This window comes from Sphingomonas sp. NFR15 (assembly GCF_900103265.1).
In the GTDB taxonomy this organism is placed as follows: domain Bacteria; phylum Pseudomonadota; class Alphaproteobacteria; order Sphingomonadales; family Sphingomonadaceae; genus Sphingomonas; species Sphingomonas pollutisoli.
In genome coordinates this window covers 1-226,070 of record NZ_FMWX01000008.1, presented here as the reverse complement: position 1 = coordinate 226,070, position 226,070 = coordinate 1, and the positions used below count along the sequence as shown (strand labels likewise).

213 protein-coding genes and 2 pseudogenes are annotated in these 226,070 nt (G+C 63.2%); 106 read left to right on the top strand and 109 right to left on the bottom strand.

Translation table 11 applies throughout. From position 1 onward, the window contains the following. Positions 1-266: transposase (locus BLS81_RS17525; RefSeq protein ID WP_066693748.1), on the bottom strand; the 266-nt coding region annotated here is incomplete at its 3' end. A 222-nt stretch (positions 267-488) separates the two neighbouring features. On the opposite strand from BLS81_RS17525, the gene BLS81_RS20875 reads away from it, so the two are divergent. The 4 genes from BLS81_RS20875 to BLS81_RS21175 all read left to right on the top strand — a co-directional run bounded on the left by BLS81_RS20875 (position 489) and on the right by BLS81_RS21175 (position 2,550). Next, positions 489-632, top strand: coding sequence for a hypothetical protein (locus BLS81_RS20875; protein WP_176787232.1), 144 nt, complete (start codon positions 489-491; stop codon positions 630-632). Between the two features lie 36 nt (positions 633-668). Continuing rightward, positions 669-1,088, top strand: a complete 420-nt coding sequence (locus BLS81_RS17520) for a M17 family peptidase N-terminal domain-containing protein (protein ID WP_093225796.1) — start codon at positions 669-671, stop codon at positions 1,086-1,088. A 76-nt stretch (positions 1,089-1,164) separates the two neighbouring features. Then, the gene (locus BLS81_RS17515) at positions 1,165-1,794 is read left to right on the top strand and encodes a response regulator (RefSeq protein ID WP_093225795.1); all 630 of its coding nucleotides are present in this window, start codon (positions 1,165-1,167) and stop codon (positions 1,792-1,794) included. 81 nt (positions 1,795-1,875) lie between these two features. Continuing rightward, positions 1,876-2,550: a helix-turn-helix domain-containing protein gene (locus tag BLS81_RS21175; RefSeq protein WP_256326314.1), complete on the top strand. Its 675-nt coding sequence runs from the start codon at positions 1,876-1,878 to the stop codon at positions 2,548-2,550. Between the two features lie 326 nt (positions 2,551-2,876). Here BLS81_RS21175 and BLS81_RS17505 read toward each other — a convergent pair whose 3' ends face one another. From BLS81_RS17505 to BLS81_RS17490, 4 genes are all read right to left on the bottom strand, one after another. Next, positions 2,877-4,160, bottom strand: a complete 1,284-nt coding sequence (locus BLS81_RS17505; RefSeq protein ID WP_093225793.1) for a pepsin/retropepsin-like aspartic protease family protein — start codon at positions 4,158-4,160, stop codon at positions 2,877-2,879. Between the two features lie 26 nt (positions 4,161-4,186). Then, positions 4,187-4,768 carry a DUF308 domain-containing protein gene (locus BLS81_RS17500; RefSeq protein WP_093225792.1) on the bottom strand — a complete coding sequence of 194 codons (582 nt, stop codon included), beginning with the start codon at positions 4,766-4,768 and terminating at the stop codon, positions 4,187-4,189. Between the two features lie 113 nt (positions 4,769-4,881). Then, positions 4,882-5,523: an NrsF family protein gene (locus BLS81_RS17495; protein WP_093225790.1), complete on the bottom strand. Its 642-nt coding sequence runs from the start codon at positions 5,521-5,523 to the stop codon at positions 4,882-4,884. Beyond that, positions 5,513-6,043, bottom strand: coding sequence for a sigma-70 family RNA polymerase sigma factor (locus BLS81_RS17490; RefSeq protein WP_256326313.1), 531 nt, complete (start codon positions 6,041-6,043; stop codon positions 5,513-5,515). Before BLS81_RS17490 ends, BLS81_RS17495 begins: the two co-directional genes overlap by 11 nt. Positions 6,044-6,220: 177 nt before the next feature. Here BLS81_RS17490 and BLS81_RS17485 point away from each other — a divergent pair, with 177 nt between their 5' ends. Continuing rightward, a complete protein-coding gene (locus BLS81_RS17485; RefSeq protein WP_093225788.1) occupies positions 6,221-7,084 on the top strand; it encodes a LysR family transcriptional regulator in 864 nt (287 codons plus the stop codon). Here the strand turns inward: BLS81_RS17485 and BLS81_RS17480 are convergent. The 7 genes from BLS81_RS17480 to BLS81_RS17450 form a co-directional block, all read right to left on the bottom strand. Then, positions 7,038-7,580, bottom strand: a complete 543-nt coding sequence (locus BLS81_RS17480) for a GNAT family N-acetyltransferase (RefSeq protein ID WP_093225787.1) — start codon at positions 7,578-7,580, stop codon at positions 7,038-7,040. The two genes, BLS81_RS17485 and BLS81_RS17480, sit on opposite strands and share 47 nt — an antisense overlap. A gap of 31 nt (positions 7,581-7,611) precedes the next feature. After that, positions 7,612-8,604, bottom strand: a complete 993-nt coding sequence (locus BLS81_RS17475) for an alpha/beta hydrolase (RefSeq protein WP_093225785.1) — start codon at positions 8,602-8,604, stop codon at positions 7,612-7,614. Positions 8,605-8,673: 69 nt separating this feature from the next. Next, positions 8,674-9,204, bottom strand: coding sequence for a VOC family protein (locus BLS81_RS17470; protein WP_093225784.1), 531 nt, complete (start codon positions 9,202-9,204; stop codon positions 8,674-8,676). After that, the gene (locus tag BLS81_RS17465) at positions 9,201-10,109 is read right to left on the bottom strand and encodes an alpha/beta fold hydrolase (RefSeq protein WP_093225782.1); all 909 of its coding nucleotides are present in this window, start codon (positions 10,107-10,109) and stop codon (positions 9,201-9,203) included. Before BLS81_RS17465 ends, BLS81_RS17470 begins: the two co-directional genes overlap by 4 nt. Before the next feature lie 49 nt (positions 10,110-10,158). Continuing rightward, the gene (locus tag BLS81_RS17460) at positions 10,159-10,983 is read right to left on the bottom strand and encodes an oxidoreductase (protein ID WP_093225781.1); all 825 of its coding nucleotides are present in this window, start codon (positions 10,981-10,983) and stop codon (positions 10,159-10,161) included. A 42-nt stretch (positions 10,984-11,025) separates the two neighbouring features. Next, on the bottom strand, positions 11,026-11,325 hold the full coding sequence (locus BLS81_RS17455) for an EthD family reductase (protein WP_093225830.1): 300 nt from the start codon (positions 11,323-11,325) through the stop codon (positions 11,026-11,028). Between the two features lie 508 nt (positions 11,326-11,833). Beyond that, positions 11,834-12,742: a LysR family transcriptional regulator gene (locus BLS81_RS17450; protein ID WP_093225780.1), complete on the bottom strand. Its 909-nt coding sequence runs from the start codon at positions 12,740-12,742 to the stop codon at positions 11,834-11,836. A 118-nt stretch (positions 12,743-12,860) separates the two neighbouring features. On the opposite strand from BLS81_RS17450, the gene BLS81_RS17445 reads away from it, so the two are divergent. Beyond that, positions 12,861-13,754 carry an NmrA family NAD(P)-binding protein gene (locus BLS81_RS17445; RefSeq protein WP_256326312.1) on the top strand — a complete coding sequence of 298 codons (894 nt, stop codon included), beginning with the start codon at positions 12,861-12,863 and terminating at the stop codon, positions 13,752-13,754. Next, positions 13,751-14,587, top strand: coding sequence for an aldo/keto reductase (locus BLS81_RS17440; protein ID WP_218123154.1), 837 nt, complete (start codon positions 13,751-13,753; stop codon positions 14,585-14,587). The genes BLS81_RS17445 and BLS81_RS17440 overlap by 4 nt, the downstream gene beginning before the upstream one ends. 199 nt (positions 14,588-14,786) lie before the next feature. On the opposite strand, the gene BLS81_RS17435 is transcribed toward BLS81_RS17440, so the two are convergent. Beyond that, positions 14,787-15,338 (bottom strand): VOC family protein, encoded by a 552-nt coding sequence (locus BLS81_RS17435; protein WP_093225777.1) that lies wholly within the window; start codon positions 15,336-15,338, stop codon positions 14,787-14,789. Between the two features lie 496 nt (positions 15,339-15,834). Between BLS81_RS17435 and BLS81_RS17430 the strand changes: the two genes are divergently transcribed. Continuing rightward, entirely contained in the window at positions 15,835-16,578 is a 744-nt protein-coding gene (locus BLS81_RS17430) for a hypothetical protein (RefSeq protein WP_093225775.1), read from the top strand. Between the two features lie 270 nt (positions 16,579-16,848). On the opposite strand, the gene BLS81_RS17425 is transcribed toward BLS81_RS17430, so the two are convergent. Beyond that, positions 16,849-17,025, bottom strand: coding sequence for a DUF3606 domain-containing protein (locus BLS81_RS17425; RefSeq protein WP_093225774.1), 177 nt, complete (start codon positions 17,023-17,025; stop codon positions 16,849-16,851). A gap of 134 nt (positions 17,026-17,159) precedes the next feature. Between BLS81_RS17425 and ligD the strand changes: the two genes are divergently transcribed. The 4 genes from ligD to BLS81_RS17405 are packed head-to-tail and all read left to right on the top strand — an operon-like array spanning position 17,160 to position 20,604. Continuing rightward, positions 17,160-19,064: a DNA ligase D gene (gene ligD, locus BLS81_RS17420; RefSeq protein ID WP_093225772.1), complete on the top strand. Its 1,905-nt coding sequence runs from the start codon at positions 17,160-17,162 to the stop codon at positions 19,062-19,064. 5 nt (positions 19,065-19,069) lie between these two features. Then, complete coding sequence (gene xth, locus BLS81_RS17415) at positions 19,070-19,870, top strand: exodeoxyribonuclease III (protein WP_093225826.1); 801 nt, start codon at positions 19,070-19,072, stop codon at positions 19,868-19,870. Continuing rightward, positions 19,867-20,349 carry an NUDIX hydrolase gene (locus BLS81_RS17410; RefSeq protein WP_093225771.1) on the top strand — a complete coding sequence of 161 codons (483 nt, stop codon included), beginning with the start codon at positions 19,867-19,869 and terminating at the stop codon, positions 20,347-20,349. Before xth ends, BLS81_RS17410 begins: the two co-directional genes overlap by 4 nt. 12 nt (positions 20,350-20,361) lie before the next feature. Next, a complete protein-coding gene (locus tag BLS81_RS17405) occupies positions 20,362-20,604 on the top strand; it encodes a DUF6582 domain-containing protein (RefSeq protein WP_093225825.1) in 243 nt (80 codons plus the stop codon). A 33-nt stretch (positions 20,605-20,637) separates the two neighbouring features. Here BLS81_RS17405 and BLS81_RS17400 read toward each other — a convergent pair whose 3' ends face one another. Continuing rightward, positions 20,638-21,252: an SOS response-associated peptidase gene (locus BLS81_RS17400; protein WP_093225769.1), complete on the bottom strand. Its 615-nt coding sequence runs from the start codon at positions 21,250-21,252 to the stop codon at positions 20,638-20,640. Positions 21,253-21,310: 58 nt separating this feature from the next. Here BLS81_RS17400 and BLS81_RS17395 point away from each other — a divergent pair, with 58 nt between their 5' ends. Continuing rightward, positions 21,311-21,829: an SOS response-associated peptidase family protein gene (locus BLS81_RS17395; RefSeq protein WP_371128300.1), complete on the top strand. Its 519-nt coding sequence runs from the start codon at positions 21,311-21,313 to the stop codon at positions 21,827-21,829. Positions 21,830-22,057: 228 nt separating this feature from the next. Beyond that, entirely contained in the window at positions 22,058-22,438 is a 381-nt protein-coding gene (locus BLS81_RS20475) for a hypothetical protein (protein ID WP_143023394.1), read from the top strand. Between the two features lie 178 nt (positions 22,439-22,616). On the opposite strand, the gene BLS81_RS17390 is transcribed toward BLS81_RS20475, so the two are convergent. Genes BLS81_RS17390 through BLS81_RS17370 form a run of 6 tightly spaced genes read right to left on the bottom strand, consistent with a single transcriptional unit; the run spans position 22,617 to position 29,392 of the window. Further along, on the bottom strand, positions 22,617-23,225 hold the full coding sequence (locus tag BLS81_RS17390; protein ID WP_093225766.1) for a hypothetical protein: 609 nt from the start codon (positions 23,223-23,225) through the stop codon (positions 22,617-22,619). Next, complete coding sequence (locus BLS81_RS20470) at positions 23,212-23,445, bottom strand: hypothetical protein (protein WP_143023393.1); 234 nt, start codon at positions 23,443-23,445, stop codon at positions 23,212-23,214. Before BLS81_RS20470 ends, BLS81_RS17390 begins: the two co-directional genes overlap by 14 nt. Positions 23,446-23,501: 56 nt before the next feature. Beyond that, positions 23,502-23,705, bottom strand: coding sequence for a hypothetical protein (locus tag BLS81_RS17385; protein WP_093225823.1), 204 nt, complete (start codon positions 23,703-23,705; stop codon positions 23,502-23,504). A 43-nt stretch (positions 23,706-23,748) separates the two neighbouring features. Beyond that, positions 23,749-26,805, bottom strand: coding sequence for a MobF family relaxase (mobF, locus tag BLS81_RS17380; RefSeq protein WP_093225765.1), 3,057 nt, complete (start codon positions 26,803-26,805; stop codon positions 23,749-23,751). A 3-nt stretch (positions 26,806-26,808) separates the two neighbouring features. Next, positions 26,809-29,112, bottom strand: a complete 2,304-nt coding sequence (locus tag BLS81_RS17375; RefSeq protein WP_093225764.1) for a type IV secretion system DNA-binding domain-containing protein — start codon at positions 29,110-29,112, stop codon at positions 26,809-26,811. Then, a complete protein-coding gene (locus BLS81_RS17370) occupies positions 29,102-29,392 on the bottom strand; it encodes a hypothetical protein (protein ID WP_093225762.1) in 291 nt (96 codons plus the stop codon). Before BLS81_RS17370 ends, BLS81_RS17375 begins: the two co-directional genes overlap by 11 nt. A gap of 592 nt (positions 29,393-29,984) precedes the next feature. Here BLS81_RS17370 and BLS81_RS17365 point away from each other — a divergent pair. Next, positions 29,985-30,203, top strand: coding sequence for a hypothetical protein (locus BLS81_RS17365; RefSeq protein WP_093225822.1), 219 nt, complete (start codon positions 29,985-29,987; stop codon positions 30,201-30,203). 113 nt (positions 30,204-30,316) lie between these two features. Here the strand turns inward: BLS81_RS17365 and BLS81_RS17360 are convergent, their stop codons facing one another. Together BLS81_RS17360 and BLS81_RS17355 are read right to left on the bottom strand one after the other, a co-directional pair. After that, positions 30,317-30,541: a hypothetical protein gene (locus BLS81_RS17360; RefSeq protein WP_093225761.1), complete on the bottom strand. Its 225-nt coding sequence runs from the start codon at positions 30,539-30,541 to the stop codon at positions 30,317-30,319. 336 nt (positions 30,542-30,877) lie between these two features. After that, on the bottom strand, positions 30,878-31,165 hold the full coding sequence (locus BLS81_RS17355; RefSeq protein WP_143023392.1) for a hypothetical protein: 288 nt from the start codon (positions 31,163-31,165) through the stop codon (positions 30,878-30,880). Between BLS81_RS17355 and BLS81_RS17350 the strand changes: the two genes are divergently transcribed. Both BLS81_RS17350 and BLS81_RS20870 read left to right on the top strand, forming a co-directional pair. Beyond that, complete coding sequence (locus BLS81_RS17350; protein WP_093225758.1) at positions 31,143-31,463, top strand: hypothetical protein; 321 nt, start codon at positions 31,143-31,145, stop codon at positions 31,461-31,463. The genes BLS81_RS17355 and BLS81_RS17350 overlap by 23 nt on opposite strands. Before the next feature lie 332 nt (positions 31,464-31,795). Then, a complete protein-coding gene (locus BLS81_RS20870; RefSeq protein ID WP_176787231.1) occupies positions 31,796-31,972 on the top strand; it encodes a hypothetical protein in 177 nt (58 codons plus the stop codon). Between the two features lie 540 nt (positions 31,973-32,512). On the opposite strand, the gene BLS81_RS17345 is transcribed toward BLS81_RS20870, so the two are convergent. From BLS81_RS17345 to BLS81_RS17335, 3 genes are all read right to left on the bottom strand, one after another. Then, the gene (locus BLS81_RS17345) at positions 32,513-33,091 is read right to left on the bottom strand and encodes a hypothetical protein (protein WP_093225756.1); all 579 of its coding nucleotides are present in this window, start codon (positions 33,089-33,091) and stop codon (positions 32,513-32,515) included. A gap of 72 nt (positions 33,092-33,163) precedes the next feature. Further along, complete coding sequence (locus BLS81_RS17340) at positions 33,164-36,982, bottom strand: hypothetical protein (protein ID WP_093225755.1); 3,819 nt, start codon at positions 36,980-36,982, stop codon at positions 33,164-33,166. A gap of 165 nt (positions 36,983-37,147) precedes the next feature. Then, the gene (locus BLS81_RS17335) at positions 37,148-38,122 is read right to left on the bottom strand and encodes a DUF2493 domain-containing protein (protein WP_093225753.1); all 975 of its coding nucleotides are present in this window, start codon (positions 38,120-38,122) and stop codon (positions 37,148-37,150) included. A 467-nt stretch (positions 38,123-38,589) separates the two neighbouring features. On the opposite strand from BLS81_RS17335, the gene BLS81_RS17330 reads away from it, so the two are divergent. Then, positions 38,590-39,753 carry an SH3 domain-containing protein gene (locus BLS81_RS17330; RefSeq protein WP_143023390.1) on the top strand — a complete coding sequence of 388 codons (1,164 nt, stop codon included), beginning with the start codon at positions 38,590-38,592 and terminating at the stop codon, positions 39,751-39,753. 45 nt (positions 39,754-39,798) lie between these two features. Here BLS81_RS17330 and BLS81_RS17325 read toward each other — a convergent pair whose 3' ends face one another. From BLS81_RS17325 to BLS81_RS17290, 8 genes are all read right to left on the bottom strand, one after another. After that, positions 39,799-40,119 (bottom strand): single-stranded DNA-binding protein, encoded by a 321-nt coding sequence (locus tag BLS81_RS17325; protein WP_093225750.1) that lies wholly within the window; start codon positions 40,117-40,119, stop codon positions 39,799-39,801. A 246-nt stretch (positions 40,120-40,365) separates the two neighbouring features. After that, positions 40,366-40,860: a hypothetical protein gene (locus BLS81_RS17320; RefSeq protein WP_093225749.1), complete on the bottom strand. Its 495-nt coding sequence runs from the start codon at positions 40,858-40,860 to the stop codon at positions 40,366-40,368. Between the two features lie 29 nt (positions 40,861-40,889). Continuing rightward, positions 40,890-42,113, bottom strand: a complete 1,224-nt coding sequence (locus BLS81_RS17315; protein WP_093225747.1) for a phospholipase D family protein — start codon at positions 42,111-42,113, stop codon at positions 40,890-40,892. 162 nt (positions 42,114-42,275) lie between these two features. Then, entirely contained in the window at positions 42,276-42,782 is a 507-nt protein-coding gene (locus BLS81_RS17310) for a DUF736 domain-containing protein (RefSeq protein WP_093225746.1), read from the bottom strand. Positions 42,783-42,943: 161 nt separating this feature from the next. Further along, positions 42,944-43,264 (bottom strand): DUF7673 family protein, encoded by a 321-nt coding sequence (locus BLS81_RS17305; RefSeq protein WP_093225744.1) that lies wholly within the window; start codon positions 43,262-43,264, stop codon positions 42,944-42,946. Between the two features lie 20 nt (positions 43,265-43,284). Next, a complete protein-coding gene (locus BLS81_RS17300; RefSeq protein WP_093225743.1) occupies positions 43,285-43,956 on the bottom strand; it encodes an RES family NAD+ phosphorylase in 672 nt (223 codons plus the stop codon). Further along, entirely contained in the window at positions 43,956-44,615 is a 660-nt protein-coding gene (locus tag BLS81_RS17295) for a hypothetical protein (protein WP_256326311.1), read from the bottom strand. Before BLS81_RS17295 ends, BLS81_RS17300 begins: the two co-directional genes overlap by 1 nt. A gap of 241 nt (positions 44,616-44,856) precedes the next feature. Further along, complete coding sequence (locus BLS81_RS17290) at positions 44,857-45,186, bottom strand: hypothetical protein (RefSeq protein ID WP_093225740.1); 330 nt, start codon at positions 45,184-45,186, stop codon at positions 44,857-44,859. 285 nt (positions 45,187-45,471) lie between these two features. Here BLS81_RS17290 and BLS81_RS20865 point away from each other — a divergent pair, with 285 nt between their 5' ends. Continuing rightward, positions 45,472-45,612, top strand: a complete 141-nt coding sequence (locus tag BLS81_RS20865; protein WP_176787230.1) for a hypothetical protein — start codon at positions 45,472-45,474, stop codon at positions 45,610-45,612. 118 nt (positions 45,613-45,730) lie between these two features. Here the strand turns inward: BLS81_RS20865 and BLS81_RS17280 are convergent, their stop codons facing one another. The 6 genes and pseudogenes from BLS81_RS17280 to BLS81_RS17255 form a co-directional block, all read right to left on the bottom strand. Continuing rightward, positions 45,731-47,830 (bottom strand): beta-galactosidase, encoded by a 2,100-nt coding sequence (locus BLS81_RS17280; protein ID WP_093225737.1) that lies wholly within the window; start codon positions 47,828-47,830, stop codon positions 45,731-45,733. A gap of 695 nt (positions 47,831-48,525) precedes the next feature. Next, positions 48,526-48,879: pseudogene (locus BLS81_RS17275) on the bottom strand (hypothetical protein); the annotation flags it as partial. Between the two features lie 56 nt (positions 48,880-48,935). Beyond that, positions 48,936-49,772: a Mom family adenine methylcarbamoylation protein gene (locus BLS81_RS17270; RefSeq protein WP_256326310.1), complete on the bottom strand. Its 837-nt coding sequence runs from the start codon at positions 49,770-49,772 to the stop codon at positions 48,936-48,938. 19 nt (positions 49,773-49,791) lie between these two features. Next, positions 49,792-51,075 carry a hypothetical protein gene (locus BLS81_RS17265; protein WP_093225734.1) on the bottom strand — a complete coding sequence of 428 codons (1,284 nt, stop codon included), beginning with the start codon at positions 51,073-51,075 and terminating at the stop codon, positions 49,792-49,794. Between the two features lie 20 nt (positions 51,076-51,095). Then, a complete protein-coding gene (locus BLS81_RS17260; protein ID WP_093225732.1) occupies positions 51,096-51,740 on the bottom strand; it encodes a hypothetical protein in 645 nt (214 codons plus the stop codon). Positions 51,741-51,808: 68 nt separating this feature from the next. Beyond that, on the bottom strand, positions 51,809-52,819 hold the full coding sequence (locus tag BLS81_RS17255; protein ID WP_093225731.1) for a deazapurine DNA modification protein DpdA family protein: 1,011 nt from the start codon (positions 52,817-52,819) through the stop codon (positions 51,809-51,811). A gap of 78 nt (positions 52,820-52,897) precedes the next feature. Here BLS81_RS17255 and BLS81_RS17250 point away from each other — a divergent pair, with 78 nt between their 5' ends. Next, positions 52,898-53,386 carry a hypothetical protein gene (locus BLS81_RS17250; RefSeq protein ID WP_093225730.1) on the top strand — a complete coding sequence of 163 codons (489 nt, stop codon included), beginning with the start codon at positions 52,898-52,900 and terminating at the stop codon, positions 53,384-53,386. Between the two features lie 4 nt (positions 53,387-53,390). On the opposite strand, the gene BLS81_RS17245 is transcribed toward BLS81_RS17250, so the two are convergent. The 8 genes from BLS81_RS17245 to BLS81_RS17210 all read right to left on the bottom strand — a co-directional run bounded on the left by BLS81_RS17245 (position 53,391) and on the right by BLS81_RS17210 (position 64,620). Beyond that, positions 53,391-53,876, bottom strand: coding sequence for a thermonuclease family protein (locus BLS81_RS17245; RefSeq protein ID WP_256326309.1), 486 nt, complete (start codon positions 53,874-53,876; stop codon positions 53,391-53,393). Positions 53,877-53,896: 20 nt separating this feature from the next. Next, the gene (locus tag BLS81_RS17240; protein ID WP_093225727.1) at positions 53,897-54,097 is read right to left on the bottom strand and encodes a hypothetical protein; all 201 of its coding nucleotides are present in this window, start codon (positions 54,095-54,097) and stop codon (positions 53,897-53,899) included. A 42-nt stretch (positions 54,098-54,139) separates the two neighbouring features. Continuing rightward, entirely contained in the window at positions 54,140-54,748 is a 609-nt protein-coding gene (locus BLS81_RS17235) for a DUF6927 domain-containing protein (RefSeq protein ID WP_093225726.1), read from the bottom strand. 40 nt (positions 54,749-54,788) lie between these two features. Continuing rightward, positions 54,789-55,742, bottom strand: a complete 954-nt coding sequence (locus tag BLS81_RS17230; protein ID WP_093225820.1) for an ArdC family protein — start codon at positions 55,740-55,742, stop codon at positions 54,789-54,791. 125 nt (positions 55,743-55,867) lie between these two features. After that, positions 55,868-57,961: a ParB/RepB/Spo0J family partition protein gene (locus BLS81_RS17225; RefSeq protein WP_093225724.1), complete on the bottom strand. Its 2,094-nt coding sequence runs from the start codon at positions 57,959-57,961 to the stop codon at positions 55,868-55,870. A 103-nt stretch (positions 57,962-58,064) separates the two neighbouring features. Then, positions 58,065-62,288 (bottom strand): strawberry notch-like NTP hydrolase domain-containing protein, encoded by a 4,224-nt coding sequence (locus BLS81_RS17220; RefSeq protein ID WP_093225723.1) that lies wholly within the window; start codon positions 62,286-62,288, stop codon positions 58,065-58,067. Positions 62,289-62,362: 74 nt separating this feature from the next. Then, positions 62,363-63,202 (bottom strand): DUF7146 domain-containing protein, encoded by an 840-nt coding sequence (locus BLS81_RS17215; RefSeq protein WP_093225721.1) that lies wholly within the window; start codon positions 63,200-63,202, stop codon positions 62,363-62,365. 113 nt (positions 63,203-63,315) lie between these two features. Next, positions 63,316-64,620 carry a replication protein RepA gene (locus tag BLS81_RS17210; RefSeq protein WP_093225720.1) on the bottom strand — a complete coding sequence of 435 codons (1,305 nt, stop codon included), beginning with the start codon at positions 64,618-64,620 and terminating at the stop codon, positions 63,316-63,318. 547 nt (positions 64,621-65,167) lie between these two features. Between BLS81_RS17210 and BLS81_RS17205 the strand changes: the two genes are divergently transcribed. From BLS81_RS17205 to BLS81_RS17195, 3 genes are all read left to right on the top strand, one after another. After that, positions 65,168-66,370 (top strand): AAA family ATPase, encoded by a 1,203-nt coding sequence (locus BLS81_RS17205; protein WP_093225718.1) that lies wholly within the window; start codon positions 65,168-65,170, stop codon positions 66,368-66,370. A 270-nt stretch (positions 66,371-66,640) separates the two neighbouring features. Further along, complete coding sequence (locus tag BLS81_RS17200; RefSeq protein WP_093225717.1) at positions 66,641-67,618, top strand: ParB/RepB/Spo0J family partition protein; 978 nt, start codon at positions 66,641-66,643, stop codon at positions 67,616-67,618. 24 nt (positions 67,619-67,642) lie between these two features. After that, entirely contained in the window at positions 67,643-68,005 is a 363-nt protein-coding gene (locus BLS81_RS17195) for an NUDIX hydrolase (RefSeq protein ID WP_218123152.1), read from the top strand. 148 nt (positions 68,006-68,153) lie between these two features. Here the strand turns inward: BLS81_RS17195 and BLS81_RS17190 are convergent, their stop codons facing one another. After that, complete coding sequence (locus BLS81_RS17190) at positions 68,154-69,095, bottom strand: hypothetical protein (protein WP_093225715.1); 942 nt, start codon at positions 69,093-69,095, stop codon at positions 68,154-68,156. 246 nt (positions 69,096-69,341) lie between these two features. Between BLS81_RS17190 and BLS81_RS17185 the strand changes: the two genes are divergently transcribed. Beyond that, the gene (locus tag BLS81_RS17185) at positions 69,342-70,472 is read left to right on the top strand and encodes an integrase (RefSeq protein WP_256326316.1); all 1,131 of its coding nucleotides are present in this window, start codon (positions 69,342-69,344) and stop codon (positions 70,470-70,472) included. A gap of 157 nt (positions 70,473-70,629) precedes the next feature. Here the strand turns inward: BLS81_RS17185 and BLS81_RS17180 are convergent, their stop codons facing one another. The 4 genes from BLS81_RS17180 to BLS81_RS17165 all read right to left on the bottom strand — a co-directional run bounded on the left by BLS81_RS17180 (position 70,630) and on the right by BLS81_RS17165 (position 74,464). Next, positions 70,630-71,403 (bottom strand): alpha/beta fold hydrolase, encoded by a 774-nt coding sequence (locus BLS81_RS17180; protein ID WP_093225819.1) that lies wholly within the window; start codon positions 71,401-71,403, stop codon positions 70,630-70,632. 199 nt (positions 71,404-71,602) lie between these two features. Further along, complete coding sequence (locus BLS81_RS17175; RefSeq protein WP_093225713.1) at positions 71,603-72,514, bottom strand: NAD(P)H-binding protein; 912 nt, start codon at positions 72,512-72,514, stop codon at positions 71,603-71,605. A 112-nt stretch (positions 72,515-72,626) separates the two neighbouring features. After that, positions 72,627-74,081 carry a catalase gene (locus BLS81_RS17170; RefSeq protein ID WP_093225711.1) on the bottom strand — a complete coding sequence of 485 codons (1,455 nt, stop codon included), beginning with the start codon at positions 74,079-74,081 and terminating at the stop codon, positions 72,627-72,629. Positions 74,082-74,203: 122 nt separating this feature from the next. After that, a complete protein-coding gene (locus BLS81_RS17165; protein WP_093225710.1) occupies positions 74,204-74,464 on the bottom strand; it encodes a hypothetical protein in 261 nt (86 codons plus the stop codon). Positions 74,465-74,658: 194 nt separating this feature from the next. Between BLS81_RS17165 and BLS81_RS17160 the strand changes: the two genes are divergently transcribed. The 8 genes from BLS81_RS17160 to BLS81_RS17125 all read left to right on the top strand — a co-directional run bounded on the left by BLS81_RS17160 (position 74,659) and on the right by BLS81_RS17125 (position 82,805). Next, entirely contained in the window at positions 74,659-75,504 is an 846-nt protein-coding gene (locus BLS81_RS17160) for an AraC family transcriptional regulator (protein ID WP_176787229.1), read from the top strand. A 199-nt stretch (positions 75,505-75,703) separates the two neighbouring features. Continuing rightward, positions 75,704-76,597: a helix-turn-helix domain-containing protein gene (locus BLS81_RS17155; protein ID WP_093225707.1), complete on the top strand. Its 894-nt coding sequence runs from the start codon at positions 75,704-75,706 to the stop codon at positions 76,595-76,597. A 14-nt stretch (positions 76,598-76,611) separates the two neighbouring features. Further along, positions 76,612-77,130: a PaaI family thioesterase gene (locus BLS81_RS17150; RefSeq protein ID WP_093225705.1), complete on the top strand. Its 519-nt coding sequence runs from the start codon at positions 76,612-76,614 to the stop codon at positions 77,128-77,130. 141 nt (positions 77,131-77,271) lie between these two features. After that, on the top strand, positions 77,272-78,291 hold the full coding sequence (tehA, locus tag BLS81_RS17145) for a dicarboxylate transporter/tellurite-resistance protein TehA (RefSeq protein ID WP_093225703.1): 1,020 nt from the start codon (positions 77,272-77,274) through the stop codon (positions 78,289-78,291). Positions 78,292-78,447: 156 nt separating this feature from the next. Continuing rightward, the gene (locus tag BLS81_RS17140; protein ID WP_218123151.1) at positions 78,448-79,227 is read left to right on the top strand and encodes an enoyl-CoA hydratase/isomerase family protein; all 780 of its coding nucleotides are present in this window, start codon (positions 78,448-78,450) and stop codon (positions 79,225-79,227) included. Positions 79,228-79,505: 278 nt separating this feature from the next. Further along, a complete protein-coding gene (locus BLS81_RS17135; protein WP_176787228.1) occupies positions 79,506-81,095 on the top strand; it encodes a serine hydrolase in 1,590 nt (529 codons plus the stop codon). Between the two features lie 11 nt (positions 81,096-81,106). Then, positions 81,107-81,892 carry a thiosulfate dehydrogenase gene (locus tag BLS81_RS17130; protein ID WP_093225698.1) on the top strand — a complete coding sequence of 262 codons (786 nt, stop codon included), beginning with the start codon at positions 81,107-81,109 and terminating at the stop codon, positions 81,890-81,892. Between the two features lie 169 nt (positions 81,893-82,061). After that, positions 82,062-82,805 carry a CPBP family intramembrane glutamic endopeptidase gene (locus BLS81_RS17125; RefSeq protein ID WP_176787227.1) on the top strand — a complete coding sequence of 248 codons (744 nt, stop codon included), beginning with the start codon at positions 82,062-82,064 and terminating at the stop codon, positions 82,803-82,805. A 14-nt stretch (positions 82,806-82,819) separates the two neighbouring features. On the opposite strand, the gene BLS81_RS17120 is transcribed toward BLS81_RS17125, so the two are convergent. Further along, positions 82,820-83,194 (bottom strand): response regulator transcription factor, encoded by a 375-nt coding sequence (locus BLS81_RS17120; RefSeq protein WP_218123150.1) that lies wholly within the window; start codon positions 83,192-83,194, stop codon positions 82,820-82,822. Positions 83,195-83,517: 323 nt separating this feature from the next. Between BLS81_RS17120 and BLS81_RS17115 the strand changes: the two genes are divergently transcribed. Next, positions 83,518-85,896: a PAS domain-containing sensor histidine kinase gene (locus BLS81_RS17115; RefSeq protein ID WP_176787226.1), complete on the top strand. Its 2,379-nt coding sequence runs from the start codon at positions 83,518-83,520 to the stop codon at positions 85,894-85,896. Between the two features lie 73 nt (positions 85,897-85,969). Here BLS81_RS17115 and BLS81_RS17110 read toward each other — a convergent pair whose 3' ends face one another. After that, complete coding sequence (locus BLS81_RS17110) at positions 85,970-86,800, bottom strand: alpha/beta fold hydrolase (RefSeq protein WP_218123157.1); 831 nt, start codon at positions 86,798-86,800, stop codon at positions 85,970-85,972. Positions 86,801-86,940: 140 nt separating this feature from the next. Next, the gene (locus BLS81_RS17105) at positions 86,941-87,717 is read right to left on the bottom strand and encodes a cysteine hydrolase family protein (protein WP_218123149.1); all 777 of its coding nucleotides are present in this window, start codon (positions 87,715-87,717) and stop codon (positions 86,941-86,943) included. A 216-nt stretch (positions 87,718-87,933) separates the two neighbouring features. Between BLS81_RS17105 and BLS81_RS17100 the strand changes: the two genes are divergently transcribed. Further along, positions 87,934-88,767: an alpha/beta fold hydrolase gene (locus tag BLS81_RS17100; protein WP_093225689.1), complete on the top strand. Its 834-nt coding sequence runs from the start codon at positions 87,934-87,936 to the stop codon at positions 88,765-88,767. Between the two features lie 455 nt (positions 88,768-89,222). Here BLS81_RS17100 and BLS81_RS17090 read toward each other — a convergent pair whose 3' ends face one another. After that, the gene (locus BLS81_RS17090) at positions 89,223-90,176 is read right to left on the bottom strand and encodes a GlxA family transcriptional regulator (protein ID WP_093225686.1); all 954 of its coding nucleotides are present in this window, start codon (positions 90,174-90,176) and stop codon (positions 89,223-89,225) included. A 107-nt stretch (positions 90,177-90,283) separates the two neighbouring features. Between BLS81_RS17090 and BLS81_RS17085 the strand changes: the two genes are divergently transcribed. The 4 genes from BLS81_RS17085 to BLS81_RS17070 are packed head-to-tail and all read left to right on the top strand — an operon-like array spanning position 90,284 to position 92,982. After that, a complete protein-coding gene (locus tag BLS81_RS17085) occupies positions 90,284-91,078 on the top strand; it encodes an SDR family NAD(P)-dependent oxidoreductase (RefSeq protein ID WP_093225685.1) in 795 nt (264 codons plus the stop codon). Then, entirely contained in the window at positions 91,075-91,920 is an 846-nt protein-coding gene (locus BLS81_RS17080) for an alpha/beta fold hydrolase (RefSeq protein WP_093225683.1), read from the top strand. Before BLS81_RS17085 ends, BLS81_RS17080 begins: the two co-directional genes overlap by 4 nt. Before the next feature lie 22 nt (positions 91,921-91,942). Then, positions 91,943-92,713: an SDR family oxidoreductase gene (locus BLS81_RS17075; protein ID WP_093225682.1), complete on the top strand. Its 771-nt coding sequence runs from the start codon at positions 91,943-91,945 to the stop codon at positions 92,711-92,713. A gap of 26 nt (positions 92,714-92,739) precedes the next feature. Next, entirely contained in the window at positions 92,740-92,982 is a 243-nt protein-coding gene (locus tag BLS81_RS17070; RefSeq protein WP_093225680.1) for a hypothetical protein, read from the top strand. Positions 92,983-93,078: 96 nt separating this feature from the next. Here BLS81_RS17070 and BLS81_RS17065 read toward each other — a convergent pair whose 3' ends face one another. The 5 genes from BLS81_RS17065 to BLS81_RS17045 all read right to left on the bottom strand — a co-directional run bounded on the left by BLS81_RS17065 (position 93,079) and on the right by BLS81_RS17045 (position 98,169). Beyond that, complete coding sequence (locus BLS81_RS17065; RefSeq protein ID WP_371128299.1) at positions 93,079-93,426, bottom strand: carboxymuconolactone decarboxylase family protein; 348 nt, start codon at positions 93,424-93,426, stop codon at positions 93,079-93,081. A 20-nt stretch (positions 93,427-93,446) separates the two neighbouring features. After that, the gene (locus tag BLS81_RS17060) at positions 93,447-94,781 is read right to left on the bottom strand and encodes a cytochrome c (protein ID WP_093225679.1); all 1,335 of its coding nucleotides are present in this window, start codon (positions 94,779-94,781) and stop codon (positions 93,447-93,449) included. Further along, positions 94,778-96,937: a xanthine dehydrogenase family protein molybdopterin-binding subunit gene (locus tag BLS81_RS17055; protein ID WP_093225677.1), complete on the bottom strand. Its 2,160-nt coding sequence runs from the start codon at positions 96,935-96,937 to the stop codon at positions 94,778-94,780. Before BLS81_RS17055 ends, BLS81_RS17060 begins: the two co-directional genes overlap by 4 nt. Further along, a complete protein-coding gene (locus BLS81_RS17050; RefSeq protein WP_093225676.1) occupies positions 96,927-97,382 on the bottom strand; it encodes a (2Fe-2S)-binding protein in 456 nt (151 codons plus the stop codon). The genes BLS81_RS17055 and BLS81_RS17050 overlap by 11 nt, the downstream gene beginning before the upstream one ends. Positions 97,383-97,524: 142 nt before the next feature. Then, positions 97,525-98,169: a response regulator transcription factor gene (locus tag BLS81_RS17045; protein WP_093225674.1), complete on the bottom strand. Its 645-nt coding sequence runs from the start codon at positions 98,167-98,169 to the stop codon at positions 97,525-97,527. Positions 98,170-98,397: 228 nt separating this feature from the next. Between BLS81_RS17045 and BLS81_RS17040 the strand changes: the two genes are divergently transcribed. The 7 genes from BLS81_RS17040 (at position 98,398) to BLS81_RS17010 (ending at position 104,498) form a co-directional block, all read left to right on the top strand. Next, positions 98,398-99,492: a zinc-binding dehydrogenase gene (locus BLS81_RS17040; protein ID WP_093225673.1), complete on the top strand. Its 1,095-nt coding sequence runs from the start codon at positions 98,398-98,400 to the stop codon at positions 99,490-99,492. A 24-nt stretch (positions 99,493-99,516) separates the two neighbouring features. Beyond that, positions 99,517-100,368, top strand: coding sequence for an aldo/keto reductase (locus BLS81_RS17035; protein WP_093225671.1), 852 nt, complete (start codon positions 99,517-99,519; stop codon positions 100,366-100,368). Between the two features lie 451 nt (positions 100,369-100,819). Next, positions 100,820-101,239 (top strand): hypothetical protein, encoded by a 420-nt coding sequence (locus BLS81_RS17030; protein ID WP_143023389.1) that lies wholly within the window; start codon positions 100,820-100,822, stop codon positions 101,237-101,239. Then, on the top strand, positions 101,236-102,249 hold the full coding sequence (locus BLS81_RS17025; protein ID WP_093225668.1) for a zinc-binding alcohol dehydrogenase family protein: 1,014 nt from the start codon (positions 101,236-101,238) through the stop codon (positions 102,247-102,249). Before BLS81_RS17030 ends, BLS81_RS17025 begins: the two co-directional genes overlap by 4 nt. A 205-nt stretch (positions 102,250-102,454) precedes the next feature. Beyond that, positions 102,455-102,781 (top strand): hypothetical protein, encoded by a 327-nt coding sequence (locus tag BLS81_RS17020; protein ID WP_093225667.1) that lies wholly within the window; start codon positions 102,455-102,457, stop codon positions 102,779-102,781. A 28-nt stretch (positions 102,782-102,809) separates the two neighbouring features. After that, the gene (locus BLS81_RS17015; protein ID WP_093225666.1) at positions 102,810-103,064 is read left to right on the top strand and encodes a response regulator transcription factor; all 255 of its coding nucleotides are present in this window, start codon (positions 102,810-102,812) and stop codon (positions 103,062-103,064) included. Between the two features lie 135 nt (positions 103,065-103,199). Continuing rightward, positions 103,200-104,498, top strand: a complete 1,299-nt coding sequence (locus BLS81_RS17010) for a sensor histidine kinase (RefSeq protein WP_093225664.1) — start codon at positions 103,200-103,202, stop codon at positions 104,496-104,498. Between the two features lie 82 nt (positions 104,499-104,580). On the opposite strand, the gene BLS81_RS17005 is transcribed toward BLS81_RS17010, so the two are convergent. Beyond that, the gene (locus BLS81_RS17005) at positions 104,581-105,042 is read right to left on the bottom strand and encodes a response regulator (protein ID WP_176787225.1); all 462 of its coding nucleotides are present in this window, start codon (positions 105,040-105,042) and stop codon (positions 104,581-104,583) included. Between the two features lie 115 nt (positions 105,043-105,157). Between BLS81_RS17005 and BLS81_RS17000 the strand changes: the two genes are divergently transcribed. From BLS81_RS17000 to BLS81_RS16960, 9 genes are all read left to right on the top strand, one after another. Beyond that, the gene (locus BLS81_RS17000; RefSeq protein WP_093225814.1) at positions 105,158-105,568 is read left to right on the top strand and encodes a response regulator transcription factor; all 411 of its coding nucleotides are present in this window, start codon (positions 105,158-105,160) and stop codon (positions 105,566-105,568) included. 15 nt (positions 105,569-105,583) lie between these two features. Next, entirely contained in the window at positions 105,584-107,209 is a 1,626-nt protein-coding gene (locus tag BLS81_RS16995; RefSeq protein ID WP_093225661.1) for an FAD-dependent oxidoreductase, read from the top strand. A 333-nt stretch (positions 107,210-107,542) separates the two neighbouring features. Then, complete coding sequence (locus BLS81_RS16990) at positions 107,543-108,250, top strand: sensor histidine kinase (RefSeq protein ID WP_093225660.1); 708 nt, start codon at positions 107,543-107,545, stop codon at positions 108,248-108,250. A 13-nt stretch (positions 108,251-108,263) separates the two neighbouring features. Then, on the top strand, positions 108,264-108,863 hold the full coding sequence (locus BLS81_RS16985; protein ID WP_093225658.1) for an OsmC family protein: 600 nt from the start codon (positions 108,264-108,266) through the stop codon (positions 108,861-108,863). 366 nt (positions 108,864-109,229) lie between these two features. After that, on the top strand, positions 109,230-109,784 hold the full coding sequence (locus BLS81_RS16980) for an outer membrane protein (RefSeq protein WP_176787224.1): 555 nt from the start codon (positions 109,230-109,232) through the stop codon (positions 109,782-109,784). Positions 109,785-110,029: 245 nt separating this feature from the next. Beyond that, positions 110,030-111,574, top strand: coding sequence for an MFS transporter (locus BLS81_RS16975; RefSeq protein ID WP_176787223.1), 1,545 nt, complete (start codon positions 110,030-110,032; stop codon positions 111,572-111,574). A gap of 98 nt (positions 111,575-111,672) precedes the next feature. Then, complete coding sequence (locus BLS81_RS16970; RefSeq protein ID WP_256326308.1) at positions 111,673-112,692, top strand: HlyD family secretion protein; 1,020 nt, start codon at positions 111,673-111,675, stop codon at positions 112,690-112,692. After that, on the top strand, positions 112,689-114,080 hold the full coding sequence (locus tag BLS81_RS16965) for an efflux transporter outer membrane subunit (protein WP_093225654.1): 1,392 nt from the start codon (positions 112,689-112,691) through the stop codon (positions 114,078-114,080). The genes BLS81_RS16970 and BLS81_RS16965 overlap by 4 nt, the downstream gene beginning before the upstream one ends. 99 nt (positions 114,081-114,179) lie before the next feature. Continuing rightward, complete coding sequence (locus tag BLS81_RS16960; RefSeq protein WP_176787222.1) at positions 114,180-115,991, top strand: PAS domain-containing sensor histidine kinase; 1,812 nt, start codon at positions 114,180-114,182, stop codon at positions 115,989-115,991. A 158-nt stretch (positions 115,992-116,149) separates the two neighbouring features. Here BLS81_RS16960 and BLS81_RS16955 read toward each other — a convergent pair whose 3' ends face one another. Next, positions 116,150-116,677: a Dps family protein gene (locus tag BLS81_RS16955; RefSeq protein WP_093225651.1), complete on the bottom strand. Its 528-nt coding sequence runs from the start codon at positions 116,675-116,677 to the stop codon at positions 116,150-116,152. A gap of 401 nt (positions 116,678-117,078) precedes the next feature. Here BLS81_RS16955 and BLS81_RS20860 point away from each other — a divergent pair, with 401 nt between their 5' ends. The 3 genes from BLS81_RS20860 to BLS81_RS16945 all read left to right on the top strand — a co-directional run bounded on the left by BLS81_RS20860 (position 117,079) and on the right by BLS81_RS16945 (position 120,151). Beyond that, positions 117,079-117,219 (top strand): hypothetical protein, encoded by a 141-nt coding sequence (locus BLS81_RS20860; RefSeq protein WP_176787210.1) that lies wholly within the window; start codon positions 117,079-117,081, stop codon positions 117,217-117,219. Positions 117,220-117,667: 448 nt separating this feature from the next. Beyond that, positions 117,668-118,387 carry a hypothetical protein gene (locus tag BLS81_RS16950; protein WP_093225649.1) on the top strand — a complete coding sequence of 240 codons (720 nt, stop codon included), beginning with the start codon at positions 117,668-117,670 and terminating at the stop codon, positions 118,385-118,387. 69 nt (positions 118,388-118,456) lie between these two features. Next, positions 118,457-120,151, top strand: coding sequence for a cation:proton antiporter domain-containing protein (locus BLS81_RS16945; protein ID WP_093225647.1), 1,695 nt, complete (start codon positions 118,457-118,459; stop codon positions 120,149-120,151). A 191-nt stretch (positions 120,152-120,342) separates the two neighbouring features. Here BLS81_RS16945 and BLS81_RS16940 read toward each other — a convergent pair whose 3' ends face one another. Then, positions 120,343-121,311 (bottom strand): alpha/beta fold hydrolase, encoded by a 969-nt coding sequence (locus BLS81_RS16940; protein WP_218123148.1) that lies wholly within the window; start codon positions 121,309-121,311, stop codon positions 120,343-120,345. A gap of 296 nt (positions 121,312-121,607) precedes the next feature. On the opposite strand from BLS81_RS16940, the gene BLS81_RS16935 reads away from it, so the two are divergent. Further along, on the top strand, positions 121,608-122,327 hold the full coding sequence (locus BLS81_RS16935; RefSeq protein WP_093225812.1) for a hypothetical protein: 720 nt from the start codon (positions 121,608-121,610) through the stop codon (positions 122,325-122,327). Positions 122,328-122,545: 218 nt separating this feature from the next. On the opposite strand, the gene BLS81_RS20855 is transcribed toward BLS81_RS16935, so the two are convergent. The 3 genes from BLS81_RS20855 to BLS81_RS16920 all read right to left on the bottom strand — a co-directional run bounded on the left by BLS81_RS20855 (position 122,546) and on the right by BLS81_RS16920 (position 125,965). Further along, complete coding sequence (locus tag BLS81_RS20855; RefSeq protein WP_176787221.1) at positions 122,546-123,199, bottom strand: sensor histidine kinase; 654 nt, start codon at positions 123,197-123,199, stop codon at positions 122,546-122,548. Between the two features lie 405 nt (positions 123,200-123,604). Next, positions 123,605-125,251, bottom strand: coding sequence for a sensor histidine kinase (locus BLS81_RS16925; RefSeq protein WP_143023388.1), 1,647 nt, complete (start codon positions 125,249-125,251; stop codon positions 123,605-123,607). A gap of 69 nt (positions 125,252-125,320) precedes the next feature. Continuing rightward, the gene (locus BLS81_RS16920) at positions 125,321-125,965 is read right to left on the bottom strand and encodes an MEDS domain-containing protein (RefSeq protein ID WP_176787220.1); all 645 of its coding nucleotides are present in this window, start codon (positions 125,963-125,965) and stop codon (positions 125,321-125,323) included. 381 nt (positions 125,966-126,346) lie between these two features. Between BLS81_RS16920 and BLS81_RS16915 the strand changes: the two genes are divergently transcribed. Both BLS81_RS16915 and BLS81_RS16910 read left to right on the top strand, forming a co-directional pair. Next, positions 126,347-127,996, top strand: a complete 1,650-nt coding sequence (locus tag BLS81_RS16915) for a PAS domain-containing sensor histidine kinase (protein WP_176787219.1) — start codon at positions 126,347-126,349, stop codon at positions 127,994-127,996. After that, positions 127,993-130,323 (top strand): TonB-dependent receptor, encoded by a 2,331-nt coding sequence (locus tag BLS81_RS16910; RefSeq protein WP_093225638.1) that lies wholly within the window; start codon positions 127,993-127,995, stop codon positions 130,321-130,323. Before BLS81_RS16915 ends, BLS81_RS16910 begins: the two co-directional genes overlap by 4 nt. A gap of 32 nt (positions 130,324-130,355) precedes the next feature. On the opposite strand, the gene wrbA is transcribed toward BLS81_RS16910, so the two are convergent. Continuing rightward, complete coding sequence (gene wrbA / locus BLS81_RS16905; protein ID WP_093225636.1) at positions 130,356-130,955, bottom strand: NAD(P)H:quinone oxidoreductase; 600 nt, start codon at positions 130,953-130,955, stop codon at positions 130,356-130,358. A 553-nt stretch (positions 130,956-131,508) separates the two neighbouring features. On the opposite strand from wrbA, the gene BLS81_RS16900 reads away from it, so the two are divergent. The 3 genes from BLS81_RS16900 to BLS81_RS16890 all read left to right on the top strand — a co-directional run bounded on the left by BLS81_RS16900 (position 131,509) and on the right by BLS81_RS16890 (position 135,438). Then, a complete protein-coding gene (locus BLS81_RS16900) occupies positions 131,509-132,747 on the top strand; it encodes an integrase (RefSeq protein ID WP_093225635.1) in 1,239 nt (412 codons plus the stop codon). Positions 132,748-133,069: 322 nt separating this feature from the next. After that, positions 133,070-134,722 (top strand): histidine kinase famiy protein, encoded by a 1,653-nt coding sequence (locus tag BLS81_RS16895; protein ID WP_093225811.1) that lies wholly within the window; start codon positions 133,070-133,072, stop codon positions 134,720-134,722. Positions 134,723-134,898: 176 nt separating this feature from the next. Next, positions 134,899-135,438: an HWE histidine kinase domain-containing protein gene (locus BLS81_RS16890; RefSeq protein WP_093225633.1), complete on the top strand. Its 540-nt coding sequence runs from the start codon at positions 134,899-134,901 to the stop codon at positions 135,436-135,438. An 11-nt stretch (positions 135,439-135,449) separates the two neighbouring features. On the opposite strand, the gene BLS81_RS16885 is transcribed toward BLS81_RS16890, so the two are convergent. Then, positions 135,450-136,591 (bottom strand): IS3 family transposase gene (locus BLS81_RS16885; RefSeq protein ID WP_093225632.1). Its coding sequence is split into 2 segments (ribosomal slippage): positions 135,450-136,351 and positions 136,351-136,591, totalling 1,143 coding nucleotides; the frame shifts between segments, so codons are not numbered across the junction. A gap of 315 nt (positions 136,592-136,906) precedes the next feature. After that, the gene (locus tag BLS81_RS16880; protein WP_093225630.1) at positions 136,907-137,827 is read right to left on the bottom strand and encodes a LysR family transcriptional regulator; all 921 of its coding nucleotides are present in this window, start codon (positions 137,825-137,827) and stop codon (positions 136,907-136,909) included. Positions 137,828-137,923: 96 nt separating this feature from the next. On the opposite strand from BLS81_RS16880, the gene BLS81_RS16875 reads away from it, so the two are divergent. The 5 genes from BLS81_RS16875 to BLS81_RS16855 all read left to right on the top strand — a co-directional run bounded on the left by BLS81_RS16875 (position 137,924) and on the right by BLS81_RS16855 (position 142,633). Next, on the top strand, positions 137,924-138,823 hold the full coding sequence (locus tag BLS81_RS16875; protein ID WP_371128301.1) for an SDR family oxidoreductase: 900 nt from the start codon (positions 137,924-137,926) through the stop codon (positions 138,821-138,823). Between the two features lie 67 nt (positions 138,824-138,890). Continuing rightward, positions 138,891-139,814: an alpha/beta hydrolase gene (locus BLS81_RS16870; protein WP_093225627.1), complete on the top strand. Its 924-nt coding sequence runs from the start codon at positions 138,891-138,893 to the stop codon at positions 139,812-139,814. A gap of 43 nt (positions 139,815-139,857) precedes the next feature. Beyond that, a complete protein-coding gene (locus BLS81_RS16865) occupies positions 139,858-140,256 on the top strand; it encodes a hypothetical protein (RefSeq protein WP_093225626.1) in 399 nt (132 codons plus the stop codon). After that, positions 140,253-141,470, top strand: a complete 1,218-nt coding sequence (locus tag BLS81_RS16860; protein ID WP_093225624.1) for a retropepsin-like aspartic protease — start codon at positions 140,253-140,255, stop codon at positions 141,468-141,470. The genes BLS81_RS16865 and BLS81_RS16860 overlap by 4 nt, the downstream gene beginning before the upstream one ends. Positions 141,471-141,688: 218 nt before the next feature. Continuing rightward, positions 141,689-142,633: an MBL fold metallo-hydrolase gene (locus tag BLS81_RS16855; protein WP_256326306.1), complete on the top strand. Its 945-nt coding sequence runs from the start codon at positions 141,689-141,691 to the stop codon at positions 142,631-142,633. 302 nt (positions 142,634-142,935) lie between these two features. On the opposite strand, the gene BLS81_RS16850 is transcribed toward BLS81_RS16855, so the two are convergent. Next, on the bottom strand, positions 142,936-143,829 hold the full coding sequence (locus BLS81_RS16850; protein WP_093225622.1) for a LysR family transcriptional regulator: 894 nt from the start codon (positions 143,827-143,829) through the stop codon (positions 142,936-142,938). 89 nt (positions 143,830-143,918) lie between these two features. On the opposite strand from BLS81_RS16850, the gene BLS81_RS16845 reads away from it, so the two are divergent. The 4 genes from BLS81_RS16845 (at position 143,919) to BLS81_RS16830 (ending at position 146,410) form a co-directional block, all read left to right on the top strand. Then, the gene (locus tag BLS81_RS16845; protein WP_093225809.1) at positions 143,919-144,842 is read left to right on the top strand and encodes an NAD-dependent epimerase/dehydratase family protein; all 924 of its coding nucleotides are present in this window, start codon (positions 143,919-143,921) and stop codon (positions 144,840-144,842) included. Beyond that, complete coding sequence (locus BLS81_RS16840) at positions 144,839-145,579, top strand: SDR family NAD(P)-dependent oxidoreductase (protein WP_093225621.1); 741 nt, start codon at positions 144,839-144,841, stop codon at positions 145,577-145,579. The genes BLS81_RS16845 and BLS81_RS16840 overlap by 4 nt, the downstream gene beginning before the upstream one ends. A gap of 1 nt (position 145,580) precedes the next feature. Beyond that, entirely contained in the window at positions 145,581-145,970 is a 390-nt protein-coding gene (locus BLS81_RS16835; protein ID WP_093225620.1) for a DoxX family protein, read from the top strand. A 137-nt stretch (positions 145,971-146,107) separates the two neighbouring features. Continuing rightward, on the top strand, positions 146,108-146,410 hold the full coding sequence (locus BLS81_RS16830; RefSeq protein ID WP_093225618.1) for a putative quinol monooxygenase: 303 nt from the start codon (positions 146,108-146,110) through the stop codon (positions 146,408-146,410). 414 nt (positions 146,411-146,824) lie between these two features. Here the strand turns inward: BLS81_RS16830 and BLS81_RS21170 are convergent, their stop codons facing one another. After that, positions 146,825-150,766 (bottom strand): PAS domain S-box protein, encoded by a 3,942-nt coding sequence (locus tag BLS81_RS21170; RefSeq protein ID WP_256326305.1) that lies wholly within the window; start codon positions 150,764-150,766, stop codon positions 146,825-146,827. 186 nt (positions 150,767-150,952) lie between these two features. On the opposite strand from BLS81_RS21170, the gene BLS81_RS16820 reads away from it, so the two are divergent. Next, positions 150,953-151,201, top strand: coding sequence for a response regulator (locus BLS81_RS16820; RefSeq protein WP_093225615.1), 249 nt, complete (start codon positions 150,953-150,955; stop codon positions 151,199-151,201). A 239-nt stretch (positions 151,202-151,440) separates the two neighbouring features. Here the strand turns inward: BLS81_RS16820 and BLS81_RS16815 are convergent, their stop codons facing one another. Next, positions 151,441-152,640, bottom strand: a complete 1,200-nt coding sequence (locus BLS81_RS16815; protein WP_176787218.1) for an FAD-dependent monooxygenase — start codon at positions 152,638-152,640, stop codon at positions 151,441-151,443. A 13-nt stretch (positions 152,641-152,653) separates the two neighbouring features. Next, on the bottom strand, positions 152,654-153,448 hold the full coding sequence (locus BLS81_RS16810) for an MBL fold metallo-hydrolase (RefSeq protein WP_176787217.1): 795 nt from the start codon (positions 153,446-153,448) through the stop codon (positions 152,654-152,656). 279 nt (positions 153,449-153,727) lie between these two features. On the opposite strand from BLS81_RS16810, the gene BLS81_RS16805 reads away from it, so the two are divergent. Further along, the gene (locus BLS81_RS16805; RefSeq protein WP_093225611.1) at positions 153,728-154,375 is read left to right on the top strand and encodes a TetR/AcrR family transcriptional regulator; all 648 of its coding nucleotides are present in this window, start codon (positions 153,728-153,730) and stop codon (positions 154,373-154,375) included. Here BLS81_RS16805 and BLS81_RS16800 read toward each other — a convergent pair. Next, a complete protein-coding gene (locus tag BLS81_RS16800) occupies positions 154,359-155,231 on the bottom strand; it encodes an SDR family NAD(P)-dependent oxidoreductase (protein WP_093225609.1) in 873 nt (290 codons plus the stop codon). The two genes, BLS81_RS16805 and BLS81_RS16800, sit on opposite strands and share 17 nt — an antisense overlap. A gap of 71 nt (positions 155,232-155,302) precedes the next feature. Between BLS81_RS16800 and BLS81_RS16795 the strand changes: the two genes are divergently transcribed. From BLS81_RS16795 to BLS81_RS16780, 4 genes are all read left to right on the top strand, one after another. Continuing rightward, complete coding sequence (locus BLS81_RS16795; RefSeq protein ID WP_093225608.1) at positions 155,303-155,698, top strand: helix-turn-helix domain-containing protein; 396 nt, start codon at positions 155,303-155,305, stop codon at positions 155,696-155,698. A 231-nt stretch (positions 155,699-155,929) separates the two neighbouring features. Then, positions 155,930-156,883, top strand: a complete 954-nt coding sequence (locus BLS81_RS16790) for a LysR family transcriptional regulator (RefSeq protein WP_093225606.1) — start codon at positions 155,930-155,932, stop codon at positions 156,881-156,883. Positions 156,884-156,980: 97 nt separating this feature from the next. After that, complete coding sequence (locus BLS81_RS16785) at positions 156,981-157,988, top strand: saccharopine dehydrogenase family protein (protein WP_093225604.1); 1,008 nt, start codon at positions 156,981-156,983, stop codon at positions 157,986-157,988. A 104-nt stretch (positions 157,989-158,092) separates the two neighbouring features. Further along, positions 158,093-158,929: a DMT family transporter gene (locus BLS81_RS16780; protein ID WP_093225603.1), complete on the top strand. Its 837-nt coding sequence runs from the start codon at positions 158,093-158,095 to the stop codon at positions 158,927-158,929. Between the two features lie 39 nt (positions 158,930-158,968). Here BLS81_RS16780 and BLS81_RS16775 read toward each other — a convergent pair whose 3' ends face one another. Beyond that, positions 158,969-159,916: an alpha/beta hydrolase family protein gene (locus tag BLS81_RS16775; protein WP_093225601.1), complete on the bottom strand. Its 948-nt coding sequence runs from the start codon at positions 159,914-159,916 to the stop codon at positions 158,969-158,971. Position 159,917: 1 nt separating this feature from the next. Continuing rightward, on the bottom strand, positions 159,918-161,003 hold the full coding sequence (locus BLS81_RS16770; protein WP_218123147.1) for a zinc-dependent alcohol dehydrogenase family protein: 1,086 nt from the start codon (positions 161,001-161,003) through the stop codon (positions 159,918-159,920). Between the two features lie 59 nt (positions 161,004-161,062). Between BLS81_RS16770 and BLS81_RS16765 the strand changes: the two genes are divergently transcribed. Further along, entirely contained in the window at positions 161,063-161,953 is an 891-nt protein-coding gene (locus BLS81_RS16765; RefSeq protein WP_093225600.1) for a LysR family transcriptional regulator, read from the top strand. Between the two features lie 356 nt (positions 161,954-162,309). On the opposite strand, the gene BLS81_RS16755 is transcribed toward BLS81_RS16765, so the two are convergent. Further along, complete coding sequence (locus tag BLS81_RS16755) at positions 162,310-165,618, bottom strand: DEAD/DEAH box helicase (protein WP_093225596.1); 3,309 nt, start codon at positions 165,616-165,618, stop codon at positions 162,310-162,312. 143 nt (positions 165,619-165,761) lie between these two features. On the opposite strand from BLS81_RS16755, the gene BLS81_RS16750 reads away from it, so the two are divergent. Continuing rightward, positions 165,762-166,208 (top strand): hypothetical protein, encoded by a 447-nt coding sequence (locus BLS81_RS16750; protein WP_093225595.1) that lies wholly within the window; start codon positions 165,762-165,764, stop codon positions 166,206-166,208. A 251-nt stretch (positions 166,209-166,459) separates the two neighbouring features. Here the strand turns inward: BLS81_RS16750 and BLS81_RS16745 are convergent, their stop codons facing one another. From BLS81_RS16745 to BLS81_RS16735, 3 genes are all read right to left on the bottom strand, one after another. Further along, a complete protein-coding gene (locus BLS81_RS16745) occupies positions 166,460-166,942 on the bottom strand; it encodes a DUF4440 domain-containing protein (protein ID WP_093225593.1) in 483 nt (160 codons plus the stop codon). 122 nt (positions 166,943-167,064) lie between these two features. After that, positions 167,065-169,698, bottom strand: coding sequence for an AAA family ATPase (locus BLS81_RS16740; RefSeq protein WP_093225592.1), 2,634 nt, complete (start codon positions 169,696-169,698; stop codon positions 167,065-167,067). Next, positions 169,695-170,804 carry a metallophosphoesterase family protein gene (locus tag BLS81_RS16735; RefSeq protein ID WP_093225806.1) on the bottom strand — a complete coding sequence of 370 codons (1,110 nt, stop codon included), beginning with the start codon at positions 170,802-170,804 and terminating at the stop codon, positions 169,695-169,697. Before BLS81_RS16735 ends, BLS81_RS16740 begins: the two co-directional genes overlap by 4 nt. A 99-nt stretch (positions 170,805-170,903) precedes the next feature. Between BLS81_RS16735 and dinB the strand changes: the two genes are divergently transcribed. Continuing rightward, positions 170,904-171,983: a DNA polymerase IV gene (gene dinB / locus BLS81_RS16730; protein WP_093225805.1), complete on the top strand. Its 1,080-nt coding sequence runs from the start codon at positions 170,904-170,906 to the stop codon at positions 171,981-171,983. 268 nt (positions 171,984-172,251) lie between these two features. Here dinB and BLS81_RS16725 read toward each other — a convergent pair whose 3' ends face one another. Then, positions 172,252-173,217 (bottom strand): LysR family transcriptional regulator, encoded by a 966-nt coding sequence (locus tag BLS81_RS16725; protein ID WP_093225591.1) that lies wholly within the window; start codon positions 173,215-173,217, stop codon positions 172,252-172,254. An 84-nt stretch (positions 173,218-173,301) separates the two neighbouring features. Here BLS81_RS16725 and BLS81_RS16720 point away from each other — a divergent pair, with 84 nt between their 5' ends. Beyond that, on the top strand, positions 173,302-173,718 hold the full coding sequence (locus BLS81_RS16720) for a hypothetical protein (protein WP_093225590.1): 417 nt from the start codon (positions 173,302-173,304) through the stop codon (positions 173,716-173,718). Positions 173,719-173,918: 200 nt separating this feature from the next. Here the strand turns inward: BLS81_RS16720 and BLS81_RS16715 are convergent, their stop codons facing one another. Continuing rightward, entirely contained in the window at positions 173,919-174,434 is a 516-nt protein-coding gene (locus BLS81_RS16715; RefSeq protein ID WP_143023386.1) for a nuclear transport factor 2 family protein, read from the bottom strand. A 356-nt stretch (positions 174,435-174,790) separates the two neighbouring features. On the opposite strand from BLS81_RS16715, the gene BLS81_RS16710 reads away from it, so the two are divergent. The 9 genes from BLS81_RS16710 (at position 174,791) to BLS81_RS16670 (ending at position 183,546) form a co-directional block, all read left to right on the top strand. Next, a complete protein-coding gene (locus BLS81_RS16710; protein WP_218123146.1) occupies positions 174,791-176,863 on the top strand; it encodes a TonB-dependent receptor in 2,073 nt (690 codons plus the stop codon). 8 nt (positions 176,864-176,871) lie between these two features. Next, on the top strand, positions 176,872-177,720 hold the full coding sequence (gene modA, locus BLS81_RS16705) for a molybdate ABC transporter substrate-binding protein (RefSeq protein ID WP_093225586.1): 849 nt from the start codon (positions 176,872-176,874) through the stop codon (positions 177,718-177,720). A 278-nt stretch (positions 177,721-177,998) separates the two neighbouring features. Then, positions 177,999-178,985 carry an alpha/beta hydrolase gene (locus BLS81_RS16700; protein WP_093225585.1) on the top strand — a complete coding sequence of 329 codons (987 nt, stop codon included), beginning with the start codon at positions 177,999-178,001 and terminating at the stop codon, positions 178,983-178,985. A gap of 443 nt (positions 178,986-179,428) precedes the next feature. After that, positions 179,429-180,190, top strand: a complete 762-nt coding sequence (locus tag BLS81_RS16695) for an SDR family oxidoreductase (RefSeq protein WP_093225804.1) — start codon at positions 179,429-179,431, stop codon at positions 180,188-180,190. After that, positions 180,187-180,612 carry a hypothetical protein gene (locus BLS81_RS16690; protein WP_218123145.1) on the top strand — a complete coding sequence of 142 codons (426 nt, stop codon included), beginning with the start codon at positions 180,187-180,189 and terminating at the stop codon, positions 180,610-180,612. The genes BLS81_RS16695 and BLS81_RS16690 overlap by 4 nt, the downstream gene beginning before the upstream one ends. Further along, entirely contained in the window at positions 180,609-181,502 is an 894-nt protein-coding gene (locus tag BLS81_RS16685; RefSeq protein WP_093225582.1) for a sigma-70 family RNA polymerase sigma factor, read from the top strand. Before BLS81_RS16690 ends, BLS81_RS16685 begins: the two co-directional genes overlap by 4 nt. A 124-nt stretch (positions 181,503-181,626) precedes the next feature. Continuing rightward, complete coding sequence (locus tag BLS81_RS16680; RefSeq protein ID WP_093225580.1) at positions 181,627-182,082, top strand: carboxymuconolactone decarboxylase family protein; 456 nt, start codon at positions 181,627-181,629, stop codon at positions 182,080-182,082. Positions 182,083-182,140: 58 nt separating this feature from the next. After that, positions 182,141-182,545: a YybH family protein gene (locus BLS81_RS16675; RefSeq protein ID WP_093225579.1), complete on the top strand. Its 405-nt coding sequence runs from the start codon at positions 182,141-182,143 to the stop codon at positions 182,543-182,545. A gap of 80 nt (positions 182,546-182,625) precedes the next feature. Then, a complete protein-coding gene (locus BLS81_RS16670; protein ID WP_093225577.1) occupies positions 182,626-183,546 on the top strand; it encodes an SDR family NAD(P)-dependent oxidoreductase in 921 nt (306 codons plus the stop codon). A 325-nt stretch (positions 183,547-183,871) separates the two neighbouring features. Here BLS81_RS16670 and BLS81_RS16665 read toward each other — a convergent pair whose 3' ends face one another. The 3 genes from BLS81_RS16665 to BLS81_RS16655 form a co-directional block, all read right to left on the bottom strand. After that, positions 183,872-184,981 carry an alkene reductase gene (locus BLS81_RS16665; RefSeq protein WP_093225575.1) on the bottom strand — a complete coding sequence of 370 codons (1,110 nt, stop codon included), beginning with the start codon at positions 184,979-184,981 and terminating at the stop codon, positions 183,872-183,874. Between the two features lie 56 nt (positions 184,982-185,037). Next, positions 185,038-185,946, bottom strand: a complete 909-nt coding sequence (locus tag BLS81_RS16660) for an alpha/beta fold hydrolase (protein WP_093225574.1) — start codon at positions 185,944-185,946, stop codon at positions 185,038-185,040. Between the two features lie 107 nt (positions 185,947-186,053). Next, complete coding sequence (locus tag BLS81_RS16655) at positions 186,054-186,506, bottom strand: nuclear transport factor 2 family protein (RefSeq protein ID WP_093225572.1); 453 nt, start codon at positions 186,504-186,506, stop codon at positions 186,054-186,056. Between BLS81_RS16655 and BLS81_RS16650 the strand changes: the two genes are divergently transcribed. Next, positions 186,505-187,266 (top strand): TetR/AcrR family transcriptional regulator, encoded by a 762-nt coding sequence (locus BLS81_RS16650; protein WP_256326304.1) that lies wholly within the window; start codon positions 186,505-186,507, stop codon positions 187,264-187,266. The genes BLS81_RS16655 and BLS81_RS16650 overlap by 2 nt on opposite strands. 76 nt (positions 187,267-187,342) lie before the next feature. On the opposite strand, the gene BLS81_RS16645 is transcribed toward BLS81_RS16650, so the two are convergent. Together BLS81_RS16645 and BLS81_RS16640 are read right to left on the bottom strand one after the other, a co-directional pair. Continuing rightward, positions 187,343-187,852, bottom strand: coding sequence for an SRPBCC domain-containing protein (locus tag BLS81_RS16645; RefSeq protein ID WP_176787216.1), 510 nt, complete (start codon positions 187,850-187,852; stop codon positions 187,343-187,345). A 33-nt stretch (positions 187,853-187,885) separates the two neighbouring features. Further along, complete coding sequence (locus BLS81_RS16640) at positions 187,886-188,647, bottom strand: SDR family NAD(P)-dependent oxidoreductase (RefSeq protein WP_093225569.1); 762 nt, start codon at positions 188,645-188,647, stop codon at positions 187,886-187,888. A gap of 89 nt (positions 188,648-188,736) precedes the next feature. Between BLS81_RS16640 and BLS81_RS21165 the strand changes: the two are divergent. Further along, positions 188,737-188,913, top strand: a pseudogene (locus BLS81_RS21165) (LysR family transcriptional regulator); the annotation flags it as partial. A 42-nt stretch (positions 188,914-188,955) separates the two neighbouring features. Beyond that, on the top strand, positions 188,956-189,714 hold the full coding sequence (locus BLS81_RS16635) for a LysR substrate-binding domain-containing protein (RefSeq protein WP_256326315.1): 759 nt from the start codon (positions 188,956-188,958) through the stop codon (positions 189,712-189,714). Between the two features lie 62 nt (positions 189,715-189,776). Here BLS81_RS16635 and BLS81_RS16630 read toward each other — a convergent pair whose 3' ends face one another. Then, positions 189,777-190,163, bottom strand: coding sequence for a winged helix-turn-helix transcriptional regulator (locus BLS81_RS16630; protein WP_093225566.1), 387 nt, complete (start codon positions 190,161-190,163; stop codon positions 189,777-189,779). Between the two features lie 102 nt (positions 190,164-190,265). Here BLS81_RS16630 and BLS81_RS16625 point away from each other — a divergent pair, with 102 nt between their 5' ends. Then, positions 190,266-191,108 (top strand): enoyl-CoA hydratase/isomerase family protein, encoded by an 843-nt coding sequence (locus BLS81_RS16625; RefSeq protein WP_093225565.1) that lies wholly within the window; start codon positions 190,266-190,268, stop codon positions 191,106-191,108. A 160-nt stretch (positions 191,109-191,268) separates the two neighbouring features. Here the strand turns inward: BLS81_RS16625 and BLS81_RS16620 are convergent, their stop codons facing one another. Continuing rightward, a complete protein-coding gene (locus tag BLS81_RS16620) occupies positions 191,269-192,195 on the bottom strand; it encodes a LysR family transcriptional regulator (RefSeq protein WP_176787215.1) in 927 nt (308 codons plus the stop codon). 118 nt (positions 192,196-192,313) lie between these two features. Here BLS81_RS16620 and BLS81_RS16615 point away from each other — a divergent pair, with 118 nt between their 5' ends. Further along, a complete protein-coding gene (locus tag BLS81_RS16615; protein ID WP_093225562.1) occupies positions 192,314-193,039 on the top strand; it encodes an SDR family oxidoreductase in 726 nt (241 codons plus the stop codon). A 378-nt stretch (positions 193,040-193,417) separates the two neighbouring features. Here BLS81_RS16615 and BLS81_RS16610 read toward each other — a convergent pair whose 3' ends face one another. The 3 genes from BLS81_RS16610 to BLS81_RS16600 all read right to left on the bottom strand — a co-directional run bounded on the left by BLS81_RS16610 (position 193,418) and on the right by BLS81_RS16600 (position 196,105). Further along, on the bottom strand, positions 193,418-193,984 hold the full coding sequence (locus tag BLS81_RS16610; RefSeq protein WP_093225560.1) for a recombinase family protein: 567 nt from the start codon (positions 193,982-193,984) through the stop codon (positions 193,418-193,420). Positions 193,985-194,050: 66 nt separating this feature from the next. Then, a complete protein-coding gene (locus BLS81_RS16605; RefSeq protein ID WP_093225801.1) occupies positions 194,051-194,932 on the bottom strand; it encodes an AraC family transcriptional regulator in 882 nt (293 codons plus the stop codon). Positions 194,933-195,160: 228 nt separating this feature from the next. Then, positions 195,161-196,105, bottom strand: a complete 945-nt coding sequence (locus tag BLS81_RS16600) for an alpha/beta fold hydrolase (RefSeq protein ID WP_093225559.1) — start codon at positions 196,103-196,105, stop codon at positions 195,161-195,163. Positions 196,106-196,171: 66 nt separating this feature from the next. Between BLS81_RS16600 and BLS81_RS16595 the strand changes: the two genes are divergently transcribed. After that, positions 196,172-196,753: a TetR/AcrR family transcriptional regulator gene (locus tag BLS81_RS16595; RefSeq protein ID WP_093225557.1), complete on the top strand. Its 582-nt coding sequence runs from the start codon at positions 196,172-196,174 to the stop codon at positions 196,751-196,753. 336 nt (positions 196,754-197,089) lie between these two features. Here the strand turns inward: BLS81_RS16595 and BLS81_RS16590 are convergent, their stop codons facing one another. The 6 genes from BLS81_RS16590 to BLS81_RS16565 all read right to left on the bottom strand — a co-directional run bounded on the left by BLS81_RS16590 (position 197,090) and on the right by BLS81_RS16565 (position 203,089). Then, the gene (locus tag BLS81_RS16590) at positions 197,090-198,640 is read right to left on the bottom strand and encodes an FAD-dependent monooxygenase (RefSeq protein WP_093225556.1); all 1,551 of its coding nucleotides are present in this window, start codon (positions 198,638-198,640) and stop codon (positions 197,090-197,092) included. 507 nt (positions 198,641-199,147) lie between these two features. Beyond that, on the bottom strand, positions 199,148-200,653 hold the full coding sequence (locus BLS81_RS16585) for a M61 family metallopeptidase (RefSeq protein WP_218123144.1): 1,506 nt from the start codon (positions 200,651-200,653) through the stop codon (positions 199,148-199,150). A gap of 2 nt (positions 200,654-200,655) precedes the next feature. Next, positions 200,656-200,946, bottom strand: a complete 291-nt coding sequence (locus tag BLS81_RS16580; RefSeq protein WP_093225553.1) for a hypothetical protein — start codon at positions 200,944-200,946, stop codon at positions 200,656-200,658. 86 nt (positions 200,947-201,032) lie between these two features. Then, positions 201,033-201,662 carry a hypothetical protein gene (locus BLS81_RS16575; RefSeq protein WP_093225551.1) on the bottom strand — a complete coding sequence of 210 codons (630 nt, stop codon included), beginning with the start codon at positions 201,660-201,662 and terminating at the stop codon, positions 201,033-201,035. 80 nt (positions 201,663-201,742) lie between these two features. Then, positions 201,743-202,366, bottom strand: coding sequence for a hypothetical protein (locus BLS81_RS16570; RefSeq protein WP_093225550.1), 624 nt, complete (start codon positions 202,364-202,366; stop codon positions 201,743-201,745). A 12-nt stretch (positions 202,367-202,378) separates the two neighbouring features. Beyond that, on the bottom strand, positions 202,379-203,089 hold the full coding sequence (locus BLS81_RS16565) for a PD-(D/E)XK nuclease family protein (protein ID WP_093225548.1): 711 nt from the start codon (positions 203,087-203,089) through the stop codon (positions 202,379-202,381). A 127-nt stretch (positions 203,090-203,216) separates the two neighbouring features. On the opposite strand from BLS81_RS16565, the gene BLS81_RS16560 reads away from it, so the two are divergent. Beyond that, the gene (locus BLS81_RS16560; RefSeq protein WP_143023384.1) at positions 203,217-204,818 is read left to right on the top strand and encodes a hypothetical protein; all 1,602 of its coding nucleotides are present in this window, start codon (positions 203,217-203,219) and stop codon (positions 204,816-204,818) included. Positions 204,819-205,212: 394 nt separating this feature from the next. On the opposite strand, the gene BLS81_RS16550 is transcribed toward BLS81_RS16560, so the two are convergent. Beyond that, a complete protein-coding gene (locus tag BLS81_RS16550) occupies positions 205,213-205,785 on the bottom strand; it encodes a hypothetical protein (RefSeq protein ID WP_093225545.1) in 573 nt (190 codons plus the stop codon). A gap of 174 nt (positions 205,786-205,959) precedes the next feature. On the opposite strand from BLS81_RS16550, the gene BLS81_RS16545 reads away from it, so the two are divergent. The 3 genes from BLS81_RS16545 to BLS81_RS16535 are packed head-to-tail and all read left to right on the top strand — an operon-like array spanning position 205,960 to position 211,482. Then, a complete protein-coding gene (locus BLS81_RS16545) occupies positions 205,960-206,691 on the top strand; it encodes an ImuA family protein (protein WP_093225544.1) in 732 nt (243 codons plus the stop codon). After that, the gene (locus BLS81_RS16540; RefSeq protein ID WP_093225542.1) at positions 206,612-208,171 is read left to right on the top strand and encodes a DUF6504 family protein; all 1,560 of its coding nucleotides are present in this window, start codon (positions 206,612-206,614) and stop codon (positions 208,169-208,171) included. The genes BLS81_RS16545 and BLS81_RS16540 overlap by 80 nt, the downstream gene beginning before the upstream one ends. Further along, on the top strand, positions 208,168-211,482 hold the full coding sequence (locus tag BLS81_RS16535; RefSeq protein WP_093225541.1) for an error-prone DNA polymerase: 3,315 nt from the start codon (positions 208,168-208,170) through the stop codon (positions 211,480-211,482). The genes BLS81_RS16540 and BLS81_RS16535 overlap by 4 nt, the downstream gene beginning before the upstream one ends. 593 nt (positions 211,483-212,075) lie before the next feature. On the opposite strand, the gene BLS81_RS16530 is transcribed toward BLS81_RS16535, so the two are convergent. From BLS81_RS16530 to BLS81_RS16520, 3 genes are read right to left on the bottom strand one after another with little or no spacing between them, the layout of a single operon-like run. Beyond that, complete coding sequence (locus tag BLS81_RS16530) at positions 212,076-212,522, bottom strand: hypothetical protein (protein WP_176787214.1); 447 nt, start codon at positions 212,520-212,522, stop codon at positions 212,076-212,078. Then, positions 212,509-213,108, bottom strand: a complete 600-nt coding sequence (locus tag BLS81_RS16525; RefSeq protein ID WP_093225538.1) for a macro domain-containing protein — start codon at positions 213,106-213,108, stop codon at positions 212,509-212,511. Before BLS81_RS16525 ends, BLS81_RS16530 begins: the two co-directional genes overlap by 14 nt. Beyond that, a complete protein-coding gene (locus BLS81_RS16520) occupies positions 213,105-213,728 on the bottom strand; it encodes a hydrolase (protein WP_093225798.1) in 624 nt (207 codons plus the stop codon). The genes BLS81_RS16525 and BLS81_RS16520 overlap by 4 nt, the downstream gene beginning before the upstream one ends. Positions 213,729-214,005: 277 nt before the next feature. Between BLS81_RS16520 and BLS81_RS16515 the strand changes: the two genes are divergently transcribed. Together BLS81_RS16515 and BLS81_RS16510 are read left to right on the top strand one after the other, a co-directional pair. After that, positions 214,006-214,290 carry an alpha/beta fold hydrolase gene (locus BLS81_RS16515; RefSeq protein WP_218123143.1) on the top strand — a complete coding sequence of 95 codons (285 nt, stop codon included), beginning with the start codon at positions 214,006-214,008 and terminating at the stop codon, positions 214,288-214,290. 54 nt (positions 214,291-214,344) lie between these two features. Beyond that, positions 214,345-217,287 carry a sensor histidine kinase gene (locus BLS81_RS16510; RefSeq protein ID WP_143023382.1) on the top strand — a complete coding sequence of 981 codons (2,943 nt, stop codon included), beginning with the start codon at positions 214,345-214,347 and terminating at the stop codon, positions 217,285-217,287. Between the two features lie 39 nt (positions 217,288-217,326). On the opposite strand, the gene BLS81_RS16505 is transcribed toward BLS81_RS16510, so the two are convergent. From BLS81_RS16505 to fumC, 4 genes are all read right to left on the bottom strand, one after another. Next, positions 217,327-218,799 (bottom strand): MFS transporter, encoded by a 1,473-nt coding sequence (locus BLS81_RS16505; RefSeq protein WP_176787213.1) that lies wholly within the window; start codon positions 218,797-218,799, stop codon positions 217,327-217,329. 35 nt (positions 218,800-218,834) lie between these two features. Further along, complete coding sequence (gene mqo, locus BLS81_RS16500) at positions 218,835-220,331, bottom strand: malate dehydrogenase (quinone) (RefSeq protein WP_093225533.1); 1,497 nt, start codon at positions 220,329-220,331, stop codon at positions 218,835-218,837. After that, entirely contained in the window at positions 220,328-220,705 is a 378-nt protein-coding gene (locus BLS81_RS16495; RefSeq protein ID WP_093225532.1) for a cupin domain-containing protein, read from the bottom strand. Before BLS81_RS16495 ends, mqo begins: the two co-directional genes overlap by 4 nt. Before the next feature lie 95 nt (positions 220,706-220,800). Next, positions 220,801-222,279: a class II fumarate hydratase gene (gene fumC / locus BLS81_RS16490; protein WP_093225530.1), complete on the bottom strand. Its 1,479-nt coding sequence runs from the start codon at positions 222,277-222,279 to the stop codon at positions 220,801-220,803. 182 nt (positions 222,280-222,461) lie between these two features. Between fumC and BLS81_RS16485 the strand changes: the two genes are divergently transcribed. The 3 genes from BLS81_RS16485 (at position 222,462) to BLS81_RS16475 (ending at position 225,854) form a co-directional block, all read left to right on the top strand. Beyond that, a complete protein-coding gene (locus BLS81_RS16485; protein ID WP_176787211.1) occupies positions 222,462-223,709 on the top strand; it encodes a threonine/serine exporter family protein in 1,248 nt (415 codons plus the stop codon). Then, entirely contained in the window at positions 223,706-224,425 is a 720-nt protein-coding gene (locus tag BLS81_RS16480; RefSeq protein ID WP_093225528.1) for a YoaK family protein, read from the top strand. The genes BLS81_RS16485 and BLS81_RS16480 overlap by 4 nt, the downstream gene beginning before the upstream one ends. A gap of 167 nt (positions 224,426-224,592) precedes the next feature. Then, positions 224,593-225,854, top strand: a protein-coding gene (locus BLS81_RS16475) for an IS3 family transposase (RefSeq protein WP_371128298.1) whose coding sequence is annotated in 2 segments (ribosomal slippage) — positions 224,593-224,845 and positions 224,845-225,854 — 1,263 coding nt in all. Because the reading frame shifts where the segments join, the coding sequence is not laid out codon by codon here. Here BLS81_RS16475 and BLS81_RS16470 read toward each other — a convergent pair. After that, a partial coding sequence (locus tag BLS81_RS16470; protein ID WP_143023379.1) for an integrase core domain-containing protein occupies positions 225,749-226,070 on the bottom strand: 322 nt, incomplete at its 5' end. The genes BLS81_RS16475 and BLS81_RS16470 overlap by 106 nt on opposite strands.

Here is a 226,070-nt window from a genome sequence, read left to right as displayed (position 1 = left end):
CAGAGCTTTCGCGAGACGACATCCTGCAGCATCGCCTTGTCGAGGCTCAGATCAGCCACCAGCCGCTTGAGCTTGGCGTTCTCCTCCTCAAGCTGACGCAGCCGGCGCATCTCCGACGGCATCAGACCCGCGTACTTCTTGCGCCACGCATAGAACGTCGCCTCGCTGATCCCCGTTTTGCGGCACACCTCGCCGACGCTCGTCCCATCCTCCGCCTGCTTCAACACGAAGGCGATCTGCGCCTCCGAAAACTTCGACCTCTTCATCGCTCACTCCGCTTCCCTGGCCCTTCTCCATAACTGGAATTTTCCAGCTCAAAACGGCCCAAGAAACGGGCAGCAGGTCAGAAGGAGCCGGACTCTACCTCTAACTGGTAACAATCAGGGGAGCACGTCAGTCGCTACGCAGCCAGAAAACCGCGATTGACGCCGAGATTCGGAGGTTCGTTCCGTCTCGGGAGCCGGGCAAATGGTCGGGGGAGCGGACAGATGACAGCGACTTTGCTGGCTACCAACGATGCCTTGTTGGTCGGGGTGCACCGCGATCTGCAAATCGCCGTCGGACCGCGAGACTCGGTTACTGCCGATGTCGAAGTTGCCGTGGTGGGGATGTTCACCCGTGAATTGGCTTAGGGGCCAATCGGCGGGCTCTTACACTTGGATCGTACGATGGGAAACGCAGCGACCCGCCTGCGCCGAGATAGTGTTTTTCGCGCCGCCCCAGGCGAATTACTGGCTCTTTCATCGATTGCTCCGCCTATCAAGGCCTCGACAATTCTCCTCGTCGGTCTTGGTGATCCCGTCCACTGGACACCGGCCATCCTCGGGATGGCACTGCAGTCCGCGGCTAGGGATGTGCGTCGACGTTGCGCAAGTTCCGCAAGTTTCGCGCCAAGCCTGCTTGATAGCGGCATAGAGTTCAACGATCCCGACGTGATCGCTGAACAGATGCTCGGGGGCCTGTTTCAATGTGCCACCGCGCCGTCAAAGGCGGAGGCGAAGCTTTGGTTGTTCTGTGCTGACTCAGCGCGCCTGACGGCAACGCACGCTTCGTTGAGCCGTGCCTTTGTCAAATACGCTGCCTGCTGAACGAGGACTCCCAAGCTTGCAAACGCATTGAGGAGCGCCATAGGTGGTACCTCATTGCCCCGTTGAAAGTCTTGCCTTGTCTGCACTCGCAGCGATCCGCATTCTCATCGTCGACGATCACCCCTTCCTGCGCGAAGGCGTGCGCAGGGTCATTGAGACTCAGGAAGATATGGTCGTGGTCGGTGAAGCCGGTACGGGTGAGGCCGGCGTTCAGCAGCACGCGGCACTGCTCCCGGATATTGTTCTGATGGACCTTCAGATGCCGGGACTCAACGGAGATGAGGCAATCACTGAGATTCGGGCTCTATCGCCCAGAGCCCGTGTCATCGTCCTGACCACATACGAAGGCGACGCGCACGCCGTTCGCGCACTGCGCGCCGGGGCATCAGGCTATCTACTCAAGAGCAGCATTCGCAAGGAACTGCTGCAGGCGGTCCGCTCGGTTCATGCCGGGGGCAAGCACATCGACGCGCAGGTCGCGACCAACATTGCGATGTACATCGCGTCGGAAACCTTGACCGAGCGCGAAATCGCAGTGCTGTCGCTTGCTGCAAAAGGTAATCGGAACAAGCAAATAGCGTTTCAGCTCAGTATCTCGGAGGATACCGTCAAAGCGCATTTGAAAGCCATGTTCGCGAAGCTGGGTGCAGCCGATCGGACGCACGCTGTGACGTTGGCGGCCAAGCGTGGGCTGATAGAACTGTAGCACGCAAGTTACTCAAAAGAGGGTTATGCGGCTTACCCCACCGGGGTCGTTGCCGGCCTGAGCGGCACTACAGTCGCCAACATGTTCGAAACCCGGTCCGAACCGCAAATGACAGAACGTGCAGCCCGGCAGGCACCCGCCGTGCCCGCGAGTTCTCTGGTTCTGCACGCAACGGCGTGGCCCAGCGCGAGTTCGCATCAAACCACATCCCCTGAGCTGACGCATGGTGTGAGCGAATTACTCGCGCAGGTCCGGCGCTCCCTCGCACAGGGCCCGGAATCCGCGCATGCCTTTCTGGACAGGCTTGAAGCCATCCTCGCTGCCAGTGAACCGGCGGTCGACAGCATTCTTTTGCCTTCTATGCCTCCGGGCCCGCATGAGCGCAGAATCAGCAAAGGCGGGCTCGCATCATGGCAGGTTCGTCGGGTCAGCGAGCATGTGGAAGCGCGACTGACGGAGCCGGTGACTGTGGACGCACTGGCAAAGGTCGCGCAACTTAGCACCGGTCATTTCTGCCGCGCCTTCAAGGTGAGCGTTGGGGAGACCCCTCATGCCTTTCTGATCCGGCGGCGTGTGCGACGTGCGCAATCGCTGATGCTTCGCACCAGCGATCCGCTGAGCCAGATCGCCCTTGCCTGCGGTCTTACCGACCAAGCTCATCTCACTCGCCTTTTCCGGCGAATGGTCGGCGAGACACCACTCAGCTGGAGACGCAACTGGGCGCACATATTTCTCACGCCAAGCACCGGTCCTTAGTTCAGCGGGCGGTTCGAATTTCTCTCAACATCGAGGGGCGTCAGGTACCTGTGACCGCCATGGAAGCGTGGCTTCGACAGCGCGACCGCAATTAGGCGCGCTGCTGCCAGAAAGCTGCCCCCCGGTCAGCGGCAGGTTTCGGCGGAGGCCGCCGTTCAACACGCCGCCGACGAACGGCTGAAGGTGGTCGACAGCGGCCGGAACCCTGATCGACGTTGCTTGGGACGAAGCGGTCATCGGGCTGTGATAAGTTGAACATCCGCTATCGCCAGAAGCAGACATTCAGCTGTCAATTGCAAAGGCGCTGATACGAAGCGTGCCGCACATCAATGTGGAACCTCGGGCCCGAGCAACAGCCGCATCGTACGAAAATCGAACGTGTAGCTCCCCCTGGCCGTCAATGCGGGCTGTCCAAGATTGCCAAGAACGGGCGCCGTCTTGTCGCCCTCCAACGTCACGGCCACGTCTCGTTCGACGACGGTTGCCGCGCCTGCCGTGATCGCGATTTGGGGTTCGATTGCCACGTCGCCTTCGGTGCTGCCACCCAGGCCGAACGTCGTGTCTCGCTTGCTCGACCAGAGGCGCGCGCGATCGGCGAAGCGGGTAGCATAGCTCGCGTGGAGGCTGCTTCGGTTTGCCCCCGTGTCGATGCTCATCAAGCCCGTGCGCCCCGCGATCTCCACTTCGGCCACTGGTGTCAGTTGTTTCATGTAGAGCGTCGCCCCAGACCTGAGCAACGGTGCCGCTCGATCGATCGCAAACGTGCCGTCGGCATCGATCCGAAACCGCCCGAGCTGCGCGAGCGCAGGGCAGCCGAGTATCGCGTCGATCTGATAGTTGCCTAGCGGAGACCGGATGAACAATGCGCTGTCCGGTACGACGATCGCAACTAGATTCCGAAGGGTCACACCGCCAACCGGAAGCCTGTGTATGACAGCGATTCGTGTTGGAACCGAATGTCCCGTCAATCCCACCGCGCGTGCGCCGGTATCGCGAACCGCCAATCGCATCCGGCGGGCCGCACTCTCGGTTACAACGGAAAGGTTGGCACCCGTATCGATATTCCACGAGAACGTGACGCCGCGCACCGTCAGATCGACATTCTGCGTGCCCAGCACATTACGGTAACTGCGCAAGGTTGCGGAGCTGCTGCCTGTTGCCTTGAGTCCGGACACGCCGCACAACACCGCCGCCGTTCCGAGCGCCTCACGCAGATCGGCAAGCTCGCCGGGATCGACGGGCTCGCCATGGGCCGCGAGCCACCGCACGATCAACGCATGTTGCTTCCTGTACGCGCCCTGCCGCGCATAGGAGTCGAACAGCGCCTCGAATGCGGCATGTGCCCGGGGAGAATGCGTCTGTTCCAATATCGCCAAGCATCGCGGGAGCGATTTCGACACTTCGTCGAGACGGTTGTCGCGGGTCGCGATGATCCCCTCCACCGCGCAGCGCTCGGCGCCCTTCGGCATCGCCTGCGCCAGTATCCGCGCCTCGGCCATGTCCCATCGCGCAAGCGCGGCGTCGATCGGCAGCAGGTTCTCGGCTGGCGAGGCGGCATTGGGGGGCGTCGCGGCGGCAGCCGCCAAGGCAAGAATGGCCTGCACCACCATGCCGTGGCCTCCCAATCCCAGTCCGATCACGCTGCCATGGCCTTGGCGCGGCGACGCACGCCGCTGATCGTCAGCGAAACCGCGGAGACCAGGAAGTAGAAGGCGCCAAATGCCGCATAGGGTGCAATGTCGGCAATGCTGACCGGGGCGGCGCCCGCGGCCTTGCCGAGCATGTGTGCGCCGGCCAAGCCGGACTGGGCACCGCTCAGGGTCATCGCCCATTGCGCGCCATAGGATTTCCAGCGCCGCACGCCGGTGAGGAGCTGGAACAGGCCGGAGAGGACCGCCCACACGCCGAAAATCTGGAGGACTGCGTGCATGCCGTGCGGCAGGGTCACGGCGACCATGACGGCGGTCACGATGCTGACGACGAAGTTGAGCATCTGGCTCTTGTTTCGCGTCAGGCCGCCGCTCCGGCGGGCGTCGAGATAGTTGGCCAGCGCGTCCCAGGCGGGATAGGCGACGAGCATCACTGCGGCCAATGGCGGCATGGTCCTGGCAACGGCGAAGGCGAGGATGACCCAGATCGCAGCGACGGCGAAGCGCAGGTAATAATAGGTCTTGAGCCAGTCGCGTTCCGGGGACTTCGCGTCGGTGATGGTCTTCATGGCGTGGTTCCTTTCTGTGATGCAGGCGCACGTCTCCCGCCCGGCAAGCCGGGTGGCTCGATCGTCGGTGGTTCAGGCAGCGTGCGGCCGGTGATCGGCCGCGCGGGTGATGGCTAGAGGCGGAAGCGTTGCGGCAGGCACCAGCGCGCCACGGACACCACGGCGGTGCACCCGACGCTGTACCAGACCACCACGTAGAGGGGGTCGTTGAACGGACAGCAGAACGCGAAGACGAAGGCGCCGCAGGTCCCGGCGGCGATGCCGCTCGCGAGCGCGCTCAGCCCGGGCTGGGTCGGCGCCGCCCGGCGCATCAGCGCCCCGAGCAATGCGAGGATCGGCAGCGAGAGCACGAAGATCGAGGTTGCGCACCGCACGCCGCTCGCCGGGTCGATACGGTCGAGCAGCCCCAGCTCGCCCATGCCCGCGGGCGTGACGAACGCACCGCCGACCATGGCCAGCACCGCGAGCGCGCAGGCGAGCATCAGCCCCTGCCGTGGCCGTGCCGTGGGCGAAAAGGATCGGACCGCCAGCACGCAGGCAGCCAGGGCGAGGACGCCGAGGCTCGCTACCCGCCACATCAGATGGGGCGCCCAACCCATATGGTGCATGTCGGCGCGCATCAGGCCCGTAGCCGGGGCAAGGGCGAGTTCCATCCCGCACAGCGCGAGGAGCAGCAGGCACTCGCGGACCATGCTGCGCCGCCGGACCGGTGCGAGGTCGGACGACAGGTCGAGGATCAGGGCTTCATTCGACATCGGGGGTCTTCTCGATCAATGCCGTCAGGCGGGCGAGCCCGCGGTGGATGTTCATCTTCACGGCCGACGGGGAGAGGCCGGTCTGGGCCGAGGCTTCGTCAATGCTATAGCCCTGCACCTTGACCAGCAGGATCGCCTGGGCCTGGACCGGACGGAGCTGGTCGAGCAGGCTGGCGAGGACCGAGCTGCTGACCACCGCCGCCTCGTGATCGCCGGTGGCGATTGCGTCGGGCAGTTCGTCCGCCGAGCGGCGCGCCAGGCTGCGCAGCTGGTCCACCCATTTGTTCTTGGCGATCGCCGCGAGCCAGGGGGCGAAGGGATAGCGGGGATCATAGGTGTGGCGCCGCCGATGGATCGCGAGCAGGGTTTCCTGGACGGCATCGTCGACCTCACCGGGCGGCAGCCGCCGCTCGAAATAGCGCGTCAGCCATTCGGACGTCTCTCCCAGCAGCCGCCGATACGCGCCGCCGTGTCCGTTCTGGGCCGCTTCCATCAGGCCGCTCCAGCTGTCGGGCGCCATGCCGGCAGGCCGCCCGCGCGCGGACCGCGGCGCCCCCGAGGGCGGCCTTGAGATGAGTCTCGAAAGAAAGTCCGGGCGCATGAATCCTTATTCGCCCGCGACGTGATGCCGGTCACTCTGCGTCGAACTTTTCTGCCGCAGGGTGTACCCCGCCCCGGCAACGCGTAAGGACAGACCATGGAGTGGAGCGACGTCCGTATCTTCCTGGCCGTGGTGCGCGCCGGCACGCTGGGCGGCGCGGCGCGCGCGCTGCGCCTCAGCCATCCCACCATCGGTAGGCGGCTGCGCGCGCTCGAGGCGGCGACCGGCCAGACGCTGTTTCAGCGCACTGCCGAGGGGCTTATCCTCACCGAGGAGGGAAGCGCCATCGTGTCGCTGGCCGAGCAGATGGAAGAAGGCGCGCTGGCGATGGAGCGGCGGCTTGCCGGGCAGGAGCGAAATCTGCGCGGCTGCCTGCGCATCTCCTCGGCCGACTGGTTCGGTGCCTATGTCCTGCCCCTGGTCGTCTCCGACTATACGCGCGCGCATCCGGACGTCGATGTCGAGATCCTGACGGGCACGCGCCTGTTCAGCCTTGCGCAGCGCGAGGCGGACATTGCCTTCCGGATCGTGCCCTTCGACACCTCCGACATCGTCCAGCGACGGCTCGCCCGGCTGCACTACGGCGTCTACATTGCCGCGAGCGCGCCCGAGCCGGTGTTCGGCGACGGCACCGGCTTCCGGCTGATCACCCATGATACCTCCACGGGCCATTTCCCCGACATCGCCTGGCTCCTGGAAAGCTTCCCCAACGCGACCACGGTGATGCGCTCGAACAACCGCAACGTACAGGCGCGCATGTGCAGACAGGGGATCGGCATCGCCGTCCTTCCCCGCGCCGTCGGCAGCCAGACCCCGGGCCTGCGCCGGCTCGACCTGCCGGAGGCGCCGCCGAGCCGGGATATCTGGATGGGCTATCATCGCGACCTGAAGCATCTGCAGCGCCTCCGCGCGTTCATCGCGGTGCTGGACGAGCACCTGCGAGAGGTTGAGCCGGGCTAGCCAACAGGACGAACGGCCTTTCCCGGTAGGAGAGATCCTTGATCCGCCGGAGCCCAAGCTTTTCGGCAAGCTTCAGCGAGGCAAGGTTGACGGGCTCGACCAGGCAGGCGACGCGATTATGGGGCGTGGCCTGTGCCAGCCAGCGCAGAAGGCCGGTCATCGCCTCGAACGCCAAACCCCGCCCGCCGACTTCGGACGAGAAGAGCCACGAAGCTTCGGGCACGCTGTCGAGCATCGGATCGACGCCACGCCTGAAGAAGCCCGCACCGACTTCGCCCACGACCCGGTCGCTCGTCCGTTCGACGACGGCGAGCGTGCCGAAGCCGAAGAAGCTCCAATGGCCCGCGCAGCGCAGCACCCTCGTCCAAGCGGCTTCCTCGGAATCGGGGAGATTGCCGATGAACCTGCGCACGTCGGGATCAGCCGACAGCGCCAGGATCGCCGGCACGTCGCGGGATTCATAGGGACGCAGGAGGAGCCGCTCGGTGTCGATCATAGGGGGTCCTGGAAGAAATGGGTCGACGGCCTCAGCTGTCGCGCAAGCAGGTGCGGACGAAGCGGACGAGCTCGCCGCTCAGCTCCAGATCCTCCGGCGTGCCGCCCAGGAAGCCGCCATGCGGCATCGCCTCGAAGACGTGAAGCTCGGCGGGTACCCCGGCCTTCCGCAGCGCGCGATGCATGCGCACGGTATTGGAGAGGAACAGGTCGCGGGTGCCGGATTGGAGCAAGGTCGGGGGCAGGCCCGCCAAGTCGCCGAACAGTGGGGATAGCGCGGGATCGGACAGGTTGGCGCCGTTGGCATAGAGCAGGTTCGCCGCGCGCAGCGGCAGCGGCAGCATCAGGTCCACCAGGCGGTTCACCGCGAAACTGTCCCCGGACTCGGTCAGGTCCACCTCGGGGGATAGCAGGACGAGACCGGCGGGCATGGGAAGCTCCGCCTCCCGCGCCCGCAGCAGCATGGCGACGGCGAGGTTGCCGCCTGCGGATCTGCCGCCGATCACCACGTCCGAAGGCTTGTGACGCTCAAGCAGATGGACATAGGCCGCCAGAGTATCGTCCAATGCCGCAGGATAGGGATGCTTGGGCGGCGTCCGATAATCGACGCCGTAGCAGCGCACGCCGTGCAGGTCCGCCTGCATCTGCGCGCCGAGCCGGCACGCCTCGCCCCCGCCAAATACCAGCGCGCCACCGTGCAGATCGAGATAGGCCCCGTCGGCGATGGTTGCGGTATCGGGCGTGGCGACGTGGATAACCGTGTCGCAGAGTTGGACGGTTTCGACGCTGGCGCGCAAACTGCCGGCAAGCCCCTTGATGCCGGCGGCATAATGCGCATCCACAGCCGCCTTGATCCGGATCCAGCCATCGTGATCCTCGGGACCGGGCATCGGGTGCTTGGCATTGATCGGCATGCCCTCGGCATCCACGAGGCGGTCCAGCGCGGCGCGCGCCTCCGCGCTGATCGATTGGGGAGCGGGCAACACCCGGGCGGGCAACCGCACGCCGAAGCTTTGTTCATCCATGAGCGCGAACCTCGATTCGTTGGTTTTCCGTGTCTTACAACGAGGATTCAGGCCCCTGCCCCGCTCTCCTCAATCCTCGTCCTGCCACCTGCGCAGATCGGTCTGGTCATGATAGGCCATGCGATCCGGCGTGGTGATGAACTCCATGGTCGTGCCCCAGGGCATGCGGCAATAGCAGACCTTGTTGCCCGGACCTTTTTCAGTCGCATAGGGGATGGCGCGCGGCGGCGTCAGCGGGGTGCCGCCCGCCTTCTTGAAGCGCGCGACCGATGCATCGATATCATCGGTGTAGAGCGCGAAATGGGTGATGCCGAAGTCGCTCGCGCGGATCGGCTGCGCCTGTTCGGGTCCATGCATTTCGAAGAGCTCGATATCGGGTCCGGTGCCGATCTTGACCATTGCCTGCGCGCGAACGACCGTCCCTGGGAACGCGCCCACGGCGCGCTCGAACTCGGCCCCCTGTCGCGGCGGATCCTGCGGGCCGAACGACTGGTAGATCAGCTGGGCGCCAAAGGCCTCCGCCAGGAAGGCTTTGGCGGCTTCGATGTCGGGCACCGTGATGCCGATATGATTGACGCCGCGAATGACGGGTGCGGTCATGACGTTCTCCTTCGTTTCTGGCTCGATTGCGTGCGGGAATTGGTGCGAGCGGAGGTCCAGCCAGGTTTGAGGAAGTCGATCAGCGCGGCTGCGACTTCCTCCGGCCGCTCGTCGGCGACATAATGGCTGCACCGCGCGATCGCGCCGCCGGTCACCTTGGTGGCGAACTCCTCGAGCATCGGCACCATCCGCGCGCCGAAGCGCTGGTCTCCGCCGAGGCCGAGCACCGGCATCTCGAGCGGCTGCTTCTTGTACGCGAGCGCGGCGTCGTGGTCGGCGTCGAGCGTGCGATACCATTCCATGCCGCCACGGGTGCGGCCGGGAAGCGCTATCGCCCTCGCATAGATCTCGATGTTTGCCGGATCGAAGCGGCTGTGATCGTAGAAGCGCTCGGCCATGAAGGTCGAAATATAGTCCTGTTCCCGGCCATGGATCAGGCGTTCGGGCAGGTCGCGGGCTGCATGGAAGCCAAAATGCCAGAGACTTGCGGTCGTCGCCTCCCACTGGCTCCAGCCCGGAAGCGGTACATCGAGAACCGCCAGATGGGTGACGGCCTCGCGGTGGAGGGCTGCCTGCGCCAATGCGACCATGCCGCCGATATCGTGCCCGCACACGGCGTAGCGCGCGTGCTCAAGGGCAGCCATCACCCCGTGCGCATCACGCGCCATCGTGGCCTTGTCATAGCCGCCCTGCGGGCAGTCGGAAAATCCCGCGCCGCGCAGATCGATCGCCACCACGCTGAAATGCTTGGCGAGCAGCGGCATCACATGGTGCCATTCCCACCAGGTCTCCGGCCAGCCGTGGAGCAGCAGGATCGGTGGGCCGGAGCCGCCGGTGACGGCGTTGATCTTGATGCCGTTCGCCGGCACCAGTTGCTGGGCAAAGCCCGGCAGTGCTGCGATCATGATCGCTCTCCCATAGGATAGGATGTTCAAACGGAGCGCTGCCCCGCGCTCAGGCGCGATCGAAATCGGTGGCGATCGTGATGTCGCGCCAAGCGTCGATGTCGCGACGGAAGGCCGCAAGCTTCCGCTCGGCGATCGCGTGCGCCGCAGGACCGAGCGGCAGGTGAAGCGGCGCGTCCTCGGCGTCGACCGCCTGCAGGATCACCGCGACCGCCTTGTCCGGATCGCCTGCCTGGTTGCCGTTGCCCGTGTCGCGATACTGCTTGCGCGAGCTCGCGGCATATTCGGGCATTGCGTTGGCCGCCATGGCGATGGACCGGCCCAGAAAATCGGTGCGGAACGGCCCGGGTTCGACGATCAGCACGCGGATGCCGAATGGCTTCAGCTCGCCGGCAAGCGCCTCGGAAATGCCTTCCACCGCGAATTTGGCGGCATGGTAATAGCCCCCGCCGCCCCGTCCCTCGATTCCGGCGCCCGACGACATGTTGACGATCACTCCCCCCGCGCGTCGCAGGACCGGCAACGCAGCCTTGGTAGTCTCGATCAGCCCGAAGACGTCGACTTCGAACATCGGCCGATATTCCTCGGGCGTGGCTTCCTCGATCGCGCCGAACAGCGCGTAGCCGGCATTGTTCACGAGCACGTCGAACCCGCCGAAGGCGTCGACCGCTTGCGCGACGACTGCCCTGGCTGCCGCCGGATCGGTCACGTCCAGCGGCAGGGTGAGCATCCGACCATCGAACGGCTCGGCCATTTGCGCGATCGCCTCGACGTTGCGCGCCGTAGCGATGACCCGGTCGCCGCGCCGTGCCGCGGCAAGGGCAAGCCGCTGGCCGAAGCCGCTCGAGCAGCCGGTGATGAGCCAGGTTTTCATGACATACGCTCCACTGGTTTTCAGACGATGACGGCACGCCGCTCAGAGCGGCTGCAGGACGCTGCGCTGGGGTTGGACGGCGGTGACGATGGCGACGTCCGCCATGACCCGAGCCGTCTCCGGTGCCTGGAGCGCGGCTTCCATGGCCGCCATGTCTCGGAAGTTGACGACGCCCACGGCGATCGGCCCGGCGCCGTCCGCTTGCGGGAAGAAGCCAGCCGCGCTGATGAGACCATAAGGCGCCCAACTTTCCCGCACGAGCGGGAAGTGCACGTTGATCCAATGATCGCGGTCGAACGGCGTGTCCGCATCGCCCGCATAGGTCACCAGCATCGTGATCATCCTCGAGTCCTTGTTCGCGAGCACCCGAACCTCCCGCGGCAATCTGCTACCGCCTCGAGTTCGATCGACTCCTTTCCGACGATGACGGCAATTTAGATGCTTGAATTTGTTCTTGAACGGCCAGCATTGCACGCTTGCCGTTCAGATTTGTGCGGGTGGTCAGAGGGCTAGGGCCGGCGGCCTTCGCAGTCCGATGTCTGCCCGTCTCCGGGAGCGCAAATTCTTCAGGCCGGCCGTATACCACCATTGATGCCGATCATTGCGCGGACACTATCGATCTCCGGCGCCAGCGGTGCGAGCGACAGGTTTCGGCGGAAGCTGCCGTTGGAAGCGCGACTGCCGAGCGACGCGTTTTGGTCGACTGCCGCCGGTCGTCCTGACGGGGCGGAGGTAAAATTTACCGGCCATTCCCAACCGCCTTCGAAACTGTCGGCTTTCAGCCAAGCCGGACGCGTCATTCGCAGGCAAAGACCTCGCCAGAAAGGCCTTCTCAAACGAATGGGGATTGTTAGGTCCCGGACGCAGTTACGGTCTCGATGATGAAGTCGAGAAATACGCGCACCTTTGCCGGCGGAAGGCGCCGAGAGGGAAGATAGGCGTAAAGCGGATATCGCTCAGCCGACCATTCGGGCAGGATTTGCACGAGTTCACCGCGTCGCAGCCACGCATCCAAGCCGAGCGCCAGACTCTGGAAGATGCCATAGCCTGCAGCACAGGCCTCGATCGCGGTCGATGGGTCGTCTGTCGTCATCCGACCGCGCACATCGACGTCGATCGCCTGACCATCCTTTGAGAACTCCCATTCGAACGGCCGGCCGGTCTGCGGGTCCCGGAACAGGAGCGCTTCGTGGTGCAGCAGATCGTGTGGGCTCTGCGGCGTGCCATATCGATCGAGATAGGCTGGTGCTGCGCAAGTCAGTACGCGCGTGTCGAGCAGCTTGCGCACAATGAGTGATTCGCCGTCGGCGGGTCCAAACCGGACGGCGACATCGGCGCCCGCCATCATGTCCTCGCGGTGGTTGCTGACAAGCAGGTCGATCGACACCTGTGGGTAGCGAGCGAGAAACGCCGGCAGCCGCGAGGCAAGCACCATCCGCGCGAACCAGGGATCGACGTTGATCCGCAATTTGCCGCTCACCGTCGCTGCAGCACCGGCAGCGTCGATCGCGGCCTCCTCTATCGATGCGAGCAGCGGCATGATCTGGGCGTGGAACCGCCGTCCTTCGTCGGTAAGCGTAACGGCCCGCGGCGAACGATCGAAGAGTCGGATGCCGATGCGCACCTCAAGCCGCGCGATGGCGCGACTGACACCCGACGGTGTTAGCCCGAGCACGTCTGCAGCCCGCGCGAAATTTCCTGTTTCCGCTACTGCGGCCAGCACGCCGACTCCGGTCAATATTCGCGTATCGAAGCTCATAGCTCCCGTCTCTATGGTGATTCCATGTCACTGTAGAGGTGATAGTTATGCGCGCAGAGCATCTCCAACAGAAGCGTAACGCGGTCGCTGACGCAGCCCGGCGTGGCTGTACCAGACGATGCGCGAGGAAATCATCATGTACGCAATTACTGGGATCACCGGTCAGGTTGGCGGCGCACTCGGCAGTGCGTTGCTGGAACAGAGCCTGCCCGTACGCGCCGTCGTCCGCGATGCGGGCAAAGGCGCTCTATGGGCGGCACGGGGCTGCGACGTCGCTCTTGCGGACATGAACGACGCGGCGGCACTCACCACGGCCTTCGCCGGGGCCGATGCGGTTTTCATCCTGCCGCCGTCCGAGTTCGATCCCGTGCCTGGCTACACTCAGGCGCGCGAGACGATCGATGCGATCGTTGCGGCCCTGGTCGCGGCCCGCCCGGAAAGGATACTCTGCCTGTCGACGATCGGTGCGGATGCCGTGCAGGACAATCTGCTGACCCAACGGACGTTGATCGAGCAGGCCCTGAGCGCTCTGCCGATACCGGTCACATTCCTACGGGCCGGCTGGTTCATCGAGAACGCGCTCTGGGATGTGGCGTCCGCGCGCGACGAGGGTGTCCTCCACAGCTTCCTGATGCCCCTCGACAAGCCGATCGCGATGGTCGCGACCAAAGATATCGGAGCGCTGGCAGCGAAGCTTATCCAGGAGGATTGGATCGGCAACAGGATAGTCGAACTGGAAGGTCCACGGCGTGTCTCGCCCAATGATCTCGCCGCCGCTTTTGCCAAGGCGCTCGGACGACCGGTTCGGGCCGAAATCGTGCCTCGCGACAGTTGGGAGGCGATGTTCCGCGGGCAAGGTGCGACTAATCCCTATCTCCGTATCCGGATGCTCGATGGCTTCAACGAAGGCTGGATCGATTTCGCCGAGGACAGCGCAGCGCTCCGCAAGGGCAATATCGACGCCGATACCATCATCGCCGAATTGGTGGCGCGCGAAGGATTGTCGAAATGATCGCGCCGCTCGAAACGCAAGGCATTTCGCTGCCAAGGCTTGGCCTGGGGACATTCCGCATGCAGGGCGCGGCCTGCCAGGAAGCGGTCGAAAGCGCGCTGGCGCTCGGCTACCGCCATATCGATACCGCTGAGATGTACGGCAACGAGGAGGTCGTCGGTGCCGCCATCGCCGCATCGGGCATCGCGCGAAGCGATCTGCACGTCACCACCAAGGTCTGGCATGACCATCTCGCGTCCGACGCCCTCGCCCGCGCGCTCGATGCGAGCCTTCAGCGTCTCAAGCTGGACCATGTCGATCTGTATCTGGTCCATTGGCCCGCCACGAACATGGATATGGCGACGACACTGGCCGCGCTGATGCGATCAAGGGAGGCGGGGAGAACCCGCGCGATCGGTGTTGCCAATTTCACGCTGTCGATGCTGAACCACGCGATCGACGAGATCGGCGCGCCAATCGCGTGCAACCAGGTCGAGTATCACCTCTACCTCGATCAGACGCCGATGCTCGGCTATCTGCGGTCGAAGGCGATCCCGCTGATCGCCTATTGCCCGCTTGCCCAGGGTCAGGCGGCGGAAAGCGAGGACCTCGCCCGGATCGGTGCGAAACATAACGCGTCTGCGGCACAGGTCGCGCTTGCGTGGCTCCTCGGCCAAGAAGGCGTCGCCGCCATCCCCAAAGCCGGGCGTATTATCAGCCAGCGCACCAACCTGGATGCACTCTCGCTAGCTCTCGATGACGAGGATCGCCAAGTCATCGCATCTTTGCCCAAGCGACAGCGGCTGGTGAACCCACCCTTCGCGCCCCCCTGGGATAAGCCGATAGCTGAATGATACGCACGTTTGCACGCAAGACGGCTTTCGTCCGAAGCGGCCGCTGGCGAGCCTGCCGCAATACGTCCGAACTTGGTCGGGAGCCGTCGGTGCCGGATTTCGGATTGTTGTGGGAAACGGACTGGCGGCTTATGGAAAGGCGTGGGCGATAGCGGCCGCCCCGAAAACGATGGTGAAGCGGGAAACTTCCGCGGCTACGTTAACGGGCTGGCGGCTGCATAAGCTCTATTGTGATATGATCAGGGCCTGACACATAGGCCACCAGCGTTCCCTTCCGTGGACCACCCGTGATCGGCAGCGGGCTACCCTTGGCTTTCCACCCTGCTGCCTCGACGCGGACAGTGGCGGCATGGATGTCATTCACAGTCAGAGCCAGATGGGCCGCACCGATCGCCCCCGCGCTGTCTGGCACTGCCCCGTTCCGGCGCCCTTTTGAATATTGCAACAGTTCGACCACGTAGCCGTTTGGCGCCCTGACGATCGCCGTTTTCACACTTGGATCATCGACTCCTGTCACCTGATGCAGGAAATCGCCCCCCATCTCCGACTGACGCTCAAGTGTGAAGCCGAGCGCTTCTGTCCAAAACCGAATGGCTTCGTCCAAAGACGATACAGCGAAGCCCGTGTGGTCCACGGCAATCACGTTGGTGGCTTCGTTCATAGCAGCACTCTCACTGGGCCGTACTTGCGCTGTCTCAGCCTGCGCCCCGGCTGTAACCAATGCCAGCAGCATGGCGAAGATGATCTTCATGGTGACGCCTTAGCGCTTAGGGCGCCGCCCGAAAATGCGCCCAGCGAGATGGCAGGGCAGTTGGGGCAGGAGCCGCCATGGCAGAAAATGGGTCGGGAGCCGCCAGTGCGGGATCACGATCACGGGGAGCTGCGGTTAGGGATGCCTATGGCCGCTTTCGGGCCAAGCGGTCGTTCCCCGCCGCTGATGGGAACGGCTTGAGTTGGTCGCCTCCTGCCAGACGCTCGTAGAACGAAGCCTTCGTTCGCGAGCACGGTGAAGACCCGGTTTCGGCTGAACGTAACGTTCGCGACCTCCGGTCACGTTGATCGAGGAACGACCGAGGCTGGGCCGACGCACAGCTTTAACCCAGCTCACGGTCCCTAATCGATTGCAGCCTTTCGGATATCCACCTCACGGCATCCATTGGCACCGTTGATCGTTACGGCTGTGGTCGGAACGCGGCGGCCGTCTGGCTCGGTGGGAAAGGCCTAAAGTGCGTTTAACAGCCTCGATAATGCTCATCGGCCTGCTCCTTGTTACTGGCGCCATGCCGGCTCGGGCTAAGGGAATTTCCGGCGTCTTCAACATGGGCGCTCTTGCAAACACGATGAGTATGGGCGCGACCATAAAGTCGGAATGCGCCCGCGCCCGCGGAATAGGGCAGCGCGTCGATCCCGATACGCCGTGGTGTGGGAGTGCGGCGGGCGCCCAGCATCCCTTTGCGCAGCCCGTGCGGGGAGCAGCGGTAAACACAGATATGCGCTACGCTGCTAGCGCGGCGCTTCGACGGGAGGTGCTTACCACTTTTATCGACCGCGTTCGCGGGAAGGATCCAAAGGACGCCGGTCAAATCGAGGCAGAATTCCGGCAGCGTGACTATAATGCGATCTATGCTGGCATTGTCCGTCCTTACGGACTCGATGGCGATGACGCCGCCAGTGCGCAGGCCGCTTATCTGCTCCTCGGCTGGATGCTCGTGCACGAGGGGCGAGAGCCACCTCCCGGCAGCGTGCAAGGCGTGCGGGCGCAAGTGGCCGCCGCCCTCTCCACCGGCAGACTCTCCGAGCCGGAAACACGCGCCCGGCTTGGAGAGAATTTCAAGATCCTCTTCGTTGTCGTCCACGCCGGGTGGCAAGCTGCTCGGCGCGAGGGAACGTTCGATCGCTATGCAGCTGGCATCGCCGACCTTTTTCGCAACGGCGACGGACTTGACCTTCGAACCGCGCAACTCACGAAAAATGGATTTCGGTCAAACTGATCTCTCGAGCTGCGATGGACCCTATCAGGCAGCGAAACTGCGAACTCAAACGACTGGCAGTGGGCGATGGCTGGCCGGCACCTTCTTGCGGCGCGAACGGCGGCGCATACTTGATCCGTGTTTCCTTAGCCCGGTACTCAACGACAAGGTCTGGTCGACTGCGGCCGCTAACGGCGGGCGCTGCGCCGTCCTCGCTCACTCCTCAAACTTAGCCAGGGCATGAGGGCGACGCTACGATACGCTAAGGCCGCCGGAGCAGCGGTGGCCGCTTCACCGTTTCAAATATTCTTCCACGGCGTCGGCGCCATTGCCGACTGCCTTGACCGCCTCGGCAAGCTTGTCGCGGCTCACGCCAAATTTCTTTGACCAATACGCGACCTCGTAATCCTCGCCGAGCGCGACGCGCGAGCTGTCCTGTGGACCGCGGAGGGTCTTGTCGTCCGCCATGGCATTCTCCTTGAGCTTTTGGTCTTAACTGCCTTGCAACGCGGTTCTCACGCCCAGGTTTCCTGCTCGGCCTACGCGCTCTGACGCTGTCGATGGATCGAGTCTCATCAGCGGTGGAACGAGTCCGGCAGGCAATGAGTATCATCGTCATGGTCAAGGCAGGCACCACGGAACGCCGGAGCGGAGCCGGTCGAGCGCGTAAGACAGCCTCCGCGCGAGCGCTGAAGCCGCCGCCGTTCCGGCCTGTCCAGCTGGCTACCCTGGTCGACACGGTGCCGTCGGGTGATCGCTGGCTCCATGAGATGAAATATGACGGCTATCGGCTGCTGGTGGCCGTCGGGGGCGGGAGCGCTCGAGCGTACACCCGGTCTGGCCTCGACTGGTCCGAAAAGTTTGGAGACATTGCCGACGAAGCAGCGACGCTAGCGGTCGGCTCCGCGCTCATCGACGGCGAAGCCGTTGTGATGGATGAAAATGGCCGGTCGAGTTTCCAGGCCCTGCAGGGAGCGCTGAAGGGCGCGCCGGCCAGCATTGATTTCATAGCCTTCGATCTTCTGGAGCTGGATGGCGAGGATCTGACCGGTCTACCGCTGACAGAGCGCAAGGCGAAGTTGCGGACGATCCTGCCGGAGGGCAAGCACCGCATCCGCTTCTCCGACCACATCGAGGGCAATGGCGAGAAACTGCTGCACAGTTTCTGTGATGGCGGACTGGAAGGCGTCATCTCAAAGAAGGCCGACGGGCGTTACATCGGCTCGCGCTCGGGCGGCTGGCTCAAGACGAAGTGCATCAAACGACAGGAGTTCGTCGTCGTAGGCTGGACGCCGTCCGACAAGTCGCGTGCCTTCCGATCATTGATCCTTGGCGTTCACGAGGATGGGGTGCTTCGATACGCCGGGAAAGTCGGCACCGGCTTCAGGATGGCCGAAATCCTCCGCTTGATGGAGACGATGGGACCGCTCGAGCAGAAAGATGCGACCGTCAAAGCACCGCGCGCTGAAGTCCGCGGCGCCCATTGGCTCAAGCCGGTGCTCGTGGCGGAGATCGCTTACACGGAGATGACCAACGAGGGCACGCTGCGTCACCCGAGCTATTTGGGACTGCGCGCCGACAAGAAGCCTGAAGCGGTCGTGCTCGAGAAAGAAGAGCCGGTCGCCGAGATCGCTCCGCCGGCCGTGTCTCGGGTGAAAATCAGCAACCGCGACCGCATTATCTTCCCGGAATCGAACATCACGAAAGGCCAGCTCGCCGACCATTATGCGGCGGTTGCGCCCATCATGCTGCCCTGGGTCGGCAGTCGACCGATCAGCCTCGTGCGCTGCCCGCAAGGCCGGGCGAAGAAGTGTTTCTTTCAGAAGCATGATGCCGGCAGCTTTGGCGATACGGTCAAACACGTGGGCATCCTCGAAAAGGATGGGCATGAAGAGCCTTACCTCTTCATCGACACGGCCGACGGTCTGCTGACCTGCGTACAGATGGGCACGATCGAGTTTCACGGCTGGGGTGCTCGGATCGAAGACGTCGAGAAGGCCGACCGCCTGGTGTTCGACCTCGACCCTGACGAAGGGCTGGACTTCGAGAATGTGCGCACCGCGGCCTTCCACTTCCGCGACATCCTGAAGTCGATCGGTCTGGAAACATTTCCGATGCTGACCGGAGGCAAAGGCGTCCACGTGATCGCGCCGCTGGTGCCGAGGGCCGAATGGCCTGAGGTAAAGGATTTCGCACACCGCCTTGCTCAGGCCGTTGCGCAAAGCGATCCCGACAATTTCACTGCGGCGCTGCCCAAGGCACAGCGCAAAGGCCGTATCTTCGTCGATTACCTTCGCAACCAGCGCGGGGCGACCGCAGTGATGCCCTATGCCGTCCGCGCCCGGCCGGAGGCCCCGGTCGCAGCCCCAATCAGTTGGAAGGAGATGGAGACGATCGATGCACCCAATCACTTCCATATTGGTGACGCGGCTGAGCTGGTGAGGCGTGCCGCCTCGAAAGCGCTGACAGGCTGGGGACGTGCCGACCAGATGCTGCCGGACCTGTGACCTCGATGAAGATCGCCACCTACAATGTGAACGGTGTGAACGGTCGCCTACCGGTCCTGGTGCGGTGGCTGGAGGAAGAGCAGCCAGACATCGTGGTATTGCAGGAACTGAAGGCCCCGCAGGAAAAATTCCCGGAAAAAGCGATCCGCGACCTCGGTTACGATGTCGTCTGGCACGGCCAGAAGAGCTGGAACGGCGTTGCGATGCTGAGCCGTGTCGGCGAGATTCATGAAACCCGGCGCGGCCTGCCGGGCGATCCCGACCCCGCACAAAGCCGCTATATCGAAGCGGCGGTGAACGGCCTGCTGATCGCGGGCCTTTATCTGCCCAATGGCAATCCCCGCCCGGGGCCCAAGTTCGACTACAAGCTTCTCTGGTTCGAGCGGCTCATCGAGCATGCCGCCGATCTTCTTGCGAGTGGCGCGCCGGTCGTGCTGGCTGGTGACTTCAACGTCATGCCGACCGAGCGGGACGTCTATAAGCCGGAGCGGTGGCTCGACGACGCGTTGTTCGCGCCGGAGGTTCGCGCGGCTTTTTTTCGGCTTCTCGAGCAAGGGTGGACCGACGCCTTACGGACCATGCATCCGGACGAGACGATCTATACATTTTGGGACTATTTCCGGAACGCGTACGGCCGCAACGCAGGCTTGCGCATAGATCACCTGCTGCTCAGTCCTTCTCTCGCTGATCGCCTGGTCGACGCGCAGGTGGACCGGCAGGTGCGCGGCTGGGAAAAGACCAGCGACCACGCACCCACATGGATCGAGCTTGCCGATGCAAAACCGGCGCAGAGGAAGCGAAAATGACGGCCCCGAGGAGCGCCGGCATCCTGCTACACCGCTGCATCGATGGGTCCACAGAGGTGCTGTTGGTGCATCCGGGTGGCCCGTTCTGGAGGGGCAAGGATGCGGGCGCCTGGCAGATTCCGAAGGGGCTGATCGAACCGGACGAAGATGCAGAAACCGCGGCTCGCCGGGAGGTCGCCGAAGAGCTTGGCTGCCCGATCGACGGCGCGTTGATGGCCCTGGGCGAAGTTCGCCAAGCTGGCGGCAAGAGGGTGGTCGCCTTCGCGGCCGAACAAGATTTCGAGCCTGCGGCACTGGTCAGCAATATGATCGAGATTAGCTGGCCACCGCGTTCCGGCCGGACGTTGGCCATCCCGGAAGTCGACCAGGCACGATGGTTCAACCTCGAAGCGGCCCGAGAACACATCCTTGCGAGCCAGGCGCCATTCCTCGATCGGCTCGTCGCTGCCCTTCCGCTCGCCGACCACTTACCGACCTAAAGGAGATGGATGATGACCGAGCTTAGTGCCGAAGACCGGAATGAACTGGACAAAGGGTCCTTCGCGTTTCCCAAGCAGCGCAAGGAGCCGCTTGAAAATGCGAGCCACGTGCGAAATGCGGTCGCCCGTTTCAACCAGGTCAAGGACGTGTCCGACGACGAGCGAGATGCTGCTTGGAAGCGGATCGAAGCGGCCGCGCGAAAACACGGCGTCGAGATCACGGAAAAGAGCTGGCGTGAGATTGGGAAGAGCTAGCCCGACCAGATGCCCGGGCGCACAGCTCTGCAGTCAGAGCATCTGTGATTGCGCGGCCACCTCAGGGTATACCTGAACCACTGGCAGACTACCTTTCGGCAGGGCGCGCAGCACCTCGTGGGCCGGGACCGACGGATCCAGCCAATCAGACCATTGATCGCGCGTCAGCGGGATGATCTGGCGAGAATGATAGGGGCGAATGTCGTCCCCCGGCTCCATCGTCAGCATTGTGAACGCTTCACCCTCAGGCGTGGCGCGCCAGATGCCGGCAATGCAGAACCACGGATGATCCCGCATCGTGAAGAGCCACTTGGTCTTGCGCTTCTGCTTGGGATCGTCGGGCTTCGTGAATTCGTAGAAGCCATCGGCCAGGATGAGGCAGCGGTTCGATGTGAACTCCCGGCCCTCCGATCTGAAGTTATAGACCGGCTTGCCCCCCTGCCCTGTCCAACTCCAGCGGCGATTGACCAGCTCGCCGGCACCGCGGACATCGCCGCTGCGGACGATCGGGGCGATATCGCTGATCTTGATGTCCTCGCGCGCCTCGACGTTCGGCGTGCCCTCGGGCATTTTGATCTTGATCTTCAGGTCATCAAAGTCCTGAGCGATCGAGGCGATGTCGACTTCCAGGCGATAGTCATTGCACATTGATCGCTCCGTTCCAGCCCATCTTGCGAGTCCTCATCGTTCTTATTATGTTCTTCGCATGGACTCGCCAACCCCATTCGACTCGGATGCTCCTGTCGGGAGCAAGCGCGCTATCATTCGCTACAATCCGGACAATAGCGCAGAGCTTGAAATGGTCGAGGCGACATGGGGATCCAACCCACGCTTCAGCGACGGCGCGTCGTATCGATTCGTCCGATCCGAGGGAAAGACATTCCCTAGTCACCGCTGTCTCATGCCGGCCTCCGAGTTTCACATGACCGTGAAGGATCGCTGCTATCGCGTGCGGCTCGACGACGGCAATTTCTTCTATCTTGCCGGCGTTTGGGAACCGGCAATGGCCGATTATCCGCTCGCGTTCCGGATTATCACCGTCGCCGCCAATCCTGAGGTCAGTCGCTATCAGGACCGGCATGGGGCCATCATCCTGCGTCGTCAGGTCATGCATTGGCTCGACAAGAACGTGCCGGAAGTCGATTTGTTGGAGACGCCACCGGCGCGCACGTTCGTCATCGAGGAGATCACGAGCGGCCCTCGCCAGCCAGCGCTCGTGTTGTGAACTGATCTGGACGGCAGGAAGTCGGGAGCAAGCCTATACGACGCGAAGCGATCGCCGCGGGTTTCGAACGACGGCTCTCCACCACTCAGCGGTCGCTCGGTGCGAAAGAGATATATTGGGGCGACCCGCTCGCTCCAAGCATGATAGGCGGCGCGAGCTTTCCCGAAAGCCGGGCGCCCGAGCACCTACGCTGGAGGTCCAATGTCAGTCTGTGATGGTGCAATAGACATGCGCTACCTATGGATCGTAGCAGCCGTGGCCGTCCCGGCCTTAGCCAGTCCGACGTCGAAGTACGATCGGGTTTGGCATGGCTATGAGGCTGAGTTGGCGAAGCAATGCGGCGCCAAGCATCTCGAATGGCTGGCTCCGGCCGAGCTTCGCGATGCGCTCGACGATTATAAGCAGTCGGCTCCGCGCAGTATTGCCCGGCGAATGTCTCACGCGGAAGAACGGGAATGCCGGAATTCGATTGCCGGCGCGTCATGCTCCAACGTCGGTGATATCGAGGTCGCGGAGGAAGCCCATCGAATCCAACAAGCCGCGGCCCATGTTTGTGGCGAATATGTCGGATGTCGAGAGCAGTCAGATTGTGATCGTTTGGGCAGCTGACCAATAACGACCGACACCGTGACCGAGCCCGTCCCGCAAGCGGCCAATCTGCTCGCCCTCGATGGACCTGGCGGGGACTGGCTTGATGCCACGTCTACCGATCCGACGTGATGGATTGTCATCAATGACACTTTACCCGGAAGCGCTAGGTAAAGTGTCACGGATGGCACTTGGTTGGCTATAAGCTTACTGGCCGAGACAGCATGACGCGGGTCTTGAGATTGCCGTCTGGCCTCCGATGCAGGTCGACGATGTGCTCGCTTCGCGGCTCGAATGTCATCAGGTCTGCCACCGTTTCATAGGACGTGTTCGGCCCGAAATACCGGGTCGTTCCGTGCCATCGCTGCCCCTCGATCAGCCGCATTCGAAAAGTGCCGATCGGGGCCGGTACGGTGACCCGGTTGTTGGCCGCCACATACAGTGAGAGAATGTGGCGGTTCGTCGTCGGTTCAAAGAGCTGGACGACTGCGTTCGCTTCGCTGGCCTCGACCGTCAGCCTGCTCTTGATATCTGCCGCGCTGATCGTGCGCGAAACCGTAACCGACCCCGTCTCTGGAAACGGGATCGCGGCCGCCAGATCCGGGAGCCAGCCCTTGCGCTGCATTTCCCCGTACATGGGCACCAGGATCGAGAGCGCCGACAGGAGGATAATCCACTTCTGCCACGGGTGCGTTGTGAAGCGCCCAGCGGACCCATACCGCCCTCCTGAATAACCGTGGCTGAGGCGCGCCGCTTTGCTTTCTGCGCGCCGGCGCTCGCGCATATAGTCGCGATCATCGAGCCCCATTGAAGCGGCCCTCCAGCGGCCAGACCGGCGTCGCCTGCGTCGCGTGCGTTCGATTACTGAGCAACGGTTTTGCTACCGGTGATCGCACCGCACGATGCTTGAACATGTGGCGAAGGCGCGGCGCGAACCGGGCAGCAATGACGATCACAATCGCCGCTGCGACAAGAAGGAGCGAACTGCCAAGCGCAAGTCGGCCAAGCTGATCGAAAATCTGAGACATTGGACCTCTCCCGGTTGGGGCACGAGGCTCGCGCCCCGCGCCGACGCTGCTGCCTGTCAGCTCCAGCCGTCGCGGCGCCCCTCGCCGCTGTCCTTGAGGCCGCGGCCCTCCAGACTGGAGCGCCGGATCTCCAGCTCCACGCCGTCGCCCTTTTCGCGGATACGGATGTCCCGCGGATCCACGTTGTTGCGCTTGGCGAAGTCCTCGGCCGCTTTGTCGCTTCCGAATTTCCCGACGTCGTCGAAATCCCATCCACTCATCGTCGTCTCCTTCATCTATCCGGCAAACCGGCCGGTTCGGTAGTCACAGATCGAGCCCCAGGCTGCGTTCCGGCAGCGGCGGCAGCACGTCGCCGCAGTCGGGCTTGACGTTGGGCGGTGATCTTAGTTTGTCGACCTTGGGCGGCGACGCCTTGCCGCCGAGATCGGCCGGAGGCGAAGGATCGCCCGGCAGTGGCGGCAGATCCTTGAGGTCTACCGGACCCGGGTCAAATTTTTCGCGCGAGCCGGCACCTGGGGATCGCGCGCGTTCGCGGTCGACGTCGAGGCGTCCGATCGTTTCGAGCGCGGACGTCTTGTTCCCGGGGTTGTTGTCGAGCTGGCGCTCGAGCTTTTCCCTATTGTCGACCACCATCGTCAGTTCGTCGCGCACGCGAGTGACGCCGACGTTGAACAGGCGTTGGTTGGAAAGATTGCGCTCCTGGCTCGACATGACGGTGATCGCCTTGTCGGTGGTGATGCCCTGCGCCATGTGCATGTTGAGGGAATAAGCGAGATCCAGCCGCGAGAGCATCGGATCACCAAGATCGAGCGTTAGCCGTTCCTTCGCCGCCGTCTCAACGGTGACCCCGTTCGCATCGATCGTAAGGACCTTCGCGAGGGCCGCATTGTGCAGCCCCCGCTCCTTGTCGTTGGCAGTCCAGCGGACACGATCGCCTTCCCGGAGGTGCAGACCCTTCTTGTCGCTGAGTTGAAGGCGGTCGCGCTTCTCGGTGGGGGACAGCTTTTGCGGATCGAACCGAATACGCCGGCGACCGTCCAGGAGATCGATCTTGCCATTGGGGTGGATCTTATCGACCTGATAGCGGCCGGCAGCCAGGCCGACGTCCCGCCCCCCTCCCCTGCCAACCTCGAGTGTCTGCCCCGCCTGGTAAGTCGAGGCATAGCGAAGCTCCTCGCGGGTTGTGTTCACCCGCTCGACGACGGTGAGGTGGATTCCTTCTCCCCGCACGCTCCCCTCGGTCGCGAGCCCGTCCTGGATGCGCTGATTGATGACCGCGCGCGAGGCGCGGCCGGAGGCAAAAACCGCCGTCGCGTCGCGATCGGCGGGCGACAGCCCAAGCCACATCTCAGCCGCGTGGAGCGCGGGGCTTTGGTGCTCGATGATCTTTTCGCCAAGCACCTTCATCGCCTGCCCCGCCTCACCGACATTCGCGAGCGCGGCGACCGTCCGAAGCTGGTCGGTTCGCTGCCGGATATTCTCATCCATGCGCGCCATGGTCCCACCGCCCGCCTGGATGAGCGCGAAGGATTTGCCGGCATCGATCGACGAGAGCTGTTGGCGGTCGCCGACGAGAACGAGCTTGCCGACGTCAAGCGCGGCCGAGATCTGATGCAGCTTCAGCATATCGTCGCTCGAGACCATCGAGGTTTCATCGACGATGAGCATCTGGCCGGCGAAGGCGGCTCGCGCCTGCTCGTAAACGTCTCCCTGCCGGGTTGCGACATGCCGCTCGTTGGCGAGAATGAAGGACGCGATCGTCTGCGACTTGATCCCGGCGCCGTCGGCAAGGTCGGCGACCATTTTGTTCTGGAAGGCGAGGCCCGTGACGGCGCGGCCTTCCCCCTCCGCGACGCGCGCGACCGCTTGCAGCATGGTCGACTTGCCCGCGCCGGCGATGCCTTGCACCACCACCGTGCGATCTGCGGACGAAAGGATCATGGTCGCGGCGGCAAGCTGCCCGGCATTGAGCTCATGGGGCGCAACCGCTTGCAGCCGCGCCGGCGCCTCGCTCGCGTCGATCAGCGGGAGGGATCGCCCCTTCCCTTCCTCGACCGCCGCGAGGATGCGTTCCTCGGCTCTGAGCGCCTCCTGCGTCGTCACCATCCGCGGCCGGGTATCGCCCAAGCGCGCCTCGCCGGCGATGAGCTGTCCGCGCTCGACGAGCCGGGCGACCCGCTGCTCGACGTGGTCGACCGTCACACCCTTCAAACCAAGGTCTAGCGCGGTCTTGCCGAGCTGATTGACGTTGAAGGCCGCTTCGCGCTCGGAAAGGATGCGCACTGCGGACGCGACAGCGAGTTGAGCCCGCGCCTCCGCAGGTGAATGGGTCACCCGCGCCAGGGCGCGATCCACGAGCGGATCGTGCGTTTTGAGAATGCCGCCGACCTTGTCCCACGCGCTCGTCAGCGCGTCGGTGACGGCACGATAGCCGCGTTCGAGCGCGCCGCCCGGCTCGCGCTGCGCGGACCGCGCCAGCGCCGCCTCCAGGAGCCCCTTGCCATCGAAACCCAGAGCGGCCGCTTTCTCGATCCAATCGCGCTGGAGACCCTCACGGTCGTCGACGTTCAGCTTCGGATCGCGCGTGTTGGTGGTGACGCTATCCCGGCCCTTGGGCGAGGTAATCCCAAGCTCGGCGGCTTTCTCGAGGATGGCTTCCCGCCGCTGGCTGAAAGCGTCGAGCACCGCCTTGGGGACACCGGCAATCTCGAACGTGCCGTGCTTGCCCTTGAGCTCGACCTGGTAGCCGAGCTTCTCCATCTCCTCGCGGAGGAAGGCGTGATAGATCGAGCCGATCACCGTATTGTTGCTCCAGATCTTGTCCGCATGGAGCGCCTGCCATTTGCCGTCCGGCATCTTGGTCAAATTGGCGATCACTGCATGGACATGTGCCTGGGGATCGAGCGCCCGGCTCGTGTCATGCTGGAAAAGAGCATAGACGAGGTTGCCGGTCTGCACCGGGACCTTGCGCCCCTCCACATCCTTGCGACCCTCGGCAAGGTTCTTCTCTACCCATGCCATGGCGCGGGCCACGGCCTTCATGTTGGCGCCGTTCTCGCCGAGGATGCGCTTGTCGCCGGTGACGTAGGCGAGGAGCGAAACCGACTTCGGTGCCGAGAAGGTAAGATCGACGCCCGATCGCCGGTTCTCCACCTGTGCGATCGCTTCGCCGCCTGGCAGGATGCCATTGAGGATGCCCTCGAACGCGTCCTTCGTTACCTCGCCAGATAGGGCCAGCTCGGCGGAACCCTCGCCGCCCCAGACACTGACATCGGAGCTGTCCTCGGCGGTGTAATAGTCGTCCTTTGCGAAGTAGCCGGCGGCACCGGAAGCGGATCGGACAGAGGCGACGGAGAGCACCGACTAGATCCCCATATCCATGCCATCAGCCTCGCGGCCGGCAGAGAAATCCTGCCGCAGCTCGACGATCGTCTGGTCCTCGACCTGGCGCGCGATATGGTGGCCGCGGCCGTCCCGCCGATCGTCACGGTCGCGCGCCTGCACCGTCTCCTGCTCGACTGCCGCACGGGCGGCCTGCGCCGTGTCGGCGGCATGCACGCGGGAGGGCTGGCCGTCGCGATCGGCGTTGTTCTCGCGGACGGCCGTGCTGTTCGGGTCCTTCTCGTCTTCCGCCTCGGCCGAGAGGATCCGCGCGGCCATCTCCTTGGCCACATTGACTGGCTCGACGGCCTCCTCGATCACCTGACCCGCGCCGTCCCGCCCACCGGCTTCACCACTCTCCTCACCCTCGAACACCTCATCTCCGCGCTTGGACCGTACTGGCTTCATGTCGGGGCGGGGCACGAAGCCTGTGGAGACCTCGGGATAGTCTTTCCACTCGAGCTTGATGCGAGCGGCGGGAAAGCCGTCGGGGAACTTCACGAACCCGTGCATCGAAGGCAGGTTCGTGATGTCATCGGCAATGACGAGCGGTTCGACTTGCTTGCGCGGGGTCAGCGTCGAGGCGTCACGCGTGTTGTTGTAGCCGTAGCTATAAGCCTCATCCATCTGGCGAACTTCACGGTTGCCGATATAGCGCGCGCACTGCTCGGCGGTGTCGAGATCGGCCGTCGCCAGGATGAGTTTGGAGCGGGCGAGCGAGGCGAGATTGCGAGCGCCCTGCTCGCCGTACACCTCGACCAGTTTCTCGAAACTGTGGATGCCGAGGATCATCGCGCCGCCGAAGGCGCGGGCGGTCTGGAGACCGTTTTCGATGGCCGGCAGTCGGTGCAGCGCGCCGAGCTCGTCGAACATGAACCAGGTCCTTAAGGTCCGGGTGCGCGGCATGGTCATGAGCCGGTTGATCGCGAGGTCCATCCAGAGCGTGAGCAGCGCCCGGTTCATCGGCAGGTCGACATAGTTGGAGGTGATGAAGAGGATTGATCCTGGCTTCTTCTCGCCCGTGATCCAGTCGCGGATCGAGAAGCGCGGACCCTCGTCAGGGAGAAAGCGCAGAACCTGGGCATTGGTGTTGAAGACGGCGCGGATCGACTCCGCCATGCGGGCCGCTTCGGGGGCGGTAAGCGGGTCGGCGATGGTGTTCTGTAGATAGCGATGGACCCGCTTCAGATCGGCGGTCATCAGATGCTCGGACAAGGCAAGATTCGTGGTCTCGCCACGCTCCTGCAGCCGCACGCACATCTCGATGAAAAGGGTGCGTGCGGCAAGCGCCCAGAACGGCTCGGAGGAGCCGCCGTCCGACGGGATCAGCGCTGCGGCGGCGGCAGTGAATTCGCTGTGGGTGCGGCAGTCGGAAAAGATCGACCAGGCCGGGCAGCGCCGGTCCATCGGATTGAGGATCGTGTCCCGGTCTGTATCGTAGAATGCCTCCACATAAGCCCCGGTGAGATCGAAGATGACCGCGCTATCCTGGCGCTCGCGCATCTGCCTCACGAGGCTGCGCAGCTCGGTCGTCTTGCCCGAGCCGGTGGTACCGATCAGCATCGTGTGCGACTGCTCCATCCGGTGCGGAAACGGGATGCCCGCGAGGCTATAGGGATGGTGGATTCCGGCTGCCTTCCGCGCCGCGAACGACAGGCGGAGCACCTGCCTTGGCGAGAGGTCCGGCAGGCATTCCCGTGCTTCCTTCTCGAAGGCGGCCAAGTTGTGCTGTGAGACTTCGGCGAGGAGCAGATCGCGATCGACCAGCATGGCGCCTCGCTCATGCCGCTCCTGCAGGATCGATCGGCCACGGCGCCGGGACATATCGACGAACCAGATCGTCAGCGGGATGGTGAGAAAGATGGAGACGAGGATGGCGCCAAGCAGGCCGCGCACCGCGACGCTCCACGCCTTCTGAACGTCCGGCATATACTGCACGACGGCCATGATCGTGCGGTGGATCTCGCCGTTAGGCAGGGTGACGTTGACGCGCTTGGCCGGGTCGAGGCCGACCCAGTCCCACAGCATGGCGTAGAGCTTCATGCAGACGAGCTGGAAGCCGTGCTCGTCGAGCTTGAGCGACATGATGACGAACCAGGCGGCCAGGAAGCTGAAGAACCACAGGATGAAGGGGAGCCTGGCGCCTGAAAACCACATCAGCATCTCATGCGTCAGAAGCTGACTTCCGCGCGTGAAATTGCCGGCGTTGCGGTGAACCTTGCCACGCGCCGAATGGTGGGTCAGCGGAATGGCACGACCGTCGCTGCGGATGTCCTTACGCGCCATGATACTGCTCCAGGCGCTTGTCCGTATTGGCGATGATCCGCTCGCGGAATTCGGGAAATTGCTCGCTGATGATGACGTCGAGCGCGAGCTGCATGAACTCGCTGATCCGCGCCAGCCGGCGGTGACTCAATGTGATGACGCTCGCGGTGCCGAGATAGGCATCGACGGCCGCCCGGATGATGTCGGAAGGCTTGCAGTTCTGGTCCACCGCGAGGGCCAGAATGCGATCATATTGCTTGCGGTCGAGCCGGACCGTGCAGTGTCGTGTCGTCGAGGACAAACCAGCCTCCTAGCAGAGAGGCTGGTGGGGACTTGAGAAAGCGGCCTTAGTTATAGCGGATCGCACGGATAGCGGCAAAGGGAATTGGGATGCAGCCTACGCGTGTTGCCGCGTGGCACGGCTAACCCCCGGAAATTACGGGGAAGTCCACGGGCCTCGCACCTGTCCCACGCCGTGACACACGTCGCATTCGCGATAAGTCACTGAAACGCCGTGGGAATCCTGCACCTTCAGGTGCGTAGGGTGTGCTAAATCTATCAGGATTGATCCATGGTCCCTGGGTCATGTCGATGGTCCATTCATGGAGGTCGTTCCGGAATCCCGCTGGGCCAGCTCCGCCCTGTGGGCGGAAGGGCCGGCGCTCGGCGGAAGAACAAATGCTATGTCGAAAAGCTGCCGTGTAGTGCGCCTGGTCGTCAGACCAAGCGCGCGGCTGAGGGCGGGGTTTTGGTGTTGAAGTCATGTGCGTTGAGTCCAGTCGAGGAGGCTCGGGCGTCCGCCGCCATCGGTATTCAGCCGCTTCCGATCGGCCGGACAAAAGGCTACAAAGACATCGTTCGCAGCCCGATCAGCTCCGAACAGCGAGGCCATGATGGCACGTACATTGGAACAGGAACGGCAGGCGCTCGAGGAGGAAGAGCGGCGGCTCGCCGAGAAGCGCGAGCAGCTTGCGAAACGCGAGCGTGAGGAAGCGATCAAGGCCGTAGAAAAGTCGGGGTTACTAAAGCTCGACGGCAGGCGATTGGAAGTGCTGACCGGGCGTATCAAGGCGCTCGGAATCGAAGAAGTCGAGAAGCGGCTGGCGGCCTGAGGCCGACTTCGCCGCGACGAAGTCGCGGCACGGGCATGGGGGCTCGATGCCCCTCATGCCCGTGTACCCTGAGCACAAAAAAAGGGAGAGGCGTCACCGCCCCTCCCCGTCGCTTAGAACTCGTCGGACATCCGGCCCGGCACCGTGTGGACCACCCGCTCGATAAGCCGCATCGGCAGCGCGTCATAGTCACCCTCGTCGATGGCGATGTAGTGACCGTCCCCTTCCTCGATGACGTGCTGGTCGAAGAAACTGTGGAGCGCGCGGCGTTCGGCGAAGGCCAGCGCGGCGAGATAGTTGACGGTGTCGGCGTGCGCGGCGGTCGAGTTGATCTGCATGGGAGCCTCCTGTCGTCTTGAATGACAGGGGAATGGCCGTCGTTGAGGGAGCCGCCGGGTCAGGGACGCCGGCACAGCCGGCGCCGCGCAGCGGCGGTGGGGGTCACGATTTTCTTCGGCGAGGCACTGCCGCTGAAGCTTGAGCACTGCCCTCGATCCGCCGAAGAAAATGGTGGGGCCCCGCCGTCCTTGACGCGGTGGTTCCCTCAACGACATCCTTGGAAGTCTGTGAGAGATTTCATTCTCTGGAGGTTGAGGCTGGGCGCCGAGAGCGACGCATTGTTGGTATTCTAGCGTGCCGTGGGAACTGGCCCGAACCGAAGGCAACAGTTTCGATCAGCGCGGATGCAGGGCACGGGATAGATGAAGAAGCGAAAGGTGCCGGTCTACGACCGGAATGAAATGCAGTTGATGATAGATCTGGCTGAGAGTGTGGAGACCAGCGATCGCACCCTTGCGATCGTCTGCATGGCACATCTCGAAGATGCACTGGCCGAGTTGCTGCGCGCGAACCTCGACGCCTATTCGGGAGACATGGAGAAGGATCTGTTCTCGCCGGGGGGGCAGCGCGCCCTTATCGACGTTCCGGAACAAGGTCGTGATGGCCGAGGCGATGGGCATCATTTACCCGGATTTCGCGCGCGAGCTGCTGCGGATGGCGACGATCCGCAACCGCTTTGCGCATCATCTGACTGTCGACAGCTTCGACCATGAACAGGTTCGCGATCATGTCGAACGGTTGCACAGCCTAAGGGAAGTGGCGCTTCTGGTCGGCGCTGCGCTTATCATGCCGACGCAGCAGATGATCGAGCCGACAAGGCGTCGGCGTTTCTGCTATTCAGCTGTCGTGGCAGCGCTTGCACTTAATGGTGAGGAGACGGTCATGATCGACCGGATCAACTTGCTACATAGGCTCAGCTGAAAGGTAATCGCCCAGGTCCTTGAAGGACGGATCGGCAAGTCCCTGAGCGAGAACCGGGCCCGTCGGGTTGGTTCGACCGTGCGCCTGTGTTAGGCCCCTTGTGCGCTGCAGAACGGGCAGCGCCGGGACTGGTAATCCCGTCGAGAACGGCAACTCGGGGTGAGCTTTCACGCCGGGGTGCCTGCGCATATGTCCAGGTGCCTCGGCACTAAAAGCGTAGGCGCATGTCTCGACGTGTTACCAGCCCCGGCTCCCGCGCCCAGCGCGCGGGAGCTGATCTGGTCGGGGTGTGCCGGCATCTCCTTGGAGGCCTCAACGCCCGAGGTGATGCTATGGATCGCAATGCGAACGCGCCGACCGTCCGGCGGGCGCTCGGTCTGGCGCTGATGCGGCAGGCACTGGAATATCTTTCCACGATCGGCGAGGACGAGGCGTCGCATCATCTGAGCAGCGCGATTGACGCGCTGCTGAAGCCGAAGAATGGCCGAGAAAAGCCCCCGGCCGCCTGATCGCCGAGCGTTAAACGTGAAAGGGCGGCAGGCTCTCGCCCACCGCCCTCCTTCACTTCTTCTTGCCGCCCTGTTTTAGGGCGGTGATCACAGCCGCGAGTCCAAACAGGATCTCTGCGAAATCGTGCCATTCCATCGCTCTGACTTTCAGCGATGGGGACGCGCCCCCAGATTGAAGGGGAATACGTTGCAACGCGTTTGTTCGGTGTTTTGAGGGGCCGCCCCCTATTTTCCTGGTTCGCTTTTCTGGATCTGGGTTCGCTGTTTGCTGGATTTTTCGGGTTCGCTGTTTGGATCTAAGTTTTTGCTGGCTGTTTTCGGTTTGCTGTTTCGCTGTCTGGGTTCTGATTTTTCGGTTTTGCTGGTCTGTTTCGCTATCCAAGTGAGGGCGTGGCCACACCCTCACTGACGACATTGGACGCGACCGTTCGGATTTCAAGGATGCCGCGCGTGTGACGTTGATAAGCTTGGGCCATGGGCCAAGAAAAGGGCGCGCCAGCATGTGACGCGCCCGTCTTCATACCGTCGATCGGGCGGAGGCTATGCCCATTCGAGGCGGGAACTGTCGTCGGCATCCGCAGTCGCAAGAAGACGCTCTAGCCGCTCGAGCATGGCGGCGATTCCATCGGCTTCGGCGCGGCGCTGTATCGCCGGATTGGCAAGCCGATCCCGGATCGTATCGATCGGGATTTCGCCAACCAGGTCGGGATTGAGCCCGAGGCCTTCGAGCAGCGCGTGGGCATCACTCTCGGCGAGATCGAGTTCGTCTCCATGATCCGATGTGAGCGACGGGCGCATACGGATCGCGCGATCGCTTTCGTACCACCAGACTGTGATCCGGCGACCCCGGAACTGGGCTTCGTCGAGCACCGCGATCGCCGCGGCATCGTGGTCGAAAACGCGTGCGACCGAGGCGAGCGCGAGCGGACAGACTCGTGCATCGAAGTTGAGCGCGAGCACGCGCTCCTCGTCGCTGTCGGGATCGAGCAGGGCAAGACCGAGGCGTTCGCCCTCCTCCCGCAGATAGGCGCGGAAGGCAGCGAGCTGGCGCGCATTGATGGCGGCGACAGGACCGGGCTGATCGTCGGAAGCAGTGGCGATGCGGAACGTGATGGACATGGACGTCCTCCCTCGTTGGAACCGCTCCCTCGCTCCTCCTCTTCTCGATCCGTTTCCCGGAATATGGGCGCGTCAGCGCCCGTAGAAATTGTCCGCCAGAGACCGTTCTACGGTGTCGAGCATCCCGCTCGCCCAATCGCCGAGAACTCGGTCATTCGCCCACGCCGCCAGCGGCGCCTTGAAGCTAGTAAGATGCGCGTTTAGCGATCCGCCCCAGGAACTGGGATAGATGCGCTGGCGAAGCGCCTCGCGGAAACGCTTGCGGCCGCCATAGAGCTTGGCGAGCTGCTGCAAGGCCGGGTGCCAGACGAATGTCCCGCCCTTCTGTTCGAGGATGGGGAAGAAGCTGAGGAGGAAGGCGATCCGGGCATCCGGATCGACCTTCACCCAATCGAGCATGAGGTTGAGTGGCGTTCCGAAGAGCGCGCCTGGGCCGGTGCGCGAGACGTCATAGGCAAAGAGCTTTGTCGCCGAGATGATGGCGTTCAGACGCTCCCGCTCGACGCGGGTGGCGATCTCGTAAAAGCCTGCGAGCACAGGCCAGACCTCGGTCGGGGCGCGCTGGATCACGATCGGAAGCGCGCTGCGCAACGCGTCTGAGTTACGGCCGTTTCGCCCGCCGGCGGTTCGGCAGGCCTGCTCGATTTGAACTGCGAACGCGTGCGCAAAGGTGCGATCGATCGCGCCGGCGGCATCGAGCAGCCGGAGCATGCGATCATAGTTGTAATCGGCATTCGATGCGTTGCCTTCGGCGCCGTCGGCGATCGATGGTGAGAGAAGCGCGACCTTCACCAGCGCGATCATCTCGGGTGCCAGCGCCTTGTCGCCGTGGGTGACCATGGAGAGGATCTCGAGGGCGGCCCAGGCGCCGCCCTCTTCACCGCGATCAACCAAGGCGTGGATGAAGCGTCCGAGCGCGTCAGACGACACCTCGGCGAGGCCCTTGCCGTAGGAGATGACGACGGTCTGCGGCGGGGTGACCCGCTGCTGACGGACATCGTTGGTCAGCTCGTCGAGACGCTGGTCGGTGACGCGCAAAAACGTCGGAATATACATTCGGTTGGCGGTGAGAACCGTCGACTGCTTGGCGATCGCCTCGAGCTTGGCAACCTCTTCAGGGTTGTCGGCGAGGCGGCGATCGAGTGCTGACAGGAGGGCACCGACAAAGTTGGCGCCCGCCCTATTTCCGCTGGCATCGAGCGCGGTGACGGCCTGTTCAATGGCGTCGAGCGGGTCCGGCAAATGCTGCGCCAGGGCGTGGGCGAAGGGATGCGGAGAATTCAGCTCCTGGCTCGACATGACCCGAATGGCTCGCGCGCGCAGGTTGGGGTTGGCGGCGATGCCGGCTGCGAGCGCAGCCGCGCGTCGTGCGCCATATTCGAAGTCGGGATTGTCATGGTCCTCGGCGTATCGCCGATCCGGGTCGTGAATATCCGATACCCAGAAACGGCTGTAGAGCAGCGCCTGATCAACGGGGTCTTTGGGCAGGGTAACATCATAAAGACCGCGGACGGCGCCAGAGAAGTTCGTCGGCGTCTCGGGGCTGTCGAAATAGAGCCAATCGCCGATGCTCTTGGTCGCGGCGATATAGTGACCGGAGACCGCCACGACGTCGCCGATGAACGCCTCGATCGTGGGGAGCAGCTCGGGCATGATGAGGTTGCGCAGGTCGCCGGCGACGTGTTCTTCGATCGCGGGACGAAGCGCGGCATCCTTGGTCCAGACCTCGCGCAGGCGGTCGAGAGCCCAGTTGAAATAGGCATGGATCGTGCCATTGTCTGGCGGTGCCCATTCGGGCCCATAGGGTTCGGCCCCGACCTGCTCGAAATCTTCCGAACGGGAAAGATAGGTCTGGATCATGGCGCCGAGCGCTTCGACGCCGGCGCGGCGGATGCGCGGATCGTCCTCCTCGAGTGCCTGCTCCAACGCTTCGCGGCGCCGCCGATCATCGGCTTGTGTTCCGGCGAGCGCGACCTGGAAGAGCTGGCGCAAAAGACTGACGATGGGTTGCGTTCCCTCGGTGTCTGCGACGGCTGCCAGGCGCAAGATCATCTGTGCGGCGGGCCGGAAACTGTCCTGGCGTCCGGCGAGCAGTCGCAGCGTATCGACCAGTTCCTCCGTGACCTCGATCGCAGCCAGATCATCGAGCGGCATACGGCCGATGACGAAATAGAGGGCAGTCCCGACACGGTCGGGTTCGACGTGCGCGAAGGCGGGAAGATATTGCGCCACGTCGGGATGGACGATGGCCTCGTCCGCAAAGGAGCCGCGCAGGAGGCTGTGGATGACGTCGCTCAAGGTGCGCGATCGGGTGAGATAGCGCCAGCGCGCGAGCATCGCCTTACGGTGATGAGGAAGTGCGCCGCCAAGAAAGCCTATCACGGTAGATGGCCGCAGATAGTCAAGCCGGCGGAGCGCGAGGAAGTCGGCGATCGGCCGGGGCTGTGCGTTCATCGCGCCATAGTTGCGACCGACCAGGTGCTGCCCGGCGGCGATGACGAGGTTTTCGTACATCAGCTCGCCCTTCATCTGAACCAGCATCTCTGCGATCTTGTCGAACGCTCCGGGATCTTCGTCGGGCGAGAGCTGGCTGAAGAGCGAGAGGCACTCGAGCGCACGGACCGTTTCGCGCTCGGCGCCGACACCATCGAGAATCTGCTGGGCGACGGCGTCGGCCGACTTGAGGATGCCCGTCTTTCCGTAACTCCTGGTGAAGGACACCGCGATGCGTGGAAAGCCGTCGCAGAATTCGGCGAGATAATCGAGTTCGTCGGCCTTCGCCTTGGGCAGTCCGGCCTTGAGAATACCGCGAATGGTCGACCGGTCCGCCGAGGTCGGGCGGATCATGACGCAATGGTCGTCATGGTCGATGCCATCGGCGCCGATCGTGATGATACGCAGCGCGCTCCCCTCGCCCCGCGCAATGTCGTTCAGCCGGCGAGCCTCGCGCAGCGGGCATCCGTCGACCACGAGCACCGTATCGGCGCCGTCTTTCACGACCTGGTTGGCGACGTCCCAGAGGCGCGAGGCGACCTCATTATAGTCGCAGAAGATGAAGTTGGCGGCCGTCAGCCCGCCGAGCAGGCCGGTGCTGGCCGAGAGCGCGTGATAGAGCGCACGGGTCTTGCCGATACCGGACGCACCCCAGATGCGGGCACAGGTGCGCGGCTCGTCCAGTTCATCGGCAAGGCGAGCGGCAAGCTGGGAGAAGTCGATCGCGTCGGCATCGTGGGGGCCAAGCGAGAACTTCCGATCCGGGCTGCCGACAAAGGCCGGCGCCGCGATTTCGGCGCGCTTGCTCCATTGATCGAGGGTGGAGAAGCCGGCGAGTTCAATGGTCGCGTTGCGTTGCTTGATCCAGACCGCCACAGCCGGGTGTGCGCTGGCCCAGGCAGCAAGCTTGTTGCCGCCATAGACGTCGACGGCGGCGAGCTTGGCGGGATCTCCGCCCGCCGTCTTGATACCCTTCTTGATCGCCTGGACGCGATCGGCGGGCTTGTCGCCGACCAGCGCGGTCGTGGTGATCCCGATATAGCTGCCGCCGCGGGCGAGGACATCGCGGACCGCATCGCTGAGGACCTTGACCGCGACCGTCTTTGGCTGTGTGGGCTTCGTCCAGACCTCATGTTCCCACTGGGCGTTGCCGCGGTCCTTCGCCTTGCATTGGAAGATGATATCGCGCCCGGGGAAGAAATCGGTCGAGGCCTCGCCGCCCGTCCAAAGGATGCTGGCATCCTGGCCGCCGTCGGCAACGGTGATCTGAAGCGGCACATGGACGCTGCGCAGCGGAACACCGGCCTTGCGGGCTTCGGCATAAAGGAGGCGGCGCAGCAGCTCGACCAATTCGCCGCCGGTAAAGTCTTTGATCTCGTTGTGATGAACAGTGAACATCAGCCGTCCTAACCCGGCCACACCTGCGGCGAAACGAAAGTTTCCTCCACGACCGAAGGTCAGTCCCGAGCGGCGCGAGGGGGCTCGATGCCCCTGAGCGCCGCATAGCGACGGTGAAAAAGGAGGAGAGGCCCCGGCCGAAGCCAGGACCTCTCCGCTCAGGGCTCACGCGCCCTGTTTGATGTGCTGGTGCGCGAGGCGGACGATGTGCAGCGGAACGCCCGCCTGCCGCAGCTTCTGGGCGAGGTTTTGCTGGATGCCCGAGCCTTCGCAGACGACGGCTTCGACCGGCTTCAGACCCAGGATGCGGTCGTTGCGTACGAAGGCAGCGCGGTTCCCCTGGCTTTTGTCGAGGCGGAACTGAATGACCTTGACGCCGCGCGATGCCGCCCATGCGTGGGCCACCGCATCGCAGCCCTTGGCCTGTGCGGTTGTGGCAAGGATCATCTCCGGAACGCGTGCCTTGATGCTGTCGAGACCGTCCCAGAGCAGGTCGACATCTTCCCAGACCTGACCTCCCGAGAAGGCAACCACCGGGCCTTCGGGTGCGAACTGCTCGCGGCGTTCCCGTGCGCGCGAGGCCAGATAGTCGCGCGCGTCGACCATTGAGGCGGTCAGAGCGGACGAGACCCGACTCCCCCTGACCGGCGAGAAGGGCTTGCCGGTTTCGACACGGTAGACCTCGGCGGCATGGTCGCGCATGCACTCCATCGCCTCGCGGCACCCCTGCAGCGTCTGGCAGAGAAGCTGCGTGTCTTCGAGTTCGAAGGCGTAGCTTTCCGAGGGGTCGTAGTTGCGGGCGAGGTCACCGAGCTTCTTGGCGGCGTCATCCTCGCGGCCTTCGATCCGCTTGGCGACGACATGGAAGCTGTTGGCGAACCCCCAGGCGAGGTCGCGGGCGAACTCCTCCATCCGGGTGTCGCGCAGCACATCGAACATCGTGGCCATCATCATTTCGACGGCGACGCGAACCTGATCCGGATCGGGCATTTCCACCTTCTCTGCCGGATCGACGATGGTCATCTTCGCCATTTCGTCATGCTCGAGGAACGCACCCTCGTAAGTTTCAACCTGGGCATCGTTGCCGCGGCTGGCTGCGATGTGGCTGGCAAGGTCTGCGAAGTTCGTGAAATTGGTCATGATAGCCTCCGTTGGATCTCATCAACTCGATGAGGCTCTCCTCACGACGTGCGGCGGTCGGGGCGGTCAGGGACGTTCACCGGGAAGCCGGCGCAGCCGGACCCCGGTTAACGCCGCCACGCGGGGAGCGGGGGAGCCGATTTTCTCGGGTCCGGTGCGAAGCGAAGCGGAGGACCGGGGGCGTGAAAATTGGGGGGGACCGCTCATCCTTGACGGGCACGGATCCCCGCACGTCATATCTAGGAAGTCAGAGAGAGAGATATTTTAGGGCACTGCCCTTGCCCCCAGACCCCGCAAGGTGATCGTCACCCGGCAGGGCGGAGACCCGGAAACCGGGGCTCCGGGAGCCGAAGGCGAGTAGAGCGCCGGGCCCGTCCACCGGACGGGATGCCCCGCCCCTTCCCCGGTTCACTCTGGTGCAGCGAATGTTGGTCGAACGCTGCCCACGAATCTGGCAAGTGGCGGACATGACGACGAACACCCCCTTTGGGCCAGGAAGCCCTCTCAACGATCTCTACAAGCGCCAGCGCGAGATGGCTGATTTGCTCAAGCTCGCGCGGGGGCCAGGCTATGAGCTGCAACAGCGCATGAAGGCGCTCGAAGGACCGTTGGCGGCCTATCGCGACCTGGAGAAGACCGGTGTGCTGGCGCAGATTGCCAGCCTTCAGAGGAGCGGTGTGCTCAGCAACGCTCTCGCGAGCAGCACGCTTCATTCTGCCAGCATCGCGGCGCTGCAGGCGCGATCCTCGCCGACCTGGATGCTCGCGATACAGAGCACGGCGCGGGGAATCGCTCAGAAAGATCTCGGGCTCCTGAACACGCAGCAGCTTCTCGCCGCGTCGGCGGGTGCCGATGTGCTGAAACTCGTCAAAACGTTCGATGCCAATCGGTCGATCATCGAGAAGGTGACGGCCGCATCGAAATGGAGCGAGCAGTTCCGCTTGCTGAGCGACCGCTTTGCACCGAGCCTTGCTGGTCTCAAACTTGCGGCCGAGCGGGCGCGCTTGCTCGACATGCAAATCCTTCGTGCGAGCGCGGAGGTCGCGGCGAAGAGCACTGTTGCGATCGTCGCCGAGCAGGTCCTCGAAGCCCATGGTCTGATCGAGGCGATGGGCCAGGCCGACAGCCATACGCAGAGCCTCACCCTCTTTGCGCAATTCCTGTCGCTTGTTGAGACCATCTTCTCCGGCTTCCAGGGGAACACGGTGAAAGAGCTGAAGGGGGTCGGCGCCTTCAGGTTGATCGAACTGCTGCTGATGGCGTTCGCGATCTGGCACATGGTCGTACCGGCCGAGATGTCGCCGGTCGAGAAGGCGGCTTTTGAGGAAGTGACCAACAAGATCGAAACGGTCGAGGAAAAGCTCGGCAAGATCGTGGCGACCGACGAGGCCGCCGACACGTCCTATGTCGACGGCTTGCCGCGGGCCCAACTGAAGCGCGACGCGGCGATCCGCCGCGAGCCGCAAGGAAAGGCCCCGGTGTTGATGCACGGGGTCAAGGGAACCCAGCTCGCGATCAAGGACGCCCGAGGGAAATGGCGCCTCGTGGTTTACCGCGATCTCTTGACCAACCAGCTCTCCGAAGGCTGGGTCTACGCGCCAGCGGTGCAGATGCTGGACGAGCCCGCTTAATGATGAAAAGGTCGATGGGCGGCGCCGGAGCGCCGCCCCTGCGGATCAAAAGAAGTCGATCTTGTCGGCCCGGATCTCGCAGCCGTAGCGGGTGATGCCTTCGCGGTCCTCCCAGCTCGAATAATGGAGGCTGCCGGTGATCGCGACGACATCGCCTTTCTTGCGGGAGGCCGCCGATCGGGAGAGACCGTTGAAGCAGGTCACCTTGTGGAACTCGGTGTCCTTCGCCGTATAGCCGGTGGCCTCGTCGACATAGGACTTGCCGTCCTTCAACTTCAGGCGGTCGGTGGCGACGATCAGGGTGGTGACGCTGCCGCGGGTCTCGGGATCTTTGACGACCCTACCGGCGAGATTGACGTTGTTCATGGGTGTGCTCCTCGATTGATCCAGCGGCCTTCCCGCCGGTGACACCGAAGAGCGGCGTGCGGGACCGGGCAGCACCGGAGCGTAGCGAAGGGGAACCCCCGGCGGGAGCTGGTGCGGGCAGCCGCGTAGCGGCAACACGGGCGACCAGAGGGGGTTGCGGGCCGGGACCGTCTCGCCGCAGGTGTCAGGAACAGGCGAAGGAAGGGCGCCGGATCGATCGAGGGATCGTCCGGGCGACCGGGCCGGTCAGGGCGTGATGGTCCAGAGCGAGAGCATGCCCTTCTTGCCCTGCCACTCGTTCCCGACCTGGGCGAAGCCGGACCGCTTGAGGTTGTTGCGCATGGTGGGGCTGTCGGTGGTGGCGAAGGTCGGCTCGGTGATCTGCGCGACGATGGCATCGACCAGGCCGCCGGAGAGCTGCTTGCCGCGCATGTCGGGAGCGATCACGACATAGCCGAGTTCGGGCGCACTTTCGAAGCCGGCGATCGGCGCGCTGGCTGCCATGAAATTGCCGCGGCGATAGGTCGCGGCCGGCTGCTTCCAGGCGGCGACCGCGACGATCCGATCGCCGACAGTCTCGCGTAACAGCGCGACGCAGCGGGTCCGCCTGAGGCGGGCAAGGAGGTCGTCGACGGTCCCGATCACGGCCTTGCCCCGCACCACGAGCTGCGCGACGGCGATCTGGTCGGCGGCAGGGAGATCGGTGAAGGTGCCGGCCCAGGGGTAGGTTTCCTCAGTCATGCAAGCGCTCGGTTCTCTGGTTTGGGCAATCACGCCGCCGTCTGTTTGGGCGGGGCGTAGTAAATGGAATCGAGCATGGCCGCCCTCGCATCCCAGAGGTCGCGATCGCGATCGGCGGGACGCGGTGCCGTGTACCAGGGCGCTTGATGGGTTGGTTCGATGACCCACGCCCAATAATTGTCGAGCGATAGCATGGTTCGCTTGAAGGCGAGCGCTTCGGAGAGGCCAAGCTTGTTCGCGCCATCGACACAGACGAAAAAGTCAGGCCGCTTCATGGCGAGCAGGCGGGTCGCGGTCGCGATCGGATTGCCGGCAGTCGATTTCGGAAGCGCGCGTTTGAATATCCTGGCGTATTGGTCGAACTGATCTTCGGTGACATCCCCGCGCTTCGGAATGAGATCGAGGGCTTCCGCGATCGCTGAAGCCTGAAGCCCGACGGCTTTCGCGAACTCGGTGGCCCTGTTCATCGAGCCGAACCATCCCCACTCAAACCCGTCGAGTTTCGCTTGTTCGGCCTCGGCGGCGCCGAGAAGCCCTGCCACGGCTTTCCATTCGGCAACGGAGAGATCAGCAAAGGAGTCGCTCTTGGCGAACATCTTCTGGACCTCGCGGATGAGGCCCATGCGCTTCTTGAGGGGGCGCTTGTCCTTGCGGACGAGTTTGACGAACTCGGTCCAAGACATGACGGCAAGCGGCGAGTTGAGACGCGGCCACTGATCGCCGTCGTCGTCGGGCAGGACAGGATTCTTGGGTCTGGGCGTTTGGTTCACGGCCTTGGCCTGACGCCTATAGCTCGCGGCGAGGACCTTGGTGACCGGACGATGGAGAGGTGCATAGCTCCCGAGCTGATCGCGAACCTGCTGGGAGAACGGATCCTCAGCCAGGCCTTTGACATGCACGCTGGCCTCAAGGTTCTTTCCGAGGCCGCCCTTGGTGAAGTTGGCGCTGCCGACGATCGCCTCGGCCTTGGCACCCGACTGAAAGTAGAAGATCTTCGGATGGAAACAGCCGGGCCGGTTCTTCGCGACGTAGGCATTGGGCACGTCAACGAGGCGGTCGATCAGGTCCGGGTCGGTGGCCGAGAAATCAACACCTAGCAAGACGGACTCGAACTTGGCGGCATTGGCGAGCAGCGCTTCGGCGACGCCAGTCAGCTCGCCCCAGGCAACGGCAATGGAGATCTGCTCGTGCTTTTCGATGAGCGCCGCCAGACGACGCGCAATGGCCTTTGCTTCCAATAGTGCGATTTGCATGCCCTGCGCCGTGTCCCCTAAGTCGACACAAGGATAGGTAACTACATGTCGCGCTGCTGCAATTCAGTTCTTGGGAAATGATCAGATCGGGCCAATCAAAACGAAAAAAGGGCCCGCTTCGCGAGGAAGGCGAAGCGGGCCGGAGAGAGGGGCGGTTGAGGCTCAGTCAGCCATTTCCGGCGTGCGACCACGGCGACGACCGCCACCAGCCGGCGCTTCGCTGCCGAAAGCGCCTTCGGCCGAGGACTCGCCCAGACCGTCACCGGAAGTGGGCGGAGCGGTTTCGCCGGCACCCGGCAGCGGCGGCAGACTGTCGTCGGCGGCAACCGTGTCGGTGGGCGCGTCGCGCCGGCGGGTCGGACGGGACCAGACGACGTTGTACGAGCCGTCTTCCTGGCGGAAGGCCGAGATGTAGAGCGGCTTGTCGAGGCTGGGATCCTCGATTTTGCCATTGAGGAAGCTCTCGCCGGTAGAGTTGGACGACAGTTCGAACAGCGATCCGACCTGGACCCATTGACGGGCGGCCGAGAGCGCGAGGATCTCGAACTTGGGAGCGCGCGGATTGGCGGACTGGACGGTGCGCAGCGCGATCACGATGGCGAGAGTGAGGGTCGAAATCTTGCCGGTGTAGGTGCCGCTGGCGTTCTGGGTGATGGTGCCGATGTTCATGGGTCGTCTCCTGAGAAAGTTCGCTCGAACCCCTTGTCCGAACACCTTCTCTCACCCCGCTCCTCTCCTCGGCCGTTCGGCCGAGTAAGGCGCGCCAGCGCCGCTCCGACGGCGCCACTGCGGCGCCGTCGGGTCGTTCCACGTCATCTATGTCCCGGGTCTCAGGCCCCCGACCGCGACGCCGGCGAGCGCCATAGGGCGATGATGTCCTGCATCTCCTCGGCGAATCCGAGGCTGTCGATATAGACCGCGCCGCGATCGTTCTGGCCCAGGAAGCCGATGACGGTCGTGATGTCGTTGGCGATCGCGACGTCGAGCCCGAAGATATCGGCTATCTGGAAGTGGCCGAGGTCGGGCCCGTTCCACCAGGCCATCAGAAAATCGGCGACGCGCTTCGACTGCCCGGTGTCGCTCATCGCGATCGGGATCAGCCGGGTCAGCGCGGCCCGCGCTGAATCATAGTCGGTCGGAACGGAGGTCATCGACGCTCTCCCCGCTGAACTCAGATATCTTCGTAATCGATCGAGAGGCTGGCCGCGAGCTTCTGGATTTCATCATGGCAGATGGGATCGGCGATAGCGCGCTTGCTCAAGCCATCAAGGATATCAGCAGGCACGCGATCGCCGAACAGGATCACCGCGAACTCGGGACCATATTGGTAAGAGGTATAATAGAGCCCTTGGGCAGACGGACAGGCGGCGTGAATCTTTTCCGCCCAGGCCCGTGTGACGGGGTAGGTGCTGCGCGGACCAGCCAGGAGAGCGTTGCCATTCACGCCGATCTTGCGTTGACCCGTCGTCGTGATGCTGACCAGGCTCAGGTCGTGTTTCGTGCGCACATGACTGTGGGCGTGTAGCCGATAGTCATTGGGATAGACGATCTCGGGTGGCGCGACCTTCGTGCGGTTACGCTGCGGGCTGTCAGGGCAGCGCAGGATGATCTCACATGCGGCACATTCGAACGATTGCGCCGCATAGATGGTCGGAATGACGGAGCCGCCAGCATCGCGGATCGGCGAAAAGCGAGCGTTTCCCTTGTCGGTGCCGTTGAACTCGACGGGGCCGAACGCATCGAGATGAACGCGATGGAGTTCGGTCCCGGCCTTGAGCAGATGATAGTCCTCCTTCCCAACCTTCATCGTGGCTGGGTTGGGGATTTTCAGACTGATCCGCATCAGCCATGGACCTCGGGCTCGATCTCACGCTCGAAGGCGGCGATCACGGCCTCGGGTTCACTACCAAGCGACGCGCCAGGCGAGTCCTCGAAATCGAGATGAGGCCGGGTTAGCCAATGGAGCAGCCGAAAGTTGGTCCAATGATCGGGCTTCCTGGCGATGATTTCGCTTAAAGCCGGATAAATCCGGCGACCCTCGACATCGAACTGCAGCAGCGGATAGGCGGCTCGACCATCGACCGTGAAGCGGAGCAGCTCGTTCTTTTCCTCCTTGCGCTTCATCGTGGCCGACGGATTGGCGCCGGAGAGACCGAGCAGCTCACAGGCCTGGGCCTGATCCGCCATCTGCGTGCTCGCGAGGATCCGCTCCTGAAGGCGAGCCCGATTGAGCGCGGCCTTGAGTTGCGCGTCGTCACCCGTCGCGAGATTCTCGCGGAGCATCAGCCGATACTCCGAGATGAGTTTTTCGAACTCGGTGGAGAATTTGTCCTGGAGATAGCGTGCGGCAACCTTCTCGAATGCTGTGGCGAGAAGTTTGACTGCGGCCGCCGGCAACTTGGCTCCGCTCGCTCTGGGCGCGGCCTCGGACGCAGTCGCGGCGAGTGCTTCTCTGAGGACCACGAGATTGTCGGGGTCCTGCCCAATCGAAAAATCGACCACGACATGACCATTGTCGGCGGCGGCCGCGGCGATCCGCGGGGACGCGTAGAAGGCGCGCTTCTTGCCCCGCGCCCGGCGCGGCGTGCCGACACGGGCCTGTGTATCGAGAGTGGATGCGGCTACCATCGGTAAAATCCTAGTTACGCTATACCCTCTAATTCATATAGCACAAATAGCAGAGATTGCGAGTCCATCGTGCGGTGATCCGAGAGTGACGACCTCCAACCGGCAAGGTGGCTCGCTAGTGGACCGATCCGAAAAGGCTACGCTTCGCAGCGGCCTGGTGGGTTCCGTCCTTGACGCCGATCGTCTCGCGCATCTCGTTCCCAAGCCTGGCGGCGAGATCTTCCGGGACGATGGCATGCGGCTCGACAATCGCGATCGCGGCCTCTGGTGTCAGCAGCTCGCCAGGCTCGGTGCCGATCCAGATGAGAGCCTCTCCTTCCTCGGGCTCGTCCTCCGTGACGAAGAAGACCTGCGCGAAAAACGTCTGCAATGGCCGGTCCCAACCGATGGTGGCGCGCACGACATGGGGCTGATCGGCCTTGGGCGGGAGATGGTGACGGCTCATCCACATGTCCTCCGAATACGATGCTGAACATGACGCGCAGCGCCCTGGGCGCTGCTGATCGCCTTGCCTGCGGCCGAGGCAGCCTGACGGGCACCCGCCTGGCGCAACAAAGTACGGGCTTCGCGCAAACGCTCAACTGCAATCGCTATGGCTTGGCCATGCTCAGGCGTCGCCGGCGTGATGGAGGAGGCAACGGCCTGACTCGCTAGGTGCTAGCCACGCGGCCCGCTCAGCGGCAGGATTCGACCAATAGCGTCGCTGGTCGGTGGGGCCCAGAACGACAGCTTGCGTTATAACCTGCCGCTCGCTCTTCAAGGAGCTGTCAGGCAGGAAGGTGCCCTCATTGCAGTCATCGACTGGCCGACTGATGCTCCTCAAAAGCTGAATATCCGCTTCCGCACACCAGCCTTTTTGCAAGAAGAATAAAATGGGGTGGAGTAGAACGGCAGCTTCCCACCATACCTTTCAAATGCTGCTACTCACGGTTTCGCAGGGTTCGGATGCCCCCGCTGGGCAAACAGCAGAGCTCAACTGACATTCTGGTTCATCGCGTACTTTCCAAAATCTCTACACCCCATGGACCGATCGTTGAAGCCGCCTGCTTCCCTGTCACCAGATCCGTTCCGCTGACGAGGTCGCGCGGAACGGTTTGCTTTTCTCGTGAGTAGTTCAGCAGATAGCGGACCCGATTGCCATTCGTCAGTGTGCCGCTACGCACGATGAGTGGGAATCGGGCTGCCTCTGGCCAAGCGACACCAGCGCGTTTCGCGGTGTCGGTGAGGACACCCTCGATCAGCGCGTCCGACGGCATGAAGCCAATGTAGGTTACCTCTCCCTTGCCGTAGGAGTTGCGGGTGATCGCAGCATAATCGGGCCATGAATGATGTTCGAAGCGGGCAATCACCTTGGCGGTTGTAGGAGTTAGAAACTCCATCCACCAGCGGGCCTCCAGATCTTTTCCGCTGAGGCCATATGGCTGGGACCCGACTTTGACTTCTTTGGGTTCGGTAAACAGCTGGTAAGTCACCCCTGCCGCCTTCGCGATTGCGCCCGGCTGTGACGCATAGCGCACCTTGGTATTCTCGTCCGAGAACCCGCTCTTGAAAGTATACACCAAATGCCCGCCCGCTTCAGCGAAGGCATTCAGCCGAGCAATTTCCTCATCAGTCGCAGAATACAGCGCTGGCACGACAATCATCTTGTATTTCGACAAATCCGGATTTCCGTCAGGTGAAATGACGTCAGCCTCAATGTTTCTTCTATATAGCGCGTCGTAAAATGGACGCATCACTTGGTTGTATTCAATGTTTCCAGGCAGCTTGAACGAGTCGAACGCGCTCTGCGCGCGATTACTGACATAGATCGCAACCTCATTGCTCTTCTTCAAATCTGCGAGCTTTGGGCTGAGGCGCTTGATGTCAGCACCAATACCCTTCGCCGCTCGGTAGACTTCGTTCGGCTGATAGTCTTGGGTCAGCAATCCGCGCCAGTAAGTCTCAACCGCGTTGGCCGTTGTGGCCCAGTGCCAATATGCGACCATGTTTGCTCCGGACGCTAGATGGCTGAAGGCTTGCAGGCGCAATTGGCCCGGATAGGGTGTCCATTGCACCCACCCCTGTGCCTCGGTCTCAATCACGTAGTAGTTTGCGCCGCCTTTCAGCGAGCGGGCCAGGTCGCCGCCGAAGGCAATCTCCGCGCCGGTCAGGTCGTCCTGGGTCGGGTGGTAGATGTCCATGCCGGCGACGTCGAGCGGCTGGGCTGCTTTCCAATGGTTCACCTCGGGCTGAATGCCGTAGGACGTTTTCAGCCAGCCCATGTCAAAATTCTGGGTGATGAACTGGTCTTCGCGCGCATGCTTGCGAACCAGCTGTGCCTGCCACCCGAGGAACTCGGTGACAAGATCTCTCTGGAATTCGGCGAAAGCGTTTTTCACACTCGCGTTCATGGTTCCGATTGTTGAGGGGAAGTCCTCCCAGCGGTTGACACGATTGCTCCAGTAATCGAGCCCCCAAGCCTGATTCAGTTTATCGAGGCTGCCCCACTTCTGCTGCAGCGACTTCACAAAAGCGGCCTGCACGTTCGGGCCGGCCGTGTTGTAGGGTTTGGTTTCGTTGTCGACCTGATAGCCGATGACCGTCGGATGCTTGGCCACATGGGCGATCAAAGCCTCGATGACCCGCTTTGCCGCTGCGCGATAGTGCGGGTTCGTGATGTCCATGTTCTGACGATAGCCGAACTTCGCCTGACCGTCGGGTCTGGTCACCAGCACATCGGGGTGCTCACGCGCGAGCCATGTCGGGATCGCATATGTCGGCGTGCCGACGATGACTTTGATGCCATATCGTTGGGCAGCTGAAAGCATCCGATCGACATGGCTAAAATTGAAGACACCCGGCTGAGGCTCAAGCGTGCCCCACGTCGACTCGGCGATGCGAACTACCGTGATGTTCGCCTCTTTCATCAAGCGGAAGTCTTCGTCGATGCGGTCGACGGGCGTGTACTCGTCGTAATACGACACTCCGTACAGAATTGATCGTGGTGTGCGATCAACGCCTTGAACTTCGGCTTGTAAAACGGAGGAGCTCAAACAAGTCCCTACGAGAGCTGAGATGGCGACAAAGCTGGATAACTTGAGCTTGATCATCGGATGTCACCTGTCTCGATCTGTTTTTCTACATTCTAGGAAGAGGCGCCTGGCGGGTCACGGTGGGTCATAGCCAGCTACGCGGCAACAGCGCTTCGTTATGCATCCTCCTGTTCGCGATTTTTGTGCATCGCGAAGGGCTAAAGTGACGGGCCATTTTCATTTGTGCAACGCATATTTCTCACCTGAAAATGGAAATCGGATTGCGGGGCCGTTTGTGAAGCGGCGATCGGCGGATTGCTTGGTCACACGATGGCTGATTTGGAGACGCCGATGAACAGATCCTGTGATTGACCAATGCTGCTTGCACGGGGCTGCTCGCTCCTCATTACCCCTCGCTTATGACTACGCCCACTAACCAACGATCCGCGGTAGTTGCGCGCAAATTGGTCAGTAAAATCTTCAGTTGGGTCGCTCACCTAGCGTCAGGTTAGCGCCGGAAGCCGTCATACCGATGGGTCATAAGGAACGGCGGGTTTGTCCCAAGGACGGTCCATCGTGACCTGTCGGCGTATAACGGAACTGCCGGTCGCCAGTCGAACACTTCAAGCCCTTCCGCACGGATCGCCGATCCGAAATTGTTGGGCTGAAGTGAGGAAGGACAGGCCGGGCGCCACCAGCTTTTTGGGTTAGCGCGTTGCCCGGCCTGCCCTTCCTTCACAAGCTAACGGGATTCCGACTGAGTCCAGACCTGGCGAACAGCTATGACGGCCCACGCTGATGCTGGGGAGCGTCGCGTTGGTCAGGACATTCTCCAGGATCGTGAAATAGGGCGGCCAGTTCTTGAACCGCCGCGGCACATAGCGGACGATCTCGTAGGGGATGCCGCGAGCGGCCATCCACCGGGCCATGATCGCCTGATATTCGTAGGTCTCGGGCTTCTCGGCGCCGGGATCGGCGGAAAGTACGAGATCGGGCGGTTCGCCCCTTGCCTCGAGTTCGACAAGGAGGGCCGTTGAATCGACGCCGATACCATAGGCGAGGACGACGGGCGGCGGGGCGGCGACCAGGATGGTGTCCACCAACCGCCTGCTGTTGGGAATATTCATGGAGTTCTCGGCCTCGATCGCGGCCCATCGCCGCGACCTCAAAAACCCCCCTCCCCTCACTCTTCGCCGGCTGCGCGGCCCTCGGCCTTGTCAGGGAGGTCGAACTGAAAGGTCGGATGCGCCAGTGGCAGGGCCTTGGGGTAAGGCAGGCGCGGCAGCGCGCGGCCGTTACGACGGGCTTCGCGCGTCAGCTCGAAGCAATAGGCGTAAAGCCCCGGCTGCTGATGGCGCAGGAGGTGGCGGTCGCGCTGGAGCCGCCAGAGCCATGCCGCGGGTGTCTCCCCGAACCCTGGCTTCGGCAGGCCAAGCGAAACGAGCTGATCAATCGCACCGGAATGGCCTCGTTCGCCGAGACGGATCTTTGAGAGCGTCCGGCCCGCGATCGTCGTGTTTCCGGCGCGCAGGACCGTCCGCGGCCTCGTGACCGCCCGGTGGGCTGCCGAGAGCGCGCAATAGACGCGGCCAATGTGTCCGACGCCTGGATCGCTGTAGGAAACCACGGCCTCGATGCCAGGCTTCTCGCGGCGGAGATGGCGAAAGGCCCGCGCGACAAAGAAGCTCTCCCCGTTTTGGGGCACTGCGTCTGTCAGGATCAGACGTGCCAGCACGCAGCCGCGGTCTGGATCGGCGAAGCCGGTGTGCCGTGTTATCACGGCGCCGGTGGTTGGCACGGCGAAGACGGCGACCCCCTCGAGCGAGGCCCCGGCGCCATAGAGCCCGACGGCGAGTTGGGCCGCGGGGTAACTCGGGAGATAATGGTGTCGCTCGATGAAAGCACGCGCGAGGTGATGGTCGATGATCTCGACGGTGTAGGATTTAGGGTCAATGACCGTCAGATCACGAGCCCATAGCGCCCGGCGTTCGCGCCAGCGCTGGCTGCGGGTCGTTTCCATGCTTTTGGGTCCCCAGAGATTAGCGCGCCGCGAACCTCGTCGCCCCGCCGAACAAGCGCAGCGCGCGCGCCATCTCGTCGCGCAGCCGGGCCTTGCTTCCGACGACTATGATCGGATCTAGCAGATTGCCGTCAGAGCTGGTGAAGCCCTGCGCGGGCGCGCCGCCCTGTTCGATCGAAACGAGATGGCCTTTTCCAGGCGCTGGCCCCTGATAGCGCGCTGTCAGCTCGCCAAGCTTGGCGGTGAGGCCCTTGGTCGCCTTCGACCAACGAATGTGGCCTGCGCCGACATTGCTCCCGGCCTCGCGGCCTCGGGCCATCCATAGCTTTACATGCGCCTTCACCTGCAGCGGTGTGTTGCGAGTGCGCTCCCGATTCCGGCAGGTCGGTAGTGCGGCGGCGTGAGCGTCGAGAACCCTGAGATATTCTCCATGTAGTGCGACAAGGATGTCCTCAACGTCGATGCCCGCCAGGAGCGCGCGAAGACGGTCTTCCTGCTCGGCACTGGCAATGAGTTCATCGGCACGAGCCGCCGTCAGTTCGTCGCCGTCTGGCAAGGTGGATGCGCCGGAAATGAAGCCGTGGGCCGCCGTGAGGATGATCGCACGGCCGCCGTAGCGACCTCCCGTCTCGCGAAAACCCTCGAAGATCTCGCCTCGACCAAGCGCCGATGCCGGGTGGTCGCCAAGGAAGATGACCCGGCGTGACCACGCTGTTGGTCGAGGCCCGTCGCTGGGTTTCGGCCAGTCCGAGGGGAACGATCGGGCCGCTATTAGGGGTCGCAGCCGGGTAGGCGTACGTTCGGTGGCGAGATTGGTTCGGCGGGCCGCATCGAAGAGATCATCGACGTCGCCGCCACCGTCGGCGAACCCGCGATCATAGGCCAGTCGCCCTGCGGTTTTGGATGGCGCGCGATGATTCCAACCGGCCTGAGCCGCATGCCAGCCATCGGCATAGCGGATCGCCTGATTCCAGTCATAACCGTAACGGTCCCTGCCGCGCAGGATCGCCGTGTCGCGCTCGTCGCCGCGTCCGGCGACGGCGCGCTCCTCGGTGAAGCTGAAATTGCGTGACTGGCGCTCGACCTCGGCCTGTGCGGCAATGGCATCGTTGACCGGCTTTATCGCTTCGACGCGCGCGCGGGTACGCGCCATGCGGTCTGCCGCCGCAGATGTTGGTGGCAGGTCGGGATAATCGCGCCAGGCTTTCGCGAGAGCCTCGGCGTGAGCGGGGGCGCGGCCACGGGCTAGCCAGGTGGCGGTCGAACAGGGATCGAAGGGCGAAATATACTCGTCGCGAGTCATATGCTCGGCCTCCGTCGACTTCAGGCAAAGAGGCGCATGGGCTGTTCAACCGGCGAGGTAAGGCGCAGGTCGCGCACCAGGCGGGTCGCGAAACGATCGGGCGCCATGAGGTCATTGACCGATGCCCAGTGATTGCGATCGCCGCAGTGGTCGTCGCGGCCGCGAACCCGGCGATAGAGGACTTCCCGGCCTTGGCCCGAACCGCCCAGCGAGAGCTGCACCCAGGCCTCCTCGCCATGGAGCGTGATTTCGCCGGAGACCGCAGGGCCGCCCTTGTTGGAGCGAATGTCATAGCTTCCATCGGAAAGACCCAGGGCGTCGGCCAGGCGCCGCATCGCGGAGCGGCCCTCGGAATGGAAAAGCCGCTTGGCGGTCTCGTCATAGCTGACACCGCGATAGGCCAGGTTTCGAAGTACCGGGGTCCGGCGAATTTCGGCGATCTGGTCCATGCAGGTGCGGCGAAGCTCCAGGCTGGACGGCCGATCCTCGCAAACCGCATGGAGATGGCGAACGAGCAGGATCACGGCAGGATCGGTTTCGGCATCCTTGCCAGCGTTGCGGCAGTCCTTGATCGCGGCGCCGATGGCGTGGAGAGTGGTGCCGACCGTGATCAGCGAGCTAGGATCAAGCGCTTGCTGGTGGCGCATGGCGACGTCGTAGGTCATGGGGAGGATCTCCGGTCTCGAGCACAAATCGGCTCAACCGCCCCTCCCCCTCTCTCCTTTCTCCCCGATCAGCCGGCGAAGCCGTCCCGGTAGATGTCGGCCGCCCATTGCTCGATCCACGGGAAGGTCAGCTCATCATGGTCGAGATCGCCGGACTCGATCAGGGCGCGGATTTCTGCGCGGGCCTGGGCAATCGCCGCTTCCCACGGATCGCTCGGTGTCACGTCGATCGACGGATGCGCGATCGACGGAAGGCGTCGCGGCCGCCGTGAGAGCCGGTCGTGCTGTGCGCCGACCCAGTCCTCCAGATGTTGGGCGACAAAGCGGTCGGTCTTCGAGACCCCGGCCTTGCGCGCGGACCGGCGGGCGCCGACGCCGTAAGCTTGGCTATCGATCGAAGCGACCCTGTGGCTGAACGGGAGGAGGTAGGGCAGCACCTCGCCCTTGGCGCCGAAGACGTGAAGACGCACGCCCACCGGCAGGATCTGGTCGAGATGATCGATGACGGCGATCAACCCTTCTGGTCCGTGAACGGGCCGGCGGCACATACTGCCGACGCCGATAAGGGCGCCGGGTTTCATCGCCGTCCGAAGGGCGTCGACACAGCGCCCATAGTCCTCGGGCAGACGGCCTTGGATGACAGGCATCAAGGTCGCGACGATCCCATGATCTTCGGCGAGCCTGCGGCAATCGCGATTGGCGCGGATGGTCCGCGAGATGCGATCGATGACCCCATCACGATCGCGCGCGATCTCGGCCTCGACGCAATAGTCGGCACTGGCCCACCAGCGGAACGGGTAGGCCGCGGCCAGCGCGACATAGTCGGGAAGCGACCAGGGAAACCCGCCATAGCGGGCGGTGGCGACGAAGCCGGCGGAATCGAGACAAAGTGCAGCAAGACCATCAGCGTTGGCGAGTTGGCGCAGCCGCCATCCGATCCATTCCCGCCAGCCCCGCTTCTCGGACCAGCACGAGAGACAGTTTGCAGAAATGAGCGCGGCTTGGCGCAACGACCGTGTCCTCGCGAGGATTGGGCCCTCACCGAGATGCGGAAGTCCGACGATGATCTCGATCGACATGGGGTGCTCCATGGAATGGCGGTCCCGGTTGACGGTCTCGCGTGTTCACGTTACGTTCCGTCGCGCAGGAGATTCGCCATGAGGACAGACAAATTTCGCGACCGCTTCGACCTCGACATCACGCTTCGTGACGCGGCGCTGGATGCCGAGAATCGGCCGACGCGCCGGATGATCGCAAACGCGTCGATCGGCATGGACGTAGAGGACGCCTATTATTCAGTGCGCGAGCTGCGACAGGCGGTGGCTTGGGTCCATGAGGGCGAGCCCTCGGGCAAGGCAAAGCTGACTGCGATCCTCGCGAACGACGGGGCGGACGATTTCCAGCGCTGCGTCTATTTTTGCCTCGCGGGACGGGGCGTCGTCGCGATGCTCGACGATCTCGAATGGCTTGAAGACCTTCTTGAGCGCCGTGGCCGGGTCGCGGGCGAGCAGAAGCGGCGGAAGGGTTCGCGGATGCCGCTGACCAATCCCTATGTGGCCGATTCGCCCGACGGGCCGATGGTCAAGTTGGATGCCGATTTCGAGCAGGGCCCGTCCTGGTGGGCGGACCCGGCGCTGACCGACTGAATCGTCAGCGCTCGCAGCGCAGCCTTTCGCCATGCCGCCAACGGGACGGTTCGAGCCACGTCCCGGCAAAGGCCCCTGCCCTGCGGGCTTTCGCCTGGGTGAATGCCGACTGATATCGCGCCGCTCGGGCCGAATCGTCGCGCAGATATTGGGTCTCGGGCACGGCGAGGCCGGCGCGGATCATCCGCTCGCCAAGATCCTGCCCATCGACGGTCACGATCGCGACTGGGCGACCGTAGCTGGATGAGGGCGTCAGCTGGATCGATGCTTTCTTCGAGCGGAGCGCATTCGCCGCGAAATCCTGTGCGGCCTTGCCGCATTGCCAGCAGCCGGCGACCTTCTGACAGAGCTGCCGGCGCTCGAACGCATCAACCCCAAGCAGCCTGAAATCGACCGCGACCGTATCGCCATCGAGGGCTCGGGCCTGCGCATCGAAGGTTTGCGGCTTCGCCGGCGAGGCCGCGGCGGTCATTGCAAGCACCGCGAGCATGAGGCCGGTCGTATGCCGCATCACGAAACCATCTCTACCTCGACCATGTCGGTCGTCGACGGCGATGTGCAGACGCGGAAGGGTTGAAGCGGATTGACCGTGCGCACGATGCTCAGCGGCTCGCATCGCTCGTCGAACAATCGCGACGCCACGCGGTTGGCGTTCTCTCGGCTGCAGAGCAGGAGACGCTTGGGTGACAAGCCGTCAGTCTGGGCGAACATGGGTGCTCCTCGTCGATGGAGGCCTGATACAGGCTACGCGCCTCAGGCAAAGATGGTCTTATGGACCTTGGTCACCGGCACCAACTGCCATGCCAGGTCACGGAAGCCCGTGATCCGGTAGCGTTGGCAGGTGTCGGGATCACGGAAGCTGAGCCGTCGGCCGCGCTTCTCGACGATGAACTCCGACCCGGTATGTCCGTCGACGAACTTGAGCGGCGTTTCGAGCCTGATCCTGTCGCCATCCTCGATCTTGCGGGCGCGGCGCTCGAGCCGGGCGCGGCAACGGCGGCGCCAGTCCTGGGCGTGCTCATTATTAGTCGGGGTCAGGAGATCGAGGATGCTCTGCGGACAATCGTCCTCACAAGGGCCCATGGATTCCTCCATGTCCTTATAGCCGAACTGCTCGCCGGTCTTGCTGCCCGGGCACCAGTGGACCTTGCAGACGATGGCGAAGATTTCACCGCCGACGCCATTGGTCATGATCTGGGTGGCCGCATAATAGGTGCGGTTTTGGGAACAGGATGAGGCCAGAACCCGCAGCCCTTTGGAGCCGCCATCGACCTCGCGTGTGTAGGTGAATTGGGCATCGAGATAAGCCTTGGCGGTGGGGTGTCCGCCCATCGAGGCAAAAGGCATGGTGAGCCATCCCATGGCTGAACTCCTTGTCGATCGAGTGGAGGAAAGCGCCCCGTCAGGCGGCCTCTGCGAGTTGCTCATCGGCCCCGGACCGAACGTCCGTGGAAACGGTCGCGACCCCGGTCGCCCCGAAGGCGAGCAGATAGTTGAAAGCTTGCTCGGCCTTGGAAGCGGCGTGGATGATCGCGGTCTTGTCGGCGCGCAGGATGCCGAGCCAGTGGGCGACATAGCTGGCATGATTGTCATGCAGCTCGTTCGGTAGGCCGAGATGGGCGCAGACGAGGCCGCTTCCAATCTCGGCGACCAGCTCCTCGAAGCTATAGGCCCTGTCTCCGAACCGCTTTCCGAAGGTCCGGGCCAGACGGGCCGTCCCGCCCGACCAGTGGACGGTCTCATGAGCCCGGGTCGAGGCGTAGTGGTCCATGGTCTTGAACGACCGTTGATGCGGCATCTGGATATAATCGAAGGTGGGGTGGAAGAATGCCCGGTCTCCGCCATGGCGCACGTCCGCCGGGATCGCGTGGAAGAAGTCGTCGATCTCAGCCTGGCGGGCAGAAGGATCGGTCGGTGCCGGATCTTCGTCAGCGGGATAGAAATAGGCCGGCAAACCGTCGATCTGATCGGCGTTGAAGACGATGTAATGGCGCAGGAAGCGGATGCTCCGCTCGGTCTCGGCGCCAGTAATGGGGTCAGCTTCGGTCTTCTTGAAGCTGGAATAGTAGACCGAGAGGGAGCCCTGCTCGCCTCGACGGACGTTTCCGCCCAAGGTTTCCGCCTGGCGATATGTCATCCAGTAGCGCGAGCGGTATCCCTGCGCGTCCGCAATCGCCCAGAGGTAGAGGACGTTGATGCCGGTGTAGGGCGTGCCGCAATGACGGAGCGGACGGCCGCCGGCACCGCTCACCCGCCACGGGCGGCTCCAGGGTGCAACGCCCTCTTCAAGCTTGCGGATGATCAGGTTGGTGATTTCGGCCGCGACATCGCGGTTCGGCTTCTGCTTCGTGGGCATATCGGTCGATCCCATGGCTGGAAAGGGAGACCGCCGATGCTGGGGAGCACCGGCGGTCCGTCACTCAGTGGGGAATGGCCGGCGGCGAAACCGGACGGCCGCCGGGTCGGCACCGTGATCGCGGATCAGGCGGCCACGGATTCCCCGAGCTCTTCGTCGGCGATGGGCGCCACCTCGTCAGTGGCCCCCTCGTCCTCGGCCTCGGGAGCCTCGTCAGTTGCTTCTGCGGTCGGATCGACGGGGGTTTCCGATGTCCGATCGAGGAACCGCATCGCATTGGGCACCCAGGCGAGGGCGGCTTCCTTGACCTCGGGCTCGACGATCACCTCACCGGCGAACAGCTTCTGACAGCTCTCCGAGATCTCGGTCTTCTTGAGGGACGTGTGGCGAACGGTCAGCGCTGGACCGCCGATCTCCGTGAGCAGGCTGAGGATGCTGCCCTTGTTGACCCGGTCAAAGAAGTTCTCCGAGGTCGGCCGCCACCAGCTCGCGACGTCAATCTCGAGGATCGAAGCGAGGCGGTTGTGCAGCGCGATCTGCTCGTTCGAGTAACCGGGTTTTGCCTCGAGCGAGAGCGCGACGATGTAGGCGAGCCAATTGGCCTTGCTGTCGTCGTCGAGCGCCCGGAATGCCTCGAACCGCTCGACCTCGCACTCGGGCTCCGTCCAGGCTGCGTCCAGCCCGTCCCGAGCCTCGGCGAGATAGTCGCGGGCGCGGGACGCCGGCAGGTCGCCCGAGACCGGATCCTGAGGGCTGCTCGCGCGGATGGTGGTCCCGTATTTGACCGAGCTGAGGTAACGCGACGCCGAGTTGGTTCGCGCATCGACCATGACGAACAGCGCATAGTCGAGCGCGAGCGCCGGTTGAGCCAGGATACAGGACGCGAGGATGTCGCGGCGCTGGACCGAGAGCTCGTCGTAGAGCCGGGCGCTGAGCGGCTTGCCACCGGGCGCGACGGCTTCGGGTCGGTATTTCGGCTCGGAACTACTGTTGCCCCGCTCGCGGGCGCCCTCACCTTCGCGGTCCTCGTGATCGTCGCCGTCTGCGCCGTCAGGTTCGTCGATCACCAGCTCCTGCTCGCCGTAATACTGGGTATCCAACCGCATTTCGCCCTGCGGCGTGAGGAGCAGGAAGGCGCCGACGTGGCCTTTCATGGCTTCAGGCAGGACCGGAGGACGGTTTTCAATCGTCTCGGCCTCGGCGATGAGGCGATCATCTTCCTGATCCAACAGCTTGAACGCCTCGTCGGAGAGGTCGCCCTCCTCCATCTCGGCTTCGAGCATGGTGCGCCGCTCCTCAATCTCGGCCAGACGCGCGGCCTGCTCCTCCGTAAGGGGAGGCTGCTGCAGGATCGCTCGGTACAGCCCCTGTGCAGCGTTGTGGGCATAGTTGCTGGCGATGGGCCGGATCCAGGCGAGGCCGGTCTCCTCGCCGATACGCTTCGCTTCGGTTTCCATGATCTCGCCGGCGAGACGATGCGCGATCTCCGGATCAATCCAGCGGTCGTTGCCGTCGGTGAACAGGTCGCCATCGATCTTGCCGCCGGCTTCACGATAGCGCGCCTCGCCGACCAGGACTGCGATCGGATCGCTGGCCTTCATCGTCTCGTTCGCAATGACACGGCGGATCGTGTCGGCCGTAACATAGTTCGTCTGATACCCATTCCAGACGAGGAGCTGCTTCTCCTGGTTCTCGGTCGAAGCATAGGCCTTGGCGATGTCGAGGGTGATCTCGCCGCGGCTGAGCGCTTCGAAGATCGGCTCGGCGAGCGACGCCAGGCGCAAACGACCTTCGACGAACCGACGCGTGACACCGAAGCGCTTGGCGACGGCATCGAGATCACCGGTCGACCCAATGAAATGTTGGAACGCTCGGCATTCCTCGGCGGGCGTCATCTTGAGCTGGTGGAAGTTGGTCGCGGTCGACTTCTCGGAGAGCTCTGCGTCGTTGCCCGTCAGCACCATGACCGGGACGTCAAAGTCGGCGTCCGAAATCGTGCCGCGATCGGCAAGAAGGCGCAGAGCCCGCCACCGGCGGCCGCCGTCGAACACCTCGAACATGCCGCGCGGCTTTTTGGCCGGCGTGATAAGAAGGTTCTGCAGCACGCCTTCGGCTTCGATGCTCGCCGCCATCGGTTCGATCTGAAGCTGCTCGTCCGGCGCGGTGCGGACGTTGACCGGCGAAAGACGCAGTTTGTTGAGCTTGATAGTCCGGATCACTGGGGTCACTCCTTCTGGCGTCCGGCAAATCCCGGACACCATCCCAGCTCCCCCTTCCCTTTCTCTCAGGCCTGCCTGAGGACGATGACGCTGACGCCCCGGATTAGCCGGTCACGGCAATAAGCCGCTCGACGATGTCAGCCGCGCTCCGGACTGGCAGGAATACCCGCGTGCGATATTGGATCACCTCGGTGAAACAACCGAGCGACTTGAGCCATGCAAGCTGACTGGGCGGCGCGCCGACCAATTCGATGCGCGACGAACCATTCACAAGCGCACGCTTGATGGTCATCGGGAACGGGCGCGTGAGATCGACGCTTCGACCAGACAGGGCCGATTTGACGATATTGGGTGCCGGCAGGGTCTCGGCCTGACCGATGCCGAGTTTCGTGAACAGTTGAACGACGTGCTCGTCGAAGACGAGGCGTCCAAGCCAGGAATTGCCAGCCTTGTCGGCGATCCTGTTGACCACGAGATGATCGCTCGGAAGCGCGGACCAGATTGGAAGGAGAAGACCGGTAGCAAGCCGGATGGTTTCGGTGTCGACCTTGTTCGCGGCCTCCTCAGCTTCTTCGAGCCACTTCGCACAGAAGGCCTCGCGGTCGATCGGTGTCCAGGCGCTCTCATAGAGGTCGTCTTCGCGCATATATTCCCGGCGGGTCGGACGCGTGAGCTCGATGCGCGGAATAGGCGTGCCCTCCTTCTCTTCCATGAGCGCGCGGGCCCGCGTTTGAAGTGCCACCTTTCCGGATTTGGCGTTCACCATGAACTCTGCCGTGCCGTCGCAGTCTCCGATTCGGAGGATCCGCTCCAGTGAAACCGGCGTCCGGCGCCGGGCGATCTCGATCGTAAGGAGATGGGAGGTCGCGCCGCTCAGCGGATCGGTCCGTAGCAAGGTGTCGTCGATCAGGGTTGCCGTGTCGACGAGGATGGTCTCGACGCCGACATCCAGGCGACCGGCCTCGCGCGCGGCGGAGACGCGGGTCTCGACGAGCGAGAGGAACTCGTCGAAGATCTTGTTCTGCAAAGCGATCGGCAGCGCGAGTATCCGGTTGAGCCACCGCTGAATGGGCGGGAGATCGTCCTTCATGACGCCATCCTTGTCACAGAGCTCAAGGCCGGTGCGACGCTCGAACTCGGCGTGGGAGATGCTGGTCAGCTTTCCACCGACAAGCAGATGGAACCAGCTCACCAAGGCCGCGCAGGCATATTCGCTTTCAAGGTTGTCGGCGGGGTCGAAGAGGTTCTGACCGCCGGTCTGGCGCTGCCCGCGCGTCAATGCGCCCAAGCTGTCGAGGCGGCGGGCGATCGTGCTTGTGAATCGCAGCTCACCCTTGCAGTCGGTGGTCACCGGCCTGAACAGCGGTGTGCTCGCCTGGTGGGTGCGATGGGTACGCCCCAGGCCCTGGATCGCTCGATCGGCACGCCACCCCGGCTCGAGCAGCAGATGAACACGTTGCTGCTGGTTGGGGACATCGCGCGACGCGTGATATGAACGCCCCGTCCCACCGGCATCCGAAAAGACGAGGATCCGCTTGCGGCCCTGCATGAACGCGGCGGCCTCGGCCTGGCTGGTCCTGGCTGAGCGGTTTTCGAGCTTCTGCCGCCCGTCAGCGGTCGAAACGAGACGCTTGGTTCGTCCCGTCACCTCGGCGACGTCGTGGTGTCCGAACTGCTCGAGGATGCCATCGAGCGCGGAGGTAATCGGCGGCAAAGCGCAGAGATGTTCGATAAGGCGAGCCCGCGCGGCCTCGGCCTCGGGATTGTAAACAGGATTGCCCGCATCATCCTCCATCGGGAGCGAGCGCTGCGCGCCTGTATCGTCCGTGAAGACCCGCATCTGCCGTGTCGGAAAGGCGCGTTCGAGATAGTCGATCACATATTCGCGGGGAGACAGATCGATCTCCAGTTCGGCTCGTTCATCCGGACTGAGCGAACCCAGGCGCCGGTCGAGGATGGATTCGGCGGTGGTGACGAGTTGCATCACGACCGACTGGTTCGCCTTGAGGTGCTCCCGGACGGCCGCGATCACGGTCGGCAGCTTCATCGAGAGGAGCACTTGGCCGAAGAAGCGTTGCTTGGTGGATTCGAAGCGCGAGCGTGCGGAAGCTTTGGCCCCGCTATTGAGTGTCGCATTTTCGAGTCCGTCGACCACGCCCGTCAGTTCGAGCGCCCGCTCCATGTTCTGATGGATGATCGACCAGGCCTCGGCGTAGGTGTCGTAGATCTCGATCTGGGCGGGGGTCAGTTCGTGCCGCAGGATTTCATATTCGACGCCAGCGAAGCTGAGGGCCCGTGCCACATAGAGACCCGTCGCCTTGAGGTCCCGCGCGACAAGCTCCATCGCTGCGATTCCGCCTTTGCTGATCCCGCTGATGAATTGCTCGCGATCGGGAAAGGCCGTGCCGGGTCCCCAAAGCCCGAGCCGCACCGCATAGGCGAGATTGTTGACCACTGACGCGCCGGTGGCCGAGGCATAGAGTATCCGTGCCGCCGGCAGATGGTTCTGTAGCAGCACCCCGCAGATGCCCTGCTGGGATCCATCCTTGGCGCCAAGAGCCCCCTCCCCGCCTGCGACGCCGCCCATCTCATGAGCTTCGTCGAAAGCGATGACACCCTCGAAGTCAGGACCGGCCCAATCGATGATCTGCTTCAAGCGTGTCGAATCGCCCCGCATGGAGCGCAGGGTCGGATAGCTTACGAACAACACACCCTGATCGAGGCCGATCGGCTCATCGATTTTCCAGTTGGAAAGTGGCTGAATGTCACCGCTGAGACCGCCCAACGCCGTCCAGTCGCGGCGCGCATCTTCGAGGAGAGGGGCGTTCTTGGAGACCCAGATATTGCGGCGACGGCCCTGCAACCAGTTGTCGAGTATGCAGGCCGCAATCTGGCGTCCCTTGCCGGCGCCCGTGCCATCGCCAAGAAAGAAGCCTTTGCGATAGGTATGACCGTCCTCGGCGAGGATCAGGCCGACGCCCTCTTTGTCAGGTTTGAAGTTTCCGGGGATCCATTGAGCCCAGGCGTGACCGGCATAAACAACGGTCTCGAGCTGCGAGGCCGATAGGAGACGTTCGCTGACGGTCCGTTCGGGGAGTGATGGCACGTAGTCCGGGATCGGTGCCGGGATCGACCCCATCGCAACGGATTCGACGAGGGCTGTCGGATGCTCGCCAGCCTTGTCGAAGACGATCCGGCTCGGACGATAAGGAAGATAGACGCCCGTCTGATCGAGGAGCGGTGCCGGTGTGCCAAGCTTGGCATAGTCGACCGGAAGGACATCGTTGCGAACGGGTGCATGATAGGCGCGCTGTGCCGGCCGACTGCTTTTGACGGCTCGGAACATTGAGACGCCGCTCATGCGCTTCGGTGTCGGTGTCGGCAGATCCCTACGCGAGGACGCGCGTTCGTGGATCGTCAGGACGTCCAGGAGATCTGCGACCGAGGAGCGCTGGATGGTGGCTGGCGGCGCTTTGCCGGGCACCTTGTCGATGACGAACAGCCGGACCGCGATCGACGTGCCGTGCTTGAGGTAGCATTTCTCAAGACGGATCGCCGTTCGCAAGGTGACGTCGCGCAACACGGTCTCGTAGTGGTCGCGCATTCTTGCACTCGGCCCGAACCAGTCAGGCATGATCGCGACCAACCGCCCTCCGGGCTGCAAGCGGCGGAGCGCCGCCTGGAGATGGCGTACAGCCGCATAGTCGTCCGCTCCCCGGCCGAGTGAGCGCGAGAACGGAGGGTTCATTAAGATGAGCGTCGGTCGCTCGGACGCAGCAAGCGCCGAATTGAGGGTCGCCCCGTCGTGGCCGGTGACGATCGCATCTGGAAAGACGCGGCCAAGCCGACCGCGGCGAGCATGATCGAGTTCGTTCAGATGCAACGTTTGATGTGCGCCGAGCTGTGCGACGAGCAGGCCATTCCCGGCGCTTGGTTCGAGGACGACGTCGTCGGGCTGGACGTTCGCCAGCAGCACAGCGACCGCTGCGATATCGATGGGGGTCGAGAATTGCTGCCACTCGATCTGGTCTTCACTTCGAACCGTCTGGGTCGGCAGGCGGTGCGCGAGGTCAATCACCGCGCGGACGTCATCGAAGGAGGTCAGCTTCCAACCAGGTGCGCGGGTATGAAGGGCAAGGGCATACTCGAGCACTTCGAAGCTGGCACGCTGGGACCAGCGGCCGTCGGCATCGGATCCCCCAAAGGCCTGCGCCATGGACATATTAAGATCCGCCCGTGAGACCGCCTGTCCTGAGCGAATGAGGGGAAGAAGCGCGCTCGCCGCAGCTCGCTCCGAACTGGCGAGAGCATCGATGAGATCGGTCATTTGGGGTCTCCTTTGCAGCCGCCCCATCGGCAGCTCCCCAAATTTGACCCCCCTCCCCTCTCTCTTATGACGGTTCAGCCGTTTTCGGCCTCAAGCAGATTGCACCAGTCGTTGAAACCAGCCGGCGGCGGCGCCGGCTCGATGACTAACCCCGGTCGACGATAGGTTTCGGCAGCGAGATCCGCAGCGCGCCTTCCCTCCGCATCATTGTCGTGGGCAAGCAGCAGGCGGCAAACCTGCGGCGGAATCCGCATTTGGTTGAAGCGCCGAGCGCCCATGGTAGACCAACATGTGATGCCATTGAGGATCCGGTAGGCGGCGGCGGTTTCGAACCCTTCAGCGAGCGCCAGCGTCTGCCCGGCACCCGCTCCTTGCCACGCACCCTGGCCGGGCATGCCGAGCATCACCTTGCTCGTGCAGGTACCATCTGGGGTGAGGAATATCCGCTGGATCGCGGTGAGCGCCCTCCCCTCGCGTACAGCAACCAGCAGTGCCGGAAGAAACCGGGTCGTGGGCTTCGGTCCGAGCGGGCACCTCGGATGAAAACGCAGGTCATTCGGATAAGGGTCGAGGTGGCGCCGTTCGAGATAGCGCTGTCCGAGCGTCGCTCGGAAATCGAGTGCCTCGTCCCAGAGCCGTGTGGGATTGCCAGGTCGAGGTCCGTGGAGCCCGGTCGGCATCGGATAGCGCGTGCCCGGTTTGATCCGGGAAAGCTCGCGCAGGATATCCTCGCGATCGCAGCCGGCGAAACAGGTGACGAGGATAGCGCGGTCGCCCTGGCGGATAGAGAGACTTGGATCACTGTCCGCATGGGCGGGACATCGGCACATCGCGGCAAAGCCGCTCCAGGTGCCGCCTAGAGCGCCGACGAGGTCGATGAGCTCCTGCGATGGTCGTTTGGCTGTAAGCGGCATGATTCACCTCCTGCTTACAAGCACGGCCCCCCTTTCCCTCTTTCCCGTGGTCTGATCCTTGAGGACAGATTCCTCCCGCGACGCGTTCAGGCGAACGGCTCGGAGATCATCGGTCAGTCTTCAGACCGATTCGCGCGGCGTTCGGCGTAACTGATGACAAAGGCTTCCCAGACGCGAAGCCACTCCTTCTCGGTCCTTTGCTTCGCGAAGTTCGGGCAGCCCTTGCGGAAAGCGGCCGCCATATCGTCGACTGCCCACGGGCTCCCCTTGGTCAGGCCGATCTGGCGGAACACAGCCTCCCGGGTGCCGTAAGACAACGAGCCCGCCGGAAAGGAAAGAACCGGTTCTCCGTCCTTAGCAGGAATCGCCGGCACCGCGCGGTGCCGCTTGACCGATGATCTCGGTGCCGTTTCCGTCCTATCGCCGCCGACGAGTCGGAGGTGCGGGCCGACAAGCTTGCGCTCGAGCGGCGCTGGTGAGGGATGCAAGACGACCTTTCGGCCTGAGAGGTCCACGTTTGCGTTCGGGTAAACCGCCGACACGATTTGCATCGTCTCGCGTACCGTTTGCCGGAAGCGCTTGCTGTCGGCCTCGTTGCCGAGATGCTTGGCAAGCTGATCCCACGAAATGACCTGCCCTTTGTCGGACCCGATACGCGGAAGCCGGTAAGCAAGATAGGTGTAGAGATCGAGCGCTGTGGGCGTACCCTTCAGCTCACGGATCGCGATCTCGTTCAGCGGCACAGCGTGGTCGATGAGGTGGCTGTAGAACGCCTCTGACATGCGGATTTCGCGGGCAAAGGACCCGTTCTTGTCGAGCGACCCCGCATATTCATTGGAGATTTTGACGTCTCGCACAGCGAAGGCGTTGTCGTCCGTTTCAGTGCCGTCCCATCGGATCTGCCATTCGCAGGCCAAGAGCCGGTCGACCTGCTCGCGCATAAGATTCGCGGTGCCGCGCGGACCGTAGGAGACCGTCTGGTAGCCAAGACGGCGCATCCACTCAGTGAAGTTGCGGCCCAGATAAACGTCCCGGGATTGCTTCATGACCGCTTGCGACAGAAGATAGATCAAGGCGACGCGTGGGTAAGCGCCATAAGGCACGCCCAGGCTTCGCAAGACCGACTTGCCGTCGACATTCTGAAGGACAGGCCTCGGGTTGATCGCCAGCGCATATTTGCCGTCTTCGCGAACGATAGGCTGCGTGTCGTCCTTGGGTCTCTTCGTGGGCAAAGACATTGCGCAAAGGGCAGAATGGAGGAATGCGGGAACCGGCTCCTCGTCCTGGACACGGAGGAACGCGTCCAAGGTCAGCTGGGTGCCGGCGGTCGTCGCGAGCTTCCGCACACCCTCCTCGCCGCCGTTGAGCATGGCTAGTGCGTATTGGTGCCCGAGCGGCTTGTGCTGATCCCCATTCATGGTCTGCCCTTTCCCCCGAATCTGCCGGGGGCTGTGATGGGCATGTCTCAACAGGTTTGAGGAACGAAATCAACCCTGTTGGCAGTTTGGGAGGGGAAATGGCCGCCAGACCTGCAAAAACACCGATGATGTCGGTGCCCTTTCGCCCGGTCGAGCCACCTTCCCTTCTCAAAATCTAAAAATCAAAGCGATTCGCGAATCGGTTTTTCTTAGGGTGATTCTAGTAATAGGTATGCGCTCCGACATCATCGGTCGGCTCGCACCGAGATCATCGCTTCGATGCACCGAGATCATCGGAAAGTACCGAGATCATCGGTAGTTATCCACAGGGTGCGGTACGACGCGGCCGTTTCGAACTTTGACTGGCATCCGAATCGGAACGGCTCTTAGTTCATCGGTTGTGGGCACTTTCGCGCTGGCCGATAACTGCTCAAACCGCAAAGCGCTCGGAGATCATCGGTCATCTTGTAAGGTTGATGGCCATTTTGTTGATCGAAACTGCCAACGCGGCTATCGTGGGCCATCAAACCCACAGAAGCGGACTCCGATGGCCACTGATCCTTCCCTATTGCAGCCGGATGACCTGATTGAGGGTGGTCTGGACGTCTTGCATCGTAAAGCGCTCACTATCCTGAAGCGCATCCGAGATAGCGCGGTTGATCCTGAGACGGGTCAGAAGCGCGGGCCGACCTTTCCGATATCGAAGGCGGCAGCTCTGGCGGGTCGGACAGCGTCGGCAGTACGCGAGGCGGAACGCGACGGTCGGCTTCCAGAACGCGAGCGGACCGGGTCTGGTCATCGGCTCCAATATACGCTCGAAGAGATCGATCATATGCGGGAGGTCTTCGGCACGCGGCCATGGCGTGAGCCTGGCGACACGCCAGCGATCATCTCAGTGTGCAACTTCAAGGGCGGCGTGGGCAAGTCGACCATTGCCCTGCACCTCGCGCAGCATTTCGCTATCCACGGGTACCGCGTCCTCTTTATCGACTGCGATAGCCAGGCGTCATCGACGATGATGTTTGGGTATCGGCCCGACGTCGACCTGGACGAGGAAGACACGCTCTACGGGCACTTCCATAACCCCGAGCTGCTCGGCGTGCGAAAGATCATCCGCAAGACGCACTTCCATAATCTGGATCTCATTCCGTCGAACCTGCGGCTCTACAATCTCGAATATGAGATCGCCGGATACATGGCGAAGAACCAGAACATGGAGATCATCGACCTGATTGCAGAAGCGATCGACACGGTGGTGGACGACTACGACATCGTCATCATGGACCCGCCACCGGCGCTTGGCATGGTGTCGATGGCTGTGCTGCAGGCCGCCAATTGTATGGTCATTCCGGTGCCGCCGAGCCTGGTCGATTTTGCCTCGACAGTGTCCTTCATCGACATGACGCGCACGACGATGAAGCAGCTTGAGAAGATCGCAGGGCGGGGACGTCCGGCGTATAATTTCATCAGGCTAGTCGGTAGTCGGGTCGATGAAAGCAAGTCGATGCACCGCGAGGTGCTGTCGATGATGCGGCAGGTGTTTGGCGGCTCAATGACGCAGTCGGTAATGGTTACGAGCGCCGAAATCGATAATGCGAGTTCGCGGATGAAGACGGTGTTCGAGCTCGAAAAGCCGGTCACCTCGCACGAGGTTTACAATCGCTGCATGAGGCACCTCAATGACGTCTGCAAGGATATCGAGCAGGACGTTCTGGGCACATGGGCAAGTAGGGCAGGGGGTCGGGTTTGACGGCGAGTTGCCACGTGGCAACGGCACCGATTAGCGGGGTCGTAAACGAGGCAACACAAGCCCTCTACAGCAGACGAAATTGTGACGGTTGCCACGTGGCAACTCGGATCAAAAATCGAGATAACACAAAAGCTTAAGAGATCACTTTATGCAATTTCGCCGGCCAGATCTAACGCATCAGGGAGTGTCCATCTGGGACGAGTTGCCACGTGGCAACTCGCCGCTTTCGGCTGAGGCAACGGCGACAGAAATCGAAGAAGGAACGGGCCGATGAGCAAGGGAAACAAGGGCTTCGGCTCTCAGTTCACGGCAGGTCTCGACGACGAGGATAACCTCGACCAGTCGAACCCTGCAGAAGGCATTATGGCCAGTCGCAGCCAGACCCTGGCTCGGATCGCGACGGGCAAGTCAGTCGCCGACCGAACTGAATGGGTGGACCCTGCAAGGTGCCGTCCCTGGCGGATGCATAACCGCGATCTCGACCATCTCTCGGAGGAGAGTTGTCGCGATCTGATCGATTCTTTCCTGTCTGCCAAGAAGCAGCGGATCCCGGCGATCGTCCGCCGGCTGAAGGATGATCCCGAATTCGATTTCGAGATTATCGCGGGTGTGCGACGCTGGTGGACGGTGAAGTGGCTGCGCGCCCATCATCATCCCGAATACGATTATCTGGTCACGATCCAGAGCGTCACCGACGAGGAGGCGTTCCGTGTCTCGGATGTCGAAAACCGTTCGCGCAAGGACATCTCCGACTGGGAACGGGCCAAGGAGTATACAGTCGCGCTCGCGGAGTTCTATGAGGGCTCTCAGTCACAGATGGCAGAGCATCTTAACCTGTCCAAGTCGTGGCTGAGCCGCCTGTTGGATGTTGCGCGGCTACCCGAGGAACTCGTCGCGGCGTTCTCGGATACGCATGACATAACCGTCCGGGTCGCACGTGACATCAAGCCGCTCACTGGCGATGCGAAGATGCTGGCCAAGATGCGTGACGAAGCCGAACGCATTGTGGACGAACGCGCCAGGACCGGTGCCCGGATCAGCGGGCCCGAGGTGGCAAAGCGTCTCGTCAAAGCGACGGTGACGCCAGCTGCGAAAGGCGGCGCAGAAAAGGAGATCACGGGGAAGCGTGGCAAGGTCATCCTGCGCTATACGAAGGCGAGGGGAGGGGGGTTGACCATCAAGGTGCCGCCGAAGGCGGAGGCGACGCCAGCGGAACTGCTAAAGGCAATAGAAGCGTTGCTCGCGTAGAGCCCGGCCCGCTAGCATGATGCCATGAGCCCCGACGCCATCCGCAAAATCCGGATCGCAGCAGCCCTTATCGATGATGGTGCAGGCCGTTTGCTGTTGGTCCGGAAGGCAGGAACCGAGTGGTACATGCAGGCCGGCGGCAAGATTGAAGATGGCGAAAGCGCCGCCAGCGCGCTACGCCGTGAGCTGGATGAGGAAATTGGGCTGGTTTTGGCCGACGACGACGCGCGTCACCTCGGCCGTTTCTCAGCGCCGGCTGCCAACGAGCCCGGCTTTATCGTCGAGGCCGAAATCTTCCACGTGCGAACGCAGCACGATCCCACTTGCGCTCCGAGATTGAAGAGGCTGTCTGGGTCGATCACGCCACAGCGGCGGCGATGCCCCTAGCACCTTTGGCCCGCGAACATATCTTGCCGTTGTACCGCGGTATCTGATCGCCTTCTCGGCCCCCCACTCCTTGCAGTAGCGCCTCAGCGTTCTCGGCCGCTCTCCCAAGCGGCAGAGCTACGCCATTGGCAGTCGGGGGCAGGGATCGTCAATTCCGCCGTCCATCCTCCGTTGGCGCCATAGAGGCCAGGAGTTTGCGCGCTCCCTGCGGCGTGACTTTCAAGAGCCTCGCAACGGCGGCCGGCTGGAGGCCAGGATAGGTAAGCTGGAGTCGCGCGAGCAGCGGAGCTTTGCTCCGTCGAGTGACGGTGCGGTTCGCTAGGATTCGGGCTGTGGCACGCTCGATGGCGTCGAGCTCTCGCAGGCCAGCCTGAGCTACCCGGCCAAGTGCCTCGAGTAGCGTCAGCGTTAAGTCGGCCGGGGAGGCCGGCAGGAATTTCGGTAGAAGGATAAGGGATGGAATGACCCGGGAGGTAAAACCAGCCCGATAGAGCATGCGTGGTATGGCGACGCCGATCAGCCAGATGCGATCCCGCTGTCGCGGCGGGAGCTCGAGCGGTCGACCGTCGAAGCTGATCACGTCAGCCGAGGCAGCAGTGGGCTCCGCGGTGAGCGAGGCGAGAGCGAAGGTTCGCTCGGCGATCGAGAGCAGATTGGCACAGGGGAACGGCGCATCCGCGGCCGCTCTGATCTGCCGCCATAGCGGTCCGAAGTGTGCGAGATCGTCCCGCCCATAAGTTGCGGCTTGTGCGCGGTCGTCGAGAACCGAGCGAAGTGTGTTGAGGGTGGCTTGCCCGATCGGGTCCTTCGCATCCTCGTCTCGGCTAAGCGCCAGATGGAAGATTGCAGCGACCGAGATTGGATCATTGAGTCCCTCTGACGCGCGGGGAGGGGGAGAGCGCGCCGCGATCCAGTCTTGAAGGTCCCGCACTGCGATCGGGACGCCCGCCAGGCCCGCAAGGGTCGCTGCACCTTCAAGGCGCGATCGCGCCAGGAAGACGTCCGCGCACGGGCTTGCCTGCAGCCGGCCGTCGAGACGGCCGAGCAACAGCAGTGGATCGTCAATTCGAACATCGCTGGCCCGCGTCATCGTTCGGGAGGATCGCACATTTGGAAACCAAAGTCAGCAGTTGGTTTCCGCTTGCGGTACTCGCCGTTAGTCGACCCTTGATAATTGCACTTATTGCATAAGCGTTAATTGCATATGTCTTTATAGTGAGATACGCTGCGCCCGATGGAAAACGTTGTGCCGGATACCAATGATGCGCCGATTTCCGGGTGCAACGGCTCTCCGAAACCTCGCGTTGCAGATGACCTGTCATGGGCCGTCGTAAATATGCGCGCTGGCGAGCGCATCACAATCAAAGCGGCTGTGATCGACGCTTACCAGGCCGCATCCTCGCCCCACAGTATTCGTGCGCTAAAGTCCGATCTTGAAGCGTTTGATCTATGGTGTCGTAGTTCGCAGCGGATTTCTCTGCCCGCATCCGCAGAAACAGTCGCAGAGTATCTCGATGCTCGGGCGGGGCGGGGAAGCAAGCCTGCCTCCGTCGGACGCTACAAGGCGTCCATCGCAAAAATCCATCAAATCCTCGGGCTGGTGGACCCGACTACGGACATCCTTGTGAAACTGCGCCTGTCCGCGATCCGCCGTCGGATGGGCACGGCGCAGAGTCAGGCGCGACCGCTGCGGTTCAAGGGGCCGGTGCGCGATGTCGAGCGAGACGCGCCGCGCGGTCTCAACGTGCGGACCTTGCTGGAAAGCTGCGGGGACGATTTGCCGGGCCTGCGCGACCGTGCGTTGTTGTCGGTGGCCTATGATACGGGGCTGCGTGCCTCGGAACTGGTCGCCGTCGACTTCGCGCATATTCTCGAAGCGATCGATCCGGAGGCGCGCTTGCTGTCTATTCCGCGCAGCAAGGGCGATCAGGAAGGGGAGGGGGCGACAGCCTATCTCTCGCCGCGTTCAGTTCGCGCGATTGCCGCTTGGCAGGATGCCGCTGGCATTGCGTCCGGTTCGATCTTCCGGCGCGTTCAAGTGCGGCGGTACAAGGCGCGGGCCGCCGTGAAGGGTCGGCAGATTGACAGCATTTCGAGCCGCGAGAAATGGGATCTCCGCAAGACTTTGCCTAAAGCCGCGGTGGCTGCACGGGTAGAGTATGACATAGGACAGAAATCACTCCATCCCGGATCGATCGGACCGATCTATCGGGCGATTATCTGCCGCGCTTTCGACGCCGGGGCACTGCCTGACCTGACTAAGGATGATCTGGAACGGTTGCTCAAGGGCGTCAGTGCACACTCGACGCGGGTGGGGCTCAACCAGGATCTTTTCACCAGCGGCGAGGATCTGGCCGGGATTATGGATGCGTTGCGCTGGAAAAGCCCCCGCATGCCGCTGGCCTATAATCGCAACCTAGCCGCGGAGCATGGGGCAGCAGGGCGGTTGTTGGCAAAAATTGGATGATGACTTTTGGGACATTCGCTGTCGGTAAGCGATCATAAGCGTAGCGCTCTTTTGAACTCCGCCTTCAGGCATTGCAGGCAAGATCCGCTATCCGGCGCCCGCCGAAACGGAGGAAGGACTGCATTCCCCTAAGACAGCATGGCTGCCCTGCTGGTGCTCAGCGGGAAGCCGCAGTTTCGATGAGGGAGGCGACCTCCGCAGGGTGCGAAACCATAATCGAGTGAGACGCCCCTTGGATAATCACGGTCTTCTTCGAGTGCGAGCGCGCATACATGAACTTCATCGCCTCCGGTGGGATGTTCCGGTCCGCCGTCCCGTAGATCGCGTAGTTCGGGATCGTCTTCCAGGTTGGCGTTACGGTTGCTTCTCCCAACGCTACATTCGTCACCGGCCGTTGCGTCGCCGCCATGGTCGCCGCCACTGCATCGGAGACATCGCCGGCGAACTGCTGGTGGAACTTGGCGGTGTCCACGTAGAGGTCCTGGACGCCGTCCTGCAACGGAACGCTTATGAGCGTGTCGCCTAAGGTGCTTCCCGGATACTTTCCGCTCAGGCCCAGCGAGGTCTCCCCGGCTTCGGGTGCGAAGGCCGATACGAAGACGAGTGCCTTCACGTTGGTGTTGCCTTCTGCGGCGGCGGTGATGACCGGACCGCCGTAGGAGTGGCCCACGAGCACTACGGGGCCGTTGATGGAGTGGACCAGCGCCGAGATCGGCGCGGCGTCCGTCTTGACGGAGCGCAGTGCGTTGGCGGCGGCGATGACGCGGTAGCCAGACTTCTGGAGGCGCTTGATCACGCCCGCCCAACTAGACGATCCGGCGAAGGCGCCATGGACGAGGATGATCACCGGGCGTGGTTCAGTCTGCGCCGCAGCCGGCATGGCTGCGGCGAGACCCAAGAGCGCGGCGAACGCGAGCAGTAGTTTTCGCATTGTCTGGTTCCTTCCTGTGCAGGCCATTTCGCGGCCGAGGGGTTGAGCTGCAGTGATCGATCCTCTCGGTCTCCGGCGCCATCACGCTGGGGTTTGCTGCCAGAGATACTTTGGTATTGCCGCTGCTCACCCTCGGCACCGTCGCTCAGTCTCCGGACTGTGCGACGTCACGGGCTGCCGTGGTCGACCCGACCGGATCTCAACTCGGCTGCAGGGTTTTAATTTCCGGATCGATGCGGAAACCGTCCCGGTGTTCCTCCAACCAATCGGAAGCGCTTCGGGCGGGCCTTCCAAGCAGATCGTCGACCGTGGTCGTCGTCTCGGCTAGGATGCCTTCCCGAAATATGCGATCGAGCCCTAGCAGGAGATCTGCGACCATCTCACTCGCTCCGGTATCGACGAGCAGACGGCGATGATCCGCGACCGAACGATGCTGGTAGGTTACCGCTCGGTCGAGCAGGTGGGATAGCTCCTCGGCCACCTGTGGCATGCTGACACCGGCCGGCCCGGTAAGGTGGTAGGCCCGCTGCGACGACGGGAAACGGTCGTCGAGAAGGGCGATTCGCGCCACGTCGGCGACATCCCGCGTGTCGATCAGGTTTACCAGGCCATCTCCGGCCGACCCGCCCCAATCCCCCGCCGCGACCGGTCCCTTGGCACGCGCGAGGACATCGATGAACGAGCTGGGCCTGAGCATCGTGTAGCCGATGTCCTTTGTCGCCAGATATGCCTCGATCTCCATGTGCCAGTCGAACGGGTGGAGGCGCGTTGGCGGCCCCATCGCAGAGAGCTTTACGATATGGTCGACGCCCGCGGCGATCGCCGCGTCGATCAGAGCAATCTCGTTGACGACCTGCCGGTCTGATGTCCCGTGGGCGAGAAAAAGACGGTCCGCCCCCCTCATTGCCTCGACGAGGGTCTCGGGACGGTCGAAGTCTATCTCCGCTGGCTGCACGCCCGCCTGCGTCACATGGCCACCCGCGTTGCGCGTGAGTGCGGCGACGTCCACCGGATCGTTCGCCAGACGCGCGACGAGCGCACTGCCGACCCGACCGGTCGCCCCTGCTACCGCGATGCGGATCCGACCGCCATCCTTCCGTCGGTCTGTCATCGCCGCACTCCGTGGATGAACCGGTTCGCGTCGACGCGGCCATGTGCCTTGGTCGCGCGCGACACGATTTCCGGGCGCGTTACGCCGGCTTTGGCACTGGCCGCGGACCCGATCATTCGGCTGCCTGGTCGAGTTGGAGTCCGAGCGCCCGCGCGACGCCTGCACCGTAGTCGGGATCGGCGCGCGAGCAGTTATCGATGTGGCGCAGTTGGACCTCGACGCTCGCGCCGCCGATCGCCCGCGCGGTGTTTCCGAAGAGGGCATCCTGCTGCGACTGGGACATGTTCCTGAACAGGATGCCGGGCTGCTCGTAATAGTCCTCGTCGATGCGGTGGTCCCAGTGGTCGGCGAGATCGCCGATCTGCAGCGGGGTCTCCTTGAGTTCGGGGTGGTCCGCCCACATGCCGGTGCTGTTGGGCCAATAGGGCGTGGTGGCGCCGAGGTTGCCGTCCACGCGCATCTGGCCATCGCGGTGATAGCTGTGGAACGGGCACTTGGGCGCGTTCACCGGGATGGAGTGGTGGTTCACGCCCAGCCGGTATCGGGCGGCGTCGCCGTAGGAGAAGAGGCGGGCCTGCAGCATCTTGTCGGGCGAGAAGCCGATGCCGGGAATGATGTTGGCCGGCGAGAAGGCGGCCTGCTCGACGTCTGCGAAGAAGTTTTCCGGATTTCGGTTGAGCTCGACTTCGCCCACCGGGATCAGCGGATACTCGCCCTTGGGCCAGACCTTCGTGAGGTCGAAGGGATTGTGGCGGTGCTGCCGCGCCTGCTCCTCGGTCATCACCTGGATGCAGAGCTGCCAGCGCGGGAACTCGCCGCGGTCGATGGCGTCGAGAAGGTCGCGCCCGCTGCTCTCGCGATCCTTGCCGACGACCGCCTCGGCCTCGGCGTCCGTCAGGTTCTCGATCCCCTGGCGGCAGCGGAAGTGGAATTTGACCCAGACGCGGCGGTTGTCCGCATCGATCATGCTGTAGGTGTGGCTGCCGAAGCCGTGCATGTGGCGGAAGTCACGGGGGATGCCGCGCTCGGACATGACGATCGTGACCTGGTGGAGCGCCTCGGGCAGAAGGCTCCAGAAGTCCCAGTTGTTCTGAGCGCTGCGCAGCCCGGTGCGCGGATCGCGCTTCACCACGTGGTTGAGGTCGGGGAAGCGCAGCGGATCGCGGAAGAAGAATACGGGCGTGTTGTTGCCGACGACGTCCCAGTTACCCTCCTCGGTGTAGAACTTGACCGCGAAGCCGCGGATGTCCCGTTCGGCGTCGGCGGCGCCGCGCTCGCCCGCCACCGTCGAGAACCGCATGAACAACGGCGTCTCCTTGCCGATCTCGGAGAAGATCTTGGCCTTCGTGAAGCGCGAGATGTCGTGGGTGACAGTGAGGGTGCCGAAGGCGCCCGAACCCTTGGCGTGCATACGACGCTCGGGGATCACCTCGCGGTCGAAGTGGGCCAGCTTCTCGATCAGCCACACGTCCTGAAGCAGGGCCGGCCCTCGCGGACCTGCCGTCATGATGTTGACGTTGTCGACCACGGGCGTGCCCGCGGCTGTGGTGAGATCGGTTCGCTCCATGTCGTGTCCCTCGTCCGGAATGCTTCGTCGAGGGGAGCCTAGTGCGCTGGTCGTCGCTGAGGCATTCACCATGGGTGTGGCGCGGGGCCTACCAAGGTATGCACCGGGGCCGGGGCCGGGGGCTAGGCCCGGCTGGAAGCCAGATCCTGGATCTCGCCGAGGATGTCCGCCGCCTTGTGGCAGTTGTCCATGATCTGACTGAGCACCGCATCGATGTGTGCGATGTCGAAGACGCCGCTCGCGAGACGCCGCCGGATCAGACCGGCATGGATGAGATTGGCAGCGACCTTCTGCTTCGCATCGTGTGCGCTCGTCATCACGCCGGGTTCGGGCGCCTCGTGCCGGAATGCCACCGGGTTAAACTTCAACACCATGCCGTTCATGGGGACCTCCGTGACCCTTGTCTCTGCTGCGATCGGTTACCGGGAGACTGCGGCGACCGATTGCATGGAAAGGCCATTCGTGCATGCGACGGACATTGTCTTTCGGGGATGGCTGGTGACCAGGCGTGAAGCCTGTTTAGGTCCGGTTCGACACGACTGGACAGGCGGTGAGGATGACTGGTGAGGGATCCGGCGTGGCCGAGACCGACTACTACCGCCATGTCGCGTGCGACGATCGGACGACTATCGTCAGATCGTCCGCACTCGTCCGCTTCGAGACGATACGGGGGAACACCACAGGCACCATTTCCTGGCGGCTGCGGCAACCCGCGCTGACGCTCTACTGGTGGCATCAGGGGTTCGCGGCCTGTCGCGTGGATGTCGCAGGTGAACGGGTCTCCAAGCACGCTTCCGGCGATCTCGGGATAGCGCTGGTGCCGCCGGACGCGTCCTCCTTCGGTGAGTTCGATATACCCGGATCCTGCAGCTATGATGTCGCCTTCTTGGAGCCACTGCTGCTGGAGCAGGTCGACATGGCCTTCGGCGACGTTCCGCTGATCTGCTTCGCGGACGACGTGCTCAAATCAGGAATGCGCGACCTGTCCGGTTGGCGGCACGACGCCACCTTCGGCCTCATGGCGGAGGGTTGGGCATTGCAGGCGGTCGCGCGGATTGGCCAGGTGTTGGGCTCCAGGCCCATGTCGGAGACTGCTGCGCTGGGCAGGGGGCAGATCGGGCAGGTGCAGGCGTTCGTCGCCGATAATCTCGAGCAGCATCTGGGGCTGAGCGAATTGGCGGCCGTGGCCGGCGTTCCCGCGTCCGACTTTGCCGCAGCATTCCGGAGAAGGACTGGCATGACGCCCGCCGGATATGTGCGCATCAAGCGCATGGAGATGGCGAGGCGCCTACTAGCGATGACCGAATGGTCCGTCGGGCGGATCGCCGTGCGCGCCGGGTTCGACGATGCCGTGAGCTTCAGTCGTTCGTTCAGGGCATCGGAAGGGCTGTCGCCCGAGGAAGTCAGGATCCAGCGCAGCTGATCCCCCTACAGCCGGGCATACCATGGTATGCGTGGCCGAGTGCGCGAGCCCGCTGCTACCGTGAGGTGCTGCGTAAATTCCTGCAGCGGGTCCGCAGGAACAGCGCCGCGATGTCCAGCCTTTCCAAGCACCTGTTGATCGGGCGCGGCCGGCGGACGTGGAACGATGAAGTCTTTTTCCGACACGGGACACCCCACGGTTGAGCGAACCCGAGGACAGCAAGGACTATTACCGCTTCGTCACCGGTGTCGTCGCGGCACGGGCGAGCGCGATGAGCGCGACCGTCAAGGTGGAGTCTCTCGTGCGCAGCTCGACCGGGCCGATCGACTGGCGGTTCCGGCAGCGCGACTTCGCACTATTCTGGTTCAGGGCCGGGTTTCACGGGTTCGACGTCAGTGTGGACGGCTCGCAGACCAGGGTCAGAGAACCGGGCCGTCGCGGGTTGTCCCTATTTCCTGGCGACGCCGCCACCACGGGTGAGTTTCGGGCCAAGTCGGTGTGTGAGTATGATGTGATCTTCATCGATCGGGGGTTCGTCGAGGGAAGATCCACCTGCATCCTCGATCGCGAACTCGTCGGATTCGACGAGCCTAAAATCCGGTCCTCGTTAGTTGAGCTTACGAGCTGGAAGTCCGACGCCAGCTTCGGTCTGATGTCCGAAGGATGGGCGCTGCAGACCATCGCCCGCCTTACCGTGGCGCTGGGCGAGATCCCGGACGTCCCCACCGCGCGCGGCGGCCTGTCGCCAACGGCCATGCGCAGGATCGACGAATACGTCATGGCGAATTTGCACGTCGCCGTCGGCATGAAGGAGCTGGCCGCGATCGCATCGCTCAGCGTGAGGCACTTTGCCCGCGCGTTCAAGCAGAGCACCGGCGCGACGCCGGCGCGTTACATTTTCGACCGCCGGCTGGACCTCGCCAAGCGCCTCCTTGCCGAGACCTCCCAGCACGTGACCGAGATCGCGCTGGTCTGCGGCTTCAGCCATGCGCAGCACCTTTCGAACACCTTCCGCAGGGCGACCGGCAGGACGCCTACGGCGTTCCGCCGGATCGTGCAGGGCGCTCAGTCGCCTGCACATTACCCAACATAAGAGGAATTCGCGAAATGCTTGAGTACTCGATCCCGCGAGAGGTGCTCCGGACGCGCATCGTGGAGTGGCACGATGCCTCTGTTGTGCCTGCGCTTGTCGCAGGGTTGTCGGGCCTCGAGATCATGCGCGGCATCCGCGATGGCGTGTTGCCCGCCCCGCCGATGGCCCGCCTCCTGGGTTTCCGATGTGTGGTCGCTGAACCGGGCGAGGTCGCCATGCGGCTCGACCACGACCCGTCGATCGAGAACACGATGGGAATGCTGCACGGCGGGGCTGCCGCAACCGTGCTCGACACCGCGATGGGATGCGCCGCGCATACGACCCTTCCGCAGGGAAACGGGATCGTCACGCTCGATCTGAACGTCACCTACCTCCGACCGATAACCGTGACCAACGCACCGGTCACGGCGACCGGGCGCGTGATCAACGCGGGACGGCGGGTCATCTACGTCACGGGCGAGGTGAAGGACCGCGATGGCGCGCTTGTGGCGCATGCGGTCGGCAACTTCTCGATCGTCGGCGCGAGAGCCTGATGATGCCGCAGGCCGCGGAAGCCATACCAGCGTCCAGATTGGCGGCGGGGATCTGAAGGTTCACGACACGCTCGCAGGGCCATGCTCGCGGAAGGAGCGCCGCCCGCTCGAGATTGGCCCGCTTCTGGAAGGAGTTTCGTGATGGTTCAGCAGTCCGGTTCGGGAGGGCCCCCGATCGTCCCGGCCTCGTTCTTCGGCATCGTGCTGGGACTTGCTGGCCTGTCAAATGCGTGGCGCGCCGCGCATTCCGTATGGAGTCTTGCGGGTGTGATCGCAGACCTGCTTCTGGTCGCGGCGATCCTCGCCTGGCTGGTGGTGGGGTGTCTCTATGCGCTCAAATGGGTGTGGGCACCCGCGGTTGCCGCGCAGGAAGCCGAGCATCCGGTGCAATGCTGCTTCATCGGTTTGGCGGGCGTAAGCACGCTGCTGATTGCACAGGGCGTGCTGACATTCTCGCGGCCCATCGCGATCACGCTGTTCATCCTCGGGGCTGGGTTCACCCTGTTCTTCGCGCTGTGGCGCACCGGCATCCTCTGGCGAGGCGGGCGAAGCGATGCCGCGACCACGCCGGTGCTGTATCTGCCCATGGTGGCCGGTGGCTTCGTCAGCGGGACCGTCGCTGCGGCGCTGGGCTGGCACGAGTGGGGGCAACTCGCCTTCGGTGCAGGCTTCTTCACTTGGCTCGCCGTTGAATCGGTTCTTCTCCTGCGCCTTTATACGGCCGAGCCGATGCCGGCGCCGATCCGTCCGACGCTGGGCATCCAGCTCGCACCGCCTGCGGTCGGGGCGGTGAGCTATCTCGCGGTCGGTGCCGGCGTGCCGGACCTCATGGCGCACATGTTGATCGGCTACGGTCTGCTTCAGGCGATGCTGCTTTTGCGCATGGCCCGGTGGATCGGAGAGCAGCCCTTCGGCGCGAGCTATTGGGCCTTCACCTTCGGCGCCACGGCGCTCGCTGGGGCGATGGTCCGGTTGGCGCCTGCCAGTCCCGGCGGCGCGATCGCAGCCTTGGCTCCGATCGTGTTCGTCCTGGCCAATGTGGTGGTTCTGGTCATCGCCGTCCGGACGCTCCTCCTCTTGTTTCGCGGAGGCCTGTTGCCGCCGAACGCCGTGGCCGCCCAGCCATTTCGGTCCGCGGACGCACCGACCCAAGTCACCTGAAGCCCTACCGAGGTCCGGGGCGAACCCACCAAGCGTCGAATGGTTCGCAAGCGATGCGCTTGCGACTGTCCCGTCCTGATTGGTTGCCGGCGTCGAGTGCCACGGCCGCAGATCGGTTCATCACACTTCGGTCGAGGACGCGCAGCGATGCCCCATTTGAACTACGCGATCGACGGCCAGGTGGCCGTCATCACCCTGTCGAACGGCCCCCAGAACCGACTTTCCCCGCAGATGCTGGACGAACTCGATGCGGCTCTTTCTTCGATCGAGGACGGCGATGCGCGGGCGTTGCTTTTGCACGCCCAAGGTCGGGACTTCAGTTTCGGAGGGGACATTGTTCCCTGGCGTGACCTGAGCCCGCACCAGCTGCGAAATCTGCTCGAGCGCTTCATGCAGACCTTCAACCGGTTCGAGCGGATGGCTATCCCGACGATCGCGGCCGTCCAGGGCCTTTGTCTCGGTGGTGGACTGGAACTCGCCGTCCGGGCGGACATGATCTTCGCAGGCGAGAGCGCGCGCTTCGGGCATCCGGAACAATCGCTTGGGATCGTCACGCTGCTTGGAGGCATCTATCGGGTCGCGGAGAGGGCTGGACGAGCCAAGGCAATGGAGTGGGCGCTGACCTCGGAACAAGTTCCAGCGCGGGTCATGGAGCATCACGGCGTGGTCAACCGCGTGGTGGCGGATGATGCGCTCCTCGACGAGGCGATTGCATTCGTGACGAAGCTGGCGGCTGGTGCAACCCGCGCGCATGCGGCGCACAAGGCTCTCCTGCGCATTTGGGCGACGGGAGGCGTGTCTGCGGCCGACGAGGCGACGGCTGACATCGCTCTCCCGCTATTCGAATCTGAGGATGTCAGGCTTGCACTCCCGGCTTCGGTCGATGCTTTCAAGCGGGGCGAGCCTCGGCCGGCATTCGCATTCAAGGGTGAATGACCCCTCGTAGGGGTTCCGGCGGCTCAGGAGGGTCACGCTTTCGGACTAGAACGCTGACCAACGAGACGCGCATGTCGGTCGTCCAGCCGATAGCGATGCCCTGTCATCCCCGACCCGGGTCGCTCGCAGCCCTACCGAAGTCGGGGGCGGACCCGCCGAGCGTCTTATGGCTCGTCCGGGCTCAGGTTGCGAACATGCCGCCCAGCCACTCCCGGCGCCTGATGCGCCGACGACAGGTAGGGAAACAGACCATGCGCCTCGGACAATATTCTCGGTTGATGCTTTCGGCTGTGGCGGCCGCCTCGATGCCCGCTGTGGCCTTCGGGCAGACGGCGCCGGCCCCAGTGCTGCCGATCGTGCGAGGCGACTATCGGCTGGCCACCTATGGCGCGACGATCGACAAGCTGGTCGCCGACTTCATCGAGAAGCACAAGCTGCCCGGCCTGACGATGGCGATCGTCCAGGCTCCCTACATTCCCCGCTCGGCCGGCTACGGGAAGACGAGCCTGGATCTGGACGAACTCGCGTCGACCAAGACGATGTGGAACGTCGGGCCGGTGACGCAGGCGTTCACCGCTGTCGCCGTCATGCAGCTGAAGGAGATGGGCAAGCTGGAGCTGTCCGATCCAGTCTCGAAGCACGTCTCCGGCCTGCCGGCGGCATGGAGCCGCGTGACCATCCTGCAGCTCATGCAGCACAGCTCGGGGATCGCGGACTATCGGACCCATCTCGAGGATTCGAAGCGCTACAAGCCGCAGGAGCTCCTCGATCTGGTTCGGGCCGAGCCACTGCGTTTCAAGAGCGGAAGCCAGGTTGCGCTCAGCGCGACCGACGCGACGCTTCTTGCGCTTGTCATCGAACAGGCGAGCGGCATGCCCTACCGGGACTTCGTCCGGCGCAATCAGATCGAGCGCATGCACCTCGAGAGCACGATGTTCGCCGACGACTTCGGCGCGCGTGCGAGGATCGACCGTCCTGCCTCGCATCCCGGCGACAATCAGCATTCGCGCTTCAAGTCCGAGGAGCCCTTCATCAATCCGGTGGAGCCTGCGACGGGCTACCGAATGGTCGCGGGGCAAATGACCCGGATCGCGCCCGAGGCGTCGTCGAACCTGTTCGGCTTCGGTGACCTCTGGTCGTCGGCCGAGGACATCAGCAAGTGGGACATCGGCCTTGCGGGATCGACGCTCGTCAAGGAGCTTGCCGATCGCGACGTCATCTACATGCCGACCAAGCTGGCGGGTGGAACGATGGTGCCGGCGATGCTGGGCTGGGAGTTCACCCATCATCCCGGCTTCATGGAGGTGAAGGGGGATTCGCCCGGCTTCAGTTCCTACCTCAGCCGCTTCACGGCGTCGGATGAGCTGGTCTGCGTGACGCTGCTGACCAACAAGGAGGGAGTGGACCTGACGGTCCTCGCTCGTCAGATCGCACAGGCCTACCGGGCGGATCTCGGACCGGGTGTCGACCAGGCCCAGATGGTCGTTCAGGAGAGCAAATACGGGGCTGCGGACACGGTCTCGCGGATCCGGGGAGCCCTGACTGAGGCCAAGGTGCCGGTCTTCGCCACCGTCGACCACGCAGCAAATGCGCGCGGCGCCGACCTTCAGCTCCGTCCGACGACCGTCATCACGTTCGGCAATCCCAAGGTCGGGACGAAGCTGATGAACGAGAGCCAGGCGATCGGCCTCGACCTGCCGCTTCGGATGCTGGTCTGGGAGGATGCCCGTGGCCGCACCTGGGTCGGCTACCCGAACCTCGATACGCTCGCGGACCGCTACGGGATCAAGGATCCCGCCACCATCGGCGCGATGTCGATGTTCATGGACGGGGTCGCGCGCCGCGCCGCCAACGTCTACGCATACTGAGGGGAACCCACATGTTCGACCAACCCCTCGACAGGCGCCGGGCGTTCGCGCTGCTGGGTGGAGCCGCCGCGATGGCGGCTCTCCCGGGTGCAGGCTTCGCCCAGGCTAACCCGCAGCTCCCGGACGCCGTTGCATCAGGTGCGGGCGCATTGTCGGATCTGGCCCGCAGGCTGGCCGCGGCACCGCGCCGCAGAGGCTTCGACAAGGTTCCCTTCATGATCGACCGCAGCGATCTGTGGGATCACGAGGCCTCGGACCTCCTGCTGTCCTACCGTGGCAGCAGGAAGCAGATGTGGGAGGCTTCGGAGATATCGGCGGCGTGGCTGAACCTGATGCGCGAGGCCATGAACGGACAGGTCTTCGCTCACCGTCATCCGGACTTCCTCGCGGTCGCCGCCGTGCATGGCACGGCCCACCTAACGCTCTTCGAACAGAGCATGTGGGACAGGTATGGGCTGGCGGCGAATGCGGGCGGAAAGGCCGCTGCGAACACGTTCGTGGCCGAGCCGGCAGGAGTCTCGCCGACCGATGACCGGCAGAGGACCGATGGATTCTACGGCCCTGGCGGCAACAGCATCCGCACCCTGCAGCGGCGCGGTGCCGTGATGGTGGCGTGCCACGACTCCATTCACGCCATCGCCCGCGGTGTCGTGGGGAAGTCTGGGTCGGGAAACGCGGATCAGGTCGCGGCGGACCTCACCAACAACCTCATTGAGGGCGTCGTCCTCGTGCCCAGCGTCGTCGCGTTCATCGCCGAATTGCAGCATGCCGGCTTTACCTATGCAAAGGCCGCGTAAGCGCCCCGCGCTCGAGCCGGTCGAGCCCGCTAGCACCGCGTGGTTAGCCTCGCACCTGCCAGCGGCCGGCGGAGTGCTGCGCCAGGGGCCTAGGCGTCCGCTCCGCAGTCTTGTTTGGCTCGTCGCGCTGCTTGTCGTCCTGGCGTCAATCCTCTCGCTCCAGTCAATCGTGCGAGGATTCTATCCGAACCAGACGCTGCTGCTCGGGATCGCCTTTCTCACGGTTGCGCTGGCGTATGGCGCCTACGCGTTGCTTGTCCGCAGGTTCGAGCGCCGGGACGTGGACGAGCTTGCGCCCGGGCGACTTCCGATCGAACTGCTCGGAGGTATCGCACTCGGCGGCCTCCTCATGACGGCCGTCGTCGGCCTGCTATGGCTCGCGGGCGTTTACCAACTGGTCTGGGGGCGGTGGACCGATTGGCCGCATGATGTCCGGGAGACCTTGGGGACTGGCCTGCTTGAAGAGCTCCTCGCAAGGCTTGTGATCTTTCGGATGTTGGCCTGCGCCTTTCGCGTTAGACCGGCGCTGGCGCTTTCGGCGCTCATCTTCGGCGGAGCCCATCTCGCCAACCCGCACGCCTCGCTCATCTCGGCCCTCGCGATCGCAGTGGAGGCGGGGCTCATGCTGGCAGGATTCTACCTTCTGACGGGTCGGATCTGGCTTTCCGTTGGTGTCCATGCAGGATGGAACTTCGCGCAGGGCGCCATCTTCGGAGCACCGGTATCCGGCATGCCAAGCGACGGCAGTCTTTTTCGCAGCGTTCCAGACGGAGCGTTCGCGAGTTGGATCACCGGCGGCACATTCGGTCCCGAAGGGTCTGCGGTGGCTGTCGCGATCGGCTCTTCCGCATTCCTCGCGACGATGGCTTCGCTAAAGCGAAAAACCCGGCTGCAAAGACTTGGCGCCGGCTGACCGAGGAAAAGGCCTTAGGCGAAAATGCCTTGGAGATCGTCGATGAGCGCCTGCGAGTTGAACGGTTTGAAAAGCAGCTGACGGACGCCCGCAGATTTGGCCTGGCAGCTGATCTCTGGCGTTGGGAATGCGGTGATGAGAATAATGGGGGTGTTGCTGGAACGCACTGTTCGAGCGAGCTCCAATCCGTTCATACCTTTCATCTGGATATCGCTGATCACACAATCGACCCCGTCGCGCGCATCCGAGGACAGAAAGCTGTCCGCGCTGTCAAAAATAAGTGCCGTGTATCCCACGCTTTCCAGGAGATCGCCGAGCGACGTCCGGAGATCCTTGTCGTCATCGACGACGGCGATCGTGCGTGTGAAATTACGCGGTCGGGATTCCAAAGTTCAGATGCTCCAGACGGATGAGCGTGCGAGACGGCCTATCGGCCTTCACGCATTCGGGATGATGCGATTGTAGCTGACTAAAGAGAAGCGTACGACCGGCCCTGTGGTTCCGCTAGGGGGCCCGCTTTGTGGCTGGTATCATGACATACGGCGCCTTCATCGCGACGCTCTTCGCTCCGCACCCCGGTCTGACGGAATAACCCACCCCGCAGCCTTCCGGCATTCGTCCCGCAATGATCATGCGACGAGATTGGGCTCATGCGCTATGAGATCGTGCATGCGTGGCCATCAGGCGCGGCGATACGAAGATACGGTGGGGCATGAATGAAGGGGTGAGAAATGTCTTGATGTTGGCCGTGGCCGCGATCGGGGCTGCCGCTGTCTTCTGGATTGATAGCATCGCTGAATACGACTTTGCGGTCTCAATCCTGTATCTCCCAGTGCTGGTGCTTGTCTCCTTGGCCGCTGGTCATGCCACTGTCCTGCGCGCCGCGCAGATATGCGTGGCCCTGACGGTCGCCGCATGGGTCGTCGCCCACTTCGGACAACCGTCCCCGTCGAGCGCCCTGCGATGTCTCTTCGCCTGCATCGCCATCGGTGTGACGGCGGCGCTCCTTATCAGCCGAAAGCGACTTGAGGTAGCCAAGCGCGATCTTGAGAGAAGCAGGTCGGAACTCGAGTTGTTCGCCAACTCCGTGCCATTTGTGCTTTGGCGCTCCAATCCAGAGGGACGGATCGAATTGCTCAACGAACGTTGGACAACCGTCACGGGGCTTGATCGGCTGACGGTCATAGCAGAGCAAAACTACAACGACGTCGTCCATCCAGACGACATCGCGATACTCGACGAAACCGTGTCACATGCCGTTGCGACCCAGACTGTCACAGACCTGAAGGTCAGGGTTCGCCAGACGGATGGGTCTTACCGATGGATGCAGATCTACGACAACCCAGCCTATTCGCCGCTCTCGGACCGGGTCGAGCGATTTGGTGGGCTTTCAGATGTCCACAACGAGGTCATGGCGAAAGAGCAGCTGCAGGATTTGCGCGCTGAACTCGAGGACAGCCGTCGTGAGCTGATTAACTTCACTAACTCGGTACCGCAGATTTTATGGCGCGCCGACCGCCATGCCAACGTCGACTTCTACAACGAGCGCTTCACGGAGGTCACCGGTAGGGACCTGAACGCCGTCATCGAGAGGCAGGACTGGATCGAGGACTTCCACCCCGACGATCGCGAAGCCTATCTGGCCAATCTGGAGAAGTCGTTTTCCGCCGGCAAGGAGCTACGGGAGACGTTCCGGCTGAGACACGCTGACGGCAGCTACCGGTGGATGTCGCTGGTCGGGAGGCCGGTGCCGATCGCCGACGGATCCGACCAGATCCGCTACTATGGCGGCGTCTCCGACATCCATGACGAGGTGGCGGCCCATCAGAGGGTGCGGGACCTGAACGAGACGCTTGAGCAGCGCGTCGCCGATCGCACGACCGAGCTGCTGAGGACCGAGCGGCGCTACGCGGGCCTATTCGACGTCAGCAACATGACCTTCGTCGAGGTGGATTTCAGCGCCGCCGAGCAACGGATCGACGACCTGAAGACGCGAGGGGTGGCGGATCTTCGCGGATACATGTCGGCCCATCCCGTCGAACTTGCGGATACGCTCGGCTCGATCCGGACGGTGCGCGTCAACGAGGCGATGGCCCGTCTGCTCGGCTACGACGACGTGGCCAACCTGGTCTCGCATCCGGCAGCGGACCTCGCCGAGGATGGGGCCGAACTGCTGCTGCGGCAGCTGGAGATGTACTTCGCCGGCGTTGATCACATCGATGGCCCTGCGGTGCTCATCGGAAAGGGCGGCAGGCGGATCCCGGTCTACTACAACGTGACAAGGTTGGCGGACGGATTGCATCTCGCCAGCTGCGTGGATCTCACCGATCAGATGCGCATCGAGGAAATGCGGCGTGCCGCCCAATCGGAACTGGCGCGCGCTAACCGGGTCGCGACCGTGGGTGCGCTCTCAGCGTCCATCGCGCATGAGCTGAATCAGCCGATCGCATCGATCCTGATCGACGCGCAGACGGGGCTGCGCCTGGCTCTTCGGGATGTTCCCGACATCGAGAAGGTCGCGAGCATTCTGAAGCGTGTGGAAAGGACCGCGCAGCGGGTCGCCGGCATCGTTCAGAGGACGCGTGAGAACATCGTCGCCGGTCGCCGAGCCGTGGAGGAAATCGATCTGCGGCGGCTCGCCGAGGATACCAGGGATCTCCTCGCACACGATCTCGCCGGTGCCGCGACGACGCTGCAGATAGACAGCCCGCGGAGTATCCCGCTGATCAAGGGTGATCCGGTCGAACTGCAGCAGGTCCTCGTGAATCTTGTCAGCAACGCGACCGATGCGATGCGGGATCAGGGCGGCCAGCGCCGGATCACGATCCAGCTGCTCGAGGAGGGAGAGCTGGTCCGGGTGCGTGTCATGGATACTGGGCCGGGCATTCCCGACGAAGACTTTGAGCGGATGTTCGAGCCCTTCTTCACGACGAAGCCCACGGGCATCGGTATGGGGCTGCAGATATGCCGCTCCGCCATCGAGGCCATGGGTGGCCAGCTGTCCGTCACGAACGTCGTCGGCGGAGGCGCCTGCTTCTCCTTCGACCTTCCGGTGGCGACGGCCGAGGACGAACCCGCGCCAAAGGCCTGAATGCGGAGACGCCCCCGAGGATGTCCTCGGAGGCGCCGCTTCTTCGGGGACCGGAACGTCCGGCCCCGATGGGTCAGGCCTTGATGAAAGCCAGGATGTCCGGGTTCAGGACGTCGGCATGGACCGTCAGCATGCCGTGGGGATAGCCCCTGTAGACCTTCAGCTCGCCCTTCTTGAGGAGCTTGATCGCGAGGAGCGCCGCGTCGGCGATTGGCACGACCTGATCGTCGTCGCCATGGATGACGAACGTCGGGACGCTGATCGCCTTGAGGTCCTCGGTGAAGTCGGTTTCCGAGAAGACCTTGATGCAGTCGTACTGCGCCTTCGCGCCGCCCATCATGCCCTGCCGCCACCAATTCTGGATCGTGCCCTGGATCACCTTGGCACCCGGGCGGTTGAAGCCGTAGAAAGGGCCGCTGGCGATATCGAGATAGAGCTGGGCGCGGTTCGCCGCGAGCGCGTTGCGGTAGCCGTCGAACACCTCCATGGGGCTGCCGCCGGGGTTCTTGTCCGACTTGACCATGATCGGCGGAACGGCGCCGGCGAGCACCACCTTGGCGACGCGGCCGGCCTTGGCACGGGCTGCGTAGCGGCAGGCTTCCCCGCCGCCGGTCGAGTGGCCGATGTGGACGGCGTTCTTTAGGTCGAGCTTGTCGGTCAACTCGATGACGTCGGCCACGTAGGTGTCCATGTCGTTGCCGGTGTCGGTCTGCGTCGAGCGGCCGTGGCCGCGGCGATCGTGCGAGACGACGCGGAAGCCCTTGCCCAGGAAGTAGAGCATTTGGTTGTCCCAGTCGTCCGACGACAGGGGCCAGCCGTGATGGAAGAAGATCGGCTGAGCGTCTTTGGGACCCCAGTCCTTGTAGAAGATCTCAGTGCCGTCCTTGGTGTTGAAGGTTGCCATGGTCATGTCTCCTTTGATGTCTGCGGAATTGCCGGCGATGGAACAGGCGGGGAGGGTGGCGACGAGGCCGAGAGCGGCCATCCCACCGAGCAGCTCGCGCCGGGTGGTGTCTGGCGTCCAGCCGAGTGTCGAAGGCCCGCTCACGCCGCTTGGCCCAGTTTCGCGACGGCTTCGTCGGTCGACCAGAGCGCATTGGCGAACCAGCGGAAGTTGAGAAGCGCGGCCGCATAGGCGTCGCCCTCCGGAATCTTGCTGCCGGCCGTGGCATCGCGGACTACGGCGACCTCCAATCCGTGTTCGGCGAAGTCGCGCAGATGCGATTCGACGCAGAAGTTCGCGGCCATGCCCGCGAGGATCACCTGCGTGGCACCCGTCTTGCGCAGCTGGAAGAGGGTGTCGTTGGTCTGCGGCCCGGCGATCTTGTGCGGGGAGCAGACGATGGTGCGCCCGTCCTCGATCACGTCCTTGAGGACCGGGAGCCAGTCTGCGCCGGAGCCTTCGAACCCATCGACCGACAGCGGATCCTGGCGTTTGAACATGCCGAGCTTGTGCATGAGCGCCTCGCCCGGGGCGTTGAAGCTCCACCGGTCATCGTGCGGATAGTAGTAATGGGGGGAGATGATGATCGGAATGCCTGCGTCGCGCGCCGCCACCATCAGTCGCCGCAGGTTGGGCACGGTGCCCTGCTCGGCGATGCTTTCGGCGAAGACCGCATAGGCGGCACCGTCCTCGCCGAGGAAGTCGATCTGCGGATCCGTGATGACCAGCGCGGCCTTGCTCTTATCGAAGACGAAGCTGCTCGGGGGAAGCGCGGGTTCGGGCGGATCGGCATAGGCCGGGTTGCTGGGCGTGTAGGACATCGCGTTCCTCGTTGCGGGTTCCCCACGACGATGCGCGCTGCGCAGGCTGCCCGCCATCCTACGAGGGACGGCGGAGGCCCATACCATGGTCGGCTCCCGAGCATCGGCGCTTGGACGGCGGCTCCACGAACTTGGTCGTTCTCGGAGATCTTCGGCGTGTCGCGGCAGGTGCGAAGGGGCTCGTTACCGTCCAGCCGACGCCCGGCCCAGACCATCGTATGTGTCGCCCGCGATGGTTGATGACGGCAAGTGTTCGCCGAGAGGAGAAGCGTAATGCATGGCCATCGCACGGCACCAACCCAGTTCGTCGAATCAGGCGAGACCAAGTTCGCCTACCGCCGCTTCGGAAACGCGGCGGGCGGCCAGATCGTCCTTCTCCAGCACTTCACCGGTGGTCTGGATCATTGGGATCCCATCCTGACGAATGGTCTGGCGCAGGATCGCGAGGTCATCCTGGTCGACGTTCCTGGCATCGGCGGTTCGGTCGGCACCACGCCGCAGACGATCGAAGGCATGGCGGCCGCCATCGTCGAGTTCGTCGATGCGATCGGTCTCGACACGTTCGATCTGCTCGGCTTCTCCATCGGCGGCATGGTCGCCCAGGCCTTCGCAAAGGCGAACGCCCCGCGCCTGAGGCGCCTCATCCTGTGCGGGACCAGTCCGCGTGGTGGCGAGCCTTCCCGCTACATGGAGGAGGTCCGGCGGCGCGCGACTGGCAACGCCGGCGAGGATGACATGCTTTGGCTCTTCTTCGGCCATTCGGAGACCGGCAAGGCAGGCGGTCGCGCGTTCATGGCGCGCCGCGCGGAGCGGACCGAGGACCGGGATCCTCCGTCCAAGCCGGAGAGCATCATGTCCCAGGCCCTCGCGGGCCGCGACTGGTTGGAGCCCCATGGTGAGCGCTTCGCGGATCTCGCCGCGATCACGATGCCCACGCTCATCGTCAACGGCACCGACGACGTGATGCTGCCGACGATCAACTCTTTCCACCTCCAGCAGCACATCCCCGATGCCCAGCTAATCATCTATCCGGACGCGGGCCACGCCGCGCAGTTCCAGCATCCGGAACTCTTCCTCAAGCATGCAAGGATGTTCCTCGAGGGTTGAACCGCTCTCGCCCGGGCGATCCCGTCTCAAAAGGGGGAGAGCGGGCGGCGGCACAGTTAGACCAAGAGGGCTCGGGCGCATCCCGGGCCCTCTTCGGCTTCCCGGTCGTGAAGGGCCGGACCGTCCGCTGGGGACGCCGTCGCCAGCATGCGTTCGGGTGCACCGAGGTTGCCGCACCCTACCAAAGCACAGGGTCGCCAGACCGGCGGACAGCTGTCCTGGGTCACGTCCGGAGACGATATTCATCGTGACCGGGCCGGCCACACTCTCCCCCCCGACGCTGCTCTGCCCCCTGCAGCGGGCCGGCCCGGCACCCCAGACCGAGAGGTTGGCGATGAGCATTCGTGGATTGCGGCTTTCGGAGACGGTCCTGCGGGCGTCGATCGGATCGCTCGGCCTCGCTGTGACGCTGCTCGTCGGCATTTTCATTCGGGGATGAGAAATTGACCTTCGCCTCACGCCTCTACGAGTTCGCCGGCGTCCGCGCCGCGTGCTGCTCTGCGGATGACCTGCGGCGGCTGCCCGAAGGCGCGAAGGAAGGCCCGCCGCATGCGATCGCGATCCGCGAAGCCCGTCTGCCGGGCGACCACGTCGATGGAGTGGTTGCTGTCCTCCATCATCGTCCTTGCGGCTTCGAGGCGAAGGTTCTCGACGGCCTTGGCGGGCGACTGCCCGGTCTCCGTTTGGAAGGCGCGGCTGAACTGCCGCGGCGAGAGGTGGGCCACGTCGGCAAGGTCCTCGACCGACAGTCTGCTGGACAGGTTCCGGCGCGCGAAGGTCATGACCGCCTGGATCCTGTCGGACTTCGGCTCGAGTTCGAGCAGCGTGGAGAACTGTGACTGGCCGCCGCTGCGGCGATGATAGACGACCATCTTGCGAGCGACCTGCCGCGCCGCGTCCAGGCCGAGGTCCTCCTCCACGAGCGCGAGCGCGAGGTCGATGCCCGCGGACATTCCGGCCGAGGTCCAGACGGGACCGTCCGCTATGAAGATGCGGTCCTCCTCGACCCTTATCCGGGGATACTTCTCCGCCATGGCCCGCGCATACATCCAGTGCGTCGTCGCCCGTCGGCCATCCAGCAGGCCCGCCTCGGCGAGGACCAGCGCTCCGACGCATGGCGCGGCGATGCGGCGCGCGAAGCTCGGCGAGCGACGGACGAACTCGACCACCCCAGACGTGGCGTCCTCCATGCTGCCCCCGACCACCAGCAGATCGAGCTGATCTCCAGCGAACCGCGTCGTCATGATCTCAAACCCGACCGAGGTGCGCACCGGCCCCCCGTCCTCGGAGAGCATCGCGACGTCGTAGACCGGCGCGCCGGCCTGCAGGTTCGCGATCTCGAACACTGTCGAGATGGCGAGGGTGATCGGGGAGTAGCCCGGGTGGATGACGAAGCCGACCTTGCGCATGGGTTTTCGTCCGAATGTCCTAATCTGTCGTTTCTATGTCATTTCGGACGCGACCTGACAATCCTAATTCGCAGTTAGCCGCACGATGCGGTTTCGAGGAGGTTCTAATGAGCAGCATGGGCACGGCGCTGGTGACGGGCGCTTCAAGCGGGATCGGCGCGATCTACGCCGACCGTCTGGCGAAGCGCGGGTATGATCTAATCCTGGTGGCGCGGAACGCGGATCGGCTGCAGGCGGTGGCGAAGCGGATCAGCGACGAGACGGGCAGGGCGGTCAACGTCCTCGCGGCCGACCTTTCCGACCGAGACGACCTGTTCCGGGTCGAGCAGGTCCTGCGGGACAACGCCGCGATCACCATGCTCGTCAACAATGCTGGCTTTGGTGGCGTTACGCCGCTTCTCAATTCCGATGTCGAGCGCATGGAGCTGATGATCGATCTGAACGTCACCGTGCCAATGCGTCTCGCCTACGCGGCCGCGCCGGCCTTCGTCGCCCGCGGGACCGGAACGATCATCAACATCTCGTCGATCGTCGCGATCGGCCCGGAGATCCTGAACGGGGTATACGGTGGCAGCAAGGCCTTCGTCCTCGCCTTCACCCAGTCGCTGCAGCATGAGCTGGCCGACAAGGACGTCCGCGTCCAGGCGGTCCTGCCGGGCGGAACGGCGACTGAGCTCTGGGGTATCGCCGGCGCAGGCGACTACGCCAACAGCCCGCTGGCGATGCCGGTCGAGCTGATGGTGGATGCGGCTCTCGCGGGCCTCGATCAGGGTGAAGTCGTGACGATCCCGCCGCTCGAGGACGGCGCGCTGTGGGACGAATACGAGGCGCTTCGCCGCCGCATCTCGGGCGATCTCGCCCATGCGCGTCCCGGCAGCCGCTACCTGGCCGAAGTCTCGTGACCGCGGAAGGTGAGGGCGTCGCCGGGATGCCGGCACCGGAGACCATCGATTTCGAAGGGCTCTCGGTGAGGTTGGTGAGGGGCGGCACCGATCGCGGTCTGCCGATCCTCCTGACGAGCCCGTGGCCTCAGAGCGTTCTCGCCTTCCGTTTCATCTGGGATGCCCTGGCGGAGCTCGGGCCCTTGATCGCGGTCGACCTACCGGGTTTCGGCCGGTCGGACGCGAGTTACCTGGCCCTATGCCCATCGGGAATGGGCGGTCTCGTCGTGCGGTTGCTGGACCATCTGGGGATCCAGCGGTGCCATGCGGTCGGGCCCGACGTCGGCACTCCGGCACTGCTCTTCGCGGCGCATGAGGCCCCTGATCTGTTCGCGACGATCACGGTCGGCAGTGGCGGCACGGACATGTCGCTCGTCGGCGACCGCCTCCGCGGCATCATCGAGGGCCCGGAGTCCGGGCTCGACGTCGGCGATGACGCGGCGGCGATCGTCGAGGTCATCAAGGCGCTCAGCGCCTTGGAACCCTCTGCCGAGGTGATGGAGGACTATAGGCTCTCGTCGGCACACGGGCGGTATCGGGAGGCTGCGCAGTATGTCCGAGCCTACCCGCGCGATCTCCCGCTGCTCCAGGGTTTCGCTGGCGGGATCGGGTCGCCCGTTCTCGTGATCTCGGGTGCCGACGATCCCTTGGTGCCGCCTTCCAACGGCGCGTTGCTGGAACGGCTGATCCCCGATTGCAGGCATGAAGTGCTGAAGAGCGGTCACTTCGTCTGGGAGGATGCGGCCGCAGCCTATGCCTCCCTCGTCTCGGAATGGATCCGCACGGGCGGCCGAGGCGACTGAGCTTTTTCCCTGGAGAACTGAAATGCAACTCACCGACAACACGATCCTGGTCACCGGTGCGACGTCCGGCATCGGCCGCGCGCTGGCCGAGGCCTTTCACGCCAAGGGAAACCAGGTGATCATCGCTGGCCGACGACAGGCGCTTCTGGATGAAGTCACCGCCGCCAATCCCGGCATGGCGGCCATCCGCCTGGACATCACAGATTCGGCCAGTATCGAGGCGGCGGCGGCTGAACTGATCGCCAAATTCCCGGCAATGAACGTGCTCGTCAACAATGCAGGCATCATGCCGTTCGACGACGCTTCGAACGCGATGGATGACGCGGTGAGCCAGCAGATCCTGACGACCAATCTGCTGGGGCCGATCCGCCTGACGTCGGCCCTGATCGAGCACCTGAAGGCGCAGCCGCGCAGCGTCATCATCAACAACACCTCGGTGCTGGCCTTCGTGCCGCTCGCCGGCAACGCGGTCTATTCCGCGAGCAAGGCGGCGCTGCACAGCTTCACTATGTCGCAGCGTTTCATGCTGCGAGACACCTCGGTGCGCGTGCAGGAGATCGCTCCGCCATGGGTCGATACCGACCTGATCGTGAAGAGCGGTGACCCGCGCGCGATGCCGCTCGATGCGTTCATCGCGGAGACGATGGCCAAGCTGTCGTCCGACGACGAGGAGATCATCGTGGATTCCATCCAGGCGTTCCGCGACAATCCAGGCTCGGGTGAGCACGCGGTCGTTAACGGCTTCAACGCGGCGATGATCGAGAACCCGATCCCGACGGCCGCTGCGGCGTGAAGCGACCGGCGCCCTTTCCGACCGCAATGCCTGAGACAGGCGTGGCTGAGAGGGCGCCTAACGCGACTTCCCGAAACCGGCGTGGGCACCTCGTCGCCTGCGCGATCCTCGTTGCCGTCGCTCTGATCGTCTACTTCACGGTCATACACGAGATCGCCGATGGCGCGGTGGCTTTGATACTGGGCTGCCTGACGTCGCTGACGGTGGCGCCGATCATGCTGAAGTCGCCGGCGGCGCGCCGTTCCGTGCGATCGGATCTCTGGCACTGAGATCGACGAGGTGCTGACGGGATTTCGACGGGATCCGCTCGAATACGCTTCGAAAGGAGTTCGCGGTCGGGAGCCTGGCTCCCGACCGCGTCCGTTTCAGGCCTCTGTCGAGGCTGCGAAGGCGTCCATTGCGCGGGTCGAGTAGACGAGACCTGCACCGGCGTTGAGTGAAATGGCCACGCCCAGGGCTTCGGCGAGCTCCTCCTCTGTCGCTCCGGCCTCGCGGGCCGCCTTCGTGTGGACGGTGATGCACCCGTCGCAGCGCAGTGTGATGGCGCAGGCGATGGCGATGAGTTCGCGCGTCTTAGGATCGAGGTGCCCCGTCTTGGCGCCGGCACCGCCGAGCATGGCGTAGCCGCGCGTCGTGTCCGGCGTGAGCTTGCCGAGGCCACCGACGCCGGCGAGCACCTGGTCGCGATATCCGTTCCAGTCCATCATGTGCATTCTCATTCTCCTTTTTAGAATTATTCCTCGCGCATCCGCTTCACGTCGGACGCGGTGATGCGGGAAGGCTTCGCGCCGAAGCGCGCGGTGACGTAATTCGCCACGTCTGCGATCTCGGTGTCGCTATAGGCGGCGGCGAAGGATGGCATGTAGGCGCCGGGGCGTTCGGGCGTGCCGCCGGTGCCGTGCAGGATCATCATCGCGACGTTGGATGCCGACCCGTCGTTGACGGCACGGTTTCCGGTGAGCTGCTGATCGCTGGTGATCGCGCCGCGGCCGGACCACGCGTGGCAGCTCGCGCATGCACCCTCGAAGATGCGCTTGCCCGGCACGTTGCCGCTCGGCCCCGCGCTTGCGGCGGCGGGCGCGGGACCGGCCATCGCGGGCGATGCCTTGGTGCGGACCGGCGGAATGGTGCGCAGGTACGCGACCATCGCTGTGATGTCGGAATGGGTGAGGCGGCTCGTGCTGAGCTCGACGGCCTCGGCCATCGGTCCCGAAGCCACGCCACGCCCGGTCGCGTGCCCCTTGGCGAGATACTCGGTCAGCTCCGCGTCAGTCCATTGACCGATGCCGCTGAGCCGGTCGCCGGAGATGTTGTAGGCATTCCAGCCTTCGGCCTGGCCACCCGCGAACTTTCTACGCGTATCCATCGCCTGCATGAGCGTGCGCGGCGTATGGCACTCGCCGCAGTGGCCGGCGGCCTCCACCAGATAGGCGCCGCGATTCCATTGGACGCTGCGTTCGCGCACCGGCTCGAAGCGCCGGTCGGAATTGAAGAACGCGCCCCATATCGCCATCAGCCAGCGCTGGTTGAACGGGAACGCGAAGGTGTTCGGGAGGTTGGCCTGCCGCACGGCCGCGAGCGAACCCAGATACCGCCTTATCGCGATGACGTCGGCGTCCGTAAGCATCGTGTAGGAGGCGTATGGGAAGGCCGGGTATAGTCGCTGGCCATTGCGTCCGATGCCCTTGTGGACGGCGCGCAGGAACTCAGCGTCTGTCCAGGCGCCGATCCCCGTCTCCCGGTCGGGCGTGATGTTCGGGGTGTAGATGGTCCCGAACGGGAGCTTGAAAGGCCGGCCACCTGAGAAGGGCCTACCGCCTTTCGCCGTGTGGCACGCTGCGCAGTCGGCGGCCTCCGCGAGATACTTGCCCCTCGCGAGAGGCTCGGCCTTGGCGAGTTCCTCCGGCACGCCGGCGATGCCGCTCCGACCGTAGTCCGCGAGCGGGACGCGCGTCCCTCCGGCGAAGTCGAGAGCATCCGGGAGGAAGAGAAGCCTCCAGGCGACCACCGCGGCCAGGATCAGCGCCGCACCTCCCAGGAGCAGCCAGTTCCGGTAGCGGCCGATCATGCTCGGGCTCCCTTGGCCAGAAGGGACTGGTCGATCGGCATCCTCGTCAGATGGACGCCGGTCGCGGCATAGATCGCGTTCGCCACTGCGGCCTGGACCGACACGGTGCCGGGCTCCCCGATGCCGCCCGGCGGCTCGGCATTGCGGATCACATGGACCTCGATCCGGGGCGTCTCGTTCATCCGGAGGACGCGGTAGTCATGGAAGTTGCTCTGCTCCGTCCGACCGTTCGAGATGGTGATGCGGCCGTGGAGCGCTGCCGAAAGTCCGAAGATGATGCCGCCCTGGATCTGCGAGACGATGCCGTCGGGATTGACGGGCGTGCCGCAATCAACCGCGGTGGTCATGCGCAAGACCTTGACCGCGCCGTCCTCGTCGACGGCAACCTCGGCGATCGTGCACAGGTAGGTGCCGAACGCGAATTGCAGGCTGATACCTCGGCCCTGTCGGTGGGGAAGGGGATCGTTCCAACCCGCCTTCTCGGCTGCCATATCTAGGACGGCACGCGCGCGGAGGTGCTTGCCGATCATCGATCGGCGGAGATCCAACGGGCTACGGCCTGCCTCGTGGGCGACACGGTCGACGAAGCTCTCCGTGGCGAACACGTTCATGTTCGGACCGACGCCCCGCCAGAATGCCGTGGCGATCCCCTTCGGCTCGTGCCGGACCCAGGTGACGTAGCTTGCCGGCAGGTCGTAGGGCGTCTCGGCGGCGCCATCGACCGCGTCGTTGTCGACCTTTCCATCGAAGGCGGGCGGGAGCCAGCGTCCGACGACGGTCGGACCCGCGACCTTGTGACCCCAAGCGACCGGCCTGCCGTCCTCGAGGCGTGCCCTCATCCAGCTGCCGTATAGCGATCGATAGGGCGCGCGGGCGATGTCCTCCTCGCGCGACCAAACCACCTTCACCGGCCCGTCGACGTGGCGGGCGATGCGGACGGCCTTGCGGACGCCGTCCACCTCCAGACGCCTGCCGAAGCCGCCACCGATAAGGTGGTTGTGCACGACGACCTTCTCAGGAGGCAGTCCCGCCTCCTCGGCGGCGGCGCGCTGTGTCATCGTCATGACCTGGGTGCCCACCCAGACCTCGCACCGTTCCGCGGTTACGTGGACGGTGCAGTTCATCGGCTCCATCGGCGCGTGTGCGAGCAGCGGGAGGTCGTAGAATTCCGAGATCACCCCTTCGCCCGAGAGCTTGGAGCTGGCTCCCGTGTCGACGGCGACATTGCCATCGGCGCGACCGGCCTCGATCAGCGCCTCCCTGAGCGTTTCGGTCGATAGCGAGCCGAACTCGCCGTCGCGCCACTTGATGTCGATCGCGGCGAGCGCGCGCATCGCGCCCCAGCTGGTGTCGGCCACGACGGCGACGATGTCGTTGAGCACGATGATCTGGCGCACACCGGGAAGAGCCCGCGCCTGGCTGTCGTCGACACGCTCGACGCGGCCGCCGAGGACGGGTGCGCAGGCAAGGCTGGCGAAGCGGACACCCTCCGGCATCGCATCGATGCCGTAGCGCAATGAGCCGTCGGTTTTCGGCCGCGTGTCGAGGCGGCGATGCGAACGTCCTATGAGCCGGAAGTCCTCCAGACGTTTCAGCTGAGGGGCGGAAGGCGGCGTCTCCCGCATCGCCGCGGCGGCGAGCGGGCCGTAGGAGGACCGGCGTCCGCTCGCGTCGTGAATGACTTCACCGGCCTCGGTTCGACAGGTCGAGGGGTCGACCCGCCAGCGGCGGGCGGCGGCGCTCACCAGCATGGCGCGCGCGCTGGCGCCGACCGTGCGTAGCGGTAGCCAGTAGCCGCGCACGGAGGTTGAACCGCCGGTCGCCTGCACCTTGAAGATCGGATTGCCGTAGAGCTTGTCGTTTGCGGGAGCCTCTTCGAGCGTCACCTCGTCGAGTGGGAGGTCGAGCTCCTCCGCGATGAGCATGGACAGGGCGGTGTAGATGCCCTGACCCATCTCCGTCTGGGGCATGATCAGCGTCGCCCGGCCGTCGGACGTGATGCGGATGAACGCGTCCGGAGCGAAGGTGGCGGACGCTCCCCCCGAGATGGCGGCGATGCTGGCGCTGCGCAGATTCACGCCGAGGAGCAGGGCGGTTCCGCCGATGGCGGCCGCACGGAGGGCATCGCGCCGGGAGACGGACGGGTCAGCCACCATTGGCGGCCCGCTTGATGCCCTCGCGGATGCGGACATAGGTTCCACAGCGGCAGATGTTGCCCGACATGGCGGCGTCGATGGCCTCGTCGTCGGGGTTGGAGTTGCCTTCCAGAAGCGCGACGGCCGACATGATCTGCCCCGATTGGCAGTAGCCGCACTGGATGACCTCGAGGTCTAGCCAGGCCTTCTGGACCTTCGCGCCGATCGGGCTGGCCCCTATGCCCTCTATGGTCGTGATCGAGCGCGCACCCACCGCGCTGACCGGCAGCCTGCAGGAGCGGACGGGGGAACCGTCGACGTGCACGGTGCAGGCGCCGCACTGGGCGATACCGCAACCGAACTTAGTGCCGGTCAGTCCGAGGACGTCGCGCAGCACCCAGAGCAGCGGGGTGTCGCCGTCCACCTGCGCTTGGCGCCTATTTCCATTGATGCTGATCTCGAACATGCCGTCCTCCCTGCTGGGAGGAGTTTGCCGTGCCTGCGACGAAGGTCACAGACATACCTCGGTATGGCCCTGGCCGCACTTGGCTGAAGAAGGACGGGTGCCGGTGGCGCGTCCGCTTCGTAGAGCGGGCGCCGTTCGGATCTCAGAGCTCGAGGAGCTCGATCTTCCGGATCATGTCCGCGACCGAGATCGACTTCAGCTTCTTGCCCGCGCTCGACCGGTGCATCTTCACGGTCACCTCGGTTATGCCGAGTTCGAAGGCGATCTGCTTGTTGAGCAGTCCGCGGGCCACGCCCCGAAGCACATCGGTCTCCCGAACCGTCAGCTGCTGTCCAAGCTCCCGGACGGAATTGCGCTCGCGCTGCGCGTTGCGGCGGTCTCCGTCGCGTCGAAGGGCGTCGGACACTGCGTCCAGCAGCTCCTGCTCACCGAACGGCTTCGCGAGGAAATCCAAAGCGCCGGCCTTCATCGCTCGAACGGAAGTCTGCACGTCCGCGTAGCCGGTGATGAAGATGATCGGGATGTGCACGCCCTGGCTCGCCAGATGCGTCTGGAGTTCGAGCCCGCTGGAACCAGGGAGCCTGAGATCAAGGACGAGGCAGCTCGGGCCATCGGGTAGCGGGGCGCTGAGCATCTCGGCGGTCGTCCCGTAGGCCATCGTTCCCATGCCCACGGAGTCGAACATGTCGGTTAGACTGTCCCGGATGTCCGGATCGTCGTCCACGACCAGGATAATCGGCCGCTGAGGTGTGGTGCTGGCGGTTGCCGCCCTCGCTTCGGATAACATAGCGGCCTCCCTGTCGAGCTACTCCATAGTGCCCCGGACTGCATCCAAATGCCAGCAAAGAGGCGAGAGCGACAGCATACTAGAGTATGGGTGCCGCAGATGCCGCGCCGCCATACGGACTGAGGCCGGCACCATACCTGGGTAGGTCTGGCTCCCCCTTCATCTTGCAGCGAACCTTAGGATGCCGGTCGCCAATCGGCGTCCCAACCCACGCGAAGGTGACCAGACATGAAGGCAGCGGTTCTGAATTCCAACGAGGGGCGCTTCGATGTCGAGGACGTCCGCATCGACGCTCCGAAGGGTCGGGAGGTCCTAGTCGACGTCAAGGCGTGCGGCCTCTGCCATTCGGACCTGCATCTCGCGCAGGCGAACTACGGGACGCCGCTGCCAGCCGTGCTGGGACACGAACTCGCCGGCGTGGTCCGCGAGATCGGCCCTGACGTTCGCGAGCTGAAGGTCGGCGATCACGTCGTGGGATCGCTGGTTCAGTTCTGCGGCCATTGCGTCTCGTGCCTCTCCGGCAGGACGTATCAGTGCGATCGCCCCGAGGAGACGATGCGGGCGGCGAGCGATGGCCAGCGCCTCGTTCGCGTCTCTGACGACACGCCGGTCTACACCGGCTGGGGAACCGCGGCGTTCGCCGAGCAGGCGCTCGTCCACGAGAACCAGCTTGTGAAGATACCCGATGCGATTCCCTTCCCGCAGGCCTCGATCCTGGGTTGCGGCGTCATCACGGGCGCCGGCGCTGCGATCAACTCCGCCGACCTGAAGGCCGGTGAGACGGTGGTCGTGATCGGCGTCGGTGGTGTCGGCCTGAACGCGATCGCAGGCGCCAAGCTCGCCGGAGCGTCGCACATCATCGCCGTCGACAACCAGCCCGGCAAGGAAGCTCTCGCCCGCAAGTTCGGCGCGACTGACTTCGTCAATTCGGGGGAGGGGGATCCCGTCGCGGCGATCAAGGCCGTCCTACCCCAGGGCGCTGACCATGCCTTCGAGGTGATCGGGCTCCCGGTTACCACCGAGCTGGCCATCCAGGCCGTTCGGAAGGGTGGCTCGGCCTATCTCATCGGCCTGCACCGTCCCGGTCAGACGTTCCCATTCGCTGGGCTCGATGCGATCGTCCGGCAGATAGAGGTGAAGGGAGTCTACATGGGCTCGAGCAACATCAAGCACGACATCCCGATGTATGCGGACCTCTACCTTCAGGGGCGTTTCAACCTCGACTACCTCATCTCGCGCGAGGTCAACATCAGCGAGATAAACGAGGCATATGAGGACCTGAAGCACGGCGCGATCGCGCGCTCGGTCATCACGTCGTTCTAGGTCGGTCAAAGATAGGAGGCTAAGATGAACGCGGACAAGTTCTCCATTGGCGGCGACATGCCGGTCAATCGGCTGGGATACGGTTCGATGCGTCTGACCGGTCGTGGAATTTGGGGACCTCCGTCGAACCGCGAGACTGCGCTGCGGACGCTGCGTCGCGTGCCGGAGCTCGGGATCGATCTGATCGATACGGCGGACAGCTACGGGCCGGGGATCACCGAGCCGCTAATCCACGAGGCGCTGTATCCATATCGCACTGGTCTGCACGTCGCGACGAAGGCTGGTTTAACCCGGCCCGGTCCTGAGGAATGGGTGCCGCGCGGTGATCCCGAGTATCTTCTGGCGCAGGCCGAGCGCAGTCGGGAAATCCTCGACGTCGAGCGGATCGATCTCTGGCAGCTCCACCGCGTGGATCCGAAGGTTCCGCGCGACGAGCAGTTCGCTGCGGTCCGGCAGCTGATCGACACTGGCGTTATTCGGCACGCCGGCCTCAGCGAAGTCGGTATCGACGACATCGTCGCCGCTCGCGCGGTATTTCCGGTCGCGACCGTCCAGAACCGCTATAATCTGGCGGATCGCGCGAGCGAGACGATCGTCGACTACTGCGAGGCGCACCATATCGGCTTCATTCCATGGTTCCCGCTGGCGGCCGGAAGGCTGACGGAAGCGGGTTCGGTGCTGGAGATTATCGCGGCTCGGCACGATGCGACCGCCGGTCAGATCGCAATTGCCTGGCTTCTCCGGAGGAGCCCGGTCATTCTGCCGATCCCCGGCACGACTTCGGTCGCCCACCTCGAGGAGAACGTCCGCGCGATGGACATCGCTCTGACGGATGAGGAATTCGAACAGCTGGATCAGGCCGGCGGCGACCGCTGAGCGGTGCGAGCGCGGGGCGGGGCCGTCTTCTGCACGGCCTCGCCCTTTTCCATTCATGCCATCCTAAGTTCGACGCCCGCGCGGTGGGGAGCGACGGGCCCGAGCCCGATCCACGTGCGCGCTGAGCTGGATGGGGTCGCTGGTCGGGAACGTCTCCTCCACGGCCTAATCCAGCGCTTCGTCCCTTTCCGGCTTCTCGGCAGGCAGCTCTGAATTGATCTCGGATCCCATCTTCACTCTCCATTTCAGGACGGCGACTATCCCGCAGACGCGCCAACGGCGTCACCTGCGCGTTGATATGTGCGGGACCTGACGCAGCGCGATCGGCCGAAACGAAGTGCCACAGCCATACTTTGGTAGGCGTCGTCCCGCCTTCGGTACGATGTTCGGTGGGCGCTGCGCGGGGCACGATGGAATCGCCGTCGAACGGTCTTTCCACTGGAGCGCAGAAATGCTGATCGAGAACGGGATCAAAGCCGCCGCATCGGTCGATGCGTGCTTCGGAGGCTGTTTCTCACCGCTCGAGTGGCTCGTCATCGCCATGGGGACGGGCGACGATACGCGGCCGTTGGCCTGCAGTTCCATGGGGAGGCGGCTGCTGGAGCTTGAGGCCGGCGGGGCGGGCTGCCTGGAAACCCTTCGTAGAACCGCTCAGATGGCGGCCCGCTGCGGCTGGGGGATGCCAAGCGCCGAAGTCGGCGCCTTCCTCATTGCCGGGTGGACGGAGGAACAGCTCGGAGCGTTGATCGAAAGCGTGTTTCAGGAGGCGGAGTGCGTCGCGGGGCATCATGCCCGGTCTATGCGCAGCGCTCCTTCACGCGATCCGCGGGGTTTCGCAACGAAAGTCGATAACAGGGAGATGCATGCATGAAGGCGGTGGGCTTCAAGAAGGACGGTGCGGTCGCGGGAGGCGGCACCTTGGTGGATATGGACGTGCCGGAACCAGTGGCCGGGCCCCGGGATCTGATCGTTCGGATCAAGGCGGTCTCCGTCAATCCGGTCGATGTGAAGGCGCGCGTCTTTCCGTCGGCTGCGGACGCAGGGCCCAAGATCCTCGGATTTGACGCAGCCGGGTTGGTTGAGGCGGTCGGTTCCGAGGTCTCCCTCTTCAAGGTCGGAGACGAGGTGTTCTACGCGGGCGACATTACGCGGCCGGGCACGAACTCCGAATTGCATGCGGTCGACGAGCGGATCGTGGGTCGCAAGCCCGCCTCGTTGGACTGGGCCGAGGCTGCGGCGATGCCGCTGACGGCCATCACAGCCTGGGAGCTGCTGTTCGATCGCCTCCGGCTACCGCGCGGAGGCGAGAATGGGGGAGGTTCCCTGCTGATCATCAACGGCGCAGGCGGGGTCGGATCGATCCTGATCCAGATGGCGCGGCGGTTGACCGGGCTCACGGTCATCGCGACGGCGTCGCGGGAGGAGACCATCGACTGGGCTGCGAAGATGGGCGCGCACCATGTCATCGACCATCACAAGCCGATCGACGAGGAACTGGTGCGGATCGGTCACCCGACCGTGGACTACGTGGCCGGACTGTCCGCGAGTGACCGCTACCTGCCGATCTTTCCGAAGATCGTCGCGCCGCAGGGGCACGTCGTGTTCATCGACGACCCCGCCCAGTTCGACATCATGCCGCTGAAGCGCAAGTCGATCTCGGTCTCGCTCGAGTTCATGTTCACGCGTCCGATGTTCCGGACCAGCGACATGATCGCGCAGCACGACATGCTCGAAGAGATTTCGGACATGCTGGACGCAGGTGAATTGAAGTCGACACTGGTGCAGCGGCTGTCGCCGATAAATGCTGAAGCCATCGCCGAAGCACATCGGGTCGCCGAGAGCGGGAAGGCGATCGGCAAGACGGTCATCGAGGGCTTCTGAAGAGGCGATGACGTTGAGGGTGCCGCCCCCGGGGCGGCACCCGTTCTCGGGATTGCGCGCGCCCCCTCGATTGAGGATGGCGACCTGATCCTCTTCTGGGGCAGGATGCGGGGGCAACGCTTTCCCGGAAACCTGACACTTGCGCCTTAGCCCACTGATCAGAGTTGCGTGGTTTATCGGGGTCTTTGGACTTTCCGCCCCTGCAATGTCACTCGACGACCAGAACGGGTTTCGAAGCTACAGACATGTGCGCTGGACGCCCGACGAGGGCGCACCGACCCAACTCACGAGCGTAACGCAGGATCCCCGGGGCTTCCTCTGGGTGAGCGGTGAGAACGGCGTGTTTCGGCTCGATGGCACCTCCTTCGATACCATCCCGTCGCCCCCGGTTCCCGGTGCGCCCTTCGGCAAGCCCCGGGAGGCTCTGGCTCTCCGGTCGGGCGACGTCTGGGTCTTCTATCTCCAGAGTCGACGCTTCGCCTACTACCGTGGCGGCATGATGCATCTCCTGCCGCAGATGGAGGTGTTGTGAACCGTTACCTCGATGGTCGAGAGTCGCGATGGTGCGGCACATCCATCGTGAGATCGCCGACGAGATCGCGCGTCACGTGATCGACGACCCGCTGAGCGACCGGGAGATCGCGGTGCTGAGGCTTATCGCGTTTGGCCGGGCGAACAAGCAGGTCGCCCACGAGCTTGGCGTGTCGGAGGAGACGGTCAAGGCGCACCTGAAGAGCATCTTCCTGAAGCTCGGCGTCGCGGATCGGACCCATGCCATCACCGTTGCGTCGCAGCGGGGAATTCTACTACTCTAGCGAAGGCGGCCGCTGTTTGGTCGTCATCAGCAGTCGTGCCGCCCGACCCTGTTTTCAACGCCGCGCGACGAGGTGTATTTAACTCCTCCCGGACGGGAATATTTCTCCGGTGGGCGCCGGATTGGAGGCCTGTGCGTGGCGACTGACCTTTCTCGTATCGAAGATGCCGACGCCGCTTCGGATCTGGTGCAGATCGCGGGTTCGCCTGGGATACTGCAGGTGGTGCCCATCGTTGAGAGCGACTGGAGCGACACTTGGTATCGCGTGTTCATGCAGGTCTCCTCGATCTCGTTCGTCGTGGTCGATGCCCGCAAGCGCATGCAGCGCTGCCGGGAGTTGGGAGCGGATGGGGTCACGAACCTCGTCGCCCATCTGTCCATGTCGCCCGAGGACGCTGCAATCATCCGGAGCGGTGCCACCATCCTGGACATCAACGAGACCGGCGTTCGGGTCTTTGGGGGCAGCTCGAAGGCCGATTTCATCGGCCAGACGACCAATCGTTTCTTCAGCAAGGACTGCACCGCGCTTCAGAGTGTCGCCGACGCGTATCTGCAGGGACAGACGGCTTTCCAGCAGCAGGCGACCAACCACCGTCTCGACGGGTCGACATTCGAATCCCTGTTCTGCGTCGTCATGCGGGTCCCTGGGGCGTCGGACGGGGTTTGGCTGGCAGGGTTCATCGACAACTCGGCCGAGCAGCGTCAGCGGGCCATGACGAATGTGCTCCGCGATGAGCTCGCGCATGTCTCGCGCATCTCGACTCTGGGCGAGATGTCGGCATCGATAGCCCATGAACTCGGCCAGGCCCTCGCAACGATCGGAACGAGCGTCCAGGCGGCACTGAACTACCTGAATCTCCCTGAGCCGAACGTGGATGCTGCCAAGCGCGCATGTGGACGGGTGGCTGCACAGACCGTCAGGGCCAGCGAGATCATAGATCGGGTGAGGGGCATGGCCGCCAGGAGGCCCGGAACAGCCACCCCGGTCACCATTGGCGAACTCGTTCAGGATTCGGTCGGGTTCGTGCGGCACGAGTTCGAGCGGACCTCGATCGCATTGTCATACGGCATCGAAGACGAGGACCTGGTGGTCGTCGTGGACCGCGTCCAGATCCAGCAGCTGCTCGTCAATCTGCTGATGAACGCCACCCAGGCGCTGCGCGACCATGAAACCGGGATGCCGACCATCAGCGTGAACGCGCGTCGCGACGGTCGATGCATCGTGCTGGAGGTCAGGGACAACGGACCGGGAATGGCGGAGGAGGACTTGCCGCAGGTCTTCGACAGCTTCTTTTCGACGAAGTCCGATGGGCTTGGGCTCGGCCTGAGCATTTGCAGGTCGATCGTCGAGGCGCATGGTGGCAGCATAAGCGCCGCCAACCGGACCGACCGTTCGGGGGCAGTGATCACCGTTGAGTTGCCTGTCTCGGAGTGATGCGACGCAGTGTCGCTCAACCTGTGCGCGCTGCGCGAATTTCGAATGACCGTCTCAGGAAGCTGATTGGCGGACGCATGGCTCAGAGGTTCGCTGTGGCCTCGATAACGCGAACGAATTCGTCGGTGTCGAACGGCTTCTTCAGCATCGCTAAGAACCCGGCATCCTCCGAGGCCTTCCTCGTCGCCTCGGTCGCGTAGGCGGTAATCAGTATCGCCGGCGTCTCCGCGCCTCTTGCACGGAGTTCTCGCACCATTTCAATGCCGGTGAGGCCGGGCATGTGGAAGTCCGATATGATGACGTCCGGTCTGAAGTCGGCGTGCGCCTCTAGGTAGGAGGGGCCGTCGGCGAAGCAGCCGACGACGTGCGACAGGCTCGTCAGCAGATCTGCCAAGGCGAACCGAAGCTCCTCGTCGTCGTCAATGACTGCAACGCGCAACGGGGGTGGCATCGCGGCTCCGAACCAAGCGAAGACCGGATGGTCGACGCTCGAACCTAGCCGCCTGTCGAATGTCTCGACAACCAATACCACGGTATGGGTCAAGCTCCGTTGATCCGCATAGTAGGGTTTCTCCGCGTTCCCCGTCCGAATTCGGGGATCGCTCTGTTTCTTGATTCGATCCGCCACCGGATGGTCGCGTGCATGAGGAGACCGTCTTTTGGTTGAAGCGCTTCCACCCACCGGTTCAGTTGGGCTGATAGCGATAGTCGATGACGACGAGGACGTCGCATCGGCATTGGGAAGTCTCGTCGAGAGCATGGGGATGGCCGCCAGACTGTTCAGTTCGGCGGACAATTTCCTGTCCGAGCGGCATGAACGGTTCGTCCTGGTAATCAGCGATGTGCAGATGCCCGGATCGAGCGGCATCGACCTTGCGAGGCTCCTTCAGAACGACGCGGTGCCGGTCATACTCATCACTGCGTTTCCGAGTTTGGAGATCGAGCGCCAGGCGCTCGCATGCGGCGTCCATCGCTTCATTAGGAAGCCGTTCGACCCGGACGAGCTTATCGATAGCATAATGAGGGTCGTGGCGCAGTCGCCGGGTCGAACATCAGACATCATCATCTAGGTTAGGTCGGATTACATGGAGACTATAGGACGAGATCTGCAGGAGATGCAGCGGACACCGCTGCTGCCTTCGCACGTCGAGGCGTTGAGGAGCGCGGGCGTGATCCGCGAATATGGTCAGGGCGTCTTCCTTGCGCGCCCGGGGGAACCGGCGGACCGCTTCATCTACGTGCTCGATGGCGAGATCGAAGTGGTGAACCCGCTTACGGACGAACGGCACGTGCCCTCGACGCTTGGCCCGACCCAGTTCATGGGCGAGATCGCATTCATGGACGGCGGCCACTGGTCGATGCTGCTTCGCACTGCCCGGCCGACCCGCGTCATCGAAGTCGAGCGGGCGGCCATGCTCTCCCTGATGGCGCGGATTCCCGAGATGTCGGACATCATCATCACGGTGTTCGCCGCCAGACGCCGGCGGCAGTTGGACAGCGGCGACGGGACCTTGATACTGATCGGTGAGGATTCCGACCGTGCGGTGCGGAGGATCGCCGACTTCGCCAGCCGCAATCGCATTCCCTACACCTCGCTTGCGATCGGCAGCGATGAGGCGATGGAGGCCGCGGTCAGTTGCTCAGGCGCCGCCGCCGCGCCCATGGTGATCTTCGGCCGGGATGTCGTCGAGGATCCGACACCCGAGCGCATCGCGAGGCTTCTTGGAATAGGGCGCGAGCTCGTTGACGACGAGGCTTTCGACGTCGTGATCATCGGCGGCGGACCCGCGGGCGTCGCGGCCGGCGTGTATGCCGGCGCGGAAGGGCTGACCGCTCTCGTCGTCGAGGACACCGCGATCGGTGGGCAGGCCGGCACATCAAGCCGGATCGAGAACTACATGGGCTTTCCGACCGGCATCTCCGGCGCAGACCTCGTCTGGCGCGGCGAGGTCCAGGCGATGAAGTTCGGCACCAGGTTCGTGGTCCCGCGGCGGGTGGCGGTTCTCGAACGGCTGGATGAAGGCGACTTCTGCGCCACTTTCGACAATGGCCAGCGTATTCGTGCGCGAGCCGTCGTCGTGGCGACGGGCGTGCAGTATCGCCGTCTTCCGATCCAGGGACTGGCTCAGCTCGAAGGTGCGGGCGTCTACTACGCCGCGACCGAGAACGAGGCCCGGAGCTGTCATGGCGGCGACGTGGTGGTGATCGGCGGTGGCAACTCGGCCGGGCAGGCCGCCATGTTCCTGAGCCGCGCCGCGCGCAGCGTCCGGGTGCTGGTCCGCGGGAACTCCCTGGCAGCCTCCATGTCGAGTTATCTCTCCAGCCGCCTGGAGGCGGACCCGGCCATCACCATTCAATATGGGGCGGAGGTCGTCGCGCTGGACGGGGGCGAGAGGCTCGAGGGCGTGTCCGTGCGGAACGTCCGGGATGGCGCCGTCACAGAGGTGGGTGCCTGCTCGCTCTTCATCATGGTCGGCGCCGCGCCCAATACGGACTGGCTGTCCGGGCTCGTGCAGCTCGACGACAAGGGCTTCGTCCTGACCGGGGACGCCGTACAGGCCGCAAGCCCATACGGCACGTCGTGTCCGGGCATCTTCGCCGTAGGCGATGTGCGCGCCCGTTCGGTAAAGCGCGTCGCGTCGTCGGTGGGCGAGGGGTCCGTCGTCATATCCCAGGTCTGGGATTTCCTGAATCCCAGCGTCGGTCGCTGACCCTTATAACCGCACGGATGCCGAGCGCCGGGAGTCAGCTCGTCATCCCGGTGCTGACCACCAAAACCCGTATCGGAACGGCGAATACCCGCACGGCCCGCCTGCAGGCGGGCCGTCGATTGGCAGAAGCCTGGGATGCCGGCCATGTGGCCTCCATACCAAGGTATGCCGGCACCTGCTCCCGCGTTTCGATGCAACCGTCTCCTTCGCAGGCTACGGTCGGGCGGATGAGCACGAGCCTGCGGATGTGCCGCGGCTGCCAGGCTCTTGGGTGTCGCACGATCGCAATCCACGAATGATCGCTGAAGCCCGGGCTGAGTGGAGGAACGTCGAATGAATGCACGCCCGTCACACTTCTCCGACAACTTCCTGGCGGAATCGGAGACGAATCACCGTGTTGCCAACAATCTCGCGCTGATCGCCGCCATCGTCGGACTTGAAAGCCGGACTGTGGGCGACGCGCAGGCTGCGGCGGTCCTCGCGGCCACGCAGCGCCGGATTCAGGCGGTCGCGAGCGTCCATCGTCGGCTCTACCGCGATCCAGAGGGCGAGACTGTGAATCTGGGAGAGTTTCTGGAGGAGCTGGTCGATGTGCTGAGGACGCTCGTCACCGACGAGGACGACCGTCGCACCCTCACAGTGCGTGCCGACGACTTCGATCTTCCCAACGACCATGCGGCCGCCTTCGCCATCCTCGTCACCGAGCTGGTCGGCAATGCGTGCAAGCATGCCTACCGCGTCGACGTGTCGGGCGAGGTCCGCGTCATCTTCGATGCGATGCCAGGTGGCGACTGGAGGCTGCTGGTCGAGGACGATGGCGTGGGCATCAATCACGTCGGGGGCGGGGCGCATGGGCTCGGCTCGCACATCATTCAGTCCGTCTCGCGCAAGCTGGGTGTTCAGCACCGCTGGGAGCCGTGCTGCCCCGGCACGCGGTTTCTCATGTGGACCGGAGCCTGTTCCAAGGCTGAGATAGAGGTCTCCGCTGTCACTATTCCGGGCACGATGGTGATCTCCGGTGCTGCGCGAAGGGAACAATGAGGGAGGTTGCGTGATGCAGGTCGATGGGAAGCTGGACGAGGCGATCGCCGAGAAAACCGGGGAAGGGCGCTACCAACTTGCCATATCGGCAGGCGGGGCGCATTCCATGGCCGACGAACCGACGGATGTCGGGGGCCTCGGGTCGGGGCCCAGCCCATATCAGCTCCTCGCCTCCGCACTGGCCGCGTGCACTACCATGACGCTGCTGCTCTATGCCGAGCGTAAGGGTTGGGACGTCAAGGTCAGGTGCACTGCCGTAGGCCATCGCAAGGAGGCAGCGCAGGAGCTTCCGGACGTGTTCACCCGTCGGATCGAATTCGAAGGCGACATCGATCCTGACCGGAAGGCCAGGCTGCTCGAGATCGCCGGCCGGTGTCCGGTCCACCGCACCCTTACGCACGGCGCCAGGGTGCTGACGGCTGAGACGGGTCTCCCGGCGGCCGCTCCGGCGACGTCGCACATGGTGGACATGGAGGCGCTTATCGCCGTCGCCGCGGATCGTTCGACTTCACCGAGACACGTTGACCGCTCGCTCGGTGCGTCGCTCGCACGCGGCGTGACCGTGATCCCCACCTACCGCGGACGCACGTCCTTGGCACGTCTTCCAGGTTGAAGAGGCGGGGCGGCCCCGAGGGGAGCCGCCCCGTAGTTTGGAGAGGTTGCTCCTTGGGCGAAGGAGCGATTGCAAATTGAGATCAATCTCGTTCAAGTTAAATAATACTGAATGACGTGCTGAAGAATGCGATAGGTCAATGTGGATAATGATTTTGTAGATGATGTCTATCACTAAGTTAGCAATATCCGGTTAAGAAAATATACTGTAGTATGAAAATTTACGGTTGATTATTAGTTTTCTTGCGAACTGGTATGTCCATAATTTAGTATTATTCGCAAGAAGGTCGCAATCTCTTGGGATCCCGGTCGCCGAATTCGGTGCTACTAGGAGTTTCACATGTCACAGAAGATATTGGTCGGGGCGATGGCGCTGGGCGCCTGCCTGCTTTCGTCCCCCGCGCTCGCCCAGGAAGAGAGCGCCTTCGTCGGCCCGCGCATCACGATCGTAGGCGGTTGGGACCGCATCGATCACGATGGAGAGAACGGATCGGGGTTCGTTTATGGCGGCAATGCCGGATACGACATCGCGGTGGGTCGCGTTCGCCTCGCGCCGGAGGTCGAGGTCACGGGGACGACGCAGAAGTCCTGCTTCACCGTAACCAACGGACGGCGGTGCGAGCGTGGCGACCGCGATCTCTATGTCGGCGGCCACGTAGGCTACGTCGTTGCGCCGAGCGTTCTGCTCTACGGCAAGGCCGGCTACACGAACGGCCGGTTCAGCGATCGCCTCACACGGGTGGCCGGCGGAACGACCACGCAGATCGACCGTCGCGACGATCGTTCGGGCTTCCGGCTGGGAGCGGGCCTCGAATACGCGTTGGCCGAGCACTTCTTCGTCACGGGTGAGTATCGCTACTCCAACTACTCGGACGGCTTCTCCCGGAACCAGGTCCTGGGCGGAGCCGGCTTCCGGTTCTAACTGCCCAGCGGGCGGAGGGGCGCACCAGCCCTTCTGCCCGCATCGCCATACCCGGGTATGTCTTGTCGCGAAGGGTCCTCGCCCGGAAGTTGCGACCGTCGTGGTCCAGGTCCCTTCGGGTAGGGCGCCGCCATGATTGAAGGGCGGTGGCAATGACAGCGAGCAGCGAATATCGCTTCTCTCCGGAGGAGCGGCCTCTCTTCCCGGGGAGCCCGTATTCTGCGCGCCACACTTCGCGCAACAAGGTGCTCTACGCGACATCGGCGGCGGTGATGGCGCTCGGCAGCGGGCTTGGAAACGGGATGATCACGGCGAACCTCGCCTCGATCTCCGGCGACATGGGCCTCTACCTCGCCGAAGCGAACATCCTCCTCGCGGTGTATGTCGCCTTCAACGCTACGGCCAACCTCATGCTGGTCAAGGCTCGCGTCCAGTTCGGCATTCCAGCTACGATGCACGTGGTGCTGGGCGCGCTGATGGTGGCCCAGGTGGTGCAGATCCTCCATCCCACTCTCGGGACCGCGATACTGGCAAGGGCGGTCAGCGGCCTCGCTTCCGGCGGTCTGACGACGCTCTCACTCTACAACATCTTCCAGGTCTTTCCGGTGAAGACGCGCCCGGTCGCGGCGGTGATCGGCTTCAGCCTGCCTCAGCTCGCGATCCCGCTGGCAAGGATGTTCCCCCTCTCCGACATCGCGCCGCTGGGTTGGCAGGGCCTGCACATGGTCGAGCTCGCGCTGGCGTTGGCCGCGTGGGCGATGCTCAATCTGATGCCGCTGCCCCCGGTCGAGCGCGGGAAGGTGTTCGAGCCGCTGGATGCGGTGACGGTGATGCTCACGATCGCATCCATGCTCCTGATCTGCACCGTGTGCGCGCTGGGACGCTTCTATTGGTGGACGGACGCGGCCTGGCTCGGGTGGATGTTGGCAGCGGCAATCCCGATGCTGGCCCTCGCGCTGTTCATCGAGGATCGCCGCGAGCGCCCACTACTCCTGGTCCGGTGGTTCGGCACCAAGGAGATCGTCTTCTTCATCCTCGTGGCCATCGTGGTCCGGCTGGCGCTCAGCGAGCAGACCTATGCCGCGATCGGGCTGCTGACGCTGGGCGGGTTGACGAGCGACCAGCTGCATCCGCTCTTCGCGACAGTGATGGTGGCCATGGCGGCCGGCATCGCCACCGTCGCGCTGACGCTCCGTCCCGACCGGGTCGTCCCGACGATAATGACGGCGGCGCTGATCATCGGCGTCGGGGCCTGGCTCGATACTCATTCGACGAGCGTCACCCGACCGCCGGAGCTCTACCTGAGTCAGGCGCTCCTGGGCTTCGGAACCACCTTGTTCCTGGGGCCGGCGCTCCTTTTCGGGATAGGTCAGATCATCACCAGAGGGCCCAACTATCTCGTCAGCCTCATCGTGCTGTTCAGCACGACCCAGAACGTCGGAGGTCTCGCCGGCTCCGCGATGCTCAGCACCTTTCAGATCACACGCGCGAGGGTGCATTCCGAGCGGTTGGCCGAGGCGCTTTCGACGGGCGACCCTGCCGTAGTCGAGCGGATCGGGATCTATGCCCGCCTGCTCGAGACGCGTGTGGCGGATCCGATCCTGTTGCGACAGCAGGCGACCGGTCTCATGGGCCAGGCCCTGAGCGGACAGGCGAACGTCCTCGCATTCAACGACACATTCTGGGTGGTGACGATCCTCGCCTTCGGGATCGCGTCGTTCATCGCAGGCGTCACTCTGCTGGCCAGATTGAAGGCCGGTCGAGCCCAAGCCCAGCAGGTGACGCGATGACGGATGCCGCTGCTACCGTGTCCGCCGCCGCTCCTTCAAGCTCGCCGGAAGCCCCCGTTGCCGCTGCGGCGTGGCAGCCTCCGCATCAGAAGCCATGGGTGACGGCGATCTTCGCCCTCGCGCTCCTCGCGGCGGTCGCCATCATCCTTCAGGTTTGGGGGATCGGCCCCTTTGCTGGCGGCGCGGAGAAAACGGACAACGCTCTCGTCCGGGGGCGGACGGTGGTCATAGCGCCGCAGGTGAGCGGATACGTCAACCGCGTCCTGGTGCGCGACTACGACCGTGTCGCGCCCGGGCAGCTCCTGGCCCTGATCGATGACGACATCTATCGGGCACGCGTCGAGCAGGCGGACGCCAACCTCGATGTCCAGCTGGCCGCCCTTGCAAACAGCCAGCAGGCCCAGGCGGCCAGGACCGCCGGCATCGCCGGGGAGGATGCTGCGGCGAAGAACGTATCGGCGCAGCTTCTGCGTGCGAAGTCGGACATGGCGCGCGCGCTGGACCTGGTCGGAGACGGCTCGATCTCGGTCAAGGAGCGCGATCAGACCGCGGCCGCGCTGGCCCAGGCGGAAGCGGGGTTGCGTCAGGCGACCGCGAAGTCGGACATCGCCCGCCAGGATCTGCAGACCGTCAAGGTCGGTCGGGAGGGGCTTGCCGCGCAGGTTAGGGTCGCGCGGGCGCAGCTCCGGCTCGCGCGCATCGATCTCCTGCATACGGTCATCCGTGCACCGGAGGCCGGGCAGCTGGGGGAGATCCACGTGCGGCGGGGCCAGTTCGTCACCAACGGGACCTCGCTTCTCGAGCTGGTTCCGGGCGACCGCTGGGTGATCGCGCAGTTCAAGGAGGGCCAGACCGACAGGATCGCGGTCGGCCAGCGCGCGTCCTTCACGGTCGACGCGCTAGGGGGACGGAGGCTTTCGGGGACGGTGTCCAGCATCTCTCCCGCGACCGGTTGGGAGTTCACCGTGCTCAAGCCGGACAACGCCACCGGCAATTTCGTGAAGGTGCCTCAGCGGCTAGGCATTCTGATACGCGTCGATCCTGATCAAGCCCTTCTGCAGAGGCTCCGGCCGGGAATGTCGGTCAACGCCCGGGTCGAGCTCTCAGGCGCGCCATGAGACCCGCGATTGCAACGTCGCTGCTTCTGCTTGCGTCCTGCGCTGGACCTCGACCGGGCATGCCTTCGGGAAGCGCCGTGACAATACCGACCAGCTGGCGCGAGCAAGCTGGCCTCCCCGGTCGCATAGCAGAGGACTGGTGGTCCCGGTTCGACGATCCCGCTCTCGGCCGTCTCGTCCGCGCGGCGCTCGAGAGGAACACGGACCTCCTCGTCGCGGGCGCCAGGGTGGAGGAGGCGCGCGCACAGTTTCGATCGTCCGCGAGCCGCTTGTCGCCGTCGATCGGGCTTGACGGTGGGTCGGCGAGGTCCAGGAGCGTCAACGCGTTCGGGATGGGGGTGGACCAGAGCCAGGCTGCCGGCGAGGTCGCGATCACCTACGAGGTCGATCTGTTCGGGCGCCTGTCCGCGGCTTCGGATGCAAGTCGCAAGGCGTTCCTCGCGACCGCCTTCGCGCGTGATGGAACGCGCATATCGCTGATAGCGACGGTCGTCTCGGGATACGCGCTGCTGCGCGGACTGGACGAGCAGCTCGCGATCGTTGCGGATACGGCGAAAGCGCGAGAGGCGGAACTGGCGGTCATCAGGCGGCGGACCGCGGCCGGCTATGGATCGCAGCTCGAATTGAGGCAGGCGGAGGCCGCATATGAGGCGGCTTCCCGGCTCATTCCCGCGACGCGTCTATCCGTCTCCCAGCAGGAGAACGCGTTGAGCGTCCTCGTCGGAGGTATGCCCGCTGCCATAGACCGGGGTGCCGATCTTGGAGCGTTGCTTCGGATCGAGGTTCCCAGCGCATTGCCTTCGGCGCTCGTCCGCCTCCGCCCCGATGTCGCCGAGGCCGAGATGCGGCTGGCTTCCACTGATCGGAGCCTCGATGCGGCCCGGGCTGAATTTCTGCCGAACCTCCAGCTGTCGGCGTCGAGTGGCGCCGTCGCGTCGACGCTTCTTTCCGACCCTGTCAGCCTGTTCTCCATCGGCGGGTCGATCCTGGCGCCGCTGTTTCGAGGTGGTGAGCTGCGGGCCCAGGCCGACGTCGCCGCGGCACGGCGTGACGCGGCCGCATTCTCCTACCGGGGAACTGTCCTCAAGGCGTTCGAGGAGGTCGATAACGCCATGACCGCGGTGAGCCGGCTGACCGAGGAGGAGGCTGCGATCGACCGGCAGATCCTTGCGTCATCGGCATCGGTCGAGCTGGCGCGCCGGCGATACAGGTCCGGATACGCGTCCTATCTCGAGCAGATCGACGCGGAGCGATCGCTGCTGGAGACACGCCTGCAGCGCGTGTCGATCCGCTCCGCGCGGGCGACGGCGATTGTGACGCTCTATCGCGGCCTGGGAGGAGGCTGGGACAATCGTGCCGCGCGACGGGACGGGTCCGTGCTCGATTGAACGAGTGCATACCGGCGTATGGGAAGACGCTTACGGGGCGGAATGCTATTTGCGGCTCGGTCCCGTCGCGACTGTCGGCGTTGTCGTCGTAGCGGGGACTTGGAGTGTTTTGATGCCTCGGCGGAAACAGTTGAAGCCAACGTCAGCCGCGTCGTCCCGACAGACGACGTCGTGTTGAGTCCAGCGACTGGGCGCATCCCGAAGATCGATGCACCGGGCGGCTTGATGGGCACGCTTAGCCAGCGCTTGCAGCCTCGCCGGTCGGGTAACCGGGCGCCTGTCCTGACGAGCGATGCGATGGGCGTCGCGGCGATCGTGGTGGATTTGTCCGAAGCCTTGGCCGTGGCCGGATGGTCCGACGTAGCGACTGAGCAGTGCCGCGATCGGGTGTCTGGGATCGTCGCGGCTGCCAACATCGTGTCTCTGAACGAAGCCGCCTGCTCGCTTCTCGGCTGGCAGGAACCCGCAGTCGGCACAATGACGCTATCCGCTATCTGGCCCGATGCCGCCCGTGACGCCCTTTGCGGCCTGCTCGAGGCGATGCGGTCCCCACAGCGTGCCGAGAGGCACATGGGCAGGCTGCGCACGTTCGACGGTGAGTTGGTTCCGGTGGTGTTCACCGTCCGGCAGGTCGACGGCGACGACGCCCCTGGGCGGCTGCTCGTCCAGTGCACAGACATGCGTGGTCTCGATCTGGCGGATGAGGCCATGCCAGACGCAGTCGCGAAGCAGCGCACGCTCTTTCGGAATCTCCCGCTGGGGCTCTGCAGGGTGAACGGCGACGGGCTGACGAGGCTCTACGCGGAGCTTGGCGTCGGTCCTGACACTGACCTGCTGTCGCTGCTGCGATCTTGTCCCGATGTCAGGGAGCGGGCGGCTGCGGCCTGCATCATCGAAGACGTGAACCCGGAGGCCGTGAGGATTCTTGGTGCGGCCTCTGGGGCCGAACTGCTCGGGCGGTCCGTAGCGTTCGCATGGCGTGCGAGACCCGACAGCTTCATCCAGACGCTCATCGCCGGGATGGAATCCCGGAGCTACGAGTGCGAAACCAATCTCACGAGATTGGACGGTGGAACGCTCGACGTCATCCTAGCCAGCGCGTCGGTTCGCGAAAGCGGGAGCCGCATCTCGATCATCGGGATGGTGGACATCGCCGATCGGATCGCCGCCCAGGCAGATCTCATCCGGCTCCAGGCGCAGTTCGCGCAATCCTATCGGCTCTCCCTCCTGAGCGAGCTCTGCACCTGGTTCGCACACGAGATCAGTCAGCCCCTCTCTGCGATTGCCGCATCGGCCTCGACCGGCCACCGCTGGCTAAAGCAGGCGGAGCCGCGGATCGGCGAGGCGCGGAGGGCGTTCGATCGAATCTCGTCTGCGACCGCCCGGTCGCAGGGCATCATCGAGCGTCTGCGGTGTATGGCGCAGAGCCACGCGCCGGCCCTCAACCCGGAGCCGCTCCGCGAGGTCGTGAGTGACGCACTGAAGTTGATCGAGGGAGAGGCCAAGGCGGCACACGTGGCCATCGCCCTGGAGGTTGAGGGGACGCATGATATCGTGCTGATCGATCGCGCCCAGATCGGTCAGGTGGTCGTCAATCTCATCGTGAACGCGATTGAGGCGCTCGAACGCTCGCAGGCGGCGGAGCGAAGCGTGATCGTGTCCCTGATGGCGATTGACGGGTGCGCCCGCTGCACGGTTAGCGACAGTGGACCCGGCCTCGCGCAGGCGGACGTCGCGTCGCTGTTCGCCGCCCAGGAGGCCGGCTCCGCCGGGAGGACCGGTTTCGGCCTGACGATGAGCAGGTCGATCGTGGCGATGCACGGCGGGTCCATGGACATCGAAGCGAGCAGGTCGCTGTCCGGTGCCTCGGTATGGTTCCAGCTTCCCGTGGTGCCCGCCTCGAGTCATTGACGCGGCCGCTGGCGAGGACGGGAAGTTGACTACGCACGAGGGTGTGCAGCAACGCCGCGCTCGCCATCCATGTCGGCAGGAAAGTGGTCTCGCGTCACGGCCAGGGTCACAGCGGTCCGGGCGATGACGCGAGACTTCCAGGAGATCGGTGACGGACCCTACGCGCTCTGGCGACTGCGCGCACATTCCCACAGGAACCATCCGCGTCGCTCGCCCTCGTCGATCCAGACCTCGATGAGGCTCGCCGTCGCGATGTCCGCATGCTCGTCGCACAGCTCGTGGACGCGGCGCAGCTCGGCCACGACCAGCTTGTTGTCGCCATGCAGCTCGGCGAGCATGTCCTGCGGGTCGACATACGGCTCGTTGTTGTCGAGCAGGCGTTGGCGGCCGGCGATGTCGGAGATCGACCTGATCGTCTGTCCTCCGATCTTCCTGGCACGTTCCGCGATCGGGTCGGTCATTGCGAAGATCTCGGTCGCCTGCTCGTCGAGCATCAGGTGATAGTCACGGAAGCTCGGTCCGCTCATGTGCCAATGAAAGTTCTTGGTCTTGAGGTATAGCGCGAACACATCCGCGAGTAGCGCGCCGAGGGCGGCCGAGATGTCGCGCGTCGCCGCGTCGCCGAGGTCGCTGGGGGTTCCAAGGTAGCGACCCGCTTCGATCTCCCCTGATGTCTGCTGTTTCATGTGCCGGTCTCCTGCAGCTGGGGCCGCCGTAGTCGCTAGCGGCGGCGGTGGTCCGGCGCACCGCCTGTCCATTCGAGCAGGGAACGCCGGTGATGCGCCGCCGGATAGTTCAAGGCTGGCGCGAACTCATATCATACTGAGGTGTGGCCGACGCCGACCATCGTCGCGACCGCGGCATGCGCGCGACGTTCGACCGCTCGCCGTCTCCCCCCCGAGCCATCGTGGCGGTGGTGGGCTTCTCGCACCCTGAAGACCGCGGGACGCCCATACGATCGTATGCGTATGGCAGACCGAAGGGGAAATATGCCCCGACACTTGGAGCGCTATCTTCAGGCCGACCGACGCGCAGCGGCTCTTGGGGCCTGCATGGTCGAACGCGAACCAGTAGACAGCACCCGAGAATGGCAACGGCAGCGAAGCCGCAAGACAAACCCTTGCCCGTCTTCGCCGATGCCGAGGCGCTCTACTCCTACGAGGGCACCTTCCAGATGCAGAACCTCATCGTCGGCAAGGCCGCGACTGGCTTCAGCGCCTTCGCCTGAGGCGCTGCCGCTAAGCTGCCTGATTGGAGAATGACATGGATATCGCTACCTCGGGACGCTCGTCTCCTTCGGGACGGACGCGATGGGCGAGGTGCCAATTCCAGTGCGCGGGCGTCTCGGCCTGTCCGGATTCGCCGCCCGGAGCGCTTATGCCGCGCTCTATCGCAGTCACCTCGCGGTCTGCATCGGTTGGTGGCGGACGGCGGTGCTGACGCTGTCGACCGCGTTACGGCGACGGGCCAGACCGCGCATCAAGCTCCGCTGGTAGCTTCGCCGATCCAAAGACCATGCCCACCATACCACGGTATGGCTCGAACCGGCTTGGGGACGGTGGCAACGAGGATCCAGCCGGATCCGCGCCGGCGATCGTCCGGAGCATGCGCGCATTCCAGCGCATCCGTCGATCGCGAGGTGGCGGGGAAGCACCCTCGTCCTTCAGGAGCCGTCAATGTCCGACCTCGTCGATTTCGCGATCAACGCCCATGGCGGCCTCGACCGCTTCAACAAGTTCGACTTCCTCACGGCGCGCCTGAAGCAGGGCGGTGCGCTATGGCCGTTGAAAGGGCAGGCAACGACCCTTCAGGAGGCGAACGTGAAAATCGACCTTCGCAAGGAATGGACCTCCCACTGGCCGTTCGCGCCGACCACCCATCACTCGGTCTTCACTCCCGAACTGGTTCGGATCGAGGACGAGGCCGGCAATGTGGTGGAGGAGCTAACGAATCCCCGGCCGACCTTCGAGGGCTTCGAGCTCGAGACGCCGTGGAGTTTGCCTCAGCTCGGCTACTTCGCCGGCTACGCGATGTGGAACTACCTCACGGCGCCATTCCTTCTGACGCGCCCCGGAGTGGTCTCGGTCGAGGTCGATCCGTGGAGCGAGGGAGGGGAGACGTGGCGCCGTCTGCGGGTGGAATTCCCGGATACCATCGCGACCCATAGTCGCATCCAGCACTATTATTTCGACGACAAGGGGCTCCTGCGTCGCCATGACTACGAGGTCGAGATCCAGGGCAACAACTCGGCGGCACACTATCTGACCGGTCCCGTGGTCGTGGACGGCATCACCCTTTACTCGAACATGCGGATCGTGCCGAACACTCCGGACAACGTGCCCATGTCCGAGCCCGAACTCGTTACCATCGAGCTTTCCGACTACAAGTTCGACTAGGCTGATGGATCCGACCTGTCTGGCCTGGGTGGGGACGCCCGGGCTGGTTTCGTTGCGCGGGTGGTGGTGATGGAGACGGCGATCCTCTCCGCGCTCGCGCCGGTGATCCTGCTGCTGGCGCTGGGCGTTCTCGCCGCGATCGCGACGCGGATGATGCGGCTGAGCTCGATCGTCGGATACCTTGCGATCGGCATAGCACTTTCCGCAACGGGTGCCGTGAAGCTGACGGAGCCTCTCAGTCTGCTGGCGGAACTGGGCGTGGTCCTTCTGCTGTTCGACATCGGCCTCCACTTCTCGATCAGCCACCTGCGGGAGAGGGCGACCGACATCTTCGGCATGGGGTCCGCGCAGGTCGTCCTGGCATCAACCGGTCTCGGAGTGATCGGGCTCGCCTTCGGGCTTCCGCCTATGGCGGCGTTTGTCGTCGGTGCCACCCTTTCGCTCTCCTCCACTGCAGTTGTCGTCCGCATCATTGTCGAGCGCCACCAGCAGGGGTGCCCCGTCGGCATCACCACGACGTCGATCTTGGTGTTTCAGGACGTCGCCGCGATCTTCATCCTAATCTTCGTCACCGCGCTGGACTCCGGTAGGGCGGTCGGCTTGGAAGTCGTGCTCGCCCTCGCAAAGGCGATCGGGGCATTTGCGGTGGCCGTCGTCTCCGCCCGGTATCTCGTCCTGCCGCTGTTCGAGCTCGTGGCGCGCAACCGCAACGAGGAGATGTTCACCGCTGTGGCGCTGCTGATCGCGCTTGCCGCCGGATGGGCCACGGGCTCGGTCGGCCTTTCTCTGACACTCGGCGCGTTCCTTGGAGGCATGATGGTCTCGGAAACGCCGTATCGGGCGATCATTCAATCGGAGATCAAACCATTCCGCGGGCTGCTTCTCGGGTTCTTCTTCATATCGGTCGGCCTGCCGCTCGACTTCACCGCGCTGGCACGCCTCTGGCCGGAAATTCTTGTGGTCGCCGCCATCATCGTCGGGGCGAAAATTGTCTTGAACATCGGCGCAAGCCTTCTCTTTCGGTGGTCCGTCCCTGGCTCGACGCAGCTAGGCTTCCTCCTCGCGCAGGGATCGGAGTTCGCATTCGTCATCCTGAGCCTGCCGTCGGTGCGCGCGCTCGTTGGCGAAAGCCGAAGTTCGGTTCTGATCGCCGCGGTCGCGCTGACGCTGGCTGTCGCGCCGAATCTGGCCGAGGCCGGGCGGGCTATGGCGGGAAGGCTGCGCAGAATCCGGAGTGCCCGCGCCCAGTTTGAGCTGATACCGCACGACCTAGTCGAGCCGGTGCTCGTAGTAGGCATGGGCGATCGGGGCCGCACGATCGCTGACGCTCTCAACGCGTTCGGCATCGGCTACGCCGCTATCGAGGAGAATCCGCGATTGCTGCGGGAGGCCGTGGCGGACGGATACAATGTGATCTTCGGAAGCTTGTCCGACCCAAGGATCTGGGATCCGGTCGCGATGGGCGGCAGGCGGCTCAGCGTGCTGACGAAGCCGTCGCTCGATTTGACGGCGGGGCTCTCGCCGATTGCGCAGCGTTTCTTCCCCGATCTCACCAGCATCGCCGTGGTCGGGGGAGCAGACGAGGCGGAAGCTTTCGCCGCTATCGGCCTGCCGCCCGTGATCGACAACGCCGAGCCTCATGGGCTGCAGGCTGCGATGGCAGTCCTCGATCGACTTGGCATCTCGCCCGGTGACGTGGAGGGCTGGGTGGAGCGGCAGAAGAGGGGGGCGGTCGAACATGCCGACGTTCTCGCGCCCCTTTGACGGCGGACGCTAATCGTTGCCTTGCTGAGCGCGGCTAGTGCGCGGATCACGGCCGAGGTCGCGCAGATATCATTCCGATGACGATCGAGCCGTGCAACGGCCGAAGTATGTGGATGACCTGGCATTGACATCGGCGAGGCCGGCGGACGTGGCACGCGCCCCAGCCGGTCGGCCGGGGCGTGGCATCTTGGTCAGGCGTCGAGGAAGCGGTTCACGTCCTCAGCGAACTCGGCATGATGCTGGAACAGGAAACCGTGACCGGCGTCCGGATAGATCTTCACGATGGCATCGGGGATGAGGCCACCCATCAGATGCGTGAAACGCGGCGGGATCATCGCGTCGGCGTCACCGTTGCAGACGAAAGTAGGCTGCACGATTCCTGACAGGCGTTGCAGCTTCCCGTGATCGGGAATGCCCCAGTCGCAGACGGCGTCATAATGCGCGTCCCGCGTCTGGAGAGTGCTGGAGACGTCTCGGTCGAAAGTCCGCGCGAGGAAGCGGCCGAGATATTCCCGTCCCGCCGCCTGGCTAGTCTCGGTCGGCTTGAAGAAGGTGTAGAGCAGCTCTGCTCCGCCCGGCTCGTCGCGCCGAACCGCATCTGCGATGTCTTTGCGCCAGCCATGGAGATCCGGCGCGCCCTGCGGCGAGGTGGCGGCAAGGATAAGGCGGCGTATAAGATGCGGTCGGATTAACGCGGTCTCCTGAGCGACGAAGCCGCCGAGCGAGAAGCCGAGCAGATCGACTGCGCTCAGCCCTACCGCCTCGCAGAAGGCGATGACGTCGCGCGCCATCTCGGCGATCGTCGACGGGGTCCTGCCACTGGTCGAGCTCACGCCGCGATTGTCGAACAGGACGACGGGACGCTCGGCGGCTAGCGTATCGAGCAGCCCGGGATCCCAGGTGTCCATGTCGCCGCGGAAGCGGGGCAGGAGCAATAGCGGCGTTTCTGTCTCAGCACCGAACCGCCGATAGGCGTATTTCACGCCGTTCGGCGCGTCGACGAAGGTGGTTGGGGTGGTGTTGGTGGGACCGATCGCGCCGTCAGCCATCTTCCGTATCCTCGCATATGCTGCGCACGTGGCAACACGTGCCGGGGCAGGGGACGCGCGAAGAGGCCCGATGTTCGTTCCCAGCTCGCTCGCGAGCGCCTCGTGCGACATTGTTGGAATAGAAGCGCGCCAGCCCGCTCGCCAGCATACGGAGGCGGATACACGGGCATACGAAAGTATGGGGGACGGCCGAGGGGCGCCCTTGATATGACTGCAGGGCGCGCGGCGGATCAGTCCTAAAGGCGCGCCCGGACTGTCCACCCGATCCGATCTGTCGGGCGCTATCCCATACCCAAGTAGGCCCCCCGCATACCGTCATCCGCGCTCAAAAGGCGGTCTCCGGCTGTCATACTTTCCTGCGAAGCAGCCGCCGAACGTTCGGCGACGCAACGCTCGAAAGGATGACCATGACCGACCTGCTGGATTTCGTGATCGAGGCGCATGGCGGCCTCGCCCGGTTCGAGAGCTTCGCCACGCTCGAGGCCGATCTGTTCCAGGGGGGCGTCTTGTGGGCGCTCAAGGGAAAGCCCACCGTGCTCGAGCATGCCCACGTGGAGATCGACCTGGCGACTGAGCACACGTCCCACTCGCCCTTCGCGCCCACCAAGAACCATTCCAACTTTACGCCGAACCGCGTGACCATCGAGACGCCGAGCGGCGAGGTGGTGGAAGAGCTCCTCGAACCGCGCGCCTCGTTCGCCGGCTACGAAATGGAGACGCCCTGGAGCGACGCGCAGGTCGGCTACTTCGCCGGCTACACGATGTGGACCTATCTCACCTCGCCCTTTCTTCTAAAGCGACCCGGCGTGGTCACGGAGGAGATCGAGCCGTGGACCGAGGGCGGCGAGACGTGGCGTCGGCTGCGCGCGACCTTCCCCGCCGAAATCGCGACGCACAGTGCCGTCCAGACGTATTATTTCGACGACGCCGGACTGCTTCGCCGACATGACTACGAAGTCGACATCCAGGGTAGCAACCCGGCGGCCCGTTACCTGACCGAGCCGGTCGTCGTTCAGGGCATCACGCTCTATGGCAAGCTGCGGATCTATCCCCGCAAGCCGGACAACACGCCCGCGAGCGAGCCGCTGATCGTCGCGGTAGACCTTTCCAACTACGTGTTCTCTTAAGGTTTAACGGGGCCGGACGGGTGTCCGTCCGGCCCTCTGCCGGCCACAACCGACGATGTTAGTGCGAGCCCAACCCCCAGTCAGCGGCTTCGCCTCGTTTTCCCGGCAAACGCGCACAGACTGGTTGGGAAGCAGACAGCCGCCCCGATCGGTGTTGCGAATAGGGTTCGGGGGGGGGGGCTGGCGTGGCGCTAGAACGGAATTGATCCCGAAGAAACCTAGTCCTCAATGGGAAGGTGTAGGGCGATGGTCAGACCACCGCGATCGTTGTTCGATGCTGCTAACTGGCCGCCGTTGGACATCACGAGCGCACGGGCGACACTCAGGCCGGTGCCGGACCGTCCGCTCTTGGTCGTGTGGTGCATGGCGAAGATCCGCTCGGGATCCGGGGCACCGCCACCGGAGTCGACGACATCCAGACGGATTGATCCTTGTGCTAGCGAGGTTCGCACGGTCAGGAGCCCGTCTGACGAGGGGCGCGAATACATCGCCTCAGACGCGTTGAGCATCATCTCCGTCACTACCCTCGCAATCTGATCGTGATCGTGATCGAGAGCGATGGCGGGAAGGCCGACGGCAAGATCCAGCTGGATCCTGAGACGGCTGCAATGGCTCTGCTTCTCGAAAGGGGCTCTGACCAGTTGAACGATCTCGTTGAGGTCGTGCCTGTTTTGCGCGCTGGTCTTGGCTTGGAACTCGTGCGTTACGGCGCTGACCCGGGTGGTCGCCGCTTCGAGGATGGAGGAAATGCGCTCGATGGTCAGTCGCGCCTTCTCGAGATCGGTATCGTCATCGAGAAGGTTGCGGCTCAGGGATTTCACCTGCGCCGACAGCGCCGTGAGGGGATTACCCAGGGAATGGCCGAGCGCCATGGCCAGTCCTGACTGGAAGACGGGGTCGTGCGGACGCGTCGCTGAGAGACAGACCGTCATGCTCGGAATTGGTTGATCCAAATGCATCTGCGCCTCCGCTCGCGAGATGATCTGCCATGAATCGGATCGGCCAGGTATCCGTAATCGGGGAGGTTGGCCCCCCCCCCCGATCAGGGATGTTCGATGCATGCTGCATCGCCCTAGGGGAGCTGGGTTGGCACGTTCGACCCGATCCCAGAGCATTCCAAGTGCCCGGGTCTGAAGGACCGTTGTCCGAGCCTGCGTCGAGCAGGCTGGCCGGGCCACCTCGCAAGCCGGAGATCCGTTCAGTTTCGACGGACAGGCCTCAGGCATCCCATGATGGGAGGATGCCGGTCGGCACGTGATGCCGGAGCGGGGGGTTCCTCACTCGACGCGTTCCGTCGTCGGGAAGCTGAAGCCGAAGACGGCACCGCTAGGCTCGTTCGCATCGGTCCAGATGCGTCCATGGTGATCGGCCACGATGTCCCGGCATATGGACAGTCCCATCCCGAGACCGGCGGCCTTCGTGGTGTTGAAAGCTTCGAACAGTCGAGGGATGGCCATTGCCGAAAGTCCGGGACCGGTGTCGCGCACCTCGACGCCGATCTCCTCGGCATCCAGCCAGGTGGGCACGTTGACCTTTCGCGCATCCAAGGAACTCTCGTCGAAGGCGTCGAGGGCGTTGACGATCAGGTTCATCAGGACCTGCTGGATCTGGACGCGATCAGCCTGGAGCGCAGGCAGGTCGCCGGCAAGGTCGGTGGAGAGCAGGATCCGGCGGCGACGGGCGTCGGCATCCACCAGCGCCACGGTGTCGCTGACCAGGTCGTTGAGATCGACGGATATGCAGGGGGAGTTCCTGCGGCTGAACGATTTCACCCTGTCCAGGATGTCCGCCGCCCGCTTCACGCCGGTCACGATGCGTTCGAGGGCACGGCGGGCGGAATCCAGGTTCGGCGCCGAAGCGTTCAGCCAGTTCAACCCCGCCATCGCGTTCGCGGACACGCTCGAGAGGGGTTGGCGGACGTCGTGCGATATCGCGGCGGAGAATTGACCGAGTGTCGCAAGCCGGTTCGCATGCGAAAGCTCGTCGCGCAGTTCGCGCATCCGGGCCTCGGCGACACGGCTGGCGGATTCCGCCCGCACGCGCTCGGTGATGTCCTGCATCGTCCCGATATATGCACCCTGTTCGGTGACGTGCGTTCCCGGATGGGCGACGAGACGCAGCACCCGCGGCTCCTGGCCCGGAGGCATCACGGTGAACGTCAGGTCGAGATCGATAGGATCTAGCGATGCCTTCGCTCCCGCCTCGCGGAGTTGGCCATGGTCATCCGGATCGACCCGGTCGAAGAAGTCGTCGCTGGTGATGAGCCGATCCGCTTCGAATCCGAATAGCCGGTGCGCCTGCGCTGACCATTCGAGGGTGTCGGTGACGGGGTGCCACCGGAAGCTCCCCGTGAGACTGGCGCTCTCTGCATGCGCCATGATCGATTCGCTTCGCCTGAGCGCCTCGCTGGCGGTCTCAAGCTCCTCGGATCGCTGGGCCACGAGGCCGTCCAGCCGGGTGGCGACGTCCTTCTGCTCCTGCAGGAGCCAGTGCTGCTGCACCGCTATCAGCGCCTGGCTGGCCGCCACGCTCACGAGAAGCCGTTCGGCCGAGGTCGGAAACTCCGGTCGGCCGGAGCCGACGAACACGAAGCCGAACTCGCCCCGCGTTCCGAGATCAAGCGCGATCACCGACAACCCGCGGCCGTCGATCGAGCAGGTGAGCGAGTGGCTGCCCAATCGCGTCTCGTGTCTGAACCAGGCGTCGGCGGAGCCACGGATGGCGTGCTTGAGCGTTGCGCCGTCGCCCGCCACCAGTCGGAACGCCTCCGTATCCGGACCCTCGTGACGGTCGAAGAGGCGCACGTAGACGAATTCCGGCAGGAGCATCTGGGCCAGGACGTCGGCCAGGATGTCCGCGATGCGCGTCTGGTCGGCACCCGCCCACATGGGGCGTAGTCCGAGAAGTCCGACGAGGTCGTTCACACAGCCGCGGAGATAGTCGCACTCCTCGGTCAGCGATCGCGCAGCTTCGGGCAAGTGCGCACCTTTCGCTCAGCAGCAGCGATGCATCTGCTGCCTATGATGGAGTGCGGAGATGACCGTCTGCGGAGCCTCGAAGAAGGGGTTCTCGTGAATGTGGCCATTCAGGATGACGGTCGGATGGGTCCGCAGGGCCTGGACCAGCGCCTGACCGGTCCACTCGGGGATGCGATACGAACAGATGGATGCGTCGATCGCGTTGAAGGGGCCGTGTCCGAGCATCTGCATTGTGGCTTCGTATTCGAGCATCTGGTCGGTGGTCAGGATCAGCTTGGCGTATTCGTATTCGCAGAAGAACCTGGTCCGGGGATAGCCGAGCTCGCGCCCTTCCTCGCACAGGTCCTTGAACATGCCGATGACGTCCATCGTGTCGAACGGTCCGCGGTCGAAGAATGTCTGGGACCAGTCGTTGATCGTGAGCTGACCGGACGCGATCGCCGCCGACACGTCTATTCCCCCCGCCGCGAGGCGCTCGGCGTGGTCCTTCACGCGGACGGGGTCGATCGTGTGGTAGGCGCGCTCGCCGCGTTCGATGCCGCCGCGGAAGAACGGCATCATGACCTCATACTGCTCGTCGATGTCGCGGAATATCGCGCACACGTGTCCGCTGAGTGCATCCCAGTCGGTCGATGCCGACATGTGCGCATCGATGTCCACAGCTCGCGTCGCCACCCTTGTGAACCCCATCCCAGCGCGGCCCGAAAACGAGCCTCAACGCCCGGCGATTGTCGCATGCGTCGCCGGAGCGACAATACATTCCATGGTATGGGATGAGGATCGCGTCGTCGGAATGTAGATGGGTCGTGCGGGACGCCGGCCGTTCGACCCGCGGCGCCGATCGACCGAATGGCGCGGATGTCGTCGAACGAAGCGTGGCGCACTGTGGGTGGTGACGAAACATCGCGCAGGTATTCCTTGGGATGTCTCGCATGACAGGTGGGAACAGAGGAATAACTAGCGAGGTCTCAGAGGGCTCAGGGTGACAGCGTCGTGATATCGCATTGGTTGCGCCGCGGGCGTTCTGGAGGACGGGCGACCGTGCGGGAGGGGCTCGATGCTTCGGCGGCGAGCCGCGCCGGCGGTCCGTTCGCCGACGCCAGGGATATCGCGGATCCCATTCCGCACCTCCTGCTCTGGGTCGATGATGAAGGGCGCATTCGGTTCCTGAACCGCCACTATACCGATCTCACCGGCCACGACCGGGAAGACGCGGTCGTGCATCAGAGCTGGCGGGACCGGATCCACCCCGACGACCTGGAAGGGCTTTTGGCGGCGCTCCGGGGAGGGCGAAGCAATGCGGGCGGTTTGCGCTTCGAGTTCCGCCTACTGCATGCTGACGGCACCTACCGTTGGATGCTTCTTTCGGCACGGGCGGGGGAGGGGGGCGCGCCCGGTGGGGCGTGGCAAGCGGAGGCCACGGACATCCAGGCGCGCATGTCCGCGGAGGAGGATCTGCTCGAACTTCAGCGCACCTTCGAGTATCGCCTGGCCAGGCAGACGGCGGAGCTGGCGAGGACGGAGGCGCGCTATTCGAGCCTGTTCTCGGTCAGCAAGATCGCCTTCGCGGAACAGGAGATGGCCGACGCGGCGGTGATAGTTCACCGTTTGCGGAGCGAGGGGGTGACCGATCTCGCCGCCTACATGGCTCAGCATCCCGAGGTGCTCCAGGAGTGCGTCGCAGCCGTTCGAACCATCTCGGTCAACGAGGCGTGCATGCGCATGCTCGGCTTCGACGATGTCGATGGGGCCGTCGACCGTCCCGTCGACAGCACGGCCGAGGACATTGAGGCCGTCCTGCTGCGGCAGTTCGAGATGATCTTCTACGGCCTCGAGAACGTGGAGGGTCGCGTCATGCTCATCGGTGCCGCAGGGCGCCGGGTCCCGGTCTTCTATTCTGTGACCCGTCTGGCCGACGAGCGGCAGCTGTCCAGTCTGGTGGACATCAGCAGCCAGGAGCGCATCGAGGAGATGCGGCTCGCCGCCCAGGAGGAACTCGCCCGCGCGAGCAGGGTGGCGACGGTCGGAGCGTTTTCGGCCTCGATAGCGCACGAGCTGAACCAGCCGGTTGCGTCCGTCAGCATCGACGCGAACACCGGGCTTCGCCTTCTGAAACGCGAGGCTCCGGACGTGGCCGCGGCGATCAGGGTGCTCGAGCGGATGTCGACGACGACGCAGCGGATCGCGACCATCGTGAAGCACACGCATGACCAGATCACGAGCGGCCAGCAGGAGATGGAAAGGGTCGATCTGGCCGAACTCGTCCAACGGACGTGCGAACTGCTGGCACGCGACCTGCGAAGCGCCGGGATCAGTCTCCGACAGGACTGCGAAGGCGATGTTCCGGAAGTGATGGGCAGCTACGTCGACCTGCAGCAGGTGGTCATCAACCTCATCAACAACGCGAGGGATTCCATGGCTGAGACTTCTGTGGGGAAGGAGATCGCTATCAGTCTGCGGAACCTTGGAAGCGAGATCGAGCTGGCCGTCTCTGATCTCGGGACCGGTATCAGGGACTCCGACCTCGATCGCCTGTTCGAGCCCTTCTTCACGACCAAGGAGGGTGGCATCGGTCTGGGCTTGCAGATTTGCCTCTCGACCATCCAGCGTCTGGGAGGGCGCATGAGTGTCGCGAACCGTCTCGATCGCGGCGCGATCTTCTCCTTCAGGTTGCCGGTCTCGACGTCGTGAAGCTGCGCTCGATTCTGCTCGCCGGGGCCGCAGCCGCTCATCTCGGTATGATCTCAATCCCCGTCGCCGCGCAGACCGCCACAATAGAGCAGACGCCTGAAAAGGTGAGGGACGAGACAGCCGATCAACGGGAGATTCTGGTTACGGCGCGGCGCCGGACCGAGCGTCTGCAGTCGGTTCCGATCGCCGTGACCGTTGCCGACGACAAGGACCTGGCTCGCGGGGACGTTTCGAACGTCGCGGGGCTGGAGGCGATCACGCCGTCGCTCACCTTCCGCAATGCCAACATCGCCAGTTCGACCGCGAACCTGATCGTGCGGGGTCTGGGAACCTCGGGGAGCAACAGGAGCTTCGAGGGATCGGTCGGCGTCTTCGTGGACGGCGTCTACCGGACCCGTGCAGCATCGGCGTTGCAGAACTTCATCGACGTGGCCGATGTGCAGGTGCTGCGCGGTCCGCAGAGCACGTTATTCGGAAAGAACACCACGGCGGGTGCAGTTCTCGTATCGTCGACGCGTCCGAAGTTCGACGCGGTCTCCGGAATGGGCGAGCTGACCTACGGCTCCTACAACACCCTCCTTGTTCGGGCGTCGGCGAACCTTCCGCTGTCGGGCAGAGCGGCGATCCGGCTCTCGACAACCGTATCGCACACGGACGGCTTCTACACCGACGTCACCCGTGATCGTCCGTTGAATGGATCGACGACCAGGGGTGGTAAGGCGGACCTCCTGTTCGAGCCGGACGGCGGCGCCTCGGTCAGGATCATCGGCGACTACACCAGGGGCACGGGTAACTGCTGTTACGCCACGTCGCCTGTCGTCGTCGGTCCGCTGCAACCGTTCATCGACTCGCTTATCGTCGCTGCGGGCGGTGTGGTGCCCTCAAAGCATCCCGAGGATCGGCAGCAGAGCCTCAACGGTGACGGCAGGGAGGCGGTCGAGGACTACGGCGCTGCGGTGATTGTGGAGGCAGGCCTGTTCGGCGGCACGCTCAGATCGACGACCGGGTTTCGTCGCTATTCCGTCGACCAAGTCGACATGGATCCCGACTTCTCGGGTGCTGACATCTTCCGCTACGACGAAAGCTTCAGAAGCCGATTCCTGTCGCAGGAAGTCACGCTCTCGCTGCCTGTCGAACGGTTGCGTGGCACGCTCCTCTTCGGTGCCTTCGTGTCTGATGAGCGGCTCGCAATGGGCCGCCGGCTCCCTTGGGGAGCGCAGGCGCAGCCCGTATGGGACGCGCTGCTATCCGGTCTCGGACTACCCGCAGGGACCGCAGACGCACCACCCGGGCTGATCGCGGACGAGGACATGGGCGGCACCGCCCGAACTTATTCGGCGTTCGCGCACGCGGAAGCGCGGCTAACCAGCCGCCTGAGCATCGCCGGAGGGTTGCGCTACTCGATAGAGGACAAGACGGGCAGGTTCGCATACTGCTACTATCGGCCCGCCGCGGCTGAGCCCTTCCGGCTGCTCGGGATCCAGCCAGGTCCCGCCTACGACGCCGGGCACCATGACGGCGCGATCAGCGGCACGTTCGGGATCGAATTCCAGCCGTCGTCCTCAATCCTTCTGTATGCGACCTACAACCACGGCTTCAAATCCGGCGGGGTCAACATCGACGCCAACGGTGCCGGCACGCGCGCTAACAATCCTGCGGAAATCCCTGGAGGCAGGCCGCTCGATCCCGAATATCGTCCAGAGACGATCGACGCTTTCGAGGTCGGTACAAAGGTCTCGTATCTCGGCGGCGCGGCCCGCACGAACGTGGCGCTTTTCCACTACGACGTCAGCAGCCTCCAGATCGCGCAGTTCGTCGGCACCCGCACCACGGTGATCAACGCTCAGGGTGCGGAAGATTATGGTCTCGAGATCGAGAACAGGCTGCGGGTCACCAAACACGTCGCTCTGGACGCGGACCTCACATGGATTCCGCGCGCCCGCTACGACGCCGCCGGGGGAATAGACCCGGTCCTCGCGGGGGCCAGGTTCCGCTTCGCGCCTCGCGTCAGCGCCAACCTGGCGGCCAGCTTCGATGCGCCTGTGTCCCGGACCATGTCGGTCACCGGGCGCGTCCAATACCGATATCGGAGCAGCCAGTTCGTCGATACGGCTGGGACTTATCGCCAGAGGTCTTTCGACGTCCTCGACGCGAAGGCGGGGATCGCCCTTCCTTCCGCGAGGCTCAGTTTAGAAGTCGGCGTGCGCAACCTGCTCGACATAACCTATGTCGAGCAGGTCTTAGCTACGCCGCTGCAGGCCGGATCCTACAGCGGCTTTCTCGGAGCGCCCCGCACCTTCGAGGCGCGGATGACCAAGACGTTCTGAACCACCTGGAGATCCGGGGCTGCCCGGATGGCTCAATCGAACAGTTTGGCTGCGGTCGTCGCCACCAGCATTCCCTGATGACGAGCGCCGGCGAGTTCGATCTCTGAGGGTTGCCGCGAGCCGTCGCTGCCGGCGATCGTCGTTGCGCCGTATGGAGCGCCGCCCACGATCTCGTCGATGGTTCCCTGACCGGGGTGGCTATAAGGAAGTCCGACGATGGTCATGCCGAAGTGCATCAGGTTTGTTATGATCGAGAAGAGCGTCATCTCGTTGCCGCCGTGCTGGGTCGCCGAGGATGTGAACGCACCGCCGACCTTGCCGTTCAAGGCGCCCCGCATCCAGAGACCACCCGCCTGATCGAGAAAGGCTGCCATCTGGCTCGACATCCGACCGAAGCGTGTGCCGGTCCCAACGATGATCGCGTCATAGTCGACGAGGTCGTTAATCGCTGCGACGGGAGCGGCCTGATCGAGTTTGAAGTGCCCGGACCGGGCTATCTCCTCGGGAACAGTTTCCGGAACGCGCTTGACGTCAACCTGAGCGCCCGCCTCCCGGGCGCCCTCCGCGACGGCGTTGGCCATCGTCTCGATGTGACCAAAGGACGAGTAATAGAGCACCAGCACCTTCGCCACGATAATCTCCTCACAAGCAGTCGGAAGAAATCCGACGTTCGGTGAGATATTGCCGTGCATAGCGCCCCTGCGCATCGAGACGGTCGGCGGGGCGGTTGCATACCGATGTATAGTCGTTCTCTCGCCAATCACTGGACGCGGTCGCATTCGGCTGGGACCAGGACGATTCCGATGTCGTCTTTGGGGGGTGTCGAAGTCAGGTGAGCATGGGCGTCAACTTATGATGCCACGCCACCCTCCGCCGCCGGACGGGCCAGCATGCGTACGCGCCAGTTGGTAACGTGCTCGAGGTAATTGAACCCGGCGCAATTTCGCCGCCAGCATACACCTGAGCACCGACTTTGCCCGAATATTTGCTAAGTAGCACGTCGAGTAGGATCGTCGAGCCGCTGGCCAATCGCTGTTTTGCGCTTTGTAAAAACTCGGACCTAAGTCCAATCGCATCCTACTCAAGAAAAAACCCGGACATGGCAATATTGCAGTTATCACATAAGCGGAATTGACCATTCTTTATAAGGTGCGGTACAAGCGCCGCTGAGGAGCGAGGCGCGTCATGGCCACCGAAACCCCCCTGGAAGGGCTAAAAACAGCTTTGGCGGCGCCTGAGGCGGCCCTGCCGGCCGTCAGGGCACCGGCCGACCTTGCGTGGACGATCGTGCAGTTGCGCGCCGGCGAGCGCATCACCGTCGATGAGGCGCTGATCGCCGCCTATCAGGCCGCCTCGTCGCCGCACAGTATCCGTGCGCTCAAATCCGACATCGAGGCGTTCGATGCCTGGTGCCGGCGCACCAACCGGATCGCGCTACCGGCGACGGCCGAGACCGTGGCCGATTATCTGGATGCGCGGGCAGGGAAGGGGAGCCGTCCCGCGTCGTTATCCCGGTACAAGGCGTCGATCGCCAAGATCCACCAGCTCCTTGACCTGAAGGATCCGACGCCCGCCCCGTTGGTGAAGCTGCGGCTACAGGCGGTGCGCCGGGAGAAGGGCACCGCCCAGAAGCAGGCGCGGCCGCTGCGGTTCAAGGGACCGGTGCGCGACGTCGAGCGCGATCGGCCACGCGGACTCAATATCCATGCGCTGCTCAAGAGCTGCGGTGACGATCTGCCGGGACTGCGGGACCGGGCGCTGCTCTCGGCCGCCTATGACACCGGCCTGCGCGCCTCCGAGCTGGTCGCGGTTGCCGTTGAGCATATCGAGGAAGCGATCGATCCCGACGCGCGGCTGCTGCAGATCCTGCGCCACAAAGGCGACCAGGAGGGGGAGGGGGCGACCGCGTATCTCAGCCCGCGCACCGTATCGGCGATCGCGGCCTGGACTGAGGCCGCCGGGATCACAGCAGGGCCGGTGTTCCGGCGAGTCCAGGTGCGGCGTTACAAAGCGCGCGCCGCGGTGCGCGGACGACCGATCGACAGCATCTCCGGACGGGAGACGTGGGATCTGCGCAAAACGCTCTCAAAGCCGGCAGTGAGGGCACGCGTCGAATACGACATCGGCACCGTGGCGCTGCATCCAGGCTCGATCGGCCCCATCTTCCGGTCGATAATCCAGCGGGCGTTCGATGGTGGAGCGCTACCGGACCTGATCGCCGAGGATCTTGCCCGGCTGCTCAAGGGGGTTAGTGCCCACTCGACGCGGATCGGACTCAATCAGGACCTGTTTGCCAGCGGCGAGGATCTGGCTGGGATAATGGATGCACTCCGGTGGAAGTCGCCCCGCATGCCGCTCGCTTATAACCGAAATCTGGCAGCCGAGGCAGGCGCTGTCGGCCGGCTTGCCCGCAAGCTGGAATGACGAAAAGTGGGACGAAGCCGTCATTGAAACCCCACCAATCGCATGACGGCTTTCGGCATAAAAGCCGACCTGAGGCTCGTCGCTGAAGCAATTTCCCCAAAATTAGCGGCGATGGCCTCCCGCCGCCAATTTTCACAGTAGCCAATCTAGTGCGATTTCTGCCCCGCGATTAAACGTCCAGCTGATGATGGCACCCTGAACGAGACTGCGGCTAAAGCGTTCGCAGAGCAGGATATGCCGACTGACGGGACTTAAAGTGAACGACGAGGAACTGAGAAGCAAGAGCACGCATCCGCATGCGGACGGCGAACCCGCTGCCGATATGGCGGATGAAACGAGCTACAGCCCCACCGGCAACTCGGGTCGGCGGCACTGGAAGCGATCGACCGTGGCCGAACCTGGCCTGGACCAGCGCGGCACCGTGTTTTTCGCGGCGCTCCAGATGACGCGAATGCCGATGATCCTCACGGATCCCAGGCAGGACGACAATCCCATCGTGTTCGCCAACAAGGCCTTCTCAGACCTCACCGGCTATGAAGAGCGCGAAATCATCGGGCGCAATTGCCGTTTCCTACAGGGCGCGGACACTGACCGGGACACCGTACGCGAGATACGCGAGGCGGTTGCCGGCCAGGAAGCGATCTCTCTCGAAATCCTGAACTATCGGCGCGATGGCAGCCCCTTCTGGAACGCCGTCTTTATCGCGCCGGTTTATGACGAGCAGGACGAGCTTCTCTATTTCTTCGCAAGCCAGCTTGATGTCACGCGCCGGCGCAGCTCGGAGCAGGCCTTCCGCCAAGCCCAGAAGATGGAGGCGATCGGGCAGCTGACCGCTGGCCTTGCGCACGACTTCAACAATCTCCTGCAGGTGGTCGCCGGAAACCTCGACCTTGTCCTCCACTCAGAGCTGAACGAGAGGCAGACGCGGCTGCTCACCAATGCGGCAAAAGCAACTGATCGCGGATCTAGGCTTACCAGGCAACTCCTGGCCTTCGCGCGAAAGACGCGGCTTGAACCCAGGCAAGTGAACCTCAACGACCTCATCCATGAGTTCGGGGAACTGCTAGACAATACGATTGGCGCCCAGATCAGGCTGGTGACGGCGCTCGAGCGTCGTCTTCCGCAGATCAACATCGACGCTTCGCACTTGGAAATGGCCGTGCTGAACGTGCTGATCAACGCGCGAGATGCGATGCCGAATGGGGGCACCGTCACAATCTCGACGCAGCTCTGGAAGCTCAACGGCAACGCTGCCGCGCATCATCTACCTGAGGGCGAGTATGTAGTGCTTTCGATCCGCGATGAGGGCGTTGGAATGACCGAGGAGGTGCGCCAGCGCGCGATCGAGCCATTTTTCACGACGAAGGGCAGCGAACGCGGCACCGGACTCGGTCTTGCTATGGTGCACGGCTTTCTACAGCAGTCTCTAGGGCGGCTTGAGATCGACTCAGAACAGGGGCGTGGAACCGAAATCCGCATGCTGTTCCCAGTTTCGCAATCCGATGGTGAGGAGAACCGCAAACCTCTCGCCCGCGATGTGGCCTCAGGGAGGGACGCGACGGGATCGGAAACTATCCTGCTCGTCGAGGACAGCGACGACGTCCGGGAGCTTGCCGGCGAGCATCTGACAGGCCTTGGGTACAGCGTGGTGAAGGCCTCAAGCGGAGAAGAGGCGCTTCGGCTTCTCGACGAATGGAAGGTCGATCTTCTGTTCACCGACATCGTGATGCCGGGTGGTATGAGCGGCCTTGAGCTGGTGGAAAAGTTTCGTGCGCTGAGACCCGAAATTCCGATTCTGATGACGACAGGTTATAATGAGGATCTCGTGGCCGATATTCCGAGAGGCAGTCAGCTGGACGTGATCGGAAAGCCGTACCGCCGCTCCGAACTCGCCGACCGCATCCGTATCGCTCTTGATCGACGCTCCTCGTCCCGTCGAGAGCCGCACACGCAGTTTGGACCCAAGGAAGCCTAAGCCTCCATTGGCAACCATCAACAGATGTGCTTCGCGCGAACGCGCTACTAGGGACTACGACAAAGCCGCTCACGCGAATGCAGGCAGCAATGTTTGTCGCCCATATTGATCGGTTATAGGTTCGTAAAACATAACTTTGGGCTTGCTGCTGCCGTTGCAATCTGGCTGGAGAAAGCATGGAGACCGCGCTTGCCGAGGATCTCAGCCACGCTCCGGTCTTCGTCAGAAGGCCGGGCGGCGAAATCGTCTATTGGACCCAGGGTGCTCGGGAACTCTATGGGTATACCCCTAAGCAGGCGATCGGCCACAGCTCGCACGATCTGCTTCGGACAGAGTTTCCTCGTTCGCTCCACGAAATTGACACAGAGCTTGAGCGGAATGGCAGCTGGGACGGTCTGCTCAGGCATTGCCGGCAAGATGGCCGCCACATCTGGACCGAGAGCCGGTGGCGCCGACGCCGCGATACGGAAGGGCGCGGGCTGTTCGTTGTCGAGACCAATACTGATGTATCCGATCGGGAGCATTTGTCGCGTGAACTCGACCATCGGGTAAAAAACCTGCTCGCGGTCGTGCAGGGTCTGGCTCATCTCACGCTACGAACGGATGAGCCTGATAAGGTCGATCGTTTCGAAGCCCGTCTTGCGGCGCTCGCTTCTGCCAACGACATCCTCCTTCGCCTTCATTGGAGCGGTGCGAGCCTGAAGGAAGTTGAGTAGCACCTAGTTTTCTAGACGCCTTGAGCCATCAAAGCCTGCTGCCGTTCGAACTCGACGGGCGACAGCATCCCGTTCCTGACATGCTTGCGGACCGGGTTGTAGAACATCTCGATGTAATCGAACACGTCCTGCCGGGCTTCGTCGCGGGTTTTATAGGTCCGACGCCGGATGCGCTCACGCTTGAGCGAGGAGGAGAAGCTCTCGGCCACGGCATTGTCGTGGCAGTTGCCGCGTCGGCTCATCGAGTGCTCAAGATTGTGAGCGCGGATGAAGGCAGCCCAGTCCATGCTCGTGAACTGCGATCCCTGGTCCGAATGGATCAGCACCCGACACTTCGGCTTACGCCGCCAGACTGCCATGTGCAGCGCCTGCAAAACCACATCGGTTGTATGACGGCTTTGCAACGACCATCCCACCACGCGACGGGAGTACAGATCGAGCACGACCGCCAGATAGGCGAAGCCCTCCATCGTGCGGATATACGTGATGTCCGTCACCCAGGCGCGATTAGCCTGCGGCACGTCGAACTGCCGATCCAACGTGTTGGCAGCAACGGCCGAAGGCCTTCCTCCTGAACTGCCTGGACGCCGCTTGTAGCCGATCTGCGCCTTGATGCCTGCCAGGTTGGTCAGGCGGGCAACGCGATTAGGACAACAGGTCTCGCCCTGATCGAGCAGATCGTCGTGCAACTTTCGATACCCATAGATCTTGCCGCTGTCGCTCCAGGCCTGCCGGATCAATGCAATCTGCCGAGCATCTTCTTGCGCTCGCCGGCTCATCGGCGCTTTGCGCCAGGCATAGAAACCGCTGGGCTGGATCGCCAGGCACCGGCACATCGCGCGGACGCCAAACTGGTTCTGATGCTCCGCGACAAAGGCGTATCTCACTTGGCATCCCTGGCGAAATACGCGGTGGCTTTTTTTAAGATGTCGCGCTCCTCGGTCACCCGAGCCAACTCGCGCTTCAACTGGCGGATCTCGGCGTCCTTATTGGCGTCGCCCGACGCCACCTTCGCAAACTGCTTCTTCCACGCATACAGCGAGTGTGGGCTGACGCCGAGGTGCTGCGAAACCTCCGCTACCGGGTAACCCCGCTCCGTGATCGGCATCACCGCGTCACGCTTGAACTCATCGCTGAAATTGGGTTTCCCCATCGTCGCCTCCTGTCCTCAAAATTAGGACCCGAGGCGTCTAGAAAACTAGGTGCTACTCAACTCAAACCTCCTTTCGCTCGCCCTGCTTCTGACGACGGACGTTGCCGCGTCTGCGATCGCTGCGCTTCAACAAAACGCTGTCGTCTGCAAATAGCTGAAATCGTCCGGCTTGACCCAAGGCCACCATCCGGACGCGGGCGCCCCTAAAGGTCGACAAAAATGGATTGGTGCTGGTGAAACGCCTTTGCGCAACAACGATCCATGAGCGGTGAAAGCTATTTGGAATAGGGTTAGCACGCTCAGAAATGCGCGTGGTCAGTTTTCGTCAGAACCGGACAATCGACGTGCGCGGTCAGCTGACCGATTTTGGTCGATCGCCGCCAGCGCCTGCAGGAAAGCTCGGACCTTCGAACTCGACAGACGGCGCGAGTTTTGGAGTGCCCAGATCTCGACGATCGGGCCATCATGCGTACCCCACGAGACAAGCCGGCCCCCGGTGATATCGTCCGCGACCATCAGTTTCGGCACGAGCGCGACGCCTGCCCCAGCGATAACGGCATCGCGCACCATCAGGAACGACGAGAAGCGCAGCCTCAGATCCGGACGCAGAATCCGTGTTCCGGCCTTCGTCTTGATGCGCCACACGTTATCCTTGGGCACTCCGGCGCGACCGACTGCGGGCACCAGCGCGCCTACGGCGTCCTGCTCCGCCACGAGACTCACCGGCAAGTCCGGCCGAGCGATCAGCACCCGTTCGTCATGGAGAATACGACGCCCGACGAGCCGCTCCTCCGGGCTGGGATCGATCCGTATCACGCAATCGTAATTGTCCTCGACCGGATCGACCTTGCGGTCTTCGGCGACTATTTCGAGATCGACCTGCGGGTAGGTGGCGATGAACCGGGTGGCGAGCTTGGGCAGGAGCACATGCGCCAGGACGATCGGCGCGCTCACGCGAAGTTTGCCCGACGGCACCGATCCGCCGCTCGCCACTGCCTGCTCGGCCTCGATGATCTCGCCGAGTGGACCGAGCGTGCGCTCGTGCAACGCGCGCCCCTCTTCCGTCAGCCGCAATGTGTTCGACCCCCGCTCGATCAGCCGCACGCCCAGGCTTGCCTCCAGCTCCGCGACCTTACGCGAGAGCGTCGCCTTCGGCCGGCCGCTGGCGCGGCTTGCTCGCCCGAACCCGCCATGCGTGGCCACCAGATTGAAATCGACAAGCGCCGGAAGATCCATGGGTGATCCATATTCGAGACAATGTGTCTCAGTACTGCCATCTCCTGTAGATTTTCGGAACAGTTAAATAGTCTCCAGCGACCACGAGCCGCTTCAATGCGATCAAGGAGATACGTCATGACGATTTTGGTCACTGGCAGCACCGGTACGATCGGCACCCAGGTGCTCAGCTTCCTCGACGGCCATGGCGCCGAGATCCGCGCACTGACGCGCTCGCCAGAGAAGGCTAATCTGCCTGCAGGAGTCACTCCGGTGAAGGGCGACCTCGCCGACATCGACAGCTTCCGCGCTGCACTGCACGGGGTCAGTACGCTGTTCCTGCTCGCCCCCAACGCGCCCGACGAACTGACCCAGGCGATGCTCGCGCTCAACGCGGCGCGCGAAGCCGGCGTGAAAGGGATCGTCTACCTCTCGGTGTTCAAGGGCGAGGCCTATGCCGACGTTCCCCATTTTGCGAGCAAGATGACTGTCGAGCGCATGATCGATGCCTATGACCTGCCCGCGACGATCCTGCGGCCTGCCTATTTCATCCAGAACGACATGCGGCAGAAGGACGCGCTGCTTGGTGGCGGCGTTTATGGCATGCCGGTCGGCGCCAAGGGCATTTCGATGGTCGATGTCCGGGACATCGGCGAGGCGGCCGCCAAGGAGTTGCTCCGCCGCGAGCAGGCAGGCGCGCCGCTTCCCCGCGAGATCTACGAACTGGTCGGCCCCGATGCCCTCACCGGAGATGCCCTCGCGACACTGTGGAGCGAGATCCTCGGACGCCCCATCGCCTATGCCGGCGATGACCTGGAGGGGTTGGAGCAGCGCCTCAAGGGTTTCGGTGCGGCCTGGCTCGCCTATGACATGAAGCTGATGATGCGCCGCTACCAGGAAGACGGAGCCATCGCGACGGACGAAGATCTGGTTCGCCTCACGGCACTGCTCGGCCATGCGCCGCGCTCCTATCGCGACTTCGCCGAAGCAGCCGCCGCCGGTTGGTCACGGGACTGACCAGTATGCCCGCCGGTTTCGGCCGGCGGGTCGCAACTTTGCCCATGAGCCCGAAAGGACGATCGTGATGACCGAGATCTACCATAAGGAGCATTTGCTGGATCGCGCCGCGATGGTGGCGATGCGCGCGATGATCGCGCTCCAGCCCGCAGCCGATCTCGGCCCCAATGGCCGCGCCGCGTTCGATGACATGATGGGCAAAACCCCGCAGGCCGACACCGTCACCTACGAAGCGGCCGAGGTCGGCGGCATTCCCGGCTGGTGGTGTCGCACCCCGGAGGCGATGCCGGGCGCCGCGATCCTGTATCTTCACGGCGGCGCATATGTCGTCGGCTCGGCTCAGGCCTATCGAAATTTCGTCGGTCAGATAGCGCTACGCGCCAAGGCCGATGCGTTCATTCCTGCCTATGGCCTCGCCCCAGAACGGCCATTCCCGGCGGCGGTCGAAGACGCGGAGGCGGCTTATCGCGGGCTGGTGGCTGCCGGCATATCCCGGATCGCGATCGTCGGCGATTCGGCGGGGGGCGGGCTGGCGCTGGTCACCGCCGCGCGAATGACCGACGCCGCACGCAACCGCTCGGTGCCGAAGCCGGTTGCCGCTGCCGTCATTTCCCCCTGGGCCGATCTTGCCTTGACCGGCGAAAGCATGACGGCGCGTTCCGGGCATGATCCTTTGCTCACCCATGGTGCGCTGGAGCAGGCACGCATCACCTATCTCGGAAACAACGATCCGAAAGATGCCCGAGCGTCGCCTTTATACGGTGACCTTAGCAGCCTGCCTCCGGTCATGCTGCATGTCGGCGAGGATGAGATCCTGCTCGATGACGCGCGGCGCATGGCCGCCAGCATCTTGGCTGCCGGTTCGACCGCCGACCTGCATGTCTGGCAGGGCATGGTCCATGTGTTCCCGGCAAACCTCGCGCTGCTGAAGGCTGCTGCCGAAGCGCTCGATATCGTCGCGACCTTCCTGGGTCTTAATCTGCGCGGATAAGCCTTGGACACGTTTCCGAACTCAATTTGGAAGGGAAATTTCGATGACTCGCATCCTGTTCGTTGGCCAGAAGCCCGAAACCGTGGACTTCGCGGAGCCTTCGCTGCCGCCTGGATTCAATGCGGAAAAGATCAACGCCGGCATCGCCGTGGCGGTCGCGAAGATTCACGAGCGCGGCTGGGACGGCGATACCTGCATGATCACGCCTGACGATGCCGGACTCACCATGCTGGAGAGCCAGCTCAAGAACGCGCCTTATGATTGCGTCGTGATCGGCGGCGGCCTTCGGCTCCCCCCGAAGGGCCTCGAGTTTTTCGAGATGGTAGTCAACGCCGTCCACAGGGCAGCCCCCGACGCGACGATCGCGTTCAACACCCGTCCAGAAGATACCGCTGACGCGGCCGCCCGTACTCTGCGCCCCGTGGAGGGATCACCGCGATGAATTTCAAACCAGCCCAGCTCGTCGTTGCTTCGATCGCGGCCCTGGTGGCCACAGAAGCGCGCGCGGACGCGCCGGAGCGCTCGCCCGTCGCGATCGGCGCGGCAACCGCGTCGCCACTGACCTTTGCTCGGGGCAAGACGTCGAGCGGATGGCTTCCATTCGAATATGTTGCCGGCACCCGGATTTTCGTCCGGACGACGGTCAACGGGCGGTCAGTGCTCGCCATGCTCGACAGCGGCGCGTCCTCCACCGTGCTTGATCGGCGCTTTGCTGCCAGCCTCGGACTCAGTGCGAAGGGTGATCTGACAGGGCAGGGTGCGGGTGGCTCCACCCCATATGGTGTGATCCAAGGCGTCACGGTGAAGCTGGGCGACCTCAGTTGGACCGGCGGCGATGCGGTGGCGATCGATCTGTCGGCGGTCGAGAAACAGGTTGGCCATCCTCTGCCGATGGTTCTGGGCGGCGAGTTGTTCAGGGACGCAGTTGTCGAGATCGACTTCAAGAACCGCAGGATCGCCTTTCACAATCCTTCATCTTACCGGGCTGCCCCGAATGCTCGCGCGGTTGCGTTGACTCCCGCCGGCGAGAACCAAGCGATCTCCGTACTCGTCGAGGGGCGCGCCGCGAAGCTCCTGTTTGATTTGGGCAATGCAGGCGCAGTGGACCTTTTTCCCGGCTTCTGGGAGCAGCCCGGTTTCGACGACAATCGGCGGACATCGACGACCTTTGCGGGTGGTGTCGGCGGGATGAGCGTCCAGAAGGTGACCATGCTCCGCACGATCGCTCTCGGCGGTGCGACGTTTGAGGAACTGCCGTCCCGTCTCGAAGATCGGCAATCGTCGCTGGCCGCGCGTTCCGGGGACCTGGATGGCAATATCGGCATGGGCGTCCTCAGCCCCTTTCATCTTGTCGTGGATTTCCCTCATCACCGCGTTTTGTTCGCGCCTCCAGTGGACGTGACCACGCCATTCCGCGTGAACCACGGCGGTTTGACGCTGCAGGCTGGGCCCTCGGGCTCGAAAGTCCTCTACGTGGCGCCGGGATCGCCGTCAGCGATCGCCGGTGTGGCAGTTGGGAACGTCATAGTCGCCGTCGACGGTCGCAGCGCCGGCGGGCAGAACGGTACGTGGCAAGACGGACCAGTTGGTCGAACTGTCCGACTGCGGTTAGCGGATGGTCAGGAGAAAACCGTGACGCTGGCGCGATATTTCTGACCGGTCGTCACGCCGCAGCATGTGAAGCTTAGTAAGAGCGAACATAGGCTGGCGGAGCGTTGCGAAAAGCGAAGGCGCTTAGCGACGCATACCCGACGTTTCTGGCGATGCTCGCGATCGCAGCACCCCCATGCACGAGCGCTGCACGAGCGAGGGTCAGATCGCTCAGACGCTCGTGTCTTTCATCACGCACTTCACTCACGGACAAGGATCAACCGATGCGCTCAAGATGGATAGCTTTCCTGGCCATGACGACCGTGGCGACATGTGCGCCCGCAATAGCACAAGACCGCTCGTCAATTCAGACGGCGGCGCCGGCCAAGACCGGTGTCTGGACCTACGCCGGGACCGGAACCGTCAACACCTATTGGATTGAGACGCCCGGCGGCGGCCTCGTCGTCATCGACGTTCAGCGCGATCTCGTCCACGCTGCGCAGGCGCTGGCGGCCGTCAAGGCGGTGGGAAAACCCGTGCGTGCGATCCTTATCACTCACGCCCATCCCGACCATTACACCGGGCTTGGCCTGTTCCGGCAGGCCTTCCCGGGCGTTCCCGTCTATTCGTCCAGGGCGACAGCCGATGCGATCCGCTACGACACCTATGGTGCGAATGCCGGTACGCAGGCGGATGCGCCCGACATAACGCCGCGCGACTTCGTGGTCCCAGGCATCACCTTCGACGGCGACACGACCTTGCAAATCGATGGACTGACGATCGTCGCGCGCGAATTGGGCGCTGGCGAGGCTCCTGCGACGACAGCCTACTACCTGCCCTCGACGCGAGAGATGTTCCCCGGCGACGCCATCCTCAACCGACTCCATGGTCCGCTCAGAGAAGCCCATACCGGGTCGTGGCTCGGCATTCTGGACCGGATCGAGGCGATGTACCCCAATGTCACCATTGTGCATCCGGGGCACGGCGCGTCGGGTCCAAAGGAGCCAATGTTCGATGACGAGCGGCTGTATCTAAGGACTTGCCGCGCGATCGCCGCCGAGGAGATTGCGCGCGGGGGTTTCACCGATGCCGCAAAGGCAGCGACTGTCCGGCGGATCAAAGCGCGGTTTCCCTACACCAACCCGACGGGCATCAAGGATATCGTCAGCGACAGTGTCGAGGGACTCTTCCGAGAGTTCTCTCAGCCTTCGTCCACGCCGCTTCCTTGATGCAACCGTGCAATCATCCGGCATTTGTCCGCAGAAGAGCTTGATCGCAGGGCAGCTAGGCGATTGATTTCGCGCTCAAACATAGACTTGCGAAGCCGCCATGGGGAGCAATTAGCATGCTTCAATTCGTGGAAAAGCTGGACGGCGGTGGACGTGGCGGTTCGAGCCCTCGCGCGAGGCCACGACGGGTCCGAGCTTGTTGGTGTTCCTGCCCAGCAACTATTAGGCCCCGCCGCGCGAATAGCCGCCGCTCATCATGACAGAAGCCGGCTCCAAAACGACTGAAATCCAGAACGCGCAGCTTATCCGGCGGTCTGCTGGGTCAACCTCTCAACCAGCCACCGACCTGCGCGGCCAAGCAATTGGCTAGTTGGATAGACAGCCTGGAACGGCATGACTCCGGCGGCCGGACCTTCAAGCTCTATACTCTCCAGCCGGCCCGTCTCCAGGTCTTCAGCGACAAGCCAGTGCGGCATGTGCCCCCAACCGAGCCCGGCGAGCAGGAAGGCGTGCTTGGCGCCGAGATCCGCCAATCGCCACGTATTCTGGCTCTGAACGCCGTAGTCCGTGCCGTCCGTGAGGGTCGAACGGTCGCTGAGCACCAACTGGGTTTCGTCCAGCAAATCCTTCAGCGCGACCGGTCCCTTTCTCCCGGATAAAGGCGAGCCGGGCGCGACGACGGTCACCATGCGCTCGCTGAACAGACGCTCGGTGGTCAGTGTCGGCGGCGGAAACGGTAGGGTACCGGTTATGCCAAGACTACATCGTCCCTCGATCACCATCTGCGCCACCGCTCCCAGCGCTTCCACGTCGAGCCGCAGCGGGGTGGAGGGAAAGTGTTGCTTGAAGCTTGCCAGCGCGTGCGTCAGGCAGGCCTGCGGGAACATCACGTCTACGACTACCGAGAGTTCGGGCTCCAACCCCGACACGAAGCTGCGCGCCTTCGCCTTCAAGCCGTCGGCGCCAGTCACAATGCGCCGCGCGTCGGCAATGAGGTTGCTGCCCTCCTTGGTCAGTTGTGGGTAGCGGCCCACGCGCTCGAACAGCGCTACGCCGAGCTGGCCTTCCAGGTTGCCGATCGTCTGGCTGACGACAGACTGTGCGCGGCGGAGGGAACGCCCGGCGGCCGAGAAGCTGCCTTGGTCGACCGCAGCAATGAAAGTGCGAAGTTGATCGAGAGAGACGCCGTCGAGCATGTATCGGTCCCAACGATGGATTACATCTAGAGATATAGGCTATCTCGGAGAGGACGGCCATACGATCTGGAGGGCGAAAGGTGTTCGCCATGTCCAGCGTCTTCGTCATAGGTGCGACCGGCTATGTCGGCGGTCGGCTCATCCGACATCTCGCAGGTGCCGGCCATTATGTTTCGGGCCTTGCACGGTCGAACGAAGCCGCCGCCAAGCTGTCGAGTAATGGCATCACGCCAGTTGTGGCCGATCTCGACGCCCGGATGGACCAGGTTGTCGCGACGGCACTCGAAGCTGACGCCACGATCTACGCCGCTCAGGTGGCGTTCGAGCGCGAGCCGGCAATTGTCCGGACACTCTGCGAGAGGCTTGCCGGATCGGGGAAAACCTTCGTCTTCCTGTCCGGCAGTGGCGTGTTCCTCCAGCGTACGGCGGGTGCGTGGAGTCCCGACGTATTCGCTGAGGACGATCCCTTTACCCCCGAGCCGCTCGCCGCCGCGCGCGTCGAAGCCGAGGGCATCGTGCGAGCCGCCGCCGGCTATGGCGTGCGCGCGATCATTGTCCGCCCGCCGGTAATCTGGGGGCCGGGCGATGATGGCCCTGTCGCGGAGACCTATCGCTCGGTCGCGGCGACCGGGGCTGCCTGCTATGTCGGTTCCGGGCTCGCAGCCTATTCCAACGTCCACAGCGCCGATCTCGCACGCCTGTTCGAGCTGGTGCTGGAACGCGGACATGCCGGCGCGCTCTACCACGCCGTCGGCGGCGAGATCCCCTATCGCTGGATCGCGGAAGCGGTCGCCCATGACCTTGGCGTGCCGACACGCAGCCTCTCGATGGACGAAGCGGGCAAGGTGTTCGGCCCGTTCGGCGCGCTGCTGCTTTCCGCGTGCAGCCGCACGCGCGATCCCCGCACCCGGACCGAACTCGGCTGGTCGCCGCAGCACCACGACATGCTGGACCTCATCGGCGAACCACGCCTGCGCGCTCTCGCCCACCAACCCCAAGGAGAAAACGCTTGAACACGCATCACGACAAGATCGCCATCGTCACCGGTGGTCGGCAGGGTATCGGCCACGGCGTCGCCAAGCTGCTTGGCGAACGCGGCGCCACGGTCGTGATCGTCAACCGCAGCGTTGCCGCTGAAGCCGCGGCAGCGATCGGCAACGGTGCGATCGCGATCGCGGCCGATGTGACCAGCGAGGCGGACTGGACCCGCGTCGCGACCGAGGTCGAGGAACGCTTCGGTCGCGCCGACATCCTCGTCCACGCCGCTGGCGCCTATCCGATGGCCTCGCTTGCCGAGATGACGCCCGAAGCATGGCGCGGCGTGATGGCGCTGAACCTCGACTCGCATCTTCTCGGCGCCCGCGCCATCGTGCCGCTGATGCGGATAGCGGGCGGAGGATCGATCGTCGCGATCGGCTCCGACGCGGTCGGCATGGTGACGCCGCCCGGCTTCGGCTTCTCGCACTACATTACGTCGAAGATGGGCGTGGTTGGCCTGGTGCGTGCGCTCGCCAGCGAACTCGCCCCCGACAACATCATCGTCAACGCCGTCCATCCCGGCATCACCGATACGGAAGGAGCGAGCGGCATGCCGAACGAGCAGAAGGCGCAGGTCTACATGCAGCAGGCGATCAAGCGCCTCGGCACGCCCGCCGACATCGCCGGCCCGGTCGCCTTCCTCACCAGCGACGATGCCCGTTTCGTCACCGGCCAGACCCTTGTGGTCGACGGCGGCTGGCTCCGGCTCTGACATGGCCGGGAACGCCCGCACTGGGCCCGGCAAGGGCGCCCCTATCGCGGACTGGATCGTCCGCATCCTGCTTGGGACAGCCTTCGTCGCGGCTGGCGGCGCGAAGCTCGCCGGCGCGCCGCCGATGGTCGCGATCTTCGATCATATCGGCATCGGTCAGTGGTTCCGGCTTCTGACCGGCGCGCTGGAGATATCGGGCGCCGTGCTGGTGCTAGTGCCGCGCACCGCCGCCCGGGGCGCGTCGCTGCTCTCCGCCATCATGGTGGGGGCAGTCTTCACGCACCTCGTGGTGATCGGCGGCAACCCCGCCCCCGCGCTGGTGCTGCTGGCGCTGAGTGTAGTCGTGCTGTCGCTGCGTAGGCGGCAACTGCTTCGCTTGGCCGGAGCCTAACGTCAACATTGTCGCACGGGCGCTGCAGGCTGCCCGCAACCCGTCGTGGGTTTCACTCTGCCGCAGATAATCCGCGAGGGATTCGCTTCAAACAGGTATATACAGGCGTTCAGCCGGGGGGTGCACAGGAGGACACCATGACGGCCTTATCCCTTTGCGTGGAGCTCAAAGCAAAGCCCGGGAAGGAAGACGCGGTTGCGGCTTTCCTGGCAAGCGCGAAGAGCTTGGTCGATGCCGAACCGGGCACGATAAGCTGGTTCGCCGTTCGCTTCGATCAAAGCACGTTCGCGATCTTCGATGCGTTCGATGATGATGCCGGTCGGGAGGCCCATCTCTCCGGAAAGGTGGCTGCCGCACTCATGGAGAATGCGGAAGAATTGCTGGCCGCCACGCCCCAGATCCGCAAGGCCGATGTTTTGGCCGACAAGCTGCCGGGTTAGCTCGATGCGGCTGTGGCTGTAAGAGAAGTCTCGCCGAGCACCAGGATCCAGGGCTCATGTTTGAGCTTAAGGATGTCCTCAATCCTGACTTGCTCGCGTTTATCAGGTCCTGAAGACCCATCATCCCTCATCTCATCTCTGGTCGGCGGACGGTTGAGATTTCCATTAGCGCCGTCCGCCGACCAAGCTGGTCTAACGGCTGCTTTTGATTGAGTCAGTGGCTTGGTCGAACGGCCGGCAATGGGGCGCGTAACTGCCAAGTGGCTTCACACTGGGCGAATGGCAGGTTGGGTCAGAAGCTGCCGTTTAGACCCCAACTGGCGAACGACGGACTCTGGTCGGTATCCGCCGCCAAAAGTTCACGTTATTCGATCCAGATCGATCAGTCCGATGTACCGAATGCCGACTAATGATTCAGCGGCATCCCTCTTGCAGATGTGCAGCCTCCGCGGCCGGGGGCATCAAATCCGCGAGACTTGCCGCAAGCTCGGAGTTGCGGAAGGGCTTGGTTAGTCGGGCAACGTCGATATCGACCCCTTCCGCCTCCGCATACCCTGACACGATCAACACCGGCAACCGAGGCCGCTCCTTCTTCAGCTCGCGCGCCAATTGTGCTCCGCTCATCCCCGGCATGAGATGGTCGGTAACGACGACATCCGGCTTCAGGCCAGTCCGAAGCAGTGACAGCGCTTCCTCGGCCGAGTTGGCTTCGGCCACCTCGTACCCAAGGTCGGCCAGCATGTCGGCGGTACTCATGCGGACCAACTCCTCGTCGTCGACGAGAAGCGCTACGCCGCGTCCGTTGGGAACGATTGCTGTGCTACGTTCTTGGTCCTCACCTTCGATGGCGGTCGTACTAATTGGAAGCCAGAGTTCGATGACTGTGCCACTGCCAAGGGTGCTTTCGATGGCAAGCCCGCCGCCAAGCTGAGCGGCCAGGCCGTGTACCATCGACAGGCCAAGACCGGTGCCCTTACCAATGCCCTTGGTTGAAAAGAATGGCTCGGCGGCACGCTTCAAGGTCGCCTCGTCCATGCCGGACCCGGTGTCGCCGACGCACAGCCGCACATAGTGGCCCGGCTTTAGACCGGCCGGATGAGCAGTGCGCACGCTGTCGCGCCGGGCCGTGATAGTGAGTTCTCCACCGTCCGGCATCGCGTCTCGCGCATTAACCGCCAGGTTCAGCAAAGCCATTTCGAGCTGGTTCGCGTCTGCATTCGCCGGCGGCAAGCCGGCCGCTAGATCAAGGCGGATGTCGATCGTCGGTCCCAGCGTCGAAGTCAGGAGAGCGGCCATGCTTTCAACCAGACGCGAGATGTCGACTGCCGTGGGCTGCAGGGGCTGCCTACGGGCGAAGGCAAGCAGCCGCTGTACGAGCGTCTTGGCCCGCTCCGCAGATTGCAATGCACCGTCGATCAGCCGCCGCTCACGTTCGCTGCCGATCCCCTTGCGTACCAGCATATCGAGCGAGCCGATGATCGGCGTCAGCAGATTGTTGAAGTCGTGTGCGACCCCGCCAGTCAGGCTACCCATCGCTTCCATCTTCTGACTCTGTCGCAGCGCTTCCCGCGCTTGTTCGAGTTCCGCCTCGCGTGCCTTGGCGAAGCTGAGGTCTCGGCCAACGGCGATGAAGTTGATACCGTCGGGCTCAGGAGCGACGGTCCACTCGATATATCTCCAGCCGCCGTCCTTGGTGCTGATACGGTTTTCAAACCGCGTCGGCCGCCTCGTATCAGACATTTCCGCGATCGCCAGAAGCGTGGCTGGAGCGTCATCCGGGTGCATGAATGTTTCATAGCCACGCGACAGCAACTCGCGCTCGCTCCACCCTAGAACCTGGGTCCAGGCCGGACTGATGGCCGACATCATCCCGCTGTAATCCGCGCGGGCGAGCATATCCTGGGAAAGATTCCACAATCGGTCTCGTTCCGCCGACCGCGCCTCGACCAAGGCCTCGAGCGTCTCGTTCATCTCGCGAAGCCTCGCTTCGCTGACACGCAGCGCCTCTTCTCCTCGTGCACGCTCGACAGCCGTTCGGATCCGGTCCGCGAAATCCCTTATCAGGCTAAGGTCGCCCTCGTTCCAATTACGTGGCTCCGGATGATTGACGAAGAAAACGGAAACAAGCCTTCCGTGCTCAAGGACCGGGGCGTTGACGAATGATCGGGTGCTCTTGCTCTGCAGCGCATCGGCAGCTGGTCCCGCAGTACGAGGATCGAGGCGGGTATCCTCGATGACCGTGAATTCACCGAGCTTGAGACTGTCGATAAACGATCCATAATCGCGCAACGGCGTCGCACCCGCGAGCGTTTCGACGCCCGGAGCGACCCAGTCGCGATCGACATACAACGTATCCGTATCATGATCGACTGCACCGTACCCGACCCTCGTACTGCCAAGGGTTCGACCGAGAATCGCGGCCGCTGAATAGCCGATGTCGACAGGGTCCTGGAGGTCACGGATGGCATTGGTCAGCTCGATCAGCGCAGCTCGGCGGACCTCCGCGGCTTTGCGCTCGGTGACATCGAGCGCGGTGCCAGCGATGCGCAGGCAGCGTCCGGTCTCGTCGAACACGCCACGGCCCTTCGCCGCTACCCATCGCTCGACGCCATCTTCACGGCCGATCGTGCGATATTCGACATCATATAGGGCGCGCTGGTTTGGATCGGCAGCTGCATGATAGGCAGCTGCTGTCGCATCCCGATCATCGGGATGCAGGCCGTTGTAGAAGTCATCCATAGTAACCGGAACGTCGGCGGATATCCCGAACATTGCCTTTGTTCGGGGCGGCCATGTCAGGATGTCATGGATGACATCGACGTCCCAAAAGCCGACTTCGGCGTTTTCTACCGCCAGACGAAGGCGTTCCTCGCTCTCGCGCAGCCGGGCTTCCGCTCCGACCCGCTCGACATGCGCCCAGCAGCGTTCCGCGACCTCCTTCACAAGGGAGATCTCGTCCGCGGTCCAATCTCGCGCGCGATCTTGGTGGATCGCCATCATCGCCGCCAGTCTACCGTCCTTGACGAGCGGGCAGCAGATGATCGCGGCGATGCCGATCGCTTCGAACATTTCCCGGCCTTCGCCAGATCCGAGCTCGGCAGACACGTCACGAACGATCAGCGCCTGCCCCGTCCGCATGTCGGACGCGGCGCGCGGGCCGAACAGGTCGAGACTATAGGATCCGATCGAACTCGCGATTCCCGGAGCTGAATGATCGCTGCGGATCCAAAAACGATCGTTGTCCGCTTCGACGTCGGCATAGGCACAACGTGACGCGTCGAGCTTTTCACCGAGCAGTCGCGTTGCTGCCTGCATGGCGCCTTCGGCATCTGCCGCTGCGAACAGGCGCTCTTCCAGCGCGCTGAAAAAACGAAGCCGTGCCTCACTGGCGCGGATCGCCGCGTCAGCGTTGTGCTCGCTCGTGCGATCGCGAAAAATTTTGACGTAACCTCCTGCGCCGTCCGCAAGCGGCATGGTCAGCCCAGATCCCCAGAAGCGAGTGCCATCTTTGCGGACGTGCCAGCGCTCGTTGACCGCGCGCCCGTCGCTGGACGCCCGTGCCATCTCCTGCTCCGGCAGATGCTCAGCTTGGTCTTCGGGAGTAAAGAATAAGCCCCCTGACCGCCCGATGGCTTCAGCTTCAGGGTAGCCGATTAGATGTTCAGCGCCGCTGTTCCAGCCGGTGATGACCCCGGTCACGTCAAGCGTGACAATACCGAAATCCTCCGCACCTTCGACAATTTGGCGATAGCGGGCCTCGCTCGCGCGTAACTCTGCTTCCGCGCGGTCGCGGGCTTGGGCAAGTCGTGCATTCTCGATTGCGATGGTTGCGAGCCGACCCAGACTTTCCAACCGCTCAATCGTATTGCGGTCATGTTCGACCGGTTCGGACCAGTAAGCACCAAGCGCGGCGACCGGCTCGGGCCGTCCGATCGGGACCATGATGAGGCTGCGCACGAAGGTTGCGGCGTAGGCTTGCTGAGGCACTCGGGCATCCAGGCGTACATCGCCGATTGCAACGGTCCGCCGCTCTCGCATCGCCCAGCCCGATACGCATTCGTCGGCCGGGAAGCTCTGCCCCTGCCAGAGGGGAGCGACGGCATCCTCAGCGACGTAGGAGCAGCGGTCGCCTTCTTTGAGGGCGATGGCGATGCCCTCGGCGCCTACAGCCGCCCGCGCGGTGTCACGCAGGACATCTACCACAGCTTGAAGAGAATGCGCTGCGACGAGACGTTCGCTGGCGTCGAGAATATTTGATTGCCGGCGCGTATCACCGTTGTCTTGCAGTGAGGCCCCACGCGCCATCGCGTCCGCGGGATGCGCTGCTGTTTTCGCGGTCTGCGGGCGTGAAACCATGCCGGAGATATAGGGTAAGGATTTCAATGCGTCATGCTGACTCTGCATCGAGAGCCATGATTTGTAAGACCGGCCAAAACGTCCGATTTCGATCGCTGTCGCGGGCCCGATTTGGCAAATCTCCGTCATGTAATCTCGAGCCTCTCAGAGGCTTAGTTAAGTTGGTCGAAGGAGGCACTTGGGCTCTTGCGAGCCGCGCGGGGGCGCTTCGATGCGATCATCATCGATGGCGATCTCCCGGACAAGGATGGCCTCACTTTGCTTTCCGAAATCCGGACACAATATTCCGACATGCCAGCGGTGCTCACTGCGAAGCCAGATGATCAGCGTCGCACTACCGACCCGCGCACGGTTAATGTCCAGAAGCCTTACACTGCAGCGATGATCATCGATGGTCTGACTCGAATTGCCTCTGAAGCTGACCGGGCGGGGTGACACGGAGGAGAGGACAGTGCTGGCCGACCGAAAAGTAATATGCCCGAGTCGGAGGGACTCTATTACGGCTCTTAAAAGCTGGGCCGCTTGGTTTCGCTAGGCTGCGTGAAGTGAGTGCATAATGGCGGCAGCCATTATCGTTCCGGCGGGAACTGCACCGTAGCTCATTCAAACGCGCTGCAGGCATTGCTGGATTGCGGCCCGATTTTAACCGGTCGAGCATGGCCTGTTTGGAAATGTCACGAATAGTCAGGCAGATCGAAATCGTCCATGACAGCTTGTTGCCGCTTAGCGTCGCTCGGTCTCAGGAGCTTTTGCACCGGCGAGCTCGCGAAAAACCGCTGCGCCAGATGCGTGAGCGTTATGCCAAACCAGGTTTTGGCATGAAGCAAACGGATGAAGCTTTGGCTGAGCTGGTTCTGCGTTGCCTCGGCATAGGGGCGAACCCGGCGTTCATACGCAGCAAACGCCTCGGCGAAACTATCGCCTTTGCTGATCTCGCCGGCCAGTACGTAAGCGCCAACCAGCGCCAGCGCCGTTCCTGCTCCGGTAAAGGGGGTCGGGCAGTGCGCCGCGTCGCCGATCGTCACGAACCGACCTTTGGACCAGGTGGAAGCCCGGACCTGGCTCATGGGCCCAAAATAGAAATCACCGACCGCATCAAGCTCGGCGAGGATGCGATCAGCGATAGTGCCTCGCCCCTTCAACGCCTCCACCAGCATTTGGCGTCGAACCGCGGGACTGTCTTCCTCGATCCTGTGATCTTTTTTGAGGAAGGTCACGAGAACGGTGGTCTCGTGATCGTTGCCCGGCCGCAGCGTGATGAACGTGCCGCCTGCACCATTGACGGAGATCGCCCAATTGTCGTCCTCAGGCCGTCGCGGAATCTTGAAGAACGACATGTAGGCGCCGAGGTAGCGAAAGCCGGTCTCCTCGGCCAAGACCTTGGCCCGGGTCGCGGAGCTGATGCCCTCTGCGCAGATCACCAGTTCGAAGTCCTCGGTCGTGCCGTCGTTGAAGGTCACGGACATGCCGGCATCGCCGTCATCGAGATATGTGACGAACGTGCCGAACCGATATTCGCAGTCCGCTTTGGTCGCGTCGAACAGCACGCGCGCGAAATCGCCGCGCAGGATCTCGAAGTCGCTCGTCAGGGTGCCGACGGAGCCCTTGGGGAACGTCGCGATCAGGTTGCCGGCATCGTCCACATACCTCTGACCCTGTTCCAGTGTGTCCCTGGCCTCGATCTCCTTGTCGAGGCCCATCCGCTTGATGACCTGCTGACCGGCGCCTTTGATGTCGACGTTCTGGCCGCCGTCGCGAAAACCCTTTGCCCGCTCAACGAGCACAACCGCATAACCGTATTTATCCAGCCAGTAAGCGCACGCCGGGCCCGCGATGCCGGCGCCGCAGATCAGAATCTTCTTTTCAACGTCCATAGTGCCTCGCATATCACCGCGTCTCACCGGGGTAGGTAGCGATCGCGCGGAACGCCCGGCCATCATGCGCCGGAACAGCAGCGATCTGCGGATAGCGCGCGGTGGCGGCGCGGATACGTGCAAGATCGAGACGGGTCTCGTCGTAATCCTCGCCGATCAGGCGGCGCAGGAGCCACGGCTTTTCGGCGGGGATGCTCAGGCCCTCGGTCTGCCACACCAGATCGCCAAGGAAGGCGTAGCGCTTGCCTGACGGCAAGGTGACGAAGACGACGACCGAGTCCGGCGTATGCCCCGGCGCCGGCACGATCACGATGGCACCATCACCGTACACGTCGTGGCTTTTCGGGAAGCCCAGATAGGCGCCGCCATCGAAGGCATATTGCTGGTAGTGTATGTCGCCGAGGCTGTTGAGGACCTCTGTGCCTTTCGCCTTCGATGCGATGAACGCGCGCCCGGCGGCCGTCTCCATAACCGGTATGCCGCGCAGATCGTCCCCGCCGCTGATATGATCCCAGTGCGAATGCGTGGGGATGATCGCGGCAATATCGCGGAGCGGCATGCGCGCCGCCGTCAATTGCTGCGCGATCGGGACGCCCCGATGGTGCTCGGATCGCTGATAGGAGGGAAGCAGCGCGAGTTGCCGATCCACGTTCTTGCCGAAGCCGGTATCGATCAACAGATCGCCCTTCGGGTGTCGAACGAGAATGCCCGTTGCTGCGAAAGCTCGCTTGTCACTCCAGGAACCACCGCGGAAAGCAAGTGCGGCGGGTGTCTCGTATGTGCCCGTCGGAAGCGCGCTGATCGACATGCCAGGCGGTGGAGACGCGGGCGGTAACGCGCCGACCTCGACGCTCGGAAGATCGAGCCGCGCGGGGGCGAAGGACCAAGTCAGGCAAGCCCCCGCGATGACGATAAGGATCGCCGCGACTATCAGCAGGCTGCGAACCGGCCGGCGGCGCATCCGTTGCAACAGCGGAAGCTTGCCATTCACCGAGTTTGCCATACCCAATCCTCGCGTCTCACGATAAGGGTCATTATCGTTTCATGTCGTGCGATAATCACGGTTATCGTATGGAGTCAACGGCACGTGAAGGACTGGTTGCCAGATAACCCCAAGGCGAAGCTGATGGCGCGCAAGCGTGCCGCGATCGTCGAGGCCGCGAGGAAGGCGTTCCTGCGCGACGGCTTTGCCGGGGCTAGCATGGAGGGGATCGCCCAAGACGCGGGCGTTTCGATCATGACGCTCTACCGTCACGCAGAAGGCAAGGACGACCTGTTCGCGGCCGTGATCGAGAGCGCTTGCCATCCCGAGGACCAGGACGAGCGCGCCCGCCTCGATGGCGTCCTTCAAAAATCGCTCGCCGAGATCTTGGCGTTCGTTGGGGTCATGTTCCAGAACCGGCTGAGCGGCGCGGAGACGACGAGCCTCCTGCGTGTCGTCATGACCGAGATGCGCCGCTTTCCGCAGCTCGGGGAGATGGCCTATCGCGGATTGATCGGGACGCACGAGCAGGCGCTGCTCGATTTCCTGTCCGATCGGCCGGAAACGAGGGACTTGAGCGCTGTGCAGCGGCACCGGATCAGCGCGGCATTCTTCGATCGGCTGGTCGGCCTGGATAGCTATCGCGGCCTGCTGGGGCTCCCCGCCGCGACGGAAGAGGAAATGCAGGACCGGGCGACACAGGCGGCGAGCGAGATGATTGCGGCGATCTCCACGTCTACTTCAAGCCGCTGAGTTCATCGAGGCGGGCCGTCAGCCGCTCCAGATTGGCGCGATCGAACGACAGCACCGCCTTTTCCTTGCGGTTCTCGTAAAGCCGGCCACTGACATCGGCCAGGTCGGGCGACAAGGCGACCCACAACGGCGTGGCCGCACCTTCCGCCGGCGACACGGCCAGGAAGGAAGTCGCACGCAGGGCCGCGGCGACCAGGCCCTTTGCCTCCTTTAGGAACGTGGTTCTCACGAAACCTGGAGACACGGCGTTGGCCACCACCCCTGAGCCAGCCAGCGTCAGGGCCAAGCTTTCGGTTACCATCTGCAGCGCCTGCTTCGACTGCCGATAGGCTTTGAAGCCGCCATAGCGGCGGTTGCGCCATTCAAGATCGGTGACATCGTAGTCGCCGACTGCGGCCGAGACGGTGTTGACGATGCGCGCCCGGGTCGAAGCGCGAAGTTGCGGTAATAGAAGCTTCGTCAGCAGATAGGGTCCGAGCACGTTCGTGGCGAGCGTGAGCTCGCGCCCTTCCCCGGTTTCCCCTCGCTCGTTGAACCAAGCCCCTGCGTTGTTGATCAGGATCTGCAAGGTCGGATGCTGCTCGGCGACAGTTGCGGCAAACGCGCGGACGGAGCGCATATCGGAAATATCGAGCGGCACGATGTCGATGCGGCCTGGCCCCGGGATCCCCGACAGTTCCGCTCGGAGGGCCTCGCCTTTGTCGAGACTGCGAACCCCCGCAATCACGGTCACCCCATCGGCCAGCAACCCGCGAACAATCTCTTTCCCAAGGCCACCCGAGGCTCCCGTCACCACAGCGACGATGGAATCGGCGACGTTTTCCGACGCCATACGACGAGCGAGAACTTCAGACATAAGCGCTCCTTTTTGAGAGGAGCCACGCCTATAAACCTGGACCTAGGTCCATGGTCAACCGAGGAGGTCGCATGCTGATTGGAGAGTTCGCTAAGGAAGCAGGCCTCAGCCAGGACACCGTCCGATTTTATGTCCGCAAGGGACTGCTGGCGCCGCAAACGGGATCAAAGGGCGGCCGCAGCCCATGGCAGATCTTCCGGCCGCACGATGTCTCGATCGCCCGAACGATACGCTTCGCGCAGTCTTTGGGGCTGAGCCTGAAAGAGATATCGGCGCTGCTCGCGGATCTGCGGAGCGGCGGCACGGCCAGCCAGGAAGCGTCCATTCTGGACATCCAAATCGCCCGGCTGGAGAAGAAAGCTGCGGACCTGGTGCAGCTGCTCGACTATCTCCGCGCGAAACGGGAGTGGATCGCGAGCGGCAGGAAGGCCGAGCAACCGAGCCTATCGTCGTTCATGCTGTCGTAGCTCAGCTACGCTACTGCCTTGCCGGGGCGCTCAGATAAAGGCGGTTTCGGTCGTTGCATATTGGTGGCTTATGCGCCCGTATGGTGCCTTGAACGTCAGCCTCGACATGCGGGATCGACATCCTAAGTAGGAAGCGGCGCTCGCACCGCAGATATGCCGTACGAGGTAGGCGCCGGCGACGCCCGTCCCTGAGGCAAATGCCTGGGGCGGACACAGGCACGAGGCACACGTATGACAGAGGCTGTAGCGCTGGACGACGTCGCGGTTTTTTTGGCTGTGGCGGAATTCGAGAGCTTCGTCGGGGCCGCGCGGCGGCTCGGGATGCCGCAAAGCTCGGTAAGCCGGAGGGTGGCGGCGCTGGAGAACGAGCTCGGCACCCTGTTGCTCCGACGAACGACGCGATCGCTCAGTTTGACGCTCGCTGGGCAGCGCCTGGTCGAAGCCTGTGCTCCGCCGGTCGCGCAGGTCCGGGCGGCACTCGACGAAATCGCCACGGCGGCGTCTGGTGCAAGCGATTCATTGTCGATAGCCGTCTCGCCCTACATCTGCCCCGACCAGTTCCGCGCCTGGGTGTCGGATTTTGGTCGGGAGCGGCCGGACCTCCAGCTCAAACTTACAATGAATAGCAATGACGCCGACTTTGTCGCAGACGGCGTCGATTTGGCCATCCAGCTCGGACCTCCAAAACAACGAAGCCTCGTATCCATCAAGCTTTATGACGTACCATTCCAGCTTGTTGCTTCAGCTGAGTTGCTTCGTCAAAAGCCCGAGCTTCAGCGTCTTTCGGATCCCGAGCAGCTGCTTGCGCATGATTGCGCGATAATCCTTCCGATCACGAACTGGTGCTTCGTTTCCGAGGACGGGGAAGAGCGCCAGATTACCCCGACGAAGCTTGCATCGGCATCGAATGATCCCTGGCTCGTTGCGAATGCAGTGGGCCTTGGGCGAGGCGTCGGATTGCTGCCGGAGGCGTTGATCGACGATAGCCTGGTTTCCATCGACATAGTTGGCTGGAAGCCTGTTGCTTCCTCGGTTCACGCCGTTTTTCCGCATCGCCTGCGCAACACCCAAAAGGTCAGGTCGGCGTTGGAGAGTGTGCGGCGGCGGGGAAACAACGATCGAGTCAGAGGAACCGGCTCTGCATCCTCAAGCCTGCCGGAGGCAGCGTTGGAGCTTCAGCATTAATCCACTGGTGGATTGATGTTATCCCGCACGGGCAATTGTGGAAAGGTGACGCTCAGACCAACTCGCGGTCGTACCAACGACAGTGAGCAGACGTATCATGAAGGCAGCAGTTTTCGGCGCGACCGGATATACTGGTCGACTCGTAGCGGCAGAGTTGTTTCGCCGCGGGGTCGATACCCGCCTGATCGGCCGCGACGAGAAGGCGCTGTCTGCGATAGCCGGGGCACAAGACGTAAGAGCCGTCAGCCTGAACGACCCGTCATCGCTGGTCGACGCGCTCCGCGGCTGCGATGTGGTTATCAGCTGCGTTGCTCCATTCACCAGGTTCGGCGCGCCGGTTGTGGAGGCGGCGATCGCCGCTGGGTGCCATTATATCGATACAGCCGGCGAGCAGCGCTGGGTACGACGCGTGTACGACGAGTTTGGTGCCAAAGCTGCGGCGGCTGGCGTCAGCCTTGTGCCAGCCGCGACCGACGACGGCATTCCGGGCGACCTGATCGCCGGTCTCGTCGCCGCCCGCCTTTCTGAGGTGGACACTCTCCGCGTAAATCATGGCCTGTTTGATGCCGGCCTTTCGCGAGGAACGATGCTCGCGTTCCGCGAGATGGCGGCATCGCCGCCGCTGGCTTGGCAGGATGGCGAGTGGCGCGAGACCGACGCGGGTGCCCGCGAGCCGGCCGACTTTCCCGGAGACGGCGAGCAACCCTCCTGGGCGCTGCCGGGGCCGGAGGTCGTCTCCATCCAGCGACATGTGAGAGCCAGGACCATCGATGCCACTATGAACGCAGATCTCGCCGCAGGAGCGGCGTCATTGACCGACGAGGTAATCGCCGCGGCGCCGTTTGGACCGCCGGAAGACGAGCGGCGCGCGACCCGCTTCACCATGATTGCCGAGGCGCGAGCAGCGGACGGCACGACGGCGCGGGGCCATGTGACAGGAGGCGACGCCTATGGCTCGACCGCCGTGATCGCGGTCGAGGCCGCAGTCCGCCTTGGTGCCCGCGCCGCGCCGGTTGGCGCGGTCCCACCGTCGCTCGCTTTCGACCCCACAGAATTCCTGGACGCGCTGAAACCGCACGGGATCACCTGGCAGATCGGGGCCTGAAGCTGGCTATTCGGTCGACCTGGGCACCGAAATGCCCGTTCATTACGCGCACAAGGTCGTGATGAGGCTTCGGGCTGGCCCATCCATCAGCTAGCGAGAGCTGCATGTCGTTGGGGATCAGCCTGATCGTCTTGCTGGCGGCCGTGCTCCACGCGAGCTGGAATGCGCTGCTGCGCGCCGGAAGCGACCGGTTCTGGTCGATGACCGTTATGTGCATAGCGATCGCGATTGCCTGTGCATGCATCGCGCCGTTTGCGCCGGTGCCCGCGCGGGCGAGTTGGGGCTGCGCGCTGCTCTCGGCGCTGCTCCACGTCGGTTACAACCTGTTCCTGGTGCGCACCTACCGGAGCGGCGACCTCGGTCAGACCTATCCGATCGCGCGCGGCTCCTCGCCGCTGTTGGTGACGCTCGGTGCGGCGGTGTTTGCGGGCGAGCTGCCCGATATGGTCAGCATGCTGGGCGTGTTGCTGGTGTCGCTCGGCATCACCTCGCTGGCGTTCCAGGGGCGGCGGTTCGGGCTCGATAGCCTGCCTTATGCGATCGGAACCGGCTGCTTCATCGGCGCATACAGCGTAACCGACGGCATCGGCGTACGCCTGTCGGGAACGGCGGTGGGCTATACCGTGTGGATGTGCCTGGGGTGGGGCATCCTCGCGCCGGCGCTGTATTGGGTTGCGCGCGGTCCACGCGATCTTGTCCGGGGCACCCGTGAAACGACAATGGCGGCAGTTGGCGGTGTCGTGTCCCTCCTGGCATACGGCATCGTCATCGCTGCCATGGCGTTGGGGCCAATGGGCTCTGTGTCGGCGCTGCGCGAGACGAGCGTCGTCTTCGCCGCTCTAATCGGCCGCTTCTTCCTGGGCGAGCGGCTGACTGGCTATAGGGTCGTGGCCTGCGTCGTCGTCGCTGCAGGCGCGGTCCTGATCGGCCATCACGCCTGAAGCGCGAATGTCTGCGTCGATAGCTTCGGCCCGAAGCCCTCATGCCTCAGCGACGCCTTCGACGTCGCCCAGCGGCGCGTCCTCTGCCGCAAGCGCATCGCATGCCGACGGCCACGCGGCCGCATCATCGAGCAGAGTGCTGCAGAGATATGCGGTCGTCATCCGCTGGATCACGGCGACGCGCGCAGGATTTTCATCGCTGGTCTCCGTCACCTCGTAACCCGAAATACCACCCAGCATATGCTCCCCGCCGAACAGGGTGAGCAGCGCGCCCTTGCCGGGACTGAGACGATACGGGTCAGCAAACCAGTCGGGGCCGCGCGTTGTCAGCGGTGAGTGGTCGGCATCCCCCGCCACAACCAGGGCAGGCGTTGTCATGTGGTCGAAGTCCGAGTTCAGATATGGGGTGACCTCTCGTCCCAAGGGGCTCAGGTCCGCCCCACCGCGCCCGCCGGAGGCGAGCAATATCCCCACCTTGACCCGTCGATCCGACATGTCTTCGGCTTCGCCATCAGGCCCCAACATCCGCGCACCGAGCAGCATGCTGGTGGTCTGACCGCCGAACGAATGTCCCGCCGCGCCCACCAGGCTGTAATCGACACGGCCTTCCAATCCCGGCGCCGACCGCGCGATCGGGACCAACGCGTCCAGAATGCGCTTCATGTCTTCGACACGGTTGCGCCAGATCGACGGCCGTCGCAGATCGTCCTGCGCCAGTCCGAGCCGCTTGGCATCGAGATGCGTCGGCTGGATGACGACGAACCCGTGCGCCGCCCAATAGTCGGCCAACGGCGCATAGCCATCCATCGACGAGCCATAGCCGTGGGAGAACAGAATGACGGGAAGGTCGCCGCCGGTCACGGGGGCCGATACACGCAGCTGTAAATGCTCCCCTCGGCCAGGCGACGATAGCCTGATCCCACGGACCGACAGAACCGGCGTCGGCAGGCTCATGTTCGCGTCCCGCCAGATTGCGTGTTCCGTCATCTCAGATGCTCCCGCCCTGATTGGCCCCACCGGCCATCTCGATTACGATCTTGCCGAACGGGCCCTTGTCGAGGCGGTCCAACGCGTCCGGCAGGGCCGGCATCGGGAAGCGGCTGTCGAGCACCGGTGCCATGCCAACACGCTCGACGGCCCGCACCATGTCTTCGAGCGCGCGACGGTGGCCGGTGCCGATACCGTGGATAGTCACGTCCTTCATCATCAGCGGCATCGCGGGCGACGAAAGGTCGAAACCGTCGATCGCCCCGATCTGATAGATGTGCCCGCCGACGGCTGCGGCCTGGACGGACTGGCCGAGATAGGCGCCTCCGACTGTCTCCAGAACGTGATCGGCGCCGCGATCGCCGGTGAGCGCATACAGAGCGTCGAGCCCGTCCTTCCGGTGCCGGTCGATGATATGATCGGCGCCCAGCTCCCGAGCGCGGTCACCTTTTTCGGGACTGCACGACATGATCACGGTCGCTCCATGCAGTTTCGCGAACTGGAGCCCGAACAACGCTACGCCGCCGGTTCCCCTGATAAGCACCGTCTCACCCGCCCGAACATGTCCACGCTCGACGAGCGCGAACCATGCCGTGAGCGCGGCGCAAGGCAGGGTGCTCGCCTCGGCGTCGTCGAGCGACTCCGGTGCCATTACCAACCAGTGTTCCGGCAGAACCACATATTCGGCCAGCACGCCGGCGAAGAACCCTCCGAGCGTACGATAGCCCGGCGTCCGGGCTGTCCCTGCGCGAAGGCCATCGACCCATTCGGGTGTGAAGCAGGAGATCACGCGATCACCGATAGCAAAACGCTCGGCGTCCTCGCCCAGCGCCACGATCCGGCCCGCCAAGTCGGAGCCGGGCGTGAACGGAAAGGCAAGCGACAGGCCGCGCCCCGTTTCCACGACCATCTTGTCGCGATGGTTGAGCGCCACCGCGCCGACCGCCACGAGCACCTCGTGCCTGCCCGGCACCGGGATCGGTCGCTCGCGTAAGATCAGTCGGTCACGGCCGATCCCGTCCATTTCCCAGCGTCGCATCGTGCGCATCATCAAGCCTTGCCGTTTGTTCGACGCGATATGGATCATCCGCAGGAGAGGTATAATGAGCGTAATTTGGCACGGGCTGTTGAACAGGAATCACCAATATGCGCGGTGCTGAGTTTGCCGAGTTGATGGCTTTCATGGCGATTGCGGAAGAACGCAGTTTTCGCGCTGCGGCTCAGCGGCTCAACATGTCACCCTCCGCGCTCAGCCACAGCATGCGATCGCTCGAAGAGCGTCTCGGCGCCCGGCTGCTCCACCGCACGACCCGCAGCGTGGCGCCAACTGAGGCCGGGCAAGCCCTGCTCGATCGGCTCGGGCCACCAATCGCCGAAGTGAGCGACGCCGTTCGCGATGTCCGCGCTTTTCAGCAGCAGCCTCGCGGATTGGTGCGGATCAACATGCCGCGCGCCGCCGCGCAATTGATCGTGATGCCGAAGCTGGCGCAGTTTCGCGCGGACTTTCCCGAGATACGCCTCGAACTGGTCATTGATGACAGCATCACCGATGTCATCGCCAAGGGATTCGATTTCGGAATCCGGTCGGGGGCGATCGTCCAGCAGGATATGATCTCGGTGCCGCTGACGCCCGATCTACGGATGGCGGTGGTGGCGTCCCCATCGTACTTTGCACAACGGCCGGTGCCACACACGCCTGCCGAACTGAACGGCCACGCCTGCCTGACCTATCGCTGGTACGAGACGGGCGCGCTGCACCCCTGGCGCTTCGACGGTCCCGACGGACCGTTCGAAGTCATGGTCGATAGCGTCATGACGGCAAACGACACCAGCCTCCTGCTGGACGCCGCGTTGCGCGGCTGCGGCGTAGCGCTACTGGTTGAGAGCTTGGTCGAGCCCCATCTGCGGCAAGGCTCGCTTCAGCGGGTACTGGACGAATGGTGTAAACCCTTTCCGGGCTTCCATCTTTATTACCCCAGCCGGCGCCACATGCCCGCCGCTATGAGGGCACTGATCGAGAGCCTGAAGTTATCGTAGCTGCGTCAGCCGGCCGGCTATATCCAGGCAATGGCCGTCGACTGCTGCCGGAAGCTCGTGGGGACTTTCCTGCCGTTTCATACGGTGCTTGCCAACGTCGGCGTTCGTCAGATCCGGACATTGCAGACTGGGCAGTACCGGTGGCGGGACTTGAGGATATGGGCGATAATGGGGGGGCTTTTGCCTGTCCGGTTTCAGGTATGGCGAGGCCGCAAGCCGTCGCTTACCTAGTCCTACAAAGCCAGCTGTCGCCCGGTGGCGTAGCGTTACCAAGCGAGGCCCGCAAACCTGAAGCGCGGCTTGGAGAACGTAGCGTGTGTCACCGATCCGGCGCAGGAGCATGCGGTGAGCGGAAATTACTCGCTCGCTATTACACCCAGTGGAATCGCTGCGGTGTCCATCAGGTAGAGTTCCGTCGCCCCGAGTAGATCAAGCTGTCGGTTTAGCAAAGCCTTCTTGGACAATCCCGGCTGGACGATGAAGACCTTAAATTCCGGAAGTAGAAGCTTCGCCTGCTTGCCTAGATCGCGCAAGCCGCGAAGGTCACCGCGCTCGAATCGCGAAACGTGATTAATACCAGCAGCCGCGAGCTTTGCCCGACGGCCGTCTTCGCGGCGACGAAGATGCTTGAAGAGTTCCGGCACTGCGCTACGCCAGTGCGTGCTACGTTGCGCTTGGCCGCACACCGCATAAAGATCGTCGACACGAGCCCCAGCGCTGGGAGACCCTGCGAACTTGCAGTGGTAAAAATGGATCACCAGCCTGCCGTCGCGAACCCCAATGCAGACAATATCGGCGGCTTCGCCAGCATCATCGTCATCAAAAATGATAGGGAATTCATCCTCCGTGGTAGTGGCGAGAAGGCGATCAAGGACGCGCCGCTGTATTGAATCTGGTCGCTTCTCGACGCGTTGCGATTCCTTCGCGAGATCGACACCCGCCCAATCCCATTCGACGATCCGATCGCGGTCGAACGGCTTTCGCGCGGCCCCGATCGGAGGCACAAACAGCTCAGTTCCCTCAAGGTAGCCGCCATTGTCGAAGCGTATTGCGGGCGGCTCTCTGCGGAACCAGTCCCCAAGCGATCTTGTGGTGCGCCCAATCGTGATGTCGGCCGCAAAAGCGCCCTGTGGTTCGTAGGAGAGGCCATCCGGCGCGAATCGAACGATATAGTCGGCGATCTTGTTGGGAGTGACGACCCGAAAGCGGATCGGCGTGTCGGTCGTAAAGTCCAAAACTTGCAGTTCCACATCAAAGAATAGCACGGATTCTCCATCGATTGTGATCGTGATCGCGTCTTCGGCACGCTTCAGGAATTCCTCCGGCCAATCGATCAGAAGCGGAATGAGGGCGGGACGCTCACTGATTTCAACCGGCAGAATCACGTTGGTGAAGACGTCGCGGGTCGAGATCGTCTCATCGCGGAGCTTGGCACCGACCGCGTGGCACCATTCAACCCAGGATGCGAGGTCCTCGGCGGTCATCATCGACCACACTCGACCCTTCTGCGAGCAGCCAACCGTTACTCGCGCGCCGTCCTCGTAACCATGTGCGAAGAGGTTGGACTTTCGCTTGTTAGTCCGCATTGCCTCGGGCAATGCATCAGTGATGTCCGGCCCCACGTGCAGGCTGAACCTCAGCCGGTCGTTGATCACATCGCTGAGACCAAGATTCGTCAGGACCAGCCGGTTCACGTTATGAAGCGAACGAAATACAAGTTCGCCCTTTAATATGGCTGCATCATCGCCAGCCACGGCCTTGGCCAAGTCTTCGTGCATGCTGCTGTTGTTTGAGCTGTTAATGTAGAGGAGCCCCTGTTCTTCGTCCCAATGAACAAGATAAAGGTGCCACTCGGTGTTTCGGATATCCCGGACATCGCCCCAAGACACGGCATCATGTTCGCGCGTGATGAATAGCAGCACCTTGTTGCGTTCGTTCACAGTCGGACCGGCATAGATTTCCGTCGAACCCATCGCGGCGATCGCACGATCGGGCCGCCACCGTCGCGTGCCCGTCCGAAACACGACCGCACTCATCTTTGGGAAGATATTTCGCAGCGAAACGACGTCGGGAGCATCTTGGAACGCGTCGATGAAGTCCGAGCGACGAGCCTGCCTAGTGTTGGCGCCCTCGCTAAGATCTCGGAGGAGGACGTTCCAATCCGCATCCTCCGCATACAGGTCCTGTAGAGCCTCGCCGACGCCAGGGTCGGCGATATTAGCGATCATCGTGGCTTCACCGAGATCGGAGCGAAAGCGGGTAAACCGCCCCGTGAACTGCAACGTGATCGCGAGGCTCTTGTGCGGATCGTGGATCGCGGCGATCTTCAGCTCTGGGAGGTCGAAACCCTCACCCAGCATGTCCACACATACTACGATGCGTGCATCCCCGCGGCGGAGGCGGGCTAAACCATCTCGGGCCTCGCCGGCAGAAATTCCGTTATGGAGCAGCAGCGGCGCATGCTCGGGCGCGAGTGCTGCGTAATAGGCGTGCACCTGTTCAGCGCGTTTGATGTCCGAACAGCGCGCCATGACGAGGTGATTGAAACCAGCAGCGGCATCCGAAGCGAGCTGCGCGACGGCGGCTATGGCAATAGCCTGGTCAGCCTCGACCTGGTCCAGTTCGTCAACCGGCGCGAAGCGGATTTCCTTGAAATAGCCTTCGGCCTGCGCCTTCCGAAGCGGATAGTTAAAGACGACCTTTCCATCCACATGCTTGCCGTCATTGCGAAATGGCGTAGCCGTGAATTGGACCACTGGGCGATCAGCGAAGTGTCCACGAAACGCCTCCCATGTTCGGGCCGAGATGTGATGCGCTTCGTCGATGAACAGATGCGAGCATAGCTCGGCCATGCGGCGCTGAACCGCCTCGGTGCTCTGACCAGCGACCGCCATCGTCGTGACCACCACGTTGCAGCCCATAAAGATGGCGTCTACCTCTTCGGCGGTCTTGGGTTTGTGCTCCAGCAATCCGACGATCGGTAAGGGCGCATCCTCCCTCAACGCTCCCAGCTCCTTGAGAAGTCCCATCGAGACGAACTTGTCACCGATCTGATCGCGCAGCGCCCCGGTGGGCACGATCACCAGCAGCCGTGACGGTCTCTCCCGCGCCAACAACGCAAGCATCGTTTCCGTCTTTCCGGTGCCGGTCGGCATGACCACGGTTGCGGGCAGACTGCTCGTCTTCCAGTGGGAGAGCACGCCGAATAGCGCTCCAATCTGAGGAGGGCGGAGCCCGGTCTCGATCACGCGATCGCCGTCACGCTTTTCCTCGCGAAACTCGAATGCGCCGCGCCAACCGTTCAGCACCGCATTGCGCGCCTCGCTGGCTTGGCTGAGAGATAGTAGATCAAAGCGTGTGGGCGCAGGCGTCAGCCATTCGCCTTCGAGTTCGCTGGATCCGCCGACGAACGCATCCCAGTTACGGCAGCGAAAGACATCGATCGGCTCGTCCGTAACCGTGAGACGGCGGTCCGCTATAAGGATCGACGCGCCCTCATCTGGATGGAGGACTGTATAGGAGGAGCGCTTGATGGTCTTGGACCCAACAGCGAATTCTTCATGTATCGCCGCCCGGTTAAGCTGCTTAATCGCGTTCTTGTGAACTCGGCCCTCGATCGAATAGCGAGCCGGCAACTTAAAAGCGCGGTTTGTGCCCGCTGGCATTGGGTAGGTCTCCCACAACGGTGACGATCGTTACGGGAAAGGTGTAGCGGAGGATCGGTGTTTTTGCTATGTTCCATTGCCTTCGGTCATCGTCAATTTCTAGCTGTCAGGGTCGGAGACGAACCTGCTAATGTTGGTCTTCCATGGAACAGTCGATCCAAGCCATTTGGAAGCAAGACGAGATCCCCGTAATTCTGCGGCGCACGGGGAAAGGCGAGCTCCTCCGGGTGCGGTTGCCGTTCGATGGCAATAACCGGCAATGGCTGCAAGACGGGCGCCGCACTACACCAAGCTGGATCGCATCGCGCAAGTTCTGGGAAATCCCGAAAGCCTGGTTCGATGATTTCGTGAATCGCGCGTTGCAGAAATATGGCCGCCTTTATGTGATCCAGCCATATCGTGAGCAGGAAGTCTGCTCACCCTCCTGCCAGAACGCCAAGGGTCATGAGTGCCAATGTTCCTGTATGGGCGTCCATCACGGTGCAGGCAGCGACGGTAGCTGGTTTGAGGTTTCCGACGCCTTTTCGACCCGGTGGGGAGAGCGCGAGCTTGCTTGTCGTCTGATGGTTGCCAAGACTCGAGTGCAGTAGATCTTGCTCCCTCGCCAAGATTCTCTGCCCTGGGATCGGATCGTTACCCGGCTTTTGGCAGGTTATGTCAGAAGAAGACATTCTGGGTGCCTGATCGGAACGTCCGGCTCTGGTCGATAGCTGCCGGGCAGGAAAGTCCCCAATTGTTGCCATTCTTTCGTCGCCTGAATGAATGGCGGCTTTCAAGCATCCTCGATCTATCACCGAACGACCGATTATGGGGCGCATTACGGTCAGGCAGCTGCCGCCACCTAGCGGATATCGGTCTTTGGCCCGGGCACGACGTTGGCGTGGCGCGCCAGCCACTTCCATTGCCCATCATATTTTCGATAGATGTTAGTATAGCGCCGCTTCAGCGGCACTGCGCCATACGTGCGGCCAAGCTCACTGGCGGCGGTTGGAGTGAATATCTCATTGCCCATTACCACGCCGACGTCGCCAACGACGGTAACGCTTTCAACGGTTCGTTCAAACGCCTCGGCGCCGATCTGTCCGCTACGCATCATCGCTAGGAATTGGTTATGGGATAGGATCCTGTTAGTTGGCGCGTTTATGGTCAGTTCCCTTGCGGACAGTTCCGCAAGCCCCTTTACATCTGCTCGGGCGACCATGTCTTTCTGCCTAGCATCAATCGCGGCGAGCGCTGTTTCCGCGGATCCTAATCCGACGCCCTGCGCCGGAGAAGAACTTGCTATTGAGGCAATAGAAATAGCGACAACATGAAGGAAACGCATGCACAATCTCCGACACTTTTAGCCGACCTACCACACGAACGCGAGCATCCTATCCTATTGCCGACCTCGGTTCGAGCAGCAGCTCGCCGATAAAAGCGGACCCGCTCGACGGCCGGCATCGCCTAGGCGGCGGCACGGAGGAGGATCCTATTCCCGGGCACGTGGCGGAAGGCGCGATCCCGGCACGTCAGCAAGATGATCTGCATCCGCGTCGATGCCTCTGTCAGGATCTCGATCATCGTGTCGAGGCGACCATCGTCGGAATAGACCAGCGGATCGTCCAGAATCAGCGACACGGGCTTGCCTTGTTCAAGCAGCAGGTCCGCGAACGCTATGCGGGTGAGGACAGCGAGCTGCTCCTGGGTGCCGCGAGAGAGGTTGGCGCAGCTCTCATCGACGCCGGTCCGGCTGACGCTCGCGAGGGATAGATCCTCGGCAAAGGTAAGATCGCAGTCTGGCAGCAGTTGCGAGATATACCGTTTCGCGCGCTTCGCGACCGGACCGACGAACTTGGCGGCAGTCTCGTTTCGCGCGCCTTCCAGCGTATCGCGGAGCAGCTTTAACGTATCTGCTTCCTCCGTGACGCGCTGGAGCGCGGCATTCGCGGCCTCGACTTCCTCTTGAGCCGCCGCAGCGCGATCGGCCAGGCCGAGGCCGCCTTCGCTTTCGATCGTCCCCTCGAGACGGGCGATCTCGGTTTCCAGCCTCGTGCGCGTTTCAGTGGCTACCCGGACGCGGGCGTCGATGACCTCGATCTTCCGATTGATCGCGCCGACATCGTGTGCCGATGCGTTCCGCTCGGCCTCCTCCAGGCGGACGGCCGCTTGCGCTGCCGTTTCTCGCGCCCGCCTTAGATCCTCATCAAGGGTCACCCATTCCGGGCGAGCCTCAATCTCTTTGAGGAGGGCCGCGGCGTTGGCAAGGTCGCTCACCGCGCCCGCTTCGGTTAATGCGAGCGGAGCATCAGCCTCTTCGGCACGTCGCAGCGCAGCGATCGCACTATCCTGGGAACCCTCGGCTCGCGCGAGCCTCGTGTCGGCCGCCTCAACGGCTTTCATTAGCGCGGTCACATCAGGAAGGGCCGCTTCCGCCTCTGTGGCCTCCGGTTCGAGTTGAGCGACGAAGAGTTTTAATGCGTCGGCCCCGGCTGCGATTTGCAGTGTCTCGTCAGCGGGTGTGGCAGCCTCGATCTGTGCAGCAAGTGTGCGCAGTTCAGCGGCGGAATCGCGAGCCGCCTCGTTGCGAGATCGAGCAGCCGCAAGATTGGCTACGTGGAGCTCTTCGAGCGCAGACTTCCGTTTGTGGATTGCTGCAGCGAGGGTCTCCTCAGCGCTCGCGGCCGCGGCCGGCGGGCTGACGATCAATTGGGTCCCTCCGATCGCGATGCTGGCCGCACGGGTGATGGTGCGCTCGCCAGCGGGCATCGGCTCACCGTCGATCGTTACCCCCTGGATGGCGCCGGACAGCGTCAGTCGGGTCGCGCCGGCATCCACGACGGCTTGAGCTTGGTTCACCGCACGATCGTTCGCTTCGAGCGCTTCGAGCGATTTGGCCGGAATGGCGGTTGCGGCACGCGCCTTTGCCTCGCCATGCAACTGCTCGAGCTTCAGCAACTCGTCATGTCGACGGCGCGCGGCGGCGATCGCCGCCTGACGACGGCGGAGGCGGACAGCCTGTTCACCCGCAGCAAGCGCCGCTCGGGCGTCATGACGCTCACCGCGCGCCGCCTCGAGGTCCTCGCGTGCCCCAGCGACCTTGGCTTTGCCGGTAGCAAGCGCCTCGCGGAGCTCAGCACGCTTTGCGCGCGCTGTTTCCACCGCAGTCGTGGCGCTATCGCGCGAGATCGTCGCCGCCCCGTGGCGAGATTTCAGATCTTCCAATCCCTTCAGTTTCGCAACGGCCGCCTCCTGCTCGGCCTTTCGGGTCGATAGGATCTGCGCGGCTGCGCGCGCGATCTCGAGGGAGTCGACAAGCTCCTTGCGCGCTTGCGCATCGGTCTCGTCCGCTATCTCCCGCTGGATGATTTTGAGCCGCCCGCGCGCGGCATCGAGGTCGGAAAAGCTCCTCTCCAATGCGGCGAGGCGTTCACTCGCCTCAAGTACGGCCGAGATCGCAGCGTCAGCTCGTTCCCGCGCGTCGTTCTGCCGGCCGCGCTTCTGGCCGGTCGGCGACCAGTAAAGCTCATATTGCGCGTCAATTCGCTGGCGCACGCGCCGATAGGCGTCTCCGCCCATGATCGAACCGACCTCGGCTTCGAGCGTGGACGCGATCGTGTCGCGAACGATCTGCCCAGGGCCGGAAACCGCAAGGGCCTCGGCTTGCCCGACCCACAAGAGTCCCAATGCCCCATAAGTCGAAACATCGCCCCCGCGACTGGTGTCACGGACCGAGCCGAACAGCGTGTTGAGCCGTGCTTCCGCGTCATCGCCTTGGGCCCGGCCTTGGGGGCCGGAAATCTCAAGCGAGGGGCTCCTGAGGAAGCGCTTCGTCAGCGACCAGGGAGAGCCGTCGACGTCGAAGCTCACCGTGATCTCGGGACCAACTGCCTCGCCGTAGGGCGCGAAAGACTGGGCAAGCTGATTGCGCGTGTTGTGGCGGACGAAGAAGGCGGCGCGCAGCGCCTCGAGCAGCGTTGATTTCCCGGTTTCGTTCGGCTCGATGACGATGTTCAGTCCGTCGGTAAGATCGTCGATCGCGAAAGGGGTTCGAAACTTGCGGAAGCCGTCCACCGCAATCTGACGGATGACAAGGCTCATGCCTGGTCCTCCCGGCTATACTCGACGAACAGTCGCTCGAGCGCCCGCTTGGCGATGGCGCTTTCCAGGCCGCCGGCGTCGATTTTCGCGTTGAGCTTGGCTGCTGCGGTTCCAAGCATCCCTTCCACGGCAAGTGTCGCGAGGTCCTCCTCGCGCGGGCGGCCGACAAGGTCATCGGCTCGCACGGCAAGATGCCGCAGGCGGTGGCTGAGGTCGTTTTCGAGCCGCCCGAGCATCGCGATCCGCTCGCCGAGGCTGGTTATGCCCGCCAAAGTAAGCTGCAGAAGCGTGTTGGGGGCGTCGACACCAGCAAGGAGTTGGTCGCATTCAGCGTCGAACGCTACCTTGTCGTTGACCGTCCAATCGCGCGTGAGCCATTGGAAGCGGCCGGTCCGGATCGGCGTCACTATCGGCATAAGGTTGGGCTGGACCTCGACAACGAGCGCGTGACCCGGTTCATCGCGCTGGAAGCGGTCGGTCTCCGGGGTGCCGGAATACCATGTCCGAGCATCGACCTTGAGGGCTCCGTGCCAATCGCCGAGCGCGAGATAATCGAGCTGCGACAGCCTGGCCCGATCCGGGGCGATCTGGTTCTTGGTCTCTCCGCGCGATCCGAAGTCCCGAATCGATCCGTGAGCGACGCCAATCCGCAGCCGCGCGCCCGGGGTCTCCATCGTATCAAACAGGCTGGTCGGATCCTCGAGATTATGCCGGTGAATGAGCGGTGCGGGGAGCAGCCATATCTTGTCCTCGATCTCGCGTGGCCCAGGTTCCGAGAGGATGACGATCTTGTCGCTGGCCCGCTGACGGACGCGGTCCCACAGGCCGCCATTGCGCGCGAAGTCGTGGTTTCCAGGCAGGAGCCACCAGCGGCAGGTATGCCGATCCATCCGCGAAATCGCCTGAACGATAGTGCGGTCTTCAGGCCCTTCGGTGTCGAAGATGTCCCCGGCGACGATGACGTGATCCGCGCCATGCTCGGCCGCGGCGCGCCCAAGCGCGTCGACCGCGTCGAAGCGGGCCTCCGTCAGAGCTGCGCGGACATCGGAATCGAAGCGGCCGTAGGGCTTGCCGAGCTGCCAATCAGCGGAGTGAATGAACTTCATTTCGCCCTTATAGCGTTCGTTGCTGCCGACGGACACAGCATCTGCTTACTTGCAGTGCAAACCGTTCCCTTTCTGTTCAAGCTCCGCTATTTTGAGCCCATGCCAGAATCGGCCGACCGAAAGATCATTCATGTCGACATGGACGCCTTCTTCGCGTCGGTCGAGCAGCGCGATGAGCCAGCGCTTCGGGGCAAGCCCGTGGCTGTCGGCTATGCTGCGGCTCGCGGCGTCGTGGCAGCGGCCAGTTATGAGGCGCGCAAATTCGGCGTGCGCTCCGCGTTACCGTCCGTCACGGCGCTCCGTAGGTGTCCCGAGCTGATCTTCGTGCCGCCGCGCTTTGACGTCTACAAAGCCGTCTCGCGGCAAATCCACGCGATCTTCGCTGACTACACCGACCTCGTCCAACCACTGTCGCTGGATGAAGCCTATCTTGATGTGACCGCCAACCGGCGCGGTATCAAGACGGCGTGGAAGACCGCCAAAGAGATTCGCGCGCGCATCCTGGAAGAGACGGGACTTACAGCGTCCGCGGGCATCTCGTACAACAAGTTCCTGGCTAAACTCGCGTCAGATCAGCGCAAGCCCAACGGCCAGTTTGTCGTAACGCCGGACATGGGCGCCGATTGGGTCGAAAGCCTGCCTGTCTCACGATTCCACGGTGTTGGGCCGGTCACTGCCAAGAAGATGGCCGGGCTTGGGATCGCAACCGGCGCCGATTTGCGTGTTAAGTCGCTCCCGTTCTTGCAGCAGCATTTCGGGAGCTCGGCCGAATGGTACTATCTGATCGCTCGGGGCATCGACGAGCGTCCGGTCAATCCCGATCGTGAGCGCAAGTCGTCGGGGTCTGAAACGACGTTCGATCGCGATTTGCTAGAGGACCAGGAGATCGAGACTGGCGTATTGCGTCAGGCGGATGACGTCTGGAACTGGTGTGAGAAGGCCCAAGAATTCGGCCGGACCGTCACCGTCAAAGTGAAGTACGGCGACTTTCAGAATATCACCCGAAGCCGCACGCAGCCGGCGCTGGTCACGACCCAGAAAGCTCTGCGCGACGCGAGCCTCGCACTTATACGCTCTGTCTTGCCGACTGAGAAAGGCATACGCCTCGTCGGTGTGACCGTTTCCAACTTCGACCGGTCAGCAATGGGTAGCACTGAGGCGCTCCCCCTGTTCGACTAGAGCATCTCGAGAGGGACGCGCGAGCGCAGCAGCGGAAAGGCAGAATCGACCAACCGATTATGTGCCTCGTCCAGCTCCAGGCCGGCCGCAGGCCGATTTTCACGCATGTGTAAGACGCTGCTCGCCTCCGGAATAGCGCTGACGTTGCCACCGGGCACCGTCCTACCCTGAGCGACCAAGGTACTGGCCTCCCATCAGGTCGATCACGACCTGCGAACCGGCGCGCAGCAGGTCGACGGATCCAAAATCGCACGCGCTAGAGTGAGCATCAGCTCATCGCGGGCGCGTAATCCGCCGCGGCGTCCTCGAGGCGCCAATCCCTTGCGGCATTGCGAAGGTCATCAAGCAGGCGGCGGATGCGACGCGGTGTGTGTTGGCGCTCAAGGCGGACCGCATGCATGGCAGTCTCCGTTACACGCCACTCACGTAGGAGCTCAATCACCTGGCCCTCGCGTATTTCAAGAAGGCCGACCCAGGCCGGAAGCCAAGCGAGCCCGAGTCCATTCCGCATCATCGACCAGATCGCGCCCATGTCTTCAACGACGATCCTCGGCCGCGGCAGGTGCCGAACGATGGCGCCATCGACAGGGCTTGCGAATTGCCAAGGCAGCAGCCGCCCGCTGCCCGGGTCGCGGAAGCCGATCTGATGATGCGCATTTAGGTCGGTGGGGGATTGCGGCGCGCCAATTAAATCTACGTACCGGGGGGTCGCACATAGCACCCACGGAAAGCTCCCGAGTGGTGTTGCCACCAGCCCTGGCTGGCTCGACAGGTCACCGAAGCGGATCGCGATGTCGATCGCTTCGCCAGCGAGGTCGAGCGTGCCGTCGTCGACCTTAAGTTCCAGTTCGATGTCGGGGTTGGCCCGCAACAGAGCTGGAACCTGTCGTGCTAGGCGGGCACGAATAAACGGTGCCGGCGCGCTAAGCCGAATACGACCTCCCGCGCCGCTGGTGGCTGCACGATCAAGCGTTGCCTCCAACCGCTCAGCCTCGCGCAGAAGATCGCGCGTCCCCTCCAGCAGCCGCTCCCCCTCGGCGGTCAGCGAGATTGCGTGCGTCGTGCGGTGCAGCAGGCGGACGCCGTGCGATTGCTCGAACCGCGAAACCGCCTTGGACAGGGCTGACGTCGTTGTGCCCGCCCGCCGAGCGGCTTCGGCAAATGATCCGGCCTCTACCACTCGCGCGAAATGGAGAAGATTGATGAGGCGCTGGAAGCTAGTCGGTGTTGACATGATGGCAACTCAGTCCTGTTCGCGGTCCCGCTACCATGAGCGGTGCCCAATGAGACATAACGGCCAGGCAACAAGGAGGCTAGCATGACACACGGGCTGGAGCTGGACGAAGAGAAGCTGGACGACGCAGCGCGAGCGATCGGCGAAGGACCAGTCGTCATGGTCAACCTTCTCCGCTTTCGCGAAACGCCTGAATACCCGGCCGACTTCGCCGGCGCTTTATCGGATTCCCGGCGGGGCTATTATGAAGGTTATGTAGTCGGCTTCCGCGCCGCGTGCGCGGAAGTTGGCGTGGCTCCAGAGCTTGTCTACGCCGGTGCCCAAGCTGCGGGCATTTTGGTTGGCCCCGATGACGATTGGCACGAGATCGCCCTAGTCCGTTATCCCTCGTGCGCTGACTTCCGCCGGATCATCGCCACGGACACCTACATCCGTCTTGCTAAACCTCACCGCCTAGCGGTCCTGAAGGACTGGCGTTTCATAGCAACTAAGGCGCGCTGATTGAAGCCGGCGATGTTCTTGGTGCTGGCACGGTCGAGGTCGCGCGACCAAGCCGCCGCCTACTGAGATGCGCAAGGACCGCTGTCGTCAATCCTTCCGTGCCGGCTTAAACGTCTCTATTTCGGATATGACGAAAACTTATGGTCGCACGCTCGGCTGCCGCTCGTGCGGTACCGTTGTAGAAGCGGCATTGCCCCCCGTTATTCTCTCTTGGCCTCGGGCGGAGCAGCCGGCTTGGTGAGCGCGGACTTGAACGCGGCGTTGTCCAGGAAAGCGGTGACGGCAACGACGCGCCCGTCGCGAACCGTCATGATCCACAGGTAGGTGTTGCGATAGGTCGATCCGTCGTGGAGAGGCGCGGTGCCGTCCCAATGAACGATCACATCGTCGCCGTCGGTCCAAATTTTCCGAACCACGGGTTTGAGCGGCCCGAGCAGGCGCGCGCGAAGCGGCAGCGACGTCGCATCGAGCAATGCCTGACGCGAATTGTAGGTCCTAGCGATCTCCGGGTCCTGCCCTGTGATGTGCCAAGACGCATCGTCGGCAAGTAGACTGAAGATATCGAACTCGCCCTTGGCCCAGCGGTCGAAGGCATTTTGAATCAAGGTCCGGTTGGAACTTTCGATGGTCGTGGGCATCGTTCTATCCTGAGCAGCTGCCGAGGCGGGAACCGCGATCGTCAGGGCGGCGGCGATGGGAATGGAGAGCGATCGCAAGTTGATTAATCCTCCGTGTTCCTCGTCCTAAATCGCAACCCGCGTTTAGGTTCGTCGCTAAAATGTCGCGGCTGTACGGACGTGCGAGCACGCCTGTGCTTCGCTCGGTCGACGTCACGCTTTCCGAGGAAGGAATGTTCACGCCGAGGCAAGAACTACACCTTTGTAAGTAAAGCAGAATTCCTTGTGGGCGAAGCTAATGGGTCGTGATGATGGTATAAGCGAACTTCGCTGCGCTGACTGTCAAACCAGGATTTCACCTTCGATAGTGCGGCGGTCGGAACCTTCCGGAACATATTCGGTGGTATATAGCGGTGGCGATGAGAAAACTCGCTGCTACGTCATTGGGAGCCGTCATGGCTCTGTCGACGGCAAACACCGCCGCGCGGGCCCAGGAGCGCCTCGACGGAGCCGACATCATCGTGAATGGTCTGCTGCCGGCAAAGGACGACACGTACAGGGTCGACCATGCAGAAGTCGGCCCGATCGGCGCACGACGACTGCTCGACACGCCTTACTCGATCAGCGTCGTTCCAGTGAACCTTGCCGAGAACCAGCAGCTGCAGAACGTGCGTGAGCTATTCCGCTATATTCCGTCAGTGCAGGGCGAGAACGTTCGCCCACAGTCGCGCGGCTTGCAGGCCGGCGTCGTCCAGAACACGCGTATCGACGGCCTCAACATCGCCGCCACCACCGACTATGCGATCGAGCAGTTCGAGCGGATAGAGGTGCTCAACGGGCTTGCCGGCGCGTTCTACGGGCCAGCCAACCCGGCCGGTACGTTCAACTACACGTTCAAGCGGCCGACCGAGCGCGCGCTTTCCTCGCTGAAGTTCGGCTATGCCAGCGACGGCAACCTTCTCGCCCATGCAGACTTAAGCCGCCGCTTCGGCGCTGTCGGCGCGCGAGTGAATCTGCTGAGCCAGGAAGGCGAGACGTTTGCAAGCACGAGCAATCTGCGTCGCAAGCTCGCCAGTGCGTCGGTCGATGTAAGACCGGCCGCATACACCCGGCTGGAACTGAACGGCAGCTATTACCACTACACCGCGACGGGCTTTCCGGGCACGTTCGCCTTTGCCGCGGGGGTGCCCTTCCCAAGAGACATCGATCCGGGCCGGGAGGGTTACGGTCTAGTCTGGGCGGGAGACGATAATGTGACGAAGCTCGCTAGCGGGCGCCTGTTCCAAGGGCTCGGCGAGCGCTGGGAGCTGACGGCCGGCGTGCTCGCAATGAGCAACGATCGCGCCTCGACCGTCCCCACCTTGACGGTGACCACCCCGGCCGGGGCGTATCGGGCGACCACGGTGAACACCACTTTCAGCCTCGACCGCGTGGTCAGCAATTCGGCGGCACTGCGCGGGTATGTGGAGATCGCGGGCATGCGTCACGATCTGTTCCTGGGCACAACCGGCTTCACCTGGCGGCGGTACACGCCGTTCCAGACGGGAGCGATCACGCTCGGCACCGCGACACTTGCGGCACCGGTTGCGTTCGCGCAGCCGACTCTCCCCGATTTTAAGAACCGGTTTGAAGCACAGTCGACGCGACAGCAGGCAGTGAGCATCGGGGACACGGTCGAGTTGACCAATCGACTGTCCCTTCAGGCGGCGATCAGCCATAGTTGGATCCGGGCACGCAACCTCAATCGCGCCGGTGCCGTTACCTCGCGCTATCGTGACCAGGGCTGGAGCCCGGCGGCAAGCATCCTCTTCAAACCAGAGGAGCGAATGACCGGTTACGTGACCTATGCCAGCAGCCTTCAGCAGGGCGATGCGGCGCCGTCTAATGCTGCAAACGCGGGAGAGGCGCTGGCCCCATTTCGCAGCACGCAATGGGAGGCGGGTTACAAGCTCGATCTCGAGCGCATTCGCCTCGCGGTGGCGCTCTATCAGATCCGCCGTCCGTACGCCTTTGTCGGCGCCGATAACCTCTTTGCGGTGCGTGGTCGACAACGCAATCGCGGTGCCGAGCTAACCGTCAATGGGCGGATCGGCGACGACCTCAACCTTTTCGGCGGCCTCGCCCTCCTCGACGCCAGACTGTTCGATACCGGCGTCGGGGAGACGAGCGACCGGCAGATCCTGGGCTTGCCGAGGCGTGCTCTGAACCTGCTGGCGGAATATCGCCTGCCGATGCTTCGCCAACTGACGGCGACGGCTGACCTTAGCCATGTCAGCCGTCGCCCCACCAACTATCGCGGCACCGCGTCGGTGGATCCCTACACGCTGCTAGATGTCGGGTTACGATACCAACTCAGGGTCGGGGGACAGGCGATGGCGCTTCGGCTCGCGATCAACAATCTCTTCGACGAGCGCTACTGGGCGAACGTCGCACCGACCGGGCAGAACGGCTACAACAGTGTCGACAACGGCACGGGTACGCTTGGCACGCCCCGCAATGTTCGCATCACCATGCAGGTGGCGCTGTGAGGCGTCGCATGGTGACTGCCGCGGCGATTTGGCTGACGACTGGTGCTTCAGCTGAGGCTCCGGTCCGTCCGCCTCTCACGGTCTACGCCGCCGGCAGCGCGACTGGTGTGCTGCAAGCGATGCTCGCTCAGTATTCCGCGAAGACGGGCCAGCAGGTGACGCTCCGCACCGGGCCCGCCGGCCTGATGCGTGAGCGGATCGAAGCCGGTGATCAGGTCGATCTGTTCGTATCGGCCAATATGGAGCATCCGCGACGGTTACACGCCCAGCGGCTCGCCGGGCCGGTGACGACATTCGCGCGTAACCGCCTGTGCGTCTCCGCACTGCCGCAGGTCGGACTGACCCGCGACAATCTACTCGATCGCCTGATGGACCCCAAGGTACGGATCGGCACGTCGACTCCAGGCGCCGACCCGGGCGGGGACTATGCACAGCAATTCTTCGAGAGGGCAGACGCGGTGCGTCCGGGCGCCACCGCTATCTTGAAGGGAAAAGCGAAGGCTGTCGTCGGAAGCCGGATTGAAGAGCCAGGCGCGGCGCAGGCCGCCAGCGCCGCCGAGGGTATGATAGCCCGCGAGGTGGATGCGTCGATCGGCTATTGCAGTTCGCGCGTGACGAGCCATGACGCTACGGTCGTGAAGGTTCCGGTCCCCGCCGCGCTTGCGGTTCCCATCCGCTACGGGATGACCATCGTCCTCACGTCGCGGAATGGTACCCGCATCAACGCCGCCAAGCGGCTTGGCACTTATCTGCGCGGGCATGAGGCGCAAGCGTTGCTCGCCTTCTATGGCTTCGAGCAACCTACGGCGGCGGGCCATCTTCTACCTGCAAATTCACCCTCACCCCACCAACCATGACCGGTTGCCGCGACTGCTGGGACCCGACGTACTGGGCGGGGAGCACCGCTGAGAAAGCACCGAGCAGCAATACGGTCGACCGGACCCATGGAAGTAGATTGCCGTTCGGCGATGGCTGCGGCCGAGCAGCTGGAGTTAACGTCCTGTTGAGCTGCCTTCGGCGCCTTCCGCGGTCCATTGGTCGCGAGAGGGTCGAAGGCGTGCCCAGCGTCGAATAGATGCCGATATAAATGCGGTGCAGCGCTGGTGCGGTCCGGGCGCGATGAAATGGAGTTCACATGACCGACAAAAAACAGGGCGTGGCAGTGCCGGAACGCTTGATTCCCGTTCCGTCCTCCATCAGCCCGGAGGCGCAGGCCAGCCTCGCACGCCTCGTAAGGGAGGATGGGGTGCCGCTTAACGCGCTGTACACAATGCCGACACCCGATGATCTCGGCGGCTGGATGGCGCTTAAGGCAGCGGCGGACGTGCAATATGCGGCAGCAGTCAAACGACTTGCCGGCGCGCTTGAGTCGGAGGTCGAGCAGGTCAAGATTGGTGACGCTACCCTTCACATCGCCACGCCGAAAATCGTGCGGAAGCCTGATTGCGCCTATGTGGATTTTCATGGCGGGGCGCTGGTATTCGGCGGCGGGGATGCGTGCCGTGTCCAAGCGCAGATGCAAGCGGACCAGCACGGGGTGGTATGCTACGGTGTCGATTATCGAATGCCGCCGGAACATCCTTATCCCGCAGCGCTCAACGATGCGATAACGGCCTATCGTCATGTCCTGGACCTTCATGCGTCGTCCCGCGTCATCATTGGCGGTCGATCGGCGGGCGGAAACTTAGCGGTTGCCCTGCTGCTGCAAGCGAAGCTCGAGCAGCTTCCTTTCCCAGCAGGGCTAATCCTGCTTTCACCGGAGGTCGATCTCACCGAGTCCGGCGATAGTTTCCAAGTGAACCAAATGGTTGATGTTGTGCTGCCGGGTTCACTGATGCGTAACAACGAGTTGTATGCTGGCGGGGCCGACCTGTCGGATCCGTATCTATCGCCGTTATTCGGCGATCATTCCGGCTTCCCGCCGACCTTTCTGCAATCCGGGACCCGTGACCTTTTTCTATCCAATACCGTGCGGATGCACCGGGCATTACGTAGAGTGGGAGTCGACGCTGAACTTCACGTCTTTGAAGCTATGCCGCACGGCGGATTTCAAGGTAACACACCGGAGGACCGCGAATTGGCAGCGGAGGTAAGCCGGTTCGCCGCGGCGCGTTGGGCGTGATCGTGCGGCGAGCAAAGGACGCGAGCCGTTAGCCCATAAATTCGTACAAGCGGACTGGGAAGAAGCGCCCAGAAGCGGACGCCCGAGGTGCAATCTGCGCCCTTATGAGCAGCCGATTGTTCGGCGCCACCATTCCCGCTTCACCGTCTCCGATCGCCAATTTCGAGAAAGAGCAATCGGGAACAGGTTTCGGGAAAGCGGATGCCTTGGCCGGCTGCCAGCGCGATCGACGCGCTGAGCTCTCCCGGCGAAGGTTCCCAATCGGGACGGCATGTGCCGACCAGATGAAGCCGTTCTTTGTCAGGACGTTAACAGCAGCAACCGCTACGACCCGCTGTTCCCACAGTGCCTCGAGCGCCACTAGCGCCAGCGACAAAGATCGCCGATGTCACACCGCCTCCGGATGCCTCGTCATGCGCTCAGCACATGAAGGAGACATGGACATGAAGATCGTTGTCCTCGGTGGGACCGGCCTCATCGGCCGTCAACTCGTCGCCGAGCTTGCCATTCTGGGCCATGACGCGGTCGCTGCGTCTCCGAAAAATGGCGTCGACAGCATGACCGGAGCCGGGCTCCTCGTCGCCTTCGCCGGAGCGCAGGTGGTTGTGGACGTCACAAACCCCAAGTCGTTCGAAGACGATGCCGTCCTAGACTTCTTCCGTTCGTCCGCAGGGAACACCGCCGCCGCCGCTAGGAACGCCGGTGTGGGCCATCTGCTGGTCCTCTCGATCGTCGGCACTGACCGATTGCAGAACTCCGGCTACTTTCGCGGCAAGCTCGCACAGGAGCAGGCCTTGGCGGACAGCGGCGTTCCCTTCACGATCGTCCGAGCGACGCAGTTCTTCGAGTTCCTTGGCACGATCGCGGAGGGTCACACGCGGGAAGGCGTTGCGCATCTCCCCACGTTCGCGTTCCAGCCCATAGCGTCGGCCGATGTCGCGCTCGCGCTTGCGCATCCCGCTACCTCGCAGCCGATGAATGGCATCATCGAGATTGCCGGACCAGAGCGCGCTCCCCTTGCCGAGTTCGTCGCGACTTGGCTTAGTGCGCAGGACGATCCCCGCGGCATCGTGCCCGACGAGGGCGCCGGATACTTCGGAGCGCCTGCGGACGATAGCACGCTGGTTCCGGGAGAGCAGGCCCGTCTCTTGCAAACCCGGTTTGAGGCCTGGCTCGACCGCCAGACTCAGAAGGCGGACGCATGATGCGCGCGAGATCCATCATCCTCGGCGTCGCCACCGCGTTAGGGCTCGGCGGGGTGGCCAACGGCATTGTCATGCTGCTCGATCCGGTGAACTGGTATTTCGCCGTCCCGGGCGTCACTTCGACGGGAGCGTTCAACCAGCACTTCGTCCGCGACATCGGGCTGATCTTCGTGCTGGTTGGCGCGGCCCTGCTGACCGGCGTTCTGCGGCAACCCATGCGAGCCGCCTTGTGGAGCACTGCCGCGCTCTGGCTTGCGGGCCACGCGATGTTCCACCTGTGGGAGGTGGCGGTCGGCATCTGCGGGCCAGGCGCGATCGCCCGCGACTTCCCGGCGGTGACGCTCCCGGCTATCCTGACCGCGGCTCTTGCCGGATGGGCGTCGCGCGACGCGCGGCTGAACAGCCGTAGGGAGGTCGCATGACTGCGAGACCGGATGACGGCTCTGCATTGCGCCTTTCGGACTTCGAGGCTGAACGGGCGCGTCTGCTGCGACTGGCCTACCGGATGCTCGGCTCGGTGAGCGAGGCCGAGGACGTGGTCCAAGAGGCTTGGCTGCGCTGGTGCGACGTCCCTGGGGGCGTCGACACTCCGGCAGCCTATCTCACCCGGATCGTGACCCGCCTTTGCCTCGACCAGCTCAAGTCGGCCCGTGTCCGCCGCGAGACCTATGTCGGCGCTTGGCTTCCGGATCCGCTCGTCGGGACGACCGAGCAGGATGAGGTGCTGGCCGACGACGTCACACTCACGCTGATGCTGGCGATGGAGCGGCTCTCGCCGCTCGAACGCGCGGCCTTCCTGCTCCACGACGTGTTCGACACGCCGCTGCCCGAGGTCGCTGCGGCCCTTGGGCGGGAACCGGCTGCCGTCCGTCAGCTCGCATCCCGCGCGCGCCGGCATGTTCAGTCCGCCACGCCCCGTTTCACTCTCCAGCCGGCGGAAGCGGAGGAGATCTCGCGCGCCTTCTTCGCCGCTGCGACCAGCGGGGATGCCAAGGCGCTGTCGGCGCTCCTCACCGAGGATGTCGCGATCCACGCGGACGGGGGCGGCAAGGTGTTGGCCTTCCGCAACGTGGTGCGCGGGTTGGATCGTGCCCTTCGGCTGTTCGCGGGGCTGAAGCGCAAGCATCCCGACTTGCCGCGCCTCATCCGTCCGATGATGGTCGATGGCCTTCCCGGCTACGTCAGCGTCGAGCGTGGCGAGGTTCTTCAGACCACCGCGCTTGAACTCCGTGAGGGGCGCATTGCCGCCATCTACATCGTCCGCAACCCGGACAAGCTGCGCCACGTCCAGGAAGCGCTGGGTCTCTCCTGACAGGCTGGAGACGCGGTCGGCCGTCTTCGCGATCAAAGAAATTACGCGGGCATGTCACACCTGGCAGTCCCGCCTCGTCAATCCGGCACAGCCAGACGGCTGGGCGCACCTGAAGGGATTGATCATGGAAGAGAGCAAGAGACTGGTCTGGCACGAGATCGCGCCTGCGGGAGCTAAGGCGCTCGCAGGCGTCCACCACTACGTCACGACCGGCACCGATCTTCCGGAGGAGTTGATCCATCTCGTCTTCCTACGCGTCTCCCAGATCAACGGCTGCGCCTACTGCATCGATCTGCACACGCGCGACCTCCTGAAGACCATGGCCGTCGACAAGGTCGCGCTGGTGCCGGTGTGGGCCGAGGTGCTGCAGCTCTTCCCCGAGCGATACCGGGCCGCGCTGGCCTGGGCCGAAGAGGTGACACGGGTCAGCGAAACCCATGCTTCTGACGAGGCCTATGCTGCGGCTTCGCAGGCATTCGCGCCGAAGGAACTGGTCGATCTCACGATCGCGATCGCCGCCATGAACGCGTTCAACCGGCTCGGCGCACCCTTCCGACTGCCGGTGAAGGCGCGTCCCTGAGCGCTCCAGCCATCACGAGCCACCGAACTCCGACGCGTTTCTCCCAAGGACTTGCAATATGACCTCCAAGCCCGAGCTCTCCCGCACGCCGGAAGGCATCGTCCCGTCACTTCTTCAGCATTTCAACTCAATGGATGTGGACATCATGTGCGGCTTCTACGAAGCGGACGCGATCCTGGTGAGCGCCAACGGCGAGCCGCAGCGGGGCATACCTGCCATCCGTGAGGAACTGCTCAAATACTACAGCGTCCGGCTGCCGATGGCGATCATCGCCCGCCACGTGTTCGTCGCCGACACGATCGCCTCGCTCGTTTTGGACTGGAACATCGTCGGCAAGACGCCGGACGGACAGGACTTCCACATGGTCGCGACTTCCAACGACATCGCCCGACGCGGCGAAGACGGCTATTGGCGCTACATCATCGACAATCCGTTCGGGACGCAGGTTCGGCAACTCGCTTGAGCATAGCCTACTCGCTGAACTTGGGCGTGCATGAGGTGCCCCAACGCCATCGTCACCAATCGCGATGCTTCGAGAAATCCATGAACCGGCTAACCACACCCTTCGGCTTCCACTCCACAGCTGCGGAGGTGCTCCGCGGCATCGACCTCACCGGAAAGCGGATCATAGTGACGGGAGGCGCTGCCGGCATCGGTCTCGAGACCACCCGTGCATTTCTGCTCGCCGGAGCGCATGTGACGCTCGCGGTGCGACGGCCGGACGCCGGCGCCGTCGTCGTGGAGGAGCTCAGAGGGCAGGCGCCCGGCGCCGCGATTGACGTGCGTCCGCTTGACCTCGCTGACCTTCGCTCCGTTCAAGCCTTCGTGGCCGGTTGGTCGGATCCGCTGCACGTCCTCATCAACAATGCCGGCATCATGGCGCTGCCGGAGCGCCAGCTCTCCCCGCAGGGTTTCGAGCTCCAGTTCGCAACCAACTACCTCGGACATTTCGCGCTGACGTGGGGGCTTTGCGACGCGCTGACGTCGGCCGGCGGCGCTCGCGTCGTGTCGGTCAGCTCAAGCGGGCATCTTTTCTCGCCGGTAATCTTCGACGACCTTAACTTCGACTTCACGCCCTACACGCCGATCGGCGCCTACGGGCAGTCGAAGTCGGCCACGGCGCTGATGTCCGTCGCAATCACGCGGCACTGGGCCGATCGCGGGATCGTCTCCAACGCACTTAATCCCGGCGCGATCGCGACCGGACTGCAGCGCCACACCGGCGGTCTCCGGACACCTGTCGAGCGACGCAAGACGCCGGAGCGGGGCGCAGCGACAAGCGCCCTTCTCGCGACCTCGCCGCTCCTCGAGGGCATTGGAGGGCGCTATTTCGAGGATTGCAACGAAGCGCCTTTGGTGACCTGCCGACCCACGGACTTTTCGGGTGGCGTTGCACCCTATGCGTTAAACGGCGACAACGCCGACCGGCTCTGGAACGTCTCGCAGGCCCTGGCCCGCGCCTGAGCGCTTTCGTTTCTCGTGGAATCGGTGCTTCGTGGCAACCTTTTCGCTACGACAAGGACGGCCGGTTTCAGCGTCACCGGTCATTCTTGGCGGCGGCAGCAACCGGCAGTTTCGTCCCACATCACGCCATTCGAGATGGTTCGACGCGTCCCGCTACTTGATCGATCTCGAGAACGCGAAGCCCTTCTCGCTGTCGTTCCTTGAGGGAAAGCGGGCGGTGGGGCGGGGTCCCGTAGGCTACCCCAGCTATTGACCCCAAAAGACGATCCATAGACGGGACGTATATCCCCAGTATAGGCTTACTTAAGCGAATTGCCTACGCAAATCAGTTGGTTGCCGCGTCATCGACGGTCTTATAATCAATATATCCAGACGTGCCCCCTTCGTAGAAGCTGTTCGGGTCTGGTTCGGTTAGAGGCACATTCTTCTTCAACCGATAGACTAGGTCCGGATTAGCAATAAAGTCCTTACCGAATGCGACGTAGTCCGCGATCCCTTCGCGCAGCGCGTACTCGGCAGCGTCGCGGGTCATTGCGCCATTTATAATCAAAGGGCCTGAAAAAAGCGGTCGAAAGCGCCGTGCCATTTCGAGCGTGCGATCTTCTGAATCTAGGCCGGGAACGAACATCAATGCGGCAAGATGAAGGAAAGCAGCCTTCCTCGTACTCAATTCTCTTATCACGTATTCGTAGGTCGCCTGAGCTTCCGCATCAAGGATTATCCCGACTGGCCCGTCCACGCACGGGTTCATCCTGACGCCGACTCTATCGATACCGATCGCCTCCGCCACAGTATCTACAACCTTCAGGAGGAAGCGTGCCCGGTTCTCGATCGTACTGCCGTACTCGTCCGTTCGTTGATTGGCACTCGGCACCAAGAACTGGTGGAACAGGTAGGTGTTGGCGGCATGGAGCTCGACCCCGTCGAAGCCGGCCGCCATGGCATTGACTGCTGCCTTCCGGAAATCCTCGATCGTGCGATCGATATCCTCCGGCGTCATGGCGCGCGGGGTTACCGTGGGCACCCGGCCGTTTCGCGTATAAGCCTCGAATTCCGGATTGATCGCGGAAGGAGCCAGCGGCAGAGCGCCGTCAAGCAGATCGGGGTGTGACACCCGACCGACGTGCCAGAGCTGGGTGATGATATTGCCACCCTTGGCATGCACGGCGTCCGTTATCGGTCGCCACGAGGCCACCTGCTCAGGCGTGAACAGCCCAGGCACTTTGATATAGCCCGTAGCCTCGCCACTGACGATCGTCCCCTCCGAGATTATGAGCCCGGCGCTGGCGCGCTGTTTGTAATAGGTGACCATCATACCGCTGGGCACCGCGTCTTCATTCGCTCGCGAACGTGTCATTGGTGCCATGACAATGCGATTGGACAGGGCCATTGGCCCGATGGCCCCAGGCTCAAACAGGTTTACGATAGAGCTCATTATACGTCATCCAGCCGAAAGGGTTGCTGATAGCCACTTCGCTCTTCGGCGTGTGTTCACTTAGCGCGTGTTTCGATGGATAGAAGCTGTCTGATCCCTTCGAGCGTCGCGGTAGGGTTTTCCTCTACCATAAAGTGACCATGGTCGACGCCGTTGCCGAAGGCTTCAGGAGCAAAAGTCTCGCGCCAGATGTCCAGTGGCGTTTTCGGGCTCGCGCCGAAAACGAGTCGGCTCCACAGAATAAGAGTCGGACAGGTGATACTTTTTCCTGCTGCCATATCCGCGAGGTCGGTTTCTAAGTCCGGACCAGCCCCGGCGCGAAAGTCTTCGCAATAGGCATGCACGTGCGCTGGATCGCTCCAATCGAGCCTGAACTGCTCTAAAGCGGCAGGGTGGAAGCAATCCAGCGTGCCGCTCCCGCTGTAGGGCCGGCACATTTCCTCGATGTATTCGGCTGTCATGCGCTGCTCAGGCGTCGGATCAGGCTCGGCCATCCATGTCCAGTGATCAAGGGAACCCGGGACCGCTTTTATCATCTCCCACACCACGAAGACCGGCAGATTGTCCATGATGCCCAGTCGCTCGATGCGCTCAGGGAAATCCAATGCCAGCTTATAAGCGACCTGCGCACCTCGATCATGTCCGACGACGGTGAACCGCTGATGCCCAAGTTGCCTCATGATCTCCGCCGCCTCTGCAGCCCACGTCGCCTTGGAATAAACGAGATGAGCGGCATCACCTGCAGGAGCCGCAGATCGACCATAACCCTTTAGGTCGATCACAACCACGCGATGCGTCGTGGCCAGGTCCAGCGCTACGGGATGCCATTCCAGGTGTGATTGGGGAAAACCGTGGATGAGCAGCAAGGGGGGGCCGTCGTCCGGACCACCCACGCGTGCGAACAGCCGATTGCCGTTCACATGGAAAAACTGCTCGGAAAAGCCGGGGAATAAGTCGATCTGCATGTTCTGTCCTCAGCGCGCCCCTTGCGGGGAAGGCGAACTTGGAAGCTTACGACCCGCGGAGCGTTCCGCTCGAACGGGCCGTTGCGCTCTTGGGTTGATGGAATTGCTTAGAGGTCGCCGGGACGGGTCATACCCACAGCGTCCCACAGGAAGCGCTCCTCATGCGTGCTGTCGAAGTCGGGATCGACGTAAATGTGGAGTCGTTTGATCTTGAGGCCGTCGAACTGGAAGACGTTGCAATAACGTCCCTCGGACCGGCCCTCGACTGGCCACGGCGAACCGTCGGAATTCACGCCGCCCTCGAAACCTTCCACGATAACATGGTCGCCCGAGACGAGAACATTCATACGCTCGAAGTCATGCTCTATTTTCTGGAGTGTGCTCATCATACCCTGGGCGGCACGCCCCACGGCTTCCTTTCCGTATCCGACGCCGAACTTCGGAAAATACATCTGAATATCGTCGGTCAGGAGGTCCATCATGCTCGGATCTCCGGCGTCGAGCTTGCGAAAATAGTCCATGGTAATTGCGATACGTTGTTGGTCGAGGTCGATAGCCATGATGGGTCCTTCGTGCGGTGGAACCGTACCGACTCGGCTGAAGCTCTCAGCCGAAAAATTCGATACCGATCGTTACGATACCGCTTGGTATCGAATGTTGACAAAGGACGTCAAGGTATTTATAACGATTGGTATTGAATTTTTACGAGGCAGGCAGATGGGACGCCACAGAGAATTTAACGAAGAAACCGTCCTCGACGCAGCGCTTGAGGTGTTCTGGGACAAGGGTTTTGAGGGTACCTCCTTCGAGGACCTGACGCGCGCAACCCGCGTAGCGCGCCCAGGACTCTATTCGGCTTTTGGCAACAAGGAGGCCTTGTTTCGCAAGGCGCTTGATCGATACGAAGATCGCTATATGCGTTTTATGTCCGAGGCGCTGGAGGCACCGACGAGCCGGGAGGTCGTTCGTACGATCCTGGAGGGGGCAGTCGCGATCATGACACTGAATGGTGAGAGCCGTGGATGTCTTGGTATCAATGGCGCATTGGCCTGTTCAGGCGACGGCGCAGCCATTCAGCAAGAGTTGATAGCGCGTCGCAAGATGGCGGAATCGGCTCTCCGCGTGCGATTGGAGGTTGCCCGCGATCATGGTGACCTTCTTGGATCGGCGAATTGTGCCATGCTCGCGAATTACATCATGACAGTGAATCATGGGATGGCAGTTCAGGCAAAGGCGGGCACGTCAAAAATGTCTTTGAACGCGTTAATCGATCATGTTCTTTCTACATGGCCGTCAGTGAATACAGAATCAGGTAATTAGTATCTTAGAGAAAATAGTAGAATACTGTGTCTGCCGCGTCGTCTGGTATCCCGCGCCGGGGTAAAGCATTCCGTAATTAACTGTTTTCGGCTAACTCCTTGAGCGCGTGCAACCACTCGTCGTGTGCTTTTAGTCGCCTTTTACGAGTGCGTCGGCCGATGATTGACAGTAGCAATCCTTGCTGTGCTTCCTCTGTAACCACATGGCAACCGTTTGGCGTCGGCTCAATGTACCATGCGTGCGCCCCCTTAGTGCCCGCCGGCCCCTTGGCTGACCACGCCAACATACGGAATGGTTCGAAGACATCGATCTTCGGATTAAAGAAGAAGCCTAACGTCTTAAAGCGAAACCTAGTATCATATTGTAGTAGCGACCCTCCCCTAATAACGGATACGTCCGAACAATGAAAATACCAATCTGGCCAGCGCTTGCAGTCTAGCAGCAGTGACCAAACGGTTTCAGGAGCGGCGGCTATATCAATTTTGTTTTGGGCAAAGACACGCGCCAACGCGGGCCCGTGTCCTTCGGGCCAATCAATTCTGGGGTCAGGAACTAAGCCGGCGAGCGAGTTTTCCTCAGATAACATGTCGACGACTCCGTTGGAGGGGAACCGCATCGATCAGATCTGAACACCGCCGGCGACCTCAACCCGCTGCGCGTTGACCCAGCCGAACTCGTGAGAGAGCAGGCCTACGATCACCGGACCGACATCCGCCGGGCCCCCGACACGGCCGAGCGCCGTATGCGAGGCCAACGCCTTGTTCACTTCCGGATTATCGCGCACCACCCCACCACTGAAATCCGTCGCGATCGCGCCAGGCGCGACCACGTTAACGGCGATGCCGCGCGGTCCCAATTCTAGCGCCATATAGCGGGTCAATGCTTCCACGGCAGCTTTTATTGGCCCGTAGATTGCGCGGCCCGAATAGGCGAAGCGGGCAAGGCCGGATGAGATGTTCACTATCCTTCCCCCATCGTTCATCAAGGGTAGTAGTTTCTGGGTAAGTAGGAACGGCCCTTTGAAATGAACTGCAAACTGCGCGTCCAATTCTGCTTCTGTCCCGTCTGCTAGATTTGCCGACGAAGAAATGCCAGCGTTGTTTACCAAATAATCGAACCGTTCTGCTCCGAGTGCGGTCAGCGCATGGCGAACGTCTTCGATGAAGCGGTCAAAACCGGCTGCCTGGCCGACGTCGAGTTGCAGAGCAACGGCGTTGGCACCGGCATGTTGTATAGCTGCGACGACCTTGTCTGCTTCGTCGCGCCGGCTGCAGTAGGTTATGATCGACGAAACGCCGCGTTCTGCCAGACGTAGTACCGTGTCGCGACCGATCCCGCGGCTGCTCCCCGTGACGATCGCAAGACGCTTGATTTCTGACATGCCCAGTCTCCTCTGACAGGAGACATAATGCGTTGGGCTGTTTAAGATAATGCGGTAATCAACTTACACTCCGTGCGGATTCATGAACAATGGTAGCTGATCTTTCTGCGGCTCGGGCCTTTGTGTCTGTCGCGACCGCTGGTGGCTTTCGCGAAGCTGCAAAGGCAACAGGCATTAGCGCTTCGAGCCTCAGCGGCGCCGTAAGGCGATTGGAGGACAAACTGGGGGTCCGTCTACTCAACCGAACAACACGGACCGTTACAACTACGGAGGCTGGCAGCCATGTGCTGGCGCGGTTGCAAGTCGCGATGGCTGATGTGGAAGCCGCACTCGACCGTGCCAACGATTTCCGAGGGATGCCGCGCGGGACGCTGCGTCTCAACGTACCAGTGAATGCGGCTCGGCTGGTGCTACCCCGCATCCTGCCAGGGTTCACACGCGCGTTTCCGGACATCTTAGTGGAGATCGTTGTTGAACACGGGTTTGTAGATATTCTGGCAGCAGGCTGTGATGCCGGCATTCGCTATGACGAGCGGCTGACCAAGAACATGGTCGCGCTACCCATTGGCCCTGCGAAGCAACGTTTTGCAACTGCGGCATCGCCTGCCTATCTGGAAAGGCATGGACGGCCCCAGCATCCCCACGACCTATTCGACCATGCCTGCCTCCCGGCAAGGTACGGCAGCGGAGCCGTCGCCCCTTGGACTTTCGAGCGGGACAATCGAATCGTCGAGATTGAGCCTGCCGGGCCTCTGGCAATCGATGTGAACGCCATGGACCTAGCCGTCTTGGCAGCGATTGATGAATGCGGAATTGTGCATCTTTTCGAAGATTGGCTACGGCCAGCTTTCGAAAATGGCACGCTGGAAGCTGTGCTTGAACCATGGTGGCAGAGCTTCAGCGGACCGCGCCTCTATTACCATGGGCGAGATCATGTACCGGGTCCGCTGAGAGCCTTCATAAATTATGTACAGCAGAACCAATGGCAAGCCCGATTGCGAAAGCCAAGGTACAATACGCACGCCTCCGCTTTGCCCGCTGCCACGCGTTTACCGGTCTGTTGTTGATACGGGGCCATTGGGTCGATAGTTTTGTTATCAGCTTCACACCAACTCGTATGAGTATATAACTACGTCGAAAAGCGGGCGTCAAAACTCTGTTGATGCTGTTGGATTTCAGACATGCGCTGTGTAGTCCACGTCAGCAACGCCCCAAGCGGCTCATGCAAGGAGCGGCCAAGCGGGGTTAACGCGTATTCGACCCCTAAAACGCGACCGTCGATCACTGTTCGGGTTATCATACCGTTGCGTTCAAGCTTCCGCAGGGTGTGCGTGAGTACGCGTTGTGTCACGCCTTCGAGCCGTCGCTTGATCGCATTAAAGCGATGCGGCTCGCGGAGCAGGACCGCCAGAACCATGATCGACCACTTGTCGGCGATCTGATCAAGGATAGCTCTGCTAGGGCAATCCGAGCGAAAGACGAAAGAGGGGTCGGGAAGCGCAGTATCGTTGACCATACTAGGGATACTCTAAGTGCGTAATTGCTGTCAGGTATGGAATGGATACCTTAAGGTGGAGCTATGGGCAAATCGCCCTGAAGCATGCTGACAAGGGATCCTATGACCGAACCTAACTACAAGACCCTGCAGATCTCCCGACGAAAGCGGGTCGTTACCGTCTCCATCAACAATCCTCCGATCAACGTTCTCGATCTAACCCTGATGCGAGAGCTACGAAGCTTTCTTGCCTCTGTACGCGACGATTCAGAGACACGCGTGATCGTATTCGAAAGCGCCGATCCCGAGTTCTTTGTTGCTCATGTCGACATGACGTTGGGGGAGCGGCCGGACGATTTGGCGGAGTTGCAGCGCGATGTTCCTACTGGTCTGAACCCGTTTCAGGCGTTCGCAGAGGCGGTGCGTGGGCAGCCTCAGGTAACGATCGTCAAGCTGGCTGGTCTTGCTCGCGGTGGCGGTGCGGAGATCGTTGCAGCAGCCGACATGGCGTTTGCCGCGGAAGATCGTGGCGGCCTGGCGCAATGCGAGGCACTGATGGGCATCATACCTGGAGGGGGTGCTACGCAATATCTTAGTCAGCGGATGACACGTGGCAGGGCACTGGAGGTCATTCTCGGCGCTGACATGTTCGATGCGAAAACGGCCGAACGTTACGGCTGGATCAATCGTGCGTTACCTGCTGACGAGCTAGACGGCTTTGTCGCACGCTTGGCGAATAACATTGCAGCGCTCCCGGATGGCGTCGTTGCTGCAGCGAAGCGAGCAGTGCCACCTGAGATCGAAGAAAATGGTTTCGCACGCGAAACCGAGGGGTGGATGAGCCTTGTCTTCCAGCCGTCGGTCGGTCAGCTTATGGCAGGCCAGCTAAAGGCGGGTGCGCAGACTCGCGATGGCGAGCGCGATCTTGAAAGCCTGTTACGCAACGTGATGGAACGCTCCGCTTGAGACAAACCCAAAAGCGGAGCCTACCCGTCCGCTCGGTTATGACAAGCGGACGCGCCTGTTGGGAAGGCCGAGTCTTTCCCAACAGGACCAAGCTCCGGAACGGCTAGCGGCGATGCCCTACAGAGGGCCATGCGTTTGCTGCATTTAGACGTACTCTCCGTCATCCTCGAACGGGCGACTGTCGTTCCTCTGCAACAAAATCGAGCAACGCGCGAAGTGGCGCCGGCACGAAGCGCCGGGAGAAATACAGTCTTGGACCTTCGAACGAAGGCCACCACTCAGGAAGAACGGGATGGAGCGCGCCGTTGTCGATGAATGGATCAAGCCAATTCTTGAAGGTTCCAATGATACCGTGACCAGCACACGCGGCTGCGATTGCCGCCGGTGCGGCGTCGACGCCGATGATTAGCCGGCCCGGTGGATCAATCGTCATCGATTCTCGTCCGCGCTCGAACTCCCATGCGACGAGCGCGCCGGTCGAAAAGCGAAGTCGGATCGCGTCCTGGACCAGAAGGTCGCGCGGGCCGACTGGTGCCGCATGTCGTGCCAGATAGGAGGGAGAGGCGGCATAGGCCAAACCCTGAACGGACGGCCCGATCGGCACGGCAATCATATCTTTGGCCAGATGCTCTCCGTAACGGATCCCGGCGTCGCAGCCGGCCTCTACGATATCCACGAGCCGATCTTCCACTTCGATCTCGACCCGGACGTGTGGGTGTGATGACAGAAATCGGTCAATCAGGGGCGGGAGAATATCGACCATGACCGCGCCGGTTACATTAAGTTTCAGGAGGCCGCGCACCTCCGCCTGCGAATTAGCAGCGTCCTGAAGCGCTGCCCGGGTCTCGGCAAAAAGTGGAGTGAGCCGCGAAGCCAGCGCGGTGCCGGCTTCGGTTGGCATGACGCTGCGCGTCGTCCGGGTAAGAAGAGGAACGCCAAGCTGTAACTCGATCTCGGCAATCTTCTCGCTCACCGTTGAGGGGGAAATACCTAATTGCTTCGATGCTGCCCGGAAGCCGCGTGCCTCAACGACCGCAAGAAATACTCTCAGGCTATCGAGGCTTGCCACTTCTGCATTGTTCGCCATACCGATCAGGGTATTCGAGATTGAGAGGATTATCAAACACCGCCGAACATCCGATTGTGCCCGTGAGTGGTGGGGCGCAGGTGACGGGACGTCGCTGGCCACTCCTCAGGAGCATAGCATGACCGACAAAGCTGTTCTTATCACGGGTGCCAACAAAAGCATCGGCTACGAAACGGCGCGACAATTGGGCGGCCAAGGCTTTCGTATCTGGCTTGGCAGCCGGGACGCGGATCGAGGGCAGGCAGCCGCTGCAAGTCTTGCCGCCGAGGGGATTGCCGTCCGAGCACTGACGCTTGACGTGACCAGTGACGAAAGTGTGCGATGTGCAGTTGCCCGCGTCGAACGTGAGGACGGCAAGCTCGACATCCTGATCAACAATGCCGGTATATCCGGGCTTCAGCCAATCCTCCCGAGCGAGCAGCCGCTCCATGACATCAAGGCCATCTACGAGACGAACGTCTTTGCGCCGATCCGTGTGACGCAGGCCTTCCTTCCACTTCTAAAGGCAACGATCGATGCTAGTGTGATCATGGTTAGTAGCGGGCTCGGTTCGCTGGGCTGGCTGTCGGACCCGAGCAACCAGTTCCACGGCGTCAACATCCTCGGGTATAATAGCTCGAAAACCGCGCTCAATGCGGTGACAGTGGCGTTTGCCAAAGAACTGGCCGGCAGCGGGATTACGGTGAACGCAGCGGATCCCGGCTACACTGCGACCGATTTCAACGGCCATAGCGGATACCGTACTGTGGAGCAGGCTGCGGCGGGCATCGTATGGCTAGCGACCCGGACCGCCAGAGATATGACCGGCGGCTTCTACTTCGAGCAAAACGAGGTGCCTTGGTGAGGTAAGCAGGGCAATCGCCACCCTGGGCCTACTGATGACGTCAGCCAGCCGCACGTCCTCATTACCCGACGCTTTCCTGCACCATAGGGCCGATAGTAGCCGGCGTGTCGATACGACGAGTACCAAAGGATAACCCGTCGTATCGACCGCTGGATCTCTCCTGACAGCGGGGGCGAAACCCATGCTGCAATCCAAGCTTTCGGCATCAGCGGACGATACTGGTTTGGTTCGAGCGGAAAACAACGCGTTATGAGCCTGGTCGCTCGTTTATGGCCTCGCCATGTTGATGCTCGATGGGCAACGTCCCGCTGAAGACCGGCTTATCGATACGCTTATCCAGGACGACTACGGCTCGCGGACATTCTCGAAACGCGATCCTCAATCGGGAAGCTCGGCGCTGGCCGGGCAATGGCGGTAGAAGGTGGATAGGCCAACTTGCAGCAGCTTGGCTATCTTGGCGGGTTTGTCTCCCGCGGCGAGCAGCTTACGCGCAGTGTCGATCTTGTCTGGCGTCATCGCTGCCTTGCGGCCACCACCGGTCCCGCCCTTCGCGCGAGCGGCCGCCAAGCCCGCGATCGTGCGCTCTCTCACCAACTCTCGTTCCATCTCTGCGACTGAAGCCAATATGTGGAACAGGAGACGCCCAGAAGGAGTGGCCGTGTCGAACCCATCGGTCAGAGATCGGAAGTCCACGTGGCGAGCGGACAGGCCCGCTGCCAGCTCAATGAGACCTCGGATCGAGCGGCCAAGCCGATCGAGTTTCCAGATCACCAGGGTGTCTCCCGCGCGTGCGAAATGGAGGGCTTCGGCCAAGCCCGGTCGATCAACTTTCGCGCCACTCGCTTTGTCGGTGAACAGTCTCTCACAGCCGGCCTTCGCCAAGGCGTCGAGTTGCAGCGACAAATCTTGGTCGGTCGTCGAAACACGGGCGTAACCAATCAGCATGCGCGCATCCTATGAGAGAGGGCGGCTCTTCGACTCTAAGAAGGATGCGAGCCGCCCTCCGGCAGGCTATTTGAGCGGCAGGAACAAGTCCGCGACTGCCTCATGCTCCGGCACCTCCGGGAAGAAGGTGAGGCGCTGGCAGTAGAGCGGGAAGTCGCGTGCCTCCTCGCCACTGGCCGGTAGCCAATCGCGGTAGAAGTACAGGGCGGCAGGCTCGAGGTTGTCGGTGTTGCCGACGACGCGCAGCACCGCACAGCGCCCGCCGGGGATTGTGCCGGCCTCAACCTGTTCGCTGTTCGCCTCGATCTGGCGGTCGGTGCCGACGCACAGGTCCATGTGGTATTCGGCCGGAGGCGTCGTGCGCGAATCGGAGTGGAAGACGTTGAAGGTCGGGCTGATCTTCGGCGACAGCCCGGTCGCCTTGCGCCAGGCGATGAACCGCTGAATGGTCGCGCCGATCGTCTCCGGGTCGCCGCGATGCTCCATGATCGCCACGGGCGTCGGGGCCACATCGCGGATCGTCACGTCGTCGGGGGTGTAGATAGTCTGCATGAGCTTGCTCCTTGCGTTGTCGAGAGGCCCGAAGGCCGCAAGCCACGGCTCCCAATCGGGAGCTTTCCTGAACGACGACGGCGACTGCCCAAACCGTTGCCGAAAGGCACGGGCGAAGGCATCCGGGGCATCGTAACCGGCATCCATCGCTATGTCGGTGACGCTCTGCGCGTCCCGATAGGCCAGCCGATGGGATGCCCGCTTCATGCGGGCGAGCTGGACATAACGATGCACGGACAGCCCGAAGGTCGCAGTGAACTGCCGGTGGAAATGATATTTCGAGAAGGCCGCGACGCCGCTCACAGCATTCAGGTCCAGATCGTCGTCCAGATGCCGGTCGATGTGATCCAGCACCCGCTGCATCCGGGCATGATAGTTGTGAACCGCCGCCTTCATCGTCCTGTCCTCCGTGGCGGCTCCAGCTAGACGCTTACGGATATGATGCGCTCGACCGATCTTGCGGTTCTGCGATCGATCCATGCGTTCTCGCAGAGGCTGCTAATCGAGAACGCTCGAGCAGTCTCGACCGCCGTTCGCTTATGGGAGATGCCGTGTTCCAGCGGAGAGCAGGCTAGGCATGAATGTTGCCCTGCTTAGACGACACGAACACTGGATCGCAAACGCTCACCCCAGCGACCGGACAAACGACACCAGCGCCGCATCGAACGCATCGGCAGCCTCTAGTTGGGGCCAGTGCCCCACGCCGTCGAGCGCGACGAAACCGCGCAACCCTGGCAGGATTGGCCGCAGCGACTTCTCTGTCGGGCTGCGTACCGCATTCAGGCCATCTGCGGCACCTGTCAGGAAGAAGCTCGGTTGCCTGATCACGCAGCCGGCGAACGTGCGATTGGCGACAGCGAAGAAGGCGTCGATTGCCCTATAGTAGTTCAGCGGCGCATGGAATCCCGTCCGAGCGAACACCCGTACCATCTCTTCGACATAGGCGGGGTCGATGGTCGTGGGCGCAGCCGGCGCCGGCCGCAGCAAGTGCCGGTCAGGGTCAAACGGGTCCCACCGCATCTCTGCCGGCGCCTCGCCCGACATCCAGTAAAGACTGGCCGGAATGCTGTGGGCCGCGTCAGCCCATTTCACATCGGCCTCGGCGGTCATCTGGTCGAACATGTAAAAGTCGTCCGCGCCTGCTGCGCGGAGTTGATCGAGGAAGCTCGGACCGCCGGGCTGGAGAAAGGGCACACTGACGCCGAACACCGCCACGATTCGGTCCGGGCGCATCATCGCCGCGTTCCACGCGATGCTGGCCCCAAAATCATGTCCGACGAGGATCGCTTGGGCGATGTGGAAGTGGTCGAGAATGGCGATCACGTCGCCCACCGTCTGGAAGGGTGTGTAGAGGTTCGCGTCTCCCGGAGCGTCGCTCTCACCGTAACCGCGCATGTCGAACGCTATGGCATGGAAACCGGCATCGGCGGTCGCCTGCATGGCGTGAGCCCAGCTCACCCATGTCGTCGGGAAGCCGTGGCAAAAGACGACGGCCGGACCGTTGCCCTGTTCGACGACGTGGAGCCGGATGCCACGGGCATCAATGTGGTGGTGAGTAAGATTGGTCATGATCAGCCAAGCATTCCACGATCGACAGCGGTGGTCAATACGATCGTATTGCGCTAAGCCTCTGGCATGTCGTGTCCCTCCGTCTCCTCGCAGCGTGACCTCCTGGTCGAAACGGGCGCGCGTCTCTTCCACGACCGCGGCTATTCGGCGACGGGGGTGCGGCAAGTCGCCGCTGCTGCGGACGTACCGCTCGGCTCCTTCACCAATCACTTCCGGTCCAAGGAGCGTTTCGCGCTCGTTGTGCTGGATCATTATGTTGCCCGGCTAAATGCGATCATGGTGACGACTTTGGGTGATACGTCGCGCTCGCCAGCGCGGCGCCTTGAAGCATATTTCGACGCCATCGAGCGTGCGCTTAGCGAACGCGACTGGAGCGTCGGCTGCCTGATCCCGGATCTTGCGACCGAGGCGCCCATCCATAGCGAGCTGCTTCGCGGTGCGCTTGCCAAGGTGTTAGAGCAGCAGACCGGCGCATTTGCCGCAGTGCTTGACGACGTTGTGGAGCCTGATGGCGTCGATGATGTCGCCGCAGTGGTGCTTGCTGCGTGGCACGGAACCCTGCTCCGCATGAAAGTGGAACGGTCCGACGAGCCGGTCGCCCGTTTCAGGCGGGTGCTTCGACGCCTTTTTTCCGCGGAGATCACTTAGGCTTTCCTGTTTTACATTCTTTCCGCAAAGGCGGCTTTCGCCACCCGCCTTCCCGAAAGCTGCCGGACCGCAGACCATCCGATCTCGGACGTTCAGCCCTCGCTGCGAAAGCGGTCGATTATGGGTTCACGACCAAGATCAGCGTTTCACGCCTATGAGGAATCGCCGCGCGCCCGGTCCAACAAGGCACGCTCGCCTCCTTCGAGGACGTCGCAAACAAGGTCGTGAAACCAAAACCGATCATTTAGCGCAGGGGCGAATGAGTTGAAGATCGGGAGAACGCGCCCTGGCCGTTATCGAGAGCCGATAGAGCTGAAGCGACAAGCCGGAGCCTCCTTATTGCGCCGGGGCTCCCCCGACATGTCGTGCGGTATCGAACCATTGCGATAAAACTCGGGCGACGTCGATTTCATCGACGGGCTGATCGCTTGCCCAGCCGACAAAACCATCGGGGCGAACGAACAGGGCGTAGAGGCCTGACAGGTCTTTCCCATTGCACGGCACATAGGTGATCCAGTCGCGATAGCGGTCGGCAAGTGCCCGCAATTGTTCGACCCCGCTAAAATCGAGCAGGAGCGCACGCGCGCCTCGGAAGTGTTCGTTCAGGCGCGTGCCGTCGGTCAGCTCAAAATCGGGGACGCTACGCCCTACGAGAGGATGGTCGCTGCCCAGATCATAGCGCACCGACACGCCCCAGACGCGCTCGGCGAAATAGGTCGCGCCATCTGGTGTCGCGATCAGATCACGGACGATGGTGCGGAGTGCCTGTGCGCTTCGGCTCGGCCGCATAAGCGAGACCTGCGCGCGCGACCAGTCGAGGATCTGCTCGGCCAGCGGCCGCCGCTCGCGCTGATATGTTTCGAGAAGTCCGCGGGCGGCGTTGCCGTGGATCGTCGCGGCGAGCTTCCAGCCGAGGTTCATCGCGTCGCCGAGACCGAGGTTGAGGCCTTGGCCCCCGAGCGGCGAGTGGATGTGCGCGGCGTCACCGGCGAGCAGCACGCGTCCCCGCCGATATTCGGTCGCCAGATAGGCTCGGTCTGTCCAGGTCGTGACGTGGGCGATCGCCGTCAACTCGATGTTCGCGCCGGAGATGCGACGCAGTACCGCCTGCAGATGATCGCGAGTAATTGGCTCGCCGCGGTGATGCGCCCCGCCGTCGAACTCAACCATTCGGATCATGTCCGGCAGGTCGAAGATATAGGTGCCACCCGGCGTATCATGGTGACCTGGGTCGAGCATGGACGGGTCGGCAAACTCGACCTGGGCAAAGTAGCCGGTGAATTCGGGGTCGGTGCCGGTGAAGCCGAAGCCCGCCGTCTTGCGCACGACACTGCGGCCGCCGTCGCAACCGACTAGCCAGCCTCCCCGGAATGTCTCCTCACCGGCGCGGACGGTCACATCGCGATCCGTCGCGCTTACGTCCGAGACTCGCATGCCATATCGTATTGCAACCCCCAACTCCTCCGCGCGGTCCGTCAGGACAGCGCCGATACTCTCGAGGTCGGCAGGCATGGGATTGGCCGAATGTGATAGCCGAAAGGGCCACCGGGTCTGGTCGATCTGGTCGAGGTAGAAGTCGATGCCGGCGAAATGCCCGCCAGGCCTGCGATCCTCCTTCGTCCAAGGCGTTGCAGCCGCGATTTCCCGGTCGGGGATTCGCCCTTTCAGGGGCGCCAACAGGCTTCGCCTGTCGAAGCTGTCGACGGTTGGCACGGACAGACCGCGCAGCCCGAAGGGCGCGCGCTTCAGCGGTGTGGACAGTTCACTCGTTTGTTCAATCACCAGCACCGAGCAGCCGGCCAACTGCAGCTCGCAAGCCAGGAAGAGACCCACAGGGCCAGCGCCAGCAATCAGGACATCGTAATATGGGGGGGTAGGCACGTTCATGGTTCGGCTCCGGTGTCGACGTTCGACCGGAGCGTTTCTCGAACCTGAGACCCACACGGACGAACGGGGGACGCAGAAGCGTCCTTTCGTTCGTCGCGGGGGTTCTCGTGCACGAAGCCAAAGACCAGAGCTCCCGTCACCGAGAGGACTTGGGCTTACCAAACCAAGTCTGCCTTTTCCGACGCACCGCTCTTACTGCTAGCGGGTCGCGGTGCAAATCGAATTATGATGGTGATGGGGCTATTAGGGAGGCGCGCGCCGTGATCCCTCGGAGCTATTAATCTCGCACCTTAACCGACGATGGCGCTCAACCATTCAACCGAGGGTGAAGTGCCATGGGAGGTCGAGCGCGGGAGCGCGACAAGCAGGTAGGAAACGTTCCTAGACCAGCCACAGACTAACAGCGGATTGAATCTTGTCCGGCTCACCGGGGCAACGGACAACTAGGCCCCTTTTCTGAATGTCATCGGAGCCTGGGCGCAACTTATACTAATCGAGTCATTATTGTCACCGGGGAGCGAGTAGTGCGGAGAGTGTGTCAGCGCGGCCATCGACGCGTTCCAGGCGCGGATATCTCAATGTACCCGTGTAGTTAATTGACACGTCAACGTTGCGGTTGTCTCGGTCTATCGTCAACATAATGGGGCGGCCCCCTGAGCTTCGGACTGCGGCAAGCAAAACTTCACGCGTGAACGGCGCGGCGTTTACGGCCAGAACTCGCACACCTGGCCGGAGGCCGGCACGGAAAGCTGGTCCGCCCCATGCAACCGTTGTCACCGAGCCGCTGTCCCGGACCGTGAGCCCGAGCGAGTAGGTCAAATCGGCAACCCCAGATTCGTCCTCACTGGCGCGAAAGGCTGATGTGGGGATATCCGTAAAGGTCAGCTGCCAGCCATGTTGCGTAAGGCCAACAGTCGTGTCGAGCTCATCATGCGCGTCGATCCAACCACGCAGAAACGTTTTCCAATCTGCAGGAGCTAGCTCATTCAATGTGCGGCAAATATCCTCAAAGGTGTAAGTGCGGGTCGGCGCATCTAGAGTAGCCCCAGCGAAGAAAAGCCTGGCGAAATTGTCAATGTTTTGACGCCCTTCGCTGAGCTCTCGCAATTTGGCATCGACAGCGAGCCACAGCATCACGCCTTCCGAGTAATAGTCCCTTCGTCTCTGCCAATCGCGCCATGGGACGGACTGTCGGAGCATAAAGGCAGGGTAATTGACGTCGTCGGACAGCGATCGCCATGCGCGGCCCGGCCGCGCCGCGGTTTCTGCCGCTTCGATCGCCAGCCGGTCGCGCAACTCAGCCTGCGTGAACTGTCCGGCGCGCGTGGCTAATACACGCCCCCAAAATTCTGTCTGACCCTCGTACATCCACAACAGGCTACCTGAGACTGGAACGTTAGGCGTGGGCGCCCACAGGTCTGCAGGTGTACGATAAAAGCCGTTCCAAGCGTGGACGATCTCATGTGCGATCAGGTCGCGGAACAGGATCTGACCCGGCCAATCCTTGAAGTGCGAAGATGCTAATCCAATTTCGCTGGATGATCGGTGTTCGGTGCCGCCCGATGAGCCATCGTCGCTTAAACGCGTTAGAATCTCATATCGCAAAAAGGGTGGGCTGCCAAAGACCGAGCGTATCTGTTTGATCAGGTTCCGCAGCTCCCTAAGACGCGCTGACGGGACATTCAAATCTTCCTCTCGCAAGGCGACAAGATCGAGCGACACTGCACCATGAACTGCAGCGGTGAGCGGCACCTGCGCCGCGTAACGACCCGCCAGCACCGGCGCATCGAGAAGCGTCTCCAAAGTCGTCGTCTCGAAGTGAATTGTCGCGGCTTCGGTCCGCTCAACTCTCAGCGCAGTAAAAGGCCGTAGTCCGGTCGGCAGAGAAAGAGACGGCGCGACGGTTATGTTCCGGGTGTACCATCCGGCCGGATACAAGATTAGTCGTTGCCAAGGCACTGACACGATCTCGGGCGTCAGCAGATCGCCGCCCGCGACCATCTGAAATCGCACGTCTAGGCGCCGGTGTCCAGACGATCGACACCAACCTGGTCGTGGCAATAGGTCTTGATGAAGGGCACCATCTTGCGCTTGGACACTGGCATCGAAATGGATCCGTCGGACGCAAGATCGTTCAAATGCTGCTCGAACGAGCCTCCTGCCAGCTTGGCAAATTCACCGCCTAAATAGGTAAGGTGCACCTTCGGCGCCGCTGGGGTGGCAGCGGCCTTGATCATACCGATCAGGCATCCCTTGATGCCCTCTAGTGACGCTAGCGGCGATTGTTCGTTGGCGACTTCTTCCATGGGAATCTTCTGCGAAAAACAGCGCGCATAAGCCACCAAAAATTGCCTTCGCTGACGAGGCCGCATGCGATCAACGGCGTCTGCGCTTACGCTCCCTCGGCGAAAAACCGATCAAAATCCTGGAAGCTGTGGTCGAGAAGCCGAAGCCCGCCATGCGCGAGACCGAGTACGAAGTCTTCGGCCGCAAGCTGGTGCTCGTCATTGTCACGCACGAACGTCAGCGCAAAATCAGCTTCAGCCGCCTCTTCCTCGTAGAGGCCGGCAAAGCCGTCGGTGCCTTCCGCGGCCCTCAGTCTTGTGTGCTGCTCAGCCGTGAACAGGGCTTCCAGCCTGACCTCAGCATTGCCCCATCCCTCGTCTCGGTAGGTTGCATGCTTGAATGTATTGGCGATCGCCCTCGCGAGCGCAAGGTCCGGTAGCCAGGACAATACCTCTTTCTCGAGCAGCGTTTTGTCGATCTGCTTACCCTGACTCCGTGCCTCAGCGTGGGCAGCTTTCTCGAGCCATTCGACCAGCGATGCCGCCGAGATGCATGCGTTTTGCAGAAGGTAGACCATACCATCGACGTCAATCGGCTTTTCGGGATTGGTGCGCTTGAGCTCAAACTCATTCGCCTCCCAGTTGAGCTTCGCGTAGATGTCGTAAGGATCGTCATGGATGACCAGCCTGCCCGGCTGGTTAGTCCAAGGATGTTGCTCTCTTCCGCGCCTCGCCATCGTTGCTCATGCTCCTTTGCCGGCGGACAGCCGCTTTGCGGTCCTGACTGCTGAATTCCTCCGCCTTCTGTTCGTCAGCTTCACGAAGGCATCTTCCCTTTGATCACCTGCACGAGCCTATCGAAGACAGAGCGGGAAGCGACGATACGGTCAATGCCAGCAGCCAGCGGCGCCAGAGCCGCCTCCAATGTCTCCTCCTCGAACCCCAAGGCCAGCAAGGCACGATCGATCGGGATCGTGAGGGCTATGTCACCAGTTCTTGGATCGCAAAGAAAACCCCTGTCGACGAGCTCGTCGAGGAGTGCCCCCTGGGATCGAAGGAGCGCTTTCCACTCGCGCTGACCGACACCGTCGGTGCTGGCTGAGAACCGAACCGTAGCGCCCGCGAACCCGCAGAGCGTGCCAACCCATGTCTCCGGCTCATGACCATCGATGCAAGGCGTCGTATCGAGCGAGAAGGACAGATAGAAGTCGTCATCGTCAGGTTTGCCGGGGATGCGCCACTCTTCCGGGGCAAGCCAGATGGTCTCGTCGAGGTTGGCTGGCTCCTCCCCAGCCCAGGCGAGATCGCGACGCTTGTCTTCAATAACCGCAGCGATCGCCTTTGCGAGCATAGGCTGCATCGTGTTGTGAGCGAAGCGTAGTGCGGCCTCCAACTCGTCGATATGGCGGACGATCACGTTTCCTACCAAAGGGTCGGGCACGGCTGGTTCTCCTTAGAACGCTTGGACATGTTCGCCGAAAGTCGCGACGAGATGCTGGACAAAGGTGCGCTCGGTGGCTTTCCGCCCGGCGGCGGAACGGGCAGCTCGGGCAACGTTGATCCACGAGGTCGATGCGATCGCCGGGACATTGGCAGGGCGCAGTGCGAGGAAAATCACCGTCGGCGTCAGGTTCTGCAGGGCTGCCCGCCGCGCGATCGCGAGAGAGTATCGCTGCAATTGATCAGGGCCCAAGCCGGCTCTGATTTTCACCTCGATGCCGATGAGATGGTGTGTCGTCTCGATGATGAGATCGACGCGATCGGCCCTGTCACCCAAAGGGCAGACCTCCGTCGCGACCCGGTATCCCGCCGCAAGTTCCATGAACCAATCTACGGTCGGGATCGCGGTTGCGAGAAAGGCGGCTGCGAACCGAAGGGACGTCGCCCCACCGAAGTCGGGCATCCAAAGGCCGGCAAGCGCGGTGGCGTTCCGAACCTCGTCATGGCCGAGGCTTGCGAGCGCCCAGGGGTTCATGAGGCCCCCTTGCTCCTTCGCCGCCGAAAGCGGCCGTTCAAGTGCGCGAAACGCTGTCTGCAGGTCATCGAGCGCGTAAAACTGTTTCGGCGCGCTCGGCAGAGCGTCCGAGAGTAACGGTTTGAGGGCGGCAAAAGCCGCCTGAAGATCAGACGAGCGGAGATCGCCACTCAGGACACAAACGCTCATCAACTATTCTCGTCTTGCTCTGCTTGGTATGGAGGGCCTCCTCCTTCCCGACGCGGTTCACGCCTTGAAGGGATAGTGCGTCACGAGAATGAGTGCGACCATGGGAAGCGATTTATCAAGGACAAGTATGCCGAACGCCCTTGAGCCAGAACGCCTCGGTCGCGCTGGTGAACGAACGTTCGAAACATTATGCGAGTTAGCCGGCCTCTTCCCCAACAAGAGCTTTTTGGTCGACGCCACTGGCTGGGATTATGTCGTCGAGTTTCCAATGGCCGCGCTCGGCGAGAACAAGACGCTTGATCAGCGGCGGCCGGACGCTTGCGTTGTACAATTGAAGAGCACCGCCGGCCGCGGCAACCATCGGGTGAAGCTCAAGCTTTCGGCGATCGATCGACTCGCCAAGGATCCCCGGCCGGCTTTGATTATCGTGTTTCGGATGCGCAAAGACGGCACGCTTATCGGCGGAACGCTCGTCCATCTCATCGGCGACGAACTCGCGTATGTCTTGAGGCGCCTGCGGGAGGCACAAGCGCGCGGGAGGCTCGACATCAATCACGTTGAAGTGAGCTACGACTATGAACGTGCCGGCGTACATTTTGGACCTGCGGCCGCCGACCTACGAATTGCTCTTGAGACCGCCTGCGGCGAAGACAGCGCGGCTTACGTGCAGGGGAAGCAGTGGCAACTCGAAACGCTTGGCTATGAAGATGGTCACTACGTTGCGAACCTGCGCGTCTGGGTCGAGGGACCCGAGCACCTGAATGATATGCTGCTTGGCCTTCGACCGCTCAAGCCTGACAAAGTCGATGCCTGGGACCGACGTTTCAATATCCTGATCCCATACCGCGGAAGCTATTTCGACGACATCGAAGAGTTTACCGTTACTCCTCCGACGCTCGGTGCCTGCACCGTGGCCATGCTGGGCCGCTTCACGATGAAAGCTGCGCTGTTCGAGGCGGAGATGTTTATCGGACCGCCGATTCCGGACTTCGACAGCCCGACACTCCTGATCCGACACGCCGATTTCACTATGCGATTTTCCATGGAAGGCCTGAAGCTCGAAACGACCGGCATCTTCGATCAAACTGAACGCACCATCGCCGATTGGGCCGTGTTGGCGCGGGGATTGGCCAACCTGGCAAGCGGGGATGGCAAGATCCGCTTCAGCGGCAACGCGCGCATCCCTGATATGACGTTCAATCTGCCCGCACCCATCGATGGGCCTCACATCGAAGACCTGCCGATGCTCGCGAATTTCCTCGAGGGCTGGAATGAGCTGATGGCGATGACGGGTCAGCGTTCCACAGACAAGGTGCCGCTGGACGCGATCTGGGACGCCGATGATGCCCGTGGTGTCGTTGACGTTCTGCTCAACCCGAACACAACAGGCCGGCTCGAATTTCAGGATGCTGATGTTGTCTTCGAGCAAAATCCGTTGCAGGCGCTCTTTTTCCAAAGCTGCAGCTTTGCCGGGGTCGGGATCTCCTACAGCCTAAAGGCAACGTTCGAGCGCACGGACGATGCGGTCTGGACCTACCGCTCGAACAGGATCGAGCCTGCGGACGTCTCGCCACTTGTCGAAGACCTTGAAGAGTACGGTTCCGCCATGGCGGAGAAGCTCGGGATAAAGGTACTTCTCAATCCCGGAAACTTCACGTCCATTCACGAAAGCGAACTCGACGAAGGTCAAGGAGCGGAGCTGCTCGAGGGCTCAGGCTGCAGCGATTGACCCAGCCTATTCCTCTCGCGCTCGACGGCGTTCGCAGCAGATCGGGCTTGGGCTATCGAAATCCGACCGCCGCGTTTGGCGGCTGGCTTCAGGATCAACTGACCCGTGACCCCGTTGCGCCCAGCGCGACCGTTCGTACGTGCATTCGTCGACGATGTTGCGGTCGTCATCCTGTTCAGCGCCCTTTCGTGGTACGGTTCAGGTCCAGGACAAACCTTACCTCTCGGAGGCGCGGCGTGGAAATACGATTGACCGCAACGCCCAAGGGCAACGGATTTCAGGCAACCATCACCTTCTCGAATGGGGTGTCGATAAGCTCGGCAGAGGCCTTTCCGAGTGAACCCGAAGCGGTCCTGGCTGCGGCCGAGAAGCTGCTACAGATGCCCGATCGCGTTCAGCGCCTCGCTGACGAGGAACGGGAACCCGGGCCCGGCTGAGCCCGCCGGCGGAGGACGGTGAGCGCTTCGGGCACGATGGTATAAACCGCTTCGCGCTGGGCACCGCGGTTCTCGTGATCGACCCGATAGCCCTGATAGTGGCGACGAAGCAGACCCCCGCGCACAAGATCCGAGACCGTCCGGCTAACATTGCAGCGGCCGGAACTGCGCACACGTTCGCGGACCTTGCTGTCGATCACATCCTCAGCCTGGGCGCGATCGGCCGGCAGCTGCTTTGCCTGTTCAAGTTCGGCTCGTACCGCCTCGACCGTCGATCGCCGGCGCGAATCCCGCTGCCCCATGGGAACAAGCGCGTCGCAGAGCCAGTCCCGCACAGGGACGACGCTGTTACCCGTCATCACATAGGGGCCGGCGCTGCCCTGCTCGTCCGCGACCTCAGCGAGAAGCTGGAGGAGCATGAAGGCAAATTTCGGACGTGACGATGCACCCGCGACAGCGGCCAAAAGTGCCGGCGTGTCCATGTTCTTGCGGCTTGTCGCGTGCTCAAAAAGATCGGCTTGGTGGAACATACGGAGAATCTACGCTGCCTCGCAGCGGATGTGAATCCCGTACGTGCATGAGCCAGTATCTTTTTCGACGATGCGCCGCCCGCCACAGAGGATTGGAGACGCGCCTTGACTCGGAGGCAGCGCGCCTAGAACATAAAGGGAACGAATCAGCGTGCCCCGAGTCTCTTGAATGCCATGCGCCAATCCAATGTCCTCGAAGATCTGCGAGCGCGCATCGCGCAAATCGAGGGCGTGGGCGTTCGGCATGCGGCCATTCCGTTCGGGGTCGATGACTTAGATCAGCTTTTGCCTGGAGCGGGCATCGCCACGGGCGCTCTGCACGAGATCGCCGGCAGTCCCGATCTTGCGGATGATGCGTGCGCGACCGTCTTTCTGGCAGGCATCCTTGCACGGATCGATGGACCGGTTCTCTGGTGCTTGCGCTGGCGCGACCTATTCGCCCCTGCCCTTCACCTGGCCGGGCTGCACCCCGACCGGGTGATCCATGTCGAGGCAGGAAGCGACGCCAACGTGCTTCTGGCCATGGAGGAATGCCTGCGGCACCCCGGCATTGCGGGGGTCGTCGGAGAAGTCGCGAAATACTCGACGACGGCGTCGAAACGGCTTCAGCTCGCCGCTGAGAGCTCGGGCGTGGCGGCCTTCGTGTTTCGTCGAGCCTCGAAGCTGGAGCAGGTCGCTGAAGGTACAGCGGCTGTGACGCGGTGGCGGATATTTGCAGCGCCGAGCGAAGACCTCGGCATTCCCAGTCTCGGCCGCTCGCGTTGGCGCGTCGAACTGGAACGCGTGCGCGGCGGTAATCCGCACTCCTGGATAGTGGAGGCGTGCGATGCGACGGGTCGTATCGCTCTTCCTGCCGCACTGGTCGACCGACCGGCTGCGGCGGAAGATCGCAAATTCGTCGCCTGAACGGCGCGATCCAATCGCCGGCGATGGACCGCTGGTAACGGCCATCCCGGATCATGGTCGCCGCGTCATCGCGGCGATCGATGCCGGCGCTCGCGCTCTCGGCATCAAGCAAGGAATGACGGTCACGAAGGCACGCGCACTCGCGCCCGAACTTCAGGTGGTCGACGCGGAGCCGGACGCGGATCTCGAAGGCCTGCGCCGTCTCGCGCTATGGGCAGGTCGCCGGTACTCACCATTCGTTTCGCCCGATGCACCGGATGGGCTCTGGCTCGACATCACCGGTTGCGCGTCGCTGTTCGGGACCGAGAAGGCCCTCCTCAAGGATCTTCATCGTCGTGTCACAGCGTCCGGGCTTTCGGTGCAGATCGCGGTCGCCGACACGGCGGGCTGCGCCCACGCCGTTGCGCGTCACGTCCCTGCTGGTCGGCCCGTGACGATCGAGCCAGGCGATCATCGCAAGGCGATCGCGATTCTGCCGATTGCCGCGCTCCGTCTCCCGAGAAGCGATGTCGAGGCCCTGCGGAAATTGGGGTTCGAACGTATCGAACAGCTCATCGGCGCGCCGCGACCGCCCCTAGCCAAGCGGTTTGGCCGTGAGCTGCATCGGCGTCTCGATCAAGCATTGGGGACGCTTCCCGAGCCGATCGATCCCATCTTTCCCGAACACCTCCCGAAGGCGCGCCGGGGGTTCATGGAGCCTATCGCGACACCCGAAGCCTTCAGCCTGGTGATCGGCGACCTCGTCGCAGATATCGTCGACCAGCTCAGCCATATCGGAAAAGGCGCACGCCGGCTCGATTGCTATTTCCATAGGATCGACGGACACAATCAGGCGATCCGGGTCGGAACGGCGGCCGCGTCTCGTGACGCGCGTCATCTCGCCAAGCTGCTCTGCGCCAAAATTGAGACGATCGAACCGGGCGAAGGCATCGAAACCATGACGCTGGTCACCCCGCTCGCCGAAGCTCTGGGTTCAGCACAGGGCGAAGGGCTCGAGAGCCTAGGACGGCGGGGCCCAGATCTCGCCGCTCTGGTCGATGCACTCGCCAATCGGTTCGGCCAGCGCAGCCTTCATCGGGTCAGTCCGCAGGCGAGCGCGATGCCCGAACGCTCCACGACCATACGGCCGGCACTCAGCAAGATCACCGATGCGGGATGGGACGACGACCTGCCCCGCCCCGCCCGCATGCTGGATCGACCAGAGCCGATCGAAGTGATTGCGCTGCTCCCGGACGATGCACCGCGCATGTTCATATGGCGGCGCAAACGGTACCGTGTGACCCAAGGAGATGGCCCGGAGCGCCTCCATGGCGAATGGTGGCGTGAGAGTGGAATCGAAGCCGAAAAGGCCCTGACCGTCCGCGACTATTATCAGGTCGAGACCCAGACGGGTGGGCGCTACTGGCTGTTTCGCTTAGGCGACGGGACCAGCCAGGCCACAGGCAACATGCGCTGGTTCATCCATGGCGCGTTCGCATGACGAGCGATGCTCGCTATGTCGAGCTGCAGGTTACGACGCATTTTAGCTTCCTGCGCGGCGCGTCATCGCCTGAAGAGCTGTTCGCCGCAGCGGTTCTGCTGCGACTGCCCGCGCTCGGTATCGTCGATCGCAGCTCCGTGGCAGGCATCGTGCGGGCCTGGGACGCCGAGAAAACGACAGGCGTGCGATCGATCATCGGCAGCCGGATCGATCTCGTGGATGGCACCGCCCTTCTCCTCTACCCGACCGATCGCGCTGCCTATGGTCGGATGTGTCGCTTGCTAAGCGTAGGCAAGGAGCGCGCCGGCAAGGGAGCCTGCCACCTCGACTGGCCCGACGTCGAGCAATGGCATGAGGGTCTCATTGCGATCCTCGCTCCGGATCGCGCGGATACAGTGGCGGAAGGGGCACTCGCGCGTGCAAAGAGGATCTTCCAGGATCGCCTGTATCTGGCGCTATCCATTCGCCGCAGGCCGAAGGATGCGATCCGGCTGCGCGATCTTGCGAACATAGCAGCAGCAGCCCGTGTGCCGACGGTCGCCACGAATGACGTGCTCTACCATTCGCCTGATCGACGGATGCTGCAGGATGTCGTGACCTGCGTCCGGGAGCGATGCACCATCGACGAGCTTGGTGACCGGCGCGAGCGATTTGCAGACCGATACCTGAAGGCCGGCGAGGAAATGGAGCGACTGTTCCGCCGTTACCTTAAAGACGCCACGCCGGTCTTTCGCACGCTGGAAGTAGCGAAGCGTTGCACGTTCAGCCTTGAGGAGCTGCGCTACCAATATCCCGACGAAATCAGCGTTCCTGGCCGAACACCACAGGAAGAGCTGGAGCGGCTAACTTGGGCGAAGGCGCCGGAGCGCTATCCCGAAGGGATCGAGGGTAAGGTTCACACCCAGCTCGAGCACGAACTGAAGCTGATCGCTGATCTTGAATATGCGCCTTATTTTCTGACGGTCCACTCGATCGTCGCGGAGGCGCGGCGCCGCGAGATCATCTGCCAGGGACGAGGCTCCGCTGCGAACAGCGCCGTTTGCTACGTGCTCGGCATCACGTCGATCGATCCAGTTCGGTCTGAGCTCCTGTTTGAGCGCTTCGTCTCGGCCGAACGGCGCGAGCCACCCGATATCGACGTCGATTTCGAGCATGAACGACGAGAGGAAGTGATCCAGTGGATTTACGAGACCTACGGTCGGACCCGGTCCGCGCTGACTGCGGTCGTCACACGCTATCGCGCGCGCGGAGCGGTTCGCGATGTCGGCAAGGCGCTGGGTCTTAGCGAGGATATGACGGCCGGCTTGTCGAGTGCGGTCTGGAGCTGGAGCCGCGAGGGCGTCGAGGAGAAGCACGCTGAGGAGCTCAATATGGATCTCAGCGATCGGCGGCTCGCGCTGACGCTCGAACTGGCGCGGCAGCTCATCAACACCCCCCGCCATCTCTCGCAGCATCCCGGCGGATTCGTTCTGACGCGCGATCGGCTCGATGAACTTGTTCCGATCGAGCCAGCGGCCATGGAAGACCGACAGGTGATCGAGTGGGATAAGGACGATATCGACCTGTTGGGGTTTATGAAGGTCGACGTTCTGGCTCTCGGCATGTTGTCGTGCATGCGGCGGGCGTTTGAGTTCTTGGAGAACGACAAGGGACTGAAGCTCGACCTTGCCACCATACCGGCCGAGGATCCGGCGACCTACGCGATGATCCGAAAAGCCGACACCTTGGGCGTGTTTCAGATCGAAAGCCGCGCGCAGATGGCCTCCATCCCCCTGATGGCGCCGCGCACCTTTTACGACCTGGTCATTCAGGTGGCGATCGTTCGACCGGGTCCGATTCAAGGAGATATGGTCCACCCCTACCGGCGGCGGCGCAACGGGGAGGAGGAGGTCACCTACCCGACCGAAGAGCTTCGACGCGTGCTGGAGAAGACCTTGGGAGTGCCCCTGTTTCAGGAGCAGGCGATGCGCGTGGCGATCGAGTGCGCTGGCTTCACGGCGAGCGAAGCCGATTTGCTCCGCCGCGCGATGGCGACCTTTAAGCTCACCGGTGGCGTTTCCCATTTTCGCGACAAGTTGATCGATGGGATGGTGAGCCGGGGATATGATCAGGAATTTGCCGAGCGGACGTTCAAACAGATCGAAGGCTTTGGCTCCTACGGCTTCCCCGAAAGCCATGCCGCGAGCTTCGCGCTGATCGCCTATGCGAGCAGCTGGATGAAATGCCACCATCCGGACGTCTTTTGCGCAGCGTTGTTGAATGCGCAGCCCATGGGCTTCTACGCGCCAGCGCAGATTGTACGCGACGCACGCCAGCACGGCGTCGAGATTCGTCCGATCGATGTGAATCACAGCCGATGGGACTGCACGCTCGAGCCTGCGGGCGGTCGCTATCTCGCCGTCAGGCTCGGACTCCGTATGGTACGCGACCTGGCGAACGGCGACGCCGCGTCAATCGTCACCGCGCGCGCGAACACGCCTTACGAGAGTATCGAGGAGATACAGCGCCGCGCTGGTGTCGGCCGCGGCGCGCTCGACCGGATTGGTGAAGCCGACGGTTTCGGATCGCTAGGCAGCAACAGACGAGAGGGGCTGTGGAGCGTGAAGGGCCTGGGCAATGCAGCGCTGCCGCTGTTCGCCGCGGCCGACGAACGGGAAGGCAAGCTGCGGGCGGAAGCGATCGAGCCGACCGTCATTCTCGCGCCGATGGGCGAAGGTGCGGAAGTGGTCGAAGATTACCGGGCGTCCGGTCTCTCGCTGCGCGCGCATCCCCTCGCCTTCCTCCGCGACGAGCTGCGCGCCCGAAAGATGATCACCTGCGAGGAATTACAGACCGTGAGGGACGGTCGCTGGATCAATCTGGCGGGGATTGTGCTGGTCCGTCAGAAGCCCGGTTCGGCGAAAGGGGTCATGTTCATCACCCTGGAAGATGAGACCAACGTCGCCAATCTGGTCGTGTGGACCAACGTCTTCGAGAAACATCGCCGCATCGTGCTCGGCGCCTCGATGATGGGCGTACGCGGCCAAGTGCAGCGCGAAGGAAATGTGATCCACGTGATCGCCCAGCGACTGGACGATCTTTCGCCCTCGCTCGCGACCGTCGGCAATCGAGCAGACGTCGCCGATATCTACCGCACAAGTCGGGCCGATATCGTCAAAAGCCCCGTAGGCCCGGACCCCCGCGACCCTGCCCGCGCTCCATTGGGGCGGCAACCACGTGACATTTTCATTCCTGACTTGAGACTTGGCTCCGGCATCATTCCGGGGCAGCTGACAGAGGGAATTAAGGTGAAGCCGCGCGATTTTCGGTGATTCCCTAACGCCGGCATTTGGGACAGAGCCGTCGTTCCCGGACTCCACTTGAAGGACGGCTTTCGGGCAAAGCAGACGCTTCAGCGTCGCGCGGACGCCCCCGTGAGCCAATCGGCAGGCCGTTACGGATCCAACAGATCAACACAGCCTACCGCCCAGGGAGCGAGGGCTGGTTCAGCACGCCGCTGGCGTCCCGGAAAGCATCCTTGCAACAATGGAAGAGTGCTGCAACCCGCCGACATGATCATGACTAGCCTTGCGATGAACATAGCGAATCCTACTCGTCAGAAATCTAGGGCGCACAGACACAATTGACCTATTAAAAAGATCCTCGATGCGAACATATCTTTGCCTTCAGCCTACATCCGCTGACATCATGCTGGCGGTTCTTCCGGAAAATCCGCGTTTCATTCTACAAGATCAAGGGCTTCATCGCACTAGATGCGATCAGCAGCGTTCCGAGCTGACGCCCTATCAACGATAGCCTGGTCCCGGCTGATTCGCCTTTAGCCGGCACTACAATTTGCTTTAAGCAAGATCAGCGAGAATAGCGACTGCCCGCTCTTCAGTGCTGTCTGACCGAAGCAGGAAGATCAGGGCGCGGTGGTAGCTTTCCCGTTCAGACCATCAATCGTCACCTTGCCGTCAGCGGCGACAAGCACGCTCACGCGCCGCACGCCTTGGCTGGCGACCAGCACCATGCCTGAGACGCCGGCATTGTTGAGGAACAGATAGGACGAGGCGCCGCCCGCCCGATCGAACTTCACATGCGCGCCCTTGTCGTCAATTTCGATCGCGGCAGTCGGTCCGCCCGCCACGGGGTTGGCAAGTTTAACGGAAGGACGGTCCTGCTCGTCGAGCTGCACCGTCACAGCCGGCTTGGCATCGCGGCCGGTCAGCACGATCGACGGCGTTCCCTTTGCCGCAGACATCAGGATGCGAGGCGCACCAGCTGCATCGACAATGCGGACCTCGGAAGTGACAATGGGCGGCGGTGGCGTGTGTTGCATACAGTGCTCCTGAACATCAATGATCGGCAACAGCCGCGCTGAATGCGGCAACGGCGTGGGAGAAGCGCGGTGCCCCCACGTCGAAGGACCAGCTAGAGAGCGAAGTGCGCTGGACGAGCCCGATTGCCTGCAGCCGCGCTTGCGCATCGAGGGCCGCCGCCAATCCCGCCACCATGGCCTTTGGCGCGCCGCTCGTCTGGTCGGGCTCCAGGCCGCTATCCAGCATGCTCGGCGCCAGCGCGCCCGAGCTGGCGCCCAGCGCCAGGGCAGTCGAGACCGCCAGCCGCACGGCAGATGATAGCGCCGACGCGGACCAGCCGATCGGCGAGCCCATGCCTAAGATCAGCAGCGCGCGTGCGGCTACCGTTGCGGGCGGCTGGTCGATATAGAGCGTTTCACCGACATTGGCGTGAAAGATGCCCTCGCCCCGCAGCCACAGCAGCGTCCCGCTAAGGGCATGATCCAGATGGGCGAGCCCCCCGGTCGGCGGGCCACCGCCGAGTTCGGCCTCGAACATACAGGCGCAGGACAGGTCGACCTGCGCCGCGCTGCCATCCCACGCAGCGACTTCGATGGCGACGCCATGCAGTGTTCCAACAATCTGGCGCTGCGTCATGGGTGGATCATGTCACGGGCATAATCGAGGCCGATGCCATAGCCGCCGCCATGGTCGACGACGATGCCGCGCGCCGCCTCATAGGTGTCGTGCCGGGTCCAGTCGCGCTGCAGCTCGAGCAGGATTTGGAGCCAGGAGGTCGGCACCGCGCCGGCCTGCGTCAGGCGCTGCAGCGCCGCCTCATGGCTGGCAGGTGTGAGGCCGCCGCACGCATCAGTTACGACGCGCACCGCATAGCCTTCGGCAAGCGCCGAGAGGACGGGAAAACTGACACAGGCTTCGGTGAGCAGCCCGGCCACGACCAGCGTGCGGCGGCCGGTCGCCACCACGGCGGCTTTGGCCGCTTCGTCCTCCCACAGGTTCATGTTGCGCCGCTCGATCGGGGTGACCTCAGGCAGCACCGCGCGGAGCGGCGGCATCAGCGGCCCGCTATAGACCTTCGAGGCGGAGGTGCTGACGATCACCGGCACGTCGAACGCCTTGGCAGTCTTCGCGAGCGCGACGAGGTTGCTGCGCACGCTCTGGCGGTCCCCCGACCCGGTGGCAAAGGCAAGGCCCGCCTGTGCGTCGACGATCAGGACCGCACAATCCTGCGGGGTAATGAGGCTGGCAGCGGTCATCGGCGCGATCTCCATTGGCAAAGCAAGCACAGCTAGCCCAGGTGGCGCTCCGCGCGCTTGTCGATTCCGCCGCCTTTTTGGCGGTGTTTGCCGCGGGCGAAGCGCGGCGGAACCTCCGTCGCCAGATGTCCGGAACCGACAAAAGACCAGACGGAGCGCCAATCCGGCCGGCCGCGAGGCCGCCATGGTGCGGCGCCGCGTTCCCAAGGATTTCGCTCGATGATCGCCTCCGCCAGCCATATCCTCCGTGCCAACGACATCCGCCAGAACTATATCGATGCCGGCCGGTGGTGCTGCTCCACGGCTTCCCCGAGACAATTTCGCCTGGCGCCGCCAGATCCCGGTGCTCGGCGAGTTCCATCGTATCATCGCGCCGGACCTGCGCGGCTATGGTGAGACCGACAAGCGCACCATGGCGCGCGACCTCGCCGAACTGCTCGACGCGCTCGGCATCGATCGCATCGCACTGCTAGGGTATGATCGCGGTAGTCCCTGCTATGAGCCGGGATCAGAGGCAGTTTTGATCATGGCCCCAACGCTGGGATGCCGACGTAAGGGGTAAGTGATATTGGCGTACCGGTCTGGTCGGGCGGATGCTCGCCGCATCTTTGCCGCGGTGGCTCTCTTCGCCAACATAATGATTTTCAGCGCAGGCGCTAAACCGACTGGCACTGCTCCTGCCCCTGCCTACCGACTTACGCGATGGTCGTTTGCCGACGGCGCGCCAGCCGGCATTCGCGCCATTGCTCAGACCCTTGATGGCTTCCTGTGGCTGGGCACGTCGAACGGCCTTTACCGCTTCGATGGCGTTACGTTCGAGCGAATAGAAACTGACGACCGGCGGCCCAGTAGGTCCAGGCAAGTCAACGCCCTGCTCGCAACCCAGGATGGACAGCTTCTGGTCGGCTACCAGAAGGGGGGAATAGCCGTCTATCGCGGGGGGCGGCTCGTTGATTTGCGATTGCCGGCTCAGGTCGTGGGATATGCCGCTCAATTGACGACAAGCCCCGATGGGAGCGTCTGGGCTCTGCTTCAAGGCCCGGACATGGCGTGGTTGGGCCAGCTTCGCCAGCGGCGATGGCGCTGGTTCCATTCGGGCACAACGCTACCAAGTCAACCCGGCCAGTCAGTTTTGCCCGTGCGCAACGGTGACACCTATCTCGCAATGCATCCCTCGATCCTCCGCCTCCGTCGCGGCGGGGTTCGGTTTGAAGTGCTCCCGACCAGGGTCGGCCTTGGCGCAAATCTACTGGAGGATGCCGCCGGCAGGATCTGGATCGCTGACGAAACTTCGATCCGGAGCGTCCTGACGCCAAGCACCGGCACCAAACTACCTCCGTTTCGCTTCGACAACCAACCCCGGCCGTCAACCGTGCTGCAATCTGGCGAAGTATGGATCGGTGGCGATGACGGCCCAGCTCTACGCTACAATCCGGGCGCCATCACGTCGCCGCTGGCTCCCATGCCCACCCAGTCGCTCGCCACCCCGTCCGGTTCAGGACTGGCGCGAACGCTGTCGATATTCCAGGACCGTGAAGGCAACATCTGGACCGGCCGCGTTACCGGCCTGGAGCGGTTGACACGTGGGGGACCTGCGATCCTGTCTCCGGATCTCGATTTGACGACCGGCTTCGTCAGGGCCGGGCGAGCGGGTGACATCTACGTCGGAGCTCGAGACGGCATCTATCGCCTAAACCGGCTCGGCGCTGCCCCCTCGCGCATTCTCCTGGCAGGCAGGCAGATCTACATGCTCTGCGGAGCCGAAGATGGCCGGTTGCTCGTCGCAGACGTCGACCACACCTACCTTATTTCACCAAAAGCCCCTCCCCGGCTGATCCGCCAGAACAACGAGTTCACGCCGCAATCGTGCGCAGTTGATCGGCAGGGCAGGTTTTGGGTCCAGAAGCACGGGCTTTTCTCGGTCCAAGAGGATCGCTTTGTGAAGGCACCAGACTCGCTCGGTCCGCAGCAGCGAGGACGCGTACTACGGATGCTCGGCGCAGCGCTGGTCAACTACAGTCCCCGCCCCTACATCGTTACAATGCGGGACGGTCGCACCACGCAGCTCTGGGGTGGCAAAGACGTCGTCATCGGTACCGTCCAAGCGATTGTTCCGTTCGATACCGGCTTTATCGCGGCGGGCGAATACGGACTTGCCTACCACGACAGCTCAGGCTTTTCCGTCCTGGACGCGCGACGCTACCCCTTCCTTGGAGCAGTGACCGGCCTGACCACTACACAGGATGGGCGAACGTGGCTCATCGGGCGCGAGGGCATCTTCTCTTTGGCGACAAGCGATCTTCGCAGCGCCTTCAAACATTCGGGCGCACCGCTTCCGGTGTCGCGTTTTGGTCACGAGCAGGGTCTGCAGTCTCGCCTGTCCAGCGACGAAGCGAACGATGCCATGCAAGATGTTGACGGCAACATCTGGCTCAACACAAATCAGGGACTGGCCTGGATCGATCCGACGGCCCAACTCGGGGCCAAGGTGGGTCCGAACGTCGTGATCCAAAGTCTCGACGCGGCGGGCAGACACTATCTGGGCAGCAGCGCGGTCATCTCGCTACCAGTCGGCACCACGGACTTGCGGTTCGACTTCACAGCGCTGGGCCTCACCGATGCCGGTTCCAATCGCTTCCGCTATAGGCTCGACGGTCGGGACCAAGAATGGACCGACGCTGGTAGCCGCCGCGAAGCCTTCTTCACGAATCTCGGGCCGGGCCGATATGTGTTTCGGGTGAAGGCAGCAAATAGCGCGGGCATATGGAGCCCGACCGACGCCACTCTCTCCTTCGCCATCAAGCCGGCGTTCCATCAAACCAAATGGTTCATTGCGCTGATCGCGGGCATAGCCTGTGTGGCGCTCTGGCTGCTGTACCGCCTTCGGCTAGCGGCGGTGGGGGAACGGTTGAGACAAAGGATTGAGGGTCAGGTCGAAGAGCGGGAGCGGATCGCGCGGGAACTTCACGATACCTACTTGCAAAGCGTCCAGAGCTTGATCTTGCGGTTCCAAGCCATCGCGGAAGGAATCCCCTCCGGGTCCAGAGGCCGCCTCCAAATAGAGGAGGCGCTCGATCGTAGTGACGAAATCCTCGTTGAGGGACGAAAGCAAGTCCTGAACTTGCGCAACATCGGCGCAGTGGCAGACCTCGAAGCGCGCCTGCTCCCCCTGCTCGAGAGTCGCGAGACCCTGCATACGGTTGGCCGTCAACGCCTCGTCTGCGCGCCCATCGTTGAGCAGACCGCGGCAATCGTCCGCGAGGCGCTCCTGAACGCGAGGCGTCATGCTGCCGCCACCGGCATAGACGTGAGCATCACGTGCCGCCGACGCGGATTGACGGTCGTGGTGCGAGATAATGGTGTGGGAATTGACACCGCGACAGCGGCGGAGGGGCGCGAAGGACATTTCGGATTGTGCGGCATGCGTGAGCGGGCCGAGAAGATGCACGCCCGGCTCGTCATTGAAGGAACCCCGGGAACCGGAACGATCATTCGCCTGGAGATTCCCGCACGCACTGCCTTCCGGGCGCCGTCACGTTGGTTGCGCCTGATAGGCTGAGGACCCCGTAACCCCCGCCAGAGAATGGTGGCGACCATATCAGAGAGCGGCCTCTGGCTCCGGATCGTCCAAATCGACCGCCGGCACGCTTGCCGCGATCGCGGCCCCTGCCCCCGCGATGAGCGCAAGCAGAACGAAGACCCAGCGAAAGGCGGCGAGCACGTCGTCAGCGGGCAAAGCTGCCGAACCAACACCTGCGCTTCCCACGCCGCTGAACTTGGCCTCGATCAAGAGTACGGCGCCGGGCACACGGTATTCCAGCACCCCGATAAGGATAGCCGAGGTGATCGCCGTGCCAAAAACGCCGCCGATCGACCGCGCGAAGGACAGGGTCGCCGTCGCGACGCCGAGGCGCGCCTTGCCACCGGACCACTGCACCATTGTCTGCGCCGCGGGCATCGTCGTCCCGAGCCCCAGGCCGAACAGGATCGAGGCGCAACCGATCGCCCAACCGCCATGCTGCACGGTCGCCGCCAGGACCGCGAAACCAAGCGCTGCCAATGCCAGCCCCCACACAAGCGGCCCTCGGGGCAGCCCCGTTACCGAGATCCGCAACCCCGTCCAGGTGGAAACGATGACCTGCGCGAGCGTGAACGGGATGAGCAGCAGCCCGGCCATACTCGGGCTCATTCCCAACGCCAGCTGAAGGAAAAGCGGAACCTGCACGACCGCGGCAAAGAGTGTTGCCGCGAACAGACCAGTCACGAGCGTCAGGCGCCAAACGATGGGCTGCTGGAGCAGACCTGGCGATATCAAGGGTGCGGTGACCCGCCGCTCTATAGGCAGCAGCGCGGCGAAGGCGACCACGCCGATCGCGCCTAGCGTCAACACTTCGGCGGACGTCCAGCCCAGTTGATGTCCGAGCATTAAGCCGAGCAGCAAGCAGATCGTCCCGGCGGCAAATGTCAGGGTGCCAACAATATCGAAGATGAACTTTCCCGCGCCCTTCTCGGCAGACATCGCCCAGGCGGCGGCCGTCGCGCCAAGCCCTAGCGGCACGTTGATCCAGAAGATCCAGCGCCAGCCGGCATGTTCGGAAAGCACACCGCCCAGGAGCGGACCGATCGTGCTCGCGAGCGCGAACAAGGCTCCGAACCAACCCTGGAAACGCCCGCGGTCCTTCGGCGCGACAGCCTCACCAATCAGCGATTGCGACAGCGTCATCAAGCCGCCGCCACCAAGACCCTGCACCGCACGCGCGACGACGAGCGTCGTGAGGTCGGGAGCGACGCCACAACCCAGCGATCCGGCGATGAACATCGCCAGCGCTCCAAGAAGCGCCGTTTTGCGCCCCACCGCGTCGCCGATGCGGCCATAGATCGGCGCCGCCACGGTAGCGGCGAGCAGATAGGATGTGACAATCCAGGAGACGCTCGTGAAATCGTGCAAGGCCGCGGCGATCGCCGGCAATGCCGTCGATATGATCGTCTCGTCCAGGGTGCCGAGGAACATCGCCGGGGCGACGCTGAGGAACACGCCGCGAAAGGCCTGGCTCGTCGCGGTTGTATTCACCGGCGCAGACTTAGGTGGGGGAGCCATGGCCTGCCTCACGCTATGTTCTCTATCTTAAGTATCGGCGCAGTCGCCGCACGGGTGACGCGGCATGCTTCGGCATCCAGGCTAAGGTCGATTCCGTACGTCGGAATGATTGCCTTAAGCGCCGGCAGCCAGGCGCCGTCGGTCAGTTTCTCAGGAAAGCATTTCTGCAGCACCTCAAGGGCGATGAACGCAGCCGTCGATGCGCCCGGTGACGCCCCAAGGAGTGCCACGAGCGATCGGTCGCCTGCGGCCACCAACTCGGTCCCAAACTCCAGCACGCCGCCCCTATCGGCGTCGGGCTTGATCACCTGCACGCGTTGGCCCGCTACTGCTTCCTTCCACTCGAGCCGCTTGGCGTTGGGAAAGAACTGCTTCAGCGTTTCGAACTGGTGCGCGCCGGTCTGTAGTACCTGGCCGATAAGATATTCAGTCAGCTTGGCATTGTCCTTCGCGACTTCGAGCAGCGGAACGATGTTGTGCGGCGTCACCGATCGGAACAGGTCGGTTAGCGAGCCATGTTTGAGGAACTTGCTCGAGAAGCCGGCATAGGGGCCGAACAGTAGCGACGTCTTGCCCTCCACCACGCGGGTGTCGAGATGCGGGACCGACATCGGAGGCGAGCCCGTCGATGCCTTCCCATAGACCTTTGCGTGATGACGTGACGTGACGGCGTCGACCTCGCAGCGCAGCCAGATGCCGCTGACCGGGAAGCCGCCATAGCCGTTGCCCTCCGGAATACGCGATTTCTGGAGGAGCTCGATCGAAGCGCCGCCAGCGCCGATGAAGACGAAGCCTGCCGAAACCGATTGCCGCGTACCGTCGAAGGTGTCCTCGACCTCCACCTGCCAGCGCCCGTCAGCTTCGCGCGACAGTTCAACCACCTTGCGGTTATAGTGGATCGCAACACTTGGCTGCACCTGAAGATGCGCAACGAGCAGATGCGTCAGCGCGCCATAATCGACGTCAGTCCCTGTGATCATCCGGGTCGCCGCGACCGGTTGATCTTCGGCACGGCCTTCCATGATGAGCGGAGCCCATTCAGCGATCTGCTTGCTGTCCTCGCTATATTCCATGCCGTGATAGCAATGGTGTGCCGACATCGCTTCGAAGCGCGCCCGAAGGAAGGCGACGTTGTCCTCGCCCCAGACGAAGCTCATGTGCGGACAAGGGTGCAGGAACGCGCGCGGATCGGGGATCGCCCCCTTGTGGACCAGATAGGCCCAAAGTTGCCGCGACAGGTCAAATTCGGTGTTGACCTTAAGCGCCTCCGAGATGTCGATGCTGCCATCTGCGCGCTGCGGCGTATAGTTGAGCTCGCAATTGGCCGCGTGACCGGTGCCGGCGTTGTTCCATGCCTGCGAGCTTTCCTGGCCGCAATCGTACAAGGTTTCGAACACCGCGATCGACAAGGTCGGATCGAGCTCTTTCAGGACGGTGCCGAGCGTCGCGCTCATGATCCCGGCGCCGATCAGCACGATGTCCGGGCGGTCGCTGTGCGTGCTCATCGTTCGCTATCCTTTTTGATGAATTGCAGGTCGGCGCCCTCCTGGTAGACCACATAGGCACGCCGCCACGGCGCATCGCCGATCAGGCGCCAGCGGTGGCCGGTGCCGCTATTGTCCTGGGCAAGCAGGACTTCGCCCGGCTGCAGCGTGAAGGTCGCACCCGAGACGGTCTCGAATTCGATGGTGCCAGACAGCATCAGAACGAACCGGGGCACGGGATCCTGGTGCCATGCGAAGGTTCCGCCGGCTTCTGTTTCCTGAAATGACAATGCCGAAACGGCAATCGACTGGCCCACCGCGTCGCCCCGCGCGCCGGGCGACAGGTCGATCATGCCTTCTTCGAATAGCGAATTGCCATCGTCGCCCGTCCACATTCGCACGCATCTAATCATCGGATGCCCTCCTTATTGACTATCCGCCGCGCCTATCGTGCTGCGCCACGGCAGACACCATTTGCCGTTTGCCGATCTCAGGCGCCTGCGACGCCGCTGCCGACCAACTCCTGCGGATTGACCACGCGGTCGAACGTGGCCGCGTCGACTTTGCCCGATTTGAGCGCGGCATCGCGCAGGGTTGAGCCGTCGGCATTGGCGGCCTCGGCGATGTGGGCGGCATTGTCATAGCCGATCACGGGCGACAGCGCGGTCACCAGCATCAGCGATTCGTTGACGCTGTCGTCGATCCGCTGGCGGTTGAGTTCGGTACCCTCGATCGAGAAGGTTCGCATCTTCTCACACATGTCGCCCAGGATGCGGGCGCAATGCAGTACATTGTTGATGATGATCGGCCGCATCGCGTTCAGTTCGAAATTGCCCTGGCTGCCGGCAAAAGCGACGCTGCAGTCCTCGCCGATCACCTGGATGCAGACCATCACCATCGCTTCGCACTGGGTGGGATTGACTTTGCCCGGCATGATCGAGGAGCCTGGCTCGTTCTGGGGCAACAGCAGTTCGCCCAGACCGCAACGCGGGCCGGAGGCGAGCCAGCGCATGTCGTTCGCGATCTTCATCAGCGCGACGGCGAGACCACGCAATGCTGCGGAAACGGCCACCATTCCGTCGAGCGATCCTTGTGCAGCGAACTTATTCGGCGCCGTGACGAATGGCTTGTGTGTCAACGTTGCGATCGATTGGGCGATATCGATCGAGAAGTCCTTCGGCGCGTTGAGGCCGGTGCCAACGGCGGTGCCTCCGGCTGCGAGCCGGTAGATGCCGGCCATCGAACTCCGCACAACCGCAATTGCATCGCGTACCTGCGCAGCATAGCCCGACCATTCCTGGCCCACGGTGAGCGGCACCGCATCCTGAAGATGCGTGCGACCCGTCTTCACTACGTGCATCCACTCGTCGGCCTTAGCTTCGATCGCGGTGGCGAACTGTTCGGCTTGGGGCAGCAACACGTCGTCGAGCTCGAATATGATGGCGATGTGCATCGCGGTCGGGAAGGTGTCGTTTGACGACTGGCCCATATTCACATGATCGTTGGGGTGTACCGGCGCTTGGGTGCCGAGTTTCCCGCCGAGCAACTGGATCGCGCGGTTCGATAGCACCTCGTTGACGTTCATGTTGGACTGGGTGCCCGAACCGGTCTGCCATACGTAAAGGGGGAAATGCTCGTCCAGCTTGCCAGCAATGGCCTCCTCTGCAGCGCGGATGATCGCATCGGCGCGCCATTGCTCCAATCGCCCGGCCTTCGCGTTTACCAGTGCCGCTGCTTTCTTCACATACCCATAGGCGTGGTAGACTTCCTTCGGCATTTTGTCGTTGCCGATCGAGAAATGCTGCAGCGAGCGCTGGGTCTGAGCGCCCCAATATCGATCCGCCGGGACATCCACGGTCCCCATCGAATCGAACTCTTGCCGGTCGCCGGTCGCGTTTATCCCGATGGGGACGTCGTGAAGGGTAGGCGCGGCGGCAGGATCTGCGCTGGCATGGTCGAGGTTGGTCACGTTGCACTCCTGTTGTCGAACGATTCGAAGCTTTCTCAGCAGGTCAACAGGCTCATAGATTGTCGGATTTTGCGCCGCAGCATGCGGAGCGCGGTGTTTTGTATATTCTTGATGCTGAATTTGGCGAACCAGCTTCGCGAACGTCCTGTGCATGTATGCTTCTTCAGCAAGGAGGGTCGGTTATGCTTCAGGATCAGACGGATGCGAGCGGTGAACTGGTCGCAGTACTGCATGCAAATGGCCAACAGACCGCGGAAACCGAAAGGATCCTGCACCGGCTCACACGGACGTGGGGTGAACCTGCAGTCCTGCTGCCCGGCTGGCAGAGCAGTGCGATCAAGGACTCGTCGCTGACCACGGGTACTGTGACGATGCTCGCGGCAGTGCCCGACAGCGTCGCCATGAACCGGGTCGCTGCTGCGGGCAGAATTGCGGAGGCCGCGCGCATCGGACGACTGAACCCAGCGCAGATGGTAACCGAGCTTCGGTCGGTCCGGAACCTGCCGCTGGCGTCCGATACGGCGTTCGCGCTCGCAAGTGCGATCGGAGCCGCCGCCCTGGCGCTCAGTTTTGGAGCGCTTCATTGGCTCACCTTGCTTGTCGTCAGCCTGAGCGCCGGCTGCGGTGCGGTTTTGCGCCGCCGGATCGGTCGCGCGGGTGGGTCAGCCTTCCTGCAGGTCTTCCTGGCGGCCCTGCTCGCCGGGATAATCGGGGCGATTTGCGTCCGCCTGGGCGTGAGCTCCGATCTCCGGCTGATGGCGGTGTGCCCCTGCATGGTGATGGTGCCCGGACCACATCTGCTGAACGGTGCCCTCGATCTTCTCGATAACCGGCTTCCGCTCGGCGCCTCGCGACTGTTGTTCGCAACGCTTACCCTGTCTGCGATTGCTGCGGGCCTGCTGTGCGGGCTGCTGGCGCTGAACGTCACGCTTCCCCCTGCCCCTCCGGGTCGCGACGTCCCACTGGCGATCGTAGTGATCGCAGGCGGGGTCGCGGCAGCGTGCTATTCTACCTTCTTTTCGCTCCCTCGACATCTGCTCGGCTGGCCGGTCTTCGCCGCGATGCTGGCCGATGCCGCACGATGGGCGGCGATGACGATCCTGCATCTCAGCCCTGCGGGGGGTGCCGCCGTCGCTGGACTGATCGCGGGCCTTTTGTTGGTCCCCGTTTCACGGCGATGGCATGTCCCGTTCGCCGGGATTGGCTTCGCCGCGATCGTATCGCTGATGCCGGGCGTTTTCGTCTTCCGGATGGCAGCAGGGATCATCGCTCTGTCGAGTGCGCCTACGACATCCGTACCCAACCTGATCGAGGCAGTTGCGCTGGACGGGCTGACCGCAGCGCTCATCATCGCCACGCTGACGCTTGGCATCATCATTCCCAAACTTTTCTATGACGCCTTGGCTCGCCATTGGGGGGTATCGGCATGAGCGCGGACCCCGCATCTGCGAGTGACGGGTCGGTTGAGCCAAACTCCGCCTGGCTGGCCGCCACCCTCAGCTGCATCGCGGGAACGGTGGACGTAATCAGCTGGATCACACTGTCTGGCCTGTTTACCGCGCACGTTACCGGCAATCTCGTCGTGATGGCGGCCGACGGCGTGGCCCGCCGCGAGATGCATCTGGCCGCGGCGATCGCCGTGCCGTTGTTCATCGCTATCACGGCCACCATCGGTGCAGCGGTTCAGATCCTGCAGCCGCCGAGACAATGCAAGGTGCAGGTACTGCTTGCGGGACAGTTCGTATTGCTGGCGGCATGCGCCGCGTTTGTGTCGATCGCGGGGTCTTCCGGCGACATTTGGGTAGCGGTACTGGCCATCGCCGCAATGGCAACGCAGAACGCGCTGCTGCACCTCAGCGTAACTCCAGTGCCGACAACGGCGGTGATGACCGGCAATATAGTATCCGCGACGCTGGCCATGGTAGCTCTTTTACTGGCGAAGGGGGCCCTGAGGGATGCTGCGCAAAAGCAATGGCGTCAGGCGTCGCCCATTCTGTTTGGCTTCGTAATGGGTTGCGTGGCGGGCGCTGGCGCCGCGGCGTGGCTGGATCGTGGCGCGTGGTTCGTGCCCGCCGCACTCTCGGCTCTCTTGTGGGCCGGTGTGGGCGGGAACGGTTCATCCAGGTTCAAAACAAAGGGAATTTGACAAGGGGTTGGTCAGAGGAATGATTGCTGAGCGACAAAGATCAATCTCGCGTCAACCAGCCAAAACGCCTCGGGTTCTTACAAGAAATTGCCGTGGACAGGTCGTGACGTGCTCCCCTGAAATGTGACCGATTTTGAGTAGAGTCCGACACAAAGGAGTCGGACGGAATGAAGCGGAGCAGGTTCAGCGAAGAGCAGATCATCGCGATCTTGAAGGAGCATGAGGCTGGTATGCCGACGGCGGAGGTATGCCGCAGGCACGGGATCAGCGGCGCGACGTTCTACAAGTACAAAGCCAAGTTCGGCGGCCTGGAGGTATCGGAAGCACGGCGGCTGCGCGCGCTCGAGGATGAGAACGCGAAGCTGAAGAAGCTGCTGGCCGAGGCGATGCTCGACAACGTGGTGCTGAAGGATCTGGCCTCAAAAAAATGGTGACGCCTGGCGCTAAGCGGGAAGCGGTCGCCCATGCTCGTGAGCATCACGGGCTGAGCGAGCGCCGGGCGTGCAGTCTGGTTGGCGTGAGCCGCCGGGTAATCCGCTATCAGCCGACAAGGGTTGATGATGCGCCCTTGCGGGCGCGTCTACGTGAGCTGGCGGCGGAACGCCGCCGGTTCGGCTATCGGCGCCTAGGCTATCTGCTGGCGCGCGAGGGCATGACACCCAACCACAAGAAGCTGCTGCGGAAGAACCTGCGGGTTCGCCGCCGTGGTGGCCGCAAGCGCGCCCTGGGCACCAGGGCGCCCATGGTGCTGCCGGACAGACCGAACCAGCGCTGGTCGCTCGACTTCGTTTCCGACACCCTGACCTGCAGCCGTCGGTTCCGCATCCTGTGCGTGGTCGATGATTACACGCGGGAATGTCTGGCGCTGGTGGCCGACACTTCGCTGTCGGGCGTGCGGGTCGCTCGGGAGCTGACGCGGCTGATCGGACTGCGTGGCAAGCCGCACACGGTGCTCAGCGATAACGGGACCGAGCTGACCTCATCGGCCATCCTGCGCTGGTCGCAGGAGCGGCGGGTCGAGTGGCACTACATCGCGCCCGGCAAGCCGATGCAGAACGGCTTCTTCGAGAGCTTCAACGGGCGCCTGCGGGACGAATGCCTCAACGAGACGCTGTTCACGTCGCTGGCTCATGCCCGCTTCGTGCTCGACGGCTGGCGGCACGACTACAACCACGTCAGGCCGCACTCGAAACTGGGCGGGAAGACCCCCGCCGAAATCGCCGGCCAACGTGTCTGGGGGCATGCCCCCAGACACGTTGCCATCACGTCAAACAACCATGATGAAGTGAGCCGCTACCCGTTCTTGGACCACCCAGCCGGGTGTCATCCAGCTTCTACCGGCAGCGGCGGGCCATGTGCCGCTGACCGGTTCACCAGCGATATCGGCACCTTGTTGCCGATCGCGCTGTGTGGCCGCACCTCGTTATAGTCTCTACGCCAAGCCTCGCATTTTCGGACCGCGTCGTCGAGGCTCATGAACCAGTGCTGGTTCAGGCACTCCGCCCGGAACTTGCCGTTGAACGATTCGATGAACGCATTGTCGGTCGGCTTCCCCGGCCTACTGAAGTCGAGCACGACACCGCGGGTGTACGCCCACAGGTCCAGGTCGCGTGAGATGAACTCGCTGCCTTGATCGACCCGGATC

What these genes read in the sequence shown, in the direction of transcription:
- BLS81_RS17105 (WP_218123149.1), bottom strand. Translation starts at nt 87,717, where the DNA reads ATGGCGGGCAGCCTGCGCAGCGCGCATCGTCGTGGGGAACCCGCAACG.
- BLS81_RS16565 (WP_093225548.1), bottom strand. Translation starts at nt 203,089, where the DNA reads ATGAGCGTTTGTGTCCTGAGTGGCGATCTCCGCTCGTCTGATCTTCAG.
- BLS81_RS17475 (WP_093225785.1), bottom strand. Translation starts at nt 8,604, where the DNA reads ATGGATGAACAAAGCTTCGGCGTGCGGTTGCCCGCCCGGGTGTTGCCC.
- BLS81_RS17170 (WP_093225711.1), bottom strand. Translation starts at nt 74,081, where the DNA reads ATGGAGCGAACCGATCTCACCACAGCCGCGGGCACGCCCGTGGTCGAC.
- BLS81_RS16810 (WP_176787217.1), bottom strand. Translation starts at nt 153,448, where the DNA reads ATGTCGATCAGCGCGCTTCCGACGGGCACATACGAGACACCCGCCGCA.
- BLS81_RS20855 (WP_176787221.1), bottom strand. Translation starts at nt 123,199, where the DNA reads ATGGCGCTCGGCCATTCCCTGGGTAATCCCCTCACGGCGCTGTCGGCG.
- BLS81_RS16935 (WP_093225812.1), top strand. Translation starts at nt 121,608, where the DNA reads ATGACCGACCTGCTGGATTTCGTGATCGAGGCGCATGGCGGCCTCGCC.
- BLS81_RS16535 (WP_093225541.1), top strand. Translation starts at nt 208,168, where the DNA reads ATGACGAGCGATGCTCGCTATGTCGAGCTGCAGGTTACGACGCATTTT.
- BLS81_RS17345 (WP_093225756.1), bottom strand. Translation starts at nt 33,091, where the DNA reads ATGTCCATCACGTTCCGCATCGCCACTGCTTCCGACGATCAGCCCGGT.
- BLS81_RS17045 (WP_093225674.1), bottom strand. Translation starts at nt 98,169, where the DNA reads ATGTTATCCGAAGCGAGGGCGGCAACCGCCAGCACCACACCTCAGCGG.
- BLS81_RS16795 (WP_093225608.1), top strand. Translation starts at nt 155,303, where the DNA reads ATGCTGATTGGAGAGTTCGCTAAGGAAGCAGGCCTCAGCCAGGACACC.
- BLS81_RS17055 (WP_093225677.1), bottom strand. Translation starts at nt 96,937, where the DNA reads ATGGTGGCTGACCCGTCCGTCTCCCGGCGCGATGCCCTCCGTGCGGCC.
- BLS81_RS16875 (WP_371128301.1), top strand. Translation starts at nt 137,924, where the DNA reads ATGCGATCAAGGAGATACGTCATGACGATTTTGGTCACTGGCAGCACC.
- BLS81_RS17240 (WP_093225727.1), bottom strand. Translation starts at nt 54,097, where the DNA reads ATGTTCGCCCAGACTGACGGCTTGTCACCCAAGCGTCTCCTGCTCTGC.
- BLS81_RS17215 (WP_093225721.1), bottom strand. Translation starts at nt 63,202, where the DNA reads ATGCCGCTTACAGCCAAACGACCATCGCAGGAGCTCATCGACCTCGTC.
- BLS81_RS16870 (WP_093225627.1), top strand. Translation starts at nt 138,891, where the DNA reads ATGACCGAGATCTACCATAAGGAGCATTTGCTGGATCGCGCCGCGATG.
- BLS81_RS17050 (WP_093225676.1), bottom strand. Translation starts at nt 97,382, where the DNA reads ATGTTCGAGATCAGCATCAATGGAAATAGGCGCCAAGCGCAGGTGGAC.
- BLS81_RS16775 (WP_093225601.1), bottom strand. Translation starts at nt 159,916, where the DNA reads ATGACGGAACACGCAATCTGGCGGGACGCGAACATGAGCCTGCCGACG.
- BLS81_RS17030 (WP_143023389.1), top strand. Translation starts at nt 100,820, where the DNA reads ATGCTGATCGAGAACGGGATCAAAGCCGCCGCATCGGTCGATGCGTGC.
- BLS81_RS16595 (WP_093225557.1), top strand. Translation starts at nt 196,172, where the DNA reads ATGTCGTGTCCCTCCGTCTCCTCGCAGCGTGACCTCCTGGTCGAAACG.
- BLS81_RS17375 (WP_093225764.1), bottom strand. Translation starts at nt 29,112, where the DNA reads ATGGCGCGTAAGGACATCCGCAGCGACGGTCGTGCCATTCCGCTGACC.
- BLS81_RS17175 (WP_093225713.1), bottom strand. Translation starts at nt 72,514, where the DNA reads ATGACAGACCGACGGAAGGATGGCGGTCGGATCCGCATCGCGGTAGCA.
- BLS81_RS16745 (WP_093225593.1), bottom strand. Translation starts at nt 166,942, where the DNA reads ATGCGTTTCCTTCATGTTGTCGCTATTTCTATTGCCTCAATAGCAAGT.
- BLS81_RS20875 (WP_176787232.1), top strand. Translation starts at nt 489, where the DNA reads ATGACAGCGACTTTGCTGGCTACCAACGATGCCTTGTTGGTCGGGGTG.
- BLS81_RS17205 (WP_093225718.1), top strand. Translation starts at nt 65,168, where the DNA reads ATGGCCACTGATCCTTCCCTATTGCAGCCGGATGACCTGATTGAGGGT.
- BLS81_RS17110 (WP_218123157.1), bottom strand. Translation starts at nt 86,800, where the DNA reads ATGGCAACCTTCAACACCAAGGACGGCACTGAGATCTTCTACAAGGAC.
- BLS81_RS17385 (WP_093225823.1), bottom strand. Translation starts at nt 23,705, where the DNA reads ATGAGTGGATGGGATTTCGACGACGTCGGGAAATTCGGAAGCGACAAA.
- BLS81_RS17200 (WP_093225717.1), top strand. Translation starts at nt 66,641, where the DNA reads ATGAGCAAGGGAAACAAGGGCTTCGGCTCTCAGTTCACGGCAGGTCTC.
- BLS81_RS17505 (WP_093225793.1), bottom strand. Translation starts at nt 4,160, where the DNA reads ATGGTGGTGCAGGCCATTCTTGCCTTGGCGGCTGCCGCCGCGACGCCC.
- BLS81_RS17430 (WP_093225775.1), top strand. Translation starts at nt 15,835, where the DNA reads ATGCTCATCGGCCTGCTCCTTGTTACTGGCGCCATGCCGGCTCGGGCT.
- BLS81_RS16675 (WP_093225579.1), top strand. Translation starts at nt 182,141, where the DNA reads ATGACCTCCAAGCCCGAGCTCTCCCGCACGCCGGAAGGCATCGTCCCG.
- BLS81_RS17150 (WP_093225705.1), top strand. Translation starts at nt 76,612, where the DNA reads ATGCTTGAGTACTCGATCCCGCGAGAGGTGCTCCGGACGCGCATCGTG.
- BLS81_RS17355 (WP_143023392.1), bottom strand. Translation starts at nt 31,165, where the DNA reads ATGATGCCCATCGCCTCGGCCATCACGACCTTGTTCCGGAACGTCGAT.
- BLS81_RS17085 (WP_093225685.1), top strand. Translation starts at nt 90,284, where the DNA reads ATGAGCAGCATGGGCACGGCGCTGGTGACGGGCGCTTCAAGCGGGATC.
- BLS81_RS17280 (WP_093225737.1), bottom strand. Translation starts at nt 47,830, where the DNA reads ATGATCAAGCTCAAGTTATCCAGCTTTGTCGCCATCTCAGCTCTCGTA.
- BLS81_RS16780 (WP_093225603.1), top strand. Translation starts at nt 158,093, where the DNA reads ATGTCGTTGGGGATCAGCCTGATCGTCTTGCTGGCGGCCGTGCTCCAC.
- BLS81_RS16560 (WP_143023384.1), top strand. Translation starts at nt 203,217, where the DNA reads ATGCCGAACGCCCTTGAGCCAGAACGCCTCGGTCGCGCTGGTGAACGA.
- BLS81_RS16955 (WP_093225651.1), bottom strand. Translation starts at nt 116,677, where the DNA reads ATGAAACAGCAGACATCAGGGGAGATCGAAGCGGGTCGCTACCTTGGA.
- BLS81_RS17260 (WP_093225732.1), bottom strand. Translation starts at nt 51,740, where the DNA reads ATGACCTACGACGTCGCCATGCGCCACCAGCAAGCGCTTGATCCTAGC.
- BLS81_RS17230 (WP_093225820.1), bottom strand. Translation starts at nt 55,742, where the DNA reads ATGCCCACGAAGCAGAAGCCGAACCGCGATGTCGCGGCCGAAATCACC.
- BLS81_RS17265 (WP_093225734.1), bottom strand. Translation starts at nt 51,075, where the DNA reads ATGACTCGCGACGAGTATATTTCGCCCTTCGATCCCTGTTCGACCGCC.
- BLS81_RS16950 (WP_093225649.1), top strand. Translation starts at nt 117,668, where the DNA reads ATGTCCGACCTCGTCGATTTCGCGATCAACGCCCATGGCGGCCTCGAC.
- BLS81_RS16735 (WP_093225806.1), bottom strand. Translation starts at nt 170,804, where the DNA reads ATGAAGTTCATTCACTCCGCTGATTGGCAGCTCGGCAAGCCCTACGGC.
- BLS81_RS16680 (WP_093225580.1), top strand. Translation starts at nt 181,627, where the DNA reads ATGGAAGAGAGCAAGAGACTGGTCTGGCACGAGATCGCGCCTGCGGGA.
- BLS81_RS17130 (WP_093225698.1), top strand. Translation starts at nt 81,107, where the DNA reads ATGTTCGACCAACCCCTCGACAGGCGCCGGGCGTTCGCGCTGCTGGGT.
- xth (WP_093225826.1), top strand. Translation starts at nt 19,070, where the DNA reads ATGAAGATCGCCACCTACAATGTGAACGGTGTGAACGGTCGCCTACCG.
- BLS81_RS17425 (WP_093225774.1), bottom strand. Translation starts at nt 17,025, where the DNA reads ATGGCGGACGACAAGACCCTCCGCGGTCCACAGGACAGCTCGCGCGTC.
- BLS81_RS17165 (WP_093225710.1), bottom strand. Translation starts at nt 74,464, where the DNA reads ATGAACGGCATGGTGTTGAAGTTTAACCCGGTGGCATTCCGGCACGAG.
- BLS81_RS17405 (WP_093225825.1), top strand. Translation starts at nt 20,362, where the DNA reads ATGACCGAGCTTAGTGCCGAAGACCGGAATGAACTGGACAAAGGGTCC.
- BLS81_RS16710 (WP_218123146.1), top strand. Translation starts at nt 174,791, where the DNA reads ATGGCTCTGTCGACGGCAAACACCGCCGCGCGGGCCCAGGAGCGCCTC.
- BLS81_RS17400 (WP_093225769.1), bottom strand. Translation starts at nt 21,252, where the DNA reads ATGTGCAATGACTATCGCCTGGAAGTCGACATCGCCTCGATCGCTCAG.
- BLS81_RS16980 (WP_176787224.1), top strand. Translation starts at nt 109,230, where the DNA reads ATGGCGCTGGGCGCCTGCCTGCTTTCGTCCCCCGCGCTCGCCCAGGAA.
- BLS81_RS16865 (WP_093225626.1), top strand. Translation starts at nt 139,858, where the DNA reads ATGACTCGCATCCTGTTCGTTGGCCAGAAGCCCGAAACCGTGGACTTC.
- BLS81_RS16655 (WP_093225572.1), bottom strand. Translation starts at nt 186,506, where the DNA reads ATGGCTATCGACCTCGACCAACAACGTATCGCAATTACCATGGACTAT.
- BLS81_RS17270 (WP_256326310.1), bottom strand. Translation starts at nt 49,772, where the DNA reads ATGGAAACGACCCGCAGCCAGCGCTGGCGCGAACGCCGGGCGCTATGG.
- BLS81_RS17330 (WP_143023390.1), top strand. Translation starts at nt 38,590, where the DNA reads ATGACGACGAACACCCCCTTTGGGCCAGGAAGCCCTCTCAACGATCTC.
- BLS81_RS16690 (WP_218123145.1), top strand. Translation starts at nt 180,187, where the DNA reads ATGATGCGCGCGAGATCCATCATCCTCGGCGTCGCCACCGCGTTAGGG.
- BLS81_RS16830 (WP_093225618.1), top strand. Translation starts at nt 146,108, where the DNA reads ATGACGGCCTTATCCCTTTGCGTGGAGCTCAAAGCAAAGCCCGGGAAG.
- BLS81_RS17235 (WP_093225726.1), bottom strand. Translation starts at nt 54,748, where the DNA reads ATGGGATGGCTCACCATGCCTTTTGCCTCGATGGGCGGACACCCCACC.
- BLS81_RS16610 (WP_093225560.1), bottom strand. Translation starts at nt 193,984, where the DNA reads ATGCTGATTGGTTACGCCCGTGTTTCGACGACCGACCAAGATTTGTCG.
- BLS81_RS17305 (WP_093225744.1), bottom strand. Translation starts at nt 43,264, where the DNA reads ATGACCTCCGTTCCGACCGACTATGATTCAGCGCGGGCCGCGCTGACC.
- BLS81_RS16540 (WP_093225542.1), top strand. Translation starts at nt 206,612, where the DNA reads ATGCGACGGGTCGTATCGCTCTTCCTGCCGCACTGGTCGACCGACCGG.
- BLS81_RS20470 (WP_143023393.1), bottom strand. Translation starts at nt 23,445, where the DNA reads ATGTCTCAGATTTTCGATCAGCTTGGCCGACTTGCGCTTGGCAGTTCG.
- BLS81_RS17470 (WP_093225784.1), bottom strand. Translation starts at nt 9,204, where the DNA reads ATGACCGCACCCGTCATTCGCGGCGTCAATCATATCGGCATCACGGTG.
- BLS81_RS17210 (WP_093225720.1), bottom strand. Translation starts at nt 64,620, where the DNA reads ATGAATGGGGATCAGCACAAGCCGCTCGGGCACCAATACGCACTAGCC.
- BLS81_RS17520 (WP_093225796.1), top strand. Translation starts at nt 669, where the DNA reads ATGGGAAACGCAGCGACCCGCCTGCGCCGAGATAGTGTTTTTCGCGCC.
- BLS81_RS17320 (WP_093225749.1), bottom strand. Translation starts at nt 40,860, where the DNA reads ATGACTGAGGAAACCTACCCCTGGGCCGGCACCTTCACCGATCTCCCT.
- BLS81_RS17335 (WP_093225753.1), bottom strand. Translation starts at nt 38,122, where the DNA reads ATGACCAATTTCACGAACTTCGCAGACCTTGCCAGCCACATCGCAGCC.
- dinB (WP_093225805.1), top strand. Translation starts at nt 170,904, where the DNA reads ATGCCAGAATCGGCCGACCGAAAGATCATTCATGTCGACATGGACGCC.
- BLS81_RS16990 (WP_093225660.1), top strand. Translation starts at nt 107,543, where the DNA reads ATGAATGCACGCCCGTCACACTTCTCCGACAACTTCCTGGCGGAATCG.
- BLS81_RS16790 (WP_093225606.1), top strand. Translation starts at nt 155,930, where the DNA reads ATGACAGAGGCTGTAGCGCTGGACGACGTCGCGGTTTTTTTGGCTGTG.
- BLS81_RS16965 (WP_093225654.1), top strand. Translation starts at nt 112,689, where the DNA reads ATGAGACCCGCGATTGCAACGTCGCTGCTTCTGCTTGCGTCCTGCGCT.
- BLS81_RS16770 (WP_218123147.1), bottom strand. Translation starts at nt 161,003, where the DNA reads ATGATCCATATCGCGTCGAACAAACGGCAAGGCTTGATGATGCGCACG.
- BLS81_RS17435 (WP_093225777.1), bottom strand. Translation starts at nt 15,338, where the DNA reads ATGAAGATCATCTTCGCCATGCTGCTGGCATTGGTTACAGCCGGGGCG.
- ligD (WP_093225772.1), top strand. Translation starts at nt 17,160, where the DNA reads ATGAGTATCATCGTCATGGTCAAGGCAGGCACCACGGAACGCCGGAGC.
- BLS81_RS16605 (WP_093225801.1), bottom strand. Translation starts at nt 194,932, where the DNA reads ATGAAGGCGGCGGTTCACAACTATCATGCCCGGATGCAGCGGGTGCTG.
- BLS81_RS17020 (WP_093225667.1), top strand. Translation starts at nt 102,455, where the DNA reads ATGTCACTCGACGACCAGAACGGGTTTCGAAGCTACAGACATGTGCGC.
- BLS81_RS16940 (WP_218123148.1), bottom strand. Translation starts at nt 121,311, where the DNA reads ATGTCGCACGAGGCGCTCGCGAGCGAGCTGGGAACGAACATCGGGCCT.
- BLS81_RS16650 (WP_256326304.1), top strand. Translation starts at nt 186,505, where the DNA reads ATGATGGGTCCTTCGTGCGGTGGAACCGTACCGACTCGGCTGAAGCTC.
- BLS81_RS17445 (WP_256326312.1), top strand. Translation starts at nt 12,861, where the DNA reads ATGCGCGAGGAAATCATCATGTACGCAATTACTGGGATCACCGGTCAG.
- BLS81_RS20475 (WP_143023394.1), top strand. Translation starts at nt 22,058, where the DNA reads ATGCGCTACCTATGGATCGTAGCAGCCGTGGCCGTCCCGGCCTTAGCC.
- BLS81_RS17485 (WP_093225788.1), top strand. Translation starts at nt 6,221, where the DNA reads ATGGAGTGGAGCGACGTCCGTATCTTCCTGGCCGTGGTGCGCGCCGGC.
- BLS81_RS16785 (WP_093225604.1), top strand. Translation starts at nt 156,981, where the DNA reads ATGAAGGCAGCAGTTTTCGGCGCGACCGGATATACTGGTCGACTCGTA.
- BLS81_RS17195 (WP_218123152.1), top strand. Translation starts at nt 67,643, where the DNA reads ATGAGCCCCGACGCCATCCGCAAAATCCGGATCGCAGCAGCCCTTATC.
- BLS81_RS17245 (WP_256326309.1), bottom strand. Translation starts at nt 53,876, where the DNA reads ATGCTCGCGGTGCTTGCAATGACCGCCGCGGCCTCGCCGGCGAAGCCG.
- BLS81_RS17290 (WP_093225740.1), bottom strand. Translation starts at nt 45,186, where the DNA reads ATGAGCCGTCACCATCTCCCGCCCAAGGCCGATCAGCCCCATGTCGTG.
- BLS81_RS17100 (WP_093225689.1), top strand. Translation starts at nt 87,934, where the DNA reads ATGCATGGCCATCGCACGGCACCAACCCAGTTCGTCGAATCAGGCGAG.
- BLS81_RS16635 (WP_256326315.1), top strand. Translation starts at nt 188,956, where the DNA reads ATGGCTGATGTGGAAGCCGCACTCGACCGTGCCAACGATTTCCGAGGG.
- BLS81_RS17480 (WP_093225787.1), bottom strand. Translation starts at nt 7,580, where the DNA reads ATGATCGACACCGAGCGGCTCCTCCTGCGTCCCTATGAATCCCGCGAC.
- BLS81_RS16575 (WP_093225551.1), bottom strand. Translation starts at nt 201,662, where the DNA reads ATGGCGAGGCGCGGAAGAGAGCAACATCCTTGGACTAACCAGCCGGGC.
- BLS81_RS16640 (WP_093225569.1), bottom strand. Translation starts at nt 188,647, where the DNA reads ATGTCAGAAATCAAGCGTCTTGCGATCGTCACGGGGAGCAGCCGCGGG.
- BLS81_RS17220 (WP_093225723.1), bottom strand. Translation starts at nt 62,288, where the DNA reads ATGACCGATCTCATCGATGCTCTCGCCAGTTCGGAGCGAGCTGCGGCG.
- BLS81_RS17440 (WP_218123154.1), top strand. Translation starts at nt 13,751, where the DNA reads ATGATCGCGCCGCTCGAAACGCAAGGCATTTCGCTGCCAAGGCTTGGC.
- BLS81_RS16890 (WP_093225633.1), top strand. Translation starts at nt 134,899, where the DNA reads ATGGAGACCGCGCTTGCCGAGGATCTCAGCCACGCTCCGGTCTTCGTC.
- BLS81_RS17040 (WP_093225673.1), top strand. Translation starts at nt 98,398, where the DNA reads ATGAAGGCAGCGGTTCTGAATTCCAACGAGGGGCGCTTCGATGTCGAG.
- BLS81_RS16545 (WP_093225544.1), top strand. Translation starts at nt 205,960, where the DNA reads ATGCGCCAATCCAATGTCCTCGAAGATCTGCGAGCGCGCATCGCGCAA.
- BLS81_RS16880 (WP_093225630.1), bottom strand. Translation starts at nt 137,827, where the DNA reads ATGGATCTTCCGGCGCTTGTCGATTTCAATCTGGTGGCCACGCATGGC.
- BLS81_RS17395 (WP_371128300.1), top strand. Translation starts at nt 21,311, where the DNA reads ATGGACTCGCCAACCCCATTCGACTCGGATGCTCCTGTCGGGAGCAAG.
- BLS81_RS21175 (WP_256326314.1), top strand. Translation starts at nt 1,876, where the DNA reads ATGTTCGAAACCCGGTCCGAACCGCAAATGACAGAACGTGCAGCCCGG.
- BLS81_RS17070 (WP_093225680.1), top strand. Translation starts at nt 92,740, where the DNA reads ATGCCTGAGACAGGCGTGGCTGAGAGGGCGCCTAACGCGACTTCCCGA.
- BLS81_RS17310 (WP_093225746.1), bottom strand. Translation starts at nt 42,782, where the DNA reads ATGAACATCGGCACCATCACCCAGAACGCCAGCGGCACCTACACCGGC.
- mqo (WP_093225533.1), bottom strand. Translation starts at nt 220,331, where the DNA reads ATGAGCACGCACAGCGACCGCCCGGACATCGTGCTGATCGGCGCCGGG.
- BLS81_RS16660 (WP_093225574.1), bottom strand. Translation starts at nt 185,946, where the DNA reads ATGCAGATCGACTTATTCCCCGGCTTTTCCGAGCAGTTTTTCCATGTG.
- BLS81_RS16755 (WP_093225596.1), bottom strand. Translation starts at nt 165,618, where the DNA reads ATGCCAGCGGGCACAAACCGCGCTTTTAAGTTGCCGGCTCGCTATTCG.
- BLS81_RS16720 (WP_093225590.1), top strand. Translation starts at nt 173,302, where the DNA reads ATGACACACGGGCTGGAGCTGGACGAAGAGAAGCTGGACGACGCAGCG.
- BLS81_RS17090 (WP_093225686.1), bottom strand. Translation starts at nt 90,176, where the DNA reads ATGCGCAAGGTCGGCTTCGTCATCCACCCGGGCTACTCCCCGATCACC.
- BLS81_RS16625 (WP_093225565.1), top strand. Translation starts at nt 190,266, where the DNA reads ATGACCGAACCTAACTACAAGACCCTGCAGATCTCCCGACGAAAGCGG.
- BLS81_RS17490 (WP_256326313.1), bottom strand. Translation starts at nt 6,043, where the DNA reads ATGGCGCCCGACAGCTGGAGCGGCCTGATGGAAGCGGCCCAGAACGGA.
- BLS81_RS16520 (WP_093225798.1), bottom strand. Translation starts at nt 213,728, where the DNA reads ATGACCGCTGCCAGCCTCATTACCCCGCAGGATTGTGCGGTCCTGATC.
- BLS81_RS16665 (WP_093225575.1), bottom strand. Translation starts at nt 184,981, where the DNA reads ATGAGCTCTATCGTAAACCTGTTTGAGCCTGGGGCCATCGGGCCAATG.
- BLS81_RS17410 (WP_093225771.1), top strand. Translation starts at nt 19,867, where the DNA reads ATGACGGCCCCGAGGAGCGCCGGCATCCTGCTACACCGCTGCATCGAT.
- BLS81_RS17465 (WP_093225782.1), bottom strand. Translation starts at nt 10,109, where the DNA reads ATGATCGCAGCACTGCCGGGCTTTGCCCAGCAACTGGTGCCGGCGAAC.
- BLS81_RS16630 (WP_093225566.1), bottom strand. Translation starts at nt 190,163, where the DNA reads ATGGTCAACGATACTGCGCTTCCCGACCCCTCTTTCGTCTTTCGCTCG.
- BLS81_RS16670 (WP_093225577.1), top strand. Translation starts at nt 182,626, where the DNA reads ATGAACCGGCTAACCACACCCTTCGGCTTCCACTCCACAGCTGCGGAG.
- BLS81_RS17350 (WP_093225758.1), top strand. Translation starts at nt 31,143, where the DNA reads ATGGCCGAGGCGATGGGCATCATTTACCCGGATTTCGCGCGCGAGCTG.
- BLS81_RS16515 (WP_218123143.1), top strand. Translation starts at nt 214,006, where the DNA reads ATGCCGGCCGGTGGTGCTGCTCCACGGCTTCCCCGAGACAATTTCGCC.
- BLS81_RS17190 (WP_093225715.1), bottom strand. Translation starts at nt 69,095, where the DNA reads ATGACGCGGGCCAGCGATGTTCGAATTGACGATCCACTGCTGTTGCTC.
- BLS81_RS16850 (WP_093225622.1), bottom strand. Translation starts at nt 143,829, where the DNA reads ATGCTCGACGGCGTCTCTCTCGATCAACTTCGCACTTTCATTGCTGCG.
- BLS81_RS16615 (WP_093225562.1), top strand. Translation starts at nt 192,314, where the DNA reads ATGACCGACAAAGCTGTTCTTATCACGGGTGCCAACAAAAGCATCGGC.
- BLS81_RS17035 (WP_093225671.1), top strand. Translation starts at nt 99,517, where the DNA reads ATGAACGCGGACAAGTTCTCCATTGGCGGCGACATGCCGGTCAATCGG.
- BLS81_RS16985 (WP_093225658.1), top strand. Translation starts at nt 108,264, where the DNA reads ATGCAGGTCGATGGGAAGCTGGACGAGGCGATCGCCGAGAAAACCGGG.
- BLS81_RS16495 (WP_093225532.1), bottom strand. Translation starts at nt 220,705, where the DNA reads ATGTGGACGGGCGACGATGGCAATTCGCTATTCGAAGAAGGCATGATC.
- BLS81_RS16600 (WP_093225559.1), bottom strand. Translation starts at nt 196,105, where the DNA reads ATGACCAATCTTACTCACCACCACATTGATGCCCGTGGCATCCGGCTC.
- BLS81_RS17390 (WP_093225766.1), bottom strand. Translation starts at nt 23,225, where the DNA reads ATGGGGCTCGATGATCGCGACTATATGCGCGAGCGCCGGCGCGCAGAA.
- BLS81_RS16525 (WP_093225538.1), bottom strand. Translation starts at nt 213,108, where the DNA reads ATGACGCAGCGCCAGATTGTTGGAACACTGCATGGCGTCGCCATCGAA.
- BLS81_RS17180 (WP_093225819.1), bottom strand. Translation starts at nt 71,403, where the DNA reads ATGCGAAAACTACTGCTCGCGTTCGCCGCGCTCTTGGGTCTCGCCGCA.
- BLS81_RS16860 (WP_093225624.1), top strand. Translation starts at nt 140,253, where the DNA reads ATGAATTTCAAACCAGCCCAGCTCGTCGTTGCTTCGATCGCGGCCCTG.
- BLS81_RS17315 (WP_093225747.1), bottom strand. Translation starts at nt 42,113, where the DNA reads ATGCAAATCGCACTATTGGAAGCAAAGGCCATTGCGCGTCGTCTGGCG.
- BLS81_RS21170 (WP_256326305.1), bottom strand. Translation starts at nt 150,766, where the DNA reads ATGGTTTCACGCCCGCAGACCGCGAAAACAGCAGCGCATCCCGCGGAC.
- BLS81_RS16945 (WP_093225647.1), top strand. Translation starts at nt 118,457, where the DNA reads ATGGAGACGGCGATCCTCTCCGCGCTCGCGCCGGTGATCCTGCTGCTG.
- BLS81_RS16845 (WP_093225809.1), top strand. Translation starts at nt 143,919, where the DNA reads ATGTCCAGCGTCTTCGTCATAGGTGCGACCGGCTATGTCGGCGGTCGG.
- BLS81_RS17185 (WP_256326316.1), top strand. Translation starts at nt 69,342, where the DNA reads ATGCGCGCTGGCGAGCGCATCACAATCAAAGCGGCTGTGATCGACGCT.
- BLS81_RS16590 (WP_093225556.1), bottom strand. Translation starts at nt 198,640, where the DNA reads ATGAACGTGCCTACCCCCCCATATTACGATGTCCTGATTGCTGGCGCT.
- BLS81_RS17450 (WP_093225780.1), bottom strand. Translation starts at nt 12,742, where the DNA reads ATGAGCTTCGATACGCGAATATTGACCGGAGTCGGCGTGCTGGCCGCA.
- modA (WP_093225586.1), top strand. Translation starts at nt 176,872, where the DNA reads ATGGTGACTGCCGCGGCGATTTGGCTGACGACTGGTGCTTCAGCTGAG.
- BLS81_RS17060 (WP_093225679.1), bottom strand. Translation starts at nt 94,781, where the DNA reads ATGATCGGCCGCTACCGGAACTGGCTGCTCCTGGGAGGTGCGGCGCTG.
- BLS81_RS16580 (WP_093225553.1), bottom strand. Translation starts at nt 200,946, where the DNA reads ATGGAAGAAGTCGCCAACGAACAATCGCCGCTAGCGTCACTAGAGGGC.
- BLS81_RS16725 (WP_093225591.1), bottom strand. Translation starts at nt 173,217, where the DNA reads ATGTCAACACCGACTAGCTTCCAGCGCCTCATCAATCTTCTCCATTTC.
- BLS81_RS17250 (WP_093225730.1), top strand. Translation starts at nt 52,898, where the DNA reads ATGAGGACAGACAAATTTCGCGACCGCTTCGACCTCGACATCACGCTT.
- BLS81_RS16765 (WP_093225600.1), top strand. Translation starts at nt 161,063, where the DNA reads ATGCGCGGTGCTGAGTTTGCCGAGTTGATGGCTTTCATGGCGATTGCG.
- BLS81_RS20860 (WP_176787210.1), top strand. Translation starts at nt 117,079, where the DNA reads ATGGCAACGGCAGCGAAGCCGCAAGACAAACCCTTGCCCGTCTTCGCC.
- BLS81_RS16480 (WP_093225528.1), top strand. Translation starts at nt 223,706, where the DNA reads ATGAGCGCGGACCCCGCATCTGCGAGTGACGGGTCGGTTGAGCCAAAC.
- BLS81_RS17300 (WP_093225743.1), bottom strand. Translation starts at nt 43,956, where the DNA reads ATGCGGATCAGTCTGAAAATCCCCAACCCAGCCACGATGAAGGTTGGG.
- BLS81_RS16750 (WP_093225595.1), top strand. Translation starts at nt 165,762, where the DNA reads ATGGAACAGTCGATCCAAGCCATTTGGAAGCAAGACGAGATCCCCGTA.
- BLS81_RS16700 (WP_093225585.1), top strand. Translation starts at nt 177,999, where the DNA reads ATGACCGACAAAAAACAGGGCGTGGCAGTGCCGGAACGCTTGATTCCC.
- tehA (WP_093225703.1), top strand. Translation starts at nt 77,272, where the DNA reads ATGGTTCAGCAGTCCGGTTCGGGAGGGCCCCCGATCGTCCCGGCCTCG.
- BLS81_RS17015 (WP_093225666.1), top strand. Translation starts at nt 102,810, where the DNA reads ATGGTGCGGCACATCCATCGTGAGATCGCCGACGAGATCGCGCGTCAC.
- BLS81_RS16855 (WP_256326306.1), top strand. Translation starts at nt 141,689, where the DNA reads ATGCGCTCAAGATGGATAGCTTTCCTGGCCATGACGACCGTGGCGACA.
- BLS81_RS16900 (WP_093225635.1), top strand. Translation starts at nt 131,509, where the DNA reads ATGGCCACCGAAACCCCCCTGGAAGGGCTAAAAACAGCTTTGGCGGCG.
- BLS81_RS16695 (WP_093225804.1), top strand. Translation starts at nt 179,429, where the DNA reads ATGAAGATCGTTGTCCTCGGTGGGACCGGCCTCATCGGCCGTCAACTC.
- BLS81_RS16815 (WP_176787218.1), bottom strand. Translation starts at nt 152,640, where the DNA reads ATGGACGTTGAAAAGAAGATTCTGATCTGCGGCGCCGGCATCGCGGGC.
- BLS81_RS17075 (WP_093225682.1), top strand. Translation starts at nt 91,943, where the DNA reads ATGCAACTCACCGACAACACGATCCTGGTCACCGGTGCGACGTCCGGC.
- BLS81_RS16550 (WP_093225545.1), bottom strand. Translation starts at nt 205,785, where the DNA reads ATGTTCCACCAAGCCGATCTTTTTGAGCACGCGACAAGCCGCAAGAAC.
- BLS81_RS17455 (WP_093225830.1), bottom strand. Translation starts at nt 11,325, where the DNA reads ATGATCACGATGCTGGTGACCTATGCGGGCGATGCGGACACGCCGTTC.
- BLS81_RS16740 (WP_093225592.1), bottom strand. Translation starts at nt 169,698, where the DNA reads ATGAGCCTTGTCATCCGTCAGATTGCGGTGGACGGCTTCCGCAAGTTT.
- BLS81_RS16685 (WP_093225582.1), top strand. Translation starts at nt 180,609, where the DNA reads ATGACTGCGAGACCGGATGACGGCTCTGCATTGCGCCTTTCGGACTTC.
- BLS81_RS17365 (WP_093225822.1), top strand. Translation starts at nt 29,985, where the DNA reads ATGGCACGTACATTGGAACAGGAACGGCAGGCGCTCGAGGAGGAAGAG.
- BLS81_RS17135 (WP_176787228.1), top strand. Translation starts at nt 79,506, where the DNA reads ATGCTTTCGGCTGTGGCGGCCGCCTCGATGCCCGCTGTGGCCTTCGGG.
- BLS81_RS16800 (WP_093225609.1), bottom strand. Translation starts at nt 155,231, where the DNA reads ATGTCTGAAGTTCTCGCTCGTCGTATGGCGTCGGAAAACGTCGCCGAT.
- BLS81_RS17115 (WP_176787226.1), top strand. Translation starts at nt 83,518, where the DNA reads ATGAATGAAGGGGTGAGAAATGTCTTGATGTTGGCCGTGGCCGCGATC.
- BLS81_RS17495 (WP_093225790.1), bottom strand. Translation starts at nt 5,523, where the DNA reads ATGTCGAATGAAGCCCTGATCCTCGACCTGTCGTCCGACCTCGCACCG.
- BLS81_RS17325 (WP_093225750.1), bottom strand. Translation starts at nt 40,119, where the DNA reads ATGAACAACGTCAATCTCGCCGGTAGGGTCGTCAAAGATCCCGAGACC.
- BLS81_RS16645 (WP_176787216.1), bottom strand. Translation starts at nt 187,852, where the DNA reads ATGTTATCTGAGGAAAACTCGCTCGCCGGCTTAGTTCCTGACCCCAGA.
- BLS81_RS17340 (WP_093225755.1), bottom strand. Translation starts at nt 36,982, where the DNA reads ATGTTCACTGTTCATCACAACGAGATCAAAGACTTTACCGGCGGCGAA.
- BLS81_RS17025 (WP_093225668.1), top strand. Translation starts at nt 101,236, where the DNA reads ATGAAGGCGGTGGGCTTCAAGAAGGACGGTGCGGTCGCGGGAGGCGGC.
- BLS81_RS16895 (WP_093225811.1), top strand. Translation starts at nt 133,070, where the DNA reads ATGGCGGATGAAACGAGCTACAGCCCCACCGGCAACTCGGGTCGGCGG.
- BLS81_RS17255 (WP_093225731.1), bottom strand. Translation starts at nt 52,819, where the DNA reads ATGTCGATCGAGATCATCGTCGGACTTCCGCATCTCGGTGAGGGCCCA.
- BLS81_RS17500 (WP_093225792.1), bottom strand. Translation starts at nt 4,768, where the DNA reads ATGAAGACCATCACCGACGCGAAGTCCCCGGAACGCGACTGGCTCAAG.
- BLS81_RS16485 (WP_176787211.1), top strand. Translation starts at nt 222,462, where the DNA reads ATGCTTCAGGATCAGACGGATGCGAGCGGTGAACTGGTCGCAGTACTG.
- BLS81_RS17360 (WP_093225761.1), bottom strand. Translation starts at nt 30,541, where the DNA reads ATGCAGATCAACTCGACCGCCGCGCACGCCGACACCGTCAACTATCTC.
- BLS81_RS17065 (WP_371128299.1), bottom strand. Translation starts at nt 93,426, where the DNA reads ATGCACATGATGGACTGGAACGGATATCGCGACCAGGTGCTCGCCGGC.
- BLS81_RS20870 (WP_176787231.1), top strand. Translation starts at nt 31,796, where the DNA reads ATGGATCGCAATGCGAACGCGCCGACCGTCCGGCGGGCGCTCGGTCTG.
- BLS81_RS17460 (WP_093225781.1), bottom strand. Translation starts at nt 10,983, where the DNA reads ATGAAAACCTGGCTCATCACCGGCTGCTCGAGCGGCTTCGGCCAGCGG.
- BLS81_RS16620 (WP_176787215.1), bottom strand. Translation starts at nt 192,195, where the DNA reads ATGGCGAACAATGCAGAAGTGGCAAGCCTCGATAGCCTGAGAGTATTT.
- BLS81_RS16995 (WP_093225661.1), top strand. Translation starts at nt 105,584, where the DNA reads ATGGAGACTATAGGACGAGATCTGCAGGAGATGCAGCGGACACCGCTG.
- BLS81_RS16835 (WP_093225620.1), top strand. Translation starts at nt 145,581, where the DNA reads ATGGCCGGGAACGCCCGCACTGGGCCCGGCAAGGGCGCCCCTATCGCG.